At 57.2% G+C, this 230,686-nt stretch carries 207 protein-coding genes and 2 pseudogenes (2 of these 209 cut by a window edge); 110 read left to right on the top strand and 99 right to left on the bottom strand.

Annotation, left to right across the window (positions count from 1 at the left end):
- Nucleotides 1-220: the end of an amidohydrolase family protein gene (locus tag HRR99_RS15685; protein ID WP_233123643.1), read on the top strand. 974 nt of this gene lie to the left of the window's left edge; only the last 220 of its 1,194 coding nucleotides appear in the window; the start codon falls outside the window, past its left edge; the stop codon is at nt 218-220.
- A 213-nt stretch (nt 221-433) separates the two neighbouring features.
- Here HRR99_RS15685 and HRR99_RS15690 read toward each other — a convergent pair whose 3' ends face one another.
- The 5 genes from HRR99_RS15690 to HRR99_RS15710 all read right to left on the bottom strand — a co-directional run bounded on the left by HRR99_RS15690 (nt 434) and on the right by HRR99_RS15710 (nt 6,772).
- On the bottom strand, nt 434-1,561 hold the full coding sequence (locus HRR99_RS15690; RefSeq protein ID WP_233123644.1) for a hypothetical protein: 1,128 nt from the start codon (nt 1,559-1,561) through the stop codon (nt 434-436).
- Between the two features lie 337 nt (nt 1,562-1,898).
- Nucleotides 1,899-4,202 carry a xanthine dehydrogenase family protein molybdopterin-binding subunit gene (locus HRR99_RS15695; protein WP_233123645.1) on the bottom strand — a complete coding sequence of 768 codons (2,304 nt, stop codon included), beginning with the start codon at nt 4,200-4,202 and terminating at the stop codon, nt 1,899-1,901.
- Nucleotides 4,199-5,188 (bottom strand): FAD binding domain-containing protein, encoded by a 990-nt coding sequence (locus tag HRR99_RS15700; RefSeq protein WP_233123646.1) that lies wholly within the window; start codon nt 5,186-5,188, stop codon nt 4,199-4,201. The genes HRR99_RS15695 and HRR99_RS15700 overlap by 4 nt, the downstream gene beginning before the upstream one ends.
- Nucleotides 5,185-5,718 (bottom strand): 2Fe-2S iron-sulfur cluster-binding protein, encoded by a 534-nt coding sequence (locus HRR99_RS15705; RefSeq protein ID WP_233124936.1) that lies wholly within the window; start codon nt 5,716-5,718, stop codon nt 5,185-5,187. Before HRR99_RS15705 ends, HRR99_RS15700 begins: the two co-directional genes overlap by 4 nt.
- 142 nt (nt 5,719-5,860) lie before the next feature.
- Nucleotides 5,861-6,772: an XdhC family protein gene (locus HRR99_RS15710; RefSeq protein WP_233124937.1), complete on the bottom strand. Its 912-nt coding sequence runs from the start codon at nt 6,770-6,772 to the stop codon at nt 5,861-5,863.
- 311 nt (nt 6,773-7,083) lie between these two features.
- Here HRR99_RS15710 and HRR99_RS15715 point away from each other — a divergent pair, with 311 nt between their 5' ends.
- The 10 genes from HRR99_RS15715 to HRR99_RS15760 all read left to right on the top strand — a co-directional run bounded on the left by HRR99_RS15715 (nt 7,084) and on the right by HRR99_RS15760 (nt 17,997).
- The gene (locus HRR99_RS15715; protein ID WP_233123647.1) at nt 7,084-7,692 is read left to right on the top strand and encodes a TetR/AcrR family transcriptional regulator; all 609 of its coding nucleotides are present in this window, start codon (nt 7,084-7,086) and stop codon (nt 7,690-7,692) included.
- A gap of 210 nt (nt 7,693-7,902) precedes the next feature.
- Nucleotides 7,903-8,739 carry a transporter substrate-binding domain-containing protein gene (locus HRR99_RS15720; RefSeq protein ID WP_233123648.1) on the top strand — a complete coding sequence of 279 codons (837 nt, stop codon included), beginning with the start codon at nt 7,903-7,905 and terminating at the stop codon, nt 8,737-8,739.
- Nucleotides 8,740-8,762: 23 nt separating this feature from the next.
- Nucleotides 8,763-9,509 (top strand): amino acid ABC transporter permease, encoded by a 747-nt coding sequence (locus HRR99_RS15725; protein WP_233123649.1) that lies wholly within the window; start codon nt 8,763-8,765, stop codon nt 9,507-9,509.
- Complete coding sequence (locus tag HRR99_RS15730; protein WP_422387335.1) at nt 9,506-10,288, top strand: amino acid ABC transporter permease; 783 nt, start codon at nt 9,506-9,508, stop codon at nt 10,286-10,288. Before HRR99_RS15725 ends, HRR99_RS15730 begins: the two co-directional genes overlap by 4 nt.
- A 12-nt stretch (nt 10,289-10,300) precedes the next feature.
- A complete protein-coding gene (locus tag HRR99_RS15735; RefSeq protein ID WP_233123650.1) occupies nt 10,301-11,089 on the top strand; it encodes an amino acid ABC transporter ATP-binding protein in 789 nt (262 codons plus the stop codon).
- Between the two features lie 2 nt (nt 11,090-11,091).
- On the top strand, nt 11,092-12,432 hold the full coding sequence (locus tag HRR99_RS15740) for an MmgE/PrpD family protein (RefSeq protein ID WP_233123651.1): 1,341 nt from the start codon (nt 11,092-11,094) through the stop codon (nt 12,430-12,432).
- 14 nt (nt 12,433-12,446) lie between these two features.
- On the top strand, nt 12,447-13,751 hold the full coding sequence (locus HRR99_RS15745; RefSeq protein ID WP_233123652.1) for an LLM class flavin-dependent oxidoreductase: 1,305 nt from the start codon (nt 12,447-12,449) through the stop codon (nt 13,749-13,751).
- A 95-nt stretch (nt 13,752-13,846) separates the two neighbouring features.
- Nucleotides 13,847-14,299: a pyridoxamine 5'-phosphate oxidase family protein gene (locus HRR99_RS15750; protein WP_233123653.1), complete on the top strand. Its 453-nt coding sequence runs from the start codon at nt 13,847-13,849 to the stop codon at nt 14,297-14,299.
- Between the two features lie 9 nt (nt 14,300-14,308).
- A complete protein-coding gene (locus HRR99_RS15755; protein WP_233123654.1) occupies nt 14,309-15,535 on the top strand; it encodes an acetate/propionate family kinase in 1,227 nt (408 codons plus the stop codon).
- A 92-nt stretch (nt 15,536-15,627) separates the two neighbouring features.
- Nucleotides 15,628-17,997, top strand: a complete 2,370-nt coding sequence (locus HRR99_RS15760; RefSeq protein ID WP_233123655.1) for a phosphoketolase family protein — start codon at nt 15,628-15,630, stop codon at nt 17,995-17,997.
- A 201-nt stretch (nt 17,998-18,198) separates the two neighbouring features.
- On the opposite strand, the gene HRR99_RS15765 is transcribed toward HRR99_RS15760, so the two are convergent.
- The 6 genes from HRR99_RS15765 to HRR99_RS15790 form a co-directional block, all read right to left on the bottom strand.
- Complete coding sequence (locus HRR99_RS15765; protein WP_111839329.1) at nt 18,199-18,930, bottom strand: amino acid ABC transporter ATP-binding protein; 732 nt, start codon at nt 18,928-18,930, stop codon at nt 18,199-18,201.
- Nucleotides 18,911-19,564: an amino acid ABC transporter permease gene (locus tag HRR99_RS15770; RefSeq protein ID WP_111839330.1), complete on the bottom strand. Its 654-nt coding sequence runs from the start codon at nt 19,562-19,564 to the stop codon at nt 18,911-18,913. The genes HRR99_RS15765 and HRR99_RS15770 overlap by 20 nt, the downstream gene beginning before the upstream one ends.
- The gene (locus HRR99_RS15775) at nt 19,564-20,274 is read right to left on the bottom strand and encodes an amino acid ABC transporter permease (protein WP_233123656.1); all 711 of its coding nucleotides are present in this window, start codon (nt 20,272-20,274) and stop codon (nt 19,564-19,566) included. The genes HRR99_RS15770 and HRR99_RS15775 overlap by 1 nt, the downstream gene beginning before the upstream one ends.
- A gap of 69 nt (nt 20,275-20,343) precedes the next feature.
- Nucleotides 20,344-21,147 (bottom strand): transporter substrate-binding domain-containing protein, encoded by an 804-nt coding sequence (locus HRR99_RS15780; RefSeq protein ID WP_112500170.1) that lies wholly within the window; start codon nt 21,145-21,147, stop codon nt 20,344-20,346.
- Between the two features lie 71 nt (nt 21,148-21,218).
- A complete protein-coding gene (locus tag HRR99_RS15785) occupies nt 21,219-22,205 on the bottom strand; it encodes a 2-hydroxyacid dehydrogenase (protein ID WP_233123657.1) in 987 nt (328 codons plus the stop codon).
- The gene (locus HRR99_RS15790) at nt 22,202-22,969 is read right to left on the bottom strand and encodes a GntR family transcriptional regulator (protein WP_111839333.1); all 768 of its coding nucleotides are present in this window, start codon (nt 22,967-22,969) and stop codon (nt 22,202-22,204) included. Before HRR99_RS15790 ends, HRR99_RS15785 begins: the two co-directional genes overlap by 4 nt.
- Nucleotides 22,970-23,125: 156 nt before the next feature.
- On the opposite strand from HRR99_RS15790, the gene HRR99_RS15795 reads away from it, so the two are divergent.
- From HRR99_RS15795 to HRR99_RS15810, 4 genes are read left to right on the top strand one after another with little or no spacing between them, the layout of a single operon-like run.
- A complete protein-coding gene (locus HRR99_RS15795) occupies nt 23,126-24,325 on the top strand; it encodes a mandelate racemase/muconate lactonizing enzyme family protein (RefSeq protein ID WP_233123658.1) in 1,200 nt (399 codons plus the stop codon).
- Between the two features lie 8 nt (nt 24,326-24,333).
- Nucleotides 24,334-25,101, top strand: coding sequence for an SDR family oxidoreductase (locus HRR99_RS15800; protein WP_111839335.1), 768 nt, complete (start codon nt 24,334-24,336; stop codon nt 25,099-25,101).
- A gap of 37 nt (nt 25,102-25,138) precedes the next feature.
- Nucleotides 25,139-26,185 carry an L-idonate 5-dehydrogenase gene (locus HRR99_RS15805; RefSeq protein WP_233123659.1) on the top strand — a complete coding sequence of 349 codons (1,047 nt, stop codon included), beginning with the start codon at nt 25,139-25,141 and terminating at the stop codon, nt 26,183-26,185.
- A complete protein-coding gene (locus HRR99_RS15810; RefSeq protein ID WP_233123660.1) occupies nt 26,182-26,658 on the top strand; it encodes an ureidoglycolate lyase in 477 nt (158 codons plus the stop codon). Before HRR99_RS15805 ends, HRR99_RS15810 begins: the two co-directional genes overlap by 4 nt.
- A gap of 575 nt (nt 26,659-27,233) precedes the next feature.
- Here the strand turns inward: HRR99_RS15810 and HRR99_RS15815 are convergent.
- The 7 genes from HRR99_RS15815 to HRR99_RS15845 all read right to left on the bottom strand — a co-directional run bounded on the left by HRR99_RS15815 (nt 27,234) and on the right by HRR99_RS15845 (nt 35,660).
- A complete protein-coding gene (locus tag HRR99_RS15815) occupies nt 27,234-29,258 on the bottom strand; it encodes an SUMF1/EgtB/PvdO family nonheme iron enzyme (protein ID WP_233123661.1) in 2,025 nt (674 codons plus the stop codon).
- Nucleotides 29,255-29,638, bottom strand: a complete 384-nt coding sequence (locus HRR99_RS15820; protein WP_233123662.1) for a VOC family protein — start codon at nt 29,636-29,638, stop codon at nt 29,255-29,257. The genes HRR99_RS15815 and HRR99_RS15820 overlap by 4 nt, the downstream gene beginning before the upstream one ends.
- A gap of 17 nt (nt 29,639-29,655) precedes the next feature.
- On the bottom strand, nt 29,656-31,041 hold the full coding sequence (locus HRR99_RS15825) for an ABC transporter substrate-binding protein (protein ID WP_233123663.1): 1,386 nt from the start codon (nt 31,039-31,041) through the stop codon (nt 29,656-29,658).
- Between the two features lie 7 nt (nt 31,042-31,048).
- On the bottom strand, nt 31,049-31,888 hold the full coding sequence (locus tag HRR99_RS15830) for an ABC transporter permease (protein ID WP_233123664.1): 840 nt from the start codon (nt 31,886-31,888) through the stop codon (nt 31,049-31,051).
- Between the two features lie 5 nt (nt 31,889-31,893).
- A complete protein-coding gene (locus HRR99_RS15835; RefSeq protein ID WP_233123665.1) occupies nt 31,894-32,904 on the bottom strand; it encodes an ABC transporter permease in 1,011 nt (336 codons plus the stop codon).
- A gap of 92 nt (nt 32,905-32,996) precedes the next feature.
- Complete coding sequence (locus HRR99_RS15840; RefSeq protein WP_233123666.1) at nt 32,997-34,562, bottom strand: ABC transporter substrate-binding protein; 1,566 nt, start codon at nt 34,560-34,562, stop codon at nt 32,997-32,999.
- A 240-nt stretch (nt 34,563-34,802) separates the two neighbouring features.
- Nucleotides 34,803-35,660: a sulfurtransferase gene (locus HRR99_RS15845; RefSeq protein WP_233123667.1), complete on the bottom strand. Its 858-nt coding sequence runs from the start codon at nt 35,658-35,660 to the stop codon at nt 34,803-34,805.
- Nucleotides 35,661-35,837: 177 nt separating this feature from the next.
- Between HRR99_RS15845 and HRR99_RS15850 the strand changes: the two genes are divergently transcribed.
- Nucleotides 35,838-37,640: an ABC transporter ATP-binding protein gene (locus HRR99_RS15850; protein WP_233123668.1), complete on the top strand. Its 1,803-nt coding sequence runs from the start codon at nt 35,838-35,840 to the stop codon at nt 37,638-37,640.
- Nucleotides 37,641-37,681: 41 nt separating this feature from the next.
- Here the strand turns inward: HRR99_RS15850 and HRR99_RS15855 are convergent, their stop codons facing one another.
- On the bottom strand, nt 37,682-38,374 hold the full coding sequence (locus tag HRR99_RS15855) for a GntR family transcriptional regulator (protein WP_233123669.1): 693 nt from the start codon (nt 38,372-38,374) through the stop codon (nt 37,682-37,684).
- A 201-nt stretch (nt 38,375-38,575) separates the two neighbouring features.
- On the opposite strand from HRR99_RS15855, the gene HRR99_RS15860 reads away from it, so the two are divergent.
- The 5 genes from HRR99_RS15860 to HRR99_RS15880 are packed head-to-tail and all read left to right on the top strand — an operon-like array spanning nt 38,576 to nt 43,437.
- Nucleotides 38,576-39,238 (top strand): aspartate/glutamate racemase family protein, encoded by a 663-nt coding sequence (locus tag HRR99_RS15860; protein ID WP_233123670.1) that lies wholly within the window; start codon nt 38,576-38,578, stop codon nt 39,236-39,238.
- Nucleotides 39,235-40,602 carry a dihydroorotase gene (locus HRR99_RS15865; RefSeq protein ID WP_233123671.1) on the top strand — a complete coding sequence of 456 codons (1,368 nt, stop codon included), beginning with the start codon at nt 39,235-39,237 and terminating at the stop codon, nt 40,600-40,602. Before HRR99_RS15860 ends, HRR99_RS15865 begins: the two co-directional genes overlap by 4 nt.
- Nucleotides 40,603-40,613: 11 nt before the next feature.
- The gene (locus HRR99_RS15870; RefSeq protein WP_233123672.1) at nt 40,614-41,540 is read left to right on the top strand and encodes a dihydrodipicolinate synthase family protein; all 927 of its coding nucleotides are present in this window, start codon (nt 40,614-40,616) and stop codon (nt 41,538-41,540) included.
- Nucleotides 41,540-42,298, top strand: coding sequence for an SDR family oxidoreductase (locus HRR99_RS15875; RefSeq protein ID WP_233123673.1), 759 nt, complete (start codon nt 41,540-41,542; stop codon nt 42,296-42,298). The genes HRR99_RS15870 and HRR99_RS15875 overlap by 1 nt, the downstream gene beginning before the upstream one ends.
- Nucleotides 42,299-42,303: 5 nt before the next feature.
- Complete coding sequence (locus tag HRR99_RS15880) at nt 42,304-43,437, top strand: MalY/PatB family protein (protein WP_233123674.1); 1,134 nt, start codon at nt 42,304-42,306, stop codon at nt 43,435-43,437.
- Between the two features lie 69 nt (nt 43,438-43,506).
- Here HRR99_RS15880 and HRR99_RS15885 read toward each other — a convergent pair whose 3' ends face one another.
- The 4 genes from HRR99_RS15885 to HRR99_RS15900 form a co-directional block, all read right to left on the bottom strand.
- Nucleotides 43,507-44,292 carry a transporter substrate-binding domain-containing protein gene (locus tag HRR99_RS15885; protein WP_233123675.1) on the bottom strand — a complete coding sequence of 262 codons (786 nt, stop codon included), beginning with the start codon at nt 44,290-44,292 and terminating at the stop codon, nt 43,507-43,509.
- Between the two features lie 68 nt (nt 44,293-44,360).
- Complete coding sequence (locus tag HRR99_RS15890) at nt 44,361-45,017, bottom strand: amino acid ABC transporter permease (protein ID WP_233124939.1); 657 nt, start codon at nt 45,015-45,017, stop codon at nt 44,361-44,363.
- The gene (locus tag HRR99_RS15895) at nt 45,017-45,826 is read right to left on the bottom strand and encodes an amino acid ABC transporter ATP-binding protein (protein WP_233123676.1); all 810 of its coding nucleotides are present in this window, start codon (nt 45,824-45,826) and stop codon (nt 45,017-45,019) included. Before HRR99_RS15895 ends, HRR99_RS15890 begins: the two co-directional genes overlap by 1 nt.
- A complete protein-coding gene (locus tag HRR99_RS15900; RefSeq protein WP_233123677.1) occupies nt 45,823-46,449 on the bottom strand; it encodes a DUF1989 domain-containing protein in 627 nt (208 codons plus the stop codon). Before HRR99_RS15900 ends, HRR99_RS15895 begins: the two co-directional genes overlap by 4 nt.
- A gap of 341 nt (nt 46,450-46,790) precedes the next feature.
- Here HRR99_RS15900 and HRR99_RS15905 point away from each other — a divergent pair, with 341 nt between their 5' ends.
- On the top strand, nt 46,791-47,966 hold the full coding sequence (locus HRR99_RS15905; RefSeq protein WP_233123678.1) for a M24 family metallopeptidase: 1,176 nt from the start codon (nt 46,791-46,793) through the stop codon (nt 47,964-47,966).
- Between the two features lie 87 nt (nt 47,967-48,053).
- Here the strand turns inward: HRR99_RS15905 and HRR99_RS15910 are convergent, their stop codons facing one another.
- The 8 genes from HRR99_RS15910 to pxpB are packed head-to-tail and all read right to left on the bottom strand — an operon-like array spanning nt 48,054 to nt 54,888.
- A complete protein-coding gene (locus tag HRR99_RS15910; protein ID WP_233123679.1) occupies nt 48,054-48,467 on the bottom strand; it encodes a VOC family protein in 414 nt (137 codons plus the stop codon).
- A 32-nt stretch (nt 48,468-48,499) separates the two neighbouring features.
- Nucleotides 48,500-49,684 (bottom strand): M24 family metallopeptidase, encoded by a 1,185-nt coding sequence (locus HRR99_RS15915; protein ID WP_233123680.1) that lies wholly within the window; start codon nt 49,682-49,684, stop codon nt 48,500-48,502.
- Nucleotides 49,685-49,696: 12 nt separating this feature from the next.
- The gene (locus HRR99_RS15920) at nt 49,697-50,335 is read right to left on the bottom strand and encodes a GntR family transcriptional regulator (RefSeq protein ID WP_233123681.1); all 639 of its coding nucleotides are present in this window, start codon (nt 50,333-50,335) and stop codon (nt 49,697-49,699) included.
- The gene (locus HRR99_RS15925) at nt 50,332-51,588 is read right to left on the bottom strand and encodes a Zn-dependent hydrolase (RefSeq protein ID WP_233123682.1); all 1,257 of its coding nucleotides are present in this window, start codon (nt 51,586-51,588) and stop codon (nt 50,332-50,334) included. Before HRR99_RS15925 ends, HRR99_RS15920 begins: the two co-directional genes overlap by 4 nt.
- On the bottom strand, nt 51,585-52,529 hold the full coding sequence (locus HRR99_RS15930; protein WP_233123683.1) for an NAD(P)-dependent oxidoreductase: 945 nt from the start codon (nt 52,527-52,529) through the stop codon (nt 51,585-51,587). The genes HRR99_RS15925 and HRR99_RS15930 overlap by 4 nt, the downstream gene beginning before the upstream one ends.
- The gene (locus HRR99_RS15935) at nt 52,526-53,170 is read right to left on the bottom strand and encodes a GntR family transcriptional regulator (RefSeq protein WP_233123684.1); all 645 of its coding nucleotides are present in this window, start codon (nt 53,168-53,170) and stop codon (nt 52,526-52,528) included. Before HRR99_RS15935 ends, HRR99_RS15930 begins: the two co-directional genes overlap by 4 nt.
- A gap of 12 nt (nt 53,171-53,182) precedes the next feature.
- Nucleotides 53,183-54,148 (bottom strand): 5-oxoprolinase subunit C family protein, encoded by a 966-nt coding sequence (locus HRR99_RS15940; protein WP_233123685.1) that lies wholly within the window; start codon nt 54,146-54,148, stop codon nt 53,183-53,185.
- Nucleotides 54,145-54,888 (bottom strand): 5-oxoprolinase subunit PxpB, encoded by a 744-nt coding sequence (gene pxpB, locus HRR99_RS15945; protein ID WP_233123686.1) that lies wholly within the window; start codon nt 54,886-54,888, stop codon nt 54,145-54,147. The genes HRR99_RS15940 and pxpB overlap by 4 nt, the downstream gene beginning before the upstream one ends.
- Nucleotides 54,889-55,112: 224 nt before the next feature.
- Between pxpB and HRR99_RS15950 the strand changes: the two genes are divergently transcribed.
- The 11 genes and pseudogenes from HRR99_RS15950 to HRR99_RS16000 form a co-directional block, all read left to right on the top strand.
- Nucleotides 55,113-55,886 carry a LamB/YcsF family protein gene (locus HRR99_RS15950; protein WP_111839364.1) on the top strand — a complete coding sequence of 258 codons (774 nt, stop codon included), beginning with the start codon at nt 55,113-55,115 and terminating at the stop codon, nt 55,884-55,886.
- Between the two features lie 13 nt (nt 55,887-55,899).
- Nucleotides 55,900-56,754, top strand: coding sequence for a D-amino-acid transaminase (locus HRR99_RS15955; protein ID WP_233123687.1), 855 nt, complete (start codon nt 55,900-55,902; stop codon nt 56,752-56,754).
- A gap of 283 nt (nt 56,755-57,037) precedes the next feature.
- Nucleotides 57,038-57,889 (top strand): transporter substrate-binding domain-containing protein, encoded by an 852-nt coding sequence (locus HRR99_RS15960; RefSeq protein WP_111839366.1) that lies wholly within the window; start codon nt 57,038-57,040, stop codon nt 57,887-57,889.
- Nucleotides 57,890-58,048: 159 nt separating this feature from the next.
- The gene (locus HRR99_RS15965) at nt 58,049-58,792 is read left to right on the top strand and encodes an ATP-binding cassette domain-containing protein (protein WP_338422843.1); all 744 of its coding nucleotides are present in this window, start codon (nt 58,049-58,051) and stop codon (nt 58,790-58,792) included.
- Nucleotides 58,793-58,797: 5 nt separating this feature from the next.
- A complete protein-coding gene (locus HRR99_RS15970; protein WP_233123688.1) occupies nt 58,798-59,472 on the top strand; it encodes an amino acid ABC transporter permease in 675 nt (224 codons plus the stop codon).
- A 10-nt stretch (nt 59,473-59,482) separates the two neighbouring features.
- Nucleotides 59,483-60,148, top strand: a complete 666-nt coding sequence (locus tag HRR99_RS15975) for an amino acid ABC transporter permease (protein ID WP_111839369.1) — start codon at nt 59,483-59,485, stop codon at nt 60,146-60,148.
- Nucleotides 60,149-60,168: 20 nt separating this feature from the next.
- A complete protein-coding gene (locus HRR99_RS15980; protein ID WP_233123689.1) occupies nt 60,169-61,095 on the top strand; it encodes an N-carbamoyl-D-amino-acid hydrolase in 927 nt (308 codons plus the stop codon).
- 11 nt (nt 61,096-61,106) lie between these two features.
- Nucleotides 61,107-62,567 (top strand): dihydropyrimidinase, encoded by a 1,461-nt coding sequence (gene hydA, locus HRR99_RS15985; protein ID WP_233123690.1) that lies wholly within the window; start codon nt 61,107-61,109, stop codon nt 62,565-62,567.
- Nucleotides 62,564-63,232 (top strand): aspartate/glutamate racemase family protein, encoded by a 669-nt coding sequence (locus HRR99_RS15990; RefSeq protein WP_233123691.1) that lies wholly within the window; start codon nt 62,564-62,566, stop codon nt 63,230-63,232. Before hydA ends, HRR99_RS15990 begins: the two co-directional genes overlap by 4 nt.
- On the top strand, nt 63,229-64,143 hold the full coding sequence (locus HRR99_RS15995; protein WP_233123692.1) for a LysR family transcriptional regulator: 915 nt from the start codon (nt 63,229-63,231) through the stop codon (nt 64,141-64,143). The genes HRR99_RS15990 and HRR99_RS15995 overlap by 4 nt, the downstream gene beginning before the upstream one ends.
- Nucleotides 64,144-64,353: 210 nt before the next feature.
- A pseudogene (locus HRR99_RS16000) lies at nt 64,354-64,965 on the top strand (DDE-type integrase/transposase/recombinase); the annotation flags it as partial.
- Nucleotides 64,966-65,215: 250 nt separating this feature from the next.
- Here the strand turns inward: HRR99_RS16000 and HRR99_RS16005 are convergent.
- Complete coding sequence (locus HRR99_RS16005) at nt 65,216-66,307, bottom strand: NADH:flavin oxidoreductase/NADH oxidase (protein WP_233123693.1); 1,092 nt, start codon at nt 66,305-66,307, stop codon at nt 65,216-65,218.
- A gap of 99 nt (nt 66,308-66,406) precedes the next feature.
- On the opposite strand from HRR99_RS16005, the gene HRR99_RS16010 reads away from it, so the two are divergent.
- A complete protein-coding gene (locus tag HRR99_RS16010; RefSeq protein ID WP_233123694.1) occupies nt 66,407-66,718 on the top strand; it encodes an ArsR/SmtB family transcription factor in 312 nt (103 codons plus the stop codon).
- A 106-nt stretch (nt 66,719-66,824) separates the two neighbouring features.
- Here HRR99_RS16010 and HRR99_RS16015 read toward each other — a convergent pair whose 3' ends face one another.
- The 6 genes from HRR99_RS16015 to HRR99_RS16040 all read right to left on the bottom strand — a co-directional run bounded on the left by HRR99_RS16015 (nt 66,825) and on the right by HRR99_RS16040 (nt 72,764).
- Entirely contained in the window at nt 66,825-67,049 is a 225-nt protein-coding gene (locus tag HRR99_RS16015; RefSeq protein WP_233123695.1) for a hypothetical protein, read from the bottom strand.
- Between the two features lie 126 nt (nt 67,050-67,175).
- Nucleotides 67,176-67,886, bottom strand: coding sequence for a ribonuclease activity regulator RraA (locus HRR99_RS16020; RefSeq protein ID WP_233123696.1), 711 nt, complete (start codon nt 67,884-67,886; stop codon nt 67,176-67,178).
- 20 nt (nt 67,887-67,906) lie between these two features.
- Nucleotides 67,907-69,643 (bottom strand): L-arabinonate dehydratase, encoded by a 1,737-nt coding sequence (araD, locus tag HRR99_RS16025; protein WP_111839393.1) that lies wholly within the window; start codon nt 69,641-69,643, stop codon nt 67,907-67,909.
- A 48-nt stretch (nt 69,644-69,691) separates the two neighbouring features.
- Nucleotides 69,692-71,191, bottom strand: coding sequence for a tripartite tricarboxylate transporter permease (locus tag HRR99_RS16030; RefSeq protein WP_162694504.1), 1,500 nt, complete (start codon nt 71,189-71,191; stop codon nt 69,692-69,694).
- Nucleotides 71,192-71,242: 51 nt separating this feature from the next.
- Entirely contained in the window at nt 71,243-71,722 is a 480-nt protein-coding gene (locus tag HRR99_RS16035; RefSeq protein WP_233123697.1) for a tripartite tricarboxylate transporter TctB family protein, read from the bottom strand.
- Nucleotides 71,723-71,783: 61 nt separating this feature from the next.
- Nucleotides 71,784-72,764: a Bug family tripartite tricarboxylate transporter substrate binding protein gene (locus tag HRR99_RS16040; protein ID WP_233123698.1), complete on the bottom strand. Its 981-nt coding sequence runs from the start codon at nt 72,762-72,764 to the stop codon at nt 71,784-71,786.
- A gap of 239 nt (nt 72,765-73,003) precedes the next feature.
- On the opposite strand from HRR99_RS16040, the gene HRR99_RS16045 reads away from it, so the two are divergent.
- Nucleotides 73,004-74,029, top strand: a complete 1,026-nt coding sequence (locus HRR99_RS16045; RefSeq protein ID WP_233123699.1) for a LacI family DNA-binding transcriptional regulator — start codon at nt 73,004-73,006, stop codon at nt 74,027-74,029.
- Nucleotides 74,030-74,041: 12 nt separating this feature from the next.
- Here HRR99_RS16045 and HRR99_RS16050 read toward each other — a convergent pair whose 3' ends face one another.
- Nucleotides 74,042-75,214, bottom strand: a complete 1,173-nt coding sequence (locus HRR99_RS16050; RefSeq protein WP_111839397.1) for an L-talarate/galactarate dehydratase — start codon at nt 75,212-75,214, stop codon at nt 74,042-74,044.
- Nucleotides 75,215-75,334: 120 nt separating this feature from the next.
- Here HRR99_RS16050 and HRR99_RS16055 point away from each other — a divergent pair, with 120 nt between their 5' ends.
- Entirely contained in the window at nt 75,335-76,225 is an 891-nt protein-coding gene (locus tag HRR99_RS16055) for a LysR family transcriptional regulator (protein WP_233123700.1), read from the top strand.
- Here the strand turns inward: HRR99_RS16055 and HRR99_RS16060 are convergent.
- The 10 genes from HRR99_RS16060 to HRR99_RS16105 all read right to left on the bottom strand — a co-directional run bounded on the left by HRR99_RS16060 (nt 76,209) and on the right by HRR99_RS16105 (nt 89,517).
- The gene (locus HRR99_RS16060) at nt 76,209-77,465 is read right to left on the bottom strand and encodes an MFS transporter (RefSeq protein WP_233123701.1); all 1,257 of its coding nucleotides are present in this window, start codon (nt 77,463-77,465) and stop codon (nt 76,209-76,211) included. The genes HRR99_RS16055 and HRR99_RS16060 overlap by 17 nt on opposite strands.
- Entirely contained in the window at nt 77,465-79,861 is a 2,397-nt protein-coding gene (locus HRR99_RS16065) for a TonB-dependent siderophore receptor (protein ID WP_233123702.1), read from the bottom strand. Before HRR99_RS16065 ends, HRR99_RS16060 begins: the two co-directional genes overlap by 1 nt.
- Nucleotides 79,862-79,969: 108 nt before the next feature.
- Nucleotides 79,970-80,920: a FecR family protein gene (locus HRR99_RS16070; RefSeq protein ID WP_233123703.1), complete on the bottom strand. Its 951-nt coding sequence runs from the start codon at nt 80,918-80,920 to the stop codon at nt 79,970-79,972.
- 90 nt (nt 80,921-81,010) lie between these two features.
- On the bottom strand, nt 81,011-81,508 hold the full coding sequence (locus HRR99_RS16075; RefSeq protein WP_233123704.1) for a sigma-70 family RNA polymerase sigma factor: 498 nt from the start codon (nt 81,506-81,508) through the stop codon (nt 81,011-81,013).
- Between the two features lie 112 nt (nt 81,509-81,620).
- The gene (locus HRR99_RS16080; RefSeq protein ID WP_233123705.1) at nt 81,621-83,051 is read right to left on the bottom strand and encodes an amidase; all 1,431 of its coding nucleotides are present in this window, start codon (nt 83,049-83,051) and stop codon (nt 81,621-81,623) included.
- Nucleotides 83,052-83,094: 43 nt separating this feature from the next.
- Nucleotides 83,095-84,255: a M20 aminoacylase family protein gene (locus HRR99_RS16085; protein WP_233123706.1), complete on the bottom strand. Its 1,161-nt coding sequence runs from the start codon at nt 84,253-84,255 to the stop codon at nt 83,095-83,097.
- Between the two features lie 43 nt (nt 84,256-84,298).
- The gene (locus HRR99_RS16090; protein ID WP_233123707.1) at nt 84,299-85,975 is read right to left on the bottom strand and encodes an ABC transporter ATP-binding protein; all 1,677 of its coding nucleotides are present in this window, start codon (nt 85,973-85,975) and stop codon (nt 84,299-84,301) included.
- Nucleotides 85,976-85,986: 11 nt separating this feature from the next.
- Complete coding sequence (locus HRR99_RS16095) at nt 85,987-86,877, bottom strand: ABC transporter permease (RefSeq protein ID WP_111839405.1); 891 nt, start codon at nt 86,875-86,877, stop codon at nt 85,987-85,989.
- Nucleotides 86,877-87,818: an ABC transporter permease gene (locus HRR99_RS16100; protein ID WP_112501417.1), complete on the bottom strand. Its 942-nt coding sequence runs from the start codon at nt 87,816-87,818 to the stop codon at nt 86,877-86,879. Before HRR99_RS16100 ends, HRR99_RS16095 begins: the two co-directional genes overlap by 1 nt.
- A 91-nt stretch (nt 87,819-87,909) precedes the next feature.
- Complete coding sequence (locus HRR99_RS16105; protein ID WP_233123708.1) at nt 87,910-89,517, bottom strand: ABC transporter substrate-binding protein; 1,608 nt, start codon at nt 89,515-89,517, stop codon at nt 87,910-87,912.
- A 359-nt stretch (nt 89,518-89,876) separates the two neighbouring features.
- On the opposite strand from HRR99_RS16105, the gene HRR99_RS16110 reads away from it, so the two are divergent.
- The 10 genes from HRR99_RS16110 to HRR99_RS16155 all read left to right on the top strand — a co-directional run bounded on the left by HRR99_RS16110 (nt 89,877) and on the right by HRR99_RS16155 (nt 101,623).
- Nucleotides 89,877-91,454: an IclR family transcriptional regulator gene (locus HRR99_RS16110; RefSeq protein WP_233123709.1), complete on the top strand. Its 1,578-nt coding sequence runs from the start codon at nt 89,877-89,879 to the stop codon at nt 91,452-91,454.
- A gap of 90 nt (nt 91,455-91,544) precedes the next feature.
- Nucleotides 91,545-92,246 carry a TetR/AcrR family transcriptional regulator gene (locus HRR99_RS16115; protein WP_233123710.1) on the top strand — a complete coding sequence of 234 codons (702 nt, stop codon included), beginning with the start codon at nt 91,545-91,547 and terminating at the stop codon, nt 92,244-92,246.
- A gap of 158 nt (nt 92,247-92,404) precedes the next feature.
- The gene (locus HRR99_RS16120; RefSeq protein ID WP_233123711.1) at nt 92,405-93,349 is read left to right on the top strand and encodes a 4-hydroxy-tetrahydrodipicolinate synthase family protein; all 945 of its coding nucleotides are present in this window, start codon (nt 92,405-92,407) and stop codon (nt 93,347-93,349) included.
- A 10-nt stretch (nt 93,350-93,359) separates the two neighbouring features.
- Nucleotides 93,360-94,139 carry an SDR family oxidoreductase gene (locus HRR99_RS16125; protein WP_233123712.1) on the top strand — a complete coding sequence of 260 codons (780 nt, stop codon included), beginning with the start codon at nt 93,360-93,362 and terminating at the stop codon, nt 94,137-94,139.
- Between the two features lie 112 nt (nt 94,140-94,251).
- On the top strand, nt 94,252-95,223 hold the full coding sequence (locus HRR99_RS16130) for a Bug family tripartite tricarboxylate transporter substrate binding protein (protein WP_233123713.1): 972 nt from the start codon (nt 94,252-94,254) through the stop codon (nt 95,221-95,223).
- The gene (locus tag HRR99_RS16135) at nt 95,195-97,612 is read left to right on the top strand and encodes a molybdopterin-dependent oxidoreductase (RefSeq protein WP_233123714.1); all 2,418 of its coding nucleotides are present in this window, start codon (nt 95,195-95,197) and stop codon (nt 97,610-97,612) included. Before HRR99_RS16130 ends, HRR99_RS16135 begins: the two co-directional genes overlap by 29 nt.
- Nucleotides 97,613-97,635: 23 nt before the next feature.
- Nucleotides 97,636-98,070 carry a tripartite tricarboxylate transporter TctB family protein gene (locus HRR99_RS16140; protein WP_277877935.1) on the top strand — a complete coding sequence of 145 codons (435 nt, stop codon included), beginning with the start codon at nt 97,636-97,638 and terminating at the stop codon, nt 98,068-98,070.
- Between the two features lie 10 nt (nt 98,071-98,080).
- Nucleotides 98,081-99,580, top strand: coding sequence for a tripartite tricarboxylate transporter permease (locus HRR99_RS16145; RefSeq protein WP_233123716.1), 1,500 nt, complete (start codon nt 98,081-98,083; stop codon nt 99,578-99,580).
- Nucleotides 99,577-100,836, top strand: a complete 1,260-nt coding sequence (locus HRR99_RS16150; RefSeq protein ID WP_233123717.1) for an NAD(P)/FAD-dependent oxidoreductase — start codon at nt 99,577-99,579, stop codon at nt 100,834-100,836. The genes HRR99_RS16145 and HRR99_RS16150 overlap by 4 nt, the downstream gene beginning before the upstream one ends.
- A 157-nt stretch (nt 100,837-100,993) precedes the next feature.
- Nucleotides 100,994-101,623, top strand: coding sequence for an isochorismatase family protein (locus HRR99_RS16155; protein ID WP_233123718.1), 630 nt, complete (start codon nt 100,994-100,996; stop codon nt 101,621-101,623).
- A 90-nt stretch (nt 101,624-101,713) separates the two neighbouring features.
- Here the strand turns inward: HRR99_RS16155 and HRR99_RS16160 are convergent, their stop codons facing one another.
- The 3 genes from HRR99_RS16160 to HRR99_RS16170 all read right to left on the bottom strand — a co-directional run bounded on the left by HRR99_RS16160 (nt 101,714) and on the right by HRR99_RS16170 (nt 105,342).
- Entirely contained in the window at nt 101,714-103,264 is a 1,551-nt protein-coding gene (locus tag HRR99_RS16160) for an amidase (protein ID WP_233123719.1), read from the bottom strand.
- Between the two features lies 1 nt (nt 103,265).
- On the bottom strand, nt 103,266-104,348 hold the full coding sequence (rutA, locus tag HRR99_RS16165; protein ID WP_233123720.1) for a pyrimidine utilization protein A: 1,083 nt from the start codon (nt 104,346-104,348) through the stop codon (nt 103,266-103,268).
- Nucleotides 104,349-104,583: 235 nt separating this feature from the next.
- Nucleotides 104,584-105,342, bottom strand: a complete 759-nt coding sequence (locus HRR99_RS16170) for a GntR family transcriptional regulator (protein WP_233123721.1) — start codon at nt 105,340-105,342, stop codon at nt 104,584-104,586.
- A 186-nt stretch (nt 105,343-105,528) separates the two neighbouring features.
- Here HRR99_RS16170 and HRR99_RS16175 point away from each other — a divergent pair, with 186 nt between their 5' ends.
- The 19 genes from HRR99_RS16175 to HRR99_RS16265 all read left to right on the top strand — a co-directional run bounded on the left by HRR99_RS16175 (nt 105,529) and on the right by HRR99_RS16265 (nt 123,897).
- On the top strand, nt 105,529-106,785 hold the full coding sequence (locus tag HRR99_RS16175; RefSeq protein WP_233123722.1) for an MFS transporter: 1,257 nt from the start codon (nt 105,529-105,531) through the stop codon (nt 106,783-106,785).
- Nucleotides 106,786-107,038: 253 nt separating this feature from the next.
- On the top strand, nt 107,039-108,139 hold the full coding sequence (locus tag HRR99_RS16180; protein ID WP_233123723.1) for a sugar ABC transporter substrate-binding protein: 1,101 nt from the start codon (nt 107,039-107,041) through the stop codon (nt 108,137-108,139).
- A gap of 26 nt (nt 108,140-108,165) precedes the next feature.
- Nucleotides 108,166-109,713, top strand: a complete 1,548-nt coding sequence (locus tag HRR99_RS16185; RefSeq protein ID WP_233123724.1) for a sugar ABC transporter ATP-binding protein — start codon at nt 108,166-108,168, stop codon at nt 109,711-109,713.
- A complete protein-coding gene (locus HRR99_RS16190) occupies nt 109,710-110,720 on the top strand; it encodes an ABC transporter permease (RefSeq protein WP_233123725.1) in 1,011 nt (336 codons plus the stop codon). Before HRR99_RS16185 ends, HRR99_RS16190 begins: the two co-directional genes overlap by 4 nt.
- Nucleotides 110,720-110,923, top strand: a complete 204-nt coding sequence (locus tag HRR99_RS16195; RefSeq protein ID WP_233123726.1) for a hypothetical protein — start codon at nt 110,720-110,722, stop codon at nt 110,921-110,923. Before HRR99_RS16190 ends, HRR99_RS16195 begins: the two co-directional genes overlap by 1 nt.
- Nucleotides 110,920-112,338 (top strand): amidase, encoded by a 1,419-nt coding sequence (locus HRR99_RS16200; protein WP_233123727.1) that lies wholly within the window; start codon nt 110,920-110,922, stop codon nt 112,336-112,338. Before HRR99_RS16195 ends, HRR99_RS16200 begins: the two co-directional genes overlap by 4 nt.
- Nucleotides 112,339-112,378: 40 nt before the next feature.
- Entirely contained in the window at nt 112,379-112,894 is a 516-nt protein-coding gene (locus HRR99_RS16205; protein ID WP_233124940.1) for a flavin reductase, read from the top strand.
- 153 nt (nt 112,895-113,047) lie between these two features.
- Nucleotides 113,048-113,752, top strand: a complete 705-nt coding sequence (locus tag HRR99_RS16210; RefSeq protein WP_233123728.1) for an NAD(P)-dependent oxidoreductase — start codon at nt 113,048-113,050, stop codon at nt 113,750-113,752.
- A 54-nt stretch (nt 113,753-113,806) separates the two neighbouring features.
- Nucleotides 113,807-114,418 (top strand): nicotinamide riboside transporter PnuC, encoded by a 612-nt coding sequence (gene pnuC / locus HRR99_RS16215; protein WP_233123729.1) that lies wholly within the window; start codon nt 113,807-113,809, stop codon nt 114,416-114,418.
- Nucleotides 114,418-115,395 carry an AAA family ATPase gene (locus HRR99_RS16220; RefSeq protein ID WP_233123730.1) on the top strand — a complete coding sequence of 326 codons (978 nt, stop codon included), beginning with the start codon at nt 114,418-114,420 and terminating at the stop codon, nt 115,393-115,395. The genes pnuC and HRR99_RS16220 overlap by 1 nt, the downstream gene beginning before the upstream one ends.
- Nucleotides 115,396-115,546: 151 nt before the next feature.
- A complete protein-coding gene (locus tag HRR99_RS16225; RefSeq protein WP_233123731.1) occupies nt 115,547-116,596 on the top strand; it encodes an extracellular solute-binding protein in 1,050 nt (349 codons plus the stop codon).
- Nucleotides 116,597-116,755: 159 nt separating this feature from the next.
- A complete protein-coding gene (locus HRR99_RS16230) occupies nt 116,756-117,880 on the top strand; it encodes an ABC transporter ATP-binding protein (RefSeq protein ID WP_233123732.1) in 1,125 nt (374 codons plus the stop codon).
- 3 nt (nt 117,881-117,883) lie between these two features.
- Nucleotides 117,884-118,774, top strand: coding sequence for an ABC transporter permease (locus tag HRR99_RS16235; protein ID WP_233123733.1), 891 nt, complete (start codon nt 117,884-117,886; stop codon nt 118,772-118,774).
- 13 nt (nt 118,775-118,787) lie between these two features.
- Nucleotides 118,788-119,579, top strand: a complete 792-nt coding sequence (locus HRR99_RS16240; RefSeq protein WP_111839433.1) for an ABC transporter permease — start codon at nt 118,788-118,790, stop codon at nt 119,577-119,579.
- Between the two features lie 25 nt (nt 119,580-119,604).
- Nucleotides 119,605-120,339, top strand: a complete 735-nt coding sequence (locus HRR99_RS16245; RefSeq protein ID WP_233123734.1) for an HpcH/HpaI aldolase family protein — start codon at nt 119,605-119,607, stop codon at nt 120,337-120,339.
- A 29-nt stretch (nt 120,340-120,368) separates the two neighbouring features.
- Nucleotides 120,369-121,190, top strand: a complete 822-nt coding sequence (locus tag HRR99_RS16250; protein WP_233123735.1) for a carbon-nitrogen hydrolase family protein — start codon at nt 120,369-120,371, stop codon at nt 121,188-121,190.
- 12 nt (nt 121,191-121,202) lie between these two features.
- A complete protein-coding gene (locus HRR99_RS16255) occupies nt 121,203-121,868 on the top strand; it encodes an RraA family protein (RefSeq protein ID WP_233123736.1) in 666 nt (221 codons plus the stop codon).
- A 205-nt stretch (nt 121,869-122,073) separates the two neighbouring features.
- Nucleotides 122,074-122,991, top strand: coding sequence for a LysR family transcriptional regulator (locus HRR99_RS16260; RefSeq protein WP_233123737.1), 918 nt, complete (start codon nt 122,074-122,076; stop codon nt 122,989-122,991).
- Nucleotides 122,992-123,078: 87 nt separating this feature from the next.
- Nucleotides 123,079-123,897: an alpha/beta fold hydrolase gene (locus HRR99_RS16265; RefSeq protein ID WP_233123738.1), complete on the top strand. Its 819-nt coding sequence runs from the start codon at nt 123,079-123,081 to the stop codon at nt 123,895-123,897.
- Between the two features lie 66 nt (nt 123,898-123,963).
- On the opposite strand, the gene HRR99_RS16270 is transcribed toward HRR99_RS16265, so the two are convergent.
- Nucleotides 123,964-124,605 (bottom strand): TetR/AcrR family transcriptional regulator, encoded by a 642-nt coding sequence (locus HRR99_RS16270; RefSeq protein WP_233123739.1) that lies wholly within the window; start codon nt 124,603-124,605, stop codon nt 123,964-123,966.
- Between the two features lie 208 nt (nt 124,606-124,813).
- Here HRR99_RS16270 and HRR99_RS16275 point away from each other — a divergent pair, with 208 nt between their 5' ends.
- A complete protein-coding gene (locus HRR99_RS16275) occupies nt 124,814-126,097 on the top strand; it encodes an MFS transporter (protein WP_233123740.1) in 1,284 nt (427 codons plus the stop codon).
- 72 nt (nt 126,098-126,169) lie between these two features.
- Entirely contained in the window at nt 126,170-128,641 is a 2,472-nt protein-coding gene (locus HRR99_RS16280; protein WP_233123741.1) for a glycoside hydrolase family 3 C-terminal domain-containing protein, read from the top strand.
- Nucleotides 128,642-128,798: 157 nt separating this feature from the next.
- Here the strand turns inward: HRR99_RS16280 and rhtA are convergent, their stop codons facing one another.
- Complete coding sequence (gene rhtA, locus HRR99_RS16285) at nt 128,799-131,039, bottom strand: TonB-dependent siderophore receptor RhtA (protein WP_233123742.1); 2,241 nt, start codon at nt 131,037-131,039, stop codon at nt 128,799-128,801.
- A 161-nt stretch (nt 131,040-131,200) separates the two neighbouring features.
- Here rhtA and rhrA point away from each other — a divergent pair, with 161 nt between their 5' ends.
- Nucleotides 131,201-132,157, top strand: coding sequence for a rhizobactin biosynthesis transcriptional regulator RhrA (gene rhrA, locus HRR99_RS16290; RefSeq protein ID WP_233123743.1), 957 nt, complete (start codon nt 131,201-131,203; stop codon nt 132,155-132,157).
- 8 nt (nt 132,158-132,165) lie between these two features.
- On the opposite strand, the gene HRR99_RS16295 is transcribed toward rhrA, so the two are convergent.
- Nucleotides 132,166-133,413, bottom strand: coding sequence for a RhtX/FptX family siderophore transporter (locus HRR99_RS16295; RefSeq protein WP_233123744.1), 1,248 nt, complete (start codon nt 133,411-133,413; stop codon nt 132,166-132,168).
- A 315-nt stretch (nt 133,414-133,728) separates the two neighbouring features.
- Here HRR99_RS16295 and HRR99_RS16300 point away from each other — a divergent pair, with 315 nt between their 5' ends.
- Nucleotides 133,729-134,661: a 3-hydroxyacyl-CoA dehydrogenase NAD-binding domain-containing protein gene (locus tag HRR99_RS16300; protein ID WP_233123745.1), complete on the top strand. Its 933-nt coding sequence runs from the start codon at nt 133,729-133,731 to the stop codon at nt 134,659-134,661.
- A 51-nt stretch (nt 134,662-134,712) separates the two neighbouring features.
- Nucleotides 134,713-135,480, top strand: coding sequence for a GntR family transcriptional regulator (locus HRR99_RS16305; RefSeq protein ID WP_233123746.1), 768 nt, complete (start codon nt 134,713-134,715; stop codon nt 135,478-135,480).
- Nucleotides 135,481-135,484: 4 nt separating this feature from the next.
- Here the strand turns inward: HRR99_RS16305 and HRR99_RS16310 are convergent, their stop codons facing one another.
- The 15 genes from HRR99_RS16310 to HRR99_RS16380 form a co-directional block, all read right to left on the bottom strand.
- Entirely contained in the window at nt 135,485-136,885 is a 1,401-nt protein-coding gene (locus HRR99_RS16310; protein ID WP_233123747.1) for an MmgE/PrpD family protein, read from the bottom strand.
- Nucleotides 136,885-137,661, bottom strand: coding sequence for an aspartate/glutamate racemase family protein (locus HRR99_RS16315; protein ID WP_233123748.1), 777 nt, complete (start codon nt 137,659-137,661; stop codon nt 136,885-136,887). The genes HRR99_RS16310 and HRR99_RS16315 overlap by 1 nt, the downstream gene beginning before the upstream one ends.
- The gene (locus tag HRR99_RS16320; RefSeq protein ID WP_233123749.1) at nt 137,658-138,431 is read right to left on the bottom strand and encodes an aspartate/glutamate racemase family protein; all 774 of its coding nucleotides are present in this window, start codon (nt 138,429-138,431) and stop codon (nt 137,658-137,660) included. Before HRR99_RS16320 ends, HRR99_RS16315 begins: the two co-directional genes overlap by 4 nt.
- 19 nt (nt 138,432-138,450) lie before the next feature.
- On the bottom strand, nt 138,451-139,851 hold the full coding sequence (locus tag HRR99_RS16325; RefSeq protein WP_233123750.1) for an FAD-dependent oxidoreductase: 1,401 nt from the start codon (nt 139,849-139,851) through the stop codon (nt 138,451-138,453).
- Nucleotides 139,852-139,867: 16 nt separating this feature from the next.
- Entirely contained in the window at nt 139,868-140,761 is an 894-nt protein-coding gene (locus HRR99_RS16330; RefSeq protein ID WP_233123751.1) for an isocitrate lyase/PEP mutase family protein, read from the bottom strand.
- A gap of 56 nt (nt 140,762-140,817) precedes the next feature.
- Entirely contained in the window at nt 140,818-141,519 is a 702-nt protein-coding gene (locus HRR99_RS16335; RefSeq protein ID WP_233123752.1) for an ABC transporter ATP-binding protein, read from the bottom strand.
- The gene (locus HRR99_RS16340; protein WP_103659653.1) at nt 141,512-142,252 is read right to left on the bottom strand and encodes an ABC transporter ATP-binding protein; all 741 of its coding nucleotides are present in this window, start codon (nt 142,250-142,252) and stop codon (nt 141,512-141,514) included. The genes HRR99_RS16335 and HRR99_RS16340 overlap by 8 nt, the downstream gene beginning before the upstream one ends.
- Entirely contained in the window at nt 142,245-143,222 is a 978-nt protein-coding gene (locus HRR99_RS16345) for a branched-chain amino acid ABC transporter permease (protein ID WP_233123753.1), read from the bottom strand. Before HRR99_RS16345 ends, HRR99_RS16340 begins: the two co-directional genes overlap by 8 nt.
- Nucleotides 143,219-144,088, bottom strand: coding sequence for a branched-chain amino acid ABC transporter permease (locus HRR99_RS16350; protein WP_045229394.1), 870 nt, complete (start codon nt 144,086-144,088; stop codon nt 143,219-143,221). Before HRR99_RS16350 ends, HRR99_RS16345 begins: the two co-directional genes overlap by 4 nt.
- A gap of 69 nt (nt 144,089-144,157) precedes the next feature.
- Nucleotides 144,158-145,375: an ABC transporter substrate-binding protein gene (locus HRR99_RS16355; RefSeq protein WP_233123754.1), complete on the bottom strand. Its 1,218-nt coding sequence runs from the start codon at nt 145,373-145,375 to the stop codon at nt 144,158-144,160.
- Between the two features lie 55 nt (nt 145,376-145,430).
- Nucleotides 145,431-146,048, bottom strand: a complete 618-nt coding sequence (leuD, locus tag HRR99_RS16360) for a 3-isopropylmalate dehydratase small subunit (RefSeq protein WP_233123755.1) — start codon at nt 146,046-146,048, stop codon at nt 145,431-145,433.
- A gap of 7 nt (nt 146,049-146,055) precedes the next feature.
- Entirely contained in the window at nt 146,056-147,462 is a 1,407-nt protein-coding gene (leuC, locus tag HRR99_RS16365; protein ID WP_233123757.1) for a 3-isopropylmalate dehydratase large subunit, read from the bottom strand.
- A 37-nt stretch (nt 147,463-147,499) separates the two neighbouring features.
- Nucleotides 147,500-148,423 (bottom strand): polysaccharide deacetylase family protein, encoded by a 924-nt coding sequence (locus HRR99_RS16370; RefSeq protein WP_233123758.1) that lies wholly within the window; start codon nt 148,421-148,423, stop codon nt 147,500-147,502.
- Nucleotides 148,423-149,370, bottom strand: coding sequence for a polysaccharide deacetylase family protein (locus HRR99_RS16375; RefSeq protein ID WP_233123760.1), 948 nt, complete (start codon nt 149,368-149,370; stop codon nt 148,423-148,425). Before HRR99_RS16375 ends, HRR99_RS16370 begins: the two co-directional genes overlap by 1 nt.
- A gap of 1 nt (nt 149,371) precedes the next feature.
- Nucleotides 149,372-150,094 (bottom strand): isochorismatase family protein, encoded by a 723-nt coding sequence (locus HRR99_RS16380; RefSeq protein ID WP_233123762.1) that lies wholly within the window; start codon nt 150,092-150,094, stop codon nt 149,372-149,374.
- A 188-nt stretch (nt 150,095-150,282) separates the two neighbouring features.
- Between HRR99_RS16380 and HRR99_RS16385 the strand changes: the two genes are divergently transcribed.
- A complete protein-coding gene (locus HRR99_RS16385; protein WP_233123763.1) occupies nt 150,283-150,831 on the top strand; it encodes a carboxymuconolactone decarboxylase family protein in 549 nt (182 codons plus the stop codon).
- Between the two features lie 88 nt (nt 150,832-150,919).
- Here the strand turns inward: HRR99_RS16385 and HRR99_RS16390 are convergent, their stop codons facing one another.
- From HRR99_RS16390 to HRR99_RS16440, 11 genes and pseudogenes are all read right to left on the bottom strand, one after another.
- Nucleotides 150,920-151,219 carry a hypothetical protein gene (locus HRR99_RS16390; protein ID WP_233123765.1) on the bottom strand — a complete coding sequence of 100 codons (300 nt, stop codon included), beginning with the start codon at nt 151,217-151,219 and terminating at the stop codon, nt 150,920-150,922.
- 172 nt (nt 151,220-151,391) lie between these two features.
- Nucleotides 151,392-152,087 carry an ROK family protein gene (locus HRR99_RS16395; RefSeq protein WP_233123767.1) on the bottom strand — a complete coding sequence of 232 codons (696 nt, stop codon included), beginning with the start codon at nt 152,085-152,087 and terminating at the stop codon, nt 151,392-151,394.
- A gap of 99 nt (nt 152,088-152,186) precedes the next feature.
- The gene (gene gnd / locus HRR99_RS16400) at nt 152,187-153,191 is read right to left on the bottom strand and encodes a phosphogluconate dehydrogenase (NAD(+)-dependent, decarboxylating) (protein WP_233123769.1); all 1,005 of its coding nucleotides are present in this window, start codon (nt 153,189-153,191) and stop codon (nt 152,187-152,189) included.
- Nucleotides 153,192-153,228: 37 nt separating this feature from the next.
- Nucleotides 153,229-155,622 carry a glucan 1,4-alpha-glucosidase gene (locus tag HRR99_RS16405; RefSeq protein WP_233124941.1) on the bottom strand — a complete coding sequence of 798 codons (2,394 nt, stop codon included), beginning with the start codon at nt 155,620-155,622 and terminating at the stop codon, nt 153,229-153,231.
- Between the two features lie 383 nt (nt 155,623-156,005).
- Nucleotides 156,006-156,917: a TIM barrel protein gene (locus HRR99_RS16410; protein WP_233123771.1), complete on the bottom strand. Its 912-nt coding sequence runs from the start codon at nt 156,915-156,917 to the stop codon at nt 156,006-156,008.
- A 14-nt stretch (nt 156,918-156,931) separates the two neighbouring features.
- Nucleotides 156,932-157,690, bottom strand: coding sequence for a glycerophosphodiester phosphodiesterase family protein (locus HRR99_RS16415; RefSeq protein ID WP_233123772.1), 759 nt, complete (start codon nt 157,688-157,690; stop codon nt 156,932-156,934).
- A gap of 12 nt (nt 157,691-157,702) precedes the next feature.
- Nucleotides 157,703-158,584, bottom strand: coding sequence for an ABC transporter permease (locus HRR99_RS16420; protein WP_065699240.1), 882 nt, complete (start codon nt 158,582-158,584; stop codon nt 157,703-157,705).
- An 11-nt stretch (nt 158,585-158,595) separates the two neighbouring features.
- On the bottom strand, nt 158,596-159,522 hold the full coding sequence (locus tag HRR99_RS16425; RefSeq protein ID WP_233123774.1) for an ABC transporter permease: 927 nt from the start codon (nt 159,520-159,522) through the stop codon (nt 158,596-158,598).
- A 10-nt stretch (nt 159,523-159,532) separates the two neighbouring features.
- On the bottom strand, nt 159,533-160,459 hold the full coding sequence (locus HRR99_RS16430) for an ABC transporter ATP-binding protein (RefSeq protein ID WP_422387361.1): 927 nt from the start codon (nt 160,457-160,459) through the stop codon (nt 159,533-159,535).
- Nucleotides 160,460-160,515: 56 nt separating this feature from the next.
- Nucleotides 160,516-161,511, bottom strand: coding sequence for an ABC transporter ATP-binding protein (locus tag HRR99_RS16435; RefSeq protein WP_233123777.1), 996 nt, complete (start codon nt 161,509-161,511; stop codon nt 160,516-160,518).
- A gap of 73 nt (nt 161,512-161,584) precedes the next feature.
- Nucleotides 161,585-163,219 (bottom strand): annotated as a pseudogene (locus HRR99_RS16440) (ABC transporter substrate-binding protein).
- 205 nt (nt 163,220-163,424) lie between these two features.
- Between HRR99_RS16440 and HRR99_RS16445 the strand changes: the two are divergent.
- From HRR99_RS16445 to HRR99_RS16470, 6 genes are all read left to right on the top strand, one after another.
- On the top strand, nt 163,425-164,360 hold the full coding sequence (locus tag HRR99_RS16445; RefSeq protein WP_233123779.1) for a sugar-binding transcriptional regulator: 936 nt from the start codon (nt 163,425-163,427) through the stop codon (nt 164,358-164,360).
- A 207-nt stretch (nt 164,361-164,567) separates the two neighbouring features.
- Nucleotides 164,568-165,398 carry a metallophosphoesterase family protein gene (locus tag HRR99_RS16450; RefSeq protein WP_233123781.1) on the top strand — a complete coding sequence of 277 codons (831 nt, stop codon included), beginning with the start codon at nt 164,568-164,570 and terminating at the stop codon, nt 165,396-165,398.
- Nucleotides 165,395-166,555, top strand: coding sequence for an ABC transporter ATP-binding protein (locus HRR99_RS16455; RefSeq protein WP_233123782.1), 1,161 nt, complete (start codon nt 165,395-165,397; stop codon nt 166,553-166,555). Before HRR99_RS16450 ends, HRR99_RS16455 begins: the two co-directional genes overlap by 4 nt.
- A complete protein-coding gene (locus tag HRR99_RS16460) occupies nt 166,548-167,480 on the top strand; it encodes a carbohydrate ABC transporter permease (protein ID WP_233123783.1) in 933 nt (310 codons plus the stop codon). Before HRR99_RS16455 ends, HRR99_RS16460 begins: the two co-directional genes overlap by 8 nt.
- On the top strand, nt 167,477-168,328 hold the full coding sequence (locus HRR99_RS16465; protein ID WP_233123784.1) for a carbohydrate ABC transporter permease: 852 nt from the start codon (nt 167,477-167,479) through the stop codon (nt 168,326-168,328). The genes HRR99_RS16460 and HRR99_RS16465 overlap by 4 nt, the downstream gene beginning before the upstream one ends.
- A gap of 46 nt (nt 168,329-168,374) precedes the next feature.
- Nucleotides 168,375-169,646: an ABC transporter substrate-binding protein gene (locus HRR99_RS16470; RefSeq protein ID WP_233123786.1), complete on the top strand. Its 1,272-nt coding sequence runs from the start codon at nt 168,375-168,377 to the stop codon at nt 169,644-169,646.
- A gap of 79 nt (nt 169,647-169,725) precedes the next feature.
- On the opposite strand, the gene HRR99_RS16475 is transcribed toward HRR99_RS16470, so the two are convergent.
- The gene (locus HRR99_RS16475; RefSeq protein WP_233123788.1) at nt 169,726-170,724 is read right to left on the bottom strand and encodes a substrate-binding domain-containing protein; all 999 of its coding nucleotides are present in this window, start codon (nt 170,722-170,724) and stop codon (nt 169,726-169,728) included.
- A 260-nt stretch (nt 170,725-170,984) separates the two neighbouring features.
- On the opposite strand from HRR99_RS16475, the gene HRR99_RS16480 reads away from it, so the two are divergent.
- Both HRR99_RS16480 and HRR99_RS16485 read left to right on the top strand, forming a co-directional pair.
- The gene (locus tag HRR99_RS16480; RefSeq protein WP_233123790.1) at nt 170,985-171,974 is read left to right on the top strand and encodes an AraC family transcriptional regulator; all 990 of its coding nucleotides are present in this window, start codon (nt 170,985-170,987) and stop codon (nt 171,972-171,974) included.
- 62 nt (nt 171,975-172,036) lie between these two features.
- Nucleotides 172,037-173,245, top strand: a complete 1,209-nt coding sequence (locus HRR99_RS16485; protein ID WP_233123792.1) for an MFS transporter — start codon at nt 172,037-172,039, stop codon at nt 173,243-173,245.
- A gap of 168 nt (nt 173,246-173,413) precedes the next feature.
- Here the strand turns inward: HRR99_RS16485 and HRR99_RS16490 are convergent, their stop codons facing one another.
- Both HRR99_RS16490 and HRR99_RS16495 read right to left on the bottom strand, forming a co-directional pair.
- Entirely contained in the window at nt 173,414-174,157 is a 744-nt protein-coding gene (locus tag HRR99_RS16490) for a response regulator transcription factor (RefSeq protein WP_233123793.1), read from the bottom strand.
- A complete protein-coding gene (locus tag HRR99_RS16495; RefSeq protein ID WP_233123795.1) occupies nt 174,145-175,392 on the bottom strand; it encodes a GAF domain-containing sensor histidine kinase in 1,248 nt (415 codons plus the stop codon). The genes HRR99_RS16490 and HRR99_RS16495 overlap by 13 nt, the downstream gene beginning before the upstream one ends.
- A 292-nt stretch (nt 175,393-175,684) precedes the next feature.
- Between HRR99_RS16495 and HRR99_RS16500 the strand changes: the two genes are divergently transcribed.
- The 5 genes from HRR99_RS16500 (at nt 175,685) to HRR99_RS16520 (ending at nt 181,098) form a co-directional block, all read left to right on the top strand.
- The gene (locus HRR99_RS16500) at nt 175,685-176,701 is read left to right on the top strand and encodes an ABC transporter substrate-binding protein (protein ID WP_112501343.1); all 1,017 of its coding nucleotides are present in this window, start codon (nt 175,685-175,687) and stop codon (nt 176,699-176,701) included.
- 101 nt (nt 176,702-176,802) lie between these two features.
- Entirely contained in the window at nt 176,803-178,266 is a 1,464-nt protein-coding gene (locus HRR99_RS16505) for an ATP-binding cassette domain-containing protein (protein WP_233123796.1), read from the top strand.
- A complete protein-coding gene (locus HRR99_RS16510; RefSeq protein WP_233123798.1) occupies nt 178,263-179,204 on the top strand; it encodes an ABC transporter permease in 942 nt (313 codons plus the stop codon). Before HRR99_RS16505 ends, HRR99_RS16510 begins: the two co-directional genes overlap by 4 nt.
- Complete coding sequence (locus tag HRR99_RS16515) at nt 179,201-180,148, top strand: ABC transporter permease (RefSeq protein WP_233123800.1); 948 nt, start codon at nt 179,201-179,203, stop codon at nt 180,146-180,148. The genes HRR99_RS16510 and HRR99_RS16515 overlap by 4 nt, the downstream gene beginning before the upstream one ends.
- A 29-nt stretch (nt 180,149-180,177) precedes the next feature.
- Nucleotides 180,178-181,098: an SMP-30/gluconolactonase/LRE family protein gene (locus HRR99_RS16520; protein WP_233123801.1), complete on the top strand. Its 921-nt coding sequence runs from the start codon at nt 180,178-180,180 to the stop codon at nt 181,096-181,098.
- Nucleotides 181,099-181,118: 20 nt separating this feature from the next.
- Here HRR99_RS16520 and HRR99_RS16525 read toward each other — a convergent pair whose 3' ends face one another.
- Entirely contained in the window at nt 181,119-181,931 is an 813-nt protein-coding gene (locus HRR99_RS16525; RefSeq protein WP_233123803.1) for an ATP-binding cassette domain-containing protein, read from the bottom strand.
- 192 nt (nt 181,932-182,123) lie between these two features.
- Between HRR99_RS16525 and HRR99_RS16530 the strand changes: the two genes are divergently transcribed.
- The 5 genes from HRR99_RS16530 to HRR99_RS16550 all read left to right on the top strand — a co-directional run bounded on the left by HRR99_RS16530 (nt 182,124) and on the right by HRR99_RS16550 (nt 188,773).
- Nucleotides 182,124-183,011: an AraC family transcriptional regulator gene (locus tag HRR99_RS16530; RefSeq protein ID WP_233123805.1), complete on the top strand. Its 888-nt coding sequence runs from the start codon at nt 182,124-182,126 to the stop codon at nt 183,009-183,011.
- 133 nt (nt 183,012-183,144) lie between these two features.
- Nucleotides 183,145-185,313: a TonB-dependent siderophore receptor gene (locus HRR99_RS16535; protein WP_233123806.1), complete on the top strand. Its 2,169-nt coding sequence runs from the start codon at nt 183,145-183,147 to the stop codon at nt 185,311-185,313.
- 180 nt (nt 185,314-185,493) lie between these two features.
- The gene (locus HRR99_RS16540; RefSeq protein WP_338422846.1) at nt 185,494-186,273 is read left to right on the top strand and encodes an ABC transporter substrate-binding protein; all 780 of its coding nucleotides are present in this window, start codon (nt 185,494-185,496) and stop codon (nt 186,271-186,273) included.
- On the top strand, nt 186,257-188,257 hold the full coding sequence (gene fhuB / locus HRR99_RS16545; protein WP_277877914.1) for a Fe(3+)-hydroxamate ABC transporter permease FhuB: 2,001 nt from the start codon (nt 186,257-186,259) through the stop codon (nt 188,255-188,257). The genes HRR99_RS16540 and fhuB overlap by 17 nt, the downstream gene beginning before the upstream one ends.
- Nucleotides 188,258-188,368: 111 nt before the next feature.
- Nucleotides 188,369-188,773, top strand: a complete 405-nt coding sequence (locus HRR99_RS16550; RefSeq protein WP_233123808.1) for a host attachment family protein — start codon at nt 188,369-188,371, stop codon at nt 188,771-188,773.
- Nucleotides 188,774-188,820: 47 nt separating this feature from the next.
- Here the strand turns inward: HRR99_RS16550 and HRR99_RS16555 are convergent, their stop codons facing one another.
- From HRR99_RS16555 to HRR99_RS16570, 4 genes are all read right to left on the bottom strand, one after another.
- Complete coding sequence (locus HRR99_RS16555) at nt 188,821-189,894, bottom strand: ABC transporter ATP-binding protein (protein ID WP_233123810.1); 1,074 nt, start codon at nt 189,892-189,894, stop codon at nt 188,821-188,823.
- Nucleotides 189,895-189,907: 13 nt separating this feature from the next.
- The gene (locus HRR99_RS16560) at nt 189,908-190,756 is read right to left on the bottom strand and encodes a carbohydrate ABC transporter permease (protein WP_062451129.1); all 849 of its coding nucleotides are present in this window, start codon (nt 190,754-190,756) and stop codon (nt 189,908-189,910) included.
- A complete protein-coding gene (locus tag HRR99_RS16565; RefSeq protein ID WP_077104360.1) occupies nt 190,749-191,687 on the bottom strand; it encodes a carbohydrate ABC transporter permease in 939 nt (312 codons plus the stop codon). The genes HRR99_RS16560 and HRR99_RS16565 overlap by 8 nt, the downstream gene beginning before the upstream one ends.
- 74 nt (nt 191,688-191,761) lie before the next feature.
- A complete protein-coding gene (locus tag HRR99_RS16570) occupies nt 191,762-193,021 on the bottom strand; it encodes an ABC transporter substrate-binding protein (RefSeq protein WP_233124944.1) in 1,260 nt (419 codons plus the stop codon).
- 241 nt (nt 193,022-193,262) lie between these two features.
- Between HRR99_RS16570 and HRR99_RS16575 the strand changes: the two genes are divergently transcribed.
- The 10 genes from HRR99_RS16575 (at nt 193,263) to HRR99_RS16620 (ending at nt 202,553) form a co-directional block, all read left to right on the top strand.
- Nucleotides 193,263-194,462, top strand: a complete 1,200-nt coding sequence (locus tag HRR99_RS16575; RefSeq protein WP_233123811.1) for an ROK family transcriptional regulator — start codon at nt 193,263-193,265, stop codon at nt 194,460-194,462.
- A gap of 37 nt (nt 194,463-194,499) precedes the next feature.
- Complete coding sequence (locus HRR99_RS16580; RefSeq protein WP_233123813.1) at nt 194,500-195,600, top strand: Gfo/Idh/MocA family protein; 1,101 nt, start codon at nt 194,500-194,502, stop codon at nt 195,598-195,600.
- Between the two features lie 17 nt (nt 195,601-195,617).
- Nucleotides 195,618-196,259: a ThuA domain-containing protein gene (locus HRR99_RS16585; RefSeq protein ID WP_233123815.1), complete on the top strand. Its 642-nt coding sequence runs from the start codon at nt 195,618-195,620 to the stop codon at nt 196,257-196,259.
- A gap of 43 nt (nt 196,260-196,302) precedes the next feature.
- Nucleotides 196,303-197,331 (top strand): hydroxyacid dehydrogenase, encoded by a 1,029-nt coding sequence (locus HRR99_RS16590; protein WP_233123816.1) that lies wholly within the window; start codon nt 196,303-196,305, stop codon nt 197,329-197,331.
- Nucleotides 197,332-197,436: 105 nt separating this feature from the next.
- Complete coding sequence (locus HRR99_RS16595) at nt 197,437-197,760, top strand: hypothetical protein (protein ID WP_233123817.1); 324 nt, start codon at nt 197,437-197,439, stop codon at nt 197,758-197,760.
- A gap of 208 nt (nt 197,761-197,968) precedes the next feature.
- Complete coding sequence (locus HRR99_RS16600) at nt 197,969-199,141, top strand: ABC transporter substrate-binding protein (RefSeq protein WP_233123818.1); 1,173 nt, start codon at nt 197,969-197,971, stop codon at nt 199,139-199,141.
- A 90-nt stretch (nt 199,142-199,231) separates the two neighbouring features.
- Nucleotides 199,232-200,095, top strand: coding sequence for a branched-chain amino acid ABC transporter permease (locus HRR99_RS16605; protein WP_233123819.1), 864 nt, complete (start codon nt 199,232-199,234; stop codon nt 200,093-200,095).
- A 1-nt stretch (nt 200,096) separates the two neighbouring features.
- A complete protein-coding gene (locus HRR99_RS16610; RefSeq protein WP_233123820.1) occupies nt 200,097-201,095 on the top strand; it encodes a branched-chain amino acid ABC transporter permease in 999 nt (332 codons plus the stop codon).
- On the top strand, nt 201,092-201,856 hold the full coding sequence (locus HRR99_RS16615) for an ABC transporter ATP-binding protein (protein ID WP_112501323.1): 765 nt from the start codon (nt 201,092-201,094) through the stop codon (nt 201,854-201,856). The genes HRR99_RS16610 and HRR99_RS16615 overlap by 4 nt, the downstream gene beginning before the upstream one ends.
- The gene (locus HRR99_RS16620) at nt 201,837-202,553 is read left to right on the top strand and encodes an ABC transporter ATP-binding protein (RefSeq protein ID WP_233123821.1); all 717 of its coding nucleotides are present in this window, start codon (nt 201,837-201,839) and stop codon (nt 202,551-202,553) included. Before HRR99_RS16615 ends, HRR99_RS16620 begins: the two co-directional genes overlap by 20 nt.
- Nucleotides 202,554-202,570: 17 nt before the next feature.
- Here the strand turns inward: HRR99_RS16620 and HRR99_RS16625 are convergent, their stop codons facing one another.
- Nucleotides 202,571-204,679, bottom strand: coding sequence for a sensor histidine kinase (locus tag HRR99_RS16625; RefSeq protein WP_112501321.1), 2,109 nt, complete (start codon nt 204,677-204,679; stop codon nt 202,571-202,573).
- Nucleotides 204,676-205,416, bottom strand: a complete 741-nt coding sequence (locus HRR99_RS16630) for a response regulator (RefSeq protein WP_111839497.1) — start codon at nt 205,414-205,416, stop codon at nt 204,676-204,678. The genes HRR99_RS16625 and HRR99_RS16630 overlap by 4 nt, the downstream gene beginning before the upstream one ends.
- A gap of 238 nt (nt 205,417-205,654) precedes the next feature.
- Between HRR99_RS16630 and HRR99_RS16635 the strand changes: the two genes are divergently transcribed.
- The 7 genes from HRR99_RS16635 to HRR99_RS16665 all read left to right on the top strand — a co-directional run bounded on the left by HRR99_RS16635 (nt 205,655) and on the right by HRR99_RS16665 (nt 217,465).
- Nucleotides 205,655-206,647: an ABC transporter substrate-binding protein gene (locus HRR99_RS16635; RefSeq protein WP_233124945.1), complete on the top strand. Its 993-nt coding sequence runs from the start codon at nt 205,655-205,657 to the stop codon at nt 206,645-206,647.
- A 113-nt stretch (nt 206,648-206,760) separates the two neighbouring features.
- Nucleotides 206,761-207,786, top strand: coding sequence for an ABC transporter substrate-binding protein (locus HRR99_RS16640; protein WP_233123822.1), 1,026 nt, complete (start codon nt 206,761-206,763; stop codon nt 207,784-207,786).
- Nucleotides 207,787-207,887: 101 nt separating this feature from the next.
- Entirely contained in the window at nt 207,888-210,119 is a 2,232-nt protein-coding gene (locus HRR99_RS16645; protein WP_233123823.1) for an ABC transporter permease, read from the top strand.
- The gene (locus tag HRR99_RS16650) at nt 210,116-211,177 is read left to right on the top strand and encodes an ABC transporter ATP-binding protein (protein ID WP_233123824.1); all 1,062 of its coding nucleotides are present in this window, start codon (nt 210,116-210,118) and stop codon (nt 211,175-211,177) included. The genes HRR99_RS16645 and HRR99_RS16650 overlap by 4 nt, the downstream gene beginning before the upstream one ends.
- A 31-nt stretch (nt 211,178-211,208) precedes the next feature.
- Nucleotides 211,209-212,027 carry an inositol monophosphatase family protein gene (locus HRR99_RS16655; protein WP_233123825.1) on the top strand — a complete coding sequence of 273 codons (819 nt, stop codon included), beginning with the start codon at nt 211,209-211,211 and terminating at the stop codon, nt 212,025-212,027.
- Nucleotides 212,028-212,208: 181 nt separating this feature from the next.
- On the top strand, nt 212,209-215,295 hold the full coding sequence (locus HRR99_RS16660; RefSeq protein ID WP_233123826.1) for an autotransporter outer membrane beta-barrel domain-containing protein: 3,087 nt from the start codon (nt 212,209-212,211) through the stop codon (nt 215,293-215,295).
- A 289-nt stretch (nt 215,296-215,584) separates the two neighbouring features.
- Entirely contained in the window at nt 215,585-217,465 is a 1,881-nt protein-coding gene (locus tag HRR99_RS16665) for an ABC transporter ATP-binding protein/permease (RefSeq protein ID WP_233123828.1), read from the top strand.
- Nucleotides 217,466-217,564: 99 nt separating this feature from the next.
- On the opposite strand, the gene HRR99_RS16670 is transcribed toward HRR99_RS16665, so the two are convergent.
- The gene (locus tag HRR99_RS16670; RefSeq protein WP_112501313.1) at nt 217,565-218,278 is read right to left on the bottom strand and encodes an outer membrane protein; all 714 of its coding nucleotides are present in this window, start codon (nt 218,276-218,278) and stop codon (nt 217,565-217,567) included.
- 259 nt (nt 218,279-218,537) lie between these two features.
- Between HRR99_RS16670 and HRR99_RS16675 the strand changes: the two genes are divergently transcribed.
- On the top strand, nt 218,538-219,002 hold the full coding sequence (locus HRR99_RS16675; RefSeq protein WP_233123830.1) for a DUF3597 domain-containing protein: 465 nt from the start codon (nt 218,538-218,540) through the stop codon (nt 219,000-219,002).
- Nucleotides 219,003-219,052: 50 nt separating this feature from the next.
- Here HRR99_RS16675 and HRR99_RS16680 read toward each other — a convergent pair whose 3' ends face one another.
- Both HRR99_RS16680 and HRR99_RS16685 read right to left on the bottom strand, forming a co-directional pair.
- Nucleotides 219,053-220,459, bottom strand: a complete 1,407-nt coding sequence (locus HRR99_RS16680; protein WP_233123832.1) for a sensor domain-containing diguanylate cyclase — start codon at nt 220,457-220,459, stop codon at nt 219,053-219,055.
- A 155-nt stretch (nt 220,460-220,614) separates the two neighbouring features.
- Entirely contained in the window at nt 220,615-222,705 is a 2,091-nt protein-coding gene (locus HRR99_RS16685; RefSeq protein WP_233123833.1) for a carboxy terminal-processing peptidase, read from the bottom strand.
- A gap of 295 nt (nt 222,706-223,000) precedes the next feature.
- Here HRR99_RS16685 and HRR99_RS16690 point away from each other — a divergent pair, with 295 nt between their 5' ends.
- Nucleotides 223,001-223,255 (top strand): hypothetical protein, encoded by a 255-nt coding sequence (locus HRR99_RS16690; protein ID WP_233123835.1) that lies wholly within the window; start codon nt 223,001-223,003, stop codon nt 223,253-223,255.
- Nucleotides 223,256-223,305: 50 nt separating this feature from the next.
- On the opposite strand, the gene treZ is transcribed toward HRR99_RS16690, so the two are convergent.
- Complete coding sequence (gene treZ / locus HRR99_RS16695; protein WP_233124946.1) at nt 223,306-225,078, bottom strand: malto-oligosyltrehalose trehalohydrolase; 1,773 nt, start codon at nt 225,076-225,078, stop codon at nt 223,306-223,308.
- Nucleotides 225,079-225,285: 207 nt separating this feature from the next.
- Between treZ and HRR99_RS16700 the strand changes: the two genes are divergently transcribed.
- Nucleotides 225,286-225,663: a PH domain-containing protein gene (locus HRR99_RS16700; protein ID WP_111839510.1), complete on the top strand. Its 378-nt coding sequence runs from the start codon at nt 225,286-225,288 to the stop codon at nt 225,661-225,663.
- 1 nt (nt 225,664) lies between these two features.
- Here HRR99_RS16700 and HRR99_RS16705 read toward each other — a convergent pair whose 3' ends face one another.
- Complete coding sequence (locus HRR99_RS16705; protein WP_233123837.1) at nt 225,665-226,921, bottom strand: glycosyltransferase family 4 protein; 1,257 nt, start codon at nt 226,919-226,921, stop codon at nt 225,665-225,667.
- Nucleotides 226,922-227,052: 131 nt separating this feature from the next.
- Nucleotides 227,053-228,165: an acyltransferase family protein gene (locus HRR99_RS16710; protein WP_233123838.1), complete on the bottom strand. Its 1,113-nt coding sequence runs from the start codon at nt 228,163-228,165 to the stop codon at nt 227,053-227,055.
- A gap of 177 nt (nt 228,166-228,342) precedes the next feature.
- On the opposite strand from HRR99_RS16710, the gene HRR99_RS16715 reads away from it, so the two are divergent.
- Complete coding sequence (locus HRR99_RS16715) at nt 228,343-229,221, top strand: class I SAM-dependent methyltransferase (protein ID WP_233123840.1); 879 nt, start codon at nt 228,343-228,345, stop codon at nt 229,219-229,221.
- An 11-nt stretch (nt 229,222-229,232) separates the two neighbouring features.
- Here HRR99_RS16715 and HRR99_RS16720 read toward each other — a convergent pair whose 3' ends face one another.
- On the bottom strand, nt 229,233-230,468 hold the full coding sequence (locus HRR99_RS16720; protein ID WP_233123841.1) for a glycosyltransferase family 4 protein: 1,236 nt from the start codon (nt 230,466-230,468) through the stop codon (nt 229,233-229,235).
- Nucleotides 230,469-230,482: 14 nt separating this feature from the next.
- Nucleotides 230,483-230,686, bottom strand: partial view of a polysaccharide deacetylase family protein gene (locus tag HRR99_RS16725; protein WP_422387362.1) — the final stretch only. The gene runs 549 nt beyond the window's last position; only the last 204 of its 753 coding nucleotides appear in the window; the start codon falls outside the window, past its right edge; it ends in the stop codon at nt 230,483-230,485.

Here is a 230,686-nt window from a genome sequence, read left to right on the forward strand (position 1 = left end):
CTACACAGACGACGAATTGAACGCTGCATTCGACATCGTCACAAGCGAAGGCGCAAAGGCTCTTCGCTTAAAAGACTACGGTGTTCACGTTGGCGCGAAAGCCGACTTCGTAACATTTGCAGCCACCTGCATCCCCGAAGCAGTCGTCTCATTTCCTAGAAATCGAAGTGTCTTTAAAGGCGGGCATATGGTGGCAAAAGGAAACGCAGTCTTCCGCTAGTACCCTAACATCTAAACGCGCAGAATAATGTGCTGCGGGAGGGGCGGGTCATCAAAGACTTCAGATCAGCTCCTCAGCATCTGCAAGGCGGTAACAAATTCGGCAGGCCGTAATGCAGCACCCTGACGATTATTTGTTGCCGCACCATCCCTCTTTATATCGATAAGGTTGCGCATCTTTTTAGACCGCGTTCCATGCGCAGAACGCGGCTGATCAGAGCGGTACGCCGAGTACCGCTGATCGCACGAGATCGTATGCTGTCATACCAGGAAGACGGGAGAAGAAGTCGTTACGACGTGCGGTCTCGACCCAAGTGGACCATTCGCTGATCACAGCCAGCTCGTTGTCCTTCCACACCACGGTCGCATCGATGACACCGATATCCTCGCCCGTCAGGTTTTTAACGGCAAAACGGAACTCGCGGTTGGCAAGCTCAGCTTCCGAGAGGGCCGGGTTTTCGTTGGTGTGGAGGATCACCGGCGCAGCAGCATCCGGCGTCTGCTTGACGAAGTAGTTTTTGATGATTTCGGCACCCGTCTTTTCCAAATCTGGCTTTTCCGCCATGGGCAGCACGATAAGCCAGATCAGGCCGACAGCGCGATCATCGCTGCGACGGATCATGTGCAACTCAGCCGGCAATGGCCCTTGAAAGTCGTTGATCGGGATTTCCCAGCCAAGCGGGATTTGAAGGTCAATATTGCGTTCGCCGATCCGCAGGGGAATGGGCTGCATGTCGTCGCCAAAATTTGCCTGCTTGCCGTCGGAGAATTGAAAATTTTTGAGAAACGCGATTGAATAGCCGTCAAGCTCGGTCAAAGCCTTTTTGGCCGCCTCCGGCGTCGGTTCACCAATGACTTCAACGACAAAGTGAATTGCCAGCGCATTTTTCCCTTTTGCAAAACAGTGGCTTAGGATAGCGGCCTTCGGCTTGCCGTTGTCGCTCTGCGTAGCGAAGACCTTTGCTTCAGTTAGATCTGGGGATGCGAATGTGGAACGAGGCGTGTAACCGTCCAACTCGGCCTCGAACTTACATATCCGCAACGCCGCAGGTGGGCTACGAAGGTCATAGGCCATGATGGTCGTCTCGACCCGTTGGCCATCGGCACCGGGCGTTACCTTTCCGACGATCTTCACCCTGCCGATTGAACCGGGCTCCGCATCCTCCATTGTCACCGTCTCGACCGTGGCATTGTCTGGCACCTCAGTCTCGAAATTCAGGCTGGGATTATTGAATTCGAAAACATGTTTTTTCCACGCGCCTTCTGCGGCACTCGCTTCACCAAAGACGGAGAAAAGAGAAATCAGCGCGAAAAGGAAGAGCATGACTTGCGGATAAGGCATCAGGATTTCCTATGAAGATGCAGACGACCTCGACGTCATGGAAACGAAAAAAATGTCAGCCAAATCAATGACAGAAAACAACCAAACAGCCAACTTCAGATTGTGCCATTTTTTCCATGTTGTATAATCTCGGCACCCAATTGCAGTCCTAATTTGAAGGAGATTACCCCTCCCATCCACGTTTTCTGCTGTGCGCTGACTTTGCGAGCACTCTACCGCCAGCCAAAGTCACCTAGGGCGGCGAAAACAGCGTTTCCTGCTTAGACGGAAACGCTGCTCTAGCCGAAGCTACTGCTCACCTCTTCAGCCAGGCTGACACGGGAAACACCACGTTGGTTCAGCCAAGCTTCTCCAGCACTTTGTCGAGAGTAAGAGGCAGATTGCGGATGCGGACGCCGGTTGCATTGTAGACGGCGTTGGCAATCGCCGCTCCCACTCCCGTAATGCCGATTTCGCCGATGCCGCGTGCGCCCATGGGGGCCTGCGGGTCGGGCTTGTTGGTATAGAGAATGTCGATGGGCGGGACATCCATCTGCACTGGCACGTGGTAGTCAGCTAGAGAGGCGTTGACGACGCGGCCCGTCCTCTCGTCGAAGTTGGTTTCCTCCGTCAGGGCAAGGCCGATGCCCATGATGATGCCGCCCTTGAACTGGCTGGCGGCCATCTTGGCATTCAATATCTGCCCGGCATCGAAAGAGCCGAGGAACCGCGACACGCGCGTTTCACCGGTAACGACGCTAACCCGCACTTCGCAGAACTGGGCGCCATAGGAGTGCATAGAAAATGCCTCCATTTCTGCCGGTGGTGGTGCATCTGCTTCGCAGACCAGTTCTTCACGCCCTGCCCTGCGCAATATGGACTGATAGCTTTCGAAGCGGCTTTTGTCGTCCACATGTCCAAGGCCATTATCTCTCGGCTCGACTTCGCCGAGGGAAAGCCCGGCGAGTGGCGAGTCGTTGCCAGCAAGCTTTATCAACTCCTCGACAAAGACCTCCGTTGCCGCGATGACGGCACCGCCAATCGAGGCGGTTTGTGTCGAGCCACCGGCGATGACGCCGCGCGGCAGCTTGCTGTCCCCATACTCGAAGGTGACATGGTCGAGCGGCACGCCCAGCCGCACAGCAATGTGTTGGGCTTGAGCCGTCGCCGTTCCCATGCCCATGTCATGCACGGCGGTGGAGACCGTCACATGCCCCTCTGCCGTCAGCTTGATCCTCGCCGCACCACCTGGAAAGCGATGGTAAGGATAAGTTGCTGTCGCACAGCCCATGCCGATAAGCCATTCTCCCTCGCGTCTCTGGCGTGGGGTCTGGCTTCGGCGATCCCAGCCGAATTGCTCCGCACCCTTTTCATAGGCCTCGATGAGGTATCGTGATGAAAACGGTTTACCGGTCGTCGGGTCCTTTTCCGGTTCGATACGGCGGCGCAGTTCGATGGGGTCCATTGCCAGCTTGTCTGCCAATTCATCCAGCGCACATTCCAATGCGAAGGTGCCGACGGATTCACCGGGTGCCCGCATGAAAGTGTTTACCAGCATGTCCATGTCTGCGACATCCTGCGCCAAGCGGAAGGTCTTGGCGGCATAAAGGTGCTTGGCTGGAAAAGTGAACTGTTCCGGGCAGGAATTGTGCAGTGTCATCGCTGCCGTACCCGTGTGGATCAGCGCATCCAGCGTGCCATCGGATTTGGCTCCGAGCGCCACTCGCTGCTCGGTCACCGTGCGACCACCCACAATACGGAACACGCCTTCGCGTGAGAGCATGATCCGCACCGGTCGTCCTGCCAGCTTGGATGCAGCGCAAGCGAGGATTTGGTGGTCCCAAAGACATTTTCCGCCAAAACCACCGCCGACATAGGGCGAGGTCACATGGACATTGTCCATCTCAAGATCGAAGATATCGGCAAGCTGGCCTTTCGTCAGGTCCAGCAACTGGCTGGCATCATGAACGCGCAGTTCGTCTCCGGTCCAGGCAACGGTTGCCGCATGTAACTCGATGGCATTGTGATTGTGTCGCGGCGTGCGGTAGATGACATCGACCTTGACCTCGGCATTGGCGAGCGCTGTCTCGGCGTCGCCGATCTCCACTATAGGCGGTTGCCCGAGCAGGTTGTCCAATTGCCGTGGTGTTTTCTTTGCCTCATCGAAAGAGGTTACCGCTGGCAGCATCGCATATTCCGCTTTGATAAGCGAAGCGGCATAATCGGCCTGTTCCTGCGTTTCCGCCAGAACAAGCGCAATCGGCTGGCCGTTCCAATGGATTTCGTCGTTCTGCATGATCGGGAGATCGCTGGCACCTGCCGCTGTCGGCGATGACATCATCAATGACGGCGCCTTCATGCGGGGGGCATTTTTGTAGGTCATGACGAGAATGACACCGGGTGCCGCCTCTGCCGTCTTCACATGCAGATCGGTGATGCGACCCCGCGCAATGGTGCTGAAGGCAAGCGCCGCATAGCTAAGGTTCTCATAGGGAAACTCCGCTGCAAAACGCGTCTTGCCCTGAACTTTCATCGGGCCATCGATGCGGGATACGGGCTGTCCAAGCGTACCGTGCTTGCGCAGCATCGGGTCAGCCGTAATGGCGGGCTGCCAGCGGCCGGTCTTCCCTGCCTCTGGTAGTGTCTGGGTTTCGGCGCTCATGCGTTTTCTCCCTTCAATTCTTCAAGAACGGCAACGATGGTTCGTTTCGCCAGTTCGACTTTGAATGCGTTGTCACGCAGGCCTACGGCATCCGCGAGTTCCGCTTCGGCAGCGGCGCGAAAACTGTCAGCATCCGCTTTTTGACCTTTCAAGGCAGCCTCGGCTTTCAGTGCTCTCCAGGGTTTGTGCGCAACACCGCCAAGCGCCAGCCTGACATCGCGCACGACACCGGCATCGTCCACGTCCAGTGCTGCGGCGACGGAAATGAGGGCGAACGCGTAGCTCGCGCGATCCCGCACTTTTCGGTACGCAGACCGCCGCGCAAGGGCGAGCGGCGGAATTTCAACTGCCGTGATGAGTTCGTCCGGCTGCAACTCGCTCTCCACATCGGGGCGATCACCGGGTAGGCGGTGAAGGTCACGCAAGGGCATGCTGCGGGTGCCCGTCGGTCCTTGGAGGTGAACGACAGCATCCAGAGCGACGAGAGCGACGCACAGGTCGGACGGGTGAGTCGCCACACAGCTTTCGGACGCGCCGAGGATTGCGTGGTAGCGGTTGAAACCTTCCAGCGCATCACAGCCCGCATGCGGCTTACGTTTGTTGCAGCGAGCGGCGTTGTCGTAAAAATATCGACAGCGGGTCCGTTGTAGTATGTTGCCGCCGACAGTCGCCACATTACGGATTTGCGCACTCGCTCCGGCCAAAATCGAGCGGGATAGAAGCGGGAAATTCGCCCTGATGGCATCATGCGCTGCAAGTGCCGTGTTTGTCACACCGGCACCGATCAGCAGACTTCCATCGGCGCGCTGCTCAATGGTACCGGGCAGATGCGAGATATCGACCAAAGTTTCCGGCTGTTCGACGGTTTCGCGCATGAGATCAACGAGATTTGTGCCGCCTCCCAGATATTTCGCTGCAGGGCCTGCCTGTTTAAGCGCGATGGCGGACGCGGCATCTGATGCTTGATGATAGGAGAAAATATTCATGCCCGTGCCCTCTCTTCTGTCGGCACTGCCGTCTGCTGTGCCAGGGTTTCTGAAATGGCTTCGACAATGCCGTTATAGGCTCCGCATCGACAGAGATTGCCGCTCATACGCTCGCGGATTTCCGTATCGTTGACCGGAATGCTGTCCGCTGAAAGATCGCTGGTGACGACGCTCGGGATGTTGCGTTCGATCTCGCCTGCCATCCCGATGGCGGAACAGAGTTGCCCGGGCGTGCAATAGCCACACTGAAAGCCATCATGATCGATGAAGGCTTTCTGCAAGGCATTCAGATTGCCATTGGCCGCAAGCCCTTCGACTGTAGTGATGCTGCGCCCCTGATATTGGACCGCGAGCGCCAGACAAGAGTTGATGCGCTCACCATCGACAAGGACGGTGCAGGCGCCACAAGCGCCTTGGTCACACCCCTTTTTCGTCCCCGTAAAACCAAGGGAGTTGCGCATGAGGTCGAGCAGAGAGGTGCGGATATCAGCCTCTACGTCGATTGCAGTTCCGTTGATGGTAAAATGCATATGCATCTCCTTTGTCCAAAACGCATTGGCGATGGCGCGCACGCAAAGTCATGACGTGCGTGCGCGTTCACTGAATTCTTTGAAGGTATGCGTGCGCGACCGTCGCACCATGTCGATGCGGCAGGTCAGATTTTGCGGTAGGCTAGCCTGACGCGAGGGCGGACTGGCGACAGGCTGCGATATCGGCGATAACTGAAAGGGCCAAAGTCTGGGCATCTCTCGCTTTTTCGAACAGGCCAATCGGTGCCTTGATCCGGGCGATGGCCTCATTAGAATGGCCGCTTTGTCGAAGCCGCTCCACGCGTTTTTGGTGAGTTCGGGCACTGCCAAGGGCACCGATGTAAAACGGTCGCGATTTCAACGCCGCTTCAAGCATGGGCATTTCCAGGTCGAGATCGTGTTGAAGCAGAGCGACCGCCGTATCATTATCGGTCAACGAAACATCAAAAGCACCGACCGTGCCATGGTCGTGAACGACGACGTCGTAGCCCGCAGCCTTTGCGACATGTGCAGCCGTTTCGACTTCGAGTGAGCGCCCAGACAAGAGAACGCGGACGGCGGGTCGGTAGGACGTTATGAAGATATCGTCATTCCAACCGGCTTTACCAATGACGCTACCGAGTGACAGGCGCTGGCTGTGTGGAGCATAGGAAAGCCATCCAGTCTGCCGATTTTTGACAAGCGCGACCACGGAACAGAGCGGCGTCACATCTCGAACGAGATGGACGGCAACGGTGATGCCACCGCCACATGGCAGGACGATATCGAAGAAGGGCGACCCCTCCCCCAGCATCACGAAACGGTCGTCACCTTTAACCATCGCCTGCAAGGCCTCAGCGGCGATAGCTGCCTCCGTGCAACCGCCTGATACGTAGCCGCAGTAGCAACCGTTATCGGCAACGGCCATTTGCGCTCCGAGCGGACGTGATGAGCCTCCTCGGATTTCCACCAATGTGCAAAGCGCCACCTTGTGACCGGACATCATGGATTCTATTGCGAAATTCAAAACGTCGAGCGCGTTGTCTGTCGAGAAGGCCTTTTCCGGCACGGGCATTTCTGGAGATGTGCCAGCACCAAAGACATGGAACTGCCGGGCGTCGACTTTGTTATGCAGGTTGAGATTGCCGGTTTCAGTCATGATAGGCTCCTGCGCCGTGACGCCCTGATTGAACGCCTAATCTTTCGGAATGTGGGTTGGTTCCCGAACCCGGAACATTCATTTGCACCGCCACGCTCTTTCGGCATGACATTCACCACGGACCTGCACTAAAGATTAGGCGGCGCCACACATAAACGGAGGCGCCTCCGTTTAATCTAGTGACTTGCGATCATTCGTCAAGCTTTTTCGCGTGGAGTGAAATAAAAGTGCCTACGGAGCGACCACAACCATCATCCAAGCAGCCTCCATTACGGGCAGATGCACGCCGTAATCGGGAAAAGCTGCTGGAGGTCGCGGTTCTGGCATTTTCGGAAAACGGTGCGGCTACTTCGCTGGAAGACATTGCCCGGCGCGCGGGCGTCGGCATTGGTACACTCTACCGCCATTTTCCAACGCGAGAACATCTGGTCGAAAACGTCTATCGTCGCGAACTGGAACTTCTGGCGACCACGGCAGCCGAGCTGATGTCGCAGGAAAAAGCGGATATTGCGCTTGCAGAATGGATGGACCGCTTCGTCAGCTACATGGCGGCCAAACGCGGCATGGCCAGCAGCCTAAAATTGCTGTTCACATCCAATTCCACGCTTTTCAACGAAGGCTCCACGCTTCTGCACCAGACATTCGGCCAACTCCTGAAAAACGCTATCGATGCTGGCGCCATCAAGGGCGACATAGAGCCCGCAGATGTGCTGAACGCACTCTTCGGCATATATTCGATCCCGGAAGGACCGGACTGGCGCGAGCGAGCGCACAGAATTGTCCGCCTCGTCATGGACGGATTGCGGCTTCCAACGGCACCAGAACTATCGAAGTGAGACGAAAATGGTGTTGCGCTCGCTGGAGATTGCCCAAGTGGGAACGTGCCTGCTGAGTAGGCTAACACGTCGCTGACGATGGTAGAATATATCGACTGCTATTCCGCCTGAATACGATATTCTATTCCGTTTTCAGCGCCGCTCGTGGAGATTCTTTCCTCGCTGCTATTAAAGCGTTTCTCTATGTTCGCCTGAAACAAGGAGCCATAGATGTTTGCCAGAGCCATAACCAAAGTTATTTTCGGACTTTCGATTTCGCTCGCTACACTGGCGAGTACTCAGGCTTCAGCAGACGCTACGCTGGATCGGATCAAAGGCCGTGGGAAGCTGACTGTCGGCGTTATTCTTTCTGGTGCACCTTTTGGCTTTATCGATCCCAAGTCGCAGGAGCAGAAGGGTTACAATGTTGACCTCGCAAAAGCGCTGGCTACCGATCTCGGTGTGGAGCTGGAAACAGTGACAGTAACACCTCCGAACCGGGTACAATTTCTGCAGCAGGGCAAAGTCGATATCCTCATTGCCAACATGCAGTACACCGACGAGCGTGCAAAAATTCTCGATTACGTGCCGACACCTTATGACCGTGCCGGTGGCGCTGCCGTTGTGCGCAAAGATAGCGGGTTGAAGGACTGGGCTGATCTAAAGGGTAAGCCGGTCTGCATCTCGCAGGGTTCGAACTACGCCCAGCCGTTGGCCGAAGAATATGGAGCCATCGTCAAGGCGCTCCCAAGCCAGCCGGAATCGCTGCTTGCGCTTCAGGGCGGCAACTGCGTTGCTGCCGTGCATGTCGGGGCGACTGTCGGCTTGCTGCTTGTCGACCGCGCCGACGAACGGAAAGACTATGCTATTCCGTTCCCAACAGAGTTGATCCCATCCGATTCCGTGATCTGGCTCCGTAAGGATGAAAACGACACCAAGACTGCACTCGATAACGCCGTGAAGAAGCTGCACAAATCGGGCAAATTGCTTGAGATGGCAAAGGCGAACCGCTTGCTCAATACCAAGTATCTGGAAGAAGAGAACAAAAAGCTTTCTGCCGCGCAATGAGCGGAGACCAGCGGTAAATCCTTATGAATGATATAGATCTTACCAGCCTGTTTGTCGATCTGACGAGCAGGCTGGGTCTCAATTATGAATTTCTGGCGACGGGTTACGAGGCGCAAATCTGGCGAGATGGTTTCATCACCACGCTTTATCTGGTCGCCATCACCATTCCCGTTAGTCTGATTTTCGGATTGATGTTTGCAGCCTGCCTGACCTCAGGCAGGCTTTGGCTGTCTGCGCCGGTGCGTGCGTTCGTGGAGCTAACGCGCAATACACCGACACTCGTGCAGCTCATGTTCAGCTTTCTTGTGCTGAACACATTTGTCTCCAACCTGTTTGGCGGCGCGCAGAACAATCCGCTGTCTCCCTTCTTCTGGGTGGTTGCCGTGGTTGGGCTGCATGTTGCGGCCTTGCATGCGGAAGCCATCCGTGGCGGCATTGAGGCTGTACCATCATCGATGATCGAGGCGGCGCGCGGCATGGGGTTCAGCCAGTTCGAAATCCTGCGTTACGTACAGATACCGCTCGCGTTTCGCGCGTCCCTGCCAGCCATCGTCAACGGGCTCATCAGCCTAGTCAAATCGACAACAGTGGGCAATGCCATTGCCGTCAGCGAAATCACCTATGCGTCGATCATGGTGTGGACGCAGCGCGACAATGTGGTCGAACTGATGATCGTCCTTCTGGCGTTTTTCAGCCTGATCAATTTTCTGATCGCCCGCGCCGGTTCTTGGGCAGAGCGTAAGCTCGCCATTCCGGGGTACGGCCTATGAACATGAAACCGACCCAAGCACCCAAGGCAAGCAGCCGAATTCTGCGCTACGCGGGTTTTGTCGCCATGCCGTTGCTGGTTGTCGTATGGTCTCTCGTCGACCTGACGCTTGGTAAGGAATTGCTGGATTGGATTCCCTACCTCGCCTCCGGCTTTGCGATGAATATCGTGATCGCACTCTGCGCGATTACGATCGGGACCACGGCTGGCGTTCTACTCGGCCTCATGCAACTGGCACCTTATTGGTTCATTCGCTGGCCAGCGGCAATATACGTCCAGATTTTTCGCAATGCACCGGCGCTCGTGCTGATCTTTGCCACCACCTATATCTTTCCCTTTGAGATCGTGCTGTTCGGCAACTATCTGCCTTTCCCGGACTGGATCAAGGCGGTGATCGGTCTTGCTATTCTTGCCAGCGCCTACATTGCAGAAATCACTCGTGGTGCCGTCGTCTCCATACCGACGACGCAGTGGGAGGCGAGCAAAGGACTGGGCTTTTCCCGCATGCAGGCCCTTCGCTTCGTCATCCTGCCGCAATGCGTGCGCCGTTCGCTGCCGCCATGGATGAACGTCGCCTCTTCGATTGCCATGGGGACATCGCTGGCATCCCTTGTTGGCGTCCACGAGTTGATGCATGCCGCGACCGATGCCAGCACCGCAGTACGCAGGCTTGATTTCACCATCATCGCCTATGTCGTGGTGATGGCCGCGTTTTTCACGCTCTGCTACCCGATCGCCCGGCTTACCCGCCGCCTCGAACAGCGCTTCAACGCGGGCTGAAGGATTTTAAAGATGACTGTATCCACCGATACCGCGATCGTGAAACTGGAAGACGTGCATCTGTCTTTCGGGAATACACAGGTGCTCAAGGGCATAGATCTCACTGTCAACAAAGGCGACGCCGTTTCGATCATCGGCCCCTCAGGCTCTGGGAAGTCTACCCTGCTTCGCTGTATCAATGCCCTGGCTATGCCGCAAAGCGGTAAGATTACCGTCGCGGGCACACGGGTCGATGAGCTAACGAAGGAGAGCGAGCGCATCGAACTACGCAAGCGGGTGGGCATCGTCTTTCAGCAGTACAATCTGTTTCCGCATCTGACCGTTCTCGACAATATCGTGCTTGCGCCGACGCGCATTCTCGGCGCCAACCGCACGGCAACCGAGAAACTTGCGCGCGAATTGCTGGAAAAAGTCCGATTGTCGGAAAAAGCTGACGCCTATCCTGGCCAGCTTTCTGGTGGCCAGCAGCAGCGCGTGGCGATCGCCCGCGCACTTGCCATGAAGCCGGAACTCGTCCTGTTCGATGAGGTGACGTCTGCGCTCGACCCTGAAACCGTCGGCGAGGTTCTGTGGGTGATACGGGACCTCATCCGCGATGGCATGACCAGCATACTCGTGACCCACGAAATGCGTTTCGCCGAAGAGATCAGCGACACGGTGGTGTTTACCGAAAACGGTCGCGTCGTCGCTCACGGTTCACCAAAGGAGATATTCCACGATTCCGACAATCCGCGCATTCGCCAATTTGTCGGAGGCTTGTCGGGCGCCCGTGCCTTGATCCGTGACGGTGAAGGTATCTGACCATGGCCAACACCACATTTACAACCACCTTTGCCAAGGCAATTGTAACATCTGATCCGAGTAAGGATCACGTTGCAATAGATGCCGCGCGCACGGCGATAATAGATTTTCTCGCATGCATGATCGCGGGCGCCAATGACCGCACAACGGGTGTTCTGGCCGGTGTCATTGGCGCCGATTTGCCGGGAAAAGCGATTATCGTCGGTCGCGCCGAACAAACGGACCCTCTGGTCGCAGCAGTGCTAAACGGCTATGCGGGTCATGTGCTTGATTATGACGATGTGCACGCGAGCGTGCGTGGCCATCCGACAACGGTGATCGTTCCAGCGCTGCTCGCACTTGCCGCAGAACGGACTTTCAGTGCGGAGGCTTTCATTGCATCCTACATCGTCGGGCTGGAAGCCATGGCGCGGTTGGGGCTTTCCCTGGGCTCCAAACACTACGAAAATGGATTTCACGCTACCGCGACGCTTGGGCCTGTGGGAGTAGCTGCCGCGATCTGTCACCTCACCGGTGCATCGGTGGAAAAGACAGCTATCGCGCTTGGCCTAGCCTCAACGCAAGCCGCTGGACTGCGCTTGCAATTCGGTTTCGACGCAAAGCCTTATCATGCGGGCATGGCCGCACGATCCGGCCTGCTCGCGGCGCGATTGGCCGCGGCTGGTTTCGGTGGCGCACCTGACTTTCTCGACAATCCGGTCAACTTCTATTCTGCCTATGCCTTCGGTGCAGGACAGCCGGAATTGACGATCGAAAACTGGGGGCAGCCATGGCAGATCGTCTCGCCCGGCCTCACGCTGAAAGCCTATCCCTGCTGCACAGCAAGCCATCCCGTCGCTTCGCTGGGTATAGAGCTTCACCGTGAAGGCCTGGCAGCCGAGCAGGTAGACACGATCACCTTCACCTATCCGCCCGGGGCCGATGCAGCCCTCGTGGTAACGAAGCCGAGCAATGGCATCGAAGCACGGTTCAGCCCGGAATATGTCTTCTCCGCAGCCTTGCTCGACGGCGCTTTGCGGCTTGACCATTTCGACGAACGGCCGGTGGACGAGCGCATCATGGCGCTCGCCAGTCGTGCCAGCCGCCAACATGATAGGTCAGCACCGCGCATGTCGAGCGATCCAACCACGCGGTTCGTCGTGCTGGATATCGCTATGAACGACGGTAGTACAATCAATCGCCGCTTCGATGGCCTGCCCGGCGTCACAGATCCAACAGAAAAATTCCACGACGCAACCGCTGGCAACCAGGCCTTTGTGGATATTCCAGACCTTGTCCGCAGCATGAGAAGCGAGGCAGATTTTGCCCGGCTTCTTTCGCTGCTCAATCAGAACTTCGTTTGACGAGAGATTTTATCATGAGTGCCAAAAGAGAAATCCATCTGGGTCTGTTCCTTCAGGGTGCGGGCCATCACGTTTCCGGCTGGCGTCACCCGAAAGCGGAAGCAGGCAGCGAAAACTTCGATCTGCTGCGCCGCGTTTCGCAAATGGCCGAGCAGGCGAAGTTCGATATGGTGTTTCTGGCGGACGGCCTGACCAGCGGCGTGGACGCCCACCCTTCGACCATCGCCCGTTTCGAACCTCTGACATTGCTTGCCGCACTGGCGCTGGTCACCGAAAAGATCGGTCTTGCCGCCACGTCCTCCACCACCTATGGCGAGCCCTATCACACGGCGCGCTCCTTCTCCTCGATCGACCATCTGAGCCATGGCCGTGCCGCCTGGAACATCGTGACGACTTCTTACGCCCGCACAGCCAACAACTTCTCAAAATCGCATCCCGAGCATGACGAGCGTTACGCTGTTGCAGAGGAGTTCGTGAATGTCGTGCGCGGTCTGTGGGACAGTTGGGACGATGACGGCTTCATCAAGGACAAGCAAAACGGTGTCTATGCCGATCCCAATAAGGTGCATATGCTGGACCACGAGGGCAAATATTATTCGGTCAAAGGTCCGCTCAACATTCCGCGTTCACCACAGGGTCATCCGATCCTGATTCAGGCCGGCTCTTCCGGCCCCGGTCAGGATTTGGCCGCTCGTACGGCGGACGTGGTGTTTACCGCTCAGCAAAGCCTCGCCGAAGCCCAGGCCTTCTACAAGAGCCTGAAATCCCGTGTCGAAAAGTTCGGTCGCCACCCCGATGAAGTCGCCGTCATGCCGGGCTTCCTGCCGGTCGTCGGTCGCACCTCTAAAGAAGCTGCGGAAAAGCTCGCCGAGCTCGACCAGTGGACAGAGCTGAAAAGCGCCATGCCGCTTCTCGAAGAGCGCATTGGCCACAGCCTTGCCGACTACGATCCCGATGGTCCTCTGCCAGAGTTGCCGATTTCCGACCAACTGCGCAGTCGCGCCGAACTCTTGACCGCTCTGGCACGCCGGGAGAACCTGACAATCCGCCAGTTGGCTTTGCGTGTCGCCGCCGGTCGCGGCCACCACATCGTCCTCGGCACGCCAGTCGAAATTGCCGACCGCATGCAGGAATGGTTCGAAGGCCGCGCCGCCGACGGCTTCAACGTCATGCCACCGTTTTTCCCGGAAGGGCTAGAGGATTTCACGCAACTTGTCGTGCCGATCCTTCAGGAAAGGGGTCTGTTCCGCACAGAATATCAGGGGTCAACGCTGCGAGATCACCTGGGTCTCGCGCGCCCTGCCCTTCCGCCGAGTTAACTTGTGATTGCGATACGCATTTAAAGGGCGCATACCAGAGTTCGCTCGGCAGCTTTCCTTCGGACGTTGCTCGTAGCTTTCGTCAGGATTGCCACATGAACGTGCAAGAGATGACGGCGCCTGAATGTCAGGCGATGCTTGAAGCCAACAGTATCTGCCACTTGGGTTGCATCGCAGCGGGTAAGCCCTATGTGGTGCCGATCCAGTACACTTATCAGGGCGGCATGCTTTACGCCTTCTCCATGCCCGGCAAGAAGATCGAGAGCCTGCGGGACAATCCGCATGTCTGTCTTCAGTTGGATCATGTGGAGACGAAACGGGAGTGGCAAAGCGTTCTGGTAGAAGGACGTTACCAGGAGTTGCCCGATAACGAAAAATGGCATGGGGAACACATCTATGCCTGGTCTCTTCTACAGAAGAAGAACGACTGGTGGGAACCAGGCGCGTACAAGCCGGCGAAGACAGAGCTGTCCAAAGCGGCGTCACTGCCAGTCTTCTTCAGTGTTCAGATTGAGAAACTCTCGGGCCGCCGTGCGAGAAGCAATTAGGATGATCAGATGCGCGAGCCGTTGGATTATCACGATCAAAATGACAAATTCAGCACCGAGAAACTACTGACATTCAACGCCGGCTCGTCGTCCGTCAAATTCGGCGTATTCATCCTAAAGGCAGGTACTCCCCTTAGCGTCGGCAAAGGCATAATCGATTTTCAGCGGAATTGTTTGAAGTTTCAGTTCGGAGGCGCTGAGAAATCAGAGATTGCACTTCCAGCAACTTCTAAGACTTGCACCAGTGGGGTTGTCGATGCAGTATTTACAGCGCTAGCAACCCATTTTGAAATAGTAGACATCACAGCCGTTGGGCACAGGATGGTGCATGGCGGCGACCTGTTCCACGGCGCAGTGCCGATTGACGAGAAAACCCGTACATCAATCGAAAGCCTTCTTCCTCAGGCTCCGCTCCACCAGAAACACAGTATTCAACTGATTGACGCAGTCTCAACGCTGCAAACGGACATCTTTCAGACCGCGTCCTTCGATACTTCGTTCCACAGCACCAACAGTACGCTTGTGAGACGATATGCACTGCCCCGTGCCCTGCATGACCAAGGGGTAAAGCGTTTCGGTTTTCACGGCTTATCCTACTCTTTCGTCGCTCGCGAGGTGGCCCGTATTGCTCCAAACGTTGCCGACGGAAAAGTCGTGGTCGCTCATCTTGGTAGCGGCTGTAGCCTTTGCGGGATGGAAGGTGGAATGAGCCGCGATGTCAGCATGGGATTTTCTACGCTTGACGGCATACCGATGGCGACACGTTGTGGCGCGTTGGATCCGGGCGTACTGCTCTATTTGCTTGCCGAGAAGAAACACACACCGGAAGAGCTAGAGCATCTTTTATATCACGAAAGCGGCCTATTAGGCGTTTCCGGCATCAGTTCAGATAGTCGCGAACTGCTTGAAAGTGGTCGACCAGAGGCAAAAGAAGCCATTGGCCTATTTGCGTTTCGAACCGCTGGCGAGGCCGCACGTATCGTCAGCACGCTGGGCGGGATAGACGCATTCGTCTTCACAGCAGGCATAGGCGAGCACCAACCGGCCATAAGGGCTGCGATCTCGTCACATCTTGGTTGGCTCGGCCTTGAGATCGACCAAAAGGCGAATAACTCAAATGCCCAACTCATCAGCAGCCCGGACAGCAGGATCAAGGTCTTCGTCATTCCGACAGACGAGGAACAGGTGATCGCAGACGATACCTTCCGCTTGCTGACAGCGCTGCAGACCAACTGAACCAAGACATCGAGCAATCACATTTCCAAACGGGAGAGGAATACTTTCTTATCCGTTGGCGAACGGCAGTACCCAATGCCACAGGAGCGATTATGGATCATCTCAGTCACACCGAAAAGCCTCTCGATAGTGAAGAACTTCACAAGATCGACGCGTGGTGGCGGGCGGCTAACTATCTGAATGTCGGTCAGATTTATCTATCTGCCAATCCTCTATTGCGTGAACCGCTGCAGGTCGAACACATTAAGCCAAGACTGCTGGGGCACTGGGGCACCTCTCCCGGCCTGAATTTGATTTACGCTCATATGAATCGTCTTATCAAGAAATTCGACCTCAACACAATTTACATGGCTGGCCCCGGTCATGGTGGCCCTGCACTCATCGCAAATGTTTACCTTGAGGGTAGTTACACGGAGTTTTATCCTGACGTGACGCAGGACGAGGTAGGGCTCCGGCGTCTGTTTCGCCAGTTCTCGACGCCTGGCGGAATTCCTAGCCATGTCAGTGTTCCCACGCCAGGCTCGATCCATGAGGGCGGGGAACTCGGTTATGTCTTGGCCCACGCATTCGGAGCCATTATGGACAATCCAGATCTCCTTGTTGTTGCCGTCGTTGGCGATGGTGAAGCGGAAACGGGACCTTTGGCTGGGAGCTGGAAAAGCATCGACTTCATCAACGCCGCGCGCGATGGAGCAGTCCTTCCGATCCTGCACCTCAACGGATACAAAATCGCTGGCCCTACAGTCCTTGCACGCCATAGCGATGAAGACTTGCGCAAGTTCTTTGAGGGCCAAGGCTACGAGCCCTATTTTGTCGAGGGTGACGTACCAGAGGTCATGCACCAGCTTTTTGCCGCTGTGGTTGAACGTGCTGTTTCAAAAATCCGTTCGATACAGTCATCGGCTCGTGGCGGCATTTCCAACAACAGGCCGCGTTGGCCGATGATTGTACTGCGGACGCCAAAAGGTTGGACGGGGCCGAAGGTCGTTGATGGCATCCCGATCGAAGGCACGTTTCGAGCCCATCAGGTTCCTGTATCTGAGGTTCTGACGAACCCTGAGCATCTGACCATTCTCGAAGATTGGATGCGCAGCTACAAACCGGAAGAGCTGTTCGATGACAATGGAACATTCCGTGCAGAATACGCCGATCTATCGCCCGCCGGGGAGTTGAGGATGGGGTCAAATCCGAATGCAAACGGCGGCAAGTTGACAAAGCCTCTCAATCTCCCGGACTTCAATTCTTACGCTGTTAATTTCGAGCATCGAGCCCGTGAGCGCATGGGCTCGACAGCAGTGCTGGGAGAATATCTCCGGGATATCTATGTCAACAACCCGCATAACTTTCGCTTGTTTTGCCCTGACGAAACCAATTCCAACCGGCTCGGAGCAATTTTTGAAGTCAGCGATCGCTGCTTGGTCAGCGACATACTTCCGGCAGATGATCACGTCTCGCATGATGGTCGTGTTATGGAAGTTTTGAGCGAGCACTGCTGTCACGGATGGCTTGAAGGATACACGCTCACTGGCCGGCATGGCCTTTTTGCCACCTACGAAGCCTTTGCCATGATCGTCGATTCCATGTCGATGCAACACGGCAAGTGGATGGAACATGCTAAACACGTCCCGTGGCGGGCCGATATCCCGTCACTCAATTATCTCCTGACATCGACCTGCTGGCGCAATGATCACAATGGCTTCAGCCACCAGGGACCAGGCTTTATCGATACCATCATCCATCGCAAACCAGCAGTCGCCCGCGTTTATTTGCCGCCGGATGCAAATTGCCTTCTCTCCGTCGCTGACCACTGTTTTCGAAGCCGCAATTATCTCAATCTTATCGTCATCGACAAGCAGCCGCAGTTGCAGTGGCTGACGATGGAAGAGGCCCGTGAGCATTGTGAAAGAGGTGCTGGCATCTGGGACATGTACAGCAACGAACCAGATGAGCCGGACGTTGTAATGGCCTGCGCAGGAGACATCCCAACCCAAGAAACAATTGCTGCAGCCTGGTTGCTTCGTAAATATGCTCCGGGTTTGAAAGTCCGTATTGTCAACGTCGTCGACCTGATGCGGCTATGTCCCGCGGATCGCCATCCCCATGGAATGGGGGATATCGAATTTGCAGAAATTTTCACGACAACTGCACCTGTGGTCTTCACCTTTCATGGTTATCCGGGGGTCATCCATGATCTCTTGCACGGACGTGAAGCGCACGACCGGTTCCATGTGCGCGGCTACCTTGAAGAAGGAACAACAACCACGCCGTTCGACATGGTTGTTCTGAACAGGATCAGCCGTCTACATCTTTGCTTGGACGTATTGCGGTACGTTCCAAAAATGCTGATCGACGGTGCGAGCCTGCTCGCGTACTGCACAAACACCCTCGCAACACATAACGATTACATCCGCGAGCATTTTGACGATCTGCCGGAGATTAAAAATTGGGTCTGGAGCTCTTGAGCGGATACGAACCATCGATCTATTAATTGAAACGCGACCTGCTTGGGTCCGTATTGTCGCCCCGGTTATTTAGAAGAGTGTAGCGGAGTCGGCACAACCCACGTATTTCTGATGGTTTATATCATCTATGGAGACAAGTATCGACCGCGCCTCAGACCAAATCAGCGCTGTTTACTCCGTCTCATGTCGAAACTCACACCCTTATTTCACACCGTTCGATAGAAATGCCTGAAGCTCTGGCGTCTTTGGATTTGCGAAGAGTTCTGCAGACGGACCGGCTTCCCAGATCTTGCCCTGATGCATGAAGACGGTGATATTGGCGACGCTACGGGCGAAATTCATTTCATGTGTTACCAGCAACATGGTCATGCCCTCACGGGCAAGTTCTTCGATCACGAGAAGAACCTCACCCGTCAGTTCAGGGTCCAGAGCCGACGTTACCTCATCGAACAGCATCACTTTCGGTCGCATTGCCAGCGACCTTGCTATGGCCACACGCTGCTGCTGGCCACCCGAAAGCATTTCCGGATAGACTGAGAACTTATCGGCAAGCCCGACGCGCTCTAGTGCCTTTCGAGCCAAATCATCTGCATCAGGCTTCGACACCCCCTGAGTAATACGTGGGGAGAGCATGATGTTTTCGCCAACTGTCAGGTGGGGAAACAGATTATAGCTCTGAAAGACGATACCGACATCCTTGCGCAACGCCCGGAGCTTGGCTTGATCCTGCTCTACCTTATGACCAGCCGCGTGAATGCTTCCGGACTGGAATGCCTCCAGCCCGTTAATGCAACGCAACATGGTACTTTTACCGGACCCGCTGCGGCCGATGAGTGCCACGACCTGCCCGGTTTCGACACGCATCGAGACGCCTTTGAGAACTTCAAGCGCGCCATAGCGCTTGTGAACCTGATCAATGGCTACGACCGACATGGAGAACCCTTTCAAGATAACGGCTTAGGCGCGACAGCGGAAAGCAGATGAAGAAGTAGATGAGCGCAACCACCATGAAGACCTTAAACGGTTCAAAGGTGGCGTTGTTGATCAACTGGCCAGCTCGCGACAATTCGATAAAACCGACGACCGAGACGATCGATGTGTTCTTGACCAATTGCACCAGAAAACCCACCGTTGGCGGCAGCGATATTCTCAAGGCCTGCGGCAGGATGATGTAGCGATATTGCTGAGCGCGGGTCAGCGCCAGGGAGGCCGAGGCTTCCCACTGCTGAAACGGCACCGCCTGGATAGATCCACGCCAGATCTCTGCCAGATAGGCCGAAACATAGATCGCCAGCGACGCAGAGGCCGCCAACAGAGGTGGGATATCAAAGCCGATCAACGTCAGGCCGTAATAGGACATGAACAGGATCATCAGGACCGGAATGGACTGGATGACCAAAATATAGCCGATGCCAATGGCACGCAGAACGCCGTTTTGCGCCAGACGCATGATGGCGATAGCGCCACCGAAAGCAGCGCCGATGCTGAAGGCGATCGCTGTCAAAACAACGGTCCACCCAGCCGAGCGCAGCAGAAAAAGAAATTCAGGCCAACCGAAAGAGGTCATCAGGCGGCACTCCCTTTGCTGGCGATTGCGGGAGTGACATCAGGCTTAACACGCTTACCAAAGAGAACGTGACCCAACCCGATCAAACCGAGCTTCAACGTGAGCGCAATGACCAGATAGGCAATGGTTACGATGATGTAGCTTTCGAAGCTGCGGAACGTGCGCTGCTCAACGATGGCAGCGGAACCGGAAAGTTCTGGTACGGAAATAAAAGAGCAAATACTGGAGGCTAAAAGCATCAGTACGAACTGACTAGACAGTGCTGGCCAGACCTTGGCGAACGCTGGTTTCAGTATGATGTAACGGAACACTTGCAGTCTGCTGAGCGCCAGTGACAGGCCTGCCTCAAGCTGAGATTTGTGCGTGGAATCGACACCTGCCCGGATGATTTCGGTCGAATAGGCCGAGAGGTTCAGCGTCATGGCAAGCAGCCCCGCCTCGATACCCGACATTCGCAAGCCCAGGAGCGGAAGACCGAAAAATATCATGAACAGCTGTACCAGAAACGGCGTGTTGCGGAGAAGCTCGACATAAGCGTCAACACAAAAGGCAACGATGCCACCGGCAAGGCTGCGCAACCCGACGAGCAGAATAGCCAGCGCCGTTCCCAGAATGATCGCACCGGCGGAAAGTAGGATGGTGAGCTTGATCCCGTTCAGGATCAGGTCGGTTTCAGCCAACACGGGTTCGAACTGAAGTGTGAAACTCATGATCTGTGTCCTTGATCTAGCCGCTCGTCATAGCAAGCTTGGTGCCGCCGAAGCGGCACCAAAGTCGCCCTAGTAAGTCGGCAGCTTCGGGAGCGGCGATCCGACCCATTTTTTGGAGATCGCGTCCAGTTCCCCGCTGGATTTCATCTTCTCAATAGTGCCGTTGAGCCATTGCTGAAGCTCAACAGCGTCCTTTCGAACAGCCATTGAATTGGGCTGCATGGAGAAAAAGAACTTCGCTTCAATGGTAGTTTCGCCGCGCGCCTTCATCGCAGCATTGGATTGTGCTTCAGGACTGGCAACAGCCTTGACCTGATGCGAGAATAAAGCCTGCATCGTCGTCGCATCATCATCGAAACGTAAAACCGTAAGGCCAAGCTCACGCTCGCGATCAACCAGTTGATGTTCGACGCTGGAGCCGCGGTTGACGCCGACCATCATGCCCTTCAGGCCCGACCAGTCGGTGATTTGCTCGTCCTTGCTGGCATAAATGCCGACCTGAAACGCGCTGTAGGGATTGGTGAAGGTGACGGCCTTTTCACGTTCCGGCGTTTTGGCCAGCGTTGCGACCAGAAAATCGACCTTGCGTGCTTCCAGCGCTGGAATACGCGATGGCGGCGTCAGTTGCACCATCTCGACAGGCACACCCATATATTTGCCGACGAGGGTCGCGACATCGGCATCGTAACCGATGGCATTGCCCATGGCGTCTACCGACCCGAAAGGAGGAGCGCCCACAAGCACGCCGATCTTGACCTTGCCTCGTTTGACGATTTCATCGACGCTTTGCGCGTAGGTTACGGTGGCCGTCAGCATACTGGCGCAGATTGCGACCATGGCACCGGCCAGTTTAAATGATTTGGAAATGCTCATCACTCTCTCCCTTGTTAATTGAGCTTACGGTCTTGTCGTCCTGTCGAATCCGGCCTCCCCGCCGGATGTCGTCAGCTGTCCTTTCTGACGATGTTGATGCAGGGCGCGCCTGCCAGGCGATGCGCGATATTGTCTGCGATCGTTTGCTGGCGCCGGCGCACAGTCCCATGGGTCCATCCCGACATGTGCGGCGTCATGATCAGGTTTTTCAACGTGTGAAATGGCAGGCTGGATGGCAGCTGTGTCGGCTCGCCGGGACCTGGATAGGTGTACCAGGTATCGATCACCGCCCCGCCGATCTTTCCTTCATTCAGCGCATCGTAGAGCGCGTGCTCATCGATTGTCGGGCCGCGACCAACGTTGAAAATGACCGCATCGGCCTTCATTTTGCTGAAGGCGTCGGCGTTGACGATCCCTGTGGTCGATGGCGTCATCGGCACCGATACCACGATGTAGTCAGCTGTCGGCCAGAAGTCGGCCAGTTCATTCAGCGTGAATGACTGGTCCACCACCTCGGATTTTGCAACGGGGCTGCGATTGGCGACGCTGACCTGCATACCGAACGCCTTCGCGCGACGGGCAAGGGCCTGACCGATGTGGCCAAAGCCAAGCAGCCCGATCGTCTTGCCACAGACTTCATCATGGAGACGGTCTCGCGAGCCGGATGAATAGGCCCAGTTGCCCTGACGCAATTTCGTATCGGCATCGTCAAGCGGCACGTGACGGTTGAGGATAGCGGCGAAGACATATTCCGCAATCGCCGGGTCATGGCCGAAGCAGTTGCACACCATTGCGCCTGCAGGCAGCAAGTCCAAATTGACGGCGTCATATCCAGCGCCCGGCACGTGGAACAGAGACAGGTTTTCGGGCTGCGGCAGGGCGGCATCGAATTTGACGCCGACGATCACATCGGCGGTGGCATAGGCCTTCTTCTGCTCGCCTGTTTCCAGCACATCCGGCAACAGGATGATCTGCGCGTCTTTCGGCGCCAGATCAGCAAAATCATGGCTGAAGCAGGCGGCATTTTCACCGTGAAACACGATGCGTTGCATTGTCATTCCCTCCCCGGAATTCTGAAAATTGGCTCGATACTGCAATCCAGCAAACGCGGGTCCAGGCCTGATTCCATCGTGTCGAACATCGAATCTACGAAGGCGATGAGCTGGTTCGAGGCCGAGACCGCCGCATCCATATGCCGGTTGGCGACAGCGCTGAGTACGGCGAGATGGCAATCGATGGTGGGCGTCAGATCGATCTGCACCGAGCAGTGGGTGTGATGAATAAAGCCTATGCGGCGAAAGATCGTGTGAAGTGGCCGCAGCGTGTGTTCGAGGAAAGGCTCGTTTGCTGCCGCCAGCAGAATCTGATCGATGCGCCGGTCGATGTCGTTGAAGTCAGCCAGTGTGATCTCGTCGCGCTTCGCCTTCAATGCCCGCTCGATATGCAGCATCTGATTGCGATGCGACAGGCTGGCACGCTCAATTGCCAGTTTGACGACGAAACGCTCCATGTCGCCGCGCAGCTGTAATAGCATCCGCTCCCGCGCAAGGTCGATCGGGGCAACCTTCAGACCATGGCGCGGAACAATGGTGAAAAGCGTATCTGCGGCCAGACGATTGACGGCGTTATGAACCGGCGTGCGGCCCAAATTAGTCAGATCCTGCAACTCCTGCACGGTCAAGGACTGACCTGGCTTCAGTTTACAGTTGATCAGCATTTCTTCTATGCGCTGGTAAGCAAGCTCGAAGAAATTTACGCGGTTGCGCCGTGGCAACGTCTCGCCGTCCACCACCAAGGATGGAACCGTCCGTTTTTTCGCCATGAACGATTTCCTCCCGTCACGACAGAGCTCATTTCGCTCATCTACAAAAATGTTTAAAACATGTTGTGAAATATTACAAGCATGATTATTGTCTGCATCCAAGGGAGAGGTGCGACAGGCAAGAGGGCCGGCATCGCGTTGGGTAGGAGAGACACCGTGAAAATCACACAGATCGAGACACTGAAAACCGAAGAGTTTTCCAATGTCCTATGGGTCCGCGTTCACACGGACGCAGGGATCATCGGGCTTGGGGAGACATTTTACGGTGCGGGTGCCGTTGAAGCGCATATCCATGATACGCTGGCGATGCGCCTGCTGGGCAAAAACCCGCTGCACATCGAAGCGCTGCACAGGGAGATGACCAATCTTCCCATGGCGCAGGCATCGACAGGAGCAGAATCCCGTGCAACGTCTGCGATCGACATTGGCCTTTGGGATATCTTCGGCAAGGTCTGTGATCAGCCCGTCCATCAGATGTTGGGCGGTCTGTGCCGCGACAAACAGCGTGTCTACAACACATGTGCTGGCTACAAATATGTTCGATCCCACAACATCAAGCCGGTTTCCACATGGAACCTTGGCGATGCGAACGGTCCTTACGAAGACCTCGACGGGTTCATGAACCGCGCCGACGCTGTGGCGGAAAGCCTACTGGAAAGCGGCATCACCGCCATGAAAATCTGGCCATTTGATCCGGCCGCCATTGAGAACCACGGCGTGCACATCACGCCTGAGCAGATGAAGAAGGCTGTCGAGCCCTTCGAGAAAATCCGCAAGGCGGTGGGCGATAAAATAGAGATCATGGTCGAATTCCACTCACTGTGGAACCTGCCCACCGCCATCAAGATCGCCCGCGTATTGGAGCAATACCAGCCGACATGGTACGAAGATCCCATCCGCATGAACTCTCCGCAGGCACTGAGTGAGTTTGCGCGCTCCACGACAGTACCAGTCTGCGCAAGCGAAACGCTCGGTTCGCGCTTTCCCTACAAGGACATGCTGGACCGCGACGCGATGCAGATCGTCATGGCAGATCTCTGCTGGACCGGTGGTCTAACGGAGGGACGCAAGATTGCAGCGCTCGCCGACACCTATCACCGCCCTTTCGCGCCGCATGACTGCATCGGCCCTGTCGGTTTCATCGCGGCCATCCACGCCTCCTTCAGCCAACCCAACACGCTGATCCAGGAATCCGTTCGCGCTTTCTATACCGGATGGTACAAGGAGCTTGTGGACAATGTCCCGGTGATCGAGAATGGCTATGTCCTGCCGATGGAAGGTCCGGGACTGGGTGTCGACCTTCTTCCTGCCGTCTATGAACGTTCGGACCTCAGCGTCCGTCGCAGCACGTTGTGAGGCCCACCATGACCAATCCACTTTTCGATCTCAAGGGGCGCACCGCGCTCGTCACCGGCTCTTCGCGCGGCCTTGGTCGCGCCATGGCGGAAGGCTTTGCTGCTGCCGGTGCGCATGTCATTATCAACGGCACCAACGGCGAACGCGTCGCCAGTACAGTCGCCGATTTCACGGCAAACGGCTATGAAGCCAGCGCCTCCGTCTTCGATGTCACCTCGGAAGAGGCCATCAAAGCGGCCTTTGCAGATTTCGACGCACAGGGCGTGGAAATCGATATTCTCGTCAACAATGCCGGTATTCAGTTCCGCAAACCAATGGTCGATCTGGAAACGGCAGACTGGCAACGGGTCATTGACACCAACCTGACCAGCGCCTTCATGTTGGGCCGCGAGGCGGCACGCCGCATGATACCGCGTGGTCGCGGCAAGATCATCAATATCGGCTCCCTCACAAGCGAGTTGGCGCGCGCCACCGTCGCACCCTACACGGTTGCCAAGGGCGGCATAAAAATGTTGACCCGGGCCATGGCCGCCGAATGGGCACAGTTCGGCATTCAGGCCAACGCGATCGGACCTGGCTATATGATCACCGATATGAACCAGGCCCTGATCGACAATCCTGAATTCGACGCGTGGGTGAAAGGCCGCACGCCTGCGAAACGTTGGGGCAAACCGGAGGAACTGGCGGGAACAGCCGTCTACCTGGCGTCAGGGGCATCGGACTATGTCAACGGCCAGATCATCTATGTCGATGGCGGCATGCTTTCGGTGCTGTGACACGGGCAGAAACTAAGTACCGGGAGGAGATAGAACCATGCGAGGGATCATCATCCACGCAGCCAAAGACCTGCGCGTTGAAGAAGTGGACGAACCGAAACTGGCTTCGAACGAGGCAAGTGTCCAGGTTTCAACAGGCGGCATTTGCGGGTCGGACTTGCACTATTATCACCATGGCGGGTTCGGAACGATCCGCGTTTTGCAACCGATGGCGCTTGGTCATGAGTTTGCAGGCGTCGTGGCCAAGGTTGCCGACGGCGTGTCGCATCTCGCTCCGGGCATGCGCGTCGCCGTAAACCCCAGCCGGGCCTGTAGACACTGCCGCTTTTGTGCTGAAGGCATGCAGAACCAGTGCCTCGATATGCGCTTCATGGGCAGCGCCATGCGCGTTCCCCACGTCCAGGGCGGCTTTCGCGAAACCGTGACAGTCGATGCGTCGCAATGCGTGCCGATTGCCGACAGCCTGTCCATGGGAGAGGCTGCGATGGCTGAACCCTTGGCAGTCTGCCTTCACGCGGCCAAGCAGGCGGGCTCACTCCTGGGCAAGCAGGTGCTGATCACCGGCGCCGGGCCAATCGGCGCACTCTGCGTTCTGATGGCACGGTTCGCTGGTGCAGCCCGCATCGTCGTTACGGATGTAGCCGACGAGCCGCTTATGACTGCAACAAAAATCGGAGCCGATGAGGTCATCAACGTCGCCAAAAATGGTGCCGCGCTCGACGCCTACAACAAGGACAAGGGAACGTTCGACGTCCTGTTCGAAGCATCGGGCAATCAGGCAGCGCTCGCATCCGCACTGGACGTGTTGCGACCCGGTGGCGTGATCGTGCAGCTTGGACTAGGCGGGCAGATGACGTTGCCGGTCAACACAATCGTCACCAAGGAACTTCAGCTTCGTGGCACGTTTCGTTTCCACACCGAATTCGCTGAAGCCGTCGATCTGATGGGCAAAGGCCTGATTGATGTAAAACCACTTATCTCGGCGACCTTGCCATTTACATCAGCAACAGAAGCCTTCGACTTGGCCAGTGACCGGTCACGCAGCATGAAGGTCCAGCTTGATTTCACGCGGAGCAATCCATGATTTCGATTGTCCCCCAAGCCTTGACGCAGGAAAAATTTGCACCGTATGGATTGGTTTCCGGTCTGACGGCGGCAGGTTCCCTGCTCATTGAAGGAGCTTTCGATGCGACGGAAGATGCCCAAAAACCGGTGATTCAAATCGTCAAAATCGAATTACCTCAAAAGACTATTCTCATCAAGCAACTGGAGGCTCACCCTTTTTCGGCGCAGACTTTCCTGGCACTGGATATGGCGCCCTCCCTGATCGTCGTTTGTGACTGGAAGGGAACCGAAGGACCGGACCTGGCAACGCTCAAAGCCTTCATCGCCCAGCCAGATCAGATCGTCACCTATCGACGGGGCGTCCTGCATCACAAGATAACGCCACGCGCACCATTAGCGACGTTCGCGATGGCGATGCGACAAACGGATCGAGGCGACGACACGGTGCTGTACGCACTTGGTGAACCAGTGAGTATCGATCTATCTCTTTAGAAAGCTGGCTCCTGCCCAGTTCTTGAGGCGGAAATGCTCCAAGTATAAGCGTGGGTAGCTACGCCCTGCCTCTCCCGGGGCGTTCCATATCGCGCGACCGAATTCTGGTTCTACATGCCACAAATGGGCCTGCGCAATTGCCGCTTTGGACAACACGTTCACGAATATCATTTGATATCGGTGCGGTCATCAGATGCTGGCCTCCATCCAGCCAACATCAGTGAATCACATCAGAACTGATTTGGGAGCCAAACCCGATTTAGAAAAACGTGGAAACGCTCTAGGTTCTGGTCGAAATGGACGGCGAATGCCACGTTTTCTAAGGCGAGATTGGACAAATACATGCAGAAGCCGGCTCGTATCGCGACGCATTTCCATGTGGCGTAAAATGTTCTTACGAAATAGACAGCGTGCTGGGCGCTAACCCTGGGGAACAGGATATTTCGGCTCTGGTGTATAGTGGTTGCCGTCTGCATGTGCTTCGATCCGGAATCTTCCATCGAATGCGCGAGGAGTATCTTTTGCTGGCCATTTCGTGGCTGAACCGCCATACGACCTTTGAAAATGAAACAACGCTACCGCGAAACCACGATCCGAAATCCATTGCCGCGCCAGAAGCCATCCGGTTCGAGGCTTCCCCGGTATGTGCAGCAGGCTTTCAGTTTACCGCTTGAAAAGCAGCCTCCGCGCAGAACGCGCCGGATTGACGGTGCCGCATCCGCAGCTTCACGCTCATCGTTCGAATAGGGATATTCGAAGTCGGGCGTTGCCATATCGTCGCCCCACAGCGTGGTGCACCACTCCCAGACCTGACCGACCATATCGTAGCAGCCATAGGGTGAACGCCCTTTCGGAAACAGGCCAACCGTGCAGGTGGTATTGAAGCCGGCCTCTTCCGAATTCGCCGCATCGTCCATCCAAGCATGTCCCCAAGGATAGCTGAGGACATCCGGCCCTATATCCGGCTGGTCGCCGCGCGCGGCACGCTCCCATTCCGGTTCCGTCGGCAATCGCACGAATTCGTCTGCCGAAATACGCCCTTGCACACGCCAGCGATGCGTCAACCAGTCACAATAGGCTCGTGCATCGTGCCATGTCAGGTCGGTCGCAGGAGCACTGCGTCGGTCATCCGAAAACCCGTCCGGGCTGCGCCACAGCCGGTTCGTGTCGCGCACGAAGGCACCATAGGCACTGTTGGTCACCGGATAAAGGCCGATACGAAAGGCGTCGACGGTAACTGGATGAGGCGGTGCTGAATTGGGATGGCTGTGAGAGCCGAAGGTGAATTCCCCACCTGTAACATCTGCCAATGCATCGAGTTCGCGCGGGTCACCCCATAGCGAGAGCCTGCGGCCCGCCGTCTCACGTTCCGGCGCTGAGAGCGCTCCGTGGCTGACGATTTTTTGCAAATGCGCCGCAATGCGGTCACGCAGAGGTCCTGTGGCCGTCACCATATCCGCCGCCAGCAACGCGCCCCGCAGAACCGCATCACCCTCGCCTTCTATCAGCGCTTCAACCAGGGCGCTGGCCTCATTCTTGCCGGAAAGACGCGCAGCAAGGCTTGTCATGACCGGTGCCCAAAGGCCTGGCTTCTTGCGAAAATGTTCAACGGCCAAATCAGCGGGCTTGGATGCCAGATGCACCGCCGCCAGCAATTGCCGCACGCGGGTGATGGGCATGATGGTCGGGTCATCCACCTCGGCTGTCAGCGCATCGAGCGCCAGACCACAAAAGAGGTCGCTGGTCTGAGCATCACCGGAAATCTTTGCAAGCCAGCTGTCGGTGATGGTCTCGGCGCTCTCACCCACATCGCCGCCATGCATGGCCATGACGAACTGCGCGGGATTGGCCGCGGCAGTGCCAAGAGCAATCCCTGTCGCGCCGAGATCGAGGCCCGCCAGTCGCAAAGCCGTGTCCCGACGTTGGCTTTTCAGAAGCGGCAGCAGATCATAGCGCACATAGCCCGCGGGAAGCGCCCAGCTCTTGACGACAGAGACCTCGCCGAGTGCAAGCAGCTTCACAGCCGGATGGCGGCTCTGGAACGCCAGCGCTTCGGCAAGCAGCTGACACCCTGCGTCACCGGCCGCCTCTATGCCATCGAGGATCAGCAAAAGCCCAAGGTCCGCATGGAGCGCAACATCCGTGGAAGATGCGAGCAGTTCCTCGAAAGTTTTTGACGGGTCTACAGTCAGATAGAGCGGCACAACACCGCCCAGGGTCCATTGCTCATCATGCACTGCACCGAGATCGTTGCGCGGAATGGCGCGGGGCGCAAAGTCACCTTGCACGAGTGAGAACGCCAGATGCTTCGCAAACGTGGTCTTGCCGCTTCCAGTCTCCCCTGTCAGCAGGAGTGCTGGATAATCGCGCACCATTTCCAGCGCCGAGAAATAGACGGCGGGTTCGGGTTCTGCCTGATCGGTCAGCTTGCGCAGGCCCTTGGCCGCCTTGTCCTCAAATGTAAAGTTGACGAGCAGCGGAATATAACCCGTCGCCAGATCGACAATCGAGGCATCCGGCAGTGCAAAAAGCTGAGCGGCACCAAACTCGCGTGCTTGCGAAATCAGGCTGTCCGCCGCGTCTATGTCCTCATTGTTCATGGAAAGAGCTTTGCCACATCTGGGTTATGAAATCTCTGGATTTCGATGGCATAACCTGCGGGATCTTCAAAGAAAAAATGCTCGCAGAAGGTTCCACGCAGCATCTCCGACTGACCGGCAACGCCTGCTTCCCTCAACCGCTTGTGCCAACCCTCCACATCTTGAGAGACGATGGTCAGCAGCACGGCGCTCTTTTCCTGATGTTTCAGATGACCGCGATTGCCATCAACAATGCCGAAATAGCAGTTTTCAGCGATGCGGTAGATGCGTGCCATTGTCTGATCGAGCACCAGTTCGAAGCCCAGAACCTCTTCATAAAACGGCAGGACAGCATGGATATCGTCGTAATAGAAGAAGGTGATCGAATAGTCTTTTTTCATTCTGTGCGTCCTCGTGTTCAGGCGATCGTCAGCGTGCCCTTGTGATCGATCGAAAGGCCGGCGATGTCCTTGCGCGCCGCGAAAACATCGACGGGATGCGCCAGATAAAGCCAGGGCGGATTCGCGTTGAGATAGGTTAAGCAAGCGGCATAGGCGCGTTCACGGGTATCCTGCTCCACTGCCGCATTGGCCGCCGCGATCAGCCGTTCGGCTTCAGGATCGTCGTAACCTTGCCACCACACGGCTTTCGTGACGCTCGATATCTTGTCATTGAGAATGCGGTAGGTGCTGTGCGGCGAGGAATCGAATATCGCCAGATCGCCCATCTTCTTAGCGCCAATCTGGCGGGCATATTCCGGCCGGTCGTTTTCGACCTCGATTTCTACCTCAAACCCAACAGCTTCAAGTGCGTTGGCCACGAACCGGCTGATTTCCGGCGCACGCTCCGGCATGAAAGTGGGCGTGCGAAGCTTTATCTTGCGGTCTCCATCTACCTCGGTCAGCAAGGCACGCGCCCGGTCGCGATCATAGGCGATGGGTGAAAGCCCAGCCGTTTTCATGCCGAGATGAAAGGGACTGACGATGCTGGAAGACGGCACGGCAAGATCGCCAAATATTTCGTGGCATATGGCCGCCGTATCCACCGCGTGATTGGCCGCTAACCGTGCCTCGGGAAACCGGAAAATGCCCTCGCTGCAATTGAGGTAATACATGACCGACAACGTGTTGACAGCCCTGCCCCATTGAAAGGCATCATCGAACTCCAGCTTGCCCTCGACCCGCTCCAGATTGAGCGCGGCATCGACCTTGTCGGATTTCAATAGTGCGTAGCGTTGGTCGGCGGACGGTTCGCAAAGCGCGATGATGCGCTGCGGTTCTGCATTACCGGAGACACGCTCCAGTTCAGTTCGGACCTTGGTTTCGAAATTCAGAACGCGGAATGGCCCTGTACCCAGAACCGGCGTGCCGTCAGGTGCGAAGCGGCAGATGTAAAACTCTGAGAAGATATCGAGAATATCGGCGATGGGATGGGGGTTGCGCACCACAATCGCTCCGTCACCATCCGCCACGATCTCGGCATCGGCAAGATAGCGGGCATAGGACCATTTCATGCCGAACGTATCGACGGCCTCCAGAATGCCATCGATGAAGTCGGTGATATCGGAAGCGACACAAGGCTTACCGTCATGGAACACAGCGCCTTCGCGAATGACGAAGCGCCATTCGCGTCCATCTGGTCTGTGCGTCCAATGCGAGAACAGGGCGGGCAAGACCTGGCCGTCATTCCATTTCAGCAGCGGTTCGAACACAAGATTTTTCAGCGTCAGAATACTGGTGTCATCCGTCACCCGTGCCGGTGGCAGGAAATCGACTTTTTCGAGGGCTATAGTCAGAGTGGACATGGTTGCCTCAGTCGAGTTCGTTGCGACGGCGCGGATTGAACCAATCGGCAAGGGAATCGCCGATCAGGTTGAAGGAGAGCACCGCAAGCAGGATCGCCATGCCGGGGGCGAGCGCCACCCAGGCGGCACTGCGCACGAATTGCAGGTTGGCGGACACATCCGCACCCCACTCCGCCATGGGCGGCTGCGCACCAAGTCCCAGAAAACCGAGGCTTGCGGTTTGCAGAATGGCACTGCCAAGCGCCAACGTCGATTGCACCAGCAGCGGCCCAAGACCGTTGACGAAGACATAGCGGAAGAGAATGCGCGGCGTCGGTAGCCCAAGCGAAACCGCCGCCTCGACATAGGGCTTGACGGAAATGCTAAGCGCTTGGCTGCGGGCGACGCGGGCAAATTGCGGGGCAAGCGTGATGGCAACGGCCAGCATCGCATTTTCAAGGCTCGGGCCGAAGGCAGCAGCAAGCGCAATGGCCAGCACAAGGGCCGGAAACGCCAGAATGGCATCCACGATGCGCATGACGACACTATCAAACCAGCCACCGAGAAAACCCGCCAGCATGCCGATGGTCACGCCAACCACAAAAGCGATGGCCACAACGCCCACGCCAATGGCCAATGTGGCGCGACCGCCATACATGATGCGCGTGAAGATATCGCGCCCAAAGGCATCCGTGCCAAGCCAATGTTCGAAACTCGGCGCGGCCAGCTTGTGAAGCACATCCAGCTTGGTTGGCGAATAGGGCGAGATCATCGGCCCGAACACGATCACGCAGACCAGCGATAGCAGGATGATACTGCCCGCCAGAGCCAGCGTGTTTTTGCGCAGGAAGTTGAAAAACTCTGACATCCGGCTCACTTCATCTTCTTGCGGACACGCGGGTCCAGAACGCCGTAGAGAACATCCACCACGATGGAGGTGAAGACGAACAGCAGCGCAAACACCAGCGTCGTACCTTGAATGATAGGATAGTCGCGGTTCTTGATCGCCTCGAACATGTAGCGCCCGATACCGGGCCATGCGAAAATCGTTTCGGTCAGGATCGCGCCGCCCAGCATTTCGGCAAATTTCAGACCGACAACCGTGATGGCCGGCAGCAGGGAATTGCGCAATCCGTGGCCCAGAATGACATCCTTGCGCCGCAGGCCCTTCGCCTTGGCCGTGCGGATGAAATCCTCGCCCATCACTTCCAGCATGGTGTTGCGTACGAAACGCCCAAGGGTCGCTCCGAGAAAGGCAGCCAGCACGGCGGTGGGCAGGATCAAATGTTGCAGCGCGCTCCAGGCGGCTGCCCAGTTTCCGGTGATGATGCCGTCCAGAATGGCAAACCCCGTCACCGGTTCGGCAATGATGAATGAACTCATCCGGCCCGAAACAGGCAGCCACCCGAGATAGGTGGCGAACACCAGTTGCAGGATCAGCGCCAGGAGAAAGGCGGGCATCGAAACCCCAACGAGCGAAACGACGCGAGTGATATGGTCGAATGGCGAATTCGGGCGCGTGGCAGATAAAACGCCGATGGGAATGCCGATGATGATGGCGACCATGACCGCCAAAACCGAAAGCTCGATCGTGGCGGGCAGGCGTGTGAGAATTTCATGTGCCACCGGCTGGCCGGTTTTCAAGGATACGCCGAAATCGCCTTGCAGCAGACCGGTAACATAGTTGAAAAACTGGACGGGGAAAGCCTGATCGAGATCCAGTTGCGCACGGAGTGCATCGATTTGCTCCTGCGTCGCACCGGGGCCGAGCAAGGTCACTGCCGGATCGCCGGGAATGAACCGCACCAGCGAAAACACGATGATCAGCACGATACACATGACAGGTATCAAGGCGATCAACCGGCGTGTAATAAAACTGGCCATTCTCTGCCCACTCACATCATCGAAAAATGATCTGCACCGGTTTCCCGTTTCAGATCGGATCATCGGGCGCGCAGGGTGCGCGCCCGGAAAGGCTACTTCTTGGACACGCCCCAATATTCATTGAGTGGCGGTGCACTGTTGACGACGAGGCCTTCGACATTGGCGCGCTGGAAGACGATCAGCTTGGGGCTGAAGAGATAAACGCCGGGAACGCGCTTGACGATTTCTTCCTGCACCTGATGATACAATGCCGTGCGTGCCGGGACATCTACAGTCTGCTGCGCTTTCAGGATCAGATCATCCAGCGCCTTGTCTTCCGGCATACGGAACGTCATAGCCGAGTTGGCGAGCGACGATAAGTATCCGATAGTGATGTGCGCATCCGGATCGTTGTACCAGGGCTGGCGACCATCAAGTGCTGCATCGAACTGGCCTGCGGTCTGAAGGGCGCGGTACGCCGGGAACTCGGTCTGCTCGATGGTGGCGTTGATGCCGATATCGGCCAGATTGGCCTGCACATAGGTGGCAACGGCTGCCCAGAGCGGGCCCTGGAAACTGTAAAGCTTCAGCTGGATTGTGGAGGCATCGACACCTGCTTCCCCGAGCAGCTTCTTCGAAGCTTCAGGATCATAATTCGGCGCCAGATCCTTGATCTTTGGATCGAACGCCCAGCTGTTGGTGGTCAATGGACCATAGACGCGTTCGGCAGTGCCACCGAACACGCCTTCCAGCAGGCCATCATAATCAATGGCATGGGCGACGGCCTGACGTACGCGGATATCCGCGAACGGACCGTCTTTCTTGCTGTTGTTGAATTCAAGCTGGCGGATGATCTGGCTGGGTGCCTCAAGAATCTTCACATCGCCATTGGACTTGAGTGCTGCAATGTCTTCAGCCGCAATGGCGGAAAGCTGGCCCTGCTGCTGCACCACATCGACGCCGCCGCTTTCAAGCTCCAGACGACGAGTCGAGGCCTCCGGGATGACGCGGTAGATGATGCGCGAAAGCTTCGGCGCACCACGGAAATAATCCGGATTGGCTTCCAACACCACATTGGTATCGGCCTGTGCGCTCTTGAAGGCAAAGGGGCCGGTGCCGACCGGGTTGGCAGCAAATTTGTCGCCAAACTTCTCGACGGCAGCAGGGCTGACGATGGCCGACTGCGGCTGCGCCAGAATGGAGAGGAAGGCCGGATAAGGCTCTGTGAGGCTGATCTTCACTTCTGTGGGTGAAACGACCGCGATGTCCTTGATGAGGCCGAAAGTCGCCTTGACGTAGGAATTTGTGGCCTTGGTACGCTCCAGCGAGAACTTAACCGCAGCAGCATCAAAAGGCGTGCCATCCTGAAACTTGACGCCTTCGCGGATTTTGAAGTCGAACTCTTTACCGTCGGCAGACACAGTCCAGCTGGACGCCAGTCGGCCTTCCAACGCCTTGAAGTCCGGCGCAGTCCAGGCAACCAGCGTATCGAAAACATTGAGAATGATCTCGCTGCCGATCGGTTCGGCCTTGTTGGTGCCGGGCTCTAAGCTGACGGGATCGGATGGGACGGCGATGACGAGTGTTTTCAACTGGTCATCACTCTGCGCGTTGACCGCGCCTGCAAACAGCGGAACAGCCACAAAGGCTACGGCGGCTAGTCCTTTAAAGAGTTTCATGGGCATGACCCTTTCGCGGTCTGATCGAGGCATTGTGCAGCCTCTGCTGGCTTCATGCTGTCAGTATAATCGCGGCTCGCGCCTCTGATATTCCACGAAATATATCATCGCTTTTTAGACTGTAAAGGTAATCTGCGATCAATTTGAACAAATAGCTAATATTGCTTATTCATTGTGCAAAAGAGGAAATATTATAGTGTCGTGAGCGGGATTTGAGCAAAATCTGAGCGCCAGATTCGCTCAACCAGGATAGGCACCGGTGACGACAGGACGCGTTGGATCGCTGACCCAGGCAGACCACGACCCGGGATACATAGCCGCTTTGATGCCGATGGAGGCAAGCGCCAGCACCGTGTGTGCAGCCGACATTCCCGCCCCGCAATAGACACCGACCGGTTTCTTGCCATCGGCACCCAGCGCCCGATACATTTCGCGCAACGTCTCTCCGTCGGTGAAATTTCCGTAGTCCGTAACATTGTCAGGCGCTGGTGCACTCAAGGCATGGGGAATATGCCCGCGTGGTGGCTGGCCAGGCGCGACTTTCCCGCCAATGTAATTGGGCCGAATACGCGCATCGAGAAGAACACCATCGGTCGCCAGCTTCAGTGCATCGTCGGCACCAAGCTCAGCCATATGTCCCGGCAACAGAACGATGTCGCTCGGCACCGGTGTCGTGCTTTCATCCGTCACCGGCATATCCGCCGCAATCCACGCTGGAAAACCACCATCCAGTACCCGCACATCCGGCAGGCCTGCCCAGCGCAAGACCCACCACGCGCGCGCAGCCGTCATGCTGCGGTCAGCATCGTAAATGACGATGGTACTGTCAGGTCGCAGACCCCAGCTGCGTGCCTTGGCCTGAAGTTCTGCAATGTCAGGCAGGGGTCTCTGCCCCCCTTCGACGCTCGCAGGAGACTGAAAATCGGTATAGGCTTGCGTATCTATCGCGCCTGTGATCCGCTGCACCTTGAACGAGTTCTGGCCCGTATAGGGATTAATGGAGTGCACGGCGATGACCGTGACATCCGCACCAGAGGACAACATTTCTTGCAACTGTGCTGGCGTCAAAAGAACCGAAATGCGCGTCGTGTCAGACATGGTGATCTCCGAATATCAGGGCTGAAAGGAGCTACCTCTCTTATCATGGTAAAATCATCCAACGCGAAAAGGATGACAAGCAATAAATATCTCACGTAATATTCTACTAGATATTTTTATTGACATTCGATCATCTGCGCGCTGCAATGCGGCTCTCATGAGCCGGAGTATCGAGATTTGACAGTCCTTTCGGTCGAAAATCTGACAACTGCATTTCGCCGCAACGGCATCTGGAACTCCGTGGTCAATGATGTGAGTTTCAGCATCGATGCCGGTGAGACAGTGGCAATTGTCGGCGAATCCGGTTCTGGCAAAAGCGTCACGGCCATGTCGATCATGCGACTGTTGCCGGAGCGAACATCGCGCGTGGCAGGCACCGTCAGGCTTGGCGAAACCGACCTGCTGTCGCTTCCCGAGCGGCAAATGCAGGACATTCGCGGCAATGATATCGCGATGATTTTCCAGGAGCCGATGACATCGCTCAACCCCGTCCTATCGGTGGGCCGTCAGATTGCCGAATCGATCATCCGGCATCGTGGTATCTCCAAGACCGAGGCGCGGGCGGAGACGGTGAGGCTTCTCGAGCGTGTGCGCATACCCGCCGCATCCAGCCGTTTTGACGAATATCCGCACCAGCTTTCTGGCGGCATGCTTCAGCGCATCATGATTGCCATGGCACTGGCCTGTCGCCCGAAACTGCTGATCGCCGACGAGCCGACGACGGCTCTCGACGTCACCGTTCAGGCGGAAATCCTGCAACTGATCAAATCCTTGCAGGATGAGGAGAACATGGCTGTCCTCTTCATCACCCATGACATGGGTGTTGTGGCCGAAATTGCAGACCGGACCGTGGTCATGTTCCGCTCCCGCGCGCTCGAAACCGGCAAGACGGAACAGATTTTTGCCCAACCTGCCAATGTCTATACCAAGGCGCTGCTCTCTGCCGTGCCAAGGCTGGGGTCGATGGTAGGTCACGATTATCCGGCCACATTTCCGCTGACCGATACGGATACCGGTGTTTCCTCAGTCGAGCGCGAGATTGCGGGAACGATACCCGCAAACAAACCACCGATCCTGGAAGTCGGCAATCTGATCACCAGGTTCGATATCAAATCCGGTGTCTTCGGGCGTGTCAGCGGCCGCGTTCATGCTGTCGAGAATATCTCGTTTGATCTACATGAGGGTGAAACGCTGGCGCTCGTCGGCGAGTCCGGCTGTGGCAAGTCCACCACCGGGCGGTCTGTGCTGCGACTGATTGAGCCGGTCAGCGGCTCCATCCGCATCAATGGACAGGAGGTCCGTTCCCTCACGCCAGCCGCGCTTTCGAAGCAACGCCAGCATATGCAGATGATCTTTCAAGACCCCTTCTCCAGTCTCAACCCGCGCATGCGCGTGGGTGAGGCCATCATGGAGCCGCTGGTGTCGCATGGTTTGGCATCGACCAAGGACGCGCGAGACAGGGCCACGGACCTGCTGGTCCGCGTGGGCTTGCAGGCGGATATGGCAAAGCGCTTTCCACATGAATTCTCAGGCGGTCAGCGCCAACGCATCAGCATCGCGCGCGCTCTGACGCTCAATCCCGGCCTCATCGTTGCCGATGAAGCTGTGTCTGCGCTTGATGTTTCGATCAAAGCTCAGGTTGTGAACCTGATGATGGAACTGCAGGAGCAGCTGAAAATCGCCTACCTCTTCATTAGCCACGACATGGCCGTGGTAGAGCGCGTCAGCCATCGGGTCGCAGTCATGTATCTGGGTGAGATCGTCGAGATCGGCACCCGCGCCCAGATATTCGGCAATCCACAGCATGCCTATACAAAGCGGTTACTCAGTGCCGTTCCGATTGCCGATCCCGCCAGACGCCATTTGCGGAAAGTGGCGGAAGGCGGAGAGATTGGCAGTGCGGTGCGTCCGGTAGATTATGTACCGGTGGTGGCACGCTATGCAGAGCCAGCACCCGGCCATCTCGTGAAGGTCGCCTGAAAGGTCGGCGCATGCGCCGAGATTTGCGCGGGAACGGAGACTTAGAGCGTCAACCCGCCCTGCCCAGTTGCGATCAGTGCGCCGAGGATGCCGCTCCGGGTATTCTCGTTGTGCTCCACAATAACCTGCCGCGCGAGATCGGAATCACGCTTGCGCAGAGCCGCCACGATACGATGATGATCGACATTGGTTTCCGGATTGATGTCACGAACGCGCGCGCCCATGTAGAAAAGCCGCGCACATTCCTCAAGATGGCTCATCACCAGCGCATAGAGGCGAGGATTGCGGGAACCACGGGCAATGGCGGAATGAAATTCCTGATTGGAATCCACGAAGGTTTTCGTGCTGATCTCCTCACCGATCACGTAGCTCACATCGGCCAGCTGATCGAGCGCGTCGAGGTCTTCATTGGAAAGGTTCTTGGCCGCAAGCGCCGCCGCAGTCCCTTCCAGCATGCCGCGAATGGCAAAAAGGTCGTTCATATCCTTCACGGTGACAGGCGTGACGCGGTAGCCGCGGCGAGGATAGGCTTCCATGAAACCCTCGACGCAAAGCCGTGCAAGCGCCTCGCGCACCGGCGTCTTGCTGACGGAAAGCTGCTCGGCAAGCTCCGGCTCGGACACATCCATGCCCGGCGCCAGTTCTCCGGTGATGATGCGCTCCCGCAAGATGGCGTAAGCCTTCTCGGTCAGAGATTTGCTGCGCTTCTGCCCCGACACATCCGCTTTGTTCAAAGCCAATCTCCAGTTTCGCGTCTACGCCATGCGTTTATGCTCGCAGGTTCAACATAGGTCAGTCATCCGGGCATTGCTATGCACCGATTGCGCCTTGGCCTCATCACCAACAGAACTTTGACAAACAACGACGCTCTGATATACTACGTAATATATTTTGCGGATACAATCCTCGTATTCGTCCACGCCGCAGGTATCGTCTTGTCAGAAATTCTGGTCATCAATCCCAACAGTTCCGTCTCTGTCACACGCTCCATGGAGGCCTGCCTTGGTCTCGTCCGCGATGCCACCCGCCACAGCATCCGTTGTGCGGAACTTGCCAAATCCCCGCCCGGTATCGAGACGGACGCCCATGTGGGTGAGGTCATTCCCAACATAGTCGAAGCCGTGAACGAGGCCTCAGCCGATGCCTTCGTGCTTGCCTGCTTCTCGGATCCCGGCATTGCAACGGTCAGAAAAATGACGACGCAACCCGTCGTCGGCATTGCCGAAGCGGCCTATCTGGCGGCCCTTGGCCTTGGTGAGCGCTTCGGCATCATCTCCCTCGGCCAATCCTCGATCAACCGGCACCTGCGCTATCTGAAACATCTGGGCTTCGACGGTCGCCTTGCTGGAGACCGCTCCATCGACAAGACAGTGGTGGAGTTGATGGCGGGAGACGTCGTCGAAATCGTCTCACGCACGGCGAAAGTTCTGCGTGATGAGGACGGTGCCGATGTCATCATTCTCGGCTGTGCGGGCCTTGGCGGATACCGCCGCGCGCTCGAAGAGACACTCGGGCTTCCCGTCATCGATCCTGTTCAGGCCGGCGTGGCGCTGGCGTGTACAACACTGGACTTGCAATATGGAAGGCATGCATCATGAGCCATGATATCGTGATAACCGGCACCGTGGTACTGCCGGACGGCCCACTGGAAAACGGCTGGATTGCCATCAAGGACGGAAAGATTGCCGCCATCGGCAGCGGTGATCTTCCGGACGCAGGCGATCGGTTCGACGCAGGCCAAGACCTGATCATTCCCGGCGTCATAGATGGCCAGACCCATGCTTGCAGCTATGGCGGACTGCCCGGCATCGCGTCCACCACCCGCTCGGCGGTGGCTGGCGGCATCACCACCATCGTGGATATGCCCTATGACAATCCCGATCCGCTGAATTCGGTCGCAAGACTGAATGCCAAGATCGACGCAATCAATAAGCATGCCCATTCCAACGTCGCACTTTACGCCACGGTGACGCCCGACCAGTCCACCGAAGAAATCGACGGTCTGATTGCCCGGGGCGTGGTGGCGTTCAAGATTTCGACCTTCGAAAGCAGCCCCACGCGCTTTCCGCGTATCTCCTCCAACCAGACACTGGAAATCTTTTCCGCCCTTGCCGATACAAACATTCCTCTTGGCGTGCACAATGAAGATCAGGAAATCGTGCGCGCCCACATTGCAGCCGCCAAGGCCGCTGGACGTGATGGCATTGAGGCGCATTCCGAAAGCAGGCCACCGGCGGCGGAAATGGCCGCAACGGCGCAATTTCTGGAACTGGGTGCAGCCGCAGGCGCCCACGCGCATATCGTTCACCTCACGACGACACGGGGCTTCGACATTGTCGAAAACTATTTGCTGGATGGTTTCCGCGCGACAGGTGAACTCTGCGTGCACTATCTCTGGCTGGACCCGGAAATCGACGGCCCCGAACTCGGCGCGAAAATGAAGGTCAACCCACCCATCCGCCCCGGCCAGATCGAGGCGCTGTGGGAGGATGTGGCGGACGGTCGTATCGCCTTCGTCAGCTCGGATCATTCCAGCTGGCCGGTCGACAACAAATTCACGCAGTCCATTTTCGACGCAGGCGCTGGAGTGCCGGGTCTCGAAACCCTTCTTCCGGCTTTCTACACCGGCGCGGAAATACGCGGTTACGATGCTGCGATGATGACGATCGAGCAACTCTGCGAACGGCCCGCCAAATTCTTCGGCCTCTGGCCCGAAAAGGGCACATTGCGTGTCGGTGCGGATGCCGACATCGCCATCCTGAAAACCGAACGGCAGATCTGGGACTCGTCAAAAGCCCATGATGAACTGTGCTGGAGCCCCTTCAATGGACGCGAATTTTCGGTTCGCGTGGTGCGCACCTATGTCGGCGGCAAGCTGGCGTGGGATGGTGCCGACATCGTCAATGCAGCCGGTGAAGGCCAGTACGTTTCTCGCGGCACATCCAGCTGGTTTGAAGCTTAAAGGAGAATGAGATGCCATTGATCAACAACCAGACGTCGGGCGTTTTCGTTATTGCCTGCACCCCCTTTACCGATGATGGCGCAATCGATGTGACAAGCATCGATTGCATGGTGGATTTCTATTACGACAAGGGCGCGGACGGTCTGACGATCCTTGGCATGATGGGCGAAGCCCCGAAGCTGACGCAGGCCGAGTCCATCGCCATCACCCGCCAGACGCTGGCACGCTCGGGCGACAAGCCCGTGGTCGTCGGTGTTTCCGCACCAGGTCTGGCTGCCATTGGCGAATTGACGAAAGCCGTGATGGACATGGGCGCGGCAGGCGTCATGGTCGCACCGCCATCCAGCCTGCGCACAGACGAACAAATCATCGGCTATTACCGCAACGTCGTTGAGACTATAGGCACCGACGTTCCGGTCGTCTTGCAGGATTTCCCACTCGTTACTGGCGTGCAGATTTCCTCGAAAACGCTCGGCACCATCTTCGAAGAGCATCCCAGCATCGTCATGCTCAAGCATGAAGACTGGCCGGGCCTGCAAAAGATCACCGATCTGCGCAATGCCGAAGCCAAGGGTCGCCGCCGGACCTCGATCCTGTGCGGCAATGCTGGTGTGTTCTTGCCGGAAGAGATGCAGCGCGGAGCAGATGGCGCGATGACCGGTTTTGCCTATCCCGAAATGATGGTGGAGGTCTGCCGCCTGAGCAATGAGGGGCGCTATGACGCTGCACAAGACTTGTTCGACGCCTATCTGCCGCTGATGCGTTACGAACAACAACCGGGCTTGGGCCTCGCCATCCGCAAATATGTACTGGCCAAGCGTGGTGCAATTGCCAGTGCTGCCCAGCGCCGTCCGGGCGCATCTCTCAACGCGCAGGCCATCGCTGAAGTCGAACGGCTGATCGAGCGCCAGAAACACAAACTTGAGGCATTGAAATAATGGATTTTCTGATTTCCGGCAAAACCGCCCTCGTTCTGGGCGCAAGCCGTGGCTTGGGTGCCGCCATCGCCAAAGGGCTTGCCGCTGAAGGCGTCAAAGTCTTCGCCGCCGCCCGCAACGTGGGCACAATAGAAAAGACCGACAACATCACGCCACTGACGGTCGATCTCTCCGACGCGACATCCGTCGCTACGATGATCGCAACCGTCACGGCAGCGGGTGGCGTCGATATTCTCGTCAACAATTCCGGTGGCCCCAAAGCCGGACCGGCCGCCGGCCAGTCGAAAGAAAGCTGGGCCAGCGCCTTCGACAGCATGGCAACCTCCATCTTTACAGTGACCGACGCCATGCTGGAAGGAATGATTGCGCGCAAATGGGGTCGCATCATCACCATTGGCTCCTCCGGTGTCGTGCAGCCCATTCCCAATCTGGCCCTTTCCAACGGCATCCGCGCTGCGGTGTCCGGTTGGTCGAAAACACTGGCTGGCGAGGTTGCCCGCCACGGCATCACCGTCAACATGATCCTGCCCGGCCGGATCGATACCGACCGCGTGCGTGAACTCGATGCAGGCAAGGCAGAGAAAACATCAAAGACGGTTGAAGCCGTGCAAGACGCCTCTCGCGCCGAAATCCCGGCGGGCCGTTACGGCAAGCCGGAAGAATTTGCAGCAGTCGCGGTCTTCCTTGCCAGCGCGCAGGCAAGCTATGTAACGGGTTCGGCCATCCGGGTGGACGGTGGCATGATCAAGGGGTTCTGATCAGAATGGTTGATTTCGACAAGGTTGTTGAGCGTCGCGGGACCGGAAGCTCCAAATGGAGCAAATACGGACCGGATATCCTACCCATGTGGGTGGCTGACATGGATTTTCCATCTGCCCCTGAAATTGTCGATGCCATCAAATCCCGCCTGGAACATCCTTGTCTTGGTTACGGCGTAGCGCGTGACGAGTTGCGCGCCTGCATCGTAGCGGATCTGCAAACCAAATATGACTGGACGATCACGCCTGAAGAAATTGTCTTCCTGCCGGGCGTCGAGCCCGGATTCAATATGGCGTTAAAAGCCATGCTTTCACCGGGCGATGGTGTGCTGGTGCAAACACCGGTGTATCGCCCGATCCTCAATGCCCCCGGCCATTGGGACATGAAGCGAATTGATGCGCCGCTGGTCGCCACTAACGGTGGCTACAAAATCGATCTGGACGATTTTTCCGCCAAGCTTAAGCAGTCCAAAGCCTTGTTGTTTTGCAATCCGCAGAACCCCACAGGAAAAGCCTTCACGCGTGGCGAAGTCGAAGCAATTGCCGGGCTTTGCGAAAGCAATGACACGCTGATCATCTCCGACGAAATTCATTGCGATCTGCTGTTGGACGGCAGAAAGCATGTCCCGATTGCCTCGCTTTCGTCCGATGCAGCAAGCCGGACGATCACGCTGATGTCAGCGGCAAAAACCTATAATATCGCTGGTTTGAAGACTGCCTTTGCCATTGTTCAAGACAGAAATATGCGCGAAAAGTACGTGCAGTATCGCTTGGGCATGGTCGACAGCGTCAACATACTCGGCCTCGAGGCCACCTTGGCGGCCTATAGTCATGCTGATGTTTGGAAAACGAAGATGTTGGCCTATATCGAGTCCAACCGCGATTTCCTCTCGCAAGAGATCGCCAAACGCTTCCCACAGATAAGGATGATAAAACCTGAAGCGACTTTTTTGGCCTGGCTCGACTGCTCTGCCCTCAACCTTCCGACCGATCCACAAAGCTTTTACCTGAAACACGGCAAAGTCGGCTTCAGTGCTGGCTCAGAATTCGGAGCGAACGTTTCCAACCACCTACGAGTCAATTTCGGCTGCCCCCGCGCGCTGCTTGAAGAGGCTATTAACAGAATGGCGCGGAGTTAGGCGGGCACCGCGTACGTGGCCCGCCCATTCGCTTACAAACAATCGAATTTAACGATGCTTAGGGCAGGTTTACTTAATTGTCTTGATCGGGTCCTTAGGGGTAGGGTCAAAGCCGACAAGATCGCTTGTCAGTTTGGCATAGGTGCCATCGCCGACCATGTCGGCCAGTGCCTTGTTGACCGCTTCGACCAGATGCGGTTTGCCCATCTTGAAGGCAAAACCCTTCTGGACATGGCTGACGTAATCATCGGTCATTGCCAGCGCCAAGCCGCCTGACTTGATGGCATAGGCCGCAGCGATGGAATCCGTAATGACGGCGTCGACATTGCCGTTGACCAAATCCTGCATGGCGTCGGATTCAGCCTTGTAGCCCTTGACCGTTGCACCCTTTTCCTCGGCGATCTTTGTCCAGGACGAGGAGACCAGTGCGCCGACAGGCTTGCCCTTCAGGTCGGCCGCAGACTTGATCGGCGAGTCCTTGGCTGTGACGACGCGACCGCCTGATTCCAGCCAGCCATTTGAGAATGTCACCTGCTTCTGGCGTGCTTCAGTAATGTCCATAGCTGCGCTGATGACGTCATACTGGTCCGCCTGAAGGCCGACCAGAAGCGAATCCCATTTGATCAGGACTGGCGTGTATTCGAGGTTCAGTCGTTTTGCGACCTCCTGCATCACGCGGATTTCGAGACCGTCAAGTTTGCCATCCGGCGCGCGCATGCTGAAAGGCGCATAGGTGCCTTCGGTGGCAACCATGAGCTTGCCGGGCTGCAACAGTTCCAGATCGGCTGCATTGGCATTTGGGATGATGGCGAGGCCGGCGAAGACAGCGGCGACGATCAGAGATTTGAATTTCATGTTTCAGTTCCCTTGTTGTTTGTGCATTCTCTGTTCAAAAGCATCGGTCGGACGCGATCATGGTTTGATCACCCCAGGTTGCCGTAACGACGCTCAAGCCAGGAGGCGAGCGTGGTGAGGATCGTTGTCAAAGCCAGATAGATGAGCGCAACCGCGATGTAGAACTCAAACGGGCGAAAGGTAGAGGCGATCAGCGTCTGCGCATAGAGCGTCAGTTCCACCACGGTCACAGTCGACAGAAGCGAGGTGTTCTTCAGCGTCGAGATTGCCTCGTTGGTGATGGATGGCAAAATGATGCGAAAGACCTGCGGCAGAATAATGCTGCGCATCGTCTCGGCCGGACTGAAACCGAGTGCCAGCGCCGACTCCGTCTGGCCGCGCGGTATCGCGCTCAAGCCGCCGCGAACGATTTCAGCCACATAGGCACCACTGTTGATGCCGAGCGCAATGACACCGGCGGTAAAGGGCGAAAGTCTGATGCCAAGCTGCGGTAGACCGAAATAGATGATGAAGACCTGAATCAGCGTCGGCGTGCCGCGGATAAACCATATGTAGAAACCAGCCGCCATCCGAACGACCTTAAACTTGGAGCGCTGCGCCAGCGCTGCCACCAGACCGCAAACCCAGGAGACGGCGATGGTGAGAATGGTGATGCCGAAGACAGTATAGGAGGCTTCGAGAAAGCCTGGACCGTAAAGGCGGACTTCATTCCAGAAATTGCCCATCACGCCTGCACTCCCCGGTCGCTGTCAGTGGAAATTGAACGACCGACCTGGTCATGAAGGATGCGATGCAGGAACTGTTTTAAACGGTCGCTTTCCGGATGATGCAAGATATCGGGCGACCCGGCTTCGCCGATTACGCCCTTGTCGAAGAACAGCACACGGGAGGAGACGTCGCGAGCAAAGGCGATTTCGTGGGTGACGAGCAGCATCGTCATGCCATCAGAGGCAAGCGAGGCCATCAGCACCAGAACCTCGTGCACCAGTTCGGGATCAAGGGCAGAGGTCACTTCATCGAACAGCATCAGACGCGGCTTCATGGCAAGTGCGCGGACAATCGCGACGCGTTGCTGCTGTCCACCGGAAAGACGAGCTGGATAGCTGTGGCGCTTCTCGAACAGCCCGATGCGGGACAAAAGCGCTTCAGCCTGCTCGATAGCCTGGCTGCGCGGTAATTTCAGAAGCTTCATCGGCGCATGGGTAACGTTCTCGAGCACTGTCATATGCGGCCAGAGATTATAGCTCTGGAACACCATGCCGACACGGGCGCGCAACGCTTGCAACTGTGCCTGGCTGGGGAAGAAACGCGATTCCGGGCGAAAATCGAAGGACATCTCTTCGAAGTTCATGAAGCCGGATTGGGGCATTTCCAGTGCATTGATCGAGCGCAGGAATGTGCTTTTGCCGGAACCGCTCGCGCCGATGATCGAAACAACCTCGCCTGCATTGACGTCCAGTGAAACGCCCTTGAGGACCGCGTTGTCGCCGAAACTCTTGCAGATGTCCTTCAGGCTCAGAAGCGGCGCGCTCATGCGGCATCCTCCCCATGATATTCGTGTGTGATGACGACCTCGACATCCTTGGGCGTGCGGGCCGTGCCATTGATCGGCGTGATGTCCTGGGGGCAGGCAGACAGCACGAGAGCCAGATCCATTTCGGCGCGTAGAACCACGTAATCGCCCGCAGCCGTCGCCGGGGGAACACGATCAACCGTGCCGTCTTCCTTCACAGGGACATTCATGAAAAGATTGAGGGACGCTGGCGTGAAGGGCACGGAGATACCGGCCTCGGTCAATCCCTCATGGAAATTGTCCGTGCAGCTGCGGTGCGCTTCGGTGCAGCCAAGCTGCTGATAAAGCTCAACGCTGCAAGGGCAAAGCAACGTATCGTGGCGCACATCAGCGCTATCCGCCACCATGGTCAACATCGACCGGCGGCGCGAAGACATGACGCGCATACCTTTTGTGAAGAAGATATTGCTGTTGACGGAACGCGTATGATCCATCGACGAGACCTCGGATTCATCCTGCGCCGCGACCGCCCAGGCATCGACCACTTGATTGCCATGGGTGTTGATGATGCGGGCATGTTGTCCGGCGTTCATCTGAAACACACGCCCGTGGCTTGCGGCGACAATCTTGGTATCGAGATCCATATCCACTCGTCTTTTTGGGTAACCGGGCTTCTTGCGCAGCTTTTTGGCGCTGTCGCAAAGCCCGTCATCAATTTCAGTACACCGAGCTTATTCAGTATACCAGTGGAGTTCAAGTAGCCTTTTCAATAAATTAGCGATCAATTATTTTGCGACAAGCGCATTAAATAGTCAGCATCCGCTTATATATTAGGCGATACGCTGTTGTGGTAAGGCCAAACGAAAGATAACATTGACGAAAGGATACAGCCGGTGTACCGAAAATGATAATGAGATTGCCATGGCCGATACAGCAAAGTTTAGGGCTATGACGCAAGCAATCAGATCGCATCCGGAGTAACGCCATGCATCGGTATTTTCCCATCGAAGAATATGAAACCCGCTGGGCGCGTCTCCACGAGGAGATGATCCAGAGAGGCTTCGAAACGGCCGTCGTCTTTGGCCGTGGCGGTGGCACCACGGATAATTGCGGCGACGTCCTCTATCTTTCCAACCACTATGCGATCAGTGGCGGGATGGATTCATTGATCTGGACGGCCCGTTCCTTTGCCGCCGTCATCCTGCAACCCGGACGCTCCCCACAACTGCATATTGACGAGCCGGAAGTGCGCCGCGATCTCGTTTCGATTGAGGATGTTCTCAGCAGCAACCATCCGTTCGAAAGCGTGGCACAGACGCTTGTGGAACGGGGCATCAAGGGACGTGTGGCGCTGGTCGGCACGCATTTCATCCCGATCAAATATTACCGGCAGCTGGAAGCCATCGCGCCAGACATTGAATGGGTTCCCGCCGACGATCTGGTTCGCTCCGTACGCCGCATCAAAAGCAGCCGTGAACTCGACTGTTATCGCTATGCGGGCGAAACCGCGACACTCGGTGTCAATGCCTTGATGGAAGGACTGGTCGGCGGGCTTTCGGAACGAGAGGCAGCAGGCGAAGCAGCCCGCGTGGTCGTCACCAGAGGCGGCCGTGTTCAGATGATCGGCACAAATCACGGAGAGACCCTTGGTTTCGACCAGCGTTTTCCGCTTACCGGCTATAGTGAAGACGTGCCAGCCATTGGCGATATCGTCACGGGCACGCTGCACGGCGCGCTGTATCAGGGCTACTACCTCGACCCCGGTCGCACCGGCGTGCGTGGCGCTGCCAATGCGGAGCAACGGCGTCTGATCGAGGCGGCGAGCGGCATCGTGCATCGCCTGTCGGCCATGCTACGCCCCGGCGTAACATTGCTGGATGTGGCGGCAGAGGGCGACAGGATGACGGCAGCCTTTGGCGGCTCGATTTCGCCCATCATGAAGAATTTCCCGTTTTATGGCCACGGCATCGGCCTCGGCTTCGAGCTACCGCGCATCTCGACCACCATGTCCATGCCGGAAGACGTGGTCGAGGCCAATATGGTGTTCGGCGTCGAAGCGTTCCTGTCGCTCGATGGCGTTGGCGCGGCCTTCTACGAGGACATCATCATCGTTGGCGAGACTGGCAACGAGCTCATCACCAACTCGCCCAGCATGTTTTAACGGACAGGCTCGTCCCTTCACCGGAAGTCATAAAATCCAAAAGTCACAAAAGCCGGGCGGATCAGCGATCCGCCTTGCTTTTCCGCTTCAGCGAGCAAATACGCTGTCAAAATCCTTGAAGCCCTTGACCTCGATCGGATTACCGCTCGAATCGAAGAAGAACATGGTGCGCTGCTCACCCGGCTCGCCTTCGAAGCGAACGACGGGCGGGATGTCGAAGGCGACGCCACCCTTTTCGAGACGCTCGGCAAGCGCAAACCAGGCATCCAGCGGCAGGATGACACCGAGATGTGGCATCATCACCATATGGTCTCCGACCTTGCCGGTGCGGGTAACTTCAAAGGGCTTGCCGAGATGCAGGGAAATCTGGTGGCCGAAGAAATCGAAGTCGACCCAGGTTTCGGTCGAACGGCCTTCTTCACAGCCGAGGATGTCGCCGTAGAAACGACGGGCCTCATCGAGATCGGTTACGTGGTAGGCGAGATGGAAAAGTGAACGCATGGCATGCTCCGTTTTGTCTGGATGGATGGAAATCAGCGGATGGTCATTTGTCGAGGCAGGGTTGAGAGCGGTTCAGCGCCGTTTTCAGTGACGATCACCGTCTCGGAGGCACCAACTGTCCACTCGCCGTAATGTCGCAATGTTGCAGGCAGATGGAACACCATGCCTGGCTCGATGATGCGGGTGACGTTTGAAAAGAGGCTGAGAATGGCCCCCTCGCCCCAATCGGGGGCAAAAGCAACGCCCATGGAATAACCGATACGCTTGCGGAAGGCTGCGGTGTAACCGGCGGCGTCTATCAATGCTTGCGCCGTATCATGGACATGAGCACAGGAGACGCCCGGCCTGATTTCCCCAAGGGCAGCATCCAGCGCCCACAGTGAACAACTCATCATACGCTGCGCCTCGTCGGGCGGCGTGCCCATCCAGACGGTTCGCATCAATGCTGCGTGATAGCGCGCATGGCTGCCCGCCAGCTCGAGAAATAGCGGATCACCCACTTGGAGGACGCGCCGACGCCAGGTCATATGCGGCAGACCGCTGCGCGGTCCCGATGAGACCAGCGGCTCCATTGCCATGACTTCAGAACCGGCGCGGGTTGCTGCGTGCAGCATGTCCGCGGCCACGGCGTTTTCATTCGCACCTTCGACACATGCCTCGATACCGGCAATCATGCCAGCCTCGGCATAACCGGCTGCCTGACGGATCGCCTCCAGCTCCGCTGCGGACTTGATCATGCGCAGCGATGGCAGGATTTGCGAGCCGTCGGCAATGGATGAGACGCCCAGTCTTTCGGTGATTTCGGTTGCGAGCTTGGGCGAAAGGAACCACCCGGCAAGCTCGACCGCCGGGTGGGCGATGCCGCGCTGACGCAGGAGGTCTACCAGCGCCTCTGCCGGATTGTCGGCATCCTGATAGGTGACGATGTCCGGCAGATAAGTGTTGGCGAGCGTGCCGAACAATTCCAGCTGTCGGACGAGCAGCACCGGTTCGCCATCCGCAGGCAGGATCAGCGCCTGAAACGCGAAATAACCCGCTGTCTGGCGTCCCGTCAGCCAGTAGATCGTTTCCGGCCCGGTGACGATGAGCGCCTCATGGCCGCTGGCATTGATCGCGGCACGTGCGCGCGCCTGCCGTTCGGCAAATTCGGATGCAGGAAAGGAAGCCTCGATGCCGCGGAACTGGGCTTGTGTGTCGAAGGTCGGATGAAGGGTCATGCGGTCAAGACCTCAATTGCGCGCCAGCCAGCCGAGAAAGCGGGCTCTGACACTGTCGAAATGCACTTCCATCGCAGCACGGGCCGCAGCGCCGTCCCGCGCCTCGATGGCATCAATGACGGCGATATGTTCCAGCGCCTGCTGGTCAAAACGGTCATGGGTGCGGGTGATGGTACAACGACGGGCAATGCTGCGCATTTCTGTCAGCATCGACGCGAGCAGCGGGAGGCCAGCGGCAACGGCGACGGCATCATGAAACGCGTCGTCATCGACCCAGAACAGGTCGAACTCGATATCGCCACCGCTGGTGAAATAGCGCATTCGCTCACGTGCCTGGGCCAGCGCCTCGGTAAAGGGCAGACCGGCCGCTTTCTGGGCGGCCGCACCTTCGAGAAGACGGCGTAGCTGCACGATTTCCAGCAATTGCTCGACGGTGACGGGTCTCACCATCAGCGCGCCGTTTGGCAGGCGGGAAATAACATTCTCCTTTTCGAGCCGCGATATGGCTGCGCGCAGCGGTGTACGCGAAATGCCGGACTCCAGAGCCAATGTCCGTTCCGTCAGCATCTCGTCAGACGAAAGCTGGCCTTGAAGGATGCGTTTCTTGAGGTCGCGATAAACCTGCTGCGCCAGGGTTTCCTTGTCGTTCATTTGCTGCCTCCCGTACCGAAATCGCGTATGGCGGCGTAAAGAACCTCGACTGCCGCAGCCAGATCGGCCGGGTCCATTCCTTCGTCTGGATTATGACTGCCGTTCCAGTTGCGCAGAAACACCATGACGCTGTCCCACCCGGCCTGTGCAAAGGCCGCCGCATCATGACCACCGCCGGAAAGCATCCGACGCGGGCTATATCCAAGCTTTGTCGCGCCACTGGCAATCTGATCACCAAGCGTTGAGGACAGTTTTGTCGGCTGGCTGCGCGACTGCGGGCCGAGATCGAAGCGGACGCCGCGCGCCTTTTCGATCTCGTGGATGTCCGCCTTGAACAGGCCATCCAGCTCATCGAGCACGGCAAGGTCGTCGCTGCGAAGGTCTACGCAGAAATTCACCCGGCCCGGCACTTTAGCAAAGGCATGTTCCGACGATGCCGCATCGACACGACCGAAGGTGACGGCCAGATCCTGCGACCGCTCAAGTGCTTCTTGCCAGCGTCTGTCCATGCCAACGATCAGGTCTGCCAGTGCGAACACCGCATCGGCCCGCTCCGAACGCGCCGGACCACCGGAATGGGCCCAGGTCCCGTTGATTCGTGCCTCACGGTAACGCAGGCCACCGCGCACACCCGAGACGATGCCGAATGGTTCCTTGGCATTGTCGAGCACTGTGCCTTGCTCGATATGCAGCTCGATGAAATGTGCAGGCGCAAGACCTGGGCCTGTCAGTATCTCATCGGGCCTGCCGCCTTCTTCGAGAAGATGGTCGTAGAGCGTGCGACCCGTATCGGAACGCTTCGCTTGCAGCTCCGGTGCCGTCAGTCGCCCGAGTGCTGCGCGCGAACCCACATAGGAGACCGGGAACCAGACGCTTTCCTCGGCCCGGGTGACCGTGACAACCAGATCGACGGGCGGCTGCTCACCGGTGTCGACAAAGGCGGCGGCCAGTGCCATGGCACCTGAAACGCCAGCCTGCCCATCATAGGCTCCACCCATCGAAACCGTATCGAGATGAGAGCCGATGTAAATGGCAGGTGCAGAACGGTCGCGGCCCGGCAGGCGGGCAAACAGGTTGAGGGCGGCATCACGCGTGACCTCAAGTCCAAGCGCTTCGGCCTCCGCGACGATTACCTCATGCGCCTGACTTTCGAGCCGGCTGTAGGAGGGGCGGGTTAATCCCGGACCGACATCCGAGATTGCATTGATGCGATCCAGCAGGCTGTCGATGGTGTCCCTGATGACCAAGCTCATGCGTTCACCCCTTGCAGGTCGATTGTCGTTGCCGGACGTTTGCCGGAAAGGGCCGTCAGCACATGGCCCGCGGCAGCCACCGCCACCCGCTCCAGAGCCTCACCCGTCGTGCCGCCCAGATGCGGCGTGAAGATCACCCGATTGGTGGCCGCAAGCGGACCTTGGGCGGCGCCCGGAGAATAGACGTCGAGACCAGCGCCGGCGATAATGCCGTTATTGATGGCTGCGACGAGTGCTGTCTCGTCTACCAGCCCGGCCCGCGCAGTGTTGACGAGGATCGCGCCACGCTTGACGGCTGCAAAGGCCTTCGCGTCGAACATGTTGCGGTTGTCCTCGCGCAAGGGCGTGTGGATGGAAATGAGATCGGCGGCGGCAAGCCCCTCTTCGAGCGTCGCGACACGCTCATAGGCCAGTGTGCCTGTGCTGCGCGGCGAATAGATAAGGACCCGCATGCCGAAAGCGACATCGAGCATATGCGCGAGACCCTGCGCGATTGCGCCCCAACCGACGACAAGAACGGTTTTGCCAAAAAGCTCCTGGAAGCTCGACGCCTCACGAAAGCCACGCGATCCGGAACGCACAGCCTGATCTGCCGCCGGGATCAGCCTTGCGGCCGCTATAGCAAGGCCAAGCGCCAGTTCGCTGACGGAGCGGGCATTGGCACCCGGCGTATTGCAGACGAGAATATGGCGCCTGGCGGCTGCGACCTTGTCAATCGAATCGTGGCCCGCGCCATGTGAGACGATGACCTTCAACGTGTCGGCAGAGTCAATGGCATCGGCCGAGAGTCCGACATCGCGGGTGATGACCGCTTGGCAATCACGGATCAGACGTGTGACGGTCGCAAGATTTGTATCCGGGCACATAACGGGCTCGACAGCGGCACCCGTCAGAAGAGCGACGCCCGCTGCATGGATGGGTTGTACGATGAGACATTTCATCTGGATGTTCTCTGTGTCGGCGTGCTTAGTCGCTCAAGGATGGCATCGCGGGCGTGGGAAATATGCTCCCGCATCAACACTCCCGCCCTATCGCCGTCACCAGCCCGAAGCGCCTGAAGAATGTCGAAATGCTCCCGGCAACTGGTGAGGAAGCGGGCCGGAACCTGAGTGTGGTCGAACATGCATGTGCGGCGGCGCAGGTCGCCGATTGCACGCATCATCATCTGGTTTCCGGCGGCAAGCGCCAGCGCGTGATGCAGATCATCGTCTACGCCGCGCTGCTCGTCGTCGTCGCCCGGCCCCTCATTTTGCAAAGTGATGACGCGGCTCTCCAGATCATCGAGAACAGTAGCAGAAATGCCCGTCGCATGTCGCGCGCAGTAGCTTTCCAGCTGCTGGCGCAGGAAGAATATCTCCTCTATTTCAGGGATTGTCAGGGTACGGACCTTCAAGAAACGGCCCTCCTGAACGGCAAGGCCCTCCGCCTCGATACGCTTGATCGCTTCGCGCACGGGCGTGCGCGACATCGCAAGCTCGTCGCCCAGCTTGGCTTCCTGTAAAAGGTCGCCGGGTTTCAGCACACCGGCGAGGATCATCTCGATAATCTTGCCATAGGCCTGCTTGGCGAGCGGTTTGTTCAAGACCTGTCTCCTTTACACATCTGCCGCACCCGTCGCATGATCGAGGCTGGACAAAACCTCGTCCATAGAACGGCTCTGGGCAATCCAGAGATCTTCCGCCTGTTCCTGCGTCACGAGCCTGAGGCGGATCAGACTGCCGGTCACCGCCTGTGCCAGCCTCGGCAGATCAACGGAAGCGACGGTTGCGATCTTCGGATAACCGCCGGTCGTCTGGCGCTCGGCCATCAGGATGATCGGGCGACCGGAAGCTGGCACCTGGATCGAGCCCATGACTGTGCCGTCGGACACGATGTCATGGCCACCGGCCGCGACGATCTGCTGCCCGTCCAGAAACTGTGCCATGCGATCCCGGCTGCCGGAGACGACGAACGGCCCCCGCAGAAATTGTTGCCACGCGGCGGCATCGAAATGCTCCGCCTGCGGGCCTTTGATGACACGGATGGGGCCTGCGGAGCGGTGCAGAGGCGTGCAAAGAACCCTTTGCGGCGCGGCGAGTGCGCTATCGGGTGTCCCGCCGAGCGGCAAACTATCGCCAGGCTCAAGACGCCGACCGTCAAGACCCCCGATGCCCGAGCGCAGATGTGTCGAACGCGCACCGAGGACCGGCTCGGTCTGAATGCCCCCGGAAAGCGCAAGATAGCCCCAGACGGCGTTGGTCAGAGCTCCAATGCGCAGGGTCTGACCCGGAAGCAGTTTGTGGCTCGCCCAGCAATCCACACGCTCGCCATCGACCGTGACCGACACTGCGCCACCGGTCACGGCGAAAAGCACCGGCTCGTCCACTTCAAACTGGCCACCGACACTGGCGAACTCGATCAACGCATCGTCTTTGGCATTGCCTACGAGACGGTTCGCGATCAGCATCGCGACGCCATCCATGGGACCGGACGCGGACACGCCCATCTGCACGAGACCAGTGCGACCGAGGTCTTGCACGGACGTCATTGGCCCGGCCTGATTGACGATCAGCGTGCTCATGCGTCCTCCCACTCAGTATGTGGGTTTCCTGCCGCGACAGCTGCATCCAGCTCGGCGGCCTCGTCGTGCTCGATCTGGCGAAACCGGACATGGTCGCCAGCCCTCAACAAAAAGGCATCGCTTCGGGTCGGATCAAACATCCTGATCGGCGTGCGACCTATGAAACGCCAACCGCTTGGCCCGTGAACCGAATTGATGCTCGCCTGCTTGCCACCAATTCCGATGGCGCTCGCCTCTATCCGCTGGCGCGGCACCGGAAGCCTTGGCGTATGCAATTTTTCCGGCAGGCCTCCCAGATAGGCAAATCCGGGCGCAAAGCCGATCATGTAAACGCGGTAATCCCCCGAGACATGCATGGCGATGACGTCTGCCACGCTTATTGCCTTCATCTCTGCCAAGTATTCCAGATCCATGCCGGGATCGCCGCCATAGACCACCGGCACGACGAGCCGCCGCCCGCGAGTTCCGTCAATACGAATGGCCGAAAGCCGCTCGATAAGGCGCACCGAAAGATTGCGGCCACGCACGATCAACGGATCATAGGAGACGAGCAACGACCGGTAGGTTGGCACCGTCTCGACTATTCCCGCGATTGCGTTCTGCCGAAGATCCCTGGCCAGTGCCACGATGCGCATGTTCGTCTCTTCGGAAATCTCATCCGAGAGTTCGATGACGATGGCGCGATCACCGCTGGCGGCAATTCGCGGATAAGGCAAATGCGCGTTTTCAGACACTGTCATTTTCGTCCCAACTTCCGCCAGCGCCCTTTGCCTGTCTGCATCCTTAAGGGCACGGCGTATCCGCTTATTCTGTCTTGTTCCCATTGTCGGTGTAGATAAACAAGTCTAACAACCTCCTTGTCATTTCAGTACACCAATTGTATGTCAAGACTGCTTTACGGTTATGATCGGCAATTTCGATTGAGCGGACCTGACTTCTGAATGGCTAAAACGGGATGATCCACATGCCTACGATCGACCTTAATTGCGACATGGGAGAAAGCTTCGGCGCCTACAAGATTGGCGACGACACAGCCATGATGGGTATCATCACCACCGCAAACATCGCCTGCGGTTTTCATGCGGGCGACCCGAGTGTAATGCGCGATACAATCGTCTCCGCACGCGAAAAGGGAGTGGCAATCGGCGCGCATCCCTCATTCATGGATCTTTACGGCTTCGGCAGGCGCCGCATTTCTGGCGAACGCCCTGAAGATATCGAGGCGCAGATTATCTATCAGATCGCCGCCATTCAGGGCATGGCGACGACACTTGGCTGGCCGATCACCCATGTGAAGACCCACGGCTCGCTCGGCAATATGGCCGCCGAAGACGAGGCATTGGCGAAGGTCTGCGTCCAGGCAATCAAGGCGGTCGATCCAACCCTCATCTTCATTACTCTTCCCTATTCCCAGACGATGCGCGCTGCCGAAGCAACTGGCCTTAGCGTTGCCTGCGAGGTCTATGCCGATCGCCGCTATCTCGACAACGGCATGCTTGCGCCGCGCCAGATGGAAGGCTCGGTGATCCATGATCTATCGGCGAGTGTCGATCAGGTTCTTTCGATGGTTTGCGACAACAGGATCCCGACCATCAACGGATCGCATCTCTCGGTCGATGCGGCAACCGTTTGCATCCATGGCGACACGCCGGGCGCACCGGCAACCGCGTGGGCCTTGCGCAACAAGCTGACCGAATCAGGCGTCACCATTGCACCATTTACCAAACCAAAGATGTGAAAGGGCCTCACCATTGTCTCGTATTGTCTACCTGAACGGCGAGTGGCTGCCGGAAGCGGATGCCAAGGTCTCGATTTTTGATCGCGGCTTTCTGTTTGCCGACTCAATCTATGAAGTAACCGGCGTCGTCGGTGGCAAGCTGATCGAATATGAGGGCCATTCTGCCCGCTTGCAGCGTTCAACGGCGGAACTTGGCATCACCTGCCCGCTGTCACCGGAACAACTGCTCGAAGTCCACCGCGAAATCGTCCGTCGCAATGATCTGAAGGAAGGCCTGATTTACCTACAAATCTCGCGCGGCACCGCCGACCGCGATTTCGCCTATCCGGTTGACCCGACGCCGACCTTGACGCTTTTCACCCAGGCAAAGGCGGTTCTTGACAATCCGCGTGTAAAGACAGGCATCTCGGTCGCTCTCGTCCCCGATCTGCGCTGGGGACGCCGCGATATCAAGACGGTACAGCTTCTTTATCCTTCCATGGCAAAGATGGAAGCCGCCGCAAAGGGCGCTGACGATGCCTGGCTAGTGGAAAACGGGTTCGTGACCGAGGCAAGCTCGGCAACGGCCCATATCATCACCAAAAACGGCACGCTGATCACACGCGAACTGTCGCACGCGATCCTGCACGGCATCACCCGCGCCAGCGTTCTCGATATCGCCAAAGAGGCAGGCATCGCTTACGAAGAACGCGCTTTCACGCCCGAAGAAGCGCTGGATGCAGCGGAAGCCTTCATCACCTCCGCCACAAGTTTCGTTCTGCCGGTCGTTGCCATTGACGGCAAGGCAATCGGTGACGGCAAGCCTGGTCCGCTGACACTGAAGCTGCGTCAACTTTACGTGAAACAGAAGACGGCAAGCGCCATCTAAGTTTTAGTTGCCGCCCTCTCGCGGGCGGCAACGCGACAAAACCGTGTCACTTTATCTACACCCATTTGGTGATAGCCAGCCTGTCGCTGCTGGCGGTCAAGCGGCAAAAGGAAAGGGCGCCGCATCATTCCACACGGAACCCGACGGTTCTACGACCTATATGAAAAACGTATAATTCTAATTCTATTATAATTAAAAATTATATTGCAGTGCGGAAAATTCGATGGAACTATGCCCATAACAAGGGTCGCTAAAGGCCTGGACCACCAGTAGGAGAACATCGATGAAACCCTTGATAAAGGCCGGCATTGTCGGCTTATCGACGCTTTTTGCCTGCAATTCGGCCTTCGCGCTCGGAGATCCCATCAAGACTGCGATCGACGCGACCTTCGCGCCGCACGCCATGCCAACCCTCGATGGCAAGATCGAGGGCTTCAACGTCGACATGGCCAATCTGATCGGTGACCGCCTCGGCAAAAAGGTCGATCTGACCGGCGCCCAGTTTTCCGGCCTCATCCCGGCACTCCAGGCTGGCACATATGATTTTCTGGTTGCACCGGTAACGGTCAACAAGGAGCGGGCTGCCAACCTTCTTTTCACCGAAGGCTTCATGGATACGAATTTCGCCTTCGTCGTCCCGGCAAACTCACCGGAATACAAGACCCTTGAGAACTTCAAAGGCAAGACGATCGCCGTCAACAAGGGCTCGGCCTATGACAGCTTCCTGCGTGAGAAGGAAAAGGAATTTGGCTGGAAGGTCGAGAGCTATGGCACCAATACGGATGCCGTTGCAGCCGTGATAGCAGGTCGCGCAGATGCCAATCTCGCTGGCAACACGGTTGCTGCGTGGTCTGTCAAGCAGAACCCGCGCCTCAAGCTGTCGTATGAATACGCCACAGGGCTCGTCTGGGCGATTTCCTTCCGCAAAGGCGACGAGCAAAATCGCGATCTGGTGGACCGGGCAATCGAATGCCTCAAGCTGGATGGCTCCATGGCAAAGCTTTCCGAAAAGTGGTTCGGCGTAACCCCGGTGGCGGGCACAACGATCGTCACACCGAGTAAGGGTTTCGGCACACCTGGCTTCGAGGGCTACCAGGATGACGACCATACGGCATCCTGCGACAATCTGAAGTAGCCACCGGATCGTGGACGGGCGGGACCTCCCACTCGCCTGTTCACACTCATTTTCAAACAAGGACGCGACCCGCCCTCGCAGGCCGTGTCCAAGGGTGCTCGCTCGCGTCCCATCGGGACCACCTTCCCGCGTTGCAACGTGCCTGTTGGAGTATCCTGAATGGCCCATCGCCCTATGCTGGAAATCGTATCGCTGGAAAAGCGTTTCGGTCCCAACACCATTCTCAAGAAGATCGACCTGAGGGTTGCGCAAGGCGAGCTCGTCTTCGTCATCGGCCCGTCAGGTTCGGGCAAAAGCACGATGCTGCGCTGCTGCAATCGCCTGGAAGAACCGACATCCGGCGATATCATTGTCGATGGCCGCAACATCATGGCCGGGACGCGCCGCGATCTCGACCGCATGCGGTTGCAGATCGGGATGGTTTTTCAGGGCTTTCACCTCTACCCGCATATGACCGTGCTGAAGAATGTCACGCTGGCCCAGCGCAAGGCGCTGAAGCGCAGCAAGGATGAAGCCGATGCACGCGCAATGGACATGCTCGATCAGGTCGGAATGGCGCACAAGGCGGACGCCTATCCAGGCGAGCTCTCCGGTGGTCAGCAGCAGCGCGTCGCCATTGCCCGCGCGCTGGCGCTGGACCCGAAAGTCATGCTTTTCGACGAGCCCACTTCGGCGCTTGACCCGGAACTCGTCGGCTCGGTCCTCAAAGTGATGAAGGACCTCAAGTCCAAAGGCATGACGATGGTCGTCGTCAGCCATGAAATGGGCTTTGCTCGCGAGACTGCCGATCGTGTCGTCTTCATGGATGGCGGTCTGGTCGTCGAACAGGGTCCGCCGGACGAGATTTTCGGCGCACCGAAGGCCGAGCGCACACGCGCTTTTCTCTCGCGCGTTTCTGGGTAGGTGTGATGGACAGGTTTCTTCAAACCTTCTTCAACCCGATGGTGATGGCGCAATATACGCCGGACATCATCGCTGGCGTCTGGGTGACGCTCCAGATCGCCACCGCCGTTATCGTCGCCGGCATCGGGGCCGGACTGCTGCTCGCCTGTCTGCGCAGCTACCGCATCAGGACGTTGAATTTTTTCATCATCTGTTTTGCCGACATTTTCCGCGCCCTGCCTTCGCTTGTCGTCATCCTGATCCTCTATTTCGGCTTTCCCTCGATTGGCATACAGCTTTCGGGCCCGATGGTGCTCTTCATCGTGCTGGCAGCGACGCTTGCCGCCTTTGCCGAGGAAATCTTTTGGGCGGGCATCCTGTCGGTTGAAAAGGGGCAGTGGGAAGCTGGCATCGCTACGGGTCTCGGCTTTACCCGTACCCTCGCCTATGTCGCCCTGCCCCAAGCGGTCAGACTCGCCATTCCGCCGCTCGTCAACCGCGTCCTTGCTATCACCAAGATGACTGCCCTGGGTTCTGCCATCGGCGTGTCGGAAATCCTGTCGAGCGCCACGACAGCGCAGAGCTTTTCAGGCAGCGCCACGCCGCTCACCATGTCGGTCGTCGCCTATCTGGTGATTTTCCTGCCCATGGTCATCGCTGCCCGCTGGCTGGAAAGCCGCACAGCCTGGAAGAAGCGGTAGGAGGGTGGACATGGATATTTTTCTCGACCAGTTCTTCAATATCGAGATCATGCGCAAGTCGCTGCCGCTTTTGCTCACCGGCCTATGGACGACATTGCAGCTTTGTGGCGCGGTGATCCTGCTCGGGCTTATCGGCGGCCTGTTCGTTGCACTCGGCAACCTGAGTGAACGTCGCTGGCTTCGCTGGATCTCGATTGCGTATACTGATCTTTTTCGCGCACTCCCCCCGCTGGTTCTGTTGATCTTTATATATGCTGGACTGCCTTTCGCCGGCATCAACATATCGCCCTTCGCCGCTGTCGTCATCGCCTTCCTGCTCAACAACTCCTCCTATTATGCGGAGGTCTATCGTGCAGGCCTTCTCTCCGTCGCCAAGGGGCAATGGGAAGCGGCGCAATCGACTGGCCTTAATCCAGCGCAGACGCTCATCCATATCGTCCTGCCACAGGCGGTGCGCAACGTCCTGCCCGACCTGTTGTCGAACACAGTGGAGGTGGTGAAGTTGACCTCGCTTGCCTCCGTCATTTCGCTGTCTGAGCTCCTCTACAATGCTGGCATGGCCCGCTCGGTGACCTACAATGCTTCACCGCTCGTATTGGCAGCTCTCATTTATCTCGTGCTGCTGTGGCCGCTGGTGCGGCTCGTCAGCCATTTCCAGCGGCGTTTAGCCGCCTAATCGCTTCGAAAGGAACACCAATGACTGTCATGAAGATTGCGGGTGCACAACTCGGCGCCATCCAGAAGGCCGACAGCCGCGAAAGTGTCGTCAAACGCATGATCGCACTGCTTGATGAGGCAGCCGCAAAGGGGGCCAATCTGGTCATTTACCCGGAATTGGCACTCACCACTTTCTTTCCCCGCTGGTATATGGAAAACCAGGCCGAGATCGATTTCTGGTTCGAAACGGAAATGCCGAATTCGGCCACACAGCCTCTCTTCGACCACGCCCGCGATCTCAACATCGCGATCACTTTCGGTTACGCTGAAAAGACGCCGGACGGCCACTACTACAATACTTCGATCATCACGGACCGGCATGCCAACATCGTCGGAAAATATCGCAAGATCCATCTTCCCGGTCATTCCGAATACGATACGCAACGCGCTTTTCAACATCTGGAAAAGCGGTATTTCGAACCAGGCGATCTCGGCTTCAATGTCTGGCGCAACGAAGGCGTTGTCATGGGCATGGCGATCTGCAACGACAGACGCTGGCCGGAAACGTTCCGTTGCATGGGTCTGCAGGGCGTCGAACTGGTAGCGATCGGCTACAACACGCCTTCGGTAAATGCCCAGATGAGCGACGAGGGACTGGACAAGCGACTGTTTCACTCGGAACTGTCGCTGCAAGCCGGTGCCTACCAGAACGCGACCTATGTTGTCGGCGTCGCCAAGGCGGGAGTCGAGGACGGCCATCCGCTGATGGGCGGCTCAATCATCGTTGATCCGGATGGCTTCATCCTGGCAAAGGCCATGACCGAGGAAGACGAACTGATCATCGCCGAATGCGACTTCGCCAAATGCGATTTCGGCAAGAAGACGATCTTTGATTTCGAACGCCATCGTCGTATCGAGCACTATGGCCGTATAACGAGCCAGACTGGCGCAATCGTCGAAGTGTGAGGAACAGCGTCATGACGGAGTTCGATACCGTAATCCATGGCGGACGCATCGCCACAGCATCCGATGTCTTCGAAGCCGATATCGGCATCATCGACGGCCGCATCGCCGCAATCAGCGAGAAGATCTGTGGCGGCGAGCGGCGCATCGATGCGACCGGCAAGCTGGTGGTTCCCGGCGGCATCGAAGCGCATGCGCATATCGCCCAGGAGAGTTCGAGCGGCCTGATGTCCGCTGACGACTATTATTCGGGCTCTGTCTCCGCAGCCTTTGGTGGGAATTCGTCCTTCATTCCTTTTGCAGCACAGCATCGCGGCCAGTCGATTGCCGATGTCATCGCCACCTATGACACCCGCGCGGCGCCGCAATCGGTGCTCGATTACTCCTACCACCTTATCATTTCCGATCCCTCCGACGCTGTTCTGGAAGAACTGCCGGGCGTCTTTGCCCGCGGTATCACCTCCTTCAAAGTCTTCATGACCTATGACTTGATGAAAATCGGCGATGGCGGCATGCTTGACATTCTCACAGTCGCGAAAACCCATGGTGCGCTCACCATGGTCCATGCCGAAAACAATGACATGGTCAAATGGATGAACAAGCGGTTGGCAGCGGCCAGCCTTTCGACACCGAGATATCATGCCATCAGCCGTCCGGAACTGGCGGAAGAGGAAGCGATCAACCGCGCCGTCTCGCTGGCAAAATTGGTCGATGCCGCACTCTTTATCGTCCATGTCTCAACGGCTGGCGGTGCCGCCCTTGTCCAGCGTGAAAAGCTTGCCGGCACGAAACTGTTTGCCGAGACCTGCCCGCAATATCTGGCTTTGACCCGTAAAGACCTCGATCGCCCGGGCATGGAAGGCGCAAAATATATCTGCTCGCCGCCGGTTCGCGATGCGGAAACGCAGGCAGCACTCTGGAGGCACGTACAGTCCGGCACGTTCGATAGCGTGTCCTCCGACCACGCGCCTTATCGCATGGATGCATCGGGCAAGTTTGCCAATGGTGCACACGCACCCTATCCGAAGATTTCGAGCGGCATGCCCGGCATCGCCATGCGCCTGCCCTATCTGTTCTCCGAGGGTGTCGCAAAGGGGCGCATCACGCTCCAGCAATTCGTCGCTCTTTCGAGCACCAACGCGGCCAAGACGTTTGGCGTGCCGAGGAAAGGTGCGATCGCGCCCGGATATGACGCCGACATTGCCATATGGGATCCGGAAGCCCGTCGCACAGCAACGCTTGCCCACCAACATGACAATATGGACTATACACCCTTCGAGGGCATGGAGATCGAAGGGTGGCCGGTTCTGACCATCAACCGTGGTGATGTCATCGTCGAGAACGGAGAACTGAAGGCAATGCGCGGTCGTGGACGCTTCATCGCCCGCAATCCCGTCGATCTGACGGGCAAGCCCGGTCATCGCGCCAAAGAGCTTGATCCGGCGCAGAATTTCGGTGCGGTGATTGCACCATGAACACGATTGGACCAATCCTCGTCATCAATCCGAACAGTTCGGAAAGCGTCACCGAAGGCCTGCGTGAGGCGGTTGCCGGCATGCAGTTTCCCGGCGGCCCTATGATAGAATGCGTCACCATCAAGGACGGGCCGCCCGGCGTCGTCACCCAGCGCCATGTCGATGAGGCTTCGCTTCGCACGGCAGACCTGATCGAAAGCCGGTCGGATGCTTCGGCCTATGTGCTTGCCTGTTATTCGCAGCCCGGCCTCGATCTCGCGCGCTCGATCACGACCAAGCCCGTCTATGGCATTCAGGATGCCGGAGTTTTGACTGCGCTGGCGCTGGCCGACCTTTTTGGCGTCATTGCCGTTGCAGAAGGCTCCATCGCGCGCCATCTCCGCAATCTTCGCCGCCTCGGTGTCGATGGCAGGCTTGCGGGCGAGGTCGCACTCGAGGGTTCGATCAGCGTCGCGGAAAGCGGGCATGGAGACAAGAGCTTTGCGGCACTGCTGAAGGCCGGCGCACAACTGCGGCGGATGGGTGCCGGAGCCGTCGTGCTCGGCTGCGCTGGGATGTCCGGCCACCGCAGCAGGCTGGAAAAAGAGCTTGAGATCCGCATTATTGACCCGACACAGGCGGCCGTCGCCATGGCGCTCGGCGCGCTTTTGACCATACAGCCATGACCGAGAACGAGCAAAAGCCGGATATCTCGCTGCGCCTCCTCGAAATCTTCGGTGCGATGATGCGTTGCGAGACAACCGTCGAGGCCGCCGAGCAGCTCGGTATCTCCCAGCCCGCAGTGTCGAACGGCATCCGTCAACTCGAAAACCAGCTCGGGGTAACGCTGTTTGAACGCCTGCATCGGCGTCTCGAGCCGACCGAGGAAGCACTGCTTCTTTTCGAGGAAGTTCGCCCAGTTTTTAGCATGTTGCGTAATTTCTCTGCCCGCGCGCGCGCTATCAGACATGGTACATCTGGCCGATTGCGGGTCATATCGACGCCACCGCTCGGAAATACAGTCGCGCCCTTGGCGCTCGCCCGGTTCCTAAAGGATCGACCTGATGTTTCCGTTGCCTATGACGTACGTCGCCTCGAACATGTCATCGACGCGGTCCAGAGCGGCGCTGCAGATATCGGGCTCGCGGTTGCACTAGAACGTCATCCCTCCGTCAATGTTGAGGTTTTGGCCCGAACACATATGGTGGCTTTAGTACCCTATGGGCACGAAGTTGCGACGAGGCAGGAGGTAACCGTCGCAGATCTGGCGACACATGGCTTTATCGGCTTGGAGATCGAATCGCGCATGGGCCAGATGCTGCGAGACGCTTTCGAACGCGACGGTATCGCCTATGAGCCGCGGGTTGAGGTCCGCTATTGCGCAACAGCCGCGGTGCTCGCTGGCGTGGGAGTAGGAGCGGCGGTCGTGGACGCCTACAGCGCCGCTTACCAGTCTTCCACGGGATTGGTGCAGTTGCCCTTCCAGCCACCATGCGAAATCCCTGCTGTTTTGATCACCCGAAAGGGTATTCCGCGCTCACGTCTGTTGCACGGCTTCATCGCAGAATTGAAGAGAGCAGTCTCCTATGTGCTTTGAGTTGCGCCATGGAAGAAGCTGTGACGTCAGGAACCAATAGTTTGATTGGTGCCGAAATGAAATCCTGACAGGTGCCGGCGTCGACTATATCTTTAAACAGCACTCACCCTCCGATCGTGGGGCGACCAAACCTGTCGGCTGGAGCAGGGCGTTCATGGATTTAGCTCGTGAACTCGCGCGACCGCCAGCCGAGCGAACCCCTCACGAAGCCCTCGTCAAAACGAACCGCTTCTGCCCAGGCCGACCTATGGCTATCGGCAGATCCTCGCGCTCTCAATCGCGAAAGGCGAGCCGCCGATAAGTCTGTCGTCAACGCCAAAGGGGTTAATCGCATTATGGGCAAACACGCGATTTTGCTGGAGAAACGTACGGCCAGTCGCCAGGGCCGCCTCACGACGGCAAGGTCATGCGTTCTAATCTGCGCTGGTGCTAGGATGAGCTGGAGTTCACCTGCTGGAATGGCGAGGTCATTCGTTTCGCCTTCATCATCGACGCCTTCGACCGCGAGATCATCGCCTGGACGGCGGTCGCGAATGCAGGCATCTCCGGCTCAGACGTACGCAACATGATACTGGAGGCGGTGAAAAGACGCTTCAGCGCAACCCGAGCCCCACATGCAATCGAGCATCTGTCGGATAATGGTTCGGCTTATACTGCGAGGGATACGAGGCTGTTGCTCAGGCGCTCAATCTGACGCCCTGCTTCACGCCGGTAGCTAGCCCCGTCGAATGGTATGTGGCGTTCATCAAGACCCAGAAGCGAGACTACATCCGCATATTAGCTCTAACAAACGCCGAGATAGCGCTCCGGCTCCTTGACGGATAGATCGAGGACTATAACGAAATCCATCACCATTCCGCGATCAAGATGGCCCCCTAGCAGGCCGTTTTAGCACCTCCGGCACCCCATTTTGACATCTCAGACATCTCAATAGTCAGCCACTGGAAGGTTCATGGCAGCGACCTGTTCCACATTACGATGCGGATGGACAAGCCGCCCCCACATCAATCGCGCCTGAACCGCTGCGGATTCGTCAGCCGCAGCGGCCAGTTTGTCGTTCGGCTTTCCCGAATTACGCTGTTCTGTAGCGTTCCAGCCAGTGAGCATACGGCGCAGGTAGCGTCCACGACGGCCTATCGATACCGAGTTCGAGCGCCGCTTTGTATGGCCAATGGTTGTTGGCAAGCAACGGACGACCGAGCGAAACCATATCGATGACATCATCTGCGATCAGTGCATCAGCCTGTTTTGCTTCGCTGATGAACCAGCTCGTGGTGGCTGGAAGTCCGGCCTCGCGTCGTACCCGCTGGGCTACAGGCGCCATGAAAGCTGGACCCCAGGGGATATTGGCGGTCGGCGTGGAAAATCCGATGCTGACATCGATAATGTCGAGGCCGCCAGCCTTGAAGCGGCGAACCATCTCGATTCCGTCTTCAAGGTCATCAGAACCATCGAATTCAGTCACGCCAAAACGGGCGGCAAGTGGCAGGTTTTCAGGCCAGACATCACGAACGGCAGCCAGTGTTTCGAGCAGAAACCTTGCACGCCCGTCAAAGTCGCCGCCGTAGTTGTCCGTGCGCTTGTTAGACCAGGTCGAGAAGAAGCTTTGGCCAAGATAACCATGTGCGAAGTGAAGCTCAAGCCATTCAAAACCAGCGGCAAGCGCCCGCTTCGCAGCAGCGACGAAGTCTGCTTTGATCCGTTCGATATCGGCAATCGTCATGGCTTGCGGCACCTTGCCGAGGTTTGCACCGAAGGCAATGGCAGACGGCGCAAATGTTTGCCAGCCACGCGGATCGGACTCTGGGATATGGTCGTCGCCTTCCCATGGACGGTTGGCGCTGGCTTTGCGGCCAGCATGCCCGATCTGAATTCCAGGGACGGCACCGGCGGCCTTGATCAAACTCACGGCCTGTTTCCAAGGCTCGATCTGTTCATCGCTCCAGATGCCGGCGCATCCGGGCGTGATACGGCCTTCGGGCGACACAGCCGTCGCCTCTGCAATCACCAAGCCCGCTCCGCCACGCGCAAGCCCGGCCAAATGGACATGATGCCAGTCATTGATAACGCCGTCTTCTGCCGAGTACTGGCACATCGGCGAGACCACGATGCGGTTTCGCAGCGTTATGTCTTTGAGTGTGAATGGGGTAAATAGAGATGACATGGAAGCTCCAACTGATAATTAGCAATCCCCATATAAAACTTCGATAGTTCGATTACAATCGAACTTTCAAATAAGATATTATGATGCTAGGGATGGCCCATGCGCGCCATTCCACATCCCGCCCTGAAAGACGTCACTCTCACTCAGGTGCTCTATGCCCTCAGCGATCCAGTCCGGCTGGGCGTCGTGAGACAACTTTCACATGAGGGGCAGTCCACATGTTCTGCACTGGATGGCGGACGGCCAAAGTCCAGTATGTCCCACCACTTCAAGGTTTTGAGAGAGGGCGGTCTGGTTTTCACCCGTACGGACGGACCAGCACACTTGAATGAGCTGCGTCGCGAAGAGATCAATGAGCGGTTTCCGGGGCTACTCGATGCCGTATTGGCCGCATCGGACGAACGGGGCTGATGGCAGCATACTTGATCCGCGCTGTCGAGGATCGCTGCCCCGGCAGGCGAGCAATTCAAAAGCCAAACGATGGTGGATCGGGTGATGATGCTCAGAGAAACTACTGTTAATTCGGCAAGTTTTTCAGCATCAGCAGCCGATTTCCGGGCGTGTAAGCGATGATCTTTTCCTGCTCCAGCGCATTCAGGACAGTCAAGATCTCGTCCTGCGAAAAGCCATCAGCCTTCATCGGGGTGAAGATATTGTTCAAACTGATCGATACCTCAGGTGCTGCCTTGAGGGCACGCAGACGTCCTATCAGGGCCACTTCTATTTCTGAGAATCTGCTCATGTCGGCCTTATAAGCGTTTTTCCCTCAACTTGTCTCCACTGATTGCGCAGCGGTCACGCCAGCGTCCTTTCATCGAACGCTGGAGGAGCGGCAGGCCTGCTGCCGGAGTGGGACTGATGAGCTCCACTATCTGCCGTTTGCCTTTCGCCAAGCAGCAAACATTTCGAGATTTTTTTCGTCGGTCGCGGGGTATAGGCCGATGATCGTGTGTCCGTCCTTGACCCTCCCGATGACGAAATCTTCGTAAGCCGTCATCTCCACTGCCTCGTCGGCCACCTCATCGGCAATTTCTGCCGGTATGATGATGACGCTGTCGTCGTCACCGACAACGATATCTCCCGGAAACACCGCCACATCGCCGCAGCCGATTGGCACATTGATATCGATCGCTTCGTGCAAGGTCAGATTCGTCGGGCTGGACGGGCGGTTGTGGTAGGCAGGTATGTCCAGTTCCCCTATGGTCTTTGCATCACGAAAGCCCCCGTCCGTTACCACGCCTGCGCCTCCGCGCACCATCAGGCGGGTGATCAGAATATCACCAGCGGAAGCAGCGCGCGCATCCTTGCGGCTGTCCATGACGAGCACGTGCCCCTGCGGGCAGGTCTCGATGGCATGACGCTGCGGATGTTCCGGGTTGCGGAAGACCGACATCGGATTGCGGTCCTCGCGGGCTGGCATGTAGCGCAATGTGAAGGCCGGGCCAACCATGTTTCGCCCCTTGGGCAAGACAGGCCGAACATCCTGGATCGTCTGGTTTTTCAGCCCACGCTTGTAGAGCGCCGAGCAGAGTGTTGCGACGGAAACGCCCATCAGTTTTTCACGGGTTGCAGGGTTCATTTGTCTCTCCTCACGAATGCTCAGTTGATCTCGGGCTCGGGGACTTTTGCGCCGAAGTCCGTCTTCAGAAAGTCGAAATCACAGCCCTTGTCGGCCTGTTCGATGTGTTTGGTGAACATGAAACCATAGCCTCGTTCGTAGCGTGGCTCAGGTGCGATCCACGCGGCGCGGCGTTCTGCCAACTCGGTTTCTGGCACCAGCATATTGAGGCTGCGCGCAGGAATATCGAGTTCCACCATGTCTCCCGTCTTCAACAGAGCCAATGGACCACCGACGAAGGCTTCAGGTGATGCATGCAACACGCAGGCTCCGAAGCTGGTACCAGACATGCGGGCATCGGAAATCCGCACCATATCGCGCAAGCCCAGCTTCAACAGCGCTTTCGGCATCGGGATCATCCCCCATTCCGGCATGCCGGGGCCGCCTTGGGGTCCGGCGTTGCGCAAAACCAGAACCGTGTCAGGCGTGAGCGGATAATCGGGATCATTGATGATCGTCTTCAGCTCCTCATAGCTGTTCGCCACCAGCGCCGGGCCTCTATGCGTGTGGAACTTCGGATCACAGGCGGCAGGCTTGATCACCGCTCCATCCGGGCACAGATTGCCCTTCAACACCGCCAGCGACCCCTCGTGATAGACAGGGTTGGACAGCGGACGGATGACATCCTCGTTCCAGATTTTCACGTCTTCCAACCCCTCAACCAGCGGCTTGCCGGTAACCGTGATGGCAGTGGGGTCGAGTTTGTCGCCGAGTTGCTTCATCAGCGCGCGAAGTCCGCCCGCGTAAAAGAAGTCCTCCATGAGGTAGGTCGTCCCTGAAGGCCGGATATTGGCGATAACAGGCGTCGTGCGACCAATGCGGTCCAAGTCGTCGAGTTCCAGCGGAACGCCAGCACGCCGGGCCATGGCAATCAGGTGAATGATCGCGTTGGTCGAACAGCCGGTCGCCATGGCAACGGTCACCGCATTGTTGACTGCCGCCAGCGTAATCACCTTGTCGGGCGTCAAATCCTCCCACACCATCTCGACGATACGTCGTCCGCAATTGGCGGACATGCGCTGGTGGTTGGCATCTGCTGCCGGAATTGAAGATGCATTCGGAAGGGTCAGCCCCATCCCCTCGGCGATCGCCGTCATGGTCGAGGCCGTGCCCATGGTCATGCAGTGGCCATAGCTGCGTGCAATGCCACCTTCGATCCCCTGCCATTCCTCCTTGGAAATCGTGCCTGCCCGCCGCTCGTCCCAATATTTGAAACCGTCTGTGCCGGAGCCCAGCGCCTTACCGGCATAATTGCCGCGCAACATCGGTCCGGCTGGCAGATAGATGAAAGGAATGCCCATCGAGACTGCACCCATGACCAACCCGGGTGTCGTCTTGTCGCAGCCGCCCATGAGGACAGCACCGTCAACCGGATGCGACCGCAAAAGCTCTTCCGTCTCCATTGCCAGCATGTTGCGATAGAGCATGGTCGTCGGCTTGACGAAGTTTTCCGACAGCGACAGCGCGGGCAGTTCCATTGGGAAACCACCCGCCTGCAACACGCCGCGCTTTACCCACTCCACCCGCTCGCGAAAATGCATGTGACATGGCTGCGCATCCGACCAGGTATTGATGATCGCGATGATGGGCCGCCCTTCCCAGTCTTCTGCCGCGTACCCCATCTGCATCGTTCGCGATCTGTGCCCAAACGACCGCTGGTCGTCCGGCATCATCCAGCGCGCTGAGCGAAGTTCCTCGTATGTCTTTCTGTCTGCCATTCCAAACTCCTGCGCCGGTGGGCGCTTCTGCGGGATCGAGCCGATCCATTATTCGGTGAAAGCCTCTTCGCGTTTGCGGCTGATACTTGGCGAAAGCACGAGCGCCAGAACGACGACGGCGAAAATCAGCAGCGACAGACTGAGAGGACTGCGCAGGAAGATCGAAGGATCGCCCTGGCTGATCAGCATGGCGCGGCGCAAATTCTCTTCCAGCATCGGTCCCAGAATGAAGCCCAGAAGAAGCGGCGCTGGTTCGAACCGCATCTTCGAGAGCGCAAAGCCGATGACGCTGAATCCTGCCATGACAAACACATCGAAGACGCTGTTGTTGATGCTGTAGGCACCGATGCAGCAAAAGCCGATGATCGCCGGAAAGAGAAGATGGTAGGGGACGGTCAGCATTCTAACCCACAGCCCGATCAGCGGCAGGTTGAGGATCACCAGCATCAGATTGCCAGACCACATCGAGACGATCATGCCCCAGAATAGTTTTGGCTCGTCCGAGATAACATTCGGGCCGGGGGTAATGCCCTGAATGATCATCGCCCCCACCATGAGTGCCATGACCGGATTGCCGGGAATGCCGAGTGTTAGCATCGGAATGAATGAGGTCTGCGCTCCGGCATTGTTGGCCGATTCCGGTGCGGCAACGCCTTCTATCGCTCCCTTGCCGAACTCGGCGCGGTTGGGCGACACGCGCTTTTCCAATGCATAGGAGGCAAAAGAGGCCAGCATGGCTCCGCCACCTGGCAGCACACCGAGAAAGGAGCCAAGTGCTGTCCCGCGCAGGACGGGTGCGATGATCCGTTTGAAATCCTCTTTGGTCAGCATCAATCCGGTCACTTTCTTGACGCCGACCGATCGCTCCTGCTCATTTTCCAGATTGCGCAGTATCTCGCAGATGCCGAAAATACCCATGCTGACGGCGACGAAATTCAGCCCATCATAGAGTTCGGGAATGCCGAAGACATAGCGCGGCGTACCACTCTCGACGTCCGTGCCGATGGTCCCGAGGATCAAGCCGAACACGATCATCGCGAAAGCTTTCAGCAGCGAACCACTGGCCAGTGCAACCGACGCAACGAGACCGAGAACCATCAGTGAAAAATACTCGGCTGGCCCAAAATTGAGCGCGACGGCGGCAAGCGGAGGTGCTGCAACCGCAAGCAGAATGGTCGCCACGGTTCCAGCAAAGAAGGAGCCCAGCGCCGCAGTCGCAAGTGCGGCGCCTGCCCGGCCATTGCGCGCCATCTGATACCCGTCGATCGCAGTGACGACGGAGGAGCTTTCACCCGGAAGATTGATGAGAACGGCGGTGGTAGAGCCGCCATATTGCGCGCCGTAAAAGATACCGGCCAGCATGATGAGAGCCGATTCAGGCGGCAGGCCGAAGGTAATCGGCAAAAGCATGGCGATGGTCGCCGTCGGTCCGAGCCCAGGCAGCACGCCGATGGCGGTGCCAAGCAGACAGCCGATGAAACCATACATAAGGTTCATCGGCATGAAAGCGGTCGAGGCACCGAGCCAGAGGTTAGAGAAGATATCCATATGCAATCCAATCCGGTTTCGTCAGCTGGCCGAAAGGCTCTGGAAGCGACCTCAGCCGAGTTCGCCGATGAACGGCATCCAGGGACCGAAGGCTGCGACGGGAAGCGAGAGGAGCTTTGTGAACAACAGAACGGAGCAACCAGCGAGGAAAAGCCCAAGCAGGATGGAATGGCGCCAATTCGCATATCTGCTCGCAGTGGCAACGCCGAAGATCAGCAACAGCATGGTGGGCGCAAGACCCAGCCCCGAAAGCAGCAGGCCGAAGACGATCGGTGCTGCGATCACAAGGCTGGAAGCCTTCCAGTTCCAGACTTCAGGCTCGTCGTCCTCAGCATCGACCATCAATGATTGAACGATGATCAGCCCACCGATCACCACAAGTATGAGGCTGAGCATGATCGGGAAATAGCCTGGGCCCATCTGGAAGGAGTTTCCAACTTCCAACTCTTGACCGAACCAGATAAACACCAGTCCGACGCAGATCATCATCACTCCGCCGACAAAGTCGCGGCTGTTTCTAATTCTCAGCATGTCTTGACACTCGCAGATGACAGGAGAGGCCGGTCAGGGGTTAACCGACCGGCCAGTTGCCCTATTGCAGAGAAACGTTGGCGGCCTTGATGACCTCGGCCCACTTGGCCGTTTCCTTGTCGATGAAAGCCTGGAACTCCGCTGGCGTGTTGCCAACCGGCGTGACACCCATCGCCTTGAGCTTTGCCTGCATGGCCGGATCAGCGATGATCGCCTGCACTTCGGAGCTCAGCTTATCGACAATTTCCGGTGGCGTGCCGGGAGGCGCGAAGAGACCGTGCCACGAGGTTGCCTCGAAGCCGGGAATAACGCTTGCCATCGTCGGCACGTCGGGCAGAAGATCGGCCTTCTCAAGGCTTGTCACCGCCAACGCCTTAAGCTTTCCAGCCTTCACCTGCTGGGCGGCCGTTGGGATGTTATCAAACATCATGTCGACGTGGCCAGCCACGACATCAAGGATTGCCTGGCTGCTGCCTTTGTAGGGCACATGGGTAATCTTTATGCCCGTTTTGGTGGCCAGGAGTTCCCCTGCAAGATGGATTGAGGTCCCCACGCCGGAAGACGCATAAGTGTGTTTGCCCTCGTCCGTTTTGAGGAATGCGATAAGCTCCTCGACAGTGTTCGCCTTGATCTTGTCCGGGTTCACGACCAAGACATTCGGCAGGCTGGCAATCAACGAAATAGGCGCAAAGCCTTTTTCCTTATCGTAAGGCAGGGTCTTGTAGAGTGTCTGATTGATCGCATTCGAGCTGACAGTACCCATGCCGATCGTGTAGCCGTCTGGCTTGGACCGAGCGAGATCGCCAAGACCGATATTGCCGCCGGCTCCGGGTTTGTTTTCAACGATGAAACGTTGACCCAGCCGCTTATCAAGCTCTTCGGCGACGAGACGCCCGAACGTATCAGTATTGCCGCCTGCCGCGAACGGCACCACCACGGTCACGGTTTTTGTCGGGTAGTCCTGCGCGTGGCCCACCTGCGAGGTTGCTGCATAAAGTGCGACGGTCGCGCTCGCAAACGCCAAGAAACGCTTGAGCTTCATGATAATTCCTCCTCTTGCCCGGCCTCCTGCCGGTCCCACGCCTCCATCCTTCGAAACCCTCCTGCCGAAGAAATGGAAGCGCTTTCATTTTAACTTCAAAATCTGACATCGCAACTGTTGGAAGAATTTTTTATTATCAAATAAATCATATATTTAGGAGTCAATATCGCAAATAATAAAATGATCACTTGCCTACATCTAAAATGAAAGCGTAAATCATTTTAACAGGGATGTTGGCAATGACTGGACGCGATAAAGAAAAATACAGCACGACGAATGGCCCTGTAACGCTTGCTGATATTGCAAAGCTGGCCAGCGTTTCACCCGTAACGGTTTCCCGTGCAATCAACACACCCCATCTGGTCAAGCCTCGGACACTGGAAGCAATCGAACGGGTTATTGCCAGGACCGGTTATGTGCCAAATCTGTTGGCAGGTGGCCTCGCCTCCCGCAAGACTCGTCTCATCGCTGCGATCGTCCCGTCCGTCGCCAGCACGATTTTCGCCGAGACCATCGAGGGATTAAATGCCGAACTCGTGTTGGCCGGTTACCAGCTGCTCCTCGGCCTTTCTGGTTATGACCCAGCGCGGGAACAGGAACTGACCCGGGCGATCCTCGCGCGTCGCCCCGATGGCATCATTCTGACAGGCATCACCCACCTCAAGGAAACCCGTGCCATGTTGACCGGTGCCGGACTTCCCATCGTTGAGATTTGGGATTCTACCCCCTCGCCGCTCGATACGGCGGTTGGATTTTCGCATTCCGGTGTGGGTACGCTGGTTGCCGACCATCTGCTCATCAGAGGCTACGACCGGTACGCGCAGATTGGCGCCAATGACCCCAGAGCAGTCCAGAGACGGGACGGCTTCATCCATCGCTTGCGGGGGCTCGCAGATGTTGAACTGCCGGATCTCGAAATGAACTCACCGTCTACCTTCAAGGACGGGCGCGAGGCGATGGCGCAACTGCTGGATTGCGGAACAGGCTCACTTGGCGTTTTCTGCTCGTCGGATGTCGTCGCGCACGGTGCTCTGGCTGAAGCGCATGCGCGCGGATGCAGCATGCCGAACGACCTCGCCATTATCGGCTTCGGTGATTTCGACTTTGCACCTTACACCCATCCACCACTGACCACCGTCCGCATTGATCGGCGCGATATCGGCACCAAGGCGGCGCGCGCCATCCTTCGGAAGATCGAAGGTGACGAGACTGTGGAAGCGATGATCTACATCGACTTCCACATCGTTGCCCGCGGAACGGCCTGAGCTTCGAAAAACTTACGGGCGCTTGCCGAACTCGGCAACGCCACGTGTCCAATGTCCGGCCTGTTCGGACAGGGTAATCCCGAGGCCAGGGCGGTTCGGCACCAGCATGCGCCCACCCTTGATCTCCAGCCGTTCGTTAAAAAGCGGATCGAGCCAGTCAAAATGCTCTACCCATGGCTCAAGTTCATAGGCTGCGGCCAGATGGAGGTGGATTTCCATGGCAAAATGCGGCGCGAGTTGCAGCTTCTTGGCTTCTGCCAGCGCGCAAATTTTCAGGAACTGGGTAATGCCGCCGACGCGTGGCGCGTCCGGCTGAATAAAATCGACGGAATTATTCTGGATCAGCGAAATATGCTCCAGCACGCTTGCCAGCATTTCACCGGTCGCAATTGGCGTGTCGAGTTGTGCCGCTAGAGCAGCATGACCCTCAACATCATAGGCATCGAGCGGCTCCTCGATCCAGGTAAGATTGTAAGGCTCCATCATTCTGCCGAAGCGCATGGCCGTTGGGCGGTCCCACTGCTGGTTCGCATCGATCATCATCGCCGTGCGTCCGCCGATCTTGTCATGGACAGCAGCAACGCGCTTGAGATCGACCGCCATGTCTGGCTGTCCGACTTTTATCTTGATGCCGCCAATTCCAGCCTCGATAGACTGTTCGACATTGTCGAGAACCTCTTCGATTGGCGACGAGAGAAAACCGCCTGATGTGTTGTAGCACCGAACGCTATCGCGATGGGCGCCGAGGAGCTTGGCAAGGGAAAGACCCGCGCGCTTGGCCTTCAAATCCCACAGGGCAATGTCGAAAGCCGCAATCGCCTGTACCGCAAGACCGCTGCGACCGACCGATGCACCCGCCCAGCACAGCTTGTTCCAGAGCTTGCCGATGTCGTTCGGGTCCTCACCGATCAGGACGTGGGCAATCTCCTTGGCATGTTCGTATTGCCCCGGACCACCTGCCCGCTTGGAGTAACTGAAGCCGATACCGCTATGGCCCTGTTTTGTCTCTATTTCAGCAAACAGAAACGCCACTTCTGTCAGAGGCTTCTGTCGCCCGGTCAGCACCTTGGCATCGCTGATCGGCGTCTTGAGAGGCAAAAAGATCGAAGAAAGCTTGATCCAGGCAATGCTGTCCGCCTCAACCGAGGTCTGCAATGATCTCGTCTGTGCCGTCTGCGTGTCCATATTTCTTCACCCTTTTTGCCTCAATCGCTCGCGAAAAGCGCCTCTTACTTGACCAATACCTCCTTGATCCATTTAAGTCCAAATCGAATATTGACGCAAATCGATACAGGAATTGAATAGATGCTGGACATGGGACAAGTAAGATCCTTCGTTGCAGTGGCCTCTGAACTGAATTTCAGCCGTGCCGCCAGACGTCTGAACATGACTCAGCCTCCGCTGAGCCGTCAGATACGTCTGCTAGAACAACAGTTGGATGTGGTGCTGTTTGAGCGAAGTAGCCGACGCGTTGCACTGACACCCGCGGGGCACACATTTTTATCCGAGGCACAAAAGCTTCTTGCCCAAAACGATGCAGCAGTCACGGCGACCCGCCGAGCGGCCCGTGGTTACACCGGCACAATCCGGATCGCCTTTGTCGGTGCCGCGACATACGGCTTTCTCCCCGGCTTCATCGGTGCAGTTCGCGCTGCGGCGCCACATATCGAACTTGAATTGGTTCAGATGGAGACCTCCGAACAACTCCGCGCAATCAATGCCGGTGATGTGGATATGGGCCTCTCACGCCCGCTCTCCGGGCAGCACCATCTTCAGAGCGTCTGTGTTTTACGCGAGCAACTGATGCTTGCTATACCCAGATCGAATGCACTGGCATCAAGGCGGCGGCCCGCACTATCTGTCCTAAATGGCGAGCCATTCATTATGTTTTCACCCGAGGCGCGCTATCTCCATGAAAAACTGACGAGATTGATGGAGGAGCAATCAGTTACGCCCCGCATCGTTCAAAGCATGACACATTCGCAAGCCATCCTCTCGCTGGTGAGTGCTGAAATCGGCTTGGCGATCGTACCTGAATGCACGCAAAATGCCTGCTTCGACAATGTCGTCTTTCGACCCCTGGATTTGCAGCAAGAGTGCACCGCTGAACTCCACACGATCTGGAGTGCAGAAAACGAGAGTAAAATTCTGCCGGAAATCGTGGGACTTGCGAAATCTGTCATTTCTCGGTCGTGACACGGCGCAGACGTTCCGATGTATGCTGGGAACTTAAGAGCATCCATATGATCGGAATTGCGCATAGAGAAACGGCAGCGGCGACGAAGAACGCCGTGTGATAGCCGAAGCGTTCCGCTATCGCTCCCGCGCCGATACCTCCCGCCATGCTGACGATCCCGTCCATGCACTGGAAGAGCGTAAAATCCACCCCCGCCTGCCGCGGATCGGACCAGCCCATGAAACAAGCATAAAGTGCCACGAAACCCATCGACATGATGCCAGACGAGCTTGTTACTGCAACCATCATGACGATCCAATGCGCAGTGTCACGGTGAAGACTAAACCACGCGAAGGCACAGAGCAGAACGATCTGGGCGACAATCGATAAAACGAGAACACGCTGTGCCCCGTAAAGTCTTACCAGAAGACCGCCCAGAAGCGCGCCACCGAAACCGATGATCATGCTCCCTGCGCCATTGAACGTTCCCAGAGTAGCCAGATCGAAACCGTAATCCACCAGGAACGGGCCAAGCATCGCCAGACCCCATTTTTGGGCTGCCACATAGACCGCAGCGATGACGAGACCTTTTTGAATTTGGGGACGTTTGAGTGCGTGGATCATTGATGGCGTATTCTCGCGGGTCTCGACCTTCGCTTTCGAGGCGGGGCCGAAAACGAATGGTAGTGCCAGCAACAACAACAGACCCGCCATGACGAATGTCGCGTTTCGCCATCCATAGTAATCGACAAGGACAAGAAACAGACCAGCGCCGATGGCGGAACCGAGATAGGAGCCTCCGACCTGAGCGGCATTTCCCCATCCATGATGTTCTGCCGCCAGCGTCTCGACCGCGTATCCGTCACAGGCAATATCCACGGTTGCCGTAACGACCGCGACAATAAACAGAATTGCGATTGCCATACTCACCGGTGATGGGCCTGCAAAAGCAAGAACGACAAGCCCACATGCGCAAACGACGACGCCTACGCCCACGATGATAAGAGAACGGTTCTTGCCCACCTTCGGCAATCGGTAACGCTCTATATAAGGTGACCATAGAAATTTCAGGGCCCACGGCAGAACGACCAGATAAAGGAGCCCGATCTGGTCCAGCGGAAGCCCAGCCATCCTGAGAACGGCTGGAAGACCGAGAAACGTCAGTCCACCGATGATACTCTGCCCGATATAAAGCCCGCCTACGGCCATGAAAACGGCTATGGGCGAAGGCCTGTCGGTTTTTAAATTTTGGCGCAGCATCAGAAGCGATACTTGACGCTGGCAACCACTTTTCTACCTTCATCGTAGTAGCAGAAGCCAGCCGTGCAGACCTGATTGACCTCGTTCAACAGATTTGTGGCATTCACCTGCAGCTTCACACCTTCCATCGCACTGTTCAGCTTACCCAAGTCATATCGCACAGCCGCGTCGACAAACGTACGAGCACCGTTATTGAGCACCGGAGTATGAAGATCGTCACCGAAGCTCGATCCGACATAACGTATACCAGCACCGATGCCGAGCCCTTCCAATGCGCCGCCCTGCATTTCGTAATCAGCCCACAGCGAGAACGAATGATAGGGTGCCGAATTGAACTGATTACCAACGGTTTGCGCAGTCAGTTTTTTAATTTCGGCATCGTTGTAGGAATAGCCTCCGGTGAAGCTCAGGCCGTTGTCGAGCGAGGCCGTGACCTCGAGTTCGACACCACGGGATCGGAGATCGAGTTGCCGCAAGACATTTCTATTCACCGAGGTGTCGAACGTGTAGACACTGGCATTCTTCAAATCGATGTCGAAATAAGCTGCAGAAATGAGAATGTTCTCGTCGGGCACCTCATATTTCAGTCCGACTTCGTATTGCTCACCCAGCGTTGGTTCCGCTTGAGCCGTGGCACCGAAGGGCACGCCAGGATTGGCCAGATACGAGGTACCGTAGCTGATGTAAGGCATGATATTCCACGGCGTGACGTAACCGATCGAAGCCCGCCACGTCGTTTCGCTATCATTTCGGGTGTAATTGACGCCGTCCTTCGAAAACTCGCTGTCATGCCAATCATGGCGAAGGCCTAACCCGATGCGCCACGCGTCTATCTCGATCTGATCTTGAACGTAAACGCCGATCGCGTTTTGCTTCTGGCGTTCCAAAACGTTTGCAACTGGAACATATGTGAACGTGTCGGTAAACTGTGACCCACCACTACCCTGTCGGGATTGGTACTCCATAAAGCTATAATCTACGCCGGCGATGAGCTTATGCTGCGCTTTGCCAGTCTCAAACTCGCTCTCAAGGTAAGTGTCCGTGGATACACCTTTGTTGTCCTCATAAACAACCCCGGGCCAGGCATCGAAAACATACTCTTGGTCAGACGACAGCGCCGAGTAGCGCAGCTTGTGATGCAATGTCAGCCCATCGTTCAGCTCATGCTCGAGCTCGTAACCAATCCGCCACTGCTTCTGCCTGAAATCATTGAAGCGAGGATCGCCGCCGTAGACAGGCGTTGCGCCTGATGACAGGCCGTCGGGGCTATAATTATTAATGTATCCCCACGTTCCGCCAGTCGTGGAATCCATATATTCGCCGAGAACAGTGAATTTGGTGCCCTCATCCGGTTTCCAGGTGATAGCAGGCGCAATCATAACGCGATCGTCTTTGACCGCTTCGATTTCATTACGAGCGTCGCGTCCGACCCCTGTCAGCCGATACAATATGGAACCATCATCCGTCACTGGGCCGGAGAGATCGAACGCGGCCTGAACGCGGCCATAAGAGCCATATTGCAGTTCGATCTCACGGACTTTCTCTTCGGTAGGCCGCTTGGAGATGATATCGACCAGACCGCCTGCGCTACTTGCACCGTAAATCGATGCCGCCGGTCCACGCAAAATCGTCAACGCCTCGATACCGTAATTTTCCAGACGAAACAGGCCGTTAGGGCTGTTTATCTGTCGCAAGCCGTCACGGAATACGCCAGTGTACTGAAGGTCAATTCCTCTTACACGAAATGAGTCATATCTCGGCTCTCCGCCAAACTGACCACCACGGGCTCCGGGGGTATAGCTTATCGCTTCGGTCAAATTCTGCGGCTGCCGGTCATCCAGTTGCTTCCGGCTGACCACTGACACGGACTGCGCCGTTTCTGCGACCGGCGTGTCCGTCTTGGTTGCGGTGCGTCCGGATTTGGCGACATATCCGTCCGTCTGCACGATGCCCTCGACGCCACTCTCCCCGGCGCCCTGAACCACGATCGTTTCCAGGACCGTGGAGCCATCAGCGTTTGCGGCAGCTTGATTTCCAGCAGAGGACGGATCAAAAATCCGAACGGTATTCGAGCCGGTGATTGTGAAATTCAAACCGGATCCTGCAAGAAGTTGGGTCACCGCCGCAGAAATACTGAGAGGTCCGCGAACGCCCGCTGTCGTTTTACCTCTGGTGATCGCAGACGGGTAAAGCATGCGCAAATTGGCTTGGCGACCAAGTGTGAGAATAGCGTTTTCCAACGGCCCTGCGGGAACTGATAGGGTGTTTGCAGCAGGTGTCGATGTGGCACTTTGGGCCACGGCATATGTTGCTCCAGACACATTTGCGATCGACAGTCCAACAATCGCGGTCGTTGTTAGCCAGAGCCGCTTATGGGTCCGTTTCGCAAAAGTCATTGTATGTCCCTTCCACCTGATCAGCAGTTCACTGCGCAACGGCGCAATGCGTTCTGCTGACGTAGAGTAAAAAGAGGCCGGACATCCTGACGTTAGTTTGATAAAAAATTATCGAGAGCGGACGACGACCATCATGCCGGACAGTCTTGTCACCGCAACAGGGAGATCGGCCTCCAGAATGCGAAGCGCCTGATCCGTGTCCTTGAGATCGAAGATACCGGAAACGTTCAATCGCGCGGCGCGCTCATCGAGAACTATAATCCGGCCATGGCGATATCGCGCAAGAACCTCCAGAACCTCGCTCAACGGCTGACCCGAAAAAACGAGCTTGCCCTCGCGCCAGGCGGTATTGTTGGCAACGTCCTGTCTGGAGCGAAGCAATTTTCCGTCCGCGTCGCGCGTGACCACATCGCCCGCGATCAGCAGTGTCGCACCGGTCTGCGTCGCCACCTCCACCTGGCCCTCTTCGACTTGAACTTGCTGCGGCAAGGCGCCGGTTTCTGCGCGCACGGAGTAATGCGTTCCAACCGCCTTTGCCGTCCATCCATTGCTCTCTACAATAAATGGACGTTGCTGGTCTTTGGTGACGTCGAAGAATGCCTCGCCCCGCAGAAGAACGATGCGCCGCTCACGAGCCGTGTACTGCGCCTGAATAGCCGCATCGGTGTTCAGGGTAACATGTGTTCCGTCGTCAAGGGTGACGACCCGGGTTTCGCCTACGACGGTGTAATAATCCGATCGTAAACGATCGACGACGCCGATTTGCTGGATGCTCAGCGCGGCCAAACCCAAAAGACAGATGACACCGATAGACATCGCTACTGTTCGGCCAGATACATGGCTTTTTCGGTCAACGGGAAGAGCAATCTGCACATCGCGCATGTCACCCCAGAGGCTTCTCATTTCTTCGTAAGCGTGAGAATGCGATGGATGCGACGCGAGCCATTCCTGAAACGCGGTGTGATCGGCCTCTGTTGCGTCGGATGACTGCATACGCGCCACCCAAAATGCTGCCTCCTCGGCAAGACCATCAGCAAGGTCGCTCTGTTTTTCGCGCATGGAGGAAGTCGCCGTTCTCTTATCGGATTAACTGTGCATCTTTATATAAGGAGTGAGAAACAGACGAGCGCCTGACGTTCCCTCAGAGATTTATTTTGCGCGGGCGGCACGGCAGTGAAGCAGCGCTTTTATGATGTGCTTTTCCACCATGTTTCTGGAAATGCCAAGCTTGGCAGCAATGTCTCCATTCGACAATCCGTGAATGCGGCTCAGCACGAAAACCTCCTGGCAACGTTTCGGCAAGGTTTCGATTTCGCGCGTCATGACAGCAAGGTGTTGGCGTGCTGCAACAATTTGCTCCTGATCCGGCCTGTCACAGGCAACCGCAAGCCCATCCTCCAGAGAAACCAAGAAAGGACGTTCCCGAGACTGTCGAATAATGGTCAATCTCGCGACGGATTTCGCAATCTGAAAAAGATATGCCCTCGGATTCTCTATCAAAGTCGTTTGTGAAACCTGCAAGACTCGCAGAGCGGTTTCCTGCATCGCATCCGCTGCGTCTTCGCGATCTCGAAGGCGATGACGGAAGAACCGGATCAAACGACCCTCTTCTTCCGTGGCCAGGAGGTGCAACAATGATCGGCTCATAGGCGGACTTAACTCAGCAGCTTTGGTCGCCTAACACAGCTGACTGTTTTGGTGTTAAACGCTCTAATACATGAATATAACAATCATCTTTATAGAGCATTTAACACTGAGGCTAGCCCAAAAAAGTTTCAGGCGCGCAGACATCGGCAGCTTGTTCGTAAGCCAGAGCAAATTGCAGAAGTTGCAGATCGGTACGCGGTTTGCCAATGATTTGAATGCCGTTGGGTAAGCCATTTGAACCAAATCCGGCTGGCATCGCAGCCACAGGCAACCCGGCCATGCTGGGTCCGATGACCACTTCCATCCACCGGTGATAGGTGTCCATCTGACGACCAGCGATCTGATCTGGCCACGTCTTATGGACATCGAACGGAAAGACTTGAGCGGAAGGCATCACGAGATAGTCGTATCGCTCGAAAAGCGTGCAAACAAACTTGTACCAATCGCTACGGACAACGGAAGCGTTAAAAACTTCAGCCGCTTTCTGAGTGAGGCTGAGTTCGATTTCCCAGGTGGCCTGGACATTGAGGAGCGGGCGTTTCTCAGGATCGTTGTAGAGTGGAAGCAGGCTGTTACCGGCGTTGAAGGCGCGGAGCGTTATCCATGAAAGCCAGAGCGCATTCATATCGAACTGCGGAACGATCTCCTCAATCTCGCAACCCATAACAGCGAAGACATTCAGCGCCTTTCGGTCGACATCGAGAACGCCTTCTTCGAATGGCAGATAACCGCCGAAATCCCCGAGCCAGGCGACTTTCGTTCCCGAGTGATCTGCTTTTGGCAGAAGTTCCAGTTCCTCATTCGCCAGTGATTGTGGATCCCGTATGTCGTATCCGGCCTGTATAGCCAGCAGTAGCGCGGCATCCTGTACATTTCGGGCCATCGGGCCTGCGGTGGCTAGTTGTCGCATGAACATTTCGTTGCCCTTGCCCGAGGGCACGCGTCCGAAGCTTGGGCGAAAGCCGACGACGTTGTTGAAGGCTGCGGGGTTTCTCAGCGAACCCATCATGTCGCTGCCATCAGCTACTGGCAACAAGCGAGCGGCGACAGCGACCGCCGCACCGCCACTGGAGCCACCCGCGCTACGCTCTCTGTCGAAGGGATTACGTGTGGCGCCAAATACCGAATTCGTCGTGTGTGAGCCAAGCCCCATTTCAGGCGTGTTGGTCTTGCCGATGATGATGGCACCGGCGGCACGAATACGCTCGACGTGAATGTCGTCCGTCTGGCCGACGAAATTTTCGAAGAGTTTCGAACCCCAGGTACAGGGCAGACCTTTCGCTTCGGACAAATCCTTGATGGCTATCGGGAAACCATGCATCCATCCACGCGAATGGCCATCCGCCAACTCCCGATCGCATGTCCGGGCATCATCGAGAATACTGGCCCGGTCACGCAGGCTAACGATGGCGTTCAGTGTGGGGTTTACGCGGTCTATGCGGTCGAGATAGGCTTCCATTACCGAAACGCAGGAGACGCTGCGTGCGTGAATGGAGCGCGACAATTCCGCCGCTGTCAGTCTGGTAATATCCTGCACTTGCATTCTTCCCGTGAATCAATGGAGTATAGCGAACAGGCGGGCAGCATCAGGCCGCCAGCCGCCGTTCAACGATGCGGGCAAGCAGACTTGCGCCCACGGGCAGGATACCGTCATCGAGCACGAAGCCGGGATTATGGACCGGAATATTTCCGGCATGGCCAACAGTGCAATAGACACCCGGCACCTTGTGCAGCATGTCGGCGAAGTCTTCGCTGCCCATGACCGGTTGGGTCTTTGTATAGACCATCGCGTCGCCAACGATGTCGCGGGCGGCTTCGGCAAAACCTTCCACCAGATCCTCGGTGTTGAACAGGACGTCGAAGACATTGCGGATATCGACGTCAATCTCCACGTCGAAAGAGGCCGCAAGGCCAGCCGCGATCGACTTCATGCGCTGGCGGATCATCTCATTGACCTCGCGATCCAGGAAACGCACCGTGCCGGACACTGTCGCCTCCTGAGGAATGACATTGTAGGCGCTGCCGGAATGGATTTGCGTTACGGACAGCACAGCACTTTTCAGCGGGCTGACATTGCGGCTGACGACAGACTGTAACGCCTGAACCAGAGCGGTTGCGACAATGATCGGGTCTTTGGAGACTTCAGGCATCGCGCCGTGGCTGCCGCGCCCGTTGATGCGGATATCGAAGAAATCGGCACCGGCCATGCTGGTGCCCGGCTTGATGCCAATGCGGTACGGCTCGTCATAGGGCGAATTGTGCAGACCATAGATTTCATCGCAGGGAAAACGGTCGAACAGGCCATCGGCCAGCATCGCGCGCGCACCGCCACACCCTTCTTCACCCGGCTGGAAAATGAACACTGCCGTTCCCGCAAAGTCACGCGTCTCGGCCAGATAACGGGCGGCACCCAGCAGCATGGTCGTGTGGCCATCATGACCGCAGCCATGAAAGCGGTTGGGAATTTTCGAGGCGTAACCGAGATTGGTATGCTCCTCCATCGGCAGCGCATCCATATCTGCGCGCAGACCAATGGTTTTGCCTTCTCCACGGTTGCCTTTCAGCACACCGACAACACCGGTCTTGCCGATGCCGCGATGAACTTCGATGCCATAGCTCGCCAGCTTTTCAGCAACGATGCCGGAGGTCCGCACTTCTTCAAAGCCGATTTCCGGGTATTCGTGAATATCACGGCGGATGGCAGTCAGTTCGTCCTTGTAGGCTTCGATCTTCTCGATAACGGGCATGGGGATATCCTTGCAGTAAGATGGAATGACGTGGTGGAAATCTTTAAACGAAGGCGGGACCAGTGGCTGCGGGGGCTTCCATGTCCAGCTGGCGAAAATTTGCGAAGTCCCAATGACGCCCAGGCGCGGCATCGATCAACTGGCGTGTATAGACGTCTGTCGGTTTGGTCAGAACATCATAACCGGTGGAATATTCAACGATTCTGCCACGCTGCATGACGATGACATCATCGCAAATCTGGGCTGCTACCCTCAGATCGTGGGTGATGAACAGAATGGCGATGCCAAGTTTTTCCTGAAGTTCGGCCAGCAGATCGAGCACCTGTGCCTGCACCGAGACATCCAGCGCAGAAACAGCCTCGTCGGCCACCAGCACTTTCGGTTTCATGGCAATGGCGCGGGCAATGGCAATGCGTTGCCGCTGACCACCGGAGAACTGGTGTGGATAACGGCTGATTGCATCTTCTGGCAGACCGACGAGGCCAAGCAATTCCTTGGCTTCCGCCCAGGCGACAGCATGCGTCTTCCCATAATTGACTGGCCCCTCGACAATGCTTTCGCCCACCGTTACGCGCGGATTAAGCGAGCGATAGGGGTCCTGAAAGATCATCTGGATGTGCTGGCGATGCGGACGCAATGCACGGCGTGAGAAATCGGCTATTTCGTTGCCGGACACGCGAATGCTGCCAGACGTCGGATCGATCAGCCGCATGATGCAGCGTGCGACGGTGGATTTTCCCGAACCGCTTTCACCGACGATCCCCAATGTGCGCCCGCGCTTGAGGGTGAAGGAGACTTTATCTGCAGCCTTGGTGCCCTCGATGCTTTTTCCGAACAGGCTGCTTTTCGTATAAACCTTGTCCATCTCGGATACGGAGAGGACGATTTCCTGACTATCGACCGGACGCGGGGCGCGCGGCACAAGACTGGGAACGGCGGAAAGAAGAGTGCGAGTATAGTCTTTCTCGGGTGACGTAAGGATTTTGTCGATCGGCGCATGTTCTACCAGCTTGCCATGGTGCATGACGTAAACAGTGTCGGCAATTTCGGCCACGACACCCATATCATGGGTGATGAACAGGACCGCAGTTCCCTGCTTTTCCTGAAGCTCGTCGATCAGCTTGAGGATTTGCTTCTGGGTCGTGACATCGAGCGCCGTTGTCGGTTCATCGGCAATCAAAAGCTTGGGCTTGAGGATCAACGCCATGGCGATCATGATGCGCTGACGCTGGCCACCGGAAAGCTGGTGCGGATAGGAATTATAGATCCGCTGCACATCTGGCAGATGCACATGCTCCATCATCGCCAGAACCTGCTCGCGCTGTTCGCGCTTGCCAAGTTTAGTGTGCTCCTGAAGCACTTCGCATATCTGACGACCAACGGACAGCACCGGATTGAGTGCCGTCATCGGCTCCTGAAAGATCATTGCGATCTGGCTCGAGCGTAAGGACCGCATACGCGCACCATCGGCCTTCAACAGGTCTTCGCCTTCGAACAGGATTTCGCCGCCCTTCGGCTCTAGAGATTGACGCGGCAGAAGACCCATAGTGGCGAGCGATGTCACGGACTTTCCAGAACCGCTCTCACCCACGAGGCACACCGTCTCACCAGCGTGGATGGTCAGCGATATGCCGTCCAGCACTGGCCTCGTGGTATCATCGCCGGTCAAGCCGACAACCAGATTTCGGATGGACAGAATCTCGGCCGCATCATCTTTCATCGCCGTCACCGTCATTTCGCGGCCTCCCTTTTCTTCATGCGGGGATCAAGCAGGTCACGCGCCGTATCTCCGAGCAGATTGATCGATAGGATGCAGAGTGACAGGAGGAGGCCCGGCCAGAAGATCAAAGTCGGATTGATCTGGAAGTAAGCCCGCCCCTCGGCCATGATGTTTCCCCAGGTAGGAATTTCGGTGGAAACACCGGCACCGAGGAAGGACAGGATTGCTTCCGTCAGGATGGCCGAGGCACAGACATATGTACCCTGGACGATGAGTGGTGCCAGAGTGTTGGGCATCAGATGACGCCAGAGAATTTTCGTCAGGCTGGAGCCAACGGCAATCGCCGCCTCTACATAGGGCTCCTCACGCGCCGACAACACCACGGATCGTACGAGCCGCACGACACGCGGGATTTCCGGGATGGTGATCGCGAACATCACGGTCCAGATGCTGGCACCGGTCAGAGACACGACCGCGATGGCCAGCAGCAGGCTCGGAATGGCCATCAGTGCGTCCATGATGCGCATGACGATGGCATCCATAAAGCGAAAGAAACCCGACACCAAACCGATCGCGAGACCGATACCGATCGATATGATGGCTGCGCCCGCGCCGATGAGCAACGAGATGCGCGCGCCGTACAGAACACGTGACAGCAGATCGCGACCATAAGCATCGGTTCCGAGAGGGTAGATATCGCTTGCCGGTTTCAGACGGGCGGACGGTGTCATTGTCATCGGATCGTGCGGGGCGAGAAGCGGCGCGAAGATGGCCATCAGAATTGTAATGACGAGAATGATACAGGCGATAACCGGAATGACGCCGATCTTTGATTTCGACTGTCCCGAGGTTTTGGTGAACGGCAGACGAAGCGCTGCCCCGAAAGGACGTGAAGCAGCCATCAGTAACGAATCCTTGGGTCAAAGAGCGAATAGGAAAGGTCGATCAGTAGGTTGAGGAGGACATAGATACCGCTGGTCAGCAGGATCATGCCCTGAATGACGGGATAGTCCCGCGCCAGAATGGCATCGACCGTCAGGCGACCAATACCGGGAATGTTGAAGACGCTTTCAGTGACGACCACGCCGGAGATCAAAAGGGCAAAACCTGTGCCGATGATGGTGAGGACAGGCACGGCGGCGTTACGCAAGGCGTGACGAAACAAAACGATGTTTTCGCGAAGCCCCTTGGCGCGGGCGGTGCGGATATAGTCCTCGCCCAGCACATCCAGCATCGAAGCGCGGGTCATGCGGGCGATCAGGGCAACATATATCGACGACAATGTCAGAGACGGCAGAATAGCACGATCAAGAAACGGGCCGATGCCCCTGGTTATGCTGCGGAAACCCTGAACTGGAAACCACTTCAGATCGATGGCGAAAAACTGGATGAGGATGTAACCGATAACGAAGACCGGAACCGAAAAACCGACGACGGATATCGACATGACCGCATAGTCGATCCAGCTACCATGACGCCATGCGGCCAGAACACCAAGCGGGACAGCGATTAGGATGGACAGAGTGATGGTCAACAGCGCGATGCTGATAGTTGGCTCTATGTGTTTGGCGATCATGCCTGTGACGGGGGTATTGGAAATCAGAGACGTTCCGAGATCACCCTGGAGGAGCAGCATGATCCACGAGAAAAACTGCACGAGAAGCGGCTTATCGAGCCCCAGTGAAGCTCTGATCTTTTCAAGCTGTTCGGGCGTCGCCATATCGCCCGCGATAATGGCGGCCGGGTCCCCCGGGGTCAGTCTCAACAGCAGGAAAACGAAAACGGCAACAGTCACCATCACAGGGATGGCAGACAATACACGTCGTAAGGTGTAGGCCAGCATAGGCGCTCCTTGCATGTCCGGTCTGGTTTGGACTGCCCGGCGACGATGCCGCCGAACAGAAGAACGATCGGTCAATCTGAAAGCCTGAAGGCTATTCCTTCTTCTCGATGTTCCAGAAAACCGGCACCGGTGCTTCCACGAAACCGGAAAGCTCGTTGCGCCACACCGATGGCAGCTTGTACTGGCCAAGCGGAATGTAGTTCACGGTCTCCATGGAATGCGCCTGGATATCTCCGGCAATTTTCTTCTGCTCTTCCGGTGTTGCTGCCGAAACGTAAGCCGCGCGCAACTCTTCGAGCTTGGCGTCTTCGGGCCACCCGAAGAAACCGTTTTTCCCACGACCGTTGAGCATGGGATTGTTCAGCGGCGTCATGACTTCCGGAACAATCCAGTTGGTGAAAAACATGTTCCAGCCACCTTCGGACGGAGGCTTCTGCGACGCACGCCGGGTGACAACGGTCTGCCAATCCATGGCCTGCAAATCGACATTGAAACCGGCAGCACGCAAAGCCGCTGCTACAACGACGGGCTGTGCCTTGACCGTTACGACATCCGTCGGATGCAGGATCACGACGGGGGTGCCGTCATACCCGGATTCCTTGAGCAACGCCTTCGCGCCCTCGACATCACCTTTGCCAATGAGCGTCTCGGCACCGGTCTCGCTGGCAAGCGGCGTACCGCAGCCCATCATCGCGCCGCAAACAGAGTAATAGTCTGGATTTCCAATCAGGGCATCCAAGACGTCCTTCTGGTTCATAGCCATCATTGCGGCCTTGCGGATTTTCGGATTGTCGAATGGCGGATACAGGAAATTCATGCGACCCATGGTTTGCGAACCAAGTTTGGCAAGCAGTTGGACGGTCAATTCGTCATTACCCTGCACCAGCGGCAACAAGTCGACCGATGGAGATTCGACGTAATCGACCTCCCCCGACTGGACGGCATTCAACGCCGTCTGCGCATCCGGCATGGACACCCACTCTACCCGGTCCACCTTGACGACCTTGCCACCAGAAAGCCAATCCGGTGGCTCCGAGCGGGGCACATAGTCCTCAAACTTGTCGTAAACCGCCTTTACACCCGGCTGATACTCCGCCTCGACGAATTTGAACGGTCCTGAACCGACATATTCGGTTATGGCTTTATCTGCGGGGGTTTCGGCGATGCGTTTCGGCATCATGAAAGGAACCACCGAGGACGGTTTTGCCAGCACATCCAGCACAAACGGAAATGGCTCCTTCAATGTCAGCGTGATCGTCTTTGCATCCGTAGCGACAAGGCTTGCAGTTTTGTCGAACATGACCTGACCGGAGGTGTCGCGGGTTCCCCAGCGCTTCAGCGACGCGACACAATCTTCTGCCGTCACCGGTGTACCGTCGTGCCATTTCAGTCCGTCACGCAATGTAAATGTGTAGGTCAGCTTGTCATCGGAAATAGCGTACTCCGCCATCTGCGGCTTTGGCGTGAACTTCGAATCCAGCGACAGCAGAGTGTCATAGACCATGTATCCATGGTTACGAACGATATGGGCGGTGGTAATAATTGGATCGAGAATACGAATACCGGAATGCGGAACCGCGATCACCGTTTGGGCCTGCGCTTGGGTTGCGAGGCCACTGACGCAGAAAGACAATGCAAGCAGCGACGCCGCGACATGCCGTTTGAAACCGTTATTTCTTTTGGATTTTAAAGCGTACATTCTTGTTAGTTCCCCTTTATTCGACATCTGAAAATGAGGCGCAAGAAACCAGGGCCACGACGCATGCGCCGGAGCCGGAAAATGATTTCTTCCAGAATGATGCGCTGATACCGCGACACATCGCGACCAGCTGTACGACATCGTGAAACGTCAGAACCCATGTCGAACATGTGTTCATCTGAGGTCATGACATGCCCGCCATTACGGGCAGTTTCCACAAATTTAAGGTCGTGATTTTCCTGTCATATGAAGCACGCGTTCCCCTTATTGTTTTACCGCAATGCGATTGCTATTATTGATGAACGATTATATGGTGTGTGAAAAGCTTGTCAACGCCGCACAGGACATGAAAGACCATAATGAGCGGAAGCAATCGTCGGCGTGACCATATCGTGGCTCTGGAAAAAGCGTTTTCCGTTCTCGAACTTTTCAGTCCCGAAACACCGGAGCTACGGATTACCGATATCGCCAAAATGGCAGATATGAACCGATCGAGCGCCCAGCGCATTGTGCACACGCTGGTAGAAACCGGACTTTTGCGGCGCGAAGATCGAACCGCAACACTAACGCTAACCCACCGGGTTGCCGATCTGGCGCATACCTATTTGACATCCAACAGCTTGATTGAGTTGGTAATGCCAACTCTGGTCGATCTGAATGCTGCCACGGGGTTGAGTTGCGATCTATGGCTTCTTGATAAGGAAGACGTGATTACGCTGGCCCGCGTTCCGTCGCCCGCCGCTTCACTGACAATTGCACCGACCGGCCAGCGCCTGCCCATGTCGGCCTCCGCTCCGGGTCGCGCGCTATTAGGGCTTATGCCCGAGGTGGAGAGGCGGGCCTATCTTGAACGGCTTGTCAACAACCACCGTCTCACGCCTGCCACAGCCGCTACGATGGAAAAAGTGATCGAACAAGAAAGCAGTGGAGGGTTTGCTTTCGATGTGAGATCGACGGGAACGGAGCAAAGTATGCTTGCTGTCGCGTTCCGAAACGCCGCTGGCGAACCTCTCGCCGCCATCTCGGTTTCAGGTCCATCGTCGGAACCGGACAAACTCAAAGAGCTCGGCAGAGATATCGTGCATGCCGCCCATCACTTGTCGGAACTTCGCATTTCCCCGGGGACACGGCCTTTCTTTTTCGAACAGAAGGCTGATCAGCGTCTAGTCCTGCTTGACGGCGAGAACGACCCGCTGTTCGTCGCCTCGATCGAAAAGGGCATCCATTTGCTCCGTTTCTTCAAACCGTCGTCACCGGAACTGACGTTGACGGAACTTCATCGTCTGACCGGCTTTCCGATATCCACCGTTCAACGACTGACGGAAACGTTGATTGCCATGGAGTATCTACAAAAAGACGACTGTCGGCGGACCTTCCAGCTATCGGTTCGCGCACTCGATTTGCTGTTCAGGTTCCAGATGAGCAATCCGTTGCTGAAAGTGCTGTGGCCAAGACTGATCAGGTTACGGGAGGAATGCGGATTGCGCTGTTCCTTCTGCATTCTGGACGGCACCGAAATCGTTCACCTCCTGCATGTGCAGAGCCGCCCTCATCCCTCGTTCAGAACCGCCTATGCAGGCCGACGTCTGCCATCGCTGAGTTCTTCGGGAGGACGGGCGATTTTATCCCATCTCGATGAACACGAAATAGAGGCGATCCTCGATGAGAGCGTCATTGAAATGGCCACGCCCCACACAGTTGCAGACAAAGCATTGATCCGTCAGGACATCAGGGATAGCCGCCAGCGCGGCTATGCTTTTACGGACAGACAATCGATCCGTGACGAGGTCAATATTGCAGCGGCAATCCTGGATGGCGACCGTCGTCCGCTCGGTGCGATCGTCGTATCTGCACCAGTCAAGAACTGGTCGATAGAAAGGCTGGATCGTGTGGTTGCACCCTTGTTGTTATCACATGCACGATCCGGCAGTTTTTAGCGGAAACCCAAATACAACGTGCTATATGGCCCGAATTGTTTCAGGCCGTTCAGGTTCTGGTCGTCGTTACGGTTTGGAGAAGTCGGGCAAATGGCAAGAAAAGCACAGGGGTCTACCTCTGTCGAAAACACCGTGATCGAGCCGCGTGAGCGAATTATCAATGCAGCCCGCGATGTCTTCATCGAGCAGGGTTTCGATCTAGCCACCGTGCGTGAAATTACGCTGCGAGCGGACGTCAATGTGGCAGCGATTAGTTATTATTTCGGCTCGAAGGACGAACTGATCAGCGAAGTCCTCAACATCATGATGGAACCATACACGAATGCGCGCGTGGCTGCACTCGCAGCATGCGAGGCGGCTGCCGCTCCGGCGGCCCCCACACTCGAAGCCGTGGCAGAGGCTCTCGTAAGACCTATGGTTCAATTGAGCCGCGACGCCGATGGCGCGCGACCGCTAACCCGCCTTATCCTGCAAATCCGTTCGCGCCCCAGAGAGTTGACGACGCGATTTTTCATGAGACGGGTGGATCCCGCCGTCTTCCGTTTCATCGATGCTTTCGGCAAGGCCATGCCCACGCTGACGCGGACCGATGTATTCTGGCGTTACAATTTTTCCATCGGTGCGGTCATGCAGGTTTTGATCGATTCCGATCACGCCACCTTCCGGCTGAAGCAACTTTCAGGCGGCTTGTGCGATACGGATGACGACGAACAGATTATATCCCAGCTGGTCGCCTATGTTTGCGCAGGGTTTGCGGCAAGGACTGTGCAACGTCCGGATCAGGCTAGTTAGTTGAACAGATTTGCCTCAGAAGGCGTATTCTTCCAAATTTGCTGTAATTTTGAGCATGTTCTGCCTTCAATCCGGTCAAAATGACTATTCAAAATCGTTGACGATGCCCCAATTAAAACTATGTTTGAAATATTGTTTATTTCCGTAGGAGCAAAAAGATGTCCGCAGCCGCCAGGAAGATAACCGGTTCCTTCGTCGCCCTCATCACACCGTTCGATCGTTCCGGCAATGTGGATATCGGCGCGTTTCGCGAACTTCTCCAGTTTCACGAGACAAACGGCACGTCAGCTGTCCTGATCATGGGGTCTACGGGCGAAGTCTCGATGCTGTCGCAGGATGAGAAACGCCGGATCATCGTTGAAACGGCGAAGATGAAGTCGGCAAAAATGCCGATCTTCTACGGCTGCACCGGCAACAATACCGATGTCACCATCGACAATGTGAAGTTTGCACGCGACAACGGTGCAGACGGCGCGATCATCGCAGCCCCGGCCTACATCTGCGCGCCTGAAGCCGATATAGAGCGTTATTTCCTCGAAATTGCTGACGCCACCGATCTGCCGCTCGGCCTCTACAACAATCCGCCGCGCGTCAAGAGCGACCTGCATTGGGATCATCTTCTTCGCATCTTCAAGCACCCGAATTATGTGATTCACAAGGAATCTACGGCGCGTGTCGGCCAGGTTGCGCAGGTGCTTGCTGCCCGTCCTGATGTTTCTGTCATGTGCTGCGACAGCCCAAATCTCGGTCTCGTCGTGCCGACCATGAGCCTTGGAGGTCATGGTACTGCCAATATGAGCGGCAACATCGCGCCAGCGGAAGTAGCCGTCATGTCGCGCCCGTGGACGAGCTATACCGAGGCGGAAGGTTTCCGAGACACCTATCTGCGTTTGCTGCCGCTGCTGCACTTCAATTATTCGGCCATCAACCCTGTAGCGGTAAAGTCGCTGATGAAGGCGGTTGGTCTGCCGGCTGGCGAACTGCGCCGCCCACTGACGGGTCTGGAAGGCGAGGACTTGGCACGCGGTGTTCGCATCGTGCAGGAACTCGGCCTCGACAAGGTCTACGGCTGGAAAATCAACCCATCCGCTCTGGCCGCGTGAGGGTAGCCCGATGGATTTGGGAATATCGGGACGCCACGCGCTTGTCACGGGTGCCAGCCGCGGCATGGGCAAGGCCGCAGCACTTGCCCTTGCTCGGGAAAATGTTGAACTGACAATTCTTGCCCGCACGCCGGACATATTGGCCGCAACGGCAAGCGAGATACGCGAACTCACCGGTGCACGTGTCACGACCGTCGTCGGCGACATCACGACTGATCAGGGTCGTCGGGATGCATTGGCTGCCTGCCCTGCCCCTGACATTCTGGTCAACAATGCCGATGGCGAACTGCCGGGTGACTTTCGCAACTGGGCGAGAGAAGATTGGTTGCGCGGCATCGACCGTATGATGCTGACCCCGATCGATATGATCCGCCTGACGGTCGACGGCATGATGAAACGCGGCTTCGGTCGTATCGTCAACATCGTGTCGCGTAGCGTAAAGATTGCCCAGCCGGAACTGGGCATGTCGAATGCGGCGCGGTCAGGCCTCGTCGGCTTCGTCGCCGGTCTAGCACGTCAAACCATCAGCCGTAACGTCACGATCAACAATGTACTTCCGGGGATCGTCGCATCGGATGGTCAGCGCCAACACGTCGAAGTCTTGGCCAGGGAAAGCGGCCGTTCGTTTGATGACATCTGGCGTGAGCGTGCATCGCAAAATCCTGCAGGGCGTTACGGCGAACCGGCAGAAGTGGGCGCCTACATAGCCTTTCTGTGCTCGACGAATGCCGGTTTCGTCACGGCACAGAATTTGCTGATTGATGGCGGTCAATACCCCGGAACCTTCTAGGAAACCGGAACTGCTTTACATACGGCGCTCTGCCGATCGCCGCGCAACCCGTTGGTGCAGCCGTACTGCGACATCACATTTGTGTCCAGAACCAAGAAGGAATCGTTCAGCCATGAAGAACATTGGATCATTGTTGCTTGCCGCGACCATCGCGACTGTGTCGGCGGGCATCGCCACCGCCGAAGACTATCCCGCCCGCCCTGTCAGCATTGTCGTTCCTTATCCACCAGGCGGAGCAGTCGATGGGGTGGCGCGTGTGCTGGCCACAGAGCTTTCCGCCTCGACTGGCAAGACTTTCGTGGTGGACAATCGTGCCGGCGGCGCGGGCGGCATCGTCGGCTCGTCGGACGTCGTCAAGGCGGCCCCCGATGGTTACACGCTTCTCCTGAATGCCTCCATCCATGTTGTAACGCCGCTCATCAACAAGAACGTTCCCTTCGACGTCCAGAAAGACTTCACTCCGATCGCCGGAATAGCCGCTGGGCCACTTCTTGTAATCACCAATCCTGAAACCAAGGCCAACACGCTCAAAGACTTTTTCGCCGAAGTGAAGGCAGATCCAGATAGCTTCAACTTTGCAACATCCGGTTACGGTTCTGCCGGTCATCTCGCGCTGGAAGCGCTGAAGGCCGAGGCAGGTGTGGATATCGATATCGTGACCTATAAGGGAGCTGGCCCGGCACTGACGGATTTGATGGGCGGACAGGTGCAGTTGATGGCTGACCCCATGCTCTCTTCGCTTCCCCACGTGAAGTCAGGACGTCTCAAAGCACTCGCCGTCACCAGTCTGAAGCGCTCACCACTCGCACCGGACGTGCCGACGGTAGAGGAAAGTGGTATGCAGCCGCTGGATATGCTGTCGTGGTACGGCGTTTGGGGACCGAAAGATCTCGACCCCACCGCTGCGAAATATCTGGCCACTGCCGTCGACAAGGTCGTAAACTCCGAAAAATTCAAGGAAAAGCTCACAGTGTTCGGTTTCGAGCCGATGTATAAGAACAACGCCGATCTCAAGACATTCGTTACTGACGAGACGGAACGTTACCGCAAGATCGTTGATTCCGCTGGCATCAAGGTCGAATAAGATGAGCAAGGCTCCGGAGAACGTCAGCAATATGGTACAAGGCCCGGAGCCTTTGCACGAACGAGCCGTTGTCGGCACCCACTGGGGTTTCTACACGCCGGGCATCACTCCAGATCGCCTGGAACCCTTGAAGGACGATCCAGACCCGGCATCGTTTGGGACGGAACTGATTGCGGATCGTCTTGCGCCGTCACGCATTCTGAAGCCTGCCGTGCGTCTTTCCTTTCTGGAACACGGAGGAGCGACGCGGCATGGACGGCGCGGGGCCGAACCATTCGTCGAGGTTTCGTGGGATGAAGCGCTTGATTTGGTCGCATCAGAAATTGCTCGCGTTAAATATGATTATGGCAGCGGAGCCATTTTTTCAGGCTCTTACGGTTGGTCCAGTGCCGGACGTTTTCATCACGCCCAGAGCCAACTGAAACGGTTCTTCAACGTGGCAGGCGGTTCGGTCCGATCGGTCCAGACATACAGCTATGCCGCTGGCGAGGTAATTCTTCCGCATGTGATTGGAACGACGAAGGGTTTAATAACCGGGCACACGCCGTGGAGCCAGATCGTTGGCCACTCCGAATTGATCGTGATGTTTGGCGGCACACCCTTACGCAACGCGCAGGTCAATGCGGGCGGCGTGGCACGACATCTTGCTCGCGAAGCGCTTCTGGCATGCAAAGCGTGCGGTACGAGATTGATCAACGTGTCGCCGGTCAGCGATGATGTCGAGGAAAGTCTTGCTGCAGAATGGCTGCCGCTTCGGCCATGCACGGACACAGCTTTGATACTGGCGCTTTGTCACACACTGATCTCCGAGAAACTTCATGACGCCGCGTTTATCGACCTCTACACATCGGGTTTCGGGACTTTCCGTGCCTATGTGATGGGTGAGAAAGACGGCATTGCAAAGGATGCTTTATGGGCCTCTGACATTACCGGCATCCCTCCACAGGCCATTGTTGATCTGGCAAAAGAGATGGCGGCCAAAAAGACGTTCATCATGATGGCCTGGGCATTACAGCGCGCAGATCATGGTGAACAGCCCTATTGGGCGGCCATCGCGCTAGCCTCCTTGCTGGGCGGCATTGGCCTTCCCGGCCAAGGCTTCGGTTTCGGCTATGCCTCTGTCGCAAGCATCGGTCAGGTCGGATCGAAGGTGCAATGGCCGTCATTGCCGCAAGGCCGCAATCCGGTATCAGACTACATTCCCGTTGCTCGTATTGCCGATATGCTCCTCTCGCCTGGAAGCGAATATGAGCATAATGGTGACAGACGGACCTACCCAGATATCAAACTCGTCTATTGGGCGGGCGGAAATCCGTTTCATCACCATCAGGACCTCAATCGCCTAGTCGAAGCATGGCAGAAGCCGCAGACGATCATTGCGCACGAGCATTTCTGGAATGCCCACGCGCGCCATGCCGATATCGTGCTGCCTGCCGCGACGTTTTTCGAGCGAGATGATCTCGTTGCAAGTGGGCGTGATAATTTCATCGCCTTCTCAACAGCTATTGCGCCTGCGCCCGACAATATACCCACAGATCATGAGATATTGCGTCGCCTTGCCGCCCGTCTTGATGTCGAAAAGGCATTCACCGAGGACCTGAGTGAAGCGCAATGGCTTGAGCGCCTCTACGACGACGCCTGCAAGACCGCTGCTTCCCTTCAAGTCAAATTACCGGAATTCTTGGACTTTAAAAAAGACAGTATCGTCGAAGCTGCCGTCGAGAAGGACGAACCATTCCTCGCCAGCTTCCGAGCAGACCCGAAAAATGCGCCTCTTCGGACGCCATCAGGGCGTATCGAACTTGCCTCGAAGGTTATCGAGCAGTTTGGCTATGATGACTGCCCGGGTCATCCGGCCTGGCTTGCGCCGAAAGAATGGCTCGGTTCGCCCTTAGCAACGACTTACCCTCTGCATCTTCTATCCTGCCAGCCCCATGACAAATTGCATAGCCAGTGGGATCACGCGGCGCCGTCACGGCGAACAAAAGCAGGTGGGCGACAGCCGGTGCGTATACACCCCGCAGATGCCAAGGCACGTGGCATTGAAGACGGAGACGTCGTTGAAGTGACAAACGCGCGCGGGACTTGCCTTGCCGTGGCGGCAATCAGCGATGCTGTGATGCCGGGTGTGGTTCAACTGGCGACGGGTGCGTGGTTCAATCCGGCTGATCCCCACAAACACGGATCGCTGGAGCTCAACGGCAACCCGAATGTACTCACGCCAGATCACGGCACTTCCCGTCTGGCTCAGGGTCCAAGCCCAAATGCGTGTCTGGTGGAAGTGAGACGGTACCGGGGAACAGTGCCTGATGTCACAATCTACAATCCCATGCGCTTTGCTACCGACCCGCGCCAATCAAGCCAAGTCAGAATGAACGAGGTAGAATGATGTCTCGACGCCTCAATGCCGACATGCTCGCCGGGGGCCTATTCATGGTGATTGGGGCGGGCTTCTTGATCCCAAGTATTCAATTGCCCTTTGGCACACTGCGTCGCATCGGCCCTGCGAGCTTTCCAACGATGGTGGCTACTGGCCTGATCGTTATGGGCATCATCGTTCTCATCCAATCCTTCAAAGCAACGGCCTCACAGGAAGCAGTCCATTTCAACCTATCGAAACTCGGCGTCATCGTGCTGTCCATCATCGTCTTTGGCATCACTGTGCGCGGTGCCGGGCTGCTGGTTTCCGTGGCGCTTTGCAGTCTGACCGCAGCGTTGGCATCGCGTCCATTCCGCCCGTTACCGATGGCAATTTACGGCCTGCTGCTCGGAACCGTGTGCGGACTGGCTTTCGTCACCGGCCTCGGCATGCCGGTTGCCATCATCGGCCCCTGGTTCGGCGTCTGAGGAGAGAGCTATGGAAACGGTTCATGCCCTGCTTCTTGGCCTTGATCAGGCAACGATGCCAAACAATCTGTTCTGGTGTTTCATCGGCACGCTGCTTGGCACACTTGTAGGTGTTCTCCCTGGCCTTGGGCCTGCTGCGACGATGTCCATCCTGCTACCCTTCACAATCGGGCTTGAGCCGGTCACCTCGCTAATCATGCTCGCCGGGATTTACTATGGTGCGCAATATGGCGGCTCTACCACCGCTATCCTTCTCAACCTGCCGGGGGAAGCTTCGTCGGTGGTCACGGCTATTGACGGATACAAGATGGCGCGCAAAGGCCGTGCGGGGGTGGCACTTGCGACGGCAGCCCTTGGCTCGTTCTTCGCGGGCACAGTGGCAACCTTACTGCTTGCGCTGTTTGCACCATCTCTAGCCGAATTCGGGCTGCTGTTTGGACCAGCAGAATATTTCTCTTTGATGATCCTTGGCCTCATCGCCTCGATCGTGCTTGCGCGCGGTTCCTTGCCCAAGGCGCTTGGCATGGTTTTCATCGGGATTTTGATCGGATTGATAGGACAGGACGTCCAAACCGCCGCGCCCCGCTTCATGCTTGGCTATGACGAGCTTTCAAGTGGAGTCAATTTCGTAATTGTCGCCATGGGATTGTTCGGCATCGGAGAACTGGTCCGCGATCTGGAGAACACGGGCAGCCGCACCGCCATAAAGGCACCCTTCTTCTCCATGTTGCCAAGCCGCGAGGATTTTCGTCGCATGACACCGTCGATCCTGCGCGGCACCGGTATAGGCTCCGTACTCGGGCTTCTACCCGGCAGCGGCGCGCTGCTTGCAGCCTTTGCGGCCTACGCCATCGAAAAACGCGTTGCCAAACCACCGGAGGGCTTTGGAGAGGGTGCCATTGAAGGCGTGGCGGCACCAGAAAGCGCCAACAATGCCGGTGCGCAAACATCCTTCGTGCCCTTGCTGACATTGGGGCTTCCGGCCAACGCCGTCATGGCCTTGATGTTCGGCGCCTTGATCATGCAGGGCATTGCGCCTGGGCCAACGTTGATCAGTGATCACCCACAGATTTTCTGGGGCGTCATCGTTTCCATGTGGGTTGGCAATCTGATGCTGCTGGTGTTGAATCTACCACTGATCGGAATCTGGACGAAGTTGCTGACGGTGCCGTTCCAGTATCTCTATCCAGCCATCATCGTGTTCTGCGCCATCGGCGTCTTTTCGCTTGGGAACTCCGTCTTTGATCTCTGGCTGCTGGCGATATTTGGTGTGCTTGGCTACGTATTCGCCAAGCTCGATTGCGATGCCGCACCGCTGGTCATGGGCCTCATCCTCGGCCCATTGCTAGAGGAGAATTTTCGCCGCGCCATGTTCCTGTCAAAGGGCAGCGTGTCCGTCTTTGTAGACAGGCCGATATCAGCGATCCTTCTCGTAGCGGCTGCAGTGGTTCTGGTCCTTATGATATTGCCAAAATTCGGCTCGATCCGTCAGGAGGCCTTTGAGGAATGACGAAACATGTCGTGGTCATCGGCGCTGGCATAGTTGGCGCAGCATCGGCGATCGAGTTGCTGCGGGATGGACATAGGGTCACGATTGCAGAGCCGGGCCCTCCGGGCGGGCGGCAGGCAGCAAGCTATGGCAATAGTGGTTGGTTGAGCCCAGCGTCCATAGTTCCGATGTCCATGCCAGGACTTTGGAAGAAGGTACCTGGAATGGTGACTGATCCGTCCGGCCCGCTGGCCATTCGCTGGCGTCATATTCTTCGGCTAGCGCCCTGGCTCCTTCGCTTCGTAAAAGCGGGTGCGACCGTTGCCAAGGTGGAACGAACTGCGGGCATTCTTTCCGGTTTGCTTCACGATGCGCCGGAACGACACGAAAAGCTTGCGGCAGAAATCGGCCGTTCGGACTTCATTGTGCGCAAAGGGCTAATCTACGCCTATCCTGACCGCGCCGCCTTCGAATTAGAGGCGCTGGCATGGACGTTGCGACGGCAAAACGGGGTGGCGTTTCGTGAGCTTTCTGCTGCCGAACTGCATCAACTCGAGCCGGACCTTGACGCGCGATACTCATTCGGCGTCATAGTCGAAAAAGGCGGCCATTGTGTCGATCCTGGTGGCTATGTCGCCGCCATTGTTGACCATGCAATCAGGCTCGGTGCCGACATGGTAACCGCAAAAGCTACAGGTTTTGAGATGAGCGGGGGAAAGCTGACTGCCGTTCGAACAGAGACCGGCGCGATTGCGTGCGATCGGGCAGTTATTGCCGCCGGCATTCACTCCAAAATACTGGCGACCGTCGCGGGCGATAAGGTGCCGCTTGAAAGCGAGCGAGGCTATCACATCGTCATACCCAACGATATCGCCAAGGGCGCAATGCCTGTCATGCCCGGAGACGGCAAGATGGGAAACAACCCGACACGTGCCGGTTTACGGATCGCCGGGCAAGTAGAACTTGCGAACACAACCGTAGATCCAGATTGGACCCGTGCCGATATTTTGCTGCGTCACGCCAAGCGCACCTATACAGCGCTATCGTCTCCCTTCGATGAAAGCCGTGTTGATCGTTGGATGGGACATCGCCCATCGACGCCGGATGGGGTGCCCGTCATTGGCCATTCCAATTTGACGACGGACATCATCTACGCCTTCGGCCACGGCCATGTCGGTCTGGCGACAGGACCCGTCACTGGTTGCCTGGTTGCCGACCTCGTTGCAGACCGGCCATCGTTTGTAGATTTGGGCCCATTTTCAGCAGCCAGATTTTAAGATTACAATGCTCCGTGAAAGGATTGCGATTTCACGTCGTTTACGCGGAGTGCACAAATCCGGTCTAGCGAGCCATTGGCCTCACGACTAGTTTGTGCGCTTGTCGGCGGTGTTTCGTCCCGTGATACGGGCCAGCAATCTAAGCGCAGGAAAAACAATGTCCCAGAATCTCGATGAAAACTACAAACTCGCATATGGCAAGAAGGCAGGCTTCGGGAAACGACCGGCGCTGGTTCTGGTCGATTTCGCCCATGCCTATTTCGATCCAGAATGCCCCCTTTATGCTGGCGTCGACGATGCGCTGGCCTCTGCACTGCGCATCCGCAAACTGGCCCATGAGGTTGGTATTCCTGTGGTGCTGACCGAGGTGACCTACCAGAAGAGCGGAATCAACGGCGGGCGCTTCATGGAGAAGGCAAAGCCGCTGGGCGCTTTCATCAAGGGCAGACGCACAGCCGAATTCGCAGAGGGGCTGGTTCCGCTGGAAGACGAGATCATCGTCTCCAAACAATATCCAAGCGCCTTCTTCGGCACCAGCCTCGCCTCGACCTTGACGGCCATGGGCATCGACAATGTCGTGCTGACGGGCTTGACCACAAGCGGATGCGTGCGAGCATCCTGCGTCGATTCCATGTCGCACGGCTTCATGACTACAGTCGTATCAGATGCCTGCGGTGATCGTCATCAGGGGCCCCATGATGCCAATCTATTCGACATGAACGCCAAATATGCCGATGTCGTTTCAGAGGACGAGATCATCCAATTCTTCAAAACATTCAAGGGTTAACACCGCGACTGTATTTTCAAAGCCGGGCCGCATCGAGGTTCTTGGCGGTGCCGGTGGCATTGGCCGCGCGCTGTTCGGCAAAGCTCGCAGCTACACCACACTCTGCGGCATGAGACGATGGAAGTCGGTTTTTCCCTGCAAAGCGGCACCCAGCCGCAGGCACAGAGCATCGGCTTGTGGTGGTGCGACGATCTGAATGCCTGTCGGCAAACTGGAGTATCCAAGGCCCGATGGGATCATAAGAGCGGGCAATCCTGTGAGATCGAAGATCATAGTGTTGCGGGAGATCAGCGATTGGAAGGAATGCGCCTCGCCATTTACGTCTACGGTCAGGCTGTCGAGCCGACCCGCCTCGCCGCCGACACCGGGCGTAACGACCAGATCGACATCCTCCATCGCCGCGAGAAAACCGGTCTGTGCTTCAGCGCGAATCTGGAGCGCCCGCGCATAATCGACGGCTGAAAAAGTGAGGCCGTTTTTCAGCCGATGCAGCAGACCGGCATCAAAAAGCTCGGCACGATCCAGTCGGGCGGAATGCAGTGTTGCCAGTTCACTTTGCAGGATAATCCATCCCGCATCATGCCAAGGCGCGATATCGATAGCAGGCAGAGAAACAAGCGTGCAGCCGAGCGCTTCGAGCGTCTTTAGAGCAGTCTCCCAATTGGTCAGCACCGCGTTATCGACCAACTCTGTGAACCAGTTTATCGGCACACCGATACGCAAACCTTCCACCTCTGCGTCATGGAGAATGGCGGCGCATTGCGCGGCGAGTTCCGTTTCGGACTGTGCCGTCATGAAAGGCAGGACGCGAGCAATATCACGGGCCGAGCGCGCCATGGGGCCGATATGATCGAGTGTCCAGGACAGCGGCGCCACACCGGACCGCGAGACCCGTTCCCGGCTGGGTTTCAGCCCCGTGGTGCCGCACCAGCAGGAGGGAACGCGGATGGAACCGCCGGTATCCGTGCCGAGCGCCAGCGGCATCAACCGCGCGGCAAGGCCAGCGCCCGAACCTGTTGACGAGCCGCCGGTCCAGCGCGTTTGATCCCAGGGATTAGTCACGGTTCCGAAGCGCGGATTGTGCGGCGACCCGGTGGCAAATTCCGTGGTAGCCGTCATGGCGAAGGGAATGGCACCGGCAGTACGCAGGCTTGCAACGGCATGGGCATCGGCTGGTGCAACGCGCTCGCCGGTAAAATGAGAGCCCGAGGTGACCACCGCACCCGCAACATCGATGATGTCTTTTACGCCAAAGGGTATCCCTTCTAGCGGTCGAGCCGTGCCATTGCGCCAGCGCTCGGCGCTTTCGCGGGCCGCATTTTCCGCACCCGGCACCACGCGAAGGATGGCTTCATTGCCCGCCTTACTCGAGTGAATGGCGGCGGTCAGATGGCTCAGGACATCGGCAGGGGACACGCGCCCACCGGCGTAAGCCGAGAGAAGCGTATCGACACCCGCCTGCTGCCACGCAACATCCGCCGACGCCGTTTCGACGGGTGCGCTGTTCAATGATCCAGAAATCGCCGCAACACGATACACACGATCTGCCGACCCCGGATCAACAAGGGTCAGCGGGTCAAGCACGTCATCGGCACCGACAAGCGGACCGCTGACAACAATGGCAGGCGGAATCTGGTTCATCCTATTCGGCTGCGATCTGGGTGATCGTGCGCGACGCCATCAAGGGCTGTATGCGTTCGCCGAAGATATCGAGGCCAACAAGGAAGTCATCGAATGTCAACATGATGCCCTTCGTGCCGGGAACATTGCCCGCCTCGTCCAGCATGCGGGCGACATTGGCGTATGAGCCGACCAACGTTCCCATGTTGAAATTGACCGCACCTTCCGGCAGGTTGATGTGCTTGGCGGTGGAGTTGCTGTCGGCAGTTGCGTCCTTGCTGCCCTGATCGGCCATCCACGCCAGAGCATCCACATCGGCACCGGCGCGGTAGGTTTCCCATTTGGCTTTGGCCAGTTCGTCGGTCTCATCAGCAATGACCATGAACAGCACATAGGCTCCGACATCGCGGCCTGTCTTGGCAGCCGCTTCCAGCAGCTTGGCATTGTTTGGCGCATAGGCTGTCGGCGTGTTGATGCCAGCGCCCATGACGAAGTTGTAATCGGCATATTCGGCGGCGAATTCCATGCCGCGCGGGCTTTGGCCTGCTGCAACGATCTCGATCTTGTTCTGCGGCGTTGGCTTCATCATGCAATCCTTCATGGTGAAGTGTTTGCCTTCGAAGCTGCATTCGCCGTTCGCCCAAAGCTCTTTCATGATGTGGACGTATTCGGTTGAATAATCATAGCGGTAACCGAAATAATCATCCCCCGGCCACATGCCCATCTGATCATATTCGGCCATCTGCCAGCCGGACACGATGTTCACGCCGAAACGGCCCGGTGCGACGCTGTCGATTGTGGTCGCCATGCGGGCAACGATTGCAGGCGGCAGCGTCAGAACGGCTGTCGAGGCAAAGAGCTTGATACGGTCGGTGACCGCGGCCAGGCTCGCCATCAACGTAAAGCTTTCCAGATTGTAGTCCCAGAACTCCGCCTTGCCACCAAAGCCGCGCAGCTTGATCATCGAAAGCGCGAATTCCAGACCGTATTTCTCGGCTTTCTGAACGATCTGCTTGTTGAGATCGAAGCTCGGCATGTATTGCGGCGACGTCGTCGAGATCAGCCAGCCATTGTTTCCGATGGGAATGAAAACACCGATATCCATGTGGTTCCCCTTTTTATGTGGTGGATACGTGGGCAGTATGTACGAACTAATGCAAAAATATTTGGAGCTGTAAAGCCAAAAATGACGTACGTTTAGGCTTGCCTATTTATTGCCCATTTGGTGATTTTGGACGCAGGTGCGCGATGCCGCCGAATGTGCCAAACGGCAAACGAGGAGGCATGTCGCCAATCAAATCATCAGAAATTTGCGCGGCATTGTGTAAACTAGCCGCAGGTTAGCCTTCGGCGCGCAACGTCGTGGTGAAAGTGAAGCGCTCGGCAGGAAGAACCTGGAACGCGTATTCGAGCAGACGCCGACCGGAGCCATAATAGCGGCGCGTCACCACGAGAGCGAGATCTCCCGCCTTCACGCCAAGCTTGTCCGCGACCGTTTCATCCAGCATAAGTGGCTTGATATCCTGCTGAATTTCCTGAATTTTTTCGCCCGTGAACTGCTCGATATAGTGAAAAATAGCGCTGCGGGCGACGGTGATGTCTTTCACCGCCGCAGCCAGCTTGGAATCGACGTAAACCTCGTTCCAGGAAAAGGCCCGGCTGCGATCGCCGGAGTAACGGATACCCGACATGTGGAAAAACTTACGGCCCGGACGGCAACCGAGCTCGACAGCAAGCTTGCCCTGCGCTGAAATCTCTTCCTTCGTGTCGATCACGAATTCCGTTTCAGCGGCAATTTCGAACAGTTCAGATCGGGAATGGGCGATGAAGCGCTTTCGCTCGGGGTCGAACCCTGCCTCCACGCGGGTGCCAACACCTTTGCGGGCCGATAGCCGCCCTTTGTTGCGTAACGTTCCAATGGCCTGTCGCACGGTCTGTCGACTGACACCCAGAGCAATGGCAATCTCGTTTTCCGTGGGCAACAGCGAACCGACCGGGTAGTCGCCTTTGTTGATCCGGCTCTCCAGATGATGCGCAACCTGGAGATAAAGGGGTGCCGTCTCAAGTTCCGGCTTCCAGTCAATGCCTTTTTGGTCCAAGCCCATCCCCACCCATGCTGGTGCGCGTTGCCGCATTCTTATAACGAAAGCTTCAATCCTCTTTCCAAACGAAAGGCAAACAAAATCCGGTCGAGGAGCAAAGCGCCTTAAGCCCGCTTGCGATACGCTCTCAAATCAAATAGTACGTACATATACAAACAATGGACTTCCAGGATATCGAGACGCATGTCGGACTTAGTCGCCGAAGAGGCCCCACAAACGCACCGCGCCTCCTCCCTCGCTCAGACGCTGATAGCAGCAACCCTCATCCAGATCGTGGCAACGGCAAGCGTGCTGGCGCTGACGGCAATTGCCCCCACCGTGGCGGCAGATATGGACATCGGCGCCTACTGGATCGGCTATCAGATCAGCCTGATCTATGCGTCTGGCATGTTTTCCTCGGCTGTTGCGGGAACGCTGGTGCAGCGCTTCGGCCCCATCCGCATCGAACAGATAGCCTTGATCTGTTTCGTCATAGGCTTTGCAGGTATTGCCACAGCCAATATCACGCTGATCATTCTGGCTTCGCTTCTGATCGGCATCGGCTACGGGCTGAACAACCCGGCTTCGTCGGAAATGCTGAGCCGGGTTACACCGCAAAACCGGCGCAACATCGTCTTTTCATTGAAACAGTCCGGCGTTCCGCTGGGCGGCATTCTGGCAAGCTTCGCCTTTCCGTTTCTGTCGCGTTATGTCGATTGGCATGTGGCCCTGCTTATCGGAGCAGCCGCTCCGCTTTTGACTATGGGTTTGTTGGCCATGACACATGCGGCAGAACCCAAGATCGAGAAAAAGGTGCCATCCATGTGGCGCGGCTTGATCGATGAACAATCGACTATCTGGCGCAACCCGCGCCTGCGGGCGCTCAGTTACCTGGGCTTTGCTTATTCGGCCATGCAATTGTCTGTCTCGGCCTTTGCCGTGGTCACGCTTGTGCACGATGCCGGCTGGTCCCTACTGGCGGCAGGCTCGGTCGCTGCGGCCATGCAGTTTGCGGGCGCGTTCGGCCGCATATTCTGGGGCGTGGTTGCAGACCGTATAGGCGGCGGTTACGTGACCTTGTCGCTCCTCGGTCTGTTGGGCGGGCTGGGATATGTCTTGCTCTATTGGTTGCCGGGCCTCCCCGTAATAGCACAAGTGGCGCTTTTCATTGCGATGGGAGCGGTCACCATCGGCTGGAATGGCGTGCTTCTTGCCGAAGTGGCCCACAACGCCCCTGAAGGCAGGGTGGGCGCGATCACTGGCGGCGTCTTGGTCTATACCTTTATCGGTGTCATTGTTGGCCCGTCTTCTTTTGCCAGCCTTTACGCGCTGACCGGACATTATGGCACAAGCTTCCTGATCTTTTCCCTATTCGGCTTTGCAGGCATGATCATCGCGTGGCGAGCGCGCCGTACAGGCCGCCGAACAGAGCCTCATATGTACCGACATAAGACGCAGTGAAAGCACGCAGGCGCGGGCCCGAAAGTGTTCGCAGCTGCAATAGAAAGCCGAAGAATCGCGACGATTGATCATATTTGAAGCGTTGCGCTGGTGGGCTTTTTGGCAATCGCCGCATAAATGTGCAGTGCAAAAAAATAGGCAAAATCCGATTGACGATGGCTTGAATATGTACGTACATTATCCTCATAGGAGCTCTCACCGGCGGCCTTAAAAGACACCGGTCAAACCGGGATCACAGAGGGGAATGTTGATCATGCGCCTGCTTTTTGCCAGTTCGTTGTTGGCCGCCTCAACTGTTGCGGTCCTTTCCACACCCGCCGCAGCAGATCCCATGGCCGATGCCAAGGCGATCATTGAGCAGCACCGGGCCATGCCGGTCTTTACGCCTCCGGGCGAGGCCTTCGACGCCAAGGCCTGCATGGCGGACAAGAAGGTGCTGTCTATCCCCATTTCCATGACGATCCCCTTCAATGTCGAGCTGCAAAAAGCGATGTCGGATGCGGCCAAGGAAGTTGGCTTCACCTACACGACCTGGGATAACCAGCTGAAAATCGACCAATGGGTTCAGGGCATCTCGCAGGCGATCACTCAGAAATATGACGCTCTCGACCTCGCCGGTGGTCTGAACCCCGAAGTTCTCGGGCCGCAACTGGGCGAAGCGCGTGCCGCCGGGCTTAAAATCTCAACGACGCATTTTTACGACGTAACGCAAAAGGCGATCCCGAGCGTCGACTATTCCGGCAAGGTGGATTTCACCAGTGCCGGAAAGCTTCTGGCCGCGTGGGCCTATGTGCAGACCGAGGGTAAGCCGAACGTTCTTGTCATCGGCTCGTCTGATGTCCTGCCATCCATTCCTTTCGTGGAATCGATCAAGAACGAATTGGCGGCGCTTTGCCCGGACTGCAAAGTCAAACATCTCGATGTTCCCGTTTCCGAATGGGCAACGAAGATTCAGTCCGGCACGCAATCGGCTCTGCTGGCCGATCCGTCGATCAACTACATCCTGCCGATCTACGATTCCATGTCGCAGTTCGTCATTCCAGCCATGCGCATCACCGGTGCGGAAGGCAGCGTCAAGCTTGCCAGCTTCAACGGCACACCTTTCGTTTTGGATATGGTTCGTGCAGGCCAGGTACAAATGGATATTGGCGAAAGCCTTGGCTGGGCTGGTTATGCCGCCATCGACAACATCATGCGCATGCTGTGCGGTAAGCCGGAAGTGGCAAAACTGAACGTGCCACTGCTGATTTTCGATGAAAGCAATATCGCCACTGCCGGTACGCCTGCCAACTTTAATGATGGCTATGGCGATGCCCATCTCGATGGCTTCCGCAAACTCTGGATGATCAAGTAAGCCAACACCGAAGCAGGAGCCGCATCATGACCGATAACGCCGTGCTTACCATGAAAAAGATCCGAATGCGGTTCGGCAGTTATGACGCACTGAAAGGCGTGTCGCTGTCGATCCAGCGCGGCGAAGTGTTCGGGCTTCTCGGCCAGAACGGTTCCGGCAAATCCACCATGATCAAGGTTCTGGCAGGCTTCCATCAGCCCGAGCCCGCTAGCGAGGTCATTCTCTGGGGCCAGAAAATGCCGCTGCCGCTTGATCCGATGGAGATCAAGAAGCGCGGCGTGGCATTCGTCCACCAGCACCTCGGCCTCGTGCCATCGCTCACCGTGCTGGAAAATATGCGCGTCACAGCGCTTGGCCAGAAAACACCCTGGTTCGTCAACTGGAAAAAAGAAGCCGCGTCCATCGCTAAGCTATTTGCGGAATTCGATCTGTCGATAGACCCCTTCCAGACGGTGGCGAACTTGCCACCGGTGGAGCGCGCCTTCGTCGCAATCATCCGCGCCTTCGAGGACCTTCGGGCATCGGATGCAGGCTATGGTGGTGAGGGCATATTGGTTCTGGATGAGCCGACGCCCTTTCTTCCGGCAGAGGACGTGCAGCGGCTGTTTGCCCTTATTCGCTCCATCGTCAAAACAGGCGCTTCTGTGGTCATCGTCACCCACGACATTGACGAGGTGCGCGATATTACCGACCGGGTGGCCGTGCTGCGGGATGGTGAGCTTATCGGCATTCTCGACACCCGCAGTTCGGAACGGCAATCCATTCTCGACACGATTGTCGGTTCGCGCATCGATGCTTTCGAAAAAACGCGCATGGCAAACGGTGGCGTGCCAGCGGCAGTCACCGTGCGCGGATTGACGGATGGGTCAACAGTACCGTTCGATTTCGACATTCGCGAGGGCGAAACGCTTGGAATCACCGGCCTCATCGGCTCCGGCTTTGCGGCCCTGCCCTATCTGCTCTATGGCGCAAGGCGCGGCAGCGGCACCGTCACCGTGGGCGGAAACGCCGCAAAGATCGGCTCCATGACCCCGCTGACCGCACAGCAAATGGGCATTGCCTTCCTGCCCGGCGACCGCTTAGGCGCTGCTGGCATTGGCTCGCTGTCCGTTACCGACAATATCACGCTTCCCGTTCTGGACAGCCTGCTGAAACCCCATGGGCTCGACCGGCCAGCCATGACCCGCGAGGCAGCTCGTCTGGCACAAATCTATGACGTCAGACCACAAAACCCGCATCTGCCACTCGGGTCTTTGTCCGGCGGCAACCAGCAGAAAGTTCTGCTGGCCAAATGGCTGCAGATCAAGCCGAAGCTGCTAATGCTGGACGAGCCGACCCAAGGCGTCGATTTCGGCGCGCGTCAGCAAATCTTCAAAGCGCTGGACCGGGCGGCGTCAGACGGCACGGCCATTCTCTGTGCCTCGACCGACAACGAACAACTCGAACAGATCTGCGACCGCATCATCGTCTTTTCACGCGGCCGCCCCGTCATCGAACTCAAAGGCTCCGAAATCAGCCGCAAGGTGATCACCGAAGCCTGTTTCCACAGCCATGAAGCGGAGGCCGCAGAATGACGACGCTCGACATGCCCACGACAAAGGCGATCACAGCGCCCAAGAGCCGGTTCACGCTGAAGACCGAAGGCGAACGTTTTGCCTTGGTGGGGGCATGGCTGCTTTTGATCGTGATTTTTGGCGCGCTGATGCCGGATTCGTTTCTGAGCTGGCGGAGCTTCTCTACCCTTTTCGGTTCTCAGGCCATTCTGGTGGTGTTGACTCTGGCCATCATCATTCCGCTCACATCAGGCGATTTCGATCTATCGGGCGCGTCGACACTGACGATGAGCTGCATGCTGATCGCCGTTCTCAATGTGAAATTAGGCTGGCCTATCGTACCGGTGATCCTGATTGCACTCCTGAGCGGCATCGTCATCGGTGCGGTCAATGCTTTCTTCGTTCTCTACTTCCGCATCCATTCGTTGATCGTAACGCTGGGCGTCGGCACATTCGTCAACGGGCTGATCCTGTGGGTCAGTAATTCACAAACGATCTCCGGCGTATCCATGGGGCTTGTGGAGTGGGTGATCATCAACCGGCTGTTCGGCATTCCGCTCGCCTTTTTCTATGCCATGATCCTCGCCGCCATCCTCTGGTATGCGCTTGAATTCACCATTGCGGGCCGCAAACTGCTTTTCGTCGGGCGCGGTCGCGAAGTCTCCCGGCTGAACGGCATCAATGTGGACCGCGTCCGCGCCACATCCTTCATACTCTCCGGCCTGATCTCGGCCTTTGCCGGCATGCTTTATGCCGGCATGACGGGCTCAGCCGATCCGCTATCAGGCCTCAATCTCCTGCTTCCCGCCTTCGCCGCAGCCTTTCTGGGTGCGACGACGATCTCGCCCGGACGGTTCAACGCCTTTGGTGCCGTCATCGCCGTCTATTTCCTCGTTACCGGCATCACGGGCCTGACGATGCTGGGTGCGGACGCCTATGTGCAAAACCTGTTCTACGGCGGCGCGTTGGTCATCGCCGTGTCGCTGAGCCAGCTAGTGCGCAACCGCCAACCGCAGGATTTCAGCTGATGGACGACAGGGAGATCATGGCAGCACTCGCCGAGCGCTATTGGAGCCGACCGGCGGTCGAGGCAGAACTCACTGCCATGGCAGGAGAGGTGGCGCGCGACAGCATCGCAATCGCTCCCTCCGCGCTCGGGAAATCAGGTGCGCTGTTCAACATCGAACCAGCCCATTTCGACGCCCTCCCACTTGCGGAGGCAAAGCGATGAGCCTCGACAACCCCATCTCGCTGAAACAGGCGGCGGACGCGATCCGCACTGGCAAGATCAGTTCGGTCGAAATGACACAAGCCGCGCTCACACGGGCAAAATCCAGTCATGAGCGCCTGAATGCTTTCATCGAAATCGAGGAAGGCCCCGCGCTCGAAGCGGCAAAAGCCGCCGACGCCATGCTGGCATCCGGCCAAACCATCGGCCCGCTGCACGGCGTGCCGCTTGCCCACAAGGATATGTATGATCGCGCCGGTTTCATAACGGGTTGCGGCTCGAAAATTCGTGCCGGACACATCGCCGCCTCCACCTCAACCGTGATGGAACGCCTGCAATCTGCAGGTTCGCTTTCGATGGGGCGGTTGAACATGAGCGAGTTTGCCATGGGTCCGACCGGGCACAATTTTCACCATGGGCGAGCGTTGAACCCGATAGAGGCGGAGCGTATCACGGGCGGCTCGTCATCCGGCTCAGGCTCCGCCGTGGGTGGCGGCGTGGTGCTGGCAGCACTCGGCTCCGACACTGGTGGATCGATCCGCTTGCCCGCAGCCTGCTGCGGCGTGGTCGGCATCAAGCCGACCCAAGGCCGCGTCAGTCGCCACGGCGTCATGCCGCTGTCGTTTTCGCAAGATTGTGTCGGGCCGCTGGCACGTTCGGTCGAAGACGCCTACCTAATGTTGCAGCTGATTTCCGGGCCGGATGACCGCGACACGACCTGTATGGATGTCGAAAAGCCCGGCAGTCTTCTCACCGATCTGTCGTCGCTGCGTATTGGCATCGCAGGCGGTCTGTTTGCCGAAGGGCTGGAAATCGATGTCGCGCACGGCATCGAAACAGCCATCACGGCACTCAAGCCGGATGTCGCCAGTATCGCGAAGGCTTCCATCCCGGATCTTTCGTCCATGGCCGAACTCGCCAATGCTGTGGCGATGGCGGAAGCGGGTGCGGTGCATTTCGACTGGATGCGTGAGCGACCGGAAGATTACGGCCCGCAAATCCGTATGAGACTATCGCAATCCCTGGCGATACCGGGACCGATCTACCTGCGCGCGTTGCAAATACGCTCGGTGATGCTGAGGGAGTTTCTCGCGACAGCCTTTGCCGAGGCAGATGTGCTGATTACGCCCACCATGCCCTTCCTTCCACCACTGTCATCCGAGGTGGATGTCGGCACCAGCCCAACAATGAACGCAGTGGTCAGCGCGATGACATCGTTCACACGCCCCTTCAGTTATCTCGGCCTGCCGGTGGTGACCGTGCCGGTTTCAGCGTCTGCCGGGGGCCTACCTGTCGCGCTACAGATCGTCGCCCGACCATGGCGTGAAGACCTTGGGGCAAGTGTTGCCTTGCGACTGGAACAAGCGCTTGCCCTTCCCGCATTCAACGACATGTCCATGGCCAGATCAGCGGCATGAAATCCCGGATTGCAACGAAAGGATCATCCCCATGAACACGATGCCAAATCTCTCAACACCCGTCGAGGCGATTGCAGATGTGAGCCAGCAGGCGTTTCGCGATGCCATGGCCAAGATGGGCGCAGCCGTCAACATCATCACCACGGATGGGCCAGCCGGAAAGGCGGGCTTTGCGGCGACCGCCGTTTGCAGCGTGACGGACAGCCCGGCAACCATTCTCGTTTGCCTGAACCGCACGGCGTCGGTTTTCAACGCGGTGATGGAAAACAAGACGATTTGCGTCAATGTGCTGACCGCAGAGCACGAAAAACTGTCCTCTTTGTTTGGTGGCAAGACACCTGTTGAAGAACGCTTTGCAGCCGCCAGCTGGCATTATGGAGCGACCGGCGCTCCGATTCTGGAGGACGCCATGGTGTCCTTCGACTGCGCTATCACCAGCACGCAGAATGTCGGCACACATTGCGTGCTGTTTTGTTCAGTCAAGGAAATCCATGAAAGTGGTGCCGATGCGGCGCTGATTTATTACAAGCGTGCCTATCACCGTGTCGGCGAATGATGCCTGTATGCTCACCCGTACTGAAGCGGACGTCACATTCATGAGACTAACATCGACAATTTTACCTAGAAAAACTGAACCATAAATCCTTGGAGGAAATCTCCGCAGACTTTGTGATATCAAGCCTTTGATATGCTGCGGATAGGATTCCATATGAAACTCGTCATATTCGGCGCGAATGGTCCGACGGGCCGTCAGGTCGCCCGTCAGGCTCTTGCTTTGGGGCATCACGTGACTGCGGTGACCAGAAAACCTGATCAATATCCTCTGAGCTCCCCGCTGTTGACGATCGTTGCCGCTGATGTGACTGACAAGGACGCCGTCAGACGGGCCGCAATCGGCAACGACGCCGTCCTCTCGACGTTCGGTGTGCCTTACGGCAGGCAGGATATTTCGGTCTATTCTCAAGGCATTACCAACATCATAGACGCGATGGCGTTGGAGGGCATCAGCCGCCTGGTCTGCGTTTCATCGACAGCTGTGGCTACTCAGGAGGTCGCCCGCGAGACCCTGTTCTGGCGCAAGATTCTGGTGCCTTTTTTCCGCAACGTGCTGGGCAAGACGCTCTACGACGACATGGCCAGAATGGAAGACATTGTCCAGAAGAGCCCATTGAAATGGACAATCATCCGCCCCGCCGCTCTGTTCGACACGGACGAGCCTACCGGCGATTACGACGTGGGCGTGGAGCGCATATTCGGTCGTTTTACATCCCGCGCCGATCTAGCACAGACCTTGATCCGCGAGGCCGTTTCCGTTGAGCATCCTCGCGCTATCATCGAGGTCATCACCCACGCTGGCCGTCCTTCGAGTTTTGCCGTTTTGAAAAAAACATTTGGTCGTAAGCGTGATGGATAAACGCTCACAGCTTTTTATTTTCGCTTTTGAAGCATTTGAAGAAGGTAAGCTATTTTGGAACAAATTTCGGAATTTCTGACCGGCATGTTCGGCAGTCGAACGATTGAAATCTGCGCGACTTTGCTCGGCTTGGCCAATGTATCGCTGATCATAAGGCGGAGCATCTGGAATTATCCATTCGGCATCGCAATGGTCATTCTTTACGCTTGGATTTTTTACGACGCAAAGCTTTATAGCGACGCGCTTTTGCAAATATTCTTTCTTTTCATACAGTTCTACGGCATTGCGACCTGGCTACGGGGGCGAGGTGATGACGGATTGGTCAATGCGATCGATCTTCCATATTCTTTTGCTGTGCCGTTGGCGCTTAGCGCAGCGACCTGTTCCGTCGCGCTGGGTTATGTCATGGCGGAATTCACAGACGCGGCCCTCCCCTATTGGGACGCAACGACCACTGTGTTGAGTGTCTTCGCTCAATTCCTTCTGGCCAGACGCTATCTGCAGAATTGGCTCGTCTGGATCGTGGTCGATGTTCTTGCGATCGGTATATATTGGAGCAAAGACCTGACGCCGACTGCATTTTTGTACGTGATTTTCCTCGGTATGGCGATCGCAGGCTATGTGAACTGGCGCAGATCGATGCAACCATCCGGGCAACTGATCTGATGACAACACGCGGGTTCCTGCTGGGCAAGTTTTTGCCTCCACATGCGGGTCATGTCTTCATGTGTAACACCGCTTCGCATCTCTGTGACGAGTTGACGATCCTGGTATGCTCGCTGGATCGAGAGCCGATCGAAGGGCAGTTGCGGTACGGTTGGATGAAAAGTCTTTTTCCGCACGCACGCGTCATCCATTTCTCCCAGGATGTTCCGCAAGAGCCAAAGGATCATCCAGATTTCTGGAGGATATGGCAGGAGATTTGCCAAGAAGCCCATCCTGAGAAACTGGGTTATGTTTTCGGCTCGGAACCCTATGTCGTAAAACTGGCAGAAGTCATGGCGGCCAAGCCCGTTGTGATTGACCCGGAGCGTTTGGCATTCCCGGTTTCGGGAACGGCAGTCAGAGAGAATCCGTATGCGCATTGGGACATGGTGCCGGGTCCGGTTCGCCCCTACTATCAGCGGCGAGTGGTTCTCGCGGGAGCCGAAAGCACAGGCAAATCGGTCCTTGCCAAACGCTTGGCAGACCATCTCAAAACTCGATATGTCCCTGAGTATGGTCGTACCTACGACGCCTACCGGATAGGAGACTGGCAGGCCCAGAGCTTCCAAGACATAGAGGCTGGTCATCGCGCCATGCGTCAAGCGATAGCGCCTTCCGCCGGGCCGATTTTGATCGAAGATACCGATGAGCTTTTGACCCGAGTCTGGGAGGAAGCTTTGACGGGTCAGCGTCCTACACGTCCCCGACCCGCGGATATCGCAAATCTCTATCTGCTGCTCGACACCGATTTGCCGTGGCACGACGATGGCACCCGATATCAGCAGGACATATCCTTCCGGTCTGATTTTCAACAGGCCGTAAAACGTGAGCTTGAAGAGGCCAATGCCATTTGGCGAACTGTCAGTGGAGTTGGGCAAGACCGTCTCACAAACGCACTCGCGATATTAACCGACATTTTTGGTAAGGACTTGCTCTAAAGCGCTCCTTACTGCTCCGCCCCATTAAAAAGAAATTCTAAACGGGCGATAGAATTTAGTCGTTGGACCCCTTCCGATACGCTGCATATCGTCCTCTTAACGACAAGCAAAGCCAAAAGGCGAAGGGGAATACGATATGAAGTGCATCTCCATGAAAGTCCTTTCTGCCACGTTTTTCGCAGCGACAATGCTGTCGGGAACCTGTGCCAGCGCTGCGGAAATCACCGTTATGGGTTACCGTGGGCCGTTCGAAGAAAACTATATGAAATCGGTCATCCAGCCTTTCATGAAGGCTCACCCCGACATCAAGGTCAATTATTACGGCGTACAAAACGCCGCAACCTCGCTTGGCAACATGCGCGCTCAACGGGATGCCCCGCAGGTCAACGCCGTCATCTACGACCTCTCGGTCGCCAAGATCGCCAAAGAGGAGGGTCTCGTTGCCACCCTCGATACGGCTAAAACTCCGAACTACGCTGACCTGCACGATGTCGGCAAGGAACTGGGCGGCGCGGCTATTCCGGTGACCTACGATACGCTGACCCTCATCTACAATTCCAAAGCTTTTCCTGTCGCGCCAACCAGTTGGGAAACGCTGTGGGATAAAAATCAGGCTGGCAAGGTCATCGTGCCCGCTCAAGGTGGCGGCGACATTCAGGCGATTGTTTTGACAATCATCGCCAACCGGCTCGCTGGCGAAGAAGATTACAAAAAGACAATCGATCCCGGTGTTGAAAAGCTCGTAGAACTGGCGCCGCGTGTCCAGACATGGGAGCCCAAGCCGGATGCCTACACGCTGATCGCCAACGGCACCGCCACGGTTTCGATTGGCTGGAATGCGCGCTCCCAATTCTACTTCGATCAGACAGAAGGCCGTTTGAACTCGATTGCACCCGTGGAAGGGACAGCCTCTCAGGTCAATGTCATCAGCGCGATAGAGAAGGCGTCTGAAGCCGAGGCGACACAGACCTTTATAAACTATGCGATTGGCCCGGAAGCACAGGCAGCCTTTGCCAAGGCGATGTTTTACGCGCCCACTAATAAAAAGGCCGAGGTAGACGAGGCCACCGCCAAGCGGATTCCGATGATGGACTCGGCCCAGCAGGAAAAGCTCATCAAGGTCGACTGGATGACCATCGGCGACATGCGAGACGATATTCTGCAGCCCTGGCGTCGCCAGATCATTCCCGCCGGACGATAAGCGCAAACGCACCGCGACCAAAAGCGCGGCTCTATTCCACGACACTGTCAGCAGATCATTCCGTAACACGCGTACTGGCGCGTGGATGGACAGATGCGCCGACATTTCAGGGCTGCGCTCTTCGCCTTACGCCGACCTCAATTCGCACATGGTGACGAAATGCAAACGATACAGCGACATCAAGATCATCAGAACTCTGCGGCCCATCCCGACGGGGCGACTTTTCTCAAGCTTGAAGGCCTCACCAAACGCTACGGCGAAGATTACATGGCAGTCGATAATCTCGCGTTGGATGTTCCGAAAGGTAAGCTTCTTGGTCTGCTTGGACCTTCAGGATGCGGAAAATCCACCACACTGCGGATGATCGCAGGTCTGCTGGACATCACCGCAGGCAAAATCTCCATTGAAGGCGATGACATCTCGCACAAGCCGCCGCACAAGCGCGATATCGGTCTGGTCTTCCAGAACTATGCCCTGTTCCCACATATGACGGTGGCGCAGAACGTGGCCTTTGGTCTTGAAATGCGCAGCATATCCAAAACCGAAGCGCGCGATCGCGTGGAAGAAGCATTGGAAATGGTGCGCCTTCCCGGCTACGGCGAACGCAAGCCCAAGGAAATGTCCGGCGGTCAGCAGCAGCGCGTGGCGCTGGCCCGTGCACTCGTCATCCGCCCCCGGCTTCTTCTTCTCGACGAACCTCTCTCCAACCTCGATGCCAAGCTGCGCGACGACATGCGGATCGAGATCAGAGAAATTCAGCAACGCCTTCAAATCACGACCGTTTTCGTAACCCACGATCAAGTCGAGGCACTGACGATGTGCGACCTCGTCGGTGTCATGCACCGCGGCAAGCTGGCCCAACTCGGGACGCCCGAAGATATCTATGAGCGCCCAGCCGACTTGTTCGTCGCGAATTTCGTAGGCCGGACAAACGTTCTCGACTGTGAGATCGAAGAACTCGACCGCGTGCGTATCGGATCTTCTGTTTATCCCTGCAAGACGCAGGGTTTGACTAAGGGAAAAGCGAAAGCGGCCATCCGTCCCCACCGTATAAGCCTTACACCGAGCCGCGACCGCAGCCTCGTCAGCATCGCGACGAACTCAACCCACGGCAAGGTCGTGCGCGTCACCTATATCGGCGACGTCGTCCAATATGACATCGACATCGGCGGCAACATCCTGACCACCGAAGTTCATACGGCCAGTGCCGGTCACAGCTTCCAGAGCGGCGAGAAACTGCTCTGCGAATGGAAGCCGCAAGACATGCAAGTTTTCGGGAGCTGAGCCATGGCAACCGTAACCGACACCTTCCAAATTGCTGAAGCGCCGAGACGCAAACGTACATTTCCCTTCCTGATCATCGCCCTGCTCCTGCCAATGGCGATCATCAATTTCATCGCCTTCGTGTTGCCTGTTGCCAGACTGGCGATGATATCCTTCATCGAAAGCCGTAGCGGTGGCGTACTGACGAACAACTACACGCTGGAAAACTACGTCGATTTCTTCACCGACAGTTTCAGCATCGAGCTTATCTCCAACTCCCTGATCCTGGGTTTTGGCGTGACCTGCATCACGCTGTGCTGCGCCTATCCGATTGCGCTTTTTCTGCACCGGGTCTCCCCGAAGTGGCGCAACATGCTGTTTGTCATCACTGTGTCCCCGCTGCTCGTCAGCAGCGTGGTCCGAACTTATGGCTGGATGGTCATTCTCGGAGATCAGGGCGTAGTCAACGGCATCCTGATGTCATCCGGCATCATCGACAGCCCCCTGCGCCTGACCAACAATACGCTGGGTGTCTTCATCGGCATGGTCGAAGTGCTCATTCCCTATATGGCGCTGTCGCTGATCGCAGGCTTCGGTCGTCTGGAGAATGTCTACGAGGAAGCCGCTGCCTCTCTTGGTGCCAATAGCTGGACCCGCTTTCGCCGTGTCATCCTTCCGTTGACGGCACCCGGCATCGCGCTCGGCTGCCTGCTCTGCTTCGTTCTTTCCATCAGCTCGTTCATCACACCGAAGCTTCTGGGTGGCGGACGCGTCTTCCTGCTGGCGACCGAAATCTATGATCAGGCCGTCATCCAGTTGGAATGGCCGACCGCAGCGGCGATCTCCGTCATCGTCCTCATTATTTTCGGCATCGCCCTTGCCGTCTACTCCCGCGTCGTCAAGCGCTTCGATTAGGAAGGACATCGATATGATCGGCCAATTGAGCATTCCATTCCGGCTTCTTGTCGCCAGCATCTATCTCTTTTTGCTAGCTCCTATTCTGATCGTTCTGCCACTGTCCTTCAGCAATGACAGCTACATGACTTTTCCGCCGGAAAGCTGGGGCATCCGCTGGTATGTGGCGATGTTCAGCCATAGCGGTTTCATCAATGCGTTCTGGATCAGCCTCACGATTGCAGTCACCGTGACGGTACTGGGACTGGCAGCGGGTGTGCCCGCAGCCTTTGCCATCCGTCGCCGGAGGTTCATTGGCCGCGAGTTTCTGCTCAACCTCTTTACAGCGCCCCTGCTTCTGCCGTCCATCGTTCTTGGCCTCGCCATTCTTCTGGTGTTCGTTCAGGCACGGCTGCTTGGCACCTATACGGGTTTGATCATTGCCCATTTGATCATCACCACCCCCTATGTCATCCGCATCATGTTGACGGCGTTCTCAACGCTGCCGCCATCCGTGGAAGAAGCGGCGACCATGCTGGGTGCATCACCATTCACCGTCGTGCGTCGCATCACCCTGCCGCTGATGATGCCGGGCTTCATCGCAAGTGCCGCACTATCTTTCCTTCTTTCCTTTGACGAGGTGGTCATCTCGCTGTTCATCACCGGTCCGCGCCTGCGCACCCTGCCAGTGGAAATCTTCGACTATGTGGAAAGCCAGACCGACCCGATGACCGCCGCCGTATCGGTCGTGCTCGTGGCCGCGACGCTTGCCATCATCTTTCTCATCGAACGCACGCTCGGCCTTTCCAGGACCGTCGGCAAGTAACGACTTTACAATGGAGACTTCTGACATGGACAATATCGCGCTCTGGATGTCGCAGCCGCATTTCGGCTTTCTGGAAATCGCAAAGACTTGTGGCGTCAAGCAGTTGGTGATCGAACTGGAACACGGGACTTTCGATCTCGGCACGCTCGACCAGTTTCTGGCCTTTTCCAAATCGCTGGGCATCCCGACCCTGACCAAAGTCATCGCGCCGACGACGGAAGCCATTCAGCAGGCACTGGATTTCGGATCGGATGGCGTCATCCTTCCCCATATTCTTGGCGTCGATCATGCGCGGGAGGTGACGAAAGCAGCAAAGTATCCGCTGCTGGGTATCCGCTCCTATGCAGGAGGCCGCGTGTTTGGTTACGCCCGCCCATCTTCGGATGCCTTCGAGGCCGAGAACAAGCGTACCAAATGCTACGTCATGGTCGAGACGGCAGAAAGCCTGGCTGACGTCGAAAAGATCATTGCGCTTGATACCGTGGACGGCTTGTTTCCGGGACCATCCGATCTAGCGCTCGCCCGGGGCCGCGGAGCCTACGCGTTCAATGAAGAGGATCGCAAAGACCTTTCCCGCATTTCCCGAGCGGCGCGTGACGCTGGCAAGAGCTGGATCATGCCAGCTTGGACCCCAGCAGAGCGAAATTTTGCGCTCGATGAAGGCGCGGAAATGCTGGTTGTCGCCACCCAGACCATGACGCTACGCGCCGGCATCATGTCCACCATCAATGCACTCAAGCAGGAAAAGATCGTCGCCTAATGGCGGTCGACACAACCGGAGGGAAATCCATGAAAATCAGCCTTATACAGACCAATCCGCAGAGCGACCGCCAAGCTAACCTGAAGATCACCTACGATCTGATGACGGAAGCCCTCAAGACGGACCAGCCGGACCTCATCGTTCTGCCGGAATATTTCGAAGTCTATGGCACGACGACGGAAGAAAAGCTCGCCCTTGCCGAACCAGCCGGGGGAGCCGCCTATACTATGGTGCAGGACTTCGCCCGCGAGAACAAGGTCTTCGTCCATGCCGGGACCATCATGGAAAAGGTCGAGGGTGAGAACCGTATCTACAACACCAGCTTCGTGTTCGACCGCGAGGGCAACGAAGTCGCAGCCTACCGCAAAATCCACATGTTCGACATCGTCGCGCCTGATGGTACCGCCTACAAGGAATCGGCAACAGTCAAGCCGGGCGAAGACATCGTCACCTATGAGATCGACGGCATGAAGGTAGGTTGCGCGATCTGCTACGATATCCGCTTTTTCGAACTCTTCCTCCAGCTAGAAAAAGCAGGATGCGACATCATCATTCTGCCAGCCGCCTTCACCTTACAAACCGGCAAGGACCACTGGGAGGTTTTGGCCCGTGCACGCGCCATCGAAACACAAACGTATTTCGTTGCCTGCGGCCAGACGGGCAGCGTCACCGTGAATGGTGAAAAGCGGGCCTGCTATGGCCACTCGCTGGTTTGCGACCCATGGGGCCACACGATTGCCCGCGCGTCTGATCCGGTCGGATACGTTACTGCTCGCATCGATACGAAGGAAATTTCGCGCGTGCGCAACCTCATCCCCATGACCCAGCATCGCCGTCTGGCCTGCGCGTAAGGAGTTTCGACCATGTACGTCATCAAAGACATGCCGGCGCAGGTTCCGCAGGAAGACCTCGATCTTCTGAGTGGTGTGGAGACTGCAACCGTAGGCCACTGGCGTCTACTCGGCTTTATGGACCGTCAGATCCAGCCGCTGCTTCCCGGTCGCCGCGTTGTCGGAACAGCCGTGACATTGGCCATCGCAGGCCCGGATTCCACGTTGCTGCACCATGCCACCGGGCAACTGCGACCGGGTGACATTCTCGTTGTAGACCGTTTAGGCGACGACAAATATGCCTGCTGGGGCGGCGGCGTGACGGTTGCGGCCAAAGCCGCTGGCGCGGTTGCCGGAATTGTGGACGGTCCTTGCACCGACCTCACTGAAATTCAGGTTTCTGATTTTCCGATGTGGTCGCGTGGTCTCTCTCCCATCACGACGCGGCTCTACGATCTTGGTGGCGGCTTCAACATTCCCGTCAGTTGCGGCGGTGCCGTCGTGATGCCGGGAGACGCGATTCTTGCCGATGAGAGCGGCGTCCTCGTCATTCCGCGCGATGAGGTACGCGCCGTTTCCGAGGAGGCGCTAAAACGCCAGGAAACCGGAAAGAAACGCGAAGCCAGCGTGCGCGACAAGGTACAGAAACTTGGTGACATGACCGGTGCCAGCGCCAAGGTCCTGGCAAAGCTCGCCTGAGGAGTTTCGATGATGCGGCGCGGACATTTCGTCTGGGCCGCATCGTTGCGACGATTCCACGAACTCTACCGACCCGACGTTGTCATATTGCCCCTGCGGTGTAACGTGGTGACCGGGAACATAGTCTGTAAAAAAACAGCAGCTTGCGACAATTCTTGCGTGCCTTCGCACGCTTTTGTCGAAAACGGTGGGGCGCTTTTACGCAATGAATATTCGTTTTCTGGAAACCGTGGTCTGGCTCGCCGAACTGAGAAGTTTTCGCGTCACTGCCGACCGCATGAACATCACACCAGCCGCCATTTCCAATCGTATTTCGGCCATGGAACAGGAACTTGGCATCCGGCTTTTCGAGCGCGACACACGCGATGTGCATCTGACGCGTGAAGGTCGCGCTTTCGTCTCCGGCGCTCGCGACATCATCAATCGTTACAATCGTCTGGTCTCTGACGTCGCACCACCTGAAACACTGGAGGGCACAATTCGCATTGGTCTCGTTCCTTCGATGGCGCTGGCCATCCTTCCCGGCATCATGGAAACGCTCCGACAGCGCTTCCCCCGCATCCGTGTATCGGTGACGACGGATGCATCCCTGACGATCCTTTCCAAGCTGGAGAAACGCGAACTCGATATCATTCTCGGGTTCCACGGCACGCAGGTCGAAAAATACCGGATCGTCGATCTCTGCACACTTGGCATGTTCTGGATCGCCAACAGCGCATTTCCCGCCGATGACGACAATATGAGCCGGGCTGATCTGATGATGCATCCGATCATATCCTATGAAGTCGGCACGCAGGCCTACAAGCGCATGGTTGAGTATCTGCCCGCCAACTCCTTCGGCCAAGGCGTGGTGCACTATTCCAACTCACTTGCCACGACGATCAGTATGGTGGCCGCTGGCATAGGGATATCGGTCTTGCCGCCCATCGTTATTCAAAACGAATTGCGGCTTGGTACGCTGAAGGTGCTGAACGTCCGCCAACCTTTTCCCGCGACAGATTACTTTGCGGTATATCTTGAAAACCCCTCATCCCGCTTGTCTCCCCTCATCGCATCGATTGCATCCGAGGTGGCCGCCGAGTTCTGCTCGCTTTACGACAATGCGCTTGCTGTTCACATCTGATCCAGAAGCCACTGCTAACATTAGCAAACGGTGGAACTCTATTCCGCCAGCGGGCTTTACCCCGCGGCATCATCAGAGGAGTTTCAGATGGCTTTCATAGACGCAAAAGATGGCACGACATTGCATGTAAAGGATATGGGAACCGGAAGCCCGGTCATTCTTATCCATGGCTGGCCTTTGACCGGCGATATGTTCGAGTATCAGACCGTAGCGCTGCTCGAAGCAGGTTTCCGCGTGCTTACCTACGACCGTCGTGGGTTCGGCCAGTCCGGCCATCCAGCGGATGGATATAATTACGATACATTTGCCGACGACCTCGCGAGCGTAATCGAAAGCCTCGATCTACGGGATGTATCACTCGTAGGCTTCTCCATGGGTGGTGGCGAGATTGCCCGCTATCTTTCGCGTCATGGTGCCGAGAGAATTTCCAAGGCGGTTCTCGTGGCCTCGGTTGCTCCTTACCTCCTCAAGGATGACAGCAATCCTGGTGGCGTCGATGCCAGCGTCTTCGAGGGCATGAAAGACGATATTCGCAAGGATCGCTTCGCGTTCCTTCAGAGCTTTGCCAAGACATTCTACGGTGTCGGCCTGGTCAGCAGCCCGGTCAGCCAGGGTGTGCTGGATTGGTCATTCGTTCTCGGCGTCATGGCGAGCCCGAAGGCAACGATCGATTGTGTCGATGCATTCGGCAAGACCGATTTCAGACCCGATCTCGCCGCTTTCACGATCCCAACGCTGGTCATTCATGGAACAGCGGATAAGACCGTGCCGATCGATCCATCGGGCCGTGCCGCTGCCAAGGGCATCACGGGTGCCCAACTCATCGAATATGACGGAGAACCTCACGGCCTATTCGCGACCGTACCAGATCGCCTCAACCGCGATTTGATCGCATTTCTGGGATGATCCAGAGCTGAATGCATTTCGCCTCGCACCCAGTGCGAGGCGAAACAGGTAAAAGGTATAGTGATCTCAGCGAAGCTCTATCGCCTCGATCAGCCGATTTATGTAGCCCGAGAATATCATCACCATATCAATCTCGCCTGGATATCTGAGCCAGAGCATCTGGAGCCCATCCATCATCCCAATCAGCTCCGCTGCGATAGACGACGGGTCGATATCGGGTTTGATTTCGCCGTCTGATATCCCCTTTCTCAGGGAAAAGACGAGATTATCCGTGAGATTGCTGGCGCGCAGTGCGAACCACCTGCTTGCCGGGTGGTCGGCGGTCAGGCTTTCGGCATTGAGCACCGCAAACGCCTGCACCACATTGGGAATATCTTGGTTTAATCTGGCGACATCCACCAAGCCGAGTAGCACTCTGCGCCAGTCCTCGTATTTCGGTCCAACAGCCGATGTGCTCTCAAGGTCTCGTTTTTCGAGAACGGCAAGAAGCAAATCCACCTTCGTCGGGAAATAATGAAGAAGTCCCGGCAAGGAAAGGCCAGCATCGGCGGCTATAGATGCGAATGATGCGCTTTGATAACCGTCTTTGGCAAAATGCTGCATTGCCGCTGCAAGAATAGTCTCCCGGCGCATCGCGCCCTTGGGGGATTTGCGCTTTTTGCCAGGCATACGGCCGAGGGCCCCACCTGTTTTCGTTTCATCATTCATGTTCGTCCACCCATTTCGAAACGCTGCTTTAGCCTAAATTTCTCCGTCAGTAACCGGGGAGGAAGCCGACCGATCCGATCTTTGAAGCCTCGGATTTGAACAGAAAAAAGTTGACTTGCCGCAATAACCGAGTAGTCGGTAGGTTTAACACGACGTTCGGCGGAGGACGACGTTGTTATCGACTTTATTGCGGTGGAGGTTTTCAAAAATGAGTATTGCAACCCCTGACATTGTCGCTACCCCTTCGGCAACTGGCACTAAAGCCTCGGTCGGCCTGCCCTTCATTCTCACTTACGGACTTGCCAGTGTCGGCTTCTTTACGGCGGTCATGACGCCCGTTGCGATGACGCTGGCCATTCGGGTCAACACGCTTGATCCCGTCGGCAAAGGCGCAAGTCTGGGTGCCATTCTGGGTCTTGGCGCACTTTTCGCGCTGCTGGCAAACCCTGTATTCGGTCAACTTTCGGATCGAACACGCTCCCGCTTCGGTCGGCGCAAACCCTGGCTGGTCGGCGGCGTGATCGTCGGCAGTCTCGCACAAATCCTCATGGCCTATACATCAAGCCTAGTGATGATCGGCATCGCCTGGTGCGTGATCCAGACGGCGTATAATGCCATGCTGGCAGCACTCGTCGCGACTGTTCCAGACCAGGTGCCGGAACATCAGCGTGGTCTGGTGTCGGCGCTTGCGGGGATGTCGATCTATATTGCGCTTTTGATCGGCAGCGGCATTCTGGCCCTGACCGGAACGGCTAGCAACGCAATGTTTCTGATCCCAACAGCCATCGGGTTGGTGTCGGTTCTCGTCTTCGTCTTGGTAATTGAAGATCGCCCTTCGACGGAGACACCGCAGCAGACCATGCCGGGAGTGTCCGAACTGCTGGGCAGCTTCTGGGTCAACCCCGTCAAACACCCTGACTTCGGCTACGCATGGCTCAGCCGCTTTCTGGTGTTCTTCGGCTTTGCCGTGCTGACATCCTATCAGGTCTATTACCTGATGGACCATTTGAAGATTGCCGAAGGCGCTATCGGCGACATCATGTTCATTTCAACGCTGATCACTGCGATCTGCGTCGTCGGCTCGTCCTTCGTGTCCGGTTACATGTCGGACCGCATGGGTCGCCGCAAGGCTTTCGTATTGATCGCAGCCATGACCTATGCGCTGGGTATCGTGGTCATCGTTTTTGCAAGCGACCTCACCAGCTTCTACAGCGGCATAGCCGTCACATCTATCGGCTTTGGGGTCTACATGGCGGTCGATCAGGCGTTGGTCGTGGATATCCTGCCGGATAGGGAGACCCATGCGGCAAGAAACCTTGGCGTTCTCAACATCGCCAATGCCGTGCCGCAGTCCATTGCCCCGGCTGTCGCGCCCTTCCTTCTCGCCATCGGCAATGCAGGAGGCCAGAATTATGGCGTCCTTTATGCTGCTGCGGCCATCAGTGCCTTCCTCGGCGCACTGGCCATCGCCCCCGTACGCGGGGTGCGCTGACGCCAAGTCAGGGCGCGCCGTCTTATGACGCGCGCGTCTCTTCTTCACTCGCATAAAAAAACGGAGGCTCGTATGATCGAGAATATCCTGAACCAAATGACGCTTGAGGAGCAGGTCTCGCTGCTCGCCGGGGCCGACTTCTGGACGACTTTACCGGTCGAGCGTCTCGGCGTTCCCAAAATCAAGGTTACGGATGGCCCCAATGGCGCACGCGGTGCCGGATCGCTGGTGGCCGGTGTCAAGGCAACCTGCTTTCCCGTGGCCATCGCACTCGGTGCCACCTGGAACCCCGCGCTCGTGGCGCGTATGGGCGTGGCATTGGCGGGTCAGGCGAAAAGCAAAGGCGCATCCGTTCTGCTCGCGCCCACCGTCAACATTCACCGCTCAGGCCTCAATGGCCGCAATTTCGAATGCTATTCCGAAGACCCGTTGCTGACGGCGGCTTTGGCCGTTGCCTATATTCAGGGCGTACAGAGCAAGGGTGTTGCCGCAACGATCAAGCATTTCGTCGGCAATGAATCCGAAATCGAACGCCAGACCATGTCGTCGGATATCGATGAGCGCAGCCTGCGAGAACTCTATCTGCTGCCTTTCGAACAGGCTGTGAAGAAGGCGGGCGTGATGGCGGTCATGTCCTCCTATAACCGCCTCAACGGCACCTATACGAGCGAACATGAATGGCTGCTGAGCCAGGTGCTGCGCAAGGAATGGGGCTTCGACGGTATCGTCATGTCCGATTGGTTCGGTTCGCATTCCACGGCAGCCACCGTCAATGCCGGTCTCGACCTTGAAATGCCCGGCCCAAGCCGCGACCGTGGTGAGAAGCTGGTCGAGGCCGTGCACAAGGGCGAGGTCAAGGCGAAAACCGTGCGCGAGGCTGCGCGCCGGATTCTAACGCTGCTGGAACGCGTCGGCGCCTTTGAAACGGCACCAGACCTCACAGAAAGCTCTCTCGACCTTCCCGAAGACCGCGCCCTCATTCGCCAGATCGGTGCCGAAGGTGCCGTGCTGCTCAAAAATGACGGTATTCTGCCCCTGGCCAAGACAACGCTCGACAGCATCGCCGTCCTCGGTCCCAATGCTGCCGAAGCACGCGTCATGGGTGGCGGCAGCGCCCAAATTGCAGCGCATTACACCGTCAGCCCGCTTCAAGGTATTCGTGCAGCGCTTTCGAACGCCAATAGCGTCCATCATGCTGCAGGATGCAGCAACAATCGCCTGATCGAGGTCTTCGCGAGCGATATGCAGGTGGATTACTTCAAGGGCAGACAGCTGGAAGGCACGCCAGTTCACAGTGAAACGGTAGCCAAGGGTGAATTCTTCTGGTTCGACCTACCGTCGGCAGAGCTTAATCCGGCAGACTTCTCGGCCCGGATAACTGCACGCTTTGTGTCGTCCGACAGCGGCGAGCATGTCTTCGGCATGACCAATGCCGGCCTCGCCAAGCTCTATATCGATGGCAAGCTTGTCGTGAACGGCTATGATGACTGGAAACCCGGCGACAATTACTTCGGTACTGCCAACAGCGAACAACGCCAGTCCGTGGAATTGGAAGCTGGCCGCAGCTACACGCTGACCATCGAATATTGCTCTCCGGCTGCGACCGCCGATGGCATTCACCTGACCGCCATTCGCTTCGGTGTCGAAAAGCCGCTTGGCGATGCTGCCATTGAAGAGGCCGTTGCCAAGGCGGCTGCTTGCGATGTCGCGCTCGTCTTTGTCGGACGTGAAGGCCAGTGGGACACCGAAGGTCTCGATCTCCCCGACATGCGCCTTCCCGGTCGCCAAGAGGAACTGATCGAGAAGGTTGCCGCCGTCAATGCCAATACGGTCGTCGTACTTCAAACCGGTGGCCCCGTGGAAATGCCTTGGCTGGGCAAGGTCAAGGCAGTCGTGCAGATGTGGTATCCCGGTCAGGAGCTCGGTAACGCCGTAGCCGATGTTCTCTTCGGTAACGTGGAGCCCGGTGGTCGTCTGCCGCAGACGTTCCCGAAGTCGCTTTCTCACAATTCCGCCATTACTGAAAATCCACTGGTCTATCCCGGTCAGGATGGTCACGTTCGCTATGATGAAGGCGTTTTCGTCGGCTATCGCCACCACGATACGCACGGCGTAGAGCCACTGTTCCCATTCGGCTTCGGTCTGGGCTATACACAGTTCGCGTGGGGCACAGCACTGTCGTCATCTACCGCCATGGGCGAAGACGGCATCACCGTCACGGTCGATGTGACCAACATCGATGCTCGAAAGGGCTCGGAAGTTGTGCAGCTTTACGTCCGTCCACTGGATTCCACCTTTTCACGGCCAGAAAAGGAATTGCGCGCATTTGCGAAGTTGGAACTTGAGCCGGGCGAGACAAAAACCGCAACACTGAAAGTGTCTATCCGCGATCTCAGCTTATTCGATGTCGAGGCAAAAGCCTTCCGTTCGGATGCAGGCGCATATGAACTGTTGATAGCCGCCAATGCCGGTGACATTCGAGACCGTATCGCAATCACCAACCCGACGCTTTGGATGGGTCACGTTAGCGATCTTTCCATCTGAAAAGCTGCGGACGTTGCCGCAGGCATACGATAGTGCAAACATATAGCCGGGATATCCATCGTTTTAATGGTGTCCCGGCTCCATTGATGTAGGGCGCTTTACCTGACGTCCTGGTGTTGGCTGAGCCGCCGGATGCCACAAACAGTCTGATAATCCATCAGAAGACTTTCGTCAGCGAAACGGCGAAGGTGCGACCGCGTCCCTTGTAGTCGAAGACCGCTTCGTTTGCCAAAGAGCCATAAAGTGCCTTGGCACGCGCGCCCCAAACGGTCGTGTAATCGGTATCGAAGACATTCATGACACCAAAGCGCAATGTCGTATCCTGCTCTTCGAACCGATAAGCACCGGTGAGATCGAAGAGTGTGTAGGGATCGATTTCTTTGCCACTTTCGTCGCTCAAACTAAAGACATGCTGGCCCGACAGCTTCACGTTGAAGCTGTCTTTTGTCCAACCAACGTAACCACCCAACTTGGAAACACTGGCAGTCCCAATAGACTCCTTTTCCCAGCCATCATCGGTTTTGACCTCCGTTTTAACCCAGTGGCCCGATGCACCTACGTCGAAACCGTGGTCCAGCTTCACGCTACCACTGGCTTCAATACCGTAGACCCTACGGTCCTGATCAACCGTATGGACGGCAAGCGTCGTATTGTTGAGAACAATAGAGCGATCTGACAGTGAATAATATCCAGCCGTTTCAAAAGTGTAGGTGCCATCGTTAAAGCGATAGCCCAGTTCGACAGAATTGGTTTTGATGGCTTGAAGTGCGGAATCGCCGACGTTCACGCTGTTCACCAGCGTATATTGACCGTTGGCTAAGGTGTAAGTTCCTCTACCGTAATATTTCGCCGGATCCGGAAGTTCAAAACCTTGGCTGAAATTGGCGTAGACCTGCTGCGTGTTGGTGAGCTCGTAAGTCGCGCCTGCGTTAAAGAGAGCAGCATCATAGCTGACGTCTCCGCCAGGTATTCTATCTGCCGACGTGCCGTTTCCGTTGAGTATGGCAATTTGCTGCGCAGCACCGACGAAATCTGAAACTTCGGTCGTAACATATTGATAACGCACGCCGCCATTGATCGTCAGCCTATCTGTGGCCTCGTAAGACGCCTGAACAAATCCAGCGACTGTGGATACATCGATATCAGGATAGAGCCCCGTGATACCGATCGTATCGAAATCCACGCCGCCTGTTTGTAGCGCCGTATTGAGATTAAAGATATTCTGCTTCGACGAGAAGGAGTCCCGATCGGCATCGACACCGTAGGTTACCTTCAGACCATCAAGCGGCTCCGAAATCATCGCCGCTTTGATGCTGTAGTAGTCCGTATCCTGAGAGCTTCCGCCAAAATAAAGCGACGGACTTGTTCCGGGGAAAGGGTGGAACTGGATTTCCTCGCGCCGGAAACTGCCTTGTATCAACAGTTCCTGTCCTAGAAAATCATCATCGCTATAGGTGGCATTCACCATTGCTCTGCGAGTGCGGGGATTGAAATCAGACTGATATCCATCACGCGTTTCGAGCAGATTGGGGTTCCCCAATCCAGCGAGGAACGGCCCCAGATAAAGCCCAAATGGCGAATCCTGGGTGCTGTCGAAAAACTGCCCCGTGATCTCCAGTCGCCGGTCGTCATCGATCTGCAAGCCGAGACTTCCCATGACATCCACGCGCTTGTTGAATGCGGTGGATGTCTGCGTAATATCGGGTGTCAGCATCGTGCCGGAACCATCGAAATAGGCGCCAGTCTGGTTCCCAGCGACCGAGAGACGAGCATCCCAGTTTTCACCGTTATAGGTGACGGCACCCGCAGCATTTCGATCGATATCGCGCGTTTCGCCGAAGCCTGTGCCAAGCCCAGTCGTTACTTCGCCGTGAACGCCCTCTTCTGCATCCTTACCCTTCTTGGTAATGATGTTGATGACGCCACCCGTTGCATTGCCGCCGTAGATCGCGGTTGCTCCCGAAAGCACCTCTACGCGCTCGATATTGAATGGGTCGATCGCATCGAACTGGCGACTAAGGTTACGTGCTGAGTTCATCGAGACACCATCGATGAGGACCAGAGCCGTTCGTCCTCTCAGATTTTGTCCGTAGGACGTGCGAGCGCCCTCGCTGGCGGAATCAAAGCTTGGGACCTTCTCTGCGAGGATTTGCTGGAGCGACTTGCCAGAACGGGCTTCTGCCTGAACTGTATCGGCATCCACAACATAAATGGTGCGGGCGGCTCTTGAAATTTCCTGCGGTATGCGCGTGCCCGTCACCACAATCGTTTCCAAAACCGTCGAGCCCCCGCTCGCCTGCGTATTTTCGGACGCATCCTGCGCTTGCGCTGCTGCATGCAAAACCGTCGCAACGGCGATAGCCAGCAGGCTAACTCCGACATTCCACTTTCTGATCATTTCGCCCCCGATGCACAAAAAATCCCCGCAGCCGTCCAACCGCTAAAAATACAAGACTATTTTCATCATGTTTTATGGGTTAAGACGTTGACGCGCTTGGATGGGAACGAACACGTTTTGGATAATTGCGAACATCAACAATAAAGGCGGGTTGATCTTTAATGGAAGTAATTCGACCTCTCAAACTCGGGACCATTTCTTTGCCCGACTCGGAAAGCAGGCTCGTTTGCCGCACGATTTTGCTGGATATGCTGGGTGAAGCGACGATTACCGTAGAAGACGGTGATCTGGCGGGTGTGACAGGGCTTTTCTGGAAACATGTCGATCTTTCACTTGTAACGCTTTACCTCCCCAAAACGCCGCTGCGCCTCCTCGCAAGCGGCATTGGCACCCCTGATATTGTGATGCTTCGCGCGACAGACGGTCCGCTGATCGTGCATCATCGCCAGAAAACACTCACACTGGCACCGCGTGACGTCATTCTGCTTCCAGCAGATACGTCTTCCGAAATTGTGTTGCCTGAAGGCGGCAGGCTCGATTGTGCGCATCTGCCCCACTTGGCCATTGCACCGGTTCGGAAATCACTCGATTGCCTGCTGCTTCGATCGTTTCACGCCGAGTGCCTTCCGCTGCAACTGCTCACGCATTACGCGGGCTATCTCTTGCGGCAAGACTATCAGAACAAAAACCATGCCAGCATGATGGTCGCGCATTTCTACTCCCTGCTACCGGTCCTGGCGCAACAGGTGAAGGACGATGCCAACCCGCCGGATGCGCCGCAAAACCGGGTGGAATCGATGAAAACGCTGATCGAGGCCAATCTGGCGGATGGCTCATTTTCCATCACAGATGTCGCCAAGGCCGAGGGCATCACGCCACGGGCCATCCAGAAGATTTTCAGCCGCACGGGCACGACATTCTCCCGCTATGTGCTGGAACGGCGGCTCTTCCTGGCCAAGACAATGATCCTAGCCGACACTGCTGCAACGCCAATCAGCCAGATCGTCTACAGCGTCGGCTTCAACGACTTGTCCTATTTCAACCGGACATTCCGCAGCCGTTATGGCATTCGCCCCACGGATTTGCGGCGCATGACGGGGCAAAACGAAGAGGCGTGAGGGCCGCGTTAAGCAACACGCGCCCGGCCGAGCCGTTGGAGAAACCAGACGGACAGGGCCATGCCAGCAAACGAGATCATGGTTGCCGTTGAAAACAGCGCGGGATAGCCCAGCTTGTCGGCAACGATACCGGCCAGGGATGCGCCCGCCATATAGACGATGAGTTCCGCACAGGTGAGGATTGTAAAATCCGTGCCGGGCTGATCATGAGATGAGGATTTCATGAAGAAGGAATAAATGGCGACGAGTTCCATGTAGCGGATTAGTGTCTGAAACGCCGAGGCCGACAGGGCCACCCAGATGCCAGGCAGAATGCCTGCCGCGTTCAAAGTGAATGTGAGGAAGCAGATGCTTCTGAGGCCACCCAAGAGAATGAGTGTTGCCGTTAACCCCGCCTTGCGGATGAGAAATGCGGCAATCGCCACGCCAATCAGGCCAGCGGTTGCGGCAGCGCCGCCGGAGAGGTAACCGATCCAATCCGTCGGCACCTTGATATCGACCAGATAGGTGCCTTCCATGCCACGCACGAGACCTTCGCTGGCCCGATATGTCAGCGCGAAACCGAGGAGCAGCCAAGCGTTCGGGCGACGAAAAAAGCCAAGCAGGCTAGCAGGCTTTTCGCTTTTTGTCGCAGTCGATGCTTCCGGCTGCATGGCCACGGCGGCGGCAAGCGGAAGCAAAGACAAGGCCGCGACAAGCAGGGTCATGGTCTGCCATCCGGAAAGATGGAACACGACCAGAGCCGCCGTTCCACCGATGATAACGCCCAGCGCTACTGCGCCTGCCTGCACGGCATTGCCCATGGACCGCGTTCTGTCCGTCAATTGCCGCACAGCATAGCCATCTGTCGCAATGTCCTGAATGGAGGAAATTACGGTGATGGAAATGCAGATGGCAAAGAGAACCGAGACGTTACTTGGATCCACCAGAGCCATTGATGCAATACCGGCGCTAACGAGAAGCTGAGTGGGCACAACCCATCCTCGACGATGCCCGATCTTTGGCCAGGGTGACCAACGGTCCACCAATGGTGCTACGAGAAACTTCAGGATCAAGGGCAGCATCAGCAGAGAAAACAACCCGATAGCGGTGCGCGAGGCACCGCTTTCCCGCATGATCGGCGGCAGCGCAACCAACAACAGATAGGTCGGGATGCCCTGAGCGAGATAAAGGCCACCCAACACGCCCATCAACCGGCCCTCGAATGGCTTCGCCAAAACAGCACTGTCAGAAATCGTCTCGTTGATGTTGGCCATGCAAGAACCGAATTGTTTGGCCGGGGATCGCAACAGACCTTGAAGGTTTTGCGTCAAACGCCATCGCGCACCGGTGAATTAAACAGGAGTAATATTATCATGTTTAATTCCATACAATCCGTAAAGCTTGGATGTGAGCGAACCCGGTTAAGACAATAACGAACCGTGATTGCCGGTAAGGATTTTTCTGCGGCAATCGACTTGGATGTAGAGATAAATGGTATAAATGACATAACCTTATAATCTTTTAAATTGCACCACGCGATCCGCTATGAGATTGTTCGCTCAGGAACAGAAACGTTTTGGGCGGAGCAAATGAGTGACGTGGGGCGCGATCGCGAAACGATAGCCGTGATCGGCGGCGGACTGATCGGGACGAGTTGGTCTGCGCTCTTCCTGGCCTATGGATATGATGTGGCGCTGTTTGAGCCCGCTGCTTCGGGTCGTGATCATGTCGCCGTCCGTATCGATGCGGCAATGGCGCAGATTGCAGAAGTGGCTCAAACCCTGCCTGCACCGGGCCAACTTCGTTTGACGGAAAACCTGGGGGACACTGTATCTGACGCAATCTGGGTTCAGGAAAATGCGCCAGAGAACGTGCCGCTGAAGCGTGAACTCTATTTTGCGATTGAAACAGAGGCTCCGGCGGGGATTACCATTGCCTCCAGCACCTCATCGCTGGTCTGGTCGGAGTTGAGTGCAGAGATGGCCGATCCTTCACGGCTCATCACTGCGCATCCCTTCAACCCACCGCATCTGATGCCATTGGTCGAGCTTTATGGCAGTGATCGTAAACGCGTTGACGCTGCGGCTTGCTTCTACCGCACGCTCGATCGTCATCCGGTCAAAATGAAGCGGGAAGCCGTGGGCCACATTGCCAATCGTCTGTCTTCCGCGCTCTGGCGGGAGGCTGTCAATATGGTGGCGGAAGACATTGCAGAGGTCGAGGATATCGATGCCGCGCTTGTCTATGGTCCCGGCCTTCGCTGGTCTGTGGTGGGTTCGCATATGGCTTATCACCTCGGCGGTGGTGCGGGCGGCATCGCGGACTATCTCTCGCATCTCGGGCCCAGCCAGGAACGCCGTTGGCAGGACCTCGGCTCGCCACGCCTCGACGAAGCAACGCGTGAAAAACTCGTTGACGGTATCACCGCCGAAACGCGCGGGAGAGACGTGTTGGAACTGGAGGCAATGCGCGATGACGGGCTGATTGCCGTACAGCGCGCCCTGAAAGGCCGCCGCTTCTAGCAAACATTCCCTCCTTACTTTCAAAACCTTTCTTTATGGAACCACACATATATGGCCGAACGACATTCCCCGACCCCGCTCTACCACCGAATTTACGCGGTCATGCGCGAACGTATCGTCAAGGGCTATTACCCAATTGACGTCGCCGTGCCGAGCGAAGCCGAACTTTCTGAAAGCTTTTCCGTCAGCCGCATTACCATCCGCAAAGCTATGGAGATGTTGACGGCCGAGGGGCTGGTGACGCGGACGCGCGGACGCGGAACCTATGTTACCGACCGCACTAAGGACAACAAGCTCAACCGCGTTGTCGTTTCCAACATCAACAGCCTGTTCAGCTACCTCAATGTCGTGGGAAAAAGCACGCGACTGAAGGTTGTCAGTCTCGATCTCGGGGAAGCACCGCCGCGCATCTGCGAGCAGATGGGCGTGTCACCGACCACCGAACTGGTGCGGGCCGTGCGTGTCCGCTCTCTCGACCGCCGTCCCTACTCGCTCTCCACCGCCTATCTCCTGCCTGAGATCGGGAACACACTGGAGCGGCAGGATCTGGCAACGACCAACATGATCGATCTCGTCCAAAAAACCGGTGCCGTCGTGGAACAGGTCGAACAGACGCTGACCGCGACACTGGCGGACGACTACGCCGCAAAGCACCTCGAAATACCCATCGGCGCGCCGCTGATGCTGGTGAACCGGCTGTTCTTCAATGCAGAGATGAAGCCGTTCTACGCGGCGGAAATATTCTACCGCGCCGACCGCTATGAATATCGCGTCTCGCTCAAGCGAGAGGACGGCAAAGACTTCTCACTCGGCAATTGACGTTTCACGTCGCAAGAGGGCGCCTGAGCAATTGGCCCAACTCAACCACGAAATCGGCTAGGGCACTGCCTTCAATACGGTCTATCAAAGTAACCAAGAGATTGCTGTGCCCCTCTCCCCACGCAGAATCGATCAAGCGTTTTGCTTTCAGATCAACATCGGCACGTGTTAGTGCGCGTTCGCCATCGCCCTTTGGCACCATCACCTCTACACTTTCGACATTCCCGTCCGAAAGGAACAGGGTCACACGCGTCGGTCGGTTGGCCGGATAAAGTGCATCAAATCGCTCGTCCGCGCAGAGGGTAATTTTTTCGACCATTTGCAGCACATCGGCATGCTCCAGTCGCTGCTTGCCGAAACCATCGTGACGCAACGGGCCGAAGCATAGAGCCAGCGCGGCGGCATGGCGAAAACTGAAGCGTGCAGCCAGATCGCTTTTTGGCGATGGAGAGTCGTATTGCAACGCGGTCGAATAGACATCGATTCGAACCTCCACCAAGCGTGCGGGATCAAAGGCATCCACACGCTCACGAAGAAGCTCGATGCAATCCAGCATCGGGCCGAGATGCGCGCAGACAGGATGCCATTTCAGATAGGCACTGGTTATTTCAGAGTGCGACCAGCGACCATCTTCGCCAATGCCTTCGACCATGACAGAGGGAGAAAAGGCTTCGCCTGCACGCGGACCGAAGAACCGTTCGAGCGTGGCAACAGAGGGCAATAGGCCTGCCTTGGCGCTGCGAGCAGCGACGATACCATTTTGGACTCCGAGCCCAACGAACAAATGGTGAGCGCCTGCGCCTTCCATGCAAGTGTCGCGGAAAGGAAAGAGCGCGACGGCTGCGGCATTGCCTATGGCAGCCTCGATCAACGAGGCGCGAGCCTGCTCATCCATATCCTGTCCGAAAAGATAGGCCGCTGCCACTGCCGCGCCGATACAGCCGAATGTTCCGGTATCGTGAAGCAGCGGCTGCATTCCGCCCAAGGCCGAACCAACCCGCGCGCAAACCTCATATCCCGCCATGACGGCGTTGAGAAATGCAACTGCCGACGCCTGCGTCTCCTCGGCAACGGCCAGTGCGGCGGGAAGCACGTGGCTCATGGGATGGCCGCGTGCGCGACGATGGCCATCCTGCAATTGCAACACCGTCATAGCCATGCCGTTGATGAGACCGGCGGTTCCTGCCGTGCAAGGCTCAGCGAATCCCAGACACGAGGAGCCGCCACCGGTTTCGGCAAGAGCATGCCGGGCGTCCCGGATCGATGGATGCGCCGCTCCCGCCGCCATCACCGCAATCGTGTCGAGAATGAAATTGCGGTAGGCCTCGCGTACAGCCGGAACAGCCTCGGCGAAATGACTTGAGGCGGCGGCTACCGCAAGGTGTCTGGCGGCGCTTTGCATCATCAGCCTTTCACCTTGCCCTCGGCTTCCGCTCCCGCCTTCATCATGGCGTGCAGCATATCCAGCCGTGGCTCGACCGGAGGCGGATAGACGTCCCTGCCGTGGGTAAGGCCGAGCGCCAGAAACGTCTCGACCAGCTTGTACGTCAGTGGACCGGGATTGACGACGGGCACGGGCAGGTTCGCGGCGAGATATTCCCCGGCCTGATGCATGGTCGTCGACCCCAGGCAGATGACCTCCGCGCCGTCCTCCTCGATGCAGCGCATGGCAACATCGCGCATGCGTGGGAAGACGCTATCCTCCTTGCCGCCCAGCAGTTTGGAGAAATCCGGCGGCTGATCGAAGCTGCGCACCGAGGCGCATTGGCGGTCGAAACCATATTCGCGGATGGCCTTGCGGTATCGCGGCAGCGCTGGTTTCCATTGTGCCAGCACCGAGAATTTTCCGCCGAGCGTCAGTGCGTAGAGCATCGAGGCCTTGCCCGCACCGATGACGGGAATGGAGAGGACGGAGCGGAGCATGACCATGCCGCTATCCGACATCGTGTCGATACAGACGGCGTCAAAGCCTTCGTCTTGCGCCCTACATCCGGCCTCGAAGATCGCAACATCCATCAGGCCCCAGTCATGCGGAGACATGAAGGATGTCGGGCCGCAGGTGACGGGGCGATAGGTCAGTTCCCAATCCGCAGGCAGCGGCACATATTGCGATTGGGCTTCACGGTTGCGCACGCCCTCAGCATCCAGCGCGAAGGGAACGATGACGAGAATGCGGGTCATTGGCTACCCTCCAGATAGGCCGCACCGGCAGCACCGATAGCGCGGATCATGTCATGCTTGGGCGACAGCGGTGTCGGCCATGTCGCCTTGCTGTGGGTGAGGTTCAGGTCGAGCGCAATCGATGCCAGCTTGTAGGTAAGAGGACCGGGATTGATGACGGGAACGCCGATGCGGGCGGAGAGCCAGGAATGTGCCTCGTGCATGGTCGTGGAGCCTAGGATCAGCACCTGCGCGCCATCCTCCTCAACGCATTTTTTGGCGGCTTCCAGCAGAAGCGGAAAGACCTCGTCTTCCTTACCGGCAAGCAGGCTCTTATTGTCAGGCGTCACGCCAATCGAGCGCATCGAGGCACATTTATGCTCCATGCCAAGCTCGCCGAGCGTTTTGGTGTAGAGCATTTTCCAGCGATCCCACATCATCAGGATCGAGAACTTGTCGCCCAGCATCTGCGCCATCAGCATGGAATGGCGACCCGGCGCGATGACAGGGATGGTCAGAACGGAACGCAGCATCGACATGCCGCTATCGGACATGGTGTCGATGCAGACGGCGTCGAAGCCCTCCTTCTCGGCATCGAGCCCGGCGTCGAGGATCGAGAAATCGGCCAGCGCCATATCGTGCTGGCTCGAATAATTCTTCGGCCCAACCCTCACCGAGCGATAGTGAAACTCGATGCCGGGGCCGAGATCGACCGCCTTCATCTGCGCTTGCCTGCGGGCGAGATCGTCCTGCCCCATGGGAAACGGTACGATGACCATGACCTTTTTCATCATGTCCTCCTCTTGTTTTTCAGCTTTCGGAAGCAATCCGGGCGGCGGTAATGCCAGCCAAGCGGCCAAAGGCGGTCGCCGTCAAAAGACCATTGCCGGAGAGATATCCGTAATTGGAATCGCCAGACACGCCGCGTGCTGCACCACCACCCGCCATAAGGTTCGGCAAAACAGTGCCATCTTCGCGCAGCACCCGCGCCTCTGCATTTATGACCAGCCCGCCTTGCGTGTGGAACAATGCGCCGTTGACCTTGACCGCATAATAAGGCGCGCTCAGCACCTGATCTGGCGGAAAGCTTCGCCCGAAACGATCGTGCTCGCCGGTCCGTGCGCAGGTTTCGATGGCCTCGAGCTCCTCGCGGATGGCGGCAAGCGAAAGGCCCGTGACGGAGGCAAGTTCTTCCAGACTGTTTGCCGTCTTGATGGCACCCAGCTTGCGGATTTCACGGTAGTCGTAAAAGCCCATCCCAGCCTCATCGCCCTTGGAATCATAGATGTCCCAAGCGATGTGGTCAGGTTGCGAAGCGACTTCAGCGGCGTGTTCGGAATAGCCGCGCATCTCGTTGGAGAAACGCTGGCCTTGCATGTTGAGAAGAATGCCGCCCTTGGTGATGACAGCCCATGTCAATGGCAAGGCGTGCGGATAAGCGACGGACCCATGGCCCTGATAGGCGGCCATGTCAGCGACGGCAGCGCCGATCTCCAGCCCCCATTTCACCGCATCGCCCGTGTTGGAGAGGTGGCCGCAGCACTCGGCATCGGCAATCTCAGGGATGTATTGCTGCACGAGCGCGACATCTCCTGCAAAGCCGCAGGAGGCAAGAACGAGTGCCTTGCAGCCCAACATTTCCAGCGCGCCATCGGGACGACGGAAACGGACGCCTGTTACACGACCCGTCGCATCCACGTAGAGGTCTTCGACCGACGCATGTGTCACGACATCGATATCGGCGTTGGACACAGCAGCGAGAAGCGACTGCTCCAGATCGGCACCGGTCCGGCTTTTCGGGCCATGCATGCGAAGGCGCGAGTGGCCGGGATAGGTGAACCCCGTGACCAGTTCGAACTCCACCTTATGCGTAGCCATCAACCAGTCGATCATCGGACCTGCGGTTTTTGCAGCGACCAGCGCCATATCGTGCGGCGTGTGGTCATGGGTCTTGGCGACCAGATCTTGCGCGAAAAGTTCCGGACTGTCCTCAATGCCCGCTTCCTTCTGCAACTTTGTGCAGGGCGCAGGAATTAGACCAGCGGACAGGGAGGTGGACCCAGTGGGATTCTCGTCCCGCTCCAGCACCATGACCTCTTGCCCCGCATCATGGGCCGCAAGGGCTGCGACCAGACCGCAGGCCCCTGCCCCGACGACGACCACCGGCATTTCAAAATCGAACGTCACGCCTTCCGCAGATAGCACTGCCATGGCCGAAATCTCCTGCTCAATAGGTTGTGCGGTTTGCGTCCGGCGTGCCGTAGCGGGCTTCCAGTTCCTGAATTTCAGGCATCCGCGCCATATCGAAGAATTCCTTGAAGTTCATGACGTTGGGCGCGACCGAAGCGATGGTCTCTTCCGTCTTCAGAACCTGAAGCGTCTTGCGCGCCGCTTCGCAGGCCGAAAGCAGCAGCCAGTTGGGGTAGATAATGAGCTTGAAGCCCAGTGCCTCGATTTCCGAGCGCGTCAGGAACGGTGTCTTGCCCGAGGTCGCCATGTTGTAAAGCAGCGGAATGCCGGGGAAGCGCGGTGCGATATGCGACAAGTCATCCGGGCCGGGGCTTTCGATGAAGATGACGTCGGCACCGGCCTCGCGGTACATTTCGGCGCGGTCGAATGCGGCGTTGCGACCGTGTAGCGCCAGTGCATCCGTACGGGCGATGACAACGAAATTCTCATCGATACGCGCATCCACGGCAGCCTTGACCTTCGCGACCATGTCTTCGGCGGAAACGATCTGCTTGCCTGCGAGGTGACCGCAGCGTTTCGGCAGTACCTGATCTTCCAGATGCACGGCAGCTACACCACCGCGCTCATAGAGTTGAATGGCGCGCCGCACATTGAGCGGACCGCCAAACCCATTATCGGCATCGGCAATCAGCGGAATATCGGAGGCATCGGCAATGCGGGTGGCGTTATCGACCATCTCCGTCATCGTCAGCAAACCAACATCGGGATAGCCTAGGCGCGTGGCAGAGGTGCCAGCACCCGTCATATACATAGCGTCAAAACCGGCTTCGGTTACAAGGCGGGCATACATGGCATCGACCACACCGGGAGCCATGAGGGCTCGTTCGCCTGCAAGCAACTGCCGCAGACGTTGGGTACGTGTTAGGGACATTGTATTCTCCATTTCTCCGTAAATTGGCCCCGGCTCACTCCATCCGGGGCCGCGTCTCACATTCCGAGATAGGCCTGGCGCAACTGCGGATCGGCCAGCAGGGTCGCGGCCTCTCCCTGCATGACGAAACGGCCCTGCTCGATGACATAGGCACGCTTGGCAACACTCAGCGACTGCATGACATTCTGCTCCACCAGCAGCACGGCAACGCCGTCAGCATTGATCTTGGTGATCAGCCCGAACATTTCTTCGACCATGATGGGGGAAAGACCGAGCGACGGCTCATCCAGAATGAGAAGTTCCGGCTCCGACATCATGCCGCGACCGATGGCCAGCATCTGCTGTTCACCGCCAGAGAGTGTGCCCGCCAGCTGGTTCATTCTTTCGCGAAGCCTCGGGAAGATTTCGCAGATGCGCTCGAAATTCTGTTTGGTGTTTTTGCTGGCCCGGCGAAACGCGCCGAGTTTGAGATTTTCTCCAACAGACAAGTTGGGGAAAACCTTTCGTCCTTCCGGCACATGGGCGATGCCAAGCGCCACGATATCCCGCGCGTTTTTGCCTGTTATCGTCACGCCCTTGAAGGAAATCGATCCTGCACTAGGCTTGATGAAGCCGGATATCACATTGTTGAGCGTCGTCTTACCGACACCATTCGAGCCCAGCAGCGCGACGATTTCGCCATTTTCGACGCTCATATCGATGCCTTGCAGCACGCTCATCGAGCCGTAGCCTGCGCGGATGCCCTTGATATCAAGCATGGTTTTCCTCCTGCAGCCGCGCTGCGGCACCGTGGCCGAGATAGGCTTCCACCACGGACGGGTCCTTGACGAGTTCGCGCGGCGTGCCATGGGCAATCATCTTGCCCTGGTTCAGCACGTAAGCCGTTTCCGCCAGCTGCATCACCGCCTGCATGACGTGCTCGATCATCAGGAAGGTATGCCCTTCCTCGCGGATTTTTCTGATGATGCCGACGATCTCGGTAATTTCGGAGGGGATAAGCCCTGCCATGACCTCGTCGAGCAGCAGCAGCTTCGCTCCCGTTGCCAGCGCCCGCGCCAGCTCCAGCCGTTTACGCCCGGCAATCGTCAGCGAAGATGCGGGACGATCAAGCATCGCGCCCATACCCAGCCGCTTGCCCACATCCCGCGCCACCGACATGGCTTCGCGACGGTCGTGATGGTGAAGATAGGCACCAACAGCGATGTTTTCCTGAACCGTGAGCCCCGCAAAGGGTTGGACGATCTGGAAGGTGCGGATCATGCCCAGCGCGCAGATGCTGTGCGGTGCAAGGCCGGTGATGTCCTTGCCTTGAAAGCGCACCGTGCCTTCGTCGGCCTTGGTAAAACCGGCAATCATCGTAAAGCAGGTCGTCTTGCCTGCGCCGTTGGGGCCGAGAAGTCCGACAATGGAGCCCTCGGGCACATCGAGCGAAGCGTCGGTGACAGCCTTCAAGCCGCCGAAGCTTTTGGAAAGATTACGAACCTCAAGCATTGTCGTCCTCCTTCTTCTTGAAGGTGCCGAGCTTGCCGGCGAGTCCAACAAGACCGTTGGGCAGGAAGCGCAGCGCGCAGATCAGCACAATCGCGTAGAGCACGAAATTCAAACCGGGCGCATTGGGCAGCAGATGTTTCGCGCCTTCACCGAGGAGATGCAGGCCGAGTGTGCCGAGAAGCGGACCCCAGATGGTCCCGGCACCGCCGATGATCGGGCCGATCAGCGCCTCGATGGAGACGGCGCTGCCATAGACCACGTTGCTATCGATGAAGAGCCAGAGTTGGAGGTACAGCACACCGGCAAGACCACCGAATGCCCCGGAGATGGCCATCGCCTGCACCTTGATCTTGTAGGTGTCGATGCCGAGCGCGCGGGCTGCATCTTCATTTTCCCTGACGGCGATGAGATAGGCACCGAAGCGGGAATATTTGATCAGAGCCGTCAGCGACATGACCAAGGCCACCACGACCAGAAGGGCAGTATAGGCAATGGCGCGGTCGTTGAATTGCAGGTTGGCCACGCCGGGTGCCAGCTTCAATTGCAGCCCGCTGCCGCCGCCGGTGAAATCGAAGGAAGACGCGCAGATGCGCAGCACTTCGGCAAAGGCCAGGGTGACGAGCGCGAAGTAGGAGCCCTTCAAGCCATAGCGGAAGGCCAGAGCGCCAATGAAGGCACCCATGACGGCACCGGCGAGAATGCCAGCACCGAAGCCGACCCATGCGTTGACGCCATACTGCACCTGAAGGATGGCAGAGGCATAGGCACCCGTTCCATAAAGTGCTGCATGACCGAAGGAAGACAGGCCGCCGAAACCGCCGGTGATGTTCCATGAGAGGGCGACGACCGCGACGATCAGCGCATTGATGGTAAAGCCCATCCACACCGGCGATGAGGCGAAATAGACCCCGAAGAGATAGGCGAGAGCCGCCGCAATAAGGGCGATCTGCCCGATGGATTGAGGTCTCATGTCCTTGCCCTCCCGAGAAGCCCTGACGGTTTGAAGAGAAGGATGAGGATGAAGGCGAGGAAGATGCCAATTTGGCCCAGGCTTTCGCCAAGGAAGAGACCGCACAGCGACTCGATGACGCCGAGAAGAAGGCCAGCGACCAAAGCACCCAGCAGGCTGCCCATTCCACCCAAAACCACCGTCGTGAAGGCGACCAGAACGAAGGTGTAGCCGACCTGTGGCGTGATGTAGAAAGTGGGCAACAGCAGGCAGGCGGCCAGTGCCACGCAGGCGGTGCCGATGCCGAAGCAAATGGCATAGGTGTGGTTGACGTCGATGCCGACGAGTTCTGCACCGCGCTTTTCGATTGCAACGGCACGAATAGCAGAGCCTGTGCGGGTATAGGCCATGAAGCACCAGAGCAGCGGAGCAACGGCGAGGGCTGCGCCGAAGGCAATGACACGACCGAGCGGCAGGTATGCACCCAGCACTTCAACGGTGTCATAGGCATAGGCGATATCAGCCGTGCGCGTATTCGACGTCCAGAAGTAGAGCGCCAGATTGTCGATGATCATCGACACCGCAAGCGTGATGAGAAGAACATTCTGTTCCGAGCCGCTGCTCATCGGCGCAATCAGGAACCGCTGCAAGACGTAACCGAGCGCGAAAAAGGCCGGAAGCACGAGGGGAATGGCGAGATAGGGATCGACGCCGAAATAGAAGTAGAGGAAGTAGACGGCGTAGAGCGCCAGCATCAACAGGCTGCCATGCGCAAAGTTGATGATGTGGAGCACGCCATAAATCAGGGTGAGGCCCAGCGCCACAAGCGCATAGACGGCTCCCATCATCAGGCCGCTCAACACGGCAGGTAAGATCAGACTTGACATCAGGGCTTGCCTCTCTGTCGTTTGAAGAGCGCCCCCAGGGACATCTGCGTCCATGGGGGCGAGACCGTGTCAGTTTTTGGCAGGGATCGGGAAGACCGCTTCTGCGGTGGCATATTCCTTCGGAAAGACCAGTTCGATCTTATCACCACGGATCTGCGTGTTCACCGGCTGCGAGTTGACATTGTCGCCATTGACGAACTTCGTTGGACCATAAGGCATGATGGACTGGTCGAAGGTCGATGCGGCCAAGGCTTCGATCATCTTCTGGCGATCAGCCGAAGCGCCGCGTTCCAGAGCGTCAGCAATGACCTGAATCGTTGCATAGGACACCATGACGTCGTAAGTCAGGTCCAGCTTGGCAGCGGCCACGCTGGCGGCGAGTGCCTTGGACAGATCCTTGGACGGATCGTACCAGTGATTGCAGTCCATCACATATTGAGCGACTTCCTTGTTCTCGCGAACGAACTTGATGTTGGATGCAGCACCACCAAGGATGGAATAGATGGCCTTGAGTTCGACCCGCTGCTGGCTCAGCGCACGAGCCATCAAGGTGTACTCGTTGATGTAGTTCGAAGGGATAAGAATGTCAGCCTTCGATGCCTTGACGCGAAGCGCAATGTTGGAAAAGTCGCGCTGTGGTGTCGGGTGCGAGATGGTCTCGACGACTTCGATGCCCTGCTTCGGCAGTTGCTCAGCAAGAATTTTCGCCATGTTGGAGCCGAACGGACCGTCCTCATGGACGATGGCCGCCGTCTTGATGGAATTGCCAGCGCCTGCATTGAGCAGCTTGAGGTTTTCAAGCGCGACGCTCGTGCATTTGTTGACGCCCGGCGTGAAGCGGAAAACGTTCGGCAGGCCACGCTGTACGACCGTTTCAGCGGTGCCAATGGAGAAGACCTGCGCGAGATTGTACTTTGCCGCAGCCTGCGAGGACGCAAGGCCGAGTGCGGATGCTGTCGCGCCGGTGAAGGCGCAGGCATCGGCCTGGATCAGCGTATCGACAGCGGAGGCCGCGGCTTCCGGGCGGCTCTGTGCATCGACGATGACGAGCTCGATTTTAGCTCCGCCCATGGATTTTATGCCGCCTGCGGCATTGATCGCTTCTGCGGCGAACTTTGCGCCGGCAGCACTTTGAGTACCGTTATAGGCAAGATTACCCGTGAGCGGTTCGATAACGCCAACCTTCACGGTGGCGGCCTGCGCGCGCAGGATGGATGGTGCAGCCAGGCTGACCGCAAGGGCACCAGAGACTTTTAAAAGGTCGCGTCGTTCGATTTTGAATGTCATTTTTATGCTCCCAGTTTTTTTATGAGACGGCAAAAGAAACTCGCTGGTCCGCCCGTCAACGGCCCAGCCAGGAATGCGACGCCATTCGATCCGTCTCGAAGGCGGTGATCTGCTCCATGTATGTGAATGTCATCTCGATCTCGTCCAGACCACGCAGAATGCAGTCCCGCGCAAAGGGATCGATGGCGATGCGGTGGGTGCCGAGATTGCCCGGCAGGATCAGTTGTGCAGCCTCAAGATTAACCGTAACCTCCGCGTCGGGAAAGCGGGCGAGATGTTCAGCCAGCGCATCACAATGCTCAGCCGCCAGGCGAACCGGCACAAGCCCATTTTTCAGCGCATTGTTGAAGAAGATGTCGCCAAAACTCGGCCCGATCACCGCCCGGATGCCTTGATCCACCAGCGCGTAGACAGCACCTTCGCGGGACGATCCGCAACCGAAATTATCTTCGACAAGAAGAATGGTCGCGGCATCGGCACCGGGCTTGTTCAGCGGGAATGCAGCGTCGATTTCCCCATGCTCGTCGCGCCTGATGTCGTGGAACAGAAACTGGCCATAGCCCTGCGCACGGTCCGCCTTCAAAAAGCGTCCGGGAATGATCTGGTCCGTGTCGCAGTTGACGCCGGGTATGGCGACTACCGTTGATGTTTCGCGAGTGAATGCTTTCATCATTGTGCCCTCACATCGTGCGCACGTCGGTCAGACAGCCGCTAATGGCAGCGGCAGCCGCCATAGCCGGACTGACCAGATGGGTGCGCGCGCCGGGGCCCTGACGACCGACGAAATTGCGGTTGGAGGTGGAGGCGCAGCGTTCGCCGGGACCAACCACGTCACCGTTCATCGCCGCGCACATGGAACAGCCGGATTCACGCCATTCAAAGCCTGCCTCACGGAAGGTGCGCGCAATGCCCTCGGCTTCCGCCTGCTCTTTCACCTGAGTCGATCCCGGCACGACGATGGCCGGGATCATCGCCTTGCGACCTTTGAGAATGGAGGCAGCCGCCCGCAGATCCTCGATCCGGCTGTTGGTGCAGGAGCCGATGAAGACCTTATCCAGTTTCAGGCCATCCAGCGGCGTGCCGGGCGCAAGCTCCATATACTCAAGCGATTTCGTCGCCGCCTTGCGCTTGTCGGAACCGTCGAAACTTGTTGGATCAGGAACGCGTCCGTTGATCGAAACGGCATCTTCCGGGCTTGTTCCCCATGTCACCATCGGCGCGATTTCCGCACCGTCCATTCTAACTTCCGCGTCAAAGAAAGCGTCGGTGTCGCTGGAAAGCGTGCGCCAATGGGAAACCGCGCCGTCCCATTCCGGCTCCGATGGCGCAAAATGGCGACCTCGCACATAGGCAAACGTCGTGTCATCCGCCGCGACCATGCCGAAGCGGGCAGCGGCCTCGATTGACATATTGCAAAGCGTCAATCGTCCCTCGATGGAGAGATCGCGAACCACCTGACCGGCAAATTCAATGGCATGACCACCGGCCCCCGCAGCTCCGATCTTCGCAATCAGCGCCAGCATGACATCCTTGGCCGTCACGCCCTGCCCCAGCATGCCGTCAATGGTGACACGCATCGTCTTGGGACGAGACTGCCACAGGGTCTGGGTGGCCAGAACATGGGCGTTTTCGGATTGGCCGATACCGAATGCGATGGCGCCCAGCGCCCCTTGCGTTGACGTATGGCTGTCGGAACAGACGATGGTGAGGCCCGGCAGCGTGATGCCCTGTTCCGGTGCCACGACGTGAACGATACCTTGTTCACGGCTCGACAGTCCGAAATGGCGCATTCCGCCCCATTCCATGTTTTCATCGAAGGTGTCGATCATGTGGGCGATGGCCGGGCTTGCCGCATCGCGCGATGTTCGCCCCAGTGTCGGCACATAATGGTCGGCAACACCGAAAATCTGCTGCGGACGCCGGGGCTTCAAGCCACGCCGCTTGAGATCGGCAAAGGCATGGAAGCTGCCCTCGTGGATCATATCGCGGTCGATATAAAGCAGCGACGGACCTGCTGGATGCCGCAATATTTCGTGCTCATCCCAGATTTTGCCCAACATTGTGCGCGGTGCGGCTGCTTGCGCCATGACCTTGTCTTCCTGTTATTCGGCTCGACGTTCGGTTTCAGCCAGCGGCACGGAACGCCGCGCAGATGTCACCCGCGGGTGCGTTCCACACACCCTCATGCGACAGGATGTAATCCAGTGCTTCACGCAGATATTCGACACGATACGGCATGCCGGACACCCAGCTGTGCAGCGGCAGGCTCATGACGCGACCACCATATTGCGCGCTTTCGCGGTAGAGCACATCGAACCGGTCCTTGACCTGCTGCACCCATTCGGCTTCCGACTGGAAATATTCGTCGGCCACCACACGGTCATCGGTCTCGTAGGCCATGGGCATGGCCAGCAGCGAACCGTTTTTTGTCTGCATCTCGTAGGGAAGATCGTCATTTGCCCAATCAAGGCTGTAGGCGATCCCGTTGCGCGCCAAAAGATCGGGCGTGTTGAACCCCTGCGCACGGCCCGGCGACAACCAACCCTCGACCTTCTGTCCACTTGCTTCGCGAAGCAGGCTCAAAGCCTCGGCAATGATTGCGTTTTCCTCGTCTTCGCCAAGACCGGAGTGATGGACCTTGCCCATATCCAGACCATGAGCGATGATTTCATGCCCGCCTCTGATGACAGCTTCGATCAGTGCCGGATAACGCGAGGCAATCACGCCGTTGATGGCGAAGCTGACTTCCAGCTCTTTTTCGGCAAGAAGCTTGAGGATGCGGAAAATGCCGATGCGATTGCCGTAATCGCGGTTCGTGTAATAGCGAAAATCCGGGTAAGGCATGGACAACGCGCCCGGTGCCTTAAAGGGTTTGGACGGCATGTCGAGCGGAAAATGCTGGACATGGGTGACGATGGATAGCGCGATGCGCGCGCCATCGGGCCAGGCAATCGGCTTGCGGGTGAACAAGTCGCTCCACGCATAGCGGTCATGATCCATGCCATAATGACGGGCGGGGTATTTGAGATAGTCTTCAGGCATAGACATCAGCGCGCTCCCTTCCCGGAATTATGGGCGACCATGGCAGCACTCATGGCGTCATAGGCACCGCTGGCGTGATAGGCGGCTGCGATCTCGCGGCCTGTCGTTTGCCAAACGCCGTCATGTCCAGCGATATAGTCGATGGCCTCGGCAAAGGCGTCGATGCGATGCGGCTGACCTACCAGATAGGGATGCAGCGGAATGCACATGACAGTCCCGCTCTCATCGCCTTCCTTATAAAGCTGATCGAACTGCCGCTTGATGATTTCGCCGTAGTGGCGCGGCGTGACCTTCTGGCTGTTGTAAACGATGACATCGTTCATCTCGAGCGAGTACGGCATGGAAATCAGCTTGCCGGACTTGACCTTGACCGGCATTGGCTGGTCGTCATGGAACATGTCGCAGGTGTACTGAATGCCCGCTTCCGACAGAATGTCCATCGTCCAGAAATTGTTGGACAGTGCTGGCGACAGCCATCCTGCCAGTTCCTGACCGGTGTGCTTGCGCACCGTATCGAAGGCATCGCGGATGACGGCGCGTTCCTGTTCGATATCGAGATTATAGACATAACGGGTGTTGTAGATGCCGTGGGAAAAGAACTCCCAGCCGCGATCCGCACAGGCCTTGATGATTTCAGGGTGGTGATCGCACAGCGCGACATTGAGCGAGACAGAACCGCGAAAACCCGCTTTGTCCATCGCCGCCATCATCCGCTGCCAACCGGCGCGGTTGCCGTAATCGCGATGGGAATATTGCAGAACATCCGGGTTTGGCCGCGCCCAGGGCGTGCGGGTCGGGTTGTTCGGCGGGTTGTATTCGTAGAATTCGATGTTCGGCGCGATCCAGACCGCGATCTTCTTGTTGCCGGGCCAGACGATCTTCGGGCGGTTGGGCCAGGGCAGATAATCGTAGAGCCCCAGATCAGACTTCATGGCGGTGTCTTCAGCGGCCATCTCAGCGAACCTCCGGCTGATAGGCCTCGTACCAGGCAATGGCATCCGAGACCGGGATGACGTCGCCATATTTCACGGAGATATCGTAGAGATTGGCGAAATGCGGGCTCTCATGCTTGTCTGCCACACACTCTTCAGGAACGATGACCCGGTAGCCGCGCGAAATCGAATCCACCACGCAGGCGCGAACGCAGCCAGATGTGGAGCCGCCCGTCAAAACAACCGTGTCGCACTGGTGCCAGACCATCAACGACTGGAGATTGGTCTCATGAAACGGTGACGCCATGCGCTTGTTGATGACGATGTCCTTTACGTGATCGATCTCCAGACGCGAATCGAACTCGGCTCTGCGCGAACCGACCTTGATGTTCTGCAGGGAATCCGGCGTATTCGTGCGCGTGCCCCAGACACCGCAATCCTCACCCGATTCCATGTAGGCCACATAGGTCCAGGTCACGGGCAGGCCCTTGTCGCGGGCGAGATTTGACAGCGTGTTGACGTATTCGAGCTGCCGGGGGTCGGTTTCGTAAGCGGAGACGAATTCGCCGAGAGACGTATAGGCGCATTGCAGATCGATGTTGATTAGCATTGGCTTGCGACCGAACCCAAAACGCTTGCGCGTAGGATTTGCCTTGGCGTTTTCGTAAAGTTCACGTGCGGTAAGCGATGACATTTCCATGACGACCTCCAGTGCATTGCGACCCTTCACACGACCGAAATACAAGTCGCTTCCTCAGCAAAGGCGCCGTTTTATTATTTCTATTGTTATCACTTTATATCATTTGTAAAGTCCCTTTTGAAAAGCGCGTCGCTCTTTTTAGAAGACGCTTTTTGTCTGAGCAGTTGCCTCGCAAATGCCAGCGTTCATGCTGATAAAGTGAGCAACCAAAGCCCTTTTGACGGAGAGAAACCATGACGCTTTCACCATGCCCACCGATCACCGATGCTGACTGGCCAGAAAGCATCAGTGATCTGCGCGATGGATTCGCCGGCCAGCTCAATGTCTATCGCACCATGGCGCACCACCCTGCTCTCTTGCGAAGCTGGGCGCCTCTTCGACAACACCTCGTCAAGAACAGCGCGCTGGGGGCCAGCCGTTCGGAAGTCGTCATTTTGCGCACTGGCCACCGCCTCGCCTCGCATTACGAGTGGGCACACCATGTCAGCAGGGCGCGCGCTCTGGGCTTTACCGACAAACGCATAAGCGCCATCGCTGCCATGCCGGATGGCGAGGATGGCTTGATCGTCAGAGCGGTCGACGCCCTTATGGACCTACGCTATATTCCCGCAACTCTGGAAGCCGAACTTGCTGAGACGATTGGCCGTGAAGCCGTGTTCGATCTGATCGCAACGGTTGGTTTCTACACAGTCCTCGGCGGTATTCTGATGACGTATGATACGCCTCTTGACGACAATGTCGCGTCCGAGCTCTCACTGAACCCAATATCGCCAGTGACTTGAAATTTTAGACGTGACCGTAAAACTCCACGTTGGCGACTGTTTCGGAATCAATATGGATAGCCAAGGCACTTGTGGATATGAGGTGCGCTTACGACAGGTTCTTCCCGTAGAAAAGCAGGATCGCAGCGAGAGTGACGACCCCGACGCCTGTTAGGCCGAGATACCTGCTTCTCGTTACACTTTCCCGATGGACTACAGCTACCGCGAAAGTGCAAAGCGACCACATTGCGGCGATAATGACCAACAGCCAGGAATACAGAAACGGACCGAGATCGTAGCCTCCACCACCGATGGACGGTGCAGGATTTATATCAACCTGCGCGCCGATCAAGGTGAGAACCGGTATCACGAGAACCGATATCCATACCCAGAACAACTTGTTTTTCATCAGCATTCACCGAGTAAGCGACGATACCGGTGAGCGGCATCGCACCTCACCGTATACGCCATACGCGATGCTGGAGGTAGCCAAATCCACAACAACATCCCATCCTGATTTGCCATCAGTTTTGAGAGAATACCTGGAACGGATCTAGCACCCCAAAAGTCTGGATCAAAATTCAAGCAATAAGATTCGGGTCCTTCCAAAGACGAAATCCGCCTTCGAAAGCGAGTGCGTTGTCACCACGCCGGCAATTGGGAGGCAGGGTTTCGAGTTTTTTGACGTTGCCGCCGCCGATGACGAGGTAGTCAGGCTCAAGGGCTGAAGTCAGGCGCTTCACGACATCGAAGACGCGCTTGCGCCACACCGTATTGCCCTTTTTCTTGCGATAGGCTTCGCTGACATAATGTTCATATGTCTTTCCTTTTCGATACGGCAGATGCGCGATCTCCATGGGTTGGGTCACATTTTCGACCATCATCGCAGCACCGAGCCCCGTGCCTAAACCTAGAAACAGCATTCGCCCGCCAACATAGGAGCCGATAGCCTGGATGAGCGCATCATTCACGATGCGAACTGGGCATCCGAAGGCTGCAGCGTAATCGTAGCCAACCCAGCCTTCACCCAGATTGACGGGGTCGTGCAGCGGCTTGTTGTGCACGACCGGGCCTGGATAACCGATGGCGATCACGTCGTAATGCATCCCAACCGCCATAGCCTTCACAGCAGCGACCATGTCCTGTGCGGTCATCGCCGCTCCGCTCTCGACCTTATTTTCTTCGCCGCCCGCGCTGGAACGGATTTTCACATGGCTGCCACCGATATCGATCGTCAGCACGGTGCGATCTTTTTCCTTCACCATATGATCCGTCATCCTGTTTTCCATCATCGTCAAGTGGGCTCGATCCGAGCACGCGGCAGCGGTTATATACCGCGAGCAAGCCACAGTATGGCCTGCTCAACGGCATTTCCTCTATTTCGCCTTTTCGAGATGGCCGCCAAACGCGTGGCGCATCGCAGAGAGCACCTTGCCCGAAAACTCCGCCTCGCCACGTGAGGAAAATCGCTCGAAAAGCGCGGACGAGAGCACTGGTGCGGGAACACTTGTCTCGATGGCTGCCTGAAGGGTCCAGCGTCCTTCTCCAGAATCCGAGACGCGCCCATCATAGTGCTCGAGATGCGGGTCCTGCTTTAGCGCTTCCGCGGTCAGGTCGAGCAACCAGGAACTGATGACCGAGCCATGCCGCCAAACCTCTGTCACAGCAGGGAGATCAATATCGAACTGATAATATTGCGGGTGGGCCAGCGGTGCGGTTTCTGCATCGGCTTCGCGGGTGCGGGTTCCCGCATTCGCAGCCTTGAGGATGTTCAACCCCTCGGAATAGGCTGCCATCACGCCATACTCGATGCCGTTATGAACCATCTTGACGAAGTGACCCGCGCCGGATGGACCGCAATGCAGATAACCCATAGGCGCAGTGCCGGTGGTTGGATCAGCTGTAATTCCCTGTCCCGCGCCGGGGGCCAGTGACGCAAAAATCGGATCGAGCCGCTCGACGGCCGCCTTCGGTCCGCCAATCATCAGCGAGTAACCACGCTCCAGCCCCCACACGCCGCCCGAGGTGCCGGTGTCGATGAGGTCGATACCACGCGTGGCGAACTCTGTGGCGAGATCGATCGCATCGCGATAGTTGGAGTTGCCTCCATCGATGATGGCGTCGCCCTTCTCAAGTTTAGCGGCAAACTCCCGTGCGATCTTGGGTGTAATTGCGGCGGGCAGCATAAGCCAGACGGCGCGCGGCTGCGAAAGTTTTGCCACGAGGTCTTCGGGCGAGGTGGCCCCGGTCGCACCTTCCTTCACAAGCGCTGCGACATTGTCTGGATTGACGTCGAACACGACGCAATCGTGGCCGTATTTAAGGAGGCGACGCACCATGTTGGCGCCCATTCGTCCGAGTCCGACCATTGCAATCTGCATTTTTACACTCCGTTTTCGTTCGACCGTTTCGGTCGCATTATTCGCCGAGGCGAACGGCAAAATTCTGGTTTTCCCAATGGCCCTCTCCCGGCCAGAAGAAAGTGAAGTCGATAGTAGAACCGGCTGGCGCTTCCTGAACCGGCAAATCGGCAAAATGCGTACCAAGGCCGGAGCTGGTCGTTTCCGAATCAGTCGTCGTCACCCATCCATCGAGGCTCCAATGAACGAGGGCCGGTACTTCAAGTTCCAGCCGAAGATCTTTTCCTGTCGGAATTGCGGCCAGTCGGTTGTTGAAGCGCCAGATGCGTAGGAGTGATGTCGTTTTTGCCCTTATGTAACGCTCGGCACCCTGAGGAGGCATATCGAATACCGCACCGTCGGCCAGTGAGCGCAGCAGTTTGATATGCTCGGAATGCGCCCAGACGAGTGGCATCGCGCTGCCCGATGGGCGACCATAGAACAGTTCGCGCTCGGGAATATCAGCACTGTCCCAGACCTGTTCGGGCAACAATCCACCGTCGCCAGCCGATTTTTCCAGCGTCGTCAAAAGTGCTTCGGCGACCTCGCGGTGCCCCGCGGCCAGTTCGTAGTGGGCACGCTCGCCGGTCAGAAGCGGCCATGCACGCCCTTGCCCTGTGCCATCGAACGGCCACCCATCCTCATGTTCGCCATAACCGTCACCGGTATAGCGATACCAGACGGGCCCCTGAGGCAAATCGACCTTGAGGCTGTGGTCGATCGCCTTCACGGTTGCAACGATGCGTGGATCATCGGGCGCGCGCAGGCCAAAACGCACCAGCGCCAGCGCATCCGGGCTGATGACCGTACCTGTGGGCAAGGAAGAACGGTCAGGCGTCTGGTTACGGATCGGCGTAGCGCCTGAAAGGACAGCGGCACCGGTTTCATCGGGAGAAGCGATGCGCACATAGTGACCGGATATACCGAGTTCCGCGCAAAAGGTGTCATCCCCTGCAAATGTCCAGTCCTCGATCTGCTCGTTCCAGCAGTCGGCAGTTTCGCGCAGATGGGTGGCGGCCACGGCATCATCCGCTGCCTCCAGAAAATCAGCGGCTGCGAGCAGTGCCGCGATCTCGACAGCCAGCGTGAAGGGGCTGTAACCGGCATCCTCTTCCCAGCGATCCTCGCCGGTAACCGGCCCGTTGGCGAGAATATAGCCCGCCGCGCTGCGCACCATCGGCATAAAATCCCCCTGCCCTGCTGCATCCAGATGGTCGCGGCACCGCAGCATGTCGGCCAACAGAATGGGAAAAGCGCATTCGTCCATCTGAACGCCCGGCCAATAGGGCTTTCCGTCCAGCCACAGGTTCTGCGGCCAGCGACCGGAGGGTTCCTGAACATCCCGCAGATAGTCAAGGATCGCAAGCGCCTCGCCGACATCACCCGCAGCCAGAAAGCCGCCCGCTGTTTCCACCAGATCGCGCGGCCAGACAAGGTGATAGCCGCCGAGATCGTCGTCGCCCTTCGAAAAACCCCAGGGTATCGATAGGCTCGCGACCACCGCGCCCGGACGATCGGCAGCCCGATGCGCAGCCAGCACCGCGGTCGAGACGCGGTAGGCGTTGACACCGTCCTTCTTATCGCGATCAAGCGCCACGAGACCGTTCTGCCAACCGCGCCAGTTTGCAACGTAGAATTTGCGCGCCTTTTCGAACCCATCATTAAGACTGGCCGTAGCAGCCTCAGCCGCTTCATATTCGGTCTGGCCAAAACCAAGCGCCAGCGTCGCCGTGCGTTGGCCGCCGGTTAAGTCTATTTCTCCAGCAAGCGCGACATTGCCGTCATCAGCACGCTGATATTGCTGGAGAATGCGTCCGTCTTTGCGCAGCTGCTGCCAGCCATCGGACGCCCCGACAAAACCGGCACTGACGGCTTGCCAGGGGCAGTCTGAAATGAGCGCTAGATAGCGCGACCGCCCGCTGGCGAAGAGAACGGTCCGCCCCTCATATTCGCCGATCCAGCCCGAATTCAGATCTCCCGAATTAACGAGATGCGGCGCAAGCAACGCCGTCAAGCGGTAGTCCGCAGCCTTTCCCTTCAAAGGGACAAACGTGACCTGCTGAAGGACACAGCTGCGAGCCGGATCACTGATCACCTGCTTTTCGATACGGTACGCCTCGTCTTCCGCGGTATTAACGATCGAAAAAGCGGGAACACCATCATCAAGGGGATGAGTCACCGACGTGCAGTCTCGCTTCTCCTCGGAGAAATAACCATCCGGGCCGGTCACGACAAAACCGAAATCGCGCGTGCAAGCGCTGTCGACACGCGGATAATATATTTCGTTAAGTATTCCATGACTGAGCGTGAACCAAACTGGCGACGTTTTTGAAAGGGCCGTTCCAACGCCATTCTTCGCACTCGACGTCCAACGCGCCGCGACCCCAGGCGCGCCTGGCGCGCTGTCGATCATCGTGCTGCGTGTAAATGCTTGGGGAGTAAACGCTTTTTGTCCCTGGTCCATAGGGGAAACCTCGGTAGTAAACGAATGGACGCTTCGCGTTGCGAAGGGAACGACCATCGTAGCTGAGTTCCACATCGCTTCGGATGTGGCTTCACATCCAAGCTAGGCTCCCGCATCTCGGCCTACAACTTACGTTTTTGTAATTTATCTGGACCTACACGTCAGCGTCGACAGGGCGCGCACGTCGAAAGCCTGAAAACCCATGCATCAGCCGACGCTTGCCGGACCTGCGATAAGGCCGGCAAGCTTTGCCCGTTGATATAGGGAAGCGCCCAGACAACGAAATTCATCGTCGAGATTATGCGCTTGCTTTAATTGGAAGCTCTCTGAATTTAAGACGCCAGACGAATGTGGCGATCATTTTCGGCGAGAAGCTTCTTTGCCCGTGCAAGGCTTTCCGGCTGTTCAGCATGATAGCGACGACCGATTTCCATCATCATAACTGTGCCCGGTAGGAATGTTAGCTCAGCGAAGATTCCGTCCCAGTCCATATCGCCCCAACCGAGTGGCATGTGCAGATCGCCTATACCAAGCGCTGTGTTCTCTTGGATATGGTATGGTTTGTAGAACGCCTGCGGGCGACCGAAGCTGTCGTGAACATGCAGGTGCCCGGTCACGGGTGCCATGGCGCGCAGCTCATCGCGGAAATTCAGGCCACGATAGGTGGATTCAATATAGGCATGGCTGAAATCGATCAGCGCTACGAGATTGGGGTGACCGACAGTTCTGACGGTTTCCGCAATCTGGGTCGGTGTCTGGCGGTATTGCCCAAGTTCCGTGGTGAAGATGTTTTCGAACGCAATACGGACGCCATAGGGTTTGCAAAATTCCGCAAGCTCAAACAGTGCCTCGCGTTCGCGGCGGTCGGCATCTGCACGCTCCGCCAGTTGATCGGCGCGCAGGCATCCGCCGTGCTGGACGAGAATGCGCGCATCGATGCGATCGCAAACGACGGCCAGCGCTTTGGCGGCATCGATCTGATAGCGGCACGTCGCCGGGTCCATGAAATTGGACGAGACGAGACCGTGGACGGTGTAGCGAAAATCGAACTGTTTCGTCAAAGCGACGAGCCGTTCGGCGCGTTCCTCAATAATACGTCCCCCGGCGATAAGGTCGAGGCTGGTAAGTGCCAGCTCGACGGTATCGACGCCCATATCGGCGAGAACGCGCAATTCCTGTTCGAGGCTTGCCAGTTCTCCGTCGATAGAGCCGGCATTGAAGCCTGTGCCAATGATATTACCCATGTTCGTCTTCCTCTTCAGGTCGGTTGCATTTGGGAGTGGATGTCACGATGGAGCCGCAGCACAAGGTCGGGGCTATCGGATGTGAGATGACCGATTTTGCGCTCCAACCATGGGCGGATCAGCGCCTCGTCGTTGAGCGTCCAGACGCCGAGCCGGTGGAGTGGCAGTGTCTGCGTGATGAGCGTCCACTCCGCCGCCATCAGCTCGTGATGGATGGCGACGATATCGACGAGGCTGTCGACGCTCTGTAGAAAGGTTTCAAGGCCGCCCTGCTTTGCTGCCCATTCGGCATTGACCGAAACCAGACGCGCGATATGCGGCGCAACCCGGCGGCATTCTTCCAGCACCGAAACATCAAACGATGTAAGATGGCATCGGCTGGCGAGGCCAAAGCGCTCGATCTCTGCGACCACCTTTTCCGTGATGCCGGGATAGGGCCGCTTCGCCTCGTCGGATTTGATCTCGACATGGAGCTGCTTGCCATCGGCTTTCGCCAGAACGGCAAGAACGTCGCCAAGCGTCGGCACGGTGTCCGCTGACCCTTCAAGATATGTCGTTTCGCGACCCTGTGGCGTCAGCGCACGAACAGGTCCGTTCATGTCGGTGGTGCGGTCAAGCGTAGCGTCGTGGATGACCAACAATTCGCCAGCGTCGGTCAGGTGCACGTCGAATTCGACGGCATCCACATCCAGTGCCAACACGTTGCGAAAGCCGGTGAGCGAATTTTCGGGCCAGAGGTTGCGGGCGCCGCGATGGCCGACGATTTTTGTCATGGGAGTGTCCTTTTAGCGGAGTGTCGGGTCGAGTTTGTCGCGCAGCCAGTCACCGACCAGCGAGATGGAGAGCGTCGTCATCATGATGACGAAGGCCGGGGCCAGCATGATCCAGGGCGCGCGGGTCAGATATTCGCGACCGAAGCCGACCATGTTGCCCAAGCTTGTCTCCGGGGGCTGGACGCCAAGACCGAGGAAGGAGAGCCCGCTTTCCATCAGGATGATTTCCGGGAAGGTCAGTGTCATGGAGACGATGAGCGTCGCGGCGACGTTGGGCAGTATGTGGCGCATGTAGACGCGCGCGGGTGTGGCACCCAGCTGCACGACAGCCGAGGCATAGCCTTGCGCACTGGCCGAAATGGCCAGACCGCGCGCGATACGGGCGTAACGCTCCCACCCGTAAAAACCCATCAGGCCGATCAGCAGCGGCATGGAGGAGCCGAAAAAGGCGAGAACCGCCAATGACATGACGAGGAACGGTAATGCGGCCTGGAAATCGGCCAACATCAACACGAACTGCTCGACCACACCACGGAATTTGGCGGCCAGAAACCCGAGCGTCGTGCCGAACACAGCAGAAATGATCGTCGCGCCGAAGGCGATGGTGAAGGAGACGCGGATGGACTGGATGAGACGCGACAGCACGTCGCGGCCCAGCTCATCAGTGCCGAGAAAATGCGCCGGGTTGCCCGGCAGCGACAGGCGAGCCCGCAAATCCATGGCCGTGATGCCAAACGGACGGATCGTATCTGCAAAGACGGCAACTAGGATCATCGCCGCAAGCCAGCAGATGCCGAAGGTGACGGAGAACGGAATTTTACGCAGCTGCCGGATGAAACGGCTGAAGATGGAGGCTTCGGGTGCGGGCTGGCGCGATGTGTCTGCGATGGTCATCACTCAAATCCTCAATGGGCGGTCTGGCTGCGCAGGCGTGGGTCCAGCCAGCCGTAGAGCAGGTCCACGATCAGGTTGGAGACGACCATGGTGGCGGCAATCAACAGCAGGATGCATTGCACCACGGCGAGGTCTCGGTTGGTGACGGACACCACCAGCAAACGACCGATGCCCGGCCAGGAGAAGATCGATTCCACAACAACGGCACCCGCAATCAACGTGCCAACCATGAAGCCGACGATGGTGACGATGGGCACGGCGGCGTTGGGCAGCGCGTGCCGCCAGACGACATCCTGCCACTTCATGCCCTTGGCAGAGGCGGCGCGGATATAGGGCTGGCCCATGACCTCGATCATGGCACTTCGCGAAAACCGGGCGAGAATGCCGATGCCGCCGATGCTCATGGTCAGCGTCGGAAGAATACCGTGCTGCCAGGTATCGTGGCCACCGGATGGCAGCAGCCCGAGCGTGATCGAAAAGATCAGCACCAGCAACAGGCCCATGACGAAGGAGGGAATGGTGAAACCGAATATGGCTGCCAGAATGACGCCGCGATCAACCGCGCTCTGGCGATGAAGGGCTGCGTAAACGCCTGCGGGTATGCCGATCAGAACCTTGAGGAACAGTGCGGGGATTGTCAGTTGCAGGGTGGCCGGGATACGTTCGATGACCAGCTGCATGGCAGACGCCTTGTCGCGCATGGAGACGCCGAAATCGCCTGTCAGGATCGACTTCATATAGGCGAAATATTGAACCCAAAGCGGCTGATCGAGGCCCCACTCCTTGCGGAAGGCATCGACGGCCTCTTGCGGCACATCGGGGCCGAGCATGATCTGGGCGGGATCTCCCGACAGACGCAGAACGACAAAGGCAAAGGTCATCACCGCGATGATGGTGACGAAGGCGCGGAGAAAGCGAACTGAGACGTAACGCAGCATGGGATGTTCCTTACGCCGCAACCGGCTGATCGGCACCGGCCACCAGATGGCAGGCAGCGGTACGGCCACCAGACACCGGCCGCAGTGGCGGAACGCTGGTGCGGCAGAGATCGACGGCAACAGGACAGCGCGGATGGAAAGCGCAGCCGGATGGGCGGTTGGCCGGGTTTGGCGGCTCGCCCTGCAAGATGGTGCGCCCCTTCAGCATCGTGCCCGGCACCGGCACGCTGGACACCAGCGCCTTCGTGTATGGATGCAGCGGCGTGGCGAAGATGACGTCCGATGACGCCTCCTCGACAATGCGGCCGAGATACATGACAGCGACGCGGTCTGCGATGTTGCGCACGACTTTCAGGTCATGGCTGATGAAGACCATGGCAATGTGGTTCTGTTCCTGTAAATCGCGCAGCATATTGACCACCTGCGCCTGGATCGACACATCGAGCGCCGACACGGGCTCGTCGCAGACCAGAAGTTTGGGCCGCGAGGCCAAACCCCGTGCAATGACGACGCGCTGACGCTGGCCACCGGACAGTTCATGCGGATAACAACTCGCCTGATCCGGCCTCAATCCCACCGCAGACATCAGTTCAGCCACCCGGGTTGCCCGATGCTCCTTGGGGACGAGATGATGGATGGCGAGGGGTTCGCCGATCTGTTCGGCAATGGTCAGACGCCGGTCGAGCGCTGCCAACGGGTCCTGATAGACGAGCTGCATCTTCGCACGCAACGCCCGCCATTCCGTCGTGCCAAGCTTCGGCATCGGCTGGCCCTCGAAAACCATCTCTCCCCATTGGGGCGGATCGATGCCGAGCAACATGCGTCCGAGGGTCGATTTGCCGGAGCCGGATTCGCCGACGATGCCAAGCGTTTCACCCGGCATGACAGTCAGGTCGATGCCATCGACTGCGCGCACCGGCGCAGATTTGCCGAACATGCCCTGGCGAACCTCATAGGTTCTAACGAGGTCTTTCGCCTGAAGAAGGGGCGCGGTCACGATACCGCCTCCAGAACTCGGGTTTCCGATGGAGACCGGACGCCAACCGGATGGTGGCAGGACAGAAGACGGTGATCATCCAGCGCGGTGAGTTCAGGTTGGCGAATACGGCAATCCAGCGCGACATGGGAGCAGCGCGGCGAAAACGCGCAGCCGTGCGGCAGATCGCGCGGGTGCGGCACGGTTCCGGGAATGGGGATCAATCGCGAGCGCGGACCATCCAGCCGTGGAATGGCATCGAACAGGCCGCGTGTATAGGGATGTCTGGGGTTCCTGAAAAGTGTCGCAATCGGCCCCTGCTCCACGATGCGACCGGCATACATGACGCAGGCGCGTTCGCAGACCTCACTAACCGCGCCCAGATCGTGGCTGATGAAGATGGTCGCCATTCCGGTCTCTTTGCGCAACACCACCAGCAGATCGAGGATTTGTGCCTGGATGGTGGCATCGAGCGCCGTCGTCGGCTCGTCGGCGACCAGCAGGTCCGGTTCTCCAGCCAATGCCATCGCGATCATCAGACGCTGACATTGCCCGCCGGAAAACTCATGCGGAAAAAGGTCGAAGCGATTGCGGGCATCGGGAATGCCGACCATATCGAGAAGGCGCAGCGCCTCTTTTTTCGCAGCATCACCCATCAAACCACGATGAATGGCGAGCGTCTCGGTGATCTGTCTACCGATCTTTAGAACCGGGTTGAGCGAGCTTGAGGGGTCCTGAAAGATCATTGCGATCCGTTTGCCGCGTACGCCTTCCAGCACAGAACGCGGTGCGCCCAGAATTTCCATGCTGTCGAGTTTGACCGAACCGGAAACCGTCGCCTTGCCCGGAAGAAGTCCCAACGCCGCAAGCCATGTGACAGACTTACCGCAACCGGATTCACCAACGAGGCCGATTGCTTCACCGGGGGCGACATCGAGATCGATACCGTGCAGGACCTGAATGCCATCGAAAGCGACTTTTAGGCCGCGCAGTTCCACGAGATTGGAAGCCATGGGAGCTCCTCTCCATTTTCAAACATAAAGACGCCGGCCGTATGAAGACGGCCGGCGCATAAGGGTAAAAAGATCAGGAATTCCAGTTGGCGGTGCGAAAATCCATGGCGAAGGCAGGGGCGGCCTTCCATTTCAGCGAGGACTTCATGCCGGTGAAGACGGCGTTCTGGTGCAGAACCTGATAGGCCGGGTCTTCACGCTCGCAGATTTCCAGCATGCGGGTGATGGCCTTTTTGCGCAGAGCACGATCCGTCGAGGTTTCCATGACCACGGAGAGCGTGTTCATCTCTTCGTTGGTCCAGTCCTTCTTCTGCTGTGCTTCGCCGTTGGGACCGAACTGCACGACCAGAGGCGTGATCGGATCGTTGATCGTGTTAGCCGCAGACCAGTCGCGAACACCCTTGACGCCTTCCGTGTCGTGGATTTGCGCCCAGTTTTCCTTCATCTGAATCTCGACGTTGAGACCAACCTGCTTCCACATCTCCACCATGATCTGCGCTGTCGCGGTCTGGTTGGTGTAGTAATTGTTGAGCAAGCGGTAAGGGATCGGATCGCCCTTGTAACCGGCCTCTTTCAGCAGTTTCTGAGCAAGCTCCGGGTTAAATTCGGGTACCGTCCAGCCATTCACGAACATATCCGTGGCCTTGAAGGATTCAAATTGCAGGCCGGCGGGAACAACGGTCTGGCCCGCCCAGAGCGCGTCAACGATCGCCTGACGATCGATCGAATGCGTCATGGCGCGACGCACCAGCGGGCTTTTGAGGATTGGGTTTTGAGTGTTGAAGGTGGAGATACGGTGATTCCAGATGGTGGAGTTCTGGACTTCGAGACCGGGCGCTGCCTGAACCGCAGCAATCTGGTCGGGTGGAAGGTCACACGCAAAATCATATTAGCCTGAGAGCAAACCGTTGACGCGGGAGGCGACTTCCGGGACTTCGACGAAACGGATTTGCTGCAAAGGTGGACGACCACCCCAATATTCATCGAAGGCAGCGAGCGTCAGCGACACGTCCGGTCTATAGTCGGCCACCATATAAGGGCCTGTAGTGACCGGCTTGCGAGCCCAATCCATGTAGGTCTTGGCTTCGTCCCAAGAGCGGCGGCTGGTGATCTGACTGCCGAAGGAATAGAGGCGGCCTTCAAGCGTCACGTCCGGTGTCGCGTTGTGAAAACGAACGGTATATTTATCGACGACTTCGACACCCTTCAACGCAGGCCAGAGGCGGCGCCCAACGCCCGGCACAATGGCGGGCAGCTCCTTGGCGGTCACAGGCTTGTTGTCATCTTCAAAAATCGTCTTGCCGCCCTTTGGCTCTGTGTTGCCAAAGACACGCTCTTTCGAAAACGAAAATGCCACGTCTTCCGCGGTCATTTCGTCGCCATTGTGGAACTTCACGCCCTGGCGCAGCTTCAGTTCCAGCGTCTTCTCATCAATACGATGCCACTCGGTCGCGAGACCCGGCACCGGGCCTTGATCGCCCATCCAGTTGCGATTGATCAGGCCTTCCCACAGGTTCGGGAAGAAAATCCGCTCGCCGACATTCGATCCCTCGTACCAAACATCCAGCGTGTTGTAGATGGTCATCTTCTGAACGGCGATCGTCACGGACGGACGAGCACTCTGGCTGAACGACATGCGCGGCAGGATGATACTGCCCGCAGCAGCGGACATGAGCCCCAGCGCGTGGCGGCGATTGATGGAAAGCATGGATCACTCCTGTTGAGCAAAGGACGATACGGACGCGCAGACACATGCGCAGCGCCGCAAGGCACCGCGTGAGGTTCCGTTCAATGGGACTGTCGATTTCGTGTCGAACGACGGGTAAGGCTAAACCCCTTTACCGGCCTCTCGACTTCGATTACCTCTAGGTTACAAATGTTACGTTGTTGTGACATTTGAGCGGAGGAACTTTATGCCTTACCAGCAAAGCATGGTGCGGGCCTCCTGGCTTTACCACGTCGAGGGACTAACCCAGGCGCAGATTGCGGAGCGGATGTTGTTGACGCGACGAAGGGTGAACGAGCTTCTGGCTGCGGCTCTCGATCAGGGTGTTGTCAGGATCAGCTTCAACTCTCCGCTAACGGAAAATGTGGAGCTGGAAGCCGAATTACGGCAACGCTTCGGCCTTAAAGACGTCGTCATCGTGCCGACGCCCGCCGACAAAGGACAGATATCCGCAGTGATAGGCCGTGCTGCCGCGATGTTCTTGGATCGATTGATTCAGGCGAGCGAACCGGCCTCACTGGGTGTTGGATGGGGCGCGACGTTGCGGGAGACCGTGCACCATATGGTCCCGACCAATGCACCCGATGTAAAGGTACGCTCGATGATGGGTGGACTGACGCGTGGTTCGGAAATCAACACATTCGAGATTGTTCGAAGCTTCGCCAAAGTCATGAACGCCGAGTGTCATTATCTGGCAGCGCCGATATATGCCGACAGCCCAGATTCTCGCGACGCGATTTTAGTCCAACCCTTCTTCGACAGCTTGCTCGCAGAAGCAACCGCAGTGGATGTGTCTATCCTCAGCGTCGGTGACGTCTCACCGGAATCATTGCAGGTGCGATATGGACTTCCAACGGGCACAGATGTCTCAGAGCTGATCGCAGCGGGTGCTGTTGGTGACCTCTTGGGGCGTTATCTGAACCATGCAGGTCATGAAGTCGATCACCCACTCAACCGGCAAGTCATTTCACCGTCGATCAGCCAATATCAAAAGATCCCGACACGCATCATCGCATCGGGAGGCGACCATAAGAAAGAAATTCTAAAAAGCTGTCTCATCGCCCGCCTTGCTACGACTTTGATTACCGACGCAGAGAACGCTCTTTATTTACTGGAGCGTTGACACGCCACATTGCACCGGGCGCATCCAAAATGAGGATGACCGAGAGAGACGTGGCCGCGACTTCATGACGGTTTTGCAACAAAACTGAAAAACGACTGACAGGAACTGTGGCTACACTGACATCATTGGCCACTAAAGACGGCGGCAACATTGGGCCGGTCGTGCTTCTAGGCATTATCCGGATCGTCTAATTACCGGAGTTGCGTCTTGAAAATTATCCAGATCACAGACACCCACCTCAGCCCCAGCAAGCCGCATTTCAACGGCAACTGGGAGCCTTTGGTTCGGTGGATAGAGAGCGAAAAACCTGATCTGGTGGTGCACACCGGTGATCTCAGCATCGATGGCGCAGACTTCGAAGACGATATTGCGTTTTCCATGGACATGATGCGACAATTGTCGATGCCGGTGCTGATCGTTCCTGGCAACCACGATGTCGGGCATTTTCATGGTTCCGCCCAGCCGGTCAATGCCGAGCGCCTGGAGCGCTGGCATCGCCTTGTCGGTCCGGATTACTGGGTCGAAGACACTGATGACTGGCGCATAATCGGTCTCAACAGCCTGCTGATCGGTCTGGGTGGCCCGGAAGAAGAAGCGCATGAACGCTGGCTGGAAGAGATGCTTGACGGCCGTAATAACCGCCGTGTGGCAATCTTCACCCACAAGCCGCTTTTCGTTGATAATTTCAACGAACCGGAAGCCGGGTACTGGAGCGCACCGTTCGAGCCCCGCATGCGCCTTCTTGATATGATCGCCAGACATGACGTGGCCCTGTTCGGGTCGGGTCATCTGCACTGGAGTTGGATAGGCCACCATGAAAACACCAGCCTCGTCTGGGCGCCGCCCTCCTCTTTCATTCTGGGCGAGATGGAACGCGAAATGCCGGGCGCTCGCATCATAGGTGCCGCCATTCACCATCTTGGTGAGACGGTGGAAAGCCAGCTGGTGTCCGTAGAAGGGCTGAAGCCTTATTATCTCGATGACGTCGTGGCAGAGGTGTATCCTTCCGCCGTCAAGAATAAGGAAGCCGCGGAATGAGCGTGCTTTCTCTCTCCAATATTACGAAGTCGTTTGGTGCTAACGATATTCTCAAAGGTGTCAGCCTTGAGGCTGAGCCGGGCGAATTCATCGCGCTCGTCGGCCCTTCCGGCTGTGGCAAGAGCACGCTTCTTCGCATCGTCGCCGGTCTGGAACATGCCGACAGCGGCGAGATCAGTCTTGCCGGAAAGACACTCTCGAACCTGACGGCTGCAGACCGCAACATCGCCATGGTGTTTCAATCCTACGCGCTCTATCCGCATCTGACAGCTGGCCAGAACATCGCCGTTCCGCTTGCCATGCGCCGTCTCACCGCCACCCAACGTCTGCCGATCATCGGTAATCTCATGCCCGGTCAGAAAGCCATCCGCCAAGGCATTCTCACAGAAGTCGAGGCAATGGCTGCCTCCTTGAAAATCGGGCATCTGCTGGATCGCAAGCCCGGTCAGATGTCAGGCGGCCAGCGCCAGCGCGTGGCGCTTGCCCGTGCCATGGTCCGCCATCCGGCATTGTTTCTGATGGATGAGCCACTATCCAACCTCGATGCCAACCTGCGTGTGCATGCACGCGGTGAAATCGTAGAGCTGCACCGCAAGTCCGGCGTTCCGGCGCTTTACGTCACGCACGACCAGTCCGAGGCGCTGTCCATGGCCAGCCGCGTGGCGGTGATGATCGGCGGCAGGCTTTTACAGCTTGCCACCCCGCAGGTGATCTACGAGAACCCGTCGCATATCGAGGTTGCCCGGTTCATTGGCCAGCCACGCATCAATCTTCTGCCGACCAAGGCGACGGCCAATGGCATGGTGCAGTTTGGTGGCATCACCATTGCCGCCTCCAGCCTGTCGCATGGCGATGATGTCACCGTCGGTATTCGCCCTGAGTTTGTGACACTGGCATCGCAGTCCAGAGACACGATGGCAGCGACCGTTGAGCGCCTCGAATTCCTCGGCTCGGAGGTCATTCTCTTTGCTCGCCTCAACGGCATGGGCGAGACGGTGGTCGTCAAGCTCACGCCGTCTGATGCAGCCGATCTTGGCCCCGGCAAGCCGATCCATCTGGCAATCCAGCCGGACAAGGCGATGCTGTTCGGCGCGGATGGCGAGCGCATTATGACGCAAGTTTCCATCGTTGGCGCGCCGGAGTTGCTCCATGGCTGAGCTCACCGCATCCATCTTCACCGCCTCTGCACCTACGCAGCAACAAATCGCCGCCCGGCGCGAGAGCCGCACGGCCTGGCTGCTGGCCGCCCCTGCCATTACCCTGATGATGCTGTTCATCATCATCCCGACGCTGGCCGTCATCGTGCTCGGCTTTACAGATTTCGAACTCGGTTATTCCGGTTTCCGCTTTGTCGGCTTCGAAAACTACGCCGAACTCGTCAGCGACCGCACCTTTCGCAAGTCGCTGTGGAACACGGTTGTCTACACCGCCATCGTTACGCCCTTCTCCATCGTCATCGGCCTTGGCATTGCCATGCTGATCGAGGCCGAACCGCGGGCAAGGGCGTTTTTCCGCACCGTTTACTTCCTGCCCGTCGCCTCCCTTTCGGTGGCCATGGCAACGGTCTGGCAATATATGCTGCACCCGAGCATCGGCCCGGTGAACATGATACTGGCCTTTTTCGGCATCGCCGGCCCCAACTGGCTCGGCTCTTCCAGCACGGTTCTGCCAAGCCTTGCCATCATCGGCATCTGGCAGTCAGTCGGCTTCAACATGGTGCTGTTTCTTGCAGGACTCACCGCCATCCCGCGCGATCTCTATGCGGCAGCAGAAATGGACGGCGTGCGCTCCAGCTTCGAGCGTTTTCGTCTCGTCACATGGCCGATGCTGGGGCCGACCACCCTGTTCGTCGTCACGATCAGCATCATCAACTCGGTCAAGGTATTCGAAACCGTCAAGGCCCTGACCGAAGGTGGGCCAAACAAGGCGTCCGAAGTGCTGCTTTTCACCATCTATCAGGAAGGTTTCGTCTATCTGCGCGTTGGTTATGCGTCCGCGATGACGGTGATCTTCCTCGCCATTCTGGTGGTCCTGATGTTCCTCCAGTACCGCGTTCTTGACCGCAAGGTGCATTACTCATGACGCAGTCCGCCATTCTCCCACCCACCATGACACTGGGCCGCGTGATCCGCCTGTCCATTCTAACAATTGGCGCTTTCGTCTTCCTGTCACCCTACATCTTCATGATTTCAACGGCAGGCAAAGCACAGAGCGAAATATTTTCCTCGTCCCTGTCACTCATCCCGCAGACATGGAGCTACATGGCAAACTTCACCAAGGCCATGACGCGGGTGTCCATGCCGAGCCTGTTGTTGAACGGCGCCATCGTCTGCGCACTGATCCTGTTCATTCAGGTCGTCGTCGCGGTTCCCTGCGCCTATGCCATGGCAAGGCTGAAGTTCAAGGCGGCCCGCGCCTTGATGATCATGGTCATGCTTGGGCTGCTGGTGCCGATCCACGCTACGGCCTTGCCGCTCTACGTCGCCTTTGATCGCATGTCGGTGCTCAACAGCTATATGGCGCTGGTTGCTCCGTTCTCGATCTCGGTCTTTGCGATCTTCCTGTTCCTACAGTTCTTTCGCGCCATGCCGGATGATCTCATCCATGCAGCCCGTCTGGATGGCATGAGCGAGGCAGGCATCGTCGCCCGGGTCATTCTGCCCAATGCCTGGCCCGCGGTTACGGCCTTTGCGATCTTCTCGGTCGTGGCGCACTGGAACGATCTGTTCTGGCCGCTGATCGTCGTGACCAACCAGACCTACGCGACACCGCCGCTCGGCCTTCTCTACTTCCGGGCTGCGGAAGCAGGAGACGACTACGGCGCGCTGATGGCGGCAACTCTCATCATCACCCTTCCCCTCGTCATTGCCTTTCTGGCTGCACAGAAACGCTTCGTCGAAGGCATCACCATGACCGGTCTCAAAGGCTGAGCCGGACAGCATAACCACACCCCATCCCCATAACGGAGAACGTGCCATGAAACTCATCAGACACGCATTGCCGGCGCTTGCCGTATCAGTTGCCTTCGCCGCCATGCCTGCCAAGGCAGAAACGGTGCTCACCGTGCATTACCCCATGCCGGGCTTTTTCAAGGATGTGATGGACAACATCTCCAAGAAGTTCATGGAAGAGAACCCGGAGATCAAAATCCAGTTCGCCAATCCTTCCGCGACTTACGAAGAAGGCATCCAGACCATCATGCGCCAGGCCGGAACGGCCGAAATGCCTGACCTGACCTTCATCGGTCTCAACCGTCTGCGCATGGTCAATGAGCGCGACATTCCCGTCGATCTCGGCCCACTCGTCAAAGCCGATGGCAACATGGCCGAGCAGGGCTTTTCGGACAATATTCTAAAGCTCGCCCAGGTGGATGGCAAGCAGGTTGGTCTGGCCTTCGCAACGTCGAACCCGATCATGTATTACAATGCCGATCTGGTCCGCAAAGCCGGTGGCAACCCTGACGTTCCGCCAAAGACATGGGACGAAGTGATCGCGCTCGGCGGCAAGATCAAGGCGCTCGGCGATCGCAATGAAGGTATCGACTTCCGCTGGCAGGGTGACGACTGGATGTTCTCCGCACTGCTGTTCGGCGCTGGCGGTACCATGCTGAATGCCGACGAAACCAAGGTTACCTTCAACGGCGAAGCAGGTCAGAAGGCCGTTGCCGTTCTGGACAAGATGGTCAAGGAAGGCGGTCTTCCCGTTCTGACGAAGCAGGCTGGTGAGCAGGCTTTTGCTGCTGGCAAAATCGGCTTTGCGTTTCAGACAACCGGCGCGCTTCGTAACACCATCAAGAATGTTGGCGACAAGTTCGACCTGCGCACGGCCCAGATCCCGCTGATCGACGCAGAAAACGGCAAGCTGCCAACAGGCGGAAACGCCGTCGTCATCCTCACAAAGGATGCCGAAAAGCAGAAGGCCGCATGGACCTTCGCCAAGTTTGCTGCCGGTCCTTACGGGGCATCGGTTGTCGTGCCCGGCACCGGATACGTTCCAAACAATGAGCTGGCTGCCAAGTCACCAGAATATCTCGGCAACTTCTACAAGGAAAACCCGCTGTTCAACGCCGGTCTTTCGCAGATGTCACGCATGGTGCCTTGGTACGCTTTCCCCGGGAACAACGGCGTGAAGGTGACCCAGACCATCGTTGAAAACCTGTCGCGCATTGTCGAGCAGAACGCCAAGCCCGACGAGGCTCTCAACGACGCTGCCGATGAAGTGAAAAAACTTCTTCCGCGCAGATCGTAAGGAGCCCCATCAGAGACCGAGGGAGGTGACTTTTGTCACCTCCTTTTTCAGTTTATCAGTCTGATCGAAACTACTGAAATTACGAGCTTTGAGGCTGAAACCGGGCGACAGTTGCACCGGCAAACAGTTGATGCCCCACGCGCAGATGCCTTGGCGGGGCTGCATTTTCGGCAATGTCCAGCAACAGTGCAGCTGCCGCGGTTCCCATATCGGCGTCGGGCATTCGTATGGTCGTCAAGGGCCGTTCAAGCAAACGCCCGATCGAGATGCCATCGAAACCGCAGACGGAGATGTCATCTGGTACCAAGAGCCCGTGCCGTCTGAGTGCCGCGATGACGCCAAGCGCCAGAAGGTCGTTGGATGCGATGATGGCACTCGGCCTTATATTCTCCACCACATCGAAGAGATCCAGGTTTTCGTATCCATCTAAGAAGTCGATTTGCATCGCCTCAAGCGGCTTATGACCATTGTCTACCAGCGCCTGGCAATAACCTTCATAACGCAGCCGCGCCCTGTCCGAGGATGTAAAACGGCCTGAGACAAACAGGATTCGGTCGTGCCCCATCCCCATCAGGAAGTTGACCAGTTCGTAACTTGCCTGAAAATTATCGACCGTCACCGCCGCCCGAAATCGCGGCATTGGCATGTTGTTGAGAAGGACTGTCGGGGGCAATGCCGCCGAAAGCACATCGCTGCACCGCGGATCGCAGAGCGTCAGGATCAAACCGGTCGGGTGTTCTTCAAGCAGTGAGGCTACCGCTGTTGTTTCGATGGACGGATCGTAATTGGATTGTGCGATAAGTACACTGTGCCCCGCCGCCTGCAATCGGCGCTGGATGCCCGCGAGTGAAGCGGCGAACACAGGGTTGGAAATACTGGGCACCAACACACCGACCACAGGTCGCGATTGGCGACCCTGCCCAGCCTTCGAAGTGCTATGCCTATATCCTAACTCAGCCGCAGCCCGGCGCACTTTACGCACCATCTCGGCACTGACGGGGCCTGTCCTGTTCAATACGCGACTGACGGTGCTGACCGAGCAGCCCGCGCGGAAAGCGACCTGCTCAAGTGTGATCATCGATCGTTTCTTCGATATTCAACAATATGTTCTCTTTCGGTCGCCAGATCAGCGGAAGCTACCTTAGAATTCAATAGAATATGAAATATGATTATGCCACCGCGATGAGGATTTTTCATCCGCGTGCAATTACCGGAATTGATGAGGTGCTCTGGTGAGGCACATTCTTATGCGGGCCGTGCTTATTCGCCTTGAAGGCGTCCAGATATTGCGACCTCGTTGACCTTGAAAATCAGATGATCTGCGTATAAATTGACGAAATGCTTGACCATTCGTCCCAGAAATCACCGCCTACAGATTTGCCAATGGATGCACTCAGCGAAGTCTTGAGAGATTTTCGCTTGAGCGGGGTCAACTATGGGCGCTGTGAGCTGAGGCATCCGTGGAGCATCGCTTTCCCGCAACAGCCGCTGTTGCGCTTTCACTTTGTCAGTCAGGGCCCTTGCTGGCTTTACACGGAAGAGCAGGGTTGGGAAGCCTTGAACGAGGGCGATCTGGTCCTGTTACCGCAGGGCGTTGCGCATCGCCTTGCGAGTGCGCCGGATGTCGAGGGCGATTGCCGTACATCGTGCCAGGTAACGAAATTGGAGAGCAGTGTTTGTGAAGTTGTGCGAGAGGGAACGGGGGCGACCGCCACTTTGTTCTGCGGCTCGATGGCTTTGGGCGAGCATGCGCTTCATCCGTTGATCTCTTTGATGCCTCCCATTATCCGGGGTTGTGATGTGGCGGGTAACGATCCTCTCATCGGGCCATTGCTGGCCGCCATGTCGGTCGAGGCGTCTCAGCCGCAAATGGGAAGCGCAACCGTCTTGTCACGGATGGCAGACCTTCTGACTGCACGGCTTATTCGCTGCTGGGTCAATTGCAGTGGCGCCTCCACCACCGGCTGGCTTGCTGCCATTCGCGATCCACATATCGGGCGCGTACTCGCCGCCATCCATCGGGAGCCTGGCCGCCAATGGACGCTGGAAAGCCTAGCGGTTGTGGCGGGTCAGTCGCGCTCGATCTTTGCTGAGCGTTTCAGTGCTGTTCTTGGCGAAGGCCCTGCGCGTTACATCGCGCGTTTGCGTATGGAGCTTGCTCGGGAACTCCTGTCCCGGAACGGCATGTCGGTCGCCGAAGTCGCCACCCGATTGGGATACGAGTCGGAGGCGTCGTTTGCGCGAGCCTTCAAGCGCGTCACGAACATATCGCCCGGCATTGTGCGTCGCACAAATTTCGGACGAATGGATATGAATTTAGGATTTTAAGACGCAGATCATCCTGCGAAGTCTGTCTATATATGTTTCCACGATGTAGGAGACACACTGCGATGACGGACACGACTTCACAGCTCAATGAGCCAATATCTGATTTTGAAGCGGTAGAAGACACCGCTTGGACGGCAGCGACATGGCTCGCGGTCCTTTCCATGGCTGCCACCAGTTTCGCCCTAGTGTCTGCCGAGTTTCTGCCAGCGGGACTTTTGACGCCCATGGCGCGCGATTTAGGAATAAGCGAGGGGACCGCCGGACAGGTCGTCACCGCCACTGCTTCCGTCGGTGCTGTCACGGCTTTGTTCAGCAACGTTCTGATCGGTAAAATGAACCGTAAGACGGTGCTGGTTGGCCTGACTGCACTCGCGGTCGGCTCCAATATCCTTGCCGCGACTGCCAGCGAATTCTGGTTGTTGTTGGTTGGCCGCGCCGGATTGGGCATTGCGCTCAGCGGCTTCTGGGCGCTGTCCGTTGCCGTCGTTGCAAGGCTGGTTGGCACCAACGCGACAGGTCGCGGAATGGCTATCGTGACGCTGGGCGTATCGCTGGCCACCATCGCGGCACCATCCATGGGCGCGTTGATCAGCGACTGGCTGGGTTGGCGCACCGCCATGGCATTGACCGCCGTGCTTGCCGTGATTGCGATGCTGTTGCAGGCAGTAAGTCTGCCAAGTCTGCCTGCAAGCACCAGCAACAGCCTGACAGACGTCTTCAAGCTGACGCGGCGCGGCGGCATCCAACTGGGCATGCTGGCTATCCTGCTGCTCATGACTGGACACTTCGCTGGCTCGATTTATGTCAGGCCGTTCCTTGAGCAAGTGACGCTCCTTGATACGCAATCGATAGCGATGGCCCTGCTTGGTTTCGGTATCGCCTCGGTGATCGGCAATGTCGCTGGCGGCAGGATGGCCGATGCCAGCATCACCTTGGCACTCTTCGTCACCGCTGCACTGATGGCACTCGCAGCGCTTATCCTCGTCATTGGCGGTGCTTATGCTGCCGTCGCATTCTTGCTCGTCGCAATCTGGGGCTTTGCCTTCGGCATGGCGCCTGTCGTGCTGCCGACCAATCTGTCCCGCAGCGCCCCGGATGATCTGGAAGCAGCCGGCAGCCTGATGGTCGTCTCTTTCCAGGTTGCCATCAGCATCGGTGCGGTTGTCGGCGGTTATGTCGTGGACACCTATGGCGCAGCGGGGCCGCTGACCCTGACGGCCATACTCGCAGCCTCGACCGCCGCTTTGGCGCTACTCCAGCCACGCAATTGACGGCTTTATCCGAAGCAACGCACGTCAGGACGAGTTGATCTCGTCCTGACGTCTCAGCGTTCGGGTCACATTCAGCAATATTCACTCCAAGCTCAAGACTGACCTCGCAAATCGTTGGGGCTTATCAGGATGGAGAAGGCGCTTGAGGATCTGTCTTCTCCTGTATGATCATCCCGGGCCATTCTGCTTAGGCCCACCCGCTGTCCACATCGCCAACTCCTGCTCAGCTCGCTCCATAGCGCTGTAGTTCAGCAGTTTACGCAAAAAGGCGACGGTGACGGCACGCGTACGCAGATTATACTGGCTATCGGGCTCGCCTTCGCTGGTGCTTTGATAAACGTTGAGTTTTTCGTAAAGGCTCTGAAGGCGGTTCTGGACGCTTCTTAGCGAGAGGTTGCGGCGGCGGGCTATGGTTTTGTCGGTAAGGCCGAGCGCGACGTCCATAAGAATTTCATATTCGGAATCGGTGAAGCCCCTGACGCGACCGAGGCTTTTTTCCTGCATTCCGCGCACTTCCCGGTCGATCACGCATTGCGCCTCCATGAAGATGCTGCGCAGCGCAAGGCGGAGGCGGTCGTCCGAGGCGGATTTGAGCACATATCCATAGGCGGCACCTTCCGGCACGATCCTTGAAACGCCGCGCACATAGGCCTCATCGGAATAATTCGACCAGAACAAAATGCGCGTATCAGGGCGCTCCTTCCAGATGGTGCGTGCCGCCTCGATGCCGTTGCGCTCGCTCATCTGCAAATCCATGACGATATGGGCCGAGCGATTTTCCCGCGCCAGCTTCTCTCCAGCCTTGCCGTTATCGGCCTCGATGACATGATTGCATTCGGGCAATGCGGCACGCACGGCTTCGTTGAGGTAGGAACGATGGAGGACGTCGTCTTCTACGATCAGGACTTCCATTGACCGTCTCCTTCAAGGCTATGCACACCTTCCGCAAGCGTCAGGCTGATAGAGGTACCGGGACCGTTGCGGTTGCGCCCCATTTCAAAACGGGCGGAAATCAGCCGGGCGCGGGTTTTCATATTGCCGATGCCGAGACCATGGCCGGAACCATGCTTGGCGCAGCCGCAGCCATCATCGCTGACGACGATGCGCAGACGGCCATCGATATGGCCAATATGGACGTTGACGTTTTCCGGCTGGCCGTGGCGGATTGCGTTGTTGACGGCTTCCTGCACGATGCGGAAGACGGATGTCGCAACGGTCTGCTCCAGCGCCTCCACCCTGCCCTCGGTTTCGTCCGTTACGGTCCATTTGATCGGCATGCCGCTATCACGGACCGAGCGATCGAGATCGTTTTCAATGGCCTGTACGACGCCAAAGAGTTGCAGCACCGAAGGTTTTGCCTCCTCGATGATCTGCCTGAGATCCTGCATGGAATGCTGGAGGCTGCGAACCAGCGGTTCCAGCATTTCGCCCGTGAGGTCGGGAAGATGGGTCATCCGCTCCATCCGGCGGGCCAGCCGTGTCAGGTCGGCAAGTGTCTGATCATGCAGGTCCATGCCGATGCGCTGGCGCTCTGCCTCCAGCGCCTGTGTCAACTTCAGAGCCCCAAGTCGCAACCCCTCCTCGCGGGCGTGGGCTTCCGCCTCCACGATGGCAGATTGCTTGGCCTGATCCGCTGCGCGAATGGCAAAAAAGTACGGGGCCAGCAGATCGGCGACTGTCCGGGCATTATCAACGTCTTCCATCGTATAGGCATCGGCCTCCAGCGAGGAACAACTGAGCGCACCGATGATGCCACCATGAACTTTCATGGGCACATGCAGACGGCTGTGCAGGCCAAGTTCGATGATGGGGCTGGAAAACGAGCCTTCGAAGTGAAACCGGGGATCGGAACAGGCATCGCCACTCAGCAGAAAATCGACCTCACCTGACAGAAGCGAACGGATGGGACTTCCTGTCAAAAGTGCTGGGGGATGCTGGCTCCATGCGCTGTCCATGCCGCTCTCATAGGCGATGTGGTATTTCCCATCGATTAGCTTGATGCAGACATCCAGATGGTCATGCGGGATGATGTGGGTGATCTCCGTGGCGACGGCCTGGATGATCGAATTGAATTCGAGCTGCCCCGCCAGAAGTCTGGAGATGCCGAGATAATGGTGAAACAGCGATGATTTCAGGGTATCAAGCATCTGCGGACGCCCTCCCAAGCGCCTGCGGCATGGCTGACTGTCGCGATTGACGTCAACACATCTATGTTGCGCCGTCATGGCGCTTTCGTCTTGCGGAAACCCGCATAAATTCTGCGGGAACCCGCACTCAGTTTGCCGGGAATGGCCTATACATCAACCGCTTTCCCGTTCATGCTTATTAAGTACTGGGGAAAGGAGCCCCAGTGCAACGGAAATCTCAGCTCAACGTCGAGGAGGCGTCGCGAAGGTTTCCTTGCCCGGAGACGGGTGGGCCACTAGGGAGGAAAAATCAATGGCTATCAGGAAGATGCTTCTGGCATCGGTTGCTGTCGCATGCGCGACCTTGCCGATGACTGCACACGCCGACACATCCAGCAAGAAAATCGCGCTTTCGAACAATTACGCCGGCAACTCTTGGCGCCAGGCCATGTTGACGAGCTGGGACAAGATTACCAAGGACGCCGTCAAGGCTGGCACCGTTGCCGCTGCCGACCCGTTCACCACTGCCGAAAACCAGGCGACCGAGCAGGCCGCCCAAATCCAGAACCTCATTCTGCAGGGCTATGATGCAATCGTCATCAACGCCGCTTCGCCAACCGCACTGAATGGCGCGATCAAGGAAGCCTGCGATGCTGGTATCACCGTCGTATCTTTCGATGGCACAGTGACCGAACCGTGTGCATGGCGTATTGCTGTGGACTTCAAGGCGATGGGCGAAAGCCAGATCGACTACCTTGCCAAGAAGATGCCGAAGGGCGGCAATCTGCTTGAAATTCGTGGTCTTGCCGGTGTGTCCGTCGATGACGAGATTCATGCAGGCATTGCGGCTGGCGTCGCCAAAAACACCCAGTTTAAAATCGTCGGTTCTGTAAACGGCGACTGGGCGCAGGATGTGGCGCAGCGCGCTGTCGCCGGTATTCTGCCAAGCCTGCCAGAAGTGGCCGCCGTGGTCACGCAGGGTGGTGATGGTTACGGTGCCGCACAGGCATTTGCTGCTGCAAAACGTCCGACCCCCACCATCGTCATGGGCAACCGCGAGGACGAATTGCAGTGGTGGAAACAGCAGAAGGATGCGAGCGGCTATGAAACCATGTCGGTTTCCATCGCCCCGGGCGTTTCCACGCTCGCCTTCTGGGTCGCACAGCAAATCCTCGACGGCAAGGACGTGAAGAAGGACCTTACGGTTCCGTTCCTGCGTATCGATCAGGCCAATCTTGAGGACAACCTCAAGAACACCCAGAAGGGCGGCGTCGCAAACGTCGAATACAGCCTGGAAGATGCACAGAAGGTCATCGCCTCCGCAAAGTAAGCGCCGGGTTGTCTAACTCCCAAGACATCGCAGTGCCGGTCACCGGCGCTGCGATGGATGCGAAGCTGTGGCTCCGACCGCAAAAATTGGCGTAACTGCTCATGAATGAAATCATATCGAGACAGGAAGTCGTCGCGGCGCGTGACGTGAAAGTGGTGTTCGGTGCCGTGAAGGCGCTGGATGGCGCCGATCTCGTCATTCTATCGGGCGAATGCCTCGGCCTCGTCGGTCACAATGGCGCTGGAAAATCCACCATCGTCAACGTCATCAATGGTGGCCTTACGCCGCATGAAGGGTCTGTGTCCTATGGCGGAAAACCCAGCAGCTATGGCATTACAGCGGCAAGGGCCAGCGGCGTGCGATGCGTCTTTCAGGAACTGTCGCTCTGCCCCAACCTAACGATCAACGAAAACGTCCGCATCATGCACACCGACATGAAGGGCAGCAATTGGCGCAGCCGTGCGCTGGATATGATCAGCAAGAAGCTTGACGAGATATTCCCCGGCCACGGCATTGATTGCGACCTGACCATTTCGGAACTCTCCATCGCTGAACGGCAAATGGTGGAAATTGCCATCAACTTTGCGGGCGTCAACGAAGAGCCGAAGCTTGTCATTCTTGACGAACCCACATCCTCGCTCGATGCCGGCCTTGCCGAACAACTGATGGATTATGTGCGCCGCTTCGTGCGCACCGGTGGCGCAGTTCTACTGATATCCCATATTCTCGGAGAAATCCTCTCCACCGCCACCCGTGTCGTGGTGATGAAGGACGGTAAGGTGGTAGCTGACCGTCCGGCAGCGGAGTTTTCCAATAAAACCCTCGTCGAGGCCATGGGCAGTGTGGTGAAGGAGCAAGGCTGGAAACGGTCACTGGAGCGCAAAGCTGGCCCGACCGTCTTGTCCATGCCGCCGAGAAAAGGACAAGGATTGCCCTTCGAAGCCTATCGCGGCGAAATCATCGGGCTTGCCGGTCTGGGTGGTCACGGCCAGACGGAAGCGTTGCTGGACCTCTATCTCTCTCGCAACAGCAGTTGGTTTCCGGCACGCCACCAGGACATCGCCTTTGTTGCCGGGGACCGAAGCTTGAACGGTACGTTCCCGCTGTGGAGCATTCTCAAAAATCTCAGCATCGCATCGCTGCGGGATTTCTCACCGGCTGGCCTCGTCAACCGCACCAAGGAGGAAGAACTCGGCGCGAACTGGAAAAAGCGCATCGAAATCCGCACCCCCGATGTCCACAACAAAATCCTCTCTCTGTCAGGCGGCAACCAGCAGAAGGTGCTGTTTGCCCGCGCATTGGCGACTACAGCCAAGACGGTTCTGATGGATGACCCCATGCGCGGTGTCGATATCGGCACCAAGCAGGAGGTCTACGAAATCCTGCGTACAGAAGCCGCCAATGGCAGAACTTTCATCTGGTACTCGACCGAAATGGACGAAATCCGTCTCTGCGACCGCGTTTACGTGTTTCGCGATGGTGCCATTCAGGCCGAACTCACAGGCGAAGATATCAACGAACAGGCAGTGCTTGCTGCATCTTTTTCCGGAGACGCGCACGCATGAAACTCTCCGCCAACGCCTTGCGCCTCATCATTCCGGCAGCCTCTCTCGCCGTGCTTCTGGTTGCTGTTTTCTACATGCAGCCCCGCGCCATGAGCTATACGGGTCTGAACCTGCTGTTCAATCTGGCCGTTCCCATCGCGCTTGCCACCATCGCGCAGATGCTGATCATGTCGGTCAACGATCTCGATTTGTCGATGGGAACCTTCGTCAGCTTCTGCGCCTGCGTGACCGCGACGTTTCTGCAAACCTCACCGCTGGTCGGTATTCTGATTTTCGCAGCCGCGATTGCCGTTTATGCCGCCATGGGCGCAATCATCCACATCCGCGCTCTGCCGTCCATCGTCGTTACCCTGGGCATGAGTTTCGTCTGGGGCGGGCTTGCGGTTCTGCTGTTGCCATCGCCGGGCGGCGAAGCACCTGCGTGGATACGCACAATCATGACGGCAAAGCCGCCCTTCGTCCCGATGGCCATCGTCGCCAGTATCGTGATCGCCGTCATCGCGCATCACATCGTCATGCGCTCGTCCTTCGGTGTACTGATGCGTGGCGTCGGCGGTAACTTCCGGTCCGTCGAGCGTTCAGGCTGGTCGGTTATCGGCATCCGTGCCGCTACTTTCGCGCTTGCCGGTTTCTTCGCTGTGCTGGCAGGAATTGCACTCGTTGGCCTGACGACTTCCGCCGATGCCAACATCGCGTTGCGCTACACGCTACTATCGATTGCGGGTGTCATTCTCGGCGGTGGTGAATTTGTCGGTGGTCGCGTTTCGCCCATCGGTGCGGTCATCGGTGCGTTGACCCTCACACTGGCGGGCTCGTTCCTCTCCTTCATGCGCATTTCGCCGGATTGGCAGATCGGTGCGCAGGGCGCCATTCTCATCGTCGTGCTCGGCCTCCGCCTGCTCCTGAACCGCCTCGAAAAGCGGGAGAAAAACCAATGAGTGCCTTGCAGAGATTTTCGAAGAAGCCGTGGATCTGGTCCTTCGCCGCCACGATTGCGGTGTGGATCATTACCGTGCTGTTCACCGGCGGCGCCAGCTCCTTCGGCCTGTCGCATGCGGCACTGACATTCGCGGCCTTCTCCGTCATCGTCGGCATCGGCCAGATGTTCGTTATCACGCTCGGGCCCGGCAATATTGATCTATGCGTACCGGCCACCATGACGCTGTCAGGCACGATTGCGCTGAAGTTCATGGATGTCTCGGATCATCTCATCCTGCCCGGACTGCTGGTTGCCATCGGCATTGGCGTGGCGGTCGGCATCGGCAATTATGCGCTCATCAAGCTCCTGCGCATTCCACCCATCATAGCAACCCTGTCGATGAGCTTCATCGTGCAATCCACCGCCATCTGGACCAATCGCGGCCTGCGCATCAAGCCGCCGCAGATGCTGGCTGATTTCGCCATCTCCAGCACATTCGGCATCCCCAACGTCGCGCTTGTCGCGCTGCTTTTGTCCGCGATCGCATGGGTTCTTCTCGACCGCAGCTTTTACGGACGCTGGATATCCGCCATCGGCCAAAGCACCTTTGCCGCCAGAATGACGGGGATACCGGTGGATGGCACACGCTTCGTGACTTACGTGCTTTGCGCCGTCCTTGCTGCCATTGCTGGTTATCTTTTGGCGAGCTTCTCCGGCGGTGCTGCACTCAACATGGGCGCGGAGTACCTGCTGATGTCGATTGCCGTCGTGGTCATCGGTGGCACGGCTGTTGCGGGTGGGGATTCCAACGTTCCCGGCATATGGGGCGCATCGCTTTTCATGTTCCTCGTCGTGTCGATGCTCAACACCTATGGTTTTGGTGCAGGTATACGCCTCATCCTAACCGGCCTCATCATCATCTCCGTCATTCTTCTGGCGAGCGGCCCTAAGAAGCTTCGCTGAACACGAACCTCAATTTTCGGATCAAGCCTATGCCGACAGACACACCTTCCGTCTATGAAATTCGCGACGAACGCTTCCGCCAGTTGATTGTCGGCAATGCCGAGCTTGAGGAGCTGTATTCCGGCTGCCGATGGGCAGAGGGGCCGGTCTGGTTTTCCGATCTCAACTGCCTGTTGTGGAGCGACATACCGAACCAGCGAATGCTTCGCTGGGTACCGGATGGTGGCGTCTCCGTCTTCCGCCAGCCTTCGAATTTCACCAATGGGAACACCCGCGACCGTCAAGGCAGACTGATTTCCTGCGAGCACGGCACACGGCGCGTCACGCGCACTGAGGTGGATGGCTCCATCACCGTGCTGGCGGATAGCTATCGCGGCAAGCGCCTGAATTCGCCCAACGATGTCATCGTTCGCTCCGATGGCAGCGTATGGTTCACCGACCCGACCTACGGAATTTTGTCCGACTACGAGGGATACAAATCCGAACCCGAGCAGCAAACCCGCAATGTCTATCGGATCGACCCTGCAACCGGTGACATAGACATCATGGTGGACGATTTTGGCCAACCCAACGGACTGGCCTTCTCGCCGGACGAAACCAAGCTTTACGTCGCCGACAGTTCATCCAGTCACGACATAACGCGTCCTCGCCATATCCGCGTCTTCGACGTCACCGAAGACAAGTGTCTGACCGGTGGACGAGAATTCTGCGCACTGGACAATGGCCTGCCCGATGGCTTCCGCCTGGATGTTGAAGGCAACCTCTGGACCAGCGCCGGAGACGGCGTGCATTGCTTTTCACCCGATGGCGCGTTGCTGGGGAAGATAAAGATACCCCAGACCGTGGCGAACCTCACCTTCGGTGGACCGCGCAGAAACAGGCTGTTCATTACTGCCAGCAAATCGCTGTACTCGATCTATGTGGCGACGACAGGCGCGCAATATCCCTAATGCGAGAAGCGGCGCGGAGATCACCGCGCCATGGCGATCAGCCCACCATTCGACGGTTGGGGAATGATATCCATGGGAACATCGTAGATACGCTGAAGCTCGCTTGTGTTCATGATATCCGCAGGTTTTCCATGCGCGACCAGTTGGCCAGTGTGAAGTGCGATAATCTCATCGCAAAAACGAGCGGCCATGTTAATATCGTGCAGCACCATGATGATGCTGATGCCTTTCTTGCGGCACAAATCGGCAGTCAGGGTCAAAACATCCAATTGATGGCGCACATCAAGTGCAGAAATCGGCTCGTCCAGCAACAGGCAGCTCGCGTCCTGCGCCACCAGCATGGCCAGCCACACGCGCTGCCGCTCACCACCTGACAGGCTATCGACCATGCGATCCGCAAACTTGGCCGTTCCGGTCAACTCCATAGCCTCCTCGACCTTATGTCGATCATCGTCACCAAAGCGTCCGAGCGCGCCGTGCCATGGGTAGCGGCCAAGTGCGACCAACTCCCGAACAAGCATGCCAGGTGCTGCGGGGGTACGTTGTGGCATGTAGGCCAACCTGCGCGCAAAGTCCCGGTTTCCCCAATCATCCAGCGCCTTACCCTCAAACGCGATCTGGCCCCTGGTCGGCGCCTGCTGACGACCGATCAGCTTGAGCAGCGTCGACTTTCCTGAACCGTTATGGCCGATCAGCGCAATCGAATTGCCAGCACCGAGCTCCAGCGTCAGGGGATGAAGCAGAACGCGGCCATCGACAGCAAAACTGACATCGGAAAGAGACAGAAGAGGACTGCCAACATCCGTTGACGTTTGTAGAGCGTTCGAGAGCATCTGGATTTCCGCATGTCCGCGTTGAAGAAAAGTTCTGGTTGTTTGGCCAATTTATGAAGAACGGTCAACATGGCAAGGAACCGACATCGGTCATCCGAGCCTTGGCAAGGCAAACATCGCAGCCCGCTGCTTGAACCGCAATATAAAACTTGATAGTTATCCGAAACTTTAATTCTGACAGGGTTCAGATGGATGGCGTTTCAGCCGAGAATGCACAATCAGATAGAGGGATTCTCTGTTCTCGGCGGCCTTCGTCGTCGTTATTGGAACGGAATTACCGCCGATCTCTGGGATGTGGAGTGCGCGAATTACGCGGGTGGTCACTATGTCGCTCGCGACCCGCGGCTGTTCATCGTGCTGGAACATCAAGGCAAAGGCAGACCGACGGTCAAGCGTGCGGCGAGCGATGTCGGCATGCGGCAGGACAGCGAACTGAGCCCCATTTCCTATATTCCCGCCGATGTGGAATTGTGGGTGGATATCAGGGACGTTCAATATGTTCGTCATCTTGACATCCATTTCGATGTGGATGCCATCAACAGACGTTTGGGTAGCGACGACCTCGATCCGCGAACTCTGAGGGAGCCCAGATTATCTTTCGGTGACAGCCGGATCGTCGCGCTTTCCAAATTGATCGCCGCCGAAATCGCCAGCCCGCAGCCGCTGCATGATCTTTATGGAGATGGGCTGGCCCTTTCGCTTTTGATCGATGTTTTGAAACTCTACAGGCCGGAGCCGCGCAAACGCGGTGCACTCGCGCCCTGGCAGCTCAAGCGCGCCAGAGACTTCATCGAAGAACATTGCCTGCGAAACATTCGCCTTGAGGAACTGGCAACCATCACCGGCCTCTCGCAATCGCATTTCAGCCATTCCTTCAAGGCCGCCACCGGCATGGCCCCGCACGAATGGCAAATGAGTGCACGGCTTGATCGCGCAAAGCAGTTGCTGAAATCGGGGCGCTACATGCTGACCACCGTTGCCGCAGAGACAGGCTTCGCGGACCATGCCCATTTCAGCCGCACATTCCGCAAATATGTCGGCGTTACCCCTTCCCAATGGAAAAAGTCACACATTGAATAAAATGTGTGAGCAGACAGCCGATCGCGTCAAATTTGCCCAAGATCATTCAAGTGTCGCAACCGCACGCAAGCGGATCAATTAAAATTGAGTTAACCACTCACCTTATCGGGCATTGGCGTGAGTGGGGCGTAACATGAAGAGATCGATCAGATTTTCCGTAATCAGAGCAGGTTTGTTGGCGGGTGCAGCGGCCGTCAGCCTGAACTCTGCTTGGGCGCAGGAGCAGGCCACAAGTCAAGGTGGCCGCACCGTACTCGACACCATTGTCGTTGACGGCAACGGCGAACAGGGGGGCACTGGCCCCGTGCGCGGCTATGCTGCGAAGGAAACCACAACCGGCTCCAAAACCGCCACTCCGGTGAAAGAAATCCCGCAGTCGGTTTCCGTCGTCGGACGTGAGGAACTGGACGACCGTGGGGTTGTGGATAAGGTCGATCAGGCGCTACTCTACACACCAGGCGTCTTCTCGCAGCCATATGGCTCAGATCCCGATACAGACTGGATCTATGTGCGCGGCTTCGATGCCAGCCAGACCGGTCTGTTTCTCGACAATATGGCTCTAACGAGCCATGCATTCGGCAATTTCCAGATTGATCCGTTCATGCTGGAGCGCGTCGAGGTCCTCAAGGGGCCTGCTTCCGTACTTCTCGGCGGCGCTAATGCGGGCGGTGTCATCAACATGGTGCGTAAGCGCCCGGGAGACGAGCCATATGTCTATACCGAACTCGGCATAGACAGTAACGCAAACGGCTTTCTTGGTTTCGATCTTTCAGACAAAGTCTCGGGGACGCAGGGCGTCGACTACCGCGTGACCGGAAAGCTTGCTGGCGGCAACGGCTACTCTGACAAACAAGAAGACATTCGCGGCATTTTCATGCCGCAGGTAACCTTCCAGCCCGATGATGCAACCAGTCTCAACATTTGGGCATACATCAGCCACCTCGACCAGACGCACACGTCCAACGGCCTTCTGCCCTACTCCGGCACCGTCGTCGCCAACCCTTTCTTCGGCAAGATCGACCGTGACGCCTACTTCGGAAATGCGGACTTTGACATTGGACGCGCCACTCAAGCCTTGGTGGGTTACGAGTTTCAGCATGAGTTTGAAGACGGCTGGAAACTGACACAAAACCTGCGCTACGGGTATCTCGACAAGCGTGAACGCCAATTGTATCCGTTTGACTGGCTCGATCAAACCGACGCGACGGTGTTGATGTATGCCGATGACGTTCGTTCGAAGGCTAGCTCCTTCAACGTCGATAACCGCATTGAAAACCAGTTTGATCTTTCCGGTGCAAGCCACAAGGTCATGATCGGGTTGGACTATCGCTACTACCGTCTGGACAATGACCAGTTGGCCGCATTTGCGCCCGCCATCAACCCAGATGATCTGCCATATAATCAGGCTTTACCGACGTTATCGCCCTCTACCCACCAGATTTACTCAATCAATCAGGTCGGGGTGTATGCGCAGGATCAGATCAAGTTCGGGGGCGGCTGGATCGCGACTCTAAACGGCCGATTTGACTATCTGGAAAGCAAGGTTGACGACCGCCTGTTTAGCGGGAGCTACGCACTGAGCGATACCGCCTGGAGCGGACGTGCGGGTCTGGCTTACGAATTTGACAATGGCGTCACGCCTTATGCCAGCGTCTCCTCTTTTTTCAGTCCGCTTGTTGGCACGTCAGCGGACGGGGCATTGAAGCCGGAAGAAGGCGAGCAGTACGAAGCGGGAATCAAATACGAGCCGAGCTGGTTCGATGGCGTCTTGACCACGTCCGTGTTCCACATCGACAAACAAAACTATACTGTGACAGGCACAGCTCCCCCCTACCCGAGCAGGCAGCTTGGTGAGGTGCGCTCTCGCGGAATTGAAATGGAAGGCAAAGTCAATCTGACTGAAAATTGGAAAGCCATTGCGTCGGCATCTTACACTGACCTCGAATTTAACAAGAACCCGAGTGATCCAAGTTTGCAGGGCAGAACTCCTTCGTTGGTGCCAAATTCGCAAGCTGCGCTGTGGTTGGACTACACCGTAACAGACGGAGCATTTGAGGGGTTTGGTGTAGGAGCAGGCGCACGCTATCGCGGCAAGTCCTGGGCGGACAATGCCAACACTTCCCGTGTTCCAGATGCACTCGTCTTCGATGCAGGCATCCGTTATCAAAAAGATGACTGGAAGACCTCACTGAATGTGACCAATCTGTTTGACAAGGAATATGTGGCGGGTTGCAACACGACCATCTTCTGCGGTTACGGTGAAGCACGAACCGTTAGCTTCAAGATCAGCAAGGTCTGGTAAGTAAAAGTTGGAAGGGGTGGCCTGTCAGGGCCATCCTTTTACCACGACTGGAGACTGAAACTGACGCTACCGGCCCACATCTCTCGCAGAAATTTCCTGACAGCGGCAGCGACATTTGCTGCGGCCTCCACCGGGTTTGCGCAGGGACTTGTTCGGAACTCACGCCCCAAAACCGCCACTCTGGACTGGGCACTCCTCGAAACTCTCCTCGCCCTTGGTGCAAACGTCGTTGCTGCACCGGAATTGCGGCAGTTTCGCGAGGTGGCGGTTGAGCCTGCTGTGCCTGGTACAGTGGTCGATCTTGGGCTTCGTGGCCTACCCAATCTGGAAACGCTGTCCTTTGCGACGCCGGACATTATCTTCAACTCCAATTTCTACGCCTGGGCTGATCCTCTGCTGGCTGGAATTGCGCCGACGCATAATCTTGGCATCTATGTGTCGGGAGAAGACCCCTATCTGCTGGCAGAGCGGGCGACACTGAAGATAGGCGGCTATCTACAAACCACATCGGAAGCGCAGGCGTATGTAGCCAGTACCGCGAGCAGACTGGATGAATTGAAGTTACAGCTGGCTAGGGGCGATGGAAGACCGGTTCTGCCGATCAACCTCGGTGATGCCAGACACTACCGCGTTTTCGGCAACGACAGTATGTTCGGTTGCGCCTTACAAAGGCTCGGCATCGAAAATGCGTGGAAGGGTGCGACGGCCTACTCTGCCACGGCGCCTATGGGCATCGAGACGCTCGCCTCGATGCCGGATGCGTGGATCGTGATGATCCCGCCGCATCCTCTCGATGCCGTCACGGCGCTTGACCGCAGCGCATTCTGGAACGCGTTGCCAGCCGTCAGGGAAAAGCGGGTGATCACGCTCGGTTCGATAAATCCCTATGGTGCGTTACCGGCGGCGCGTCGTTTCGCTGAAGAACTTTCGAAGGGACTGGCCAATGCCCGGCACGGTTAGTCCGTTTTTTCGAGGCTTCTACATTAACCGCGCCATCACTTCGGTCGTCACTGTTGCCGTTCTGTGCGCGGCTATGCTGGCTTTGCTCATCTGGACCCAACCGGTCGTGCCGGGGGATGCTGACACTGCCACCAGACTTGGCGATATTCTACTGTGGAACAGCCTGCTTCCACGCTTGGTCATCGCTCTCATTGCAGGGGCGGCGCTGGGCCTGGCGGGGACATTGTTGCAGCAGGTGTTGCGCAACCCGATTGCCGATGCATCGACGCTGGGCATCGCCGCCGGTGCTGAACTCGCGCTTGTGGCAGGGCTTAGCCTGTCGCCGATGCTTGCCGGATTTTCCCGTGAGGCCGTGGCCTTTGCAGGAGGGCTTGCGGCTGTTTCCCTCGTTCTGGCTTTATCCTGGCGGCAGGCGTTCGATCCGGTCACGGTTGCGGTATCAGGCCTGATCGTCAGCATGATCACGGCTTCGCTCACCATCACGCTTATTCTGGCACGGGGCGAATATGCCTTGTCGGTCAGCATATGGGGCGCCGGTTCTCTCAGTCAGCAGGATTGGCAGGGCGTCATATCGCTCGCACCGCGCTTTTGCCTCGGTGCCCTCGCCGCATTTTTTCTGATCCGCCCGCTGAACGTGCTGGCGCTTGAAGATGCAAGCGCCAGAAGCCTGGGGCTGTCTCTGGTCTGGCTTCGCCTGGCGATCCTAATGCTGGCGGTGTGGCTGGCAGCATCGGTCACAGCCACCGTTGGTGTCATCGGCTTCTTGGGATTGGCCGCGCCTGCGGTCTCGCGGCTGTGTGGAGCGCGGACAACGAGCCAAGTCTTCGTAGCCGCTCCCTTGACTGGTGCAGCACTGCTCTTTTTGACGGATGGCACAAGCCAACTTCTGGGTAGCGGCTTTTCCGATCTGGCACCGGCGGGCGCCGCAACCGCACTGATGGGCGGGCCCATTCTGCTGTTTCTGCTGCCACGGCTGCACGCGATTGCGCCGGTGGCGGCTATCACTGGTTCGATGGAATCCCGGCTAATACGGCCTTCGTTCTGCATCATTCTCACAGCGATCATCATCGCTGCACTTGGGTTTGCGGCCTTGACGTTTGGCCCGTCGCCCACGGGCATGCGCTTTGCGTTCGGAGAAAGCCTGTGGGAACTCCTGCCCTTCCGGTTGCCGCGCATTCTGGCTGCCGGTGGCGCTGGCGCTCTTCTGGGTGCTGCGGGTTTCATCATGCAACGTGTGACGGGCAACCCGATTGCAAGCCCGGAGGTGCTGGGAGTCTCGGCTGGCGGGGGCGCAGGCCTCGCAGCTACGCTCTACATCGTCGGCTCTCCCTCGCCCACCGTCATGCTGATCGGAATGTCGCTCGGTGCGCTCACCGTGTTTTCGATCATGATTGCGATAACCGCGAGCCGCGAACTCTCCGCCGAAAGACTGCTTCTCACCGGCATCGCCATGAGCGCGATCTCGATGGCCATCGTCACGATCGTGTTGGCGCAGGGCGATATGCGCTCCTTCATTCTGTTGATGTGGATAGCCGGGTCGACAAATCGTGCAGGCAATTTCGAGGCTTTGGCTGCGCTGATTGCCCTGGCCCTGTTTGCGGCCCCGCTTTTTATCATGAGCAGATGGCTGACGATCCTGCCGCTCGGTACGGTCGTATCGAAAAGTGTCGGCCTCGGCCTGATGTCGTCCCGGCTGGCACTTTCCATCCTTGCAGCATTGATGACGGCAGTGGCGTCTTTCCTCGTCGGCCCGCTCAGCCTCGCCGGACTGGTCGCGCCTCATCTCGCCCGATTGATCGGGTTCAGCGGCGCGCGCCATCAACTCCTGGCCTCGTTGATGATTGGTGCCGCCTTGCTGATCGGCGCTGACTGGCTGTCACGTGTCGTGATCTATCCGTACCAGGTGCCGGTCGGCGTATTCACCGCCCTCATTGGCGGCCCTTACCTGCTCTGGCTGATTGCGCGTTTGGAAAAGCGAAGCTGATCCGCCTCTAGCGAAAACATCGATCAGGAACGGATTGTCCCTCAACGGGTTAACCAAGGCATACACAGGTCTGAAGTGACCATGCTTTGATGACAAGATTGGGAGAAGACTATGGATATTCCACAAAACACTGTAATTGCGGTGGCTGATGGCGAAAAGCTGAGCCTGTTCAGAAACGAAGGCGATGCGCAGAATGTGAAGCTGAAGGCGCTTCCTGAGGCGGACGTCGATAGTTCGAAAATCGCTTCCGGTGCGCGTCACTCCAGCAGCGCTGCCAATCCAAATGACAGCCAGCAGGAAGAGGACGGCTTCAGCGCCGGCATCGCCGATATGCTGAACAAGAAGGTTCTCGGCGGCAACATCAAAGGCCTGATCGTCATTGCTGCACCACGCACGCTGGGTGAGATGCGCAAGGGTTATCACAAGTCCCTGTCGGACGTCCTATTGGGCGAACTTGACAAGGATTTGACGGGCCATTCGATTCAGGACATCGAAAAAGCGCTCGCAGCTGCTTGATCCAATATATGACCGAGAGCGGCCATTGCCGCTCTCGGTCCGCGACATTACAATGCCAGACCCGATGCGCGGTCAAAGACATGCACCCGCTCATGGCTGATGTCAGCCGCAAAGGGTGTGTTGGTGCGAACCATCTGTTCGCCATCAACCACGGCGGTGACATGATGACCGGCAAGATCGAATATCACGTGAGTTTGCGCGCCAGTCGGCTCCACCAAAAGTGTATTTCCCGTTACTGAAACATCACCGCCACCGCCCATAGCGAAATGCTCAGGGCGCAAGCCGATCGTTACACTCTGCCCACGCTTCACTTTGCGATCAGGCGAAATACGGATCGCTGTACCGTCGTCCAGCCGAGCGGAGGGTACACCTTCCTCTCCATCGACAATACATTCGATGAGGTTCATGGCGGGCGAGCCGATGAAAGCGGCAACGAAGAGATTGGCGGGTGTCTTGTAGAGTTCCAGCGGTGTTCCCTGCTGCTCGACTCGGCCCTGGTTGAGAACGACCACACGGTCGGCAAGCGTCATCGCTTCGATCTGGTCATGGGTGACGTAGATCGATGTGGTGCCGACCTTCTGATGCAAGGTTTTGATCTCGCTGCGCATCTGCACACGCAGCTTGGCGTCCAGATTGGACAGTGGCTCATCAAAGAGGAAGACGGCGGGATTGCGCACCACGGCGCGGCCCATGGCCACGCGCTGGCGCTGGCCGCCGGAGAGCTGCGACGGCTTGCGTTCTAGTAGGCTGGCAAGATCCAGCATGCGCGCGGCTTCCGCGACCCGTTCTTCGATCACGGCTTTCGGCTGGCCCGCGATCTTCAGGTTGAAGCCCATGTTTTCGGCCACCGTCATATGCGGATAGAGCGCGTAGGACTGGAACACCATGGCGATGTTGCGTTCCCGTGGCGTCATCTCGTTGACGACATTGCCGCCGATCATGATGTCACCATCGGTGATTTCTTCCAGCCCCGCAATCATGCGCAACAACGTGGACTTGCCGCAGCCGGAGGGGCCGACGAGTGCGATGAATTCGCCATCGGCAATCTCCAGCGAAATGCCGCTGATAACACCAAGTGAGCCATAGGACTTGCGGATATCTTTGAGTTCGACGGATGCCATGTTCTGCTCCTGATCAGGACTTGACGGCGCCAGCCGTCAGACCCGCAATGATGTGTTTCTGTGCTAGAAAGAAGACGATGATGGTGGGCAGGATCGTCATGGTGATGAAGGCAAGAACCAGCTGCCACTCGGTGCCGAATTCGCCGCGATAGACCATGATGCCGAGCGGCCATGGATATTTCGATTCCGAATTGAGCATGATGAGCGGCAGGATATAGCTGTTCCAGCTTCCCACGAAGGAGACGATGCCAACCGTTGCGATGATGGGGCGCGAGAGCGGCATGGAAATGTACCAGAAGAATTTCAGGTATCCGCAGCCATCCACGAAAGCCGCCTGAAACAGCTCATCCGGCAGGTTTCTGAAATAGTTGCGAAACAGCAGGATGCTCATGCCCAGCCCGAATGCCACCTGCGGCAGCACGACGCCCCAGTAGGTATCCAACAATCCCAGATCGCGGATGCGGATGAAGAGCGGCAGGATGGCCGTGGCGGCTGGAAACATCAGTCCCAGCAGGAAGTAATTCAGCAGGAAATTGGAGCCGAAGAACTTCACATGCGCGAAGGTAAAGGCCGCCATGGCCGAAACGACGAGTGTGAGAAACACGGTGAGAACGGCAATGACCAGCGAATTGAAGATTTGCAGCCAGTAGCGCTTGCCGAAAAGAATATCGCCGTAATTGGACCATTGCCATTCTGCCGGCAGGCCGAAGGGGTTCACGCGCAGATCCCCCAGCGTCTTGAAGCCGCCCAACGCCGTTGTCAGAAGCGGCACCAGCACGATGGCAGCGATGAGGCCGAGCGATACATAAAGATAGAGCTTCGTTTGCGTGCTCACGCGGATGGATGTGGATGTATCAGTCATGGCGCATGAAAATCCTTTTGTAACCAAAGGCGAGCGTGACGCAGATGACGAAGAGCACCACGCCGACCGCACTGCCAAGACCGACCTGCATGCGCATGACGCCGTAGGTATAAAGGAAGGTCACCATGGTTTGCGTGGAGTTGGACGGGCCGCCACCGGTGAGCGGCATGATCATATCGAAGAGCTGAAGCGAGCCGATCACCGCAAAGAAGATGGACAGACGCACGGTGGAGCCGAGCATGGGCAGCGTGACATAGCGGAACTTCTGCCAGCCGGTGGCGCCATCGATTTCCGCGGCCTCCAGCACGTTCTTGTCGACCGATTGCAGGCCAGCGATGAACAGCATCATGTGGAAGCCGAAATATTTCCAGACGATAACGGCCAGCACCGCATAGATCGCCACATCCTTGTCTGCCAGCACATAAGGATTGGCAAAGCCGAAGAAGTTGGAGATGGCGGCAAAAAGTCCGTAGTCGCCATCATAGACGAAGCGCCAGATCAGGCCTGCGGCGACATCTGCCAGAACATAGGGCAGGAAGAAGACGAGGCGGAAGGCGACGACGCCCGGAATTTTATGCGCCAGCATCGTTGCCAGCCAGATGGCTAGCGGGATCTGGATGCAGATCGAAATCACGATGATCAGCGCGTTGTTGATCAGTGCCTGCGAGAAGGCGGCATTGCCGAACAGCACCTGAAAGTTCTTCAGCCCGATGAAATCGGTGGGCGTGCCATAACCGTTCCAGCGATAGAGGCTGTACCACGCCGCCTCGCCCATCGGCAGGATGACGAAGAGGGTAAAGAGAAGAAGGGCGGGCGGCAGGAAGATGAGCAGCGTCAAGGCGCGATCATGGGCGACCGAGCTTTGTTTGCGCTTCAGCTTCGTCAGTGGTTTGGCCAATGCGGGTGCTGCATTGATGGAAATATTCGTCATCATGTCCGCTTTCGGTTTCACGCGGGGCGAAGGACGCCGCATTCAAGCGGCGGCGTCCTGTCGTTCAGGCGGGATCAGCGAAGCTCGAAGGCATCCTGAATCTGCTGGGCGCCTTCTTCGGATGTCATCTGGCCCGAGACGATTTCAACGGAGACATCATTGACGACGCGGCCAACGGCTGCACCGAGCGTCTGGTCGAAGAAGTTCTGGTGCCAGGTGGACTCCGAGAGTTGCTTGGCAGAACTGGCCAATAGCGGGTTGGTTACCGCTTCGTTGGCGCCGACAGCCACCGGCAGGATCATGCCAGCCTTGGCCATCTTCTTTTCATTTTCCGTATTGGTCATGAAGGTCGCGAATTCGATGGCCTCCTTGGAGGCATTCTTCGTGACGGCCCAGCCGTTCAGACCGCCGAGCGTATCGGTTGCCTTGCCCGCACCGCCTTCGACGGCTGGAAAGGCGAAGCGACCGATATTGTCTTGTGCAAGGCCCTTGCCGTCACCGGCATTCTTGCGCTGGTTGGCTTCGGTATTGTCGAAGCCAAGGATCATCGCGGCCTTACCATCACCGAACACGCCGAGTGCCTGCGGCCATGTGGAGCCGAGATAGCCGGGCTGGAAGGGTTCGAGCTTGCCGAATTCCGCCAGCTGTTCACCAGCCTTAATGATGGCCGGGTCCATGAAGCCTTCGCCCTCACCCTTGCGCGCTGCATCGAACACCGCCTGCCCGCCATTGCGCATGACGAGATAGCTCCAGTAGAAATGGATCGGCCACTTCTCACCGCCACCACCTGCAATCGGCACGATGCCCGCAGCCTTGATGGTTTTGACGGCGTTGCCCAGATCATCCCAGGACTTGATGTCATCCGCCTTCACGCCTGCCTTGGCGAAAAGCTCCTTGTTATAGAAGAAGCTGACGAGGCTGACCTTGAATGGCACGGCCCAGACCTTGCCATCAAAGGAAAAGCCATCGATGGCCGCAGGGTTATAAGCGTTGCGAATCTTGCCGCCATCTGCATCGAAAACCTCGGACAGGTCTTTCAGTGCGCCGGTTTTGGACTGCTCTTCCAGCACGCCACCGCCCCAGCTATAGAAGAAGTCGGGAACATCGTTGGACTGCAGCAGCGTCGGCAGCTTTGCCTTGAAAGCTTCGTTCTCAAGAAACTGCAATTGAACATCGACATCAGGGTGCTTCGCTTCGAAATCCTTGGCAATCTCCTCCCAGACGGCCACGGCTTTCGGATCGAGTTCCACATGCATCCATTTGACCACCGTCGCGGCAGATGCCGCCGCTGTGCCTAACATGAATGTGATGGCTGTGGTTGCGGCAAAAGACATCCACTTGCCGCTCAGGCTTGCGCCTGCGTGCTTATTCGTCATGATGGTAATCCTCCCGGGGACGTTCCTCACCAATTATTCCCCAATGCGGATTAATTCATATAAGGACGCGCTCATTGTCAAGGCATATTGCTGATATTTTCAGCTTTGCGCTTGACACACCCCCATCTGACCCGGTTATTTAATCCGCAATCCGATATAAATACCGCCTCAGACATTGGCTTGATCGCGACTGGAAATCATGAAGACCGCAGACCCGGAACTGATGCGCGCGATGAATCGCCTGAACGTCCTCGATACCGTGCGTCGTCACGGGCCGATTTCACGGGTGGAAATCAGCGAAAGAACGCAGCTTTCCACGACAACCGTCTCGGCGATTACCGCCTCGCTGCTGGATGACGGGCTGATTCTGTCGCGGCATCTGGGTGATATAAGGACGGAAGGCGCGCGTGGCCGACCCCGGGTGATGCTGGAACTCAACCCGGATGCGGCGCGTGTGGTGGGTGCGAAGATCGCGGCGAGCCGCATGGTGTTCGTGGTCACGGATTTCTGCGGCAATGTGCTTTCCACGCTTGCGCTTCCCATCCGCATCGACCGTCAGCCGATTGGTGTGATCGCTGATCTGATCGAGGATGGGGTGCGGCGCTGCGTGGTGGATGCCGGGCTTTCGCTGGAAGATGTCGATATGGTCTGCCTCGGCCTGCCGGGCGTGATCGAGCATCGGACGGGGAAAATTCGCTCCAGCCCCGTGCTGCGTGAAGTGAATATCGATTTCGCCGATGAGATGACGGCGCGTTTCGGCACGCCGACCATCATCGAAAGCGATGCCCATGCCGTGACGCTCGGCCACCACTGGTTCGGCAAGGCGCGCGACCTGGAAGACATGGTGCTGATTTCGCTGGAGCAGACTTTGGGCCTAGGTGTGCTGCACCGGAACGATCTGTTTCGCGGTGCCGGTGGCCTCAGCCACAATCTCGGCGATCTTGTGCTGGTTGCCAGCCCGGAAGGGACCGTACGGCTTGCCAGCCAGGCGGGTGAGAATGCCATTCTTGGCTCAAGGCCTGCTGATGGACGCTTTGCGGAAGCCATTCGTCTTGGCCGGGGCATGCAGCACGCCCAAACGCTGGTGCTGGCGCAGGACAACGACCTCATTGCTGCCGCCGAGCGTGCGGGGGCGGCTATCGGGCTGACACTGGCCAATATCGTCACGCTGTTTGCGCCGCCACGGGTCATCATCGTCGGGTCCAGTCTTGAGCTTGGCGCGCCGTTCATCGACAGCATCCGCACTGCCTACGAGGCCTCCGTGCCGCCGTCCCTGCAAGGCGTGGCGGAACTGGTTTTCGACAAATCGAGCGACGAATTGTGGGCGCAGGGCGCTGCTGCCGTCGCGCTCTACGAGCTTTACGAATCGCCTTGGAACACCACGGGTCCGGCTCTCTGAGGAGGGAGCGGGTTCACATCATGACGGGAGAGAGAATATGAAGAAAGTCGGCATTGGCATCATCGGATGCGGCAATATTTCCGGCGCTTATCTGAAAGCGATGGCATCCTTTCCCATTCTCGACATTCGCGGCGTGGCCGACATGAATGCTGATATGGCCAGGGCAAAGGCAGAGGAATTCAACCTGACGGCGCGGACGGTCGATGAGCTGCTTTCCGACCCGGACATCGAGATCATCGTCAATCTGACGATCCCCAAGGCTCATGTCGAGGTGGCCTTGCGCGCGCTGGAAGCGGGCAAGCACACCTATTCCGAAAAGCCGCTCGGCATCAATTTCGCGGAGGGCAAGAAGCTCGCCGAAGCGGCAAAAACCAAGAACCTGCGCATCGGTGCGGCACCCGATACTTTCCTCGGTGGCGGCCACCAGACGGCGCGCACGCTGATCGACCAGGGTGTTCTCGGAATGCCCGTTGGGGGAACAGCCACTTTCATGTGCCCCGGCCATGAGCGCTGGCATCCCAACCCCGCCTTCTATTACGAGGTTGGCGGCGGGCCGATGCTGGATATGGGTCCCTATTACATCACCGATCTCGTCAATCTGTTCGGTCCGGTCGCGAAGGTCGCGGGCTTTGCTTTCTCGCCACGAACGGAGAGGCTGATTACCAGCGAACCACGCAATGGCGAAAAGATTCCGGTGCAGATTGCCACCCATGTTGCAGGCGCATTGGCATTCAAGAACGGCGCCGTCGTGCAGGTGGGTATGAGCTTCGATGTGGCCGGACACAAGCATGTGCCACTGGAACTCTATGGCACCGAAGGCACGCTTATTGTGCCCGACCCCAACCATTTTGGCGGAGACGTGCAGCTTCTGAAAAAGGGCGGCCAGTTCGAAGATCAGGATTTGTCATCGCCCTATGCGGATGGCAATTACCGCTCCATCGGTGTGGCTGATATGGCCCACGCCATCCGCTCCAACCGGCAGCACCGCGCCAATGGCGATCTTGCCTTGCACGTGCTGGAGGTGATGGAAGCGTTCCAGACCGCATCCGACACCGGCACGACCGTCACCATCACCACTGCCGTCGACCGTCCAGCACCGCTGGCGGAATCGCTGGTCAACAGCCAGATCGGCAAATAATTTCAAGGAGGAATGAAATGCGTGAAGCACTGATAGTCTGGGGCGGATGGAGCGGTCACGAACCGCAGGAATGCTCTGTCATCATCAAGGATCTTCTGGAGGAGGAAGGGTTCAAGGTCTATGTCGAGCACAGCACCGAGGCCTTCGCCGACCCCTCCGTGCATGATCTGAGCCTCGTGGTGCCGATTGTCACTATGTCAAAGATCGAGAAGGAAGAAATCAAGAACCTTGCCGCTGCCGTCGAAAATGGCGTAGGCATTGCCGGTTATCACGGCGGCGCGGGTGACAGCTTCCGCGAATGCGTGGAATACCAGTTCATGATCGGCGGCCAATGGGTGGCCCACCCCGGCAACATCATCGATTACACGGTCAACATCACGAAAGCTGATGATCCGATCATGGAAGGGATCACCGACTTTCCCTATACGTCCGAACAGTATTATATGCACACCGATCCATCCAACGAGGTGCTGGCAACGACCACCTTTACCGGCGACCATGCGTGGTGGATCGACGGCGTGGTGATGCCGGTGGCGTGGAAACGCAATTATGGCAAGGGCCGCGTGTTCTATTCGGCGCTTGGCCACGTTGCCAAAGAGTTCGAAGTGCCGCAAATGCGGGAAATCTTCCGTCGCGGTGCAAACTGGGCTGCACGGTAACGAAATCGGGACGGAAGATACCCGTCCCATACTGGGAGGTATCATGACAGGTCGCAACATCGTGCTCGTCGATCCGCTGCCGCGGACCCTTGATCTCATCATGGAGCCCGATGTTCGCGCCCGGCTGGAAAAGCTGGGTGAACTTTTCATTTCGGAAGATCGTCAGATGCCTGCGGAACAGGTGGATGCCCTTCTTCCCGATACCGTCCTGATCTTCGGTCAGACCGACATGCCAAAAGACAGGCTTGATCGCGCGCCGAAGCTCAAGGCTATCATCAACGTGGAATCCAACTTTCTGCCGAATATCGACTATCAGGCCTGTGTCGAGCGCGGCATCTGGGTCATCACACCGGCCTCGGCCTTTTCATCGCCTGTCGCCGAAGCATCACTCGGAATGGCGCTCGATCTGGCGCGCGGCATAACCGTGGCCGACCGGCAGTTCCGCGAGGGCACAGAAGAATATGGCCTTGCCGGAAACGTCGATACGTTCCGCTATGCCGGTGCCCCCATCGGCATTATCGGCTTCGGGGATTTGGGGCGCGAACTGCGTGAACTCACGCGACCGTTCAAGAATGCGGTGCATGTATACGATCCCTGGCTGCCGCAAGAAATCGTTGAGCGCCTGGATTGCATTCCCAGCACGCTGGACGATGTCTTTGCCAAATCACGAGTGGTCTACGTCTTTGCGAGCGTTACCAGCGAAAACCAGGGTTTCATTGGGAAAACCCAGTTCGACGCCATGCAGCCGGGTTCTGCATTCCTGCTGATGAGCCGTGCTGCCGTGGTCGATTTCCCTGCCATGTTGGACGCCGTCAAATCCGGCCATATCCGTGCGGCAACCGACGTATTTCCCGACGAGCCGGTTGCGGCGGATGATCCCGTCCGCTCTATCCCCGGTCTGCTGCTATCGGCTCACCGCACAGGTGGCACGCGTGACGCGTTCTACAAGCTGGGCTCCATGGCGGTTGCAGATGCAGAACTCATCATGAAGGGTCTTCCTCCACAATTGTGCCGCCGCGCTGACCCCGCCACCGCCAGCAGACTGCGCTCGAAGCCCGTCAGTGTTTCCTGAACCAAATTTTACGACACCGGTACTTCTTCCAATATTTTCTTGGGAACTCTGGCTGATCCATCTGGTTAGGCGGGTCCAGACAAACCAAACAGTGGAGGAAATATCATGAAAAAGATTCTTATCGGAACGGTCTTTGCCTTGAGCTTTGCATCGCTTGCCATGGCGCAGACCGGTGGCAGCGGAACAGGGGGTGGCAACAGCGGTGGATCGGCAGGCGGCGCTGGTGCGTCTGATGGCTCCAACACCGGCGGCAATGGCACAGGCACCGGAACGGGTGTTGGCGCGAACACGAACGGTTCCGGTTCCGGTTCCACCTCTGGCGGCGCGCAGACGAATGGTAATACCAACAACAATTGCCCTTCTGGCGGTCAGTCTGCCCAGGGGACCGCAACGAGTGGTACCCCAAGCGCAAACTGCCCTGCCAACTGAGTTTCCATATTTCTAAAAAAAGCCGGGCGTCGTCCCGGCTTTTTCTTTGCCTGATTTCGCTCAACCCGAGTGAAATGTATAACTCGCAAGTTATTGATCTCGGCATTTATTTCATTTTACATTGCCAACATGAATGCCAGAGTGGCTCAAGAGTCTGGCTGAAGCCGGGCCCGGCGCGGGAGCACGCCGATAACGGGAGAGAGCAGGAATGAAGAAGCTATTTTCAGTCGCAGCCGCAGCAATATTGATGGCCACCGGTGCCTATGCCGACACCATCAAAGTCGGTGTCTTCGGGCCTTTTTCAGGGCCATTTGCGTTGCAGGGCAAGAATTTCAAGGCCGGCATCGAGGCCTATATGGCGACGAATGGCAACAAGGTCGGCGACAACACCGTGGCGATCATTTATCGCGATCTGCCTGCCGCCGATCCCGCACAATCCAAGGCGCTGGCGCAGGAACTGGTCGTGAAGGAAAAGGTGCAATATCTGGCGGGCTTCTATTTCACGCCAGATGCCATGGCCGTCACGCCCATTCTCAAGCAGGCCAACACGCCGCTGGTCGTCATGAACGCTGCGACCTCGGCAATCGTCACCAAAAGCCCGCTCGTGGTTCGCACGTCTTTTACGACATGGCAAACGTCCACGCCGATGGCGCAAGTGGCGTTTGACAAGGGTGTCAAGAAGGTCATTTCCATCGTCAGCGACTATGGTCCGGGTGTTGACGCCGAAAATGCGTTCAAGGCAGGCTTTACAAAAGCAGGCGGTGAAGTCGTGGAAGCGATCCGTATGCCGCTCGCGACCAATGATTTCAGCCCGATCATGCAGCGCATCAAGGATTCCGGCGCGCAAGGCGTCTTTGCCTTCTTGCCTTCAGGCCCGACGACGCTCGGCTTTGTGAAGGCCTATAACGAAAACGGTCTCAAAAATGCTGGCTTGCAGCTGTTCGCTCCCGGCGACCTGACGCAGGAGTCCGATCTTCCGGCGCTTGGCGACGCAGCCTTGGGCATCCTCACCACTTTCCACTACGCCGTGTCACATGATTCTCCTGAGAACAAGGCCTTCGTCGAAGCAGCGGACAAAGCCATCGGCAATCCGGCGGAACTGACATTCCCGGCAGTTGGCGCCTATGACGGCATGCATGTCATCTACAAGATGATCGAGGCCACCGGCGGAAAGCAGGATGCCGAGAAGGCAGTTGACGCGGTGAAGGGACTGTCTTGGGTCAGCCCGCGCGGCCCGGTCACCATCGATGCCGAAAGCCGCCATATCACGCAGAACATCTACCTGCGTGAAGTCGCCAAGAATGCGGATGGAAAATATATCAACAAGGAAATCCAGACTTTCGAGAAGCAGGGAGATCCCGGCCTCGCGGCTGCGAAATAAGTAGGCTTCCGGCCTGACGGAGCTGGTGGCATCGCCGCGTGCTACCAGCTCTTTCGGCGCAATGCGATTATAAAAAACTGGAACAATCCGATGCAGACTGTCTTCAGCATTGCGGTGGACGCGCTGGCCTACGGCATGGTGCTGTTCGTGATTTCGATCGGGCTGTCGGTCACCATGGGCCTGATGCGGGTCGTCAATCTCGCCCATGGCGCCTTTGCAATGATCGGGGGTTACATCGCATCTTATGCTGTCCGCGACCTTGGCCTCGGTTATGGCGTCGGCGTTCTCGCGGCTGTCATCGGCACCATCATCATCGCCATTCCCATCGAGCGCTTTCTTTACCGCCGCATCTATGGTGCGCCGGAGCTCACGCAGGTCCTGATGACCATCGGCATCACCTTCTGCATCATCGGCATTGCCAACTACGTCATGGGACCGACCCTCAAGACAATACCCTTGCCGCAAACGCTGCAAGGGTCTGCAGACCTCGGTTTCCGCACCATTCCTGTACACCGCCTTTTTGCAATCGCCTGCGGGCTTGCGGTCGCGGCCCTGCTCTGGTTCACCATCGAAAGAACCAGCTTCGGCATCAAGCTCCGTGCATCGGTCGATAATGCCGCCATGGCAGCTGCCTTGGGCGTGCGCACTGAAATCATCTATGCGCTCAGCTTTGCGGTTGCGGTTGGGCTTGCCGCATTGGGTGGCGTCGTCGGTGCAGAGCTGCTGCCGGTCGAGCCCTATTACGCGCTTCGCTACATGGTCACGTTTCTGGTCGTCGTTTCCGTCGGCGGCGCTGGCTCCATTCCCGGCGCGCTGATTGCCTGCCTTGTTCTTGGCGGTATCGACACTGCCGGGCGCTATCTGATGCCGGAATTCGGAGAGTTTTTCTTCTATCTCGCCGTCATCGCCATCATCTGTGTCTTCCCACGCGGTTTTGCCGGAAGGATGAAGTGAGATGACGCTCGCTACCAGTACCATCAGCACGTCTCGCCCCAATCGTTCCATCGTTCGCGATCTGGCGGGACTCGCAGCCATCACCGTGATGGCCGTGATCGGCTATCTCCTCTCCCCTGACAATCTGGCCCTGTTGACACGCATCATCGGCATTGCCCTGCTCGTGCTGTCGCTTGATCTCGTTACCGGTTATTGCGGGGTGGCGACCCTTGGCCACGCGGCGCTTTTCGGCTCCGGTGCCTACGCCGCCGGTATCGTATCCGCCCATTTCGGCATTACCGACCCGCTGCTCATGCTGCTGGCTGGCATTTGTGGTGGTGCCGTCTCCGGCCTTGTCTGCGGTGTCGTCATTCTGCGCGCGCACGGCCTGCCGCAACTCGTCCTTTCGATCGCGCTGATCCACCTGTTCCACGAATTCGCCAACAAGGCATCATCCTGGACAGGCGGCAGCGACGGTCTCTCCGGTATCTCGGCAGACCCCATCTTCGGCTATTTCGAATTCGATCTTTACGGCCATACCGCCTACGTCTTCGGTGTCGTGTTACTCCTCATCACCTTCATTATCTTACGCATATTGGTGCGGTCCCCTTTCGGCATGCTGTGCCGGGGCATCAAGGAAGACCCCGTTCGCATTGCCTCGATGGGCGCGTCTCCAAAGGTAACGCTGATGAAGATGTATGTGATATCAGGTGCAGTCGCAGGCGTCGGCGGCGCGCTCAACGCCATTTCGACCCAAGTGGTGGGTCTCGACAGCCTGTCATTCACGCTATCCGCGGAAAGCCTCGTCATGCTGGTCCTCGGTGGAACGGGCTCACTCTACGGTGCCCTCTCGGGCACCATCATCTTCATGCTGTTCGAAGACTACGTCTCCGCCGCAAACCCCTTCCATTGGCTGACGATGGTCGGCGCCCTGCTGATTGCCGTCGTGCTCTTCGCGCCCAAGGGCTTATATGGGACAGTGGCCAACATGCTGCGACGCCGACGGGAGGCTGTGAAATGAGTGCCGCCTTCGAAGTCATCAATCTAAAAAAATCCTTCGGCGGGCTTTCCGTCACCAGTGATATCTCCATATCCATGCACCCCGGCGATCGCGTTGCACTCATCGGACCCAACGGCGCGGGCAAAACGACATTCGTCAATCTCGTAACCGGTAACCTCGCGCCCGATTCCGGCGATGTGCGGATTGGCGGCGAGACCGTCACGCGGATCGATGCCGCGGGACGGGTCAAGCGAGGGCTGGTGCGATCCTTTCAGGTGACCCGGCTGTTCCAGGACATGACGCCTGCCGAACATGTCGCGCTCGCTATTCTGCAACGCGAAGGCAAAACGGGCCGAATGTTCGGCAATTTTCTGGCGATGCCCGACGTCATGGCAGAAGTGGAGGAGATGCTATCGAAGCTTGGCTTAATTACCTTGATGCACCGCCGCGTGAGCGAGATTGCCTATGGCCAGCAGCGTCTTCTGGAAATCGCGGTAGCGATGGCGTTAAAACCGAAGGTCCTGCTGCTTGATGAACCGGCAGCGGGTGTGCCGCAAAGCGATACGGGTCGGATCGAGCAGGCACTGGCCGATCTGCCCGCCGATCTCGCCGTATTGATGATCGAGCATGACATGGACCTCGTGTTCCGCTTCGCCAAGCGAGTGATCGTGCTTGCCGCGGGCGCTATCATATTCGATGGCCTGCCTGCCGATGTCACCAAGGACGCCCGCGTTCGTGAAGCCTATCTGGGGAGCTATGCCGATGCCAGCCGCGTCGCTTGAAGTTGACAATCTATGCGCAGGCTACGGCCCTACTCGGATATTGGAGGGCGTTTCCTTTCGTGTTGCATCGGGAGGCCGCCTCGCCATTCTCGGTCGCAACGGCATGGGAAAGACGACATTGCTTGCCACCCTCGCAGGCCAGACCCGACGTTATGATGGCACGATCAATCTCGGCTCCGCAAACGTGAGCGCCATGCCAAGTGCGGCACGTGCGCACCAAGGGCTGGGCTACGTGCCACAGGCACGCTGCGTTTTTCCGACACTGTCAGTCGAAGAAAACCTGTTCGTTGGCCTGAAAAGCCGTCCGCGCAGTGACATCGAAGAGGCCTACACGCGGTTTCCACGCCTTAAAGAACGGCGGCGCAATCTCGGCAACCAGCTTTCTGGCGGAGAGCAACAGATGCTGTCGACAGCGCGCAGCATTCTCGGACGTCCGTCCGTTCTGTTGCTGGACGAACCGCTGGAAGGACTGGCACCCGTCATATGCGAAGAACTCATGGCCGCCTTTACAGACTTGGCGAAAAGCGGTGACATGACAATCCTGCTGGTAGAGCAGCGCATACAAAGCGCACTCGATTTCGCCGATCAAGTCATCGTTCTCGAACGAGGCCGCGTCGCATGGAGCGGCACACCACAAGCGCTTTCCGCAGACCACAGCACCGTCGAACGGTTGCTCGGCGTCGGCGGATTGCATTGACGCTGTAGGAACTGACATCACTCGGCGTCGGATCTCAGTGGAAATGACAATTGCACAGTTGTTCCTTCGCCCTGCCTCGAAAATATCTGCGCCTCTCCACCGCTCTGGCGAACGAACCCATAAACCATCGCCAGACCAAGCCCCGCCCCGCCCTGATCGCCGCGCGTGGTGAAATAGGGCTCGAAAGCCTTGTCCACCGCCTCTGGCGTCATACCCGTCCCGTCGTCATCCACTTGCACCAGCAACAGATTTTCCGTTCGTCTGGCGCGGATGACGATCACCCCACCCTCTGGCATCGCGGCTGCGGAATTGAGACAGAGATTGAGGATGGATTGTTCGAAAAGCGCCGGGTCCAGAGGGATTTTGGGCATGCCCTCCTCAAGGTCGAGCCGAACATGGCATTTCACCCCGACGGCGATTTCAAGAATATCCGCCATTGTTCGCAACAGGCTGGCAATATCCATCGAGCTGGGGTGGATAGGATGCTGACTGCCGACTGAGAGCATGCTGCTGGCAAGCGAGCGACCACGGTCTGCTGCCTTTCGGATACGCGCGAGGTGACGCTTTTGACGGTCGTTGAAGCCAGCTTCCCGCTCCAACAGCCCAAGACTGCCGGTGATGATGCCGATCATGTTGCCGACTTCGTGACTGACCTGATGCGTCATGCGCATAATGCCATCGAGACGCTGGGCCTTGGACGCCTCTGCTTCCTGGCGGTCCATCGCGGTGACATCACGCGCCAGAAGTACGATGCCTCTGTCTGGTTGGCGTGAGAGCGAAATTTCGATGACCTGCTGGTCCTCTGCGCGGTGGCGAACGACGGCACGCTCCTGCAAGGTCCCGGAATGTGTGTGGCAAGGCAATAGCTCTGGATCGATTTCAGGAATGGCATGCGCGAATTTTCGCAGCGGCGACTTTCTCGATGCGGCGGATTTTCCGATGAGATCGATCACGCGACGGTTCATCGTAATCGGGTCGCCTGCAGCGTCGAACAGCGCGATACCCTCGTTCATGTTGCGAAACGTAGACCGTATCGTCCGCGCCGCAGCTTCCGCCGTGCGCCGCAAGCGTGTGACGCGCTCCACGCTGTCGTTGAAAGCCTTGAACGCATCCAGAAGCCTGATGAGCTCGGTTTCGTTACCGCTGTAGGAAGGCGGGCCGACATTCTTGTCGCCTGTCGCAAGGGCATTCATACCTTTCGACAGGGAGACGATGCCGCGTGACACACGCATGACGGAGTGAATGGAAAAAATAGCCAAGACGAGCACCAGCATCGAGGCTAGAGCAATGATGATCAACAGCTGATACAGTGCGTTCGATGTCGAGATCAGGTCGTCATTCAGCCCTTGCGCCACGGCATCGCTTTGGGATTCGGTGGCATGCGAAAGATCGCGCGACACATCATGGAGCTTCGATACGGAGGCGCGAATGGCAAACATCCCGAGAAGGTAGTTGGTCTGCGCTTCAAAAACCCGCTCATAGGGCAGAAGCCGCTCAGATGATACCCTGACATCCGGGGCTGACCTGTTCTGTCTTGCGTCCGTTTCGGAAACGTAGCGTCGGCGAAGTTCACCCAGTTGAAAAAGACTGTCGGACGTCGCCGCCGCCTGCACGATGCCGTTCAACTGACGCCTTAATGCCACGTCTTCAACACCCTCGCCCGTGGCGATTTCGCCCAGCGCCGCCGCAGCCTTGGCTTTATGATCCTGCGCCGCATCCGCATCCCGTGCCAGTTCTCGGGTTTGGGTGTGGATAAGGTTGAGCAACTCCACAATCTGGCCGCTCGCAAAACCTCTGATAACGGGGTCCTCTCCGTCACGACCGATCATGCTCAACAGACCGTCAACTTGTGCGACGACAGCACGGCTTTCGCTGGACACCCGGTAGGGCGAAGCGGCGTTCATCAGAAACGGCGCACTCGATACCAGATCGGAAACCTGTCTTGAAATCAGCGATGCTTTCGCAAGGCTTGAAAAGGCTTGCAATCCGTAAGCCGCCATCTCATTGCGCGCGCGCTGCAAGCCGTAGATCGCTGTGGCAGACAGGCTGAACACAAGACAGCAGATAAAGACGATGGCGAATGGCAGGCGAAACGCAATCGATGAGAGGAACGAACGACTGATCACGGCAAAAGCTCTGCCTCTTCTGTATGCAAAACATAGCCCTTCCCGCGCCGCGTCTTGATGTGCCGAGGTAAGTCGGGATTGAGCTCGATCTTTCTTCTCAGACGAAGCACCAGGACATCGACATTGCGATCGACATAGCGCTCACTCTCTGTGCCGAGCCGATCTAGAATCTGGGCCCTGCTGACAGGCTGGTTGGGTGTGCTGGCGAGGATTTCCAGCAGCGCGAACTCCGCTGTCGTCAGCGTGCGGCTGCGGTCCGTGAGACATGTCGCCTGTCGCCCATCAAGATCGATCGCCCAGTCTCCAAGTCGCAGCGATGACCGCGCATGATCCTTTTCGGTTTCCTTGTCATGCTTCAGGGTGGGGATGGTCCGGCGTAGAACCGCCTTCATACGGGCCGTCAGTTCAATCGGTTCGAAGGGTTTGACGACGTAATCATCGGCGGCGGTTTCCAAGCCCAGAACACGGTCGGCAGCACTTCCGGCAGCGGTGACCATGACGATACCAATGTCGGATTGCAGCCTCAGGCGTTGGGCAAATGTGCGGCCAGACGTGCCGGGCAGATTGTGGTCGACCAGCACGAGATGAACCTGTTCCCGCGCCAATATTGCCGAGGCCTCTTCCGCCGACCCAGCACATATCGGTATCCAGTCCTCTGCCTCCACGAGATCAGAGATCAGCTCCGCCATGTCCGGATCGTCTTCAACGATCAGAATTCGCGCCTTCTGATTTAGCAATGTGTCGTCCTCCCAAGGACACTATACGATTTTGCCTGTCGATGTTCAAAGACTAGCTGATGATGGGCTCCGACATATATGTAATAAATGTAATATTCTTCGGCACTGCGGTGCAAAATTGGTAACCATTCTTCGATTGCGCCGACCCGCAAATCTGACATGCTGACTTCGGAGATTGGAACGGGGAGGTTCCAAGAGGGAGGCTCTGTTGAAAGCACTGTTGGCTATAGCGACGGGAATGACGGCATGGCTTTGCGCTGTGGCTCCCGGCTTGGCTGATACCAAGCTGAACGTGCTGTGCGGCACGGACGAAGCTTGGTGCGTTCAGATGAAGCAGTCTTTCGAAGACCACACGGGCATTGGCATTTCCATAACCCGAAAGAGCACCGGCGAAATCCTCGACCAGATCAGGTCGGAGAGGTCGGCACCATCAGTCGATGTCTGGTGGGGTGGCACCGGTGACACGCACCTTCAGGCAGCCTCGGAAGAATTGCTTGAAGTCTACGTCCCAAAACATCAGGCCGACATTCTGCCCTGGGCACAAAATTTCTTCAAAATGTCAGGACAGCACTCTTCCGGCATTTATGCAGGAGCCCTTGGCTTTGCTTATAACGCGCAGGTTCTTGCGCAAAAAGCTTTGGCCGCACCCACCTGCTGGAAAGATCTATCCAACGATGCCTATCGGGGGCTCATTCAGGCGGGTAATCCTAATTCGTCTGGCACTGCCTTTACGATGCTCGCGACACTGGTTCAGCTTTTCGGAGAAGACGAGGCTTTCCGTTACATCGGCGCGCTGAACCGCAATGTCGTGGAATATACCAAATCCGGTTCGGCGCCGGTCAAGGCAGCAGCCAGAGGCGAGACCTTGATTGGAATTTCGTTCATGCATGATGCGGTGACCCAGAAGGAAGAAGGCTTTCCACTTGTGATCGTCGCTCCGTGCGAGGGCACGGGCTACGAAATCGGTGCTGTCAGTATCGTCAAGGGCACCGCAAAGATCGAGGCGGCGCAGAGCTTCGTGGAGTTTGCGTTGAGCCCTGAGGGCCAGGCGACGGGTGCGGCAGCAGGTCAGAACCAGGTCCCTTCGAATGCCAGGGCAGCGCTTCCACCGGCGGCCCCCGACATATCGCTGATAAAGATGGTCGATTACGACTTTGCCACCTTCGGCCAACCGGGGGAACGAAGTCGGCTTCTCAGGCGGTTCGATGCGGAAGTAACGGCCACGCAGTAATCGGCAGCACGACTTTCCACGCAATCATTCGACAGGCGGCATGGAAGCCCATGCCGTGAGGGCAAACTCGTGCCTTTCATTCAAATCCATCGCAAGCAACAGGAGGATAACGCATGCGACTTTCAGCTCTTTCCATTCTACTTTTTGCCGGAACATCCCTTGGGGCGGTTTCTGCACAGGCAGCGGGTGAACTCAACCTCATCTGCTCGGCAGATGTCGTTATTTGTGAACAGATGAAAGGGGATTTTGAAAAGTCTCACGATATCAAAGTCAATATGGTGCGCCTGTCTTCTGGCGAGACCTACGCGAAAATCCGCGCCGAAGCCCGCAACCCCAAAACCGATCTATGGTGGGCTGGTACGGGCGACCCGCACGTACAGGCAGCATCCGAAAACCTGACCATGGAATACAAATCGCCCATGCTGGACCAGTTGCAGGACTGGGCTAAGAAGCAGGCGGAAAGCACGGGTTACCGCACAGTCGGTGTTTATGCTGGAGCGCTGGGCTGGGGCTATAATACGACGATCTTCAAGGACAAGGGCTACAAGGAGCCACTATGCTGGGCAGATCTTCTCGCCCCTGAACTGAAGGGGGAAATCCAGATTGCCAACCCCAACTCATCCGGCACGGCCTATACCGCATTAGCGTCACTCGCGCAGATCATGGGCGAAGATCAGGCCATCGACTACCTCAAGAAGCTGAATGCCAATATTTCTCAATACACCAAATCGGGCTCGGCACCGGTAAAGGCAGCAGCCCGCGGCGAGACCGCGCTGGGCATCGTCTTCATGCATGACGCCGTGGCCCAGACTGCTGAAGGCTTTCCGATCAAGTCCATCGCCCCATGCGAGGGAACCGGCTACGAAATCGGCTCCATGTCGATCATCAAGGGTGCCCGCAATCTGGAGAATGCCAAGGTCTGGTACGATTGGGCATTGAAGCCTGATGTGCAGTCCAGAATGAAGGATGCCAAGTCTTTCCAGCTGCCGTCCAACAAGCAGGCCGAAGTGCCGAAGGAAGCGCCGAAGTTCGAAGACATCAAGCTGATCGACTACGACTTCAAGACCTACGGCGACCCGGTAAAGCGCAAGGCCTTGCTGGAGCGGTGGGACCGTGAAGTTGGCGCCGTCGCCAACTGATCCACAAGCGTCTGGACCGGTGGGACATCTGTACCGCCGGTCCATTTCTCCGGTGCCCGTTGCATCCTAATTCTTCTATCTTGAAACAAGCGAGGTAAGCCATGAAACGTGGCAATCGCAGGCTGGACATCGTCCTTGCACTCGGGGCAGCGGCCCTCATTCTTCTTCCCTGGTACAGAATTGAACGCGGTTTTTTCGGCTTTGGCTGGCTGCCAGATTTCCTGTCGTCTGAAACCTCGGCACCGGCTTTCTTGCAGATCGCCTCGCATGGCAAGCTCTGGCTGATCGGTGTCGTCATAATGTTTCTCGCGGCGTCTCTGACACGAACGATCAATAATCCGATGAAGCGCGGTCGACTCATGTCCATTATCGGTGCGGTTGGGCTGCTCTTTCTCTCGCTTCAAGGCCTTGCCATCGGCTTTACGGGCTGGACCTGGACTGTCAGCGAAACGATCTTCGGACAAATCGCAAACGGCCAGCCCTCCATGGGCGCGGGTGCTGTCACAATGGCCGTCGTTTTCGTGCTACTCTTCGCTTTCGGCCTGGCGGAACGAGGCGTCATGAAAGGTGATGCATTCATCGTCGCCTCCATATCGCTGCTGATCTTTCTCGTTGCGATCTTCGTCTTTTACCCGATTGGCAGTATGTTCACCGCATCGGTTCAGGACTTCGACGGCTCCTTCAATCCCGATGGCTTTATTCGAAACCTGCAAGACCCTGGCATCTGGAGCCTCGGCTGTGTGTTGGGCGAAGAGCGTTGCGGCGTGGCATGGCGCACCCTCGCCCTTGCGCTCATGACGGCCTCCGCCTCTACCCTGCTCGGGCTCGGTTTCGCGCTCGTTGCCACCCGCACGCGCTTCCCGTTCAAAAAGGGTCTGCGCCTCCTCACCGTTTTGCCGATCATCACACCGCCCTTCGTCATCGGCCTTGCGCTCACATTGCTATTTGGTCGCGCAGGTGTTGTCACCGAAGGGCTTTCGAACCTGTTCGGCATCGAGCCAGGACGCTGGCTCTACGGCTTGACCGGCATCTGGATCGCGCAGGTTCTGTCGTTCACGCCCATTTCGTTCCTTGTGCTCATCGGTGTCGTCGAAGGTGTCAGCCCGTCGATGGAAGAAGCATCGCAAACATTGCGGGCCGATCGTTGGCGCACCTTCTGGCGCGTCTCGCTACCACTGATGAAGCCCGGCCTCGCCAATGCATTCCTAATTGGCTTCATCGAAAGCATGGCCGATTTCGGCAACCCGCTCGTCCTTGGCGGCAGTCATGGCGTGCTGTCGACTGAAATCTTCTTTGCAGTCGTCGGCTCCCAGAACGACCCGTCCCGTGCGGCAGTTCTTGCTATGGTTCTGCTTTGCTTCACTCTTTCCGCCTTTCTTGCACAACGCTTTTGGCTTTCGGGCAAGAATTTCGCGACGGTGACCGGCAAGGGTGACAGCGGCGCGCATATTGCGCTGCCCCGCGGCTTGTCCATCGGCGTACATTCCGTTGTCGTACCGTGGATGCTGTTTACAATCGTCGTCTATGGCATGATCCTGATCGGCGGCTTCGTCAAAACCTGGGGTCTCGACAACTCGCTGACGCTGGACCATTACATCCGAGCCTTCTCCGTAGGCTTCAACAATGGCAGCATTTCCTGGACGGGCGTCGCCTGGAATTCATTCTGGACGACCATGAAGATCGCGCTGATCTCAGCGCCTCTAACGGCTGCTGTCGGCCTGCTGACAGCCTACATCATCGTGCGTCAGAAATTTGCCGGCAAGAACGTCTTCGAGTTCGCGCTGATGATGAGCTTTGCCATTCCCGGCACGGTGATCGGCGTCAGCTACATCATGGCGTTCAACCTGCCGCCCATCGAGATGACGGGATCGGCCCTCATTCTGATCGCCTGCTTCGTTTTCCGCAACATGCCGGTCGGCGTACGCGGCGGCATTGCAGCCATGAGCCAGCTCGACAAAAGTCTAGACGAGGCATCACTGACACTGCGGGCGGACAGTTTCCGCACCATCCGCAAAGTCATTCTACCGCTTTTGCGCCCAGCAATAACCGCTGCCCTCGTCTACTCTTTCGTCAGAGCGATCACGTCGATCAGCGCCGTTATTTTCCTTGTCAGCGCGGAATACAACATGGCCACATCCTACATCGTCGGCCTTGTTGAAAACGGAGAATACGGTGTGGCGATTGCTTACTCGTCCATGCTCATTGTGGTGATGATCACCGTTATCACGGGCTTCCAGCTCATTGTCGGGGAACGGCGCCTGAGACGCGAAAATCGTGTCGCCGGTGTTACGACCACCCCTACCGTTCCTCTCGTTCAGGAGAAAGCCGCATGATCAAGGTAAAACCCGGCTCCGTCACCTTCCAAAATGTTCGCAAGACATTCGGCGCATTCACTGCCATCCCCGATCTCTCCCTCACCATCGAACCGGGGACACTCGTCACCTTGCTGGGGCCTTCCGGCTGCGGCAAGACAACGACCCTTCGCATGCTGGCGGGGCTTGAGCATCCAAGCTCTGGCCGCATTCTGATCGGCGATACCGACGTTACGATGCTACCAGCTAACGAGCGTGACGTGTCGATGGTGTTTCAGTCCTATGCTCTTTTTCCACATATGACCGCCCTCGACAATGTTGCCTACGGCTTGCAATCATCAGGCCTTCGCAAAAACGATGCTCTTGAAAAGGCAGAGGAAGGCCTGAAACTCGTCGGCCTTGCGGGCATGGGTCAACGTCTTCCGGCGGAACTTTCCGGCGGACAGCAGCAACGTGTCGCCGTTGCCCGCGCGTTGGTGCTTGAACCCCAGGTTCTTCTGCTGGACGAACCGCTGTCCAATCTCGATGCACGCCTGCGCCGCCGCGTCCGCACCGAAATCCGGGAATTGCAGCAGCGCCTCGGCTTCACCGCAGTGTACGTCACGCATGATCAGGATGAAGCTCTGGCCGTCTCGGACCGCATCATCGTCATGAAGGATGGGGAAATCGCACAATCAGGCGCGCCGCGTGAGCTTTATGAAGCCCCAGCATCGCCCTTCATCGCCGACTTCATGGGCGAAGCAAACGTCATTCCCTGCGAGATCATCGGCGTCGAGGGCGAACAAGCCCTCATTCGCGTGGCGGGCGTCGATTATTCCGTCAAAGGGAGGGGCGCAAAGCCCGGCTCCGCGAAACTTGCCGTCAGACCCGGCTCAATCATCATCGGCGCGGCGGACGGCAGTGGGCTGGCAGGACGTGTCCTGCACAGCGCCTATCTCGGCGGCCACATCGAATATGAAGTGGAGACCGATGTCGGCACACTCTTCATCATAGACCACGCCATGGAAATGAGCCTGCCTGCGACGAGCGATGTCACGCTCGGGTTCAAAAGCCGTGGTATCGCACTGATCAACGGCTGAGACGCCGGACTTGCAATCAAAGGACATGACAATGACGACACATGAAAGCGCCATCGAACTGCGCTTTTCCCTGGCAAAGACACTCGCAGAAAAAGCTGGCGCAATGGCGCTGGATTATTTCAACCGACGCGAAACACTGGTGATAGAAACCAAGCGTGATCTTCACGACGTGGTTTCCATCGCTGACCGCAACGTCGAGACGCTTTTGCGCGAGCAGGTCGCCGAAGCGCTGCCGGAAGATGGGTTTTTAGGTGAAGAGTTCGGTTACACCGAAGGCCAATCCGGCTTTACCTGGGTCGTGGACCCCATCGATGGCACGGCACCTTTCGTCAACGGCATGCCGACATGGTGCGTGTCCATCGCAGTTCTTTATGACGGCATTCCTGTCGTCGGCGTTATCAAGGTGCCGTGCGAGGACGAACTCTATGCGTCGGCAGAAGGATTTGGCGCGACCCTTAACGGCAAGCAGCTTCGGCTCGACCCCGCACGGACGATCCAGAATGCGCTGATGGGCATCGGCAGCAACAATTACGTTACGCCCGACCGGGTTGGTGCCATCATTGCCTCTCTGCTGTCCATCGGTGGAAACTTCATCCGCAACGGCTCCGGCGCGCTGATGCTGGCCTATGTCGCTGCCGGGCGTCTGGTTGGTTATTATGAGCCCCATATGCGCGCCTGGGATTGCATGGCGGGGTTCTGCCTCGTTAAAGAAGCGGGTGGGCAGTACATGCCGTTTCCTTGCGACGGTGAAAACTTGATGCTTGGCAGCCCTGTCCTCGCCAGCAATCCAACCGCCTACGACGAGCTTTTCAATATTCACAAAGCTACGACAGCAAGCAATCGGTCATAGTCCAGACCCGTTCCGCTTTGAAAAGACACCACGGAACGAGCTTTTGTTCGGTCCGTGGCTGTCCCTTACTCTTCCGCCAGCTCACGGCTGGTATTTACGGTTAATTGCGCATTAACCATGATCAAGTAGCTGTAGATGTCTGCCCGCGATGTAAGCGGGCGATCTCAGCATTGGTCACCGCATGACACACCAGCTGCTTCCGGCCATGTACCGGCGTCTCGGCTTTTTTACAGCACTGGTTTCGCTCGCCCTCATATCGCCGTCCCTAGCGCAATCTGTCTGGACCGGTAGCGCCAACAATATGTTCAGCGATGGAGCGAATTGGAGCCCGACGCTGCCTGGCACCGCGGATGTGGCCGTTGTCGATACCGGGTCGCCGCAGGTCGATGACACCGCGACAATCGACAGGCTTGATGTCGGCGGCGGCAATGTCACGATCGCCAATACGGGCACGTTGACCGTTATCAATGGCAGCACCATCACCTCGGGAAGCATTGGCATCAACGCGGATGGCACGCTGAATTCAGATGTAAACCTCGATGGCGGCGGCCTTTTCATCGACGGGACACTCAACGGCAGACTGACGCTGAACAACGGCAATGTCGCGGTAAATGGAGCCCTGACGAGTGCCACGGTTGAGGCGGGAACGACGCTTTCCAACAATGGTGCGGTCAACGACGTGTCGGTGTCGTCGCAAGGCACCTTCACCAACAACAGCGCGGCGACGCTGGACACCTTAAACAATGCCGGAACCGCATCGAACGCCGGCACGATCGGCAATGTGACCAATACCGACGGAAGTTTCACCAACAATGTGGGTGGCACGGTCACCGGAAAAACCATCGTATCAGGCGGCACAGTTACGAACAATTTCGTGGTGACTGACGCTGACGTGGCGGCAGCCGCCGCCTTCTATAACAATAATGGCGCAACTGCCGGGAACATCAGGAATTCCGGCACCGTCGTCAACGCAGGCACCGTTGCCTCGCTCCAGAACGACGCCGGGAGTTTCACGAACAATACTGGCGGCTCGGTCACCGGGCTGACGACGGTTTCGGGCGGTACCGTGACTAACAATTTCATCGTCACCGATGCAGATGTTGCCTCCGCCGCCGCTTTCGTCAACAATGCGGGCGCGGCGGCTGGCAATGTCAAAAGCGCTGGTACGGTCACCAATTCAGGCACCATTTCCTCGGTCGAAAACGACAGCGGGACGCTGACCAATACCACCGGTGCGTCGATTGGTTCTGTGGTCAATGCAGGCAATGGTTCCAACGCCGGAACGATCGGCTCCCTGACCAACACGGCGGGGGATTTTACCAACAATGCAGGCGGCGAAATCGCGGGAAATACGATTTTGTCCGGCGGCAGGGTGACGAATAACTTCGTCGTCACAGCCGTGGATGTCGCCGCCGCTGCCGCCTTCGTCAACAATGGTAGCGCCACTGCTGGCGCTGTCAAAAATTCAGGCACCACGTCCAATGCAGGCACGATCGCCTCGCTTCAGAACGACGATGGCCTTTTCACCAACAATGCTGGCGGAACGGTCACCGGCGACACGCGGATCGCGGGCGGCGCGGTGGTCAACAACGCGGTACTCGCGGATGTAGACATCAGTACAGAGGGACGCTTCACCAATAACAGTGGCGCGACGGCAGGTGCTGTAACCAACTCAGGCAACGCGTCCAACGATGGGACCATCGCTTCCCTTGTCAACAATGATGGCGTCTTTTCCAATACCGGCACCATTAGCGGTGCGGTCACCGTTACCGGTGGTGAGTTGACCAATCAAGGAACGGTGGCAGGGACCATCTCCATTTTCGACGGCGGGTTGTTGTCTGGTACCGGTGTCGCCGGTGGGCTCACCGTCGGCAATGGCGGCATCCTGTCGCCCGGACCGGGCCTTCAAACGCTTGACTTCACTGGCAATGTCGTCTTTGACGCTGGCGCGATCTACCGGGTCGATATTGATGCGGCGGGTTTCTCCGACCGTTTGACTGCCACGGGCACTGTGAATCTTGGGAACAGCACTCTCGATATCCGTGCGGCCAGCACGAGCTATGGCCTGACGACCGACTACACAATCGTCACCGCAGGGGCGGTGAATGGTCAATTCGGGAACGTCGTGAGCGACTTCGCCTTTCTGTCTCCCACGTTGACCTATGATCCGACGATCGTCTACCTGCATCTTGACCGGAACTCCGTGCGCTTTCAGGACGTCGCTCAGACCGTCAACGATCGCGTCACTGCGACGGCGGTTGAAAATCTTGGATCGAACAACACACTCTATCGCGCCGTTCTGCCACTCGATGTCAGCGCTGCCGCAAGCGCGTTTTCCCAACTCAATGGCGAAGTTCATGCCTCGTTTAAGAGCAACCTCCTCTGGGAAACCAAACTGACCCGCGAGGCGATCATCGACCAAATGAACGCCGCGCCGGGACGGGTCTCCGAACAAGCGGATGAGGCATCATTCTGGACGACGGGTGTGCTGGCACAAGACAACTTTGCAGGCGATGGCACCGCGCGGGGCACCGGCGGCAGCAGCGCCGGAACGCTGATTGGTGGGGATGCACCCGTGTCTGACACCTGGCGCCTCGGTGGCGTCCTGGGATACAGCCACCTTTCGATGCAGCCGGACGCAAGTGCTGAATCCTACCATCTCGGCCTCTACGCGGCGGGTGATATTGGTCCGCTGGACCTTATCGGCGGCACGATCGTCACGAAAAACGATATCTCGACACGGCGCAACATCGCTTTTGGTGCATTCACCGATCAACTGTCTGGCAACTACGTGGGCACGACAGCGCAGATATTCGGCGATATCGCTTGGACGTTCGAGATCGACGACCTCAGCATCCAGCCTTTCGCAAACCTCGCCTACGTCAACCTCGACACCAAAGGCTTCACGGAAGATGGCGGGGCAGCGGCGCTGACCGTATCGGGTGGTTCAAGCGATCTCTCCATCTCCACGCTTGGCATGCGCTGGACTGCCAATCTTCGCGGTGGCGATCTGCCCGTTGTCGCATCGGGAATGCTGGGCTGGCGTCACGCCGCCGGTGATCTGGCGCCGATCTCCATTTCCAGCTTCGGTGGCAACGATCCGTTCATTCTGGAAGGCGTGACCATGCCAAGAGATGCCATGGTGATCAAAGCCGGTATCACCGCGGAGCTCTCAAAGGCCGCCCGTTTCAGCGTGACGTATGCGGGCGAGTTTGGCCGCGGCTTCAGCTCGAACGCCGCCTATGCCAATCTTTCCGTGAATTTCTAAGGACAGTTCGAATTGTAAAATATTCGCACGTGTTCAGGAACTAATCCAAACGGCCTGCGTTAATGCGCGGATGAAATTGCCGATAGGATTTGGCCAGCATATATGAAAGCACCAATCCTTCGCCCTCATGCACTCCCTCACGGTATTTGCAGCGTGTATATCCCACACGCGCCATGATTGCCGCTGTGCGTCTTCATCCTCTGAAATAATCTACCACTAAGAAACAACAGCATCGACCTGATGATTTTATTCGCAGGTCGTTCGCATCAGGTCCTCATCGGAAAGCAACATGGTTTCAGACAATGCAACGGTACCGGACGCTCAAAAACTAGATCCTACACTGACCGAAAAGGAAGTGGAGGAGGCCCGTCGCGCCTTTCTTCTCAGGCGCTTCTGGCAAAGCGCGCGCGGCTACTGGGGTGCCGGTGGTGACCGCTTTGCATGGATCGTCTGCATCGGCCTACTGGTTCTGATCGGTATCAACGTCGCGTTCCAATACGGCATCAACGTCTGGAACCGTGGGTTGTTCGATGCCATCGAGCAGCGCCATGCATCCGATGTCTATTACCTCGCATCGCTCTTTCCACCATTGGTGGCGGGCAGTGTTGGTCTTGTCACCGTACAGGTCTATGTCCGAATGCTCATCCAGCGACGCTGGCGCTCGTGGTTGACCAAATCGCTGATCGGACGTTGGTTGGCGAACGGACGTTACTATCAGCTGAACCTGATCGACGGAGATCATAAAAATCCGGAAGCGCGCATCTCGGAAGACATGCGCATTGCCACGGAATCGCCCGTCGATTTTACCGCCGGTGTGATCTCTGCCTTCGTTTCGGCATCGACGTTTATCGTCGTGCTCTGGACAATCGGTGGCGCACTGACCCTGCCGATTGGTGACTCCGTCATCACCATTCCGGGCTTTCTCGTCATTGCCGCCGTCATCTATGCGGTGATCACTTCCAGCTCGATTGCAGTGATCGGGCGCAATTTCGTGCGTGTCTCCGAAGACAAAAACCAAGTCGAGGCGGAGTTTCGCTATACGCTGACCCGCGTGCGCGAGAACGGTGAAAGCATCGCGCTGCTGGGCGGCGAGGAAGAAGAACGCAACGACCTCGACAAAACCTTTGCCAATGTGCGCCAGCAATGGCGGCTTCTTGCCAACCAGCATATGCGCACGACGCTGGTATCCCACAGTTCGATGCTGATCGCCCCGGTCGTTCCCGTCCTGCTATGCGCCCCAAAATTTCTGGCTGGCAGCATGTCCCTGGGCGAAGTGATGCAGGCGGCATCCGCCTTCACCATCGTTCAGGGCGCCTTCGGCTGGCTGGTTGATAATTACCCTCGACTTGCGGACTGGAATGCCTGCGCAAGACGCGTGGCTTCGCTGATGACATCGCTGGATGATCTGGAACGCGCCGAGCAAAGCGACGACATCGGCCGGATCAAGCGTGGCGATACGCAAGGGACGACGATGCTCAGCCTCAGCGACCTATCCGTTTCGCTTGGTGATGGCACCGCCGTGGTCAAGGAAACGCAGGTCGAGATCGAGCCAGGCGAAAGAGTTCTGGTTGCGGGAGAGTCCGGCTCGGGCAAGAGTACACTGGTGCGCGCCATCTCTGGTCTCTGGCCGTGGGGCGAAGGCAGCGTCAATTTCCATCCCGACCACCGCCTGTTCATGCTGCCGCAACGGCCCTACATTCCATCCGGCACATTGCAACGCGCCGTCGCCTACCCTCGCCCGGCGGATAGTTGGTCGGTCGAAGACATCAAGACCGCGCTCGAAAAGGTCGGCCTGGGTCAACTGGGTGAAAAGATCGAAGACGACGCGCCATGGGACCACACCCTATCGGGCGGCGAGAAGCAGCGTCTGGCCTTTGCGAGACTATTATTGCATGACCCCAATATCATCGTCCTTGATGAAGCGACATCGGCGCTCGATGAGAAGACGCAGGATCAGATGATGCAGATGCTGATCGATGAGTTGCCCGACGCTACGATCGTCAGCGTTGCGCACCGTGTGGAGCTGGAAGTCTTCCACACACGCAAGATCACGTTGGAAAGACGCGAAGGCGGTGCGAAACTTGTGAGCGACGTTGGTTTGAAGCAGCACACCCCAAAGCGCAAGAAGCTGCTGCGGCTGATCAAGAAGCCACGCGCCAGGCCAACGTAAGGCGTGGGTTTCTACTGAAATGCAAAAGGGGTTCGAGGCATGGCCACGAACCCCTTTTCTTATTCTACCCGCCTCGAATGTCGAAAGCGGATTTGCGTATCAGAACTGGCGTCTAAAGCCTGCTGTCACAGCATGGCTGCTGAAATCCGTGCTGGAGCTTGTGCCATCTACTGCGGTGAAGTTGAAGTTATCAGCAGCAGTGTAACGGTAGCCAATGTCGAACGTGGTGTTGCTGAACAGCGCGCTGTCTCTGAAGAACGAGATCGTATCGAGCTTGATGCCGACGCCCGCGTCGAGGTGGTATGCAAATTTGGTGTCGTCGTCATCCATGGCAATGCCAGTAACGCCCTGACGGTGCAATTCAAGGTTCATCGCGCCAACGCCACCACCGAGGTAAGGCGTGAAAGCCGTTGCCGTTTCGATGTCGAGATAACCGTTAACGTAGCCCTGGATTGCGCGGGCTTCACCGAAGGATGCGTTTCCGGCGTTCACGCCATTGACAGTGTGTTCGTTCACGTCCGCTGTGCCGTAACCGACTTCCAGTTCGAGACGTGGCGAGACAAAACCGTAGGAGCCGAAGCTGTAACCGGCGCGCAGCGCGCTGTAGAAACCAACGTCGTAATCAGTGCTGACGCCACCCGCAGTTGTGCCGAAGCCAGTGTCGTCCAGAAACGTCAGGCTGCTGAGCGTACCGAGATAAAAACCACCTGGATTGGATACGACCACTGGCTCAACTGGAGCAACGACATCGGCAGCATGAGCAGAAGATGCGAGCAGCCCCAAAAGGCCAGCAAGCTTAAGAGCGCGATTCATAAGAAAACCTTTCAAGATCAGCCCCCGCCGATGATTCTGATTTGGACAGATTGAGGGCTTGCGGTCGAGGGATTTGGCGAGATCAGACCATGCCACGCATCAGAATATGTCCAAGCCGTTGCTGATAAGCAACTGAATGGTAGGCACTACATAAAGGAATACCACAGGCGTTCATGAGAGTTTTCTTAATCTCAATCGGAACGCAATCGACTCCGAGGCCGTTTGATGAAGGATATCAAACTGAAGGAGGAAACGTAGAATGAGCATTTTCAGTAAAATCAGAGACGCAATTTTCGGTGGACCGGCGCAAGCCTCTCCCGCATCACCCAGTGCGGCAGAGCCGACACCTGCCCCATCTTCCGTACCTGAACCAGCGGCAACAACCGCTCCACCGGTCGGCGGCACTGGTCAAGCCGTGCCAAAAACCGCTGGCGCATCGGCACCTTCCACAAGTTCGGGGTCGCAGCCGGTAGACGTGGCAGCCCAACTGGACGCCGCCGTCAAGCGCAGCGGCCACAAGCTAGACTGGAAACACTCCATCGTTGATTTGATGAAGGCACTTGGAATGGATGCGAGCCTTGCAGAGCGCAAGGAACTTGCCGAGGAGCTCGGCTATACGAAAGAACTCAACGGTTCTGCTGAAATGAACACCTGGCTGCATAAGGCTTTGTTGAAAAAGCTGTCGGAGAATGGCGGCAAGGTTCCAAGTAACTTGCTGGACTAAAGCCATCGGCTTCATGGGAAGGCGGCGATGTTGCCGCCTTTTTTTTGCGTTTAGGCCCAACGGCGCATCGGCCCCATGTCGCTTGCCGGTGCGCACTCTATCACGCTTGCTCCCTTGGCGCGGTACAGGGCATCATCTGCGCGCTTTAGCGCGTCGTCACACGTCACTTCGCCATGCCGCACTTCGCTGAGGCCGAAGGAAGCACCTGTTATCAACCGCTTTTCCCTGACGAAATACGGATGCGACAGCAACTCCGAGAGTTGTCCGCAACGAGTACCCGCATCCACGGCTGATACGCCAGGCATGAACACGGCGAACTCATCTCCTCCGAGACGAAACACGACGTCCTCTGGCCGACAGCCGGATTTCAAGCGTTCAGCAACTTGTTTCAGCAACTCATCGCCAATGGCATGACCGTGCCGATCATTGACGGCTTTGAAACCATCGAGGTCGAGGCAGGCCACAATCAAGTTGCCAGCCGTTGAAAGTCTGGCAAACTCCGTGGCGATCAAAGATCGGTTTGCCAGGCCCGTCAGGAAGTCGTGAGTTGCGGCATGCCGCATCAGCTTTTCGGCCTCCACCAACGTACCGATGGCGCGACGGGACGTGCGTGTGGCGAAGATACCGCCAGCGATGAAAATAATCGTCAGCGCGGAGGCCAATGGCAGGAATTGGCGCAACAAATCATGAGCGGGCGTCAGCGGCTTCCAAGACAAGACCTGAGCTTGCCCATCGGGCCCAACGGCGATCTCGGCGCTGGCGCGGTCATCCGAAACCGTATTCGCTGGTCCGACGGCTGCATCATCGAGCATGAAGCGATCGCCGAGAAAGGTCTGTAGGCTGCCAGCTATCGGGATAGCAGAAATCAGCACCGGTCCACGGGCGTTGCGCAGGGTTGCCATCTTGAAATCGGATTGGAACAGGCTGGCCGTCAAGAGAACGGCGTCGTTGCCGATAACTTCGATCTTGCTGAAGACGATAGGTTCGGGGATGCCGGGCTTTCGTCCGCCCGCTTCACTTACACGCACCTTGTCGACCAGTGAGAGTGCGTCTTGCGCAATGACGTCAGCGCCCTGCGCGAAGAACGGGCGATCCTGAACCTCATCGGCAGTTTTCGAATAGATCAGTTTGTCATCGCTATCGAGAATGGCCACGAAACGGGTTCGCGATGTCCCGATCAGCGAACTACCGATGTTTCGATCGGCCCATTCAAGGTCGAAGGCGTTGTCGAGCTTGGCAATCGATTCGTCCCAGATCGTCCACGCCGTCAAAGCGAACTCGATGTCAGTGATCCAGATCGATATGTTTCGTTTGACCAGAACTTCCTGACGCTGTCGGTTCTCCGCATCGAGACGAGACACCCCAAAATAGGGGATGGCGGCAAGCGCGATCAACAATACTGCTACCAGCACCAGGGCTGGCACCACCAGTCTGAACTGCGAAAAGCGCGTGCTCATATTTACGTCCCGATTGCTCCAAGACTTCGATATGAGCGAGAGACTATTTAAGGCTGGTTAGCGGTCATGGATTTCGGCGCACGCGGTTAATGCTTCCCTTCCGTAACGGAAGGCAAACCCGCGCTGAGTTGCAGCGCGGGTAGTTGCCGATTTCTTTATTGCGCGTTTCTGGCTGCGGTCGGCAGCTTCGCCAGATCAGCCACGATGGCGGCGGATTCGGTTTTCAGCACGTCTTTCGCATTTTTGCGCGCATTTTCGATGGCGATATTGGCGCTGATGCTGCGTTCATTCGCTTGCAGGCCGTCGTCATTTTCAGGAACGAAGCCGCTTCCAACTTCCGCACGCGCCTTCAGCCGTGCTTCCGTCGCCGCCATTTCACTTCGGCGTTCGGCTTCGTTGAGAGAAATGGTTTTCTTGGCGCGCAAGGCTTTCAAATCCGCGACATCTTCAACGAAACGCTGGAAGTCGCTGTCATCCTTGACGCGCGCGTCATGCTCGCTTTGCAACTGCGGCACGATCTTCGCCATGTCGCCCATCAACGCGTATTTGGCGGGCTTGATCTGCGTCCAAGGCAAGGCATTGTCGTAACTGGACTCGCCCAGCAGTTTCGGGTCGAGAATTCCAGGCAGGCTGATATCCGGCGTCACACCGCGCAACTGAGTGGTGCCGCCATCGACGCGGAAGAACTGCGCGATCGTCAGCTTTAACTGGCCAAGCTCAGGCTTGTTGTTGCGCGCAACACGATCGAGATCGACCACCGTCTGCACAGTACCCTTACCGAAGCTGGGCTCACCAACGATAACACCCCGGTCATAATCCTGAATGGCAGCGGCAAAAATTTCCGAAGCCGATGCGGAGCCGCGATTGATGAGAACGCCGAGCGGACCTGTCCAGGCAGGCGCACTCATCTCGTCACTCTCGACCTTGACCTTGCCTTCGGCATCCTTCTGCTGGACGACGGGGCCTTTGCCGATGAACAGACCGGTGAGATCGATCGCTTCCGCAAGCGAGCCACCACCATTGTCACGCAGGTCGATCAACACACCGGCAACCTTGTCCTGCTTCAGTTCTGCAAGAAGCTTGGCGACGTCGCGGCTCGCGCTACGGTAATCCTTATCGCCTTTGCGACGTCCTTCGAAGTCTTCATAGAAGGTGGGCAAAGTGATAACGCCGATGTTGACGGTGGCATCGCCGTTTTTGACAGGAACGATTGTCTTTTGGGCCGCCTGCTTTTCCAGACTGACCTTGTCTCGCACAAGGCTGATAACGCGGTGGCCGCCGCTGCTACCTGAATCGGCGGGGAGAATATCGAGGCGCACCACGGAACCCACAGCACCGCGGATCATCTGAACGACCTCATCCAGTCGCGTGCCGACCACTTCCTTGATGGCGCCATCCTCGCCCTGACCAACGCCGATAATGCGGTCGCCCACGGCAAGCTTGGTTGAAAGTTGCGCCGGGCCTCCGGGCACCAGTTCGCGGATCGTCGTATAGCCATCGCGTTCCTGAAGCACCGCGCCGATCCCGACCAGCGACAGCTTCATCGAAATGTCGAATTCAGCAGAAGCCTTCGCGCTGAAATAATCCGTATGCGGATCGACCGCCGTCGTATAAGCCGCCATAAAGGTTTGGAACACGTCGTCACTCTTGTAGGGATAGACGCGGTCCATGATGTTCTTGTAACGTTTATCCAGCGTTTCGCGAATGGCGGCATCCGCTTGGCCCGCTAGCTTCAAACGAAGCCAGTCGCTTTTTACGCGTTTGCGCCAGAGCTCATCACTCTGCTTCTCTGACTGCGCCCAAGGCGCGTCATCGCGGGAGATCGGGTAGTCTTCGCGAACCGTGAAATCGAAGTCTTGCTTCAGTTCGCTTCGCGCGAACGTCATACGGTCAACGACGCGGCGCGTATAGCTGTTGAAGATCGAAAACGGAATTTCAAGGTCTTCGTTCAGGATCGCATCATCGATCTTGGTGCTATCGGCCATGAAGCGATCGATGTCGCTTTGCATGAACAGCATACGGTCAGGATCGAGGGACTTGATGAACTTGGTCATGATGTGGCCAGACAAAACATCGTCCAGCGGCACCGTCTTATAGGCGTATCGGCCCAGGAACTGCGCGCTCAAATTGGCAGCTTGCGCCTGAATTTGCGACGGCTCAAGTGTCGGCGGCGATGCCGGTTGCTGCGCATAGGCAGAAGACGCAATCGACAGAACCAAACCAAAGAGACCGTGCTTTATGCGCATGCGATATCATTCCTCATCATTGTGCAGATCAGTCTTACTGCACCGCGGCGGCAATTACGATAAGAACATCGTCGGCAAAACGTTCTTTTCAGGCAATTGCTCGTGAACGACAGTGCTAAATATCCACTCGCTAAAATGGTGGATATTCTTCACCTCCTCATCTAGAAACATGGCGGCCCTGCGGCCATCCTGCGCTCCCCAGGCGAAAAATCCCTGAAACAACGTTTTATCGACAGGGGCTCAGGACGACTGGTCGATCGAAAAATCGACCACACATTGAAATGAGGGAAATATCATGAAGTCCAACGTCTTTTCCAATCGTCGCGCAATGCTCTTGGGCGCAATCGCCGCCGTCGTCATTTTTGCTGTCATTCAGACGTTCTATAGTCTGCGTGGCCCGCAATATGCCGAAAGCCGCGATGGTGCAGTGATGGTTCGTCCGATTGCGAAGGATGACGGCGTGAAAAACACGACGATGGCGGTCGTGATCGGGCTGATCGGCGGTCTCTATGTCGCCCGCATCGTCAACAGACGCTCCACGAAAGCGTGATATGAAAATGGCGAGCCCGCGCCGTCTTTTGCGGGCTCGCCATGGAATGATCAAGCTTTGCAAAGGCTCCACAGAACCGACCAGGGGTCAAAACTGGAACCGTCTATCTTACCGACTGTATAGAGCTCTTCGCCTTCGCGCGCCCAGTTTTCGACAGTCACTAGATCAGGCGAGAGGTTTGCTAGCAATTGCAGTTGCGCGCCTCCGGCAAGCTGCCACACGACATTGACGGTTTTTCCCTGCGCTTGAAAACTGCCCGATTTCAAGGACGCACCTCGCAAAAGCGGAACGATATGCTCATGACGCAGCGCGATGAGATCCGTGTAAAATCCCATCATACCGACGCCGTCCTCTTCTTCAGCCACTGACCAGTCGATTTTCGCTGAGAGAAATGTTTCATACGCAGTGGGGTCTGCCACGTCGTCGCCTTCGAACCCCGGCAGCCGCGACAACTCTTCCCGCCGCCCCACGCGGATTTTTTCGTTCATTTCTTCATTGAACTCACAGAAAAAGGGGAATGGCTCTTTGGCCCCCCACTCCTCACCCATGAACATCATCGGTATCTGCGGTGCCAGAAGATAAACCGCAGCGATGGCTTCGATGGGCTCCGGCGGGATGTGGGAGGACATGCGGTCGCCGATGGCGCGATTGCCGATCTGGTCGTGGTTTTGAATGAAGGAGATGAAGGCCGTGGGCGGCAGATCCTGGCTTGGCTTGCCACGTTCCCCACCACGATAGGGCATATGCTCTCCCTGAAACACGAAACCTTCAGCAAGACCCCGACCCAGATTGTCGTCATTACCGATGTATTCTTCGTAATAACCGAATGTCTCGTCAGTTGCGGCGATGTGGAGGACGTGGTGGACATCGTCGTTCCACTGCGCGGTAAACAGTGTGGGGTGTCCATCATCCCCCCTCGCCAGAACGTCGCTGTCATTGTCTTCGTTCTCGACGATCAGATGGACGTGCCTGCCATCCGCCGCCTGTCTGACCCGGCGTGCAAGCTCTTGGAGAACATGCTCGTCGCTATCGTCCTTGATTTCGTGGATGGCATCGAGCCGCAGACCATCGAGCCGAAACTCGGTGACCCAGTAGAGGGCGTTTTGAATGATGAATTCACGCACATGTTTTGAGCCGTCATCATCGTAATTGATGCCGTTGCCCCAAGGCGAAGCGTGGTGCGCCGAAAAAAGCGGCGCAAAGAGGGGCATGTAATTCCCGTCGGGCCCAAAGTGATTGTAGACCACATCGAGGAACACACAGATACCTCTGGCATGTGCCTCATCAACGATTTTCATCAAATCTTCCGGGCGGCCATAACTGCTTTCGGGCGCGTAGGGCATAACGCCATCATAGCCCCATCCGTAACTGCCGGGGAAATCGGAGATCGGCATAAGCTGTATCGCGGTGATGCCCAGTCGCTGCAAATGATCGAGCTTGTCGATCGCTGCCAGAAAGCCACCGTCAGCAGTGAACGCTCCGGCATGGAGTTCGTATATGACCATCTCTTCCCAAGGGCGTCCGTTCCAGCCCTCGGTTTTCCAGTCATAAGCGTAGAGATCCACCACTTCGCTTGGGCCATGCACGTCTTCGGGCTGAAAACGGGAGGCCGGGTCTGGGACTTCAAGTCCATCGGGCAGTTGAAACCGGTAACGGGTGCCTGCGCCAGCGCCTGAAACCTCGCAATGAAACCAGCCCTCGCCCGCGTCCAGCATATCGTGCTGCTCACCGCTCTCCAGTTTCAACACCATGGCTTTCTGTAAGGGGGCCCAGATACGAAACAGCGTGGAATCCGTGAGAATCCGCGGACCGAAATCAAACATGTGAGACAATGAAAATACCTTCTGATGACAATATGTTGGTGTAGAACAACTCAGTAACTTCATCGCAGCATGATGGTTTCACACAATTTTTCTGAATACGCGGCTCGTACGATAACGAACGGCCCTGCGGCCCTGCCAGTGCGTATTGAACATTCCCGTACCAAGCGCCATCTCATGGGACAGCATAGAGATAACGGAGGGCTATTCATGGGTTTATTCGACGCGCTTTTGGGGCATGGATCAACAGTCGATCCGGCAGACCTCCGTAAACGCCTTGATGGCGTATTGATCGACGGAGAAGAGCCGCAACTGGCTTTCAAAGTCATCAGGGACTTTTTCGTGTTCACGCAACACCGCGTCATCCTCGTTGATATTCAAGGCATGACAGGCAGCAAAGTCGATTACACATCGATCCCCTACCGTGCGATCACCCGCTTTTCCGTAGAAACGGCAGGCACGTTCGATCTGGATTCGGAACTGAAAATCTGGGTGTCGGGGTCGAGCACGCCCATCGGCAAAACCCTGAAAAAAGGGACGGATGTGCGCGGCATTCAACGCGCCTTGGCAACCGGCGTCTTGCGGTAGACTACCGCGAGGCTGGTGCCGGCGTGCGCTTGGCCTGCCTGTAAGTTCGCGGTGGGTTTGCTGCGGAGATGGATTTGTATATTTCCGCAGTTTTCAAACCGATGGTCCGCCAATCGTACTTCGACATTATTCTCGCGCCTTGCTGAAGGGATGGACGAGCTGACGTTTCGCCCTCCATCTCTGCTTGCAGACGCTCAGAGAGTGCCTCGATATTGCCCAGCGGGAAGTAGGACGACTTGTCGAGCGACAGGCCGAGATTTGCCTCGATATCGCTCGCCAGCACAGGCAGTCCGTGTGCCATAGCCTCCAGAAGCGCAATCGGCATGCCTTCATGGCTGGATGGAAGTACAAACAGGCCTGCATTCGAAAAGAGACTGGCAAGTTTGCGGCCGGACTGCACACCGGTCAGCACCACGCCCGGCATGGCTTTAGCGCGCGCCTGAACCGTGGTGGCATAATCGCTATCCGCGTCTCCTCCGCCAACGAGAACCAGTTTCGTGTCGCCAAGGCTGGTCTTTGCAAAGGCTTCGATAAGGTCAATCTGGCGCTTTTCCGCAACAAGGCGGGCCACCAGCAGAATATAGCGTCCCTTCTTCAGGCCGAATTCGGAGAGAACGCTATCCTCGAGATTTGTCGTATCGACCTTTACACCATTTGGAATGAAATGGACCGGCGCCTTGAAATCCTTCTGCATCCGATCCGCAATGTGCTTGGCAATTGCGATGCGTGCATGGGAAAACCGCATCCCGGCCCATTCGCCAAGCTGCAATATCCGCTTTTCCAAAGAATTCCATTTTTCCCGATCATAGTCGTAACCATGATGCGTAAAAACGACTCGCAGGCCCAGCATGCGCGCAAACGGCGCAACAAGCGAAGGCCCGACAGCGTGAATATGAACGATATCAGGGTGGAGAAACCGTGCTTTGACGAGCGCTAGCGCCGTGTGGAAAATGGCCTCCAGCCGGGTGCTGCGCGGTGCCCAGAGCGGGTGAACAGTAATGCCACGCCAAACATAGGGCTTGCTATCGGCAACGTAGTTTTTGCGGGCAAAGACATGAACATCAGCACCCAATTCCACGAGATTTGAAACGAGTTGCTCGACATGCGTTTCGACGCCACCTTGCACATTGGGAATGCCGCGAAGACCAATCATGCAGATGCGCATGGAGTCCAGCATTCGTGCGTTGTCCCGCTTGGAGCGCGCGCTTTCGGAAGCTTCCTGTTTTGGTAGATCGATACCCATCTGGACATAATTCATCGCGTGCTCCTAATTTACATTAGAACATTAGGATATGATAAACTAAATCGAGATCGAGGCTAGTGCTTTTACGCTTTTTCTCTAATCATCTCGAAGCGTGGTAAACGGCGCAGTTGTAACAATCGAAGACCTTAGACAGGCACCTTAGAATCCGCTGCAGATTTACGTTTTATAAACCTATACCCAAGGTTGATCATTGGCTTCTCCAAATATTCGTAGGTAAGCAATGAGAGGCCGAGCGTGAGAACAAGGCTGGCAAGCCCTATGGGCAGGTCCGCCCATGTTCCACTGAGTGGAAGCCACGCGAAAACGATGAGCGCGGCCACGCCATGAAACAGATAGATCGAGTAGCTGAGAGAACCGAGCCATGACAGCACCGCGTTATCGGGCATCCTTGTTTTGACGGAAAATACGAAGACGCACAGCGCCACGAGGTAGCTGGTCAGGATCGGCAGGGTTCCGACGAGGAAAAATCCGTCCCTTCGCCCCAGAGAAAATTCACCGATACTCAACAACACGACGGCCTGAACCAAGAGAACCACAACTGATGCAGCGAACGCGCCCTCGCGCCGATCAACCAGCACCATGCGCAAAAGCAGGCCTAGATAAAGGAAGGAAAGATGGAGGCTGATATATTGCACAGGCACGGCCAAGCCGAAGGACCGCATCAGGATGGGCAAGGCAGTGGCGGCAGCCAGCGCGATGGCGAAAAACGCAATAGCACCGGGGCGATAGAGGCCACCGACCAGAAAAAGTCCGGCAGACAGGACGTAAAACAGGATTTCGATTGTGAGCGTCCAATAGGCGCCGGACATCCATTGCTGCCCGAAGGCGGCTGGCAGCATGGTCATATTGGCGAGAAACTGCGGGACCGACGATATATGTCCGTGGAAAGAGTTGGCGATTACGAGGCATAAAAGCGCGAGCCAGAGTGCAGGGAACAACCTGAAAAAGCGAGAGATGGCAAAGCGGCGGATCGGATCAGCACCTTTGATGCTGAAGGGAACCACGAAACCGCTGATCAGAAAAAATAACACCACGCCAAATCGTCCGGCATCGAAAACGGACACCGCGGATACTGCCAACTGGTAGACCGACCCATCCCGATCCGTCGCCTCGCGGATGACGTCGCCAAAGAAGTGCTGCACGACAACGGCAAGTGCTGCAATGGCACGCAAAGCATCGATATTCTCGTAACGATGGGGTTTAGCTGCATCAGCGGCTTTATTTGCAACTGTTGCCATGGACTGATGGTGATCCAACTTTTGCATGGGAATGCCTTTGTGCGCTCAACCGATACATGCAAATATTATTAATTCAAGTAAATTCTAAAATAACTAATTCTAATTTAATGTTGCAACCGAATGCGGGGCTCTTCTCATAGCCTTGATGAGATCAAGTTAGAGCTATATGGATTAGAAATGCGGGTTTTTATCAGGAATATTGTCTTCAAATTCATCGGTGCAATTGTGCTGTCGGGCGTCTGGGCCAAGCACAGTCTGATGGGTTATCGAAAGCCCAATACGGTCTCCGCCGAAGACCGGAACGCGCGCATTGATTACGTCCATGACGTCGTTCAATCGTGGCTACGCTTCATGCCTGCGGACATTTCTGTGCGAGGCCGTTCGGTTCTGGAACTCGGGCCCGGCTCATCGCTCGCAACTGGTGCCCTGCTGCTGGCCCACGGCGCGAAATCCTACACCGCAGTCGATGCATTCGGGCTGGCACAGGATGAGACAAACGACTTCAGGCGAGATGCAATCGGCAGCTTCAAGGGCGCGCTTTTGAGGCAAGATATCGATGCGGCTCATGCCGTGCGCGACGGGCAGACCGGCGACTTTCGATATCATGTGGATGCAGGCTTCAATATTCCAGCGATGTGCAACGGGCAGTCGTTCGACATGATTGTCAGTTGTGCAGCCTTCGAGCATTTCGACGCCATCGAGAACACGATTGCGGACCTGACCAAAGTCGCCAAAAGCGGCTCTATCAGCCTGCACATCGTTGATCTCCAGACCCATAGTAATCTCATTCGCGAGCGGGACCCGAACAACATCTATCGCTTCTCCGATTGGTTTTACGACCTGCTTTCGTTTCCCGGCCAACCCAACCGCAAGCGCCCGATCGATTACGTCAGGGCATTCGAGGCGAATGGTTGGGTGGATGTCGAGGTGATCGCGGCCAAAACCATTGCCGAGGACAAGCGCGGGGACCTGACGTCAGGGCTTGCCAAGCGGTTTCGAAGCAGCACAATGGACATGCAGATGCTCGACGCCGTCATCATCAGCCGCTTTCCCTGAACGCTTGCCGATCAGAACTGCGCGCCGAGTTCCCGGTAGAGATTGGTGGTGCGTTCCAGATACGCGGCCTGCGAAAAGTCCTTTTGGACCCATTCGCGACCTGCCAGTCCCATCTCCCGACGCATATCTGGTGACAGCGCGCTCATGGCGGTCAGCGCCCGCGCCAGATCATCCGGGTCAGCGGAGCGGGCAATGAGGCCTGTGATGTTTTGCTGGATGAGCTCGGGAATGCCGCCGATATCAGCCCCGATGACAGGGCGACCGAGCGCATAGGCTTCGAGCAGGCTGACGGGTGCGTTTTCGTACCACTCGGACGGCAGAACGAGCGCCTTCGCTCCGGCAATGGCCAGATGCAGAGCATCGCCAGAGAGGTAGCCTAGAAACTCCACATCCGCGCCTGTTTGCTGAACAAGCGCGCGCAAGGCCGGTTCTTCCGGCCCTGTACCAGCGATGCGGAGACGCTGCCCGGAGAGACTTGCCGCCTTGATCAAGGTTGCGATGCCTTTCTCAGGTGCGAGACGCCCGGCGAACAGGAAGTAGTCACCCTCTTCGGCAGTCACGGGATGATCGGATATGGTTTGATCCACGTAATTCGGAATATACGCCAGTTTTTCAGACGGCCATCCCCATTCGATCAGCTTCTCCCGGTAGAACCGGCTTGGCACGACAATCCTGTCGATATGCCGGCTGTAGAGACCGAGCATCCGGTGTACAGCGGTTTCCACCATCACCAGCCCGCTCAGAGCCACGGATTGCTTCATGCAACGATTGGCGAGGACGTTGTAGATGTGCCCACCCTTGCACCGCTCACAAATGCCATCCGGCGCAAGCATTTTATAGGCAGGACAGGCCAGTTTCAGATCATGCGCGGTCATGACCGTCGGAACTCCGCGCTGTTTCAAAAGCGGGAATATGGAGGGCGAGATGTGGTGGTAGACATTGTGGGCATGCGCAATGTCAGGCCGCACCTTATCAAGGAGAGCACCAAGTTGCGCGCGCGCTTCTCTGGAGTAGATGACCTCCAGACTATGCGCGATCTTGGTTTTCAACCCGCCCTGTCGACCGAACTCGATCTCAGGAACGAAATAGGAAGACCATTCAGACGGAAGATTGCCGGGATGCTGCATGGAGAACGGCACGGCATTCCAGCCCGCACGCTCGAACATGTCCATCTGATCAAGGAAAATCGCTTCGGCACCGCCTCTGCGATAGAAGTAATTGTTGATTGCCAGCAGCGTTCCACCCATCTCGCCGCGCCCTCTCACGTTTCGATGTGGCGCAGCGCATCGCGCACCGGCAGGACGAGACAGTTTTGAGAGACGGCATAGCGAACAAGCGTAGCGAAGGTCTCCGGCTGGCACCCGTATGGCGTTGGAGTGTTGCTGATGTCATGCGTGAAGAAAATCAGCCAGCCCGGATTGGCCACTACGGCATCGATTTCTTTTGTCAAAGCCAAAGCATCGCT

Source organism: Agrobacterium vaccinii (assembly GCF_021310995.1).
Taxonomy (GTDB): domain Bacteria; phylum Pseudomonadota; class Alphaproteobacteria; order Rhizobiales; family Rhizobiaceae; genus Agrobacterium; species Agrobacterium vaccinii.

Bases quoted from the DNA above. Each gene is read 5' to 3' on its own strand.
- HRR99_RS15690 (WP_233123644.1), bottom strand. From the start codon at position 1,561: ATGCCTTATCCGCAAGTCATGCTCTTCCTTTTCGCGCTGATTTCTCTT.
- HRR99_RS15695 (WP_233123645.1), bottom strand. From the start codon at position 4,202: ATGAGCGCCGAAACCCAGACACTACCAGAGGCAGGGAAGACCGGCCGC.
- HRR99_RS15700 (WP_233123646.1), bottom strand. From the start codon at position 5,188: ATGAATATTTTCTCCTATCATCAAGCATCAGATGCCGCGTCCGCCATC.
- HRR99_RS15705 (WP_233124936.1), bottom strand. From the start codon at position 5,718: ATGCATTTTACCATCAACGGAACTGCAATCGACGTAGAGGCTGATATC.
- HRR99_RS15710 (WP_233124937.1), bottom strand. From the start codon at position 6,772: ATGCCCGTGCCGGAAAAGGCCTTCTCGACAGACAACGCGCTCGACGTT.
- HRR99_RS15720 (WP_233123648.1), top strand. From the start codon at position 7,903: ATGTTTGCCAGAGCCATAACCAAAGTTATTTTCGGACTTTCGATTTCG.
- HRR99_RS15725 (WP_233123649.1), top strand. From the start codon at position 8,763: ATGAATGATATAGATCTTACCAGCCTGTTTGTCGATCTGACGAGCAGG.
- HRR99_RS15730 (WP_422387335.1), top strand. From the start codon at position 9,506: ATGAACATGAAACCGACCCAAGCACCCAAGGCAAGCAGCCGAATTCTG.
- HRR99_RS15735 (WP_233123650.1), top strand. From the start codon at position 10,301: ATGACTGTATCCACCGATACCGCGATCGTGAAACTGGAAGACGTGCAT.
- HRR99_RS15740 (WP_233123651.1), top strand. From the start codon at position 11,092: ATGGCCAACACCACATTTACAACCACCTTTGCCAAGGCAATTGTAACA.
- HRR99_RS15745 (WP_233123652.1), top strand. From the start codon at position 12,447: ATGAGTGCCAAAAGAGAAATCCATCTGGGTCTGTTCCTTCAGGGTGCG.
- HRR99_RS15750 (WP_233123653.1), top strand. From the start codon at position 13,847: ATGAACGTGCAAGAGATGACGGCGCCTGAATGTCAGGCGATGCTTGAA.
- HRR99_RS15755 (WP_233123654.1), top strand. From the start codon at position 14,309: ATGCGCGAGCCGTTGGATTATCACGATCAAAATGACAAATTCAGCACC.
- HRR99_RS15760 (WP_233123655.1), top strand. From the start codon at position 15,628: ATGGATCATCTCAGTCACACCGAAAAGCCTCTCGATAGTGAAGAACTT.
- HRR99_RS15765 (WP_111839329.1), bottom strand. From the start codon at position 18,930: ATGTCGGTCGTAGCCATTGATCAGGTTCACAAGCGCTATGGCGCGCTT.
- HRR99_RS15770 (WP_111839330.1), bottom strand. From the start codon at position 19,564: ATGACCTCTTTCGGTTGGCCTGAATTTCTTTTTCTGCTGCGCTCGGCT.
- HRR99_RS15775 (WP_233123656.1), bottom strand. From the start codon at position 20,274: ATGAGTTTCACACTTCAGTTCGAACCCGTGTTGGCTGAAACCGACCTG.
- HRR99_RS15780 (WP_112500170.1), bottom strand. From the start codon at position 21,147: ATGAGCATTTCCAAATCATTTAAACTGGCCGGTGCCATGGTCGCAATC.
- HRR99_RS15785 (WP_233123657.1), bottom strand. From the start codon at position 22,205: ATGACAATGCAACGCATCGTGTTTCACGGTGAAAATGCCGCCTGCTTC.
- HRR99_RS15790 (WP_111839333.1), bottom strand. From the start codon at position 22,969: ATGGCGAAAAAACGGACGGTTCCATCCTTGGTGGTGGACGGCGAGACG.
- HRR99_RS15800 (WP_111839335.1), top strand. From the start codon at position 24,334: ATGACCAATCCACTTTTCGATCTCAAGGGGCGCACCGCGCTCGTCACC.
- HRR99_RS15805 (WP_233123659.1), top strand. From the start codon at position 25,139: ATGCGAGGGATCATCATCCACGCAGCCAAAGACCTGCGCGTTGAAGAA.
- HRR99_RS15810 (WP_233123660.1), top strand. From the start codon at position 26,182: ATGATTTCGATTGTCCCCCAAGCCTTGACGCAGGAAAAATTTGCACCG.
- HRR99_RS15815 (WP_233123661.1), bottom strand. From the start codon at position 29,258: ATGAACAATGAGGACATAGACGCGGCGGACAGCCTGATTTCGCAAGCA.
- HRR99_RS15820 (WP_233123662.1), bottom strand. From the start codon at position 29,638: ATGAAAAAAGACTATTCGATCACCTTCTTCTATTACGACGATATCCAT.
- HRR99_RS15825 (WP_233123663.1), bottom strand. From the start codon at position 31,041: ATGTCCACTCTGACTATAGCCCTCGAAAAAGTCGATTTCCTGCCACCG.
- HRR99_RS15830 (WP_233123664.1), bottom strand. From the start codon at position 31,888: ATGTCAGAGTTTTTCAACTTCCTGCGCAAAAACACGCTGGCTCTGGCG.
- HRR99_RS15835 (WP_233123665.1), bottom strand. From the start codon at position 32,904: ATGGCCAGTTTTATTACACGCCGGTTGATCGCCTTGATACCTGTCATG.
- HRR99_RS15840 (WP_233123666.1), bottom strand. From the start codon at position 34,562: ATGAAACTCTTTAAAGGACTAGCCGCCGTAGCCTTTGTGGCTGTTCCG.
- HRR99_RS15845 (WP_233123667.1), bottom strand. From the start codon at position 35,660: ATGTCTGACACGACGCGCATTTCGGTTCTTTTGACGCCAGCACAGTTG.
- HRR99_RS15865 (WP_233123671.1), top strand. From the start codon at position 39,235: ATGAGCCATGATATCGTGATAACCGGCACCGTGGTACTGCCGGACGGC.
- HRR99_RS15870 (WP_233123672.1), top strand. From the start codon at position 40,614: ATGCCATTGATCAACAACCAGACGTCGGGCGTTTTCGTTATTGCCTGC.
- HRR99_RS15875 (WP_233123673.1), top strand. From the start codon at position 41,540: ATGGATTTTCTGATTTCCGGCAAAACCGCCCTCGTTCTGGGCGCAAGC.
- HRR99_RS15880 (WP_233123674.1), top strand. From the start codon at position 42,304: ATGGTTGATTTCGACAAGGTTGTTGAGCGTCGCGGGACCGGAAGCTCC.
- HRR99_RS15885 (WP_233123675.1), bottom strand. From the start codon at position 44,292: ATGAAATTCAAATCTCTGATCGTCGCCGCTGTCTTCGCCGGCCTCGCC.
- HRR99_RS15890 (WP_233124939.1), bottom strand. From the start codon at position 45,017: ATGGGCAATTTCTGGAATGAAGTCCGCCTTTACGGTCCAGGCTTTCTC.
- HRR99_RS15895 (WP_233123676.1), bottom strand. From the start codon at position 45,826: ATGAGCGCGCCGCTTCTGAGCCTGAAGGACATCTGCAAGAGTTTCGGC.
- HRR99_RS15900 (WP_233123677.1), bottom strand. From the start codon at position 46,449: ATGGATCTCGATACCAAGATTGTCGCCGCAAGCCACGGGCGTGTGTTT.
- HRR99_RS15905 (WP_233123678.1), top strand. From the start codon at position 46,791: ATGCATCGGTATTTTCCCATCGAAGAATATGAAACCCGCTGGGCGCGT.
- HRR99_RS15910 (WP_233123679.1), bottom strand. From the start codon at position 48,467: ATGCGTTCACTTTTCCATCTCGCCTACCACGTAACCGATCTCGATGAG.
- HRR99_RS15915 (WP_233123680.1), bottom strand. From the start codon at position 49,684: ATGACCCTTCATCCGACCTTCGACACACAAGCCCAGTTCCGCGGCATC.
- HRR99_RS15920 (WP_233123681.1), bottom strand. From the start codon at position 50,335: ATGAACGACAAGGAAACCCTGGCGCAGCAGGTTTATCGCGACCTCAAG.
- HRR99_RS15925 (WP_233123682.1), bottom strand. From the start codon at position 51,588: ATGAGCTTGGTCATCAGGGACACCATCGACAGCCTGCTGGATCGCATC.
- HRR99_RS15930 (WP_233123683.1), bottom strand. From the start codon at position 52,529: ATGAAATGTCTCATCGTACAACCCATCCATGCAGCGGGCGTCGCTCTT.
- HRR99_RS15940 (WP_233123685.1), bottom strand. From the start codon at position 54,148: ATGAGCACGCTGATCGTCAATCAGGCCGGGCCAATGACGTCCGTGCAA.
- pxpB (WP_233123686.1), bottom strand. From the start codon at position 54,888: ATGACAGTGTCTGAAAACGCGCATTTGCCTTATCCGCGAATTGCCGCC.
- HRR99_RS15950 (WP_111839364.1), top strand. From the start codon at position 55,113: ATGCCTACGATCGACCTTAATTGCGACATGGGAGAAAGCTTCGGCGCC.
- HRR99_RS15960 (WP_111839366.1), top strand. From the start codon at position 57,038: ATGAAACCCTTGATAAAGGCCGGCATTGTCGGCTTATCGACGCTTTTT.
- HRR99_RS15965 (WP_338422843.1), top strand. From the start codon at position 58,049: ATGGCCCATCGCCCTATGCTGGAAATCGTATCGCTGGAAAAGCGTTTC.
- HRR99_RS15970 (WP_233123688.1), top strand. From the start codon at position 58,798: ATGGACAGGTTTCTTCAAACCTTCTTCAACCCGATGGTGATGGCGCAA.
- HRR99_RS15975 (WP_111839369.1), top strand. From the start codon at position 59,483: ATGGATATTTTTCTCGACCAGTTCTTCAATATCGAGATCATGCGCAAG.
- HRR99_RS15980 (WP_233123689.1), top strand. From the start codon at position 60,169: ATGACTGTCATGAAGATTGCGGGTGCACAACTCGGCGCCATCCAGAAG.
- hydA (WP_233123690.1), top strand. From the start codon at position 61,107: ATGACGGAGTTCGATACCGTAATCCATGGCGGACGCATCGCCACAGCA.
- HRR99_RS15990 (WP_233123691.1), top strand. From the start codon at position 62,564: ATGAACACGATTGGACCAATCCTCGTCATCAATCCGAACAGTTCGGAA.
- HRR99_RS15995 (WP_233123692.1), top strand. From the start codon at position 63,229: ATGACCGAGAACGAGCAAAAGCCGGATATCTCGCTGCGCCTCCTCGAA.
- HRR99_RS16005 (WP_233123693.1), bottom strand. From the start codon at position 66,307: ATGTCATCTCTATTTACCCCATTCACACTCAAAGACATAACGCTGCGA.
- HRR99_RS16010 (WP_233123694.1), top strand. From the start codon at position 66,407: ATGCGCGCCATTCCACATCCCGCCCTGAAAGACGTCACTCTCACTCAG.
- HRR99_RS16015 (WP_233123695.1), bottom strand. From the start codon at position 67,049: ATGAGCAGATTCTCAGAAATAGAAGTGGCCCTGATAGGACGTCTGCGT.
- HRR99_RS16020 (WP_233123696.1), bottom strand. From the start codon at position 67,886: ATGAACCCTGCAACCCGTGAAAAACTGATGGGCGTTTCCGTCGCAACA.
- araD (WP_111839393.1), bottom strand. From the start codon at position 69,643: ATGGCAGACAGAAAGACATACGAGGAACTTCGCTCAGCGCGCTGGATG.
- HRR99_RS16030 (WP_162694504.1), bottom strand. From the start codon at position 71,191: ATGGATATCTTCTCTAACCTCTGGCTCGGTGCCTCGACCGCTTTCATG.
- HRR99_RS16035 (WP_233123697.1), bottom strand. From the start codon at position 71,722: ATGCTGAGAATTAGAAACAGCCGCGACTTTGTCGGCGGAGTGATGATG.
- HRR99_RS16040 (WP_233123698.1), bottom strand. From the start codon at position 72,764: ATGAAGCTCAAGCGTTTCTTGGCGTTTGCGAGCGCGACCGTCGCACTT.
- HRR99_RS16045 (WP_233123699.1), top strand. From the start codon at position 73,004: ATGACTGGACGCGATAAAGAAAAATACAGCACGACGAATGGCCCTGTA.
- HRR99_RS16050 (WP_111839397.1), bottom strand. From the start codon at position 75,214: ATGGACACGCAGACGGCACAGACGAGATCATTGCAGACCTCGGTTGAG.
- HRR99_RS16055 (WP_233123700.1), top strand. From the start codon at position 75,335: ATGCTGGACATGGGACAAGTAAGATCCTTCGTTGCAGTGGCCTCTGAA.
- HRR99_RS16060 (WP_233123701.1), bottom strand. From the start codon at position 77,465: ATGCTGCGCCAAAATTTAAAAACCGACAGGCCTTCGCCCATAGCCGTT.
- HRR99_RS16065 (WP_233123702.1), bottom strand. From the start codon at position 79,861: ATGACTTTTGCGAAACGGACCCATAAGCGGCTCTGGCTAACAACGACC.
- HRR99_RS16070 (WP_233123703.1), bottom strand. From the start codon at position 80,920: ATGCGCGAAAAACAGAGCGACCTTGCTGATGGTCTTGCCGAGGAGGCA.
- HRR99_RS16075 (WP_233123704.1), bottom strand. From the start codon at position 81,508: ATGAGCCGATCATTGTTGCACCTCCTGGCCACGGAAGAAGAGGGTCGT.
- HRR99_RS16080 (WP_233123705.1), bottom strand. From the start codon at position 83,051: ATGCAAGTGCAGGATATTACCAGACTGACAGCGGCGGAATTGTCGCGC.
- HRR99_RS16085 (WP_233123706.1), bottom strand. From the start codon at position 84,255: ATGCCCGTTATCGAGAAGATCGAAGCCTACAAGGACGAACTGACTGCC.
- HRR99_RS16090 (WP_233123707.1), bottom strand. From the start codon at position 85,975: ATGAAAGATGATGCGGCCGAGATTCTGTCCATCCGAAATCTGGTTGTC.
- HRR99_RS16095 (WP_111839405.1), bottom strand. From the start codon at position 86,877: ATGGCTGCTTCACGTCCTTTCGGGGCAGCGCTTCGTCTGCCGTTCACC.
- HRR99_RS16100 (WP_112501417.1), bottom strand. From the start codon at position 87,818: ATGCTGGCCTACACCTTACGACGTGTATTGTCTGCCATCCCTGTGATG.
- HRR99_RS16105 (WP_233123708.1), bottom strand. From the start codon at position 89,517: ATGTACGCTTTAAAATCCAAAAGAAATAACGGTTTCAAACGGCATGTC.
- HRR99_RS16110 (WP_233123709.1), top strand. From the start codon at position 89,877: ATGAGCGGAAGCAATCGTCGGCGTGACCATATCGTGGCTCTGGAAAAA.
- HRR99_RS16115 (WP_233123710.1), top strand. From the start codon at position 91,545: ATGGCAAGAAAAGCACAGGGGTCTACCTCTGTCGAAAACACCGTGATC.
- HRR99_RS16120 (WP_233123711.1), top strand. From the start codon at position 92,405: ATGTCCGCAGCCGCCAGGAAGATAACCGGTTCCTTCGTCGCCCTCATC.
- HRR99_RS16125 (WP_233123712.1), top strand. From the start codon at position 93,360: ATGGATTTGGGAATATCGGGACGCCACGCGCTTGTCACGGGTGCCAGC.
- HRR99_RS16130 (WP_233123713.1), top strand. From the start codon at position 94,252: ATGAAGAACATTGGATCATTGTTGCTTGCCGCGACCATCGCGACTGTG.
- HRR99_RS16140 (WP_277877935.1), top strand. From the start codon at position 97,636: ATGCTCGCCGGGGGCCTATTCATGGTGATTGGGGCGGGCTTCTTGATC.
- HRR99_RS16145 (WP_233123716.1), top strand. From the start codon at position 98,081: ATGGAAACGGTTCATGCCCTGCTTCTTGGCCTTGATCAGGCAACGATG.
- HRR99_RS16150 (WP_233123717.1), top strand. From the start codon at position 99,577: ATGACGAAACATGTCGTGGTCATCGGCGCTGGCATAGTTGGCGCAGCA.
- HRR99_RS16155 (WP_233123718.1), top strand. From the start codon at position 100,994: ATGTCCCAGAATCTCGATGAAAACTACAAACTCGCATATGGCAAGAAG.
- HRR99_RS16160 (WP_233123719.1), bottom strand. From the start codon at position 103,264: ATGAACCAGATTCCGCCTGCCATTGTTGTCAGCGGTCCGCTTGTCGGT.
- rutA (WP_233123720.1), bottom strand. From the start codon at position 104,348: ATGGATATCGGTGTTTTCATTCCCATCGGAAACAATGGCTGGCTGATC.
- HRR99_RS16175 (WP_233123722.1), top strand. From the start codon at position 105,529: ATGTCGGACTTAGTCGCCGAAGAGGCCCCACAAACGCACCGCGCCTCC.
- HRR99_RS16180 (WP_233123723.1), top strand. From the start codon at position 107,039: ATGCGCCTGCTTTTTGCCAGTTCGTTGTTGGCCGCCTCAACTGTTGCG.
- HRR99_RS16185 (WP_233123724.1), top strand. From the start codon at position 108,166: ATGACCGATAACGCCGTGCTTACCATGAAAAAGATCCGAATGCGGTTC.
- HRR99_RS16190 (WP_233123725.1), top strand. From the start codon at position 109,710: ATGACGACGCTCGACATGCCCACGACAAAGGCGATCACAGCGCCCAAG.
- HRR99_RS16195 (WP_233123726.1), top strand. From the start codon at position 110,720: ATGGACGACAGGGAGATCATGGCAGCACTCGCCGAGCGCTATTGGAGC.
- HRR99_RS16200 (WP_233123727.1), top strand. From the start codon at position 110,920: ATGAGCCTCGACAACCCCATCTCGCTGAAACAGGCGGCGGACGCGATC.
- HRR99_RS16205 (WP_233124940.1), top strand. From the start codon at position 112,379: ATGCCAAATCTCTCAACACCCGTCGAGGCGATTGCAGATGTGAGCCAG.
- HRR99_RS16210 (WP_233123728.1), top strand. From the start codon at position 113,048: ATGAAACTCGTCATATTCGGCGCGAATGGTCCGACGGGCCGTCAGGTC.
- HRR99_RS16220 (WP_233123730.1), top strand. From the start codon at position 114,418: ATGACAACACGCGGGTTCCTGCTGGGCAAGTTTTTGCCTCCACATGCG.
- HRR99_RS16225 (WP_233123731.1), top strand. From the start codon at position 115,547: ATGAAAGTCCTTTCTGCCACGTTTTTCGCAGCGACAATGCTGTCGGGA.
- HRR99_RS16230 (WP_233123732.1), top strand. From the start codon at position 116,756: ATGCAAACGATACAGCGACATCAAGATCATCAGAACTCTGCGGCCCAT.
- HRR99_RS16235 (WP_233123733.1), top strand. From the start codon at position 117,884: ATGGCAACCGTAACCGACACCTTCCAAATTGCTGAAGCGCCGAGACGC.
- HRR99_RS16240 (WP_111839433.1), top strand. From the start codon at position 118,788: ATGATCGGCCAATTGAGCATTCCATTCCGGCTTCTTGTCGCCAGCATC.
- HRR99_RS16245 (WP_233123734.1), top strand. From the start codon at position 119,605: ATGGACAATATCGCGCTCTGGATGTCGCAGCCGCATTTCGGCTTTCTG.
- HRR99_RS16250 (WP_233123735.1), top strand. From the start codon at position 120,369: ATGAAAATCAGCCTTATACAGACCAATCCGCAGAGCGACCGCCAAGCT.
- HRR99_RS16255 (WP_233123736.1), top strand. From the start codon at position 121,203: ATGTACGTCATCAAAGACATGCCGGCGCAGGTTCCGCAGGAAGACCTC.
- HRR99_RS16260 (WP_233123737.1), top strand. From the start codon at position 122,074: ATGAATATTCGTTTTCTGGAAACCGTGGTCTGGCTCGCCGAACTGAGA.
- HRR99_RS16265 (WP_233123738.1), top strand. From the start codon at position 123,079: ATGGCTTTCATAGACGCAAAAGATGGCACGACATTGCATGTAAAGGAT.
- HRR99_RS16270 (WP_233123739.1), bottom strand. From the start codon at position 124,605: ATGAATGATGAAACGAAAACAGGTGGGGCCCTCGGCCGTATGCCTGGC.
- HRR99_RS16275 (WP_233123740.1), top strand. From the start codon at position 124,814: ATGAGTATTGCAACCCCTGACATTGTCGCTACCCCTTCGGCAACTGGC.
- HRR99_RS16280 (WP_233123741.1), top strand. From the start codon at position 126,170: ATGATCGAGAATATCCTGAACCAAATGACGCTTGAGGAGCAGGTCTCG.
- rhtA (WP_233123742.1), bottom strand. From the start codon at position 131,039: ATGATCAGAAAGTGGAATGTCGGAGTTAGCCTGCTGGCTATCGCCGTT.
- rhrA (WP_233123743.1), top strand. From the start codon at position 131,201: ATGGAAGTAATTCGACCTCTCAAACTCGGGACCATTTCTTTGCCCGAC.
- HRR99_RS16295 (WP_233123744.1), bottom strand. From the start codon at position 133,413: ATGGCCAACATCAACGAGACGATTTCTGACAGTGCTGTTTTGGCGAAG.
- HRR99_RS16300 (WP_233123745.1), top strand. From the start codon at position 133,729: ATGAGTGACGTGGGGCGCGATCGCGAAACGATAGCCGTGATCGGCGGC.
- HRR99_RS16305 (WP_233123746.1), top strand. From the start codon at position 134,713: ATGGCCGAACGACATTCCCCGACCCCGCTCTACCACCGAATTTACGCG.
- HRR99_RS16310 (WP_233123747.1), bottom strand. From the start codon at position 136,885: ATGATGCAAAGCGCCGCCAGACACCTTGCGGTAGCCGCCGCCTCAAGT.
- HRR99_RS16315 (WP_233123748.1), bottom strand. From the start codon at position 137,661: ATGACCCGCATTCTCGTCATCGTTCCCTTCGCGCTGGATGCTGAGGGC.
- HRR99_RS16320 (WP_233123749.1), bottom strand. From the start codon at position 138,431: ATGAAAAAGGTCATGGTCATCGTACCGTTTCCCATGGGGCAGGACGAT.
- HRR99_RS16325 (WP_233123750.1), bottom strand. From the start codon at position 139,851: ATGGCAGTGCTATCTGCGGAAGGCGTGACGTTCGATTTTGAAATGCCG.
- HRR99_RS16330 (WP_233123751.1), bottom strand. From the start codon at position 140,761: ATGTCCCTAACACGTACCCAACGTCTGCGGCAGTTGCTTGCAGGCGAA.
- HRR99_RS16335 (WP_233123752.1), bottom strand. From the start codon at position 141,519: ATGCTTGATATCAAGGGCATCCGCGCAGGCTACGGCTCGATGAGCGTG.
- HRR99_RS16340 (WP_103659653.1), bottom strand. From the start codon at position 142,252: ATGCTTGAGGTTCGTAATCTTTCCAAAAGCTTCGGCGGCTTGAAGGCT.
- HRR99_RS16345 (WP_233123753.1), bottom strand. From the start codon at position 143,222: ATGAGACCTCAATCCATCGGGCAGATCGCCCTTATTGCGGCGGCTCTC.
- HRR99_RS16350 (WP_045229394.1), bottom strand. From the start codon at position 144,088: ATGTCAAGTCTGATCTTACCTGCCGTGTTGAGCGGCCTGATGATGGGA.
- HRR99_RS16355 (WP_233123754.1), bottom strand. From the start codon at position 145,375: ATGACATTCAAAATCGAACGACGCGACCTTTTAAAAGTCTCTGGTGCC.
- leuD (WP_233123755.1), bottom strand. From the start codon at position 146,048: ATGATGAAAGCATTCACTCGCGAAACATCAACGGTAGTCGCCATACCC.
- leuC (WP_233123757.1), bottom strand. From the start codon at position 147,462: ATGGCGCAAGCAGCCGCACCGCGCACAATGTTGGGCAAAATCTGGGAT.
- HRR99_RS16370 (WP_233123758.1), bottom strand. From the start codon at position 148,423: ATGTCTATGCCTGAAGACTATCTCAAATACCCCGCCCGTCATTATGGC.
- HRR99_RS16375 (WP_233123760.1), bottom strand. From the start codon at position 149,370: ATGGCCGCTGAAGACACCGCCATGAAGTCTGATCTGGGGCTCTACGAT.
- HRR99_RS16385 (WP_233123763.1), top strand. From the start codon at position 150,283: ATGACGCTTTCACCATGCCCACCGATCACCGATGCTGACTGGCCAGAA.
- HRR99_RS16390 (WP_233123765.1), bottom strand. From the start codon at position 151,219: ATGAAAAACAAGTTGTTCTGGGTATGGATATCGGTTCTCGTGATACCG.
- HRR99_RS16395 (WP_233123767.1), bottom strand. From the start codon at position 152,087: ATGACGGATCATATGGTGAAGGAAAAAGATCGCACCGTGCTGACGATC.
- gnd (WP_233123769.1), bottom strand. From the start codon at position 153,191: ATGCAGATTGCAATGGTCGGACTCGGACGAATGGGCGCCAACATGGTG.
- HRR99_RS16405 (WP_233124941.1), bottom strand. From the start codon at position 155,622: ATGATCGACAGCGCGCCAGGCGCGCCTGGGGTCGCGGCGCGTTGGACG.
- HRR99_RS16410 (WP_233123771.1), bottom strand. From the start codon at position 156,917: ATGGGTAATATCATTGGCACAGGCTTCAATGCCGGCTCTATCGACGGA.
- HRR99_RS16415 (WP_233123772.1), bottom strand. From the start codon at position 157,690: ATGACAAAAATCGTCGGCCATCGCGGCGCCCGCAACCTCTGGCCCGAA.
- HRR99_RS16420 (WP_065699240.1), bottom strand. From the start codon at position 158,584: ATGACCATCGCAGACACATCGCGCCAGCCCGCACCCGAAGCCTCCATC.
- HRR99_RS16425 (WP_233123774.1), bottom strand. From the start codon at position 159,522: ATGCTGCGTTACGTCTCAGTTCGCTTTCTCCGCGCCTTCGTCACCATC.
- HRR99_RS16430 (WP_422387361.1), bottom strand. From the start codon at position 160,459: ATGTTCGGCAAATCTGCGCCGGTGCGCGCAGTCGATGGCATCGACCTG.
- HRR99_RS16435 (WP_233123777.1), bottom strand. From the start codon at position 161,511: ATGGCTTCCAATCTCGTGGAACTGCGCGGCCTAAAAGTCGCTTTCGAT.
- HRR99_RS16445 (WP_233123779.1), top strand. From the start codon at position 163,425: ATGCCTTACCAGCAAAGCATGGTGCGGGCCTCCTGGCTTTACCACGTC.
- HRR99_RS16455 (WP_233123782.1), top strand. From the start codon at position 165,395: ATGAGCGTGCTTTCTCTCTCCAATATTACGAAGTCGTTTGGTGCTAAC.
- HRR99_RS16460 (WP_233123783.1), top strand. From the start codon at position 166,548: ATGGCTGAGCTCACCGCATCCATCTTCACCGCCTCTGCACCTACGCAG.
- HRR99_RS16465 (WP_233123784.1), top strand. From the start codon at position 167,477: ATGACGCAGTCCGCCATTCTCCCACCCACCATGACACTGGGCCGCGTG.
- HRR99_RS16470 (WP_233123786.1), top strand. From the start codon at position 168,375: ATGAAACTCATCAGACACGCATTGCCGGCGCTTGCCGTATCAGTTGCC.
- HRR99_RS16475 (WP_233123788.1), bottom strand. From the start codon at position 170,724: ATGATCACACTTGAGCAGGTCGCTTTCCGCGCGGGCTGCTCGGTCAGC.
- HRR99_RS16480 (WP_233123790.1), top strand. From the start codon at position 170,985: ATGCTTGACCATTCGTCCCAGAAATCACCGCCTACAGATTTGCCAATG.
- HRR99_RS16485 (WP_233123792.1), top strand. From the start codon at position 172,037: ATGACGGACACGACTTCACAGCTCAATGAGCCAATATCTGATTTTGAA.
- HRR99_RS16490 (WP_233123793.1), bottom strand. From the start codon at position 174,157: ATGGAAGTCCTGATCGTAGAAGACGACGTCCTCCATCGTTCCTACCTC.
- HRR99_RS16495 (WP_233123795.1), bottom strand. From the start codon at position 175,392: ATGCTTGATACCCTGAAATCATCGCTGTTTCACCATTATCTCGGCATC.
- HRR99_RS16500 (WP_112501343.1), top strand. From the start codon at position 175,685: ATGGCTATCAGGAAGATGCTTCTGGCATCGGTTGCTGTCGCATGCGCG.
- HRR99_RS16505 (WP_233123796.1), top strand. From the start codon at position 176,803: ATGAATGAAATCATATCGAGACAGGAAGTCGTCGCGGCGCGTGACGTG.
- HRR99_RS16510 (WP_233123798.1), top strand. From the start codon at position 178,263: ATGAAACTCTCCGCCAACGCCTTGCGCCTCATCATTCCGGCAGCCTCT.
- HRR99_RS16515 (WP_233123800.1), top strand. From the start codon at position 179,201: ATGAGTGCCTTGCAGAGATTTTCGAAGAAGCCGTGGATCTGGTCCTTC.
- HRR99_RS16520 (WP_233123801.1), top strand. From the start codon at position 180,178: ATGCCGACAGACACACCTTCCGTCTATGAAATTCGCGACGAACGCTTC.
- HRR99_RS16525 (WP_233123803.1), bottom strand. From the start codon at position 181,931: ATGCTCTCGAACGCTCTACAAACGTCAACGGATGTTGGCAGTCCTCTT.
- HRR99_RS16530 (WP_233123805.1), top strand. From the start codon at position 182,124: ATGGCGTTTCAGCCGAGAATGCACAATCAGATAGAGGGATTCTCTGTT.
- HRR99_RS16535 (WP_233123806.1), top strand. From the start codon at position 183,145: ATGAAGAGATCGATCAGATTTTCCGTAATCAGAGCAGGTTTGTTGGCG.
- fhuB (WP_277877914.1), top strand. From the start codon at position 186,257: ATGCCCGGCACGGTTAGTCCGTTTTTTCGAGGCTTCTACATTAACCGC.
- HRR99_RS16550 (WP_233123808.1), top strand. From the start codon at position 188,369: ATGGATATTCCACAAAACACTGTAATTGCGGTGGCTGATGGCGAAAAG.
- HRR99_RS16555 (WP_233123810.1), bottom strand. From the start codon at position 189,894: ATGGCATCCGTCGAACTCAAAGATATCCGCAAGTCCTATGGCTCACTT.
- HRR99_RS16560 (WP_062451129.1), bottom strand. From the start codon at position 190,756: ATGACTGATACATCCACATCCATCCGCGTGAGCACGCAAACGAAGCTC.
- HRR99_RS16565 (WP_077104360.1), bottom strand. From the start codon at position 191,687: ATGACGAATATTTCCATCAATGCAGCACCCGCATTGGCCAAACCACTG.
- HRR99_RS16570 (WP_233124944.1), bottom strand. From the start codon at position 193,021: ATGTCTTTTGCCGCAACCACAGCCATCACATTCATGTTAGGCACAGCG.
- HRR99_RS16575 (WP_233123811.1), top strand. From the start codon at position 193,263: ATGAAGACCGCAGACCCGGAACTGATGCGCGCGATGAATCGCCTGAAC.
- HRR99_RS16580 (WP_233123813.1), top strand. From the start codon at position 194,500: ATGAAGAAAGTCGGCATTGGCATCATCGGATGCGGCAATATTTCCGGC.
- HRR99_RS16585 (WP_233123815.1), top strand. From the start codon at position 195,618: ATGCGTGAAGCACTGATAGTCTGGGGCGGATGGAGCGGTCACGAACCG.
- HRR99_RS16590 (WP_233123816.1), top strand. From the start codon at position 196,303: ATGACAGGTCGCAACATCGTGCTCGTCGATCCGCTGCCGCGGACCCTT.
- HRR99_RS16595 (WP_233123817.1), top strand. From the start codon at position 197,437: ATGAAAAAGATTCTTATCGGAACGGTCTTTGCCTTGAGCTTTGCATCG.
- HRR99_RS16600 (WP_233123818.1), top strand. From the start codon at position 197,969: ATGAAGAAGCTATTTTCAGTCGCAGCCGCAGCAATATTGATGGCCACC.
- HRR99_RS16605 (WP_233123819.1), top strand. From the start codon at position 199,232: ATGCAGACTGTCTTCAGCATTGCGGTGGACGCGCTGGCCTACGGCATG.
- HRR99_RS16610 (WP_233123820.1), top strand. From the start codon at position 200,097: ATGACGCTCGCTACCAGTACCATCAGCACGTCTCGCCCCAATCGTTCC.
- HRR99_RS16615 (WP_112501323.1), top strand. From the start codon at position 201,092: ATGAGTGCCGCCTTCGAAGTCATCAATCTAAAAAAATCCTTCGGCGGG.
- HRR99_RS16620 (WP_233123821.1), top strand. From the start codon at position 201,837: ATGCCAGCCGCGTCGCTTGAAGTTGACAATCTATGCGCAGGCTACGGC.
- HRR99_RS16635 (WP_233124945.1), top strand. From the start codon at position 205,655: ATGACGGCATGGCTTTGCGCTGTGGCTCCCGGCTTGGCTGATACCAAG.
- HRR99_RS16640 (WP_233123822.1), top strand. From the start codon at position 206,761: ATGCGACTTTCAGCTCTTTCCATTCTACTTTTTGCCGGAACATCCCTT.
- HRR99_RS16645 (WP_233123823.1), top strand. From the start codon at position 207,888: ATGAAACGTGGCAATCGCAGGCTGGACATCGTCCTTGCACTCGGGGCA.
- HRR99_RS16650 (WP_233123824.1), top strand. From the start codon at position 210,116: ATGATCAAGGTAAAACCCGGCTCCGTCACCTTCCAAAATGTTCGCAAG.
- HRR99_RS16655 (WP_233123825.1), top strand. From the start codon at position 211,209: ATGACGACACATGAAAGCGCCATCGAACTGCGCTTTTCCCTGGCAAAG.
- HRR99_RS16660 (WP_233123826.1), top strand. From the start codon at position 212,209: ATGACACACCAGCTGCTTCCGGCCATGTACCGGCGTCTCGGCTTTTTT.
- HRR99_RS16665 (WP_233123828.1), top strand. From the start codon at position 215,585: ATGGTTTCAGACAATGCAACGGTACCGGACGCTCAAAAACTAGATCCT.
- HRR99_RS16670 (WP_112501313.1), bottom strand. From the start codon at position 218,278: ATGAATCGCGCTCTTAAGCTTGCTGGCCTTTTGGGGCTGCTCGCATCT.
- HRR99_RS16675 (WP_233123830.1), top strand. From the start codon at position 218,538: ATGAGCATTTTCAGTAAAATCAGAGACGCAATTTTCGGTGGACCGGCG.
- HRR99_RS16680 (WP_233123832.1), bottom strand. From the start codon at position 220,459: ATGAGCACGCGCTTTTCGCAGTTCAGACTGGTGGTGCCAGCCCTGGTG.
- HRR99_RS16685 (WP_233123833.1), bottom strand. From the start codon at position 222,705: ATGCGCATAAAGCACGGTCTCTTTGGTTTGGTTCTGTCGATTGCGTCT.
- HRR99_RS16690 (WP_233123835.1), top strand. From the start codon at position 223,001: ATGAAGTCCAACGTCTTTTCCAATCGTCGCGCAATGCTCTTGGGCGCA.
- treZ (WP_233124946.1), bottom strand. From the start codon at position 225,078: ATGTTTGATTTCGGTCCGCGGATTCTCACGGATTCCACGCTGTTTCGT.
- HRR99_RS16700 (WP_111839510.1), top strand. From the start codon at position 225,286: ATGGGTTTATTCGACGCGCTTTTGGGGCATGGATCAACAGTCGATCCG.
- HRR99_RS16705 (WP_233123837.1), bottom strand. From the start codon at position 226,921: ATGAATTATGTCCAGATGGGTATCGATCTACCAAAACAGGAAGCTTCC.
- HRR99_RS16710 (WP_233123838.1), bottom strand. From the start codon at position 228,165: ATGGCAACAGTTGCAAATAAAGCCGCTGATGCAGCTAAACCCCATCGT.
- HRR99_RS16715 (WP_233123840.1), top strand. From the start codon at position 228,343: ATGCGGGTTTTTATCAGGAATATTGTCTTCAAATTCATCGGTGCAATT.
- HRR99_RS16720 (WP_233123841.1), bottom strand. From the start codon at position 230,468: ATGGGTGGAACGCTGCTGGCAATCAACAATTACTTCTATCGCAGAGGC.